Raw genomic sequence first — 168340 nt, 5'->3', positions numbered from 1 at the left:
ACCGGAACTTGAGGACTGAGAGCACGGGGCCGAAGATTTCCCCGCTGGCGATGCCGTCGGACGGGGTGATGCCGGAAACGATGGTCGGCGCAAGGAAGGCACCTGCATTGCCAACCGGAGCGCCGCCGGTTGCGATGGTGGCACCGTCGGCCTGAGCCTGCTGGACGATACCCAATGCACGATCGCGCTGGGGCATGGAGACCATGGCCCCCATGCTGGCGCCAAACTCAGGCCGGTCGATGCCCGCACCCACGCTGAGACTTTGGGCCACATTCACTGCACGTTCGACCAGTTCGTCGTGGCGGCTTTCGTGCACGATGACACGGCTCATGGCACTGCAGACCTGGCCCGCGTTGAAATAGATGCCCCAGCGAATGTCGTTTTCAAACGCTTCGAGATCTGCGTCCTCATGCACGATGGCAGCGGACTTGCCGCCGAGCTCGAGTACGCAGGGCACCACGTTCTGCGCCGCCGCGGTGGCGATACGGATGCCTGTGGGCACCGAGCCGGTGAAGACGATCTGATTGACCTGCGGGTGGCCAGACAAAGCCGCCCCCGCTTCGTGGCCATAGCCGCAAAGGATGTTGACCGCACCGGGTGGGAAACCGGCGGCCTCTGCCGCACGGGCAAGCCAGGCATTGGTGAGCGGTGTCAGCTCGGGTGTCTTGATCACACAGGCGTTGCCTGTGGCCAGCGCTGCAGACAAGGAGCGAGCAGTCATCTCCACCGGGTAGTTCCAAGGAATGATCTGGGCGGAGACACCCATTGGTTCATTCTCGGTCCAGTCGAAATAACCGCCGCCCAGCGGGATCGAGCGGCCCTCGACCGTGCTGGCCTGGTTGCCATAGTATTCGAAATAGAGCGCGGCGCCCTCAACCTCGATCCGGGCTTCCCATAGCGGCTTACCCTGCTCCAGGGTCAGGACGCGGGCGATTTCGTCGATGTTGTCCAAAAGGTAGCGGCCCATTGCCTGCACCATGCGGCCGCGGGCAATCGGGCGCAGAGCCGACAGCTCACCGGAAAGATGCAGGCGGCGGGCCGCCTGCACGGCGCGGTCCACATCTGCGGCATCGGCCAGCGCATGGCGTGCCAGCAGTTCGCCATTGGCCGGGTTGGTGACATCAATCCACCCTGCCCCGCCCGGCACCCAAGTGCCGTCAATGCAGTTCAGCCATTCGGCATCAAGCTGTGTCATAACCGGTTACCTCCCTGCCTCCTGTAGGTCGCGGTCTGCCGCTTCTCGCATCCACTTCTGAAGATGCAGGATTGAATGCTCAGAGTTCACTCCGCAAGAGGGATCGACCACCAGAGGTCCCGGAACGTAGCCGCGGCTGTGCAAACCCCGTTGCACGGATTCCACCAGACGGATGTCTTCCTCGACCGTTGTGGCCCTGTCCTGCACCGCCATCCGGCGCACGGTTTCATTGTCCTCGCCGCGGATCGAATACCAGCCGCGCCAAACGACCACATGATCGGCATCCACTGCCCGCCAGTGATAGGTATTGAGCAGGTTGCCGGGATAGACTTGGAAGGAGAACATCGGCCATAGGAACCAGCTTGAGTATTTCTCGTTGTTTTCGAAACCGGAGCTGATGTCATAGGTCATCTGGTCCAGCGAATTGCACTCTGTCTTATGGCGCAGGCAGAATCCCTGGGGCTGGATGTCATAGGTCTCCGGCTTGATCACCCCGGTGGAGAAGGTCGGGTGGTTCAGGCTGCAGTGGTAGCATTCGGAATAGTTTTCGACCGAAACCTTCCAGTTGCAGTTTTCGGGAATTTCGACCCATTCCAGCGGTTTCAGATCCGCCCAATTGGGCACAAAGCTTTCCAGTTCGGTCCGCACATTGGGGAACCACTCATCCATCGGCTTGGCTTCGGGATCGAGGTTCACAAAGATGAAGCCAAGGAACACCTCGGTGCGCACTTCAGTCAGGCAGATCTTGCTTTTGTCGAAACCCTGCACCGCCTTGATGTTCGGCCCGGCGCGCAGCTGACCGGTCAGCTCATAGGTCCAGGCATGGTACGGGCATACCACGACCCGCGTGGTGCCCTCGCCCGAGACCAGTTGATGGGCGCGGTGCTGGCAGACATTATAGAAGGTGCGGATCCCGCCATCGCGCCCCTTGATGCTGAACAGGCTTTCACCTGCCATCTCAAAAGCAAAATAGTCGCCAGTGTTTCCAAGCTGGCTGGCGTGGCCGGCAAATTGCCAGCTGCGGGCCAGCAATCCTTTGCGCTCAGCCTCAAAAACAACTGGGTCGGTATAATACCGCGCCTCAAGGGAATGGGTCAAAGGGGCGTTCATTCGGGTTCCTCCGCATATAGGCCCAACTGGTGCCTGCGCTTGTGGAATTTCTCTACCCGCTCGACGATTTCCTCGCTGGAGACCGCAATCACAAAGGAGAGCAGCGTTTCCAAAAGGGCAATCACCGAGACGGATGAGGGGAAAAATTGCGGCGTGTCCACCGCGACGGTGAACCCGTGGTCGGCATTCAAAATCACGGGACTGGCGGGGCTGTCGGAGATCCCGACGATGGTGACGCCCTGCTCGCGCGCGATCCGGATCGCCTCGATCACCTCAGCCCGGTAGGGTTTGCAAGTCATGGCGATAAGCACATCCTGACCATCTGCCCAGGCGAGATCGTCAATTGCCGTGGACCCCGGTTGCGGGATGGCGTGGAACTGTTTCATACCGGTGGAAGCAAGATAGGTGAAGTTTCGGGCATTGGCGTTGTTGACCCCCACTCCCAGCGTAAAGACCTGGCGGGAGTTCCAGATCGCCTGCGCCGCCGCCTCCAGCCTTTCCGCATTCATGCCAGCGAAGGTTTCTTCGATATTGCGGATCGCCGCGCCCACCATATCGGCATAGAGCCCGCCCAATTCGCCGGACTTTCCGATGTCCTGCAGCCAGCGTGCGCGGTCGGGGAAGGACGCCCCGCCCCTGCGAATCGCCTCTCGGAACGGGGCGCGGAAATCCTCGTAACCCTCAAACCCAACCTGCCGCGCCATGCGGACAAAGGTGTTGGGCTTCACATTGGCGGCCTCGGCGATCTCGCGCACAGTGGAAACCCCGACATCCGCAGGGTTTTCCAGCACATAACGGGCCGCCTTCTGGGCTTCAGGAGTCAGCGCATCCCACTCTTCGGTAAGGCGCTCCAATACAGTCAATGATACATTTGTGCCATTCATGATTGACGATGGTACAAATATGGAATTAGCCTGTCGAGCAGAAAAGCGTATTGCAATCAGGAACGGTGAAATGGCCGACAAAGTAATCCCGGCACAGGCCCGTGTGGTCATCGTGGGCGGCGGTGTTATGGGGGTGGGCCTGGCTTATCACCTGGCGCATGAGGGCTGGGGCCCGGAGGTCGTGCTGCTGGAAAAAGCCGAACTGACATCCGGCTCAACCTGGCACGCGGCGGGACAGATCACCCACTCCACCAGTTCCTTTGGCCTCGGCAAATGCGTCGACTACAACATCGGCCTGTACTCAGGAAAGCTGGAGGAAGAGACCGGCCAGGCGGTGACCTGGCACGGCTGCGGCTCGTTCCGCTTGGCCTATACCGAGGATGAGATGGACTGGCTGCGCCATACCTTGTCCGTCGGGCGCAGCCTTGGTTTCAACATCGAGCTAGCCGGCACGGAAAAGGTCGCCGGGCTGCATCCCTTCTATAACCTCGAAGGAGTTCTGGGTGCGCTCTACACCCCCGATGACGGCCACGTGGATCCGACTAACGTCACGATGGCCATGGCCGCAGGCGCCCGCCAGCTGGGCGCGCGCATCATCCGCCAGTGCCGTGCCACCAACATCACCCAGGCCGCGAGCGGCGAGTGGATCGTGGAAACGGAAAGGGGCACTATCCGCTGCGAGCATGTGGTGAACGCCGGCGGCACATATGCCCGCCAGATGGGGGAATGGTCCGGTTTGCTGCTGCCGATGACCTCAATGACCCACCATTACTTCGTGACCGAGCCGGTGCCGGAGTTCGAGGCGCTGGACAAGGAACTCCCCGTCATCCGCGACGACAAGAAGGTCTCGGGCTACATCCGCATGGAACAGAAGCGCGGGCTGATCGGCATTTACGAAAAGGAAGGCTCCAACTCTGTCTGGCACGACCATTGCCCCTGGGAATACGAGAACTGGCTGTTTGGTGCCGACTACGACCGGGTGATGCCGTGGCTGGAGGAGAGCCTGAACCGGATGCCGATTTTTGCTGAGCTCGGCATCCAGCGCGAAGTGCATGGCGCGATCTCGCATCCGCCGGACGGAAACCCGCTCATCGGTCCCGCACCGGGCGTTTGGAACTACTGGTGCTGCTGCGGCACTCAGATCGGCATCGGCTGGGGCCCGGGCCTGACCCGCGAGCTGGCGCGCTGGATGGTGCATGGCGCGGCTGACATCTCCATGCGCGAATACGACCCGCGCCGCTTCGGCGCCTATGCCACCAAGGACTGGCAAGTGACTAAGGCGCATGAGGATTACAAGCTGCGCCACGAGATCCCTTTCCCGCATTTCAACCGCCTGGCGGGCCGTCCGATCAAGCCCTCGCCGCTATATGAACAGCTGAAGGAAAAAGGCGCGGTTTATGAGGAGGTTTATGGCCACGAGCGCCCGCGCTGGTTTGCCAAAAACGGCGTCGCGCAGCAGGACCACTACTCCTTCCGCCGCAATGAAGTTCATGACATGGTCGGGCTGGAAGTGAAGGCCGTGCGCGAACGCGCCGGCATCATGGACATCTCCGCCTTTACCAAGGTCGAGGTTTCGGGCCCCGGTGCGGCGGGCTTGCTGGACCGGCTGACCGCCAACCGCCTGCCCCGGCAGGTTGGCGGCATTGCCCTGACCCACATGCTGAACCGCCGCGGCCGGATCGAGCTGGAAACCACCGTGGTGAAACTGGCCGAGGACAGCTTCTATTTGGTCTGCGCCGCCTTCTTCGAACAGCGCTTGCTGGACCACCTGGCTCAGAACCTCGCGGGCGAGGAACTGGAGATCAAAACCCACTCCACCGATTGGGCGGCCCTTGCTCTAAATGGCCCGAAAGCCCGCGAGGTCCTGGCCGCCTGCACCGATGCGGATCTGAGCAATGCCGGCTTCAAATGGCTGACCGCGCAGCAGATAACGGTCGCAGGCCACAGGCTCTGGGCCTTCCGCATGTCCTATGCGGGGGAGCTTGGCTGGGAACTGCACATCCCCCGCACCAGCACCCTTGCGGTCTATGACGCGCTCTGCGCCGCTGGCGAAGAACATGGCATTGCCGACTACGGCTCCTTTGCAATGAACGCGATGCGGATGGAAAAGGGTTTCAAGGGCGCAGGCGAGCTTACCAACGAGGTGACCCTGGCCAAAGCGGACCTGCTGCGCTTTGCCCGCACCGACAAGGAGTATCTGGGCAAGGACAAGACGCTGAACGATGCTGATAAGCCCTGGGTCTGCGCCTATCTGCAGATCGAGCCGGACGGCATTGAGGACGGCCACGGCGGCGAGGCCATCCTGCTGGACGGCCAGGTCGTGGGCTCTACCGCATCAGTTGCCTATGGCCATACCGTCGGCAAGATCCTGGCCTTTGCCTACGTGAAACCGCACGCAAATGTGCCGGGCACGGAGATCGAGGCGGTGATTGCGGGCAAGCCGCGCAAAGGCCGGATTTTGGGCGCGCCCGCCTACGACCCCGAAAGCCTGCTGCCCCGCACCGGCGCCGCGCTCACCCCGGCAGAATAAAACAGAACCCGGCTCCACCATACATCTTTCCAAAAATACTGCGGGGGGAGCCAAAGGCGGGGGGGCGGCGGCGCCCCCCCCCTTCCCCGCAGCCAAAGGAATACGCAAACAATGACCCTGCCCGAAACCATGAAGGCGATGGAGCTGACCAGCCACAGGGGGCTGGACAAATACGAATGGCACGAGGACTGGCCGGTGCCGCAGCCCGGGCCGCTGCTGGCGGCAGCTTTCTGGCGCGGGGTCGATGTGTTGAAGAAATACGATTTGGGAGCGCGCTCATGAAGATCACCCGGATATCCCTGTGGCATGTGCCGCTGACCAGCCACACGCCCTACTACATGGCCGAAGGCAAGGCCTGCGCCACCGTCGAAAGCGTGGTGCTGGCGCTGGACACCGATTCCGGGCTCACCGGCTGGGGCGAGGTTTGCCCGATCCCGCATTACCTGCCCGCTTATGCCCGCGGTGTCGGGCCTGCGGTTGAAGAGATGGCCCCGGTGCTGCTCGGCGCATATCCGATTGGTCCCGAAGCCGTGATGGCCAGGCTGGGCGCCTGGCTGCAGGGGCACTCATACGCCAAGTCCGCAATTGACATTGCATTGTGGGACCTGACCGCACAGGCCGCGAACTTGCCGCTGCACGCGTTGCTTGGCGGGCAACGGCAGGCGGATATGCCGCTGTATCATTCGATCACCTGTATCGCACCTGAGGAAATGGCCCGTATCGCGCGCGAGGCACAGGAGACCGGCATCACCCAGTTCCAGGTGAAGCTTGGTGCCGACAAGGATTGGCAGGCCGACGTGGCCCGGCTGCGGATGGTGTGGGAGGCGGTCGGGAGCGGACCGCTGGTCTATGGCGACTGGAACTGCGGTGCCACATCGCTGGATGCTTCGCGCGTGGGCCGGGCTGTGGCGGGCTTGGACGTCATGCTGGAACAGCCCTGCGCCACCATCGAGGACTGCGCGCGGGTGCGCGCCGCCTGCTCTCTGCCGATGAAGCTGGATGAAAACGCACATGACACAGCATCGCTGCTGGCAGGCCATGCGGCAGGGGTGATAGATGCGGTGGCAATCAAACTATCCAAGTTTGGCGGCCTGTCGGCCTCTCGCCGGGCACGGGATCTTTGCCTGCATCTCGGCGCCAAGATGTGCATCGAAGATACCTGGGGCTCTGACATCACCACAGCGGCACTGCTGCATCTGGGGGCTGCCACCGATCCGCTGCGGTTGATGAATGTCTGCGACCTGTCTTCTTATGTTAGCCCCCGGCTGGACCCAACTGGGCCGGAACGCCGCAATGGCCGCATTGCGCCGCCCCAAGGTCGAGGCCTTGGCGTCCGTCCTGACCGGGAGGCTCTGGGCGCTCCCGCAGCTGTGATCGAATAGTTTTTGACTTTTTGGTCAAAAAAATTCCAACTAGGGCAACCCAGCCCCGACAGGAAACGAGAACATGGAAAAGATCCGCACCCAGGCCGAATGGATCCAACGCGCCCGCGAAGTGCTGCCCGCTGGCGGCTTCGGCAACTTCGACCCCGGCATCATCATCCGTGAAGGCAAGGGCTCGCGTGTTTGGGACGAAGACGGCAAGGAGTACATCGACTACCTGATTGGCTCCGGTCCGATGATGCTGGGCCACGGCCACCCCGAGGTAATGGAAGCAGTTTTGGAGCAGCTGCCGAAAGGCATGACCTTCTTTGCCGGCAACGCCCGCGGCATTGAACTGGCAGAGGAGATCTGCCGTGCCGTTCCTTGCGCCGAGCAGCTGCGCTATGTCTCCACCGGCGGTGAGGCGGACATGTATGCAATCCGGCTGGCCCGTGCCTTCACCGGACGCACCAAGATCGTCAAGTTCGAGGGCGGCTACCATGGCATGTCGGCCGAGGCGCAGATGAGCCTGGCCCCTGTCCGGCGGGTGAACTTCCCGCAGGCCATTCCGGACAGCGCCGGCATCCCGCCGTCCGTCGCAGCAGAGGTGCTGGTCGCGCCGTTCAATGACTTCGAATACATCAAGCAGCTGATGGCGGAGCATGGGCACGAGATCGCGGCCATCATCGCCGAGCCTTTGCAGCGTATCGTGCCGCCGCTGCCCGGCTTCCTGCAGCTCTTGCGCGAGGAAACACAAAAGCACGGAAGCCTGTTGATCTTTGACGAAGTGGTCACCGGTTTCCGCTCCACCTATGGCGGCGGTCAGGAGCTTTATGGAGTGACACCGGATCTGGCGACGCTTGGCAAAGTGATCGGCGGCGGCTTCCCGCTGGCCGCCATTGTGGGACGCGCCGGCATCATGCGGCATTTCGACAAGGCAGAAGTGGGCGCCGAAGGCTGGCTGATGCAACTTGGCACGCTGTCAGGCAACCCGGTGGCGGCAGTTGCGGGCCTGAAAACCATGGAAGTTCTGCGCCGCGAGGGCGCCTATGACCATTTGAACAGCACCGGTCAGAGGCTGATGCAGATGACAAGCGCCGCGCTGGAAGAGGCCGGAGTGCCGTTTCAGATCGTCGGCGAACCTGCGCTGTTCGAAGTCGTCTTCACAGATGCCAAAGTGCGCGATTACCGGGACACCCAGGCCGGAAACGCTGAACGCACCAAGCGCTATAATGAGGTGCTGCGCCAGGAAGGCATTTTCAAATCGCCAGGTAAGACCTACCCCAGCCTGGCGTTGACAGACGAGGATCTGGAACAGACCGAAGCGGCCATCAGGAAGGCTGCCGCGGCTCTGGACTAAATGTCAGGAAAAAGGCGGGCTGCCTGCCCGCCTTTCCCATACCAGCCAAGGCTGACTCAGGCTTTGGCCGCGGTTACGATCAGTTCAACCAGGAAATCCTCGCGCGCCAGTTTCGCTTCACCGCAGGCGCGCGCTGGCGCATGCCCCTCTGGCACCCAGGCATCCCAGACCGCATTCATTTCGGCAAAATCCTTCATATCGGCCAGCCAGATAACCGTCTGCAGGATGCGGGTCTTGTCGCTGCCCGCCTCTGCCAGCAGTGCGTCGATCTTGTCTAGGCAGTCCTGTGTCTGCTGCGCCACGCTGGCGCCTGCAGTTCCCACCTGCCCTGCCAGATAAACAGTATCGCCATGCGTCACGATCTGGCTCATACGCTGAGTGGTGTGGCTGCGGGTAATTTCAGACATCTCTTATCCTTGCAAAAACTGTTGCTGAACGTCAGCTGTCGCACCTATTGGGACAGCAGCCATTTGCCCTCAGAGGGGCAGAACTTGCGGCGGGCCTGCTTTGGCGTTTGGTCGTCTTTGACAAAAGCCTGATGCTGCAAAAGAACGCAGTCGCCTTCCTTGCCCGCAACCTGCACCTCGCCGTGCGCACCACTGTCCGGATTGGCCCATTTCGCCCGTTTGCCACCCGGCACCTCAGCCAGCAGGGTTTGCTCCGCCTGCCGCATGATGTTTGTGTCCTGCGGTGTCAGCCCGGACTTTGCCAGAATACGGCTGAGAGGATTGGCAGCTGCTGGCGCGGCAACCAGTGCTGCTAAGGCGGCAGTTGTCAGAATTCCTGAAAAACGCATGTGAATACTCCTGCCTGAATGAAACCGGCTTACCTCCAGTAAGGCGCAACAGGCGGACAATGTCCATGCGGCGGATGAAGCGAAGCTGACAGGGTCAGAGGACCCTGACCGGATCAGGAGAACTTGCGGAACAGCCGGGTCATATCGAACAGCTCATCCAGCCGGTCATAGCGGTCCTTGGTCTTGTCCCAGCTCTCCTCCTGGGTGGCGGCAATCATCGCTTCCAGCAGCATCATGGTGGAAATGTTGGAATCCCAGGCCGATGGGATTTCGACCCAGCAGTTAAAGGTGTGTTCGGCAACCGTGGCAATCGGGCTGGCCCACTGGTCGGTGATCAGCACGATCTTCACGCCACGCTCCGAGGCCAGTTCAGCCAGTCTTTGCAGGTTGGTCTCATACCGGCGCACATCAAACATCAAGAGGGTGTCGCCCTCCACCATATCCAGCACGTAATGCGGCCATGTGGCGGAGGACGATGTCATATGAGTGACCCGCTGCCGGATCGCCTGAAAATGGGTAAAGGCGTAGTCCGCAAGCGCTCGGGTAATGCGACCGCCCACCACGTAAAGGCGCCCTTCGGTATTGGCGAGCTGATGCACAGCAGCGTCGAACTGGGCCGAGTCGATGTTGGAAAACGTCTGCTGCAGGTTGTCCGTTACAGCCTGTGCAAATCTGTTCAGCAGGTGGCCCTCCGGCGCCTCGGTGGCCCAGTTGTCGCGCCTCTTGGTGGGGCCGGAGACCTTGGCCTCCAGCTCCTTCAGCAGGGCCTGATGAAACTGCGGATACCCTTTGAACCCCAGTTTCTGCACCATCCGCGCCACCGTGGGCGTGGACACCTCGGCATTGCCGGCCACGATGGTAATCGAGGCTAGACCTGCCGCGGGGTAATTCTCCAGCAGCAGGTTGGCGAACTTTCGTTCGGACTGGGTCAGCGAGGAATAGTTTTCGCGGATCAACTCGCGAACTGTGGCGGGCGGTTTCGACAACGGCACATTCCTGTTTTTGAACAGACACTTTCTACCCCGGAACCGGCCTGAAAAGAAAGTTTCAGGAATCCCTGTCCGGAACCGATCATGAAAAGATATTGACACAAATATCTCTTCATGGAAACATTTTTCCAACTCAATGGGAGGCGGCACATGCACGAGAGTGATTCTCACACTCAGAGGGATGCGGTGGAGGTGGTGAACCGTAACGGCACCAGCCCGGTCCTGCTGCTGTGCGAGCATGCCTCCAGCAGCATTCCGGCCCGTTATGACGGGCTGGGCCTGCGCGAGGCGGACCGGCTGAGCCATGCCGCCTGGGATCCGGGCGCGCGCTCCGTCGCCCATCATATGTGCAGGGCGCTGGATGCCCCGCTGGTCGCCAGCACCGTGTCGCGGCTGGTCTACGACTGCAACCGCCCGCCAGAAGCCGCCAGCGCCATGCCGGAGAAATCCGAGCTGGTGGAGGTGCCCGGCAACAAGGATCTAACCGTGGATCAGCGCCTAGAACGGGTGGAAACGGTCTATGAACCGTTCTGCACAACCGTTTCCGATGTGATCAAGACCCGTATGGAAGCCGGGCTGCAGACCGTGCTGGTCACCATGCATAGCTTCACACCGGTCTATTTCGGCAAGCAGCGCGCGGTCGAGATCGGCATCCTGCATGACGACGACAGCAGGCTGGCGGACGCGATGCTGGCACAAGCCCCCGCCCTGCCGCACCGCCGGGTCGAGCGCAACGAACCCTATGGGCCGGCTGACGGTGTCACCCATTCCTTGAAGATCCACGGGCTGGCGCACGGACTGGCCAATGTGATGATCGAAATCCGCAACGACCTGGTGGCAACGCCAGAAGAAGAAGAGGCCATGGCAGAAGAAATGCTGACATTGCTGCGCCCGGCTCTGGCCGCGCTGGCGGCGGAGGGAGGGCCCGATGCCTAGAATAATCCGGGCCTATGTCCGCGGCATCGACGCGATGAACCGCGCCATCGGCCGCTTTGCCATGTATCTGATCTTTGCCCTGATCGGGGTGCTTCTGTGGTCCTCGGTCTCCAAGACCTTCTTCAACCCGTCGCTCTGGACGCTGGAGACCGCGCAATTCGTGATGGTCGCCTATTACATTCTGGGCGGCCCCTACTCGATGCAGCTTGGATCAAACGTGCGGATGGACCTGTTCTACGGAGGCTGGTCGACAAAGACCAAGGCGCTGGTCGATGCCTTCACCGTGCTGTTCCTTATCACCTATCTGGTGATCCTGATGTACGGTGCGCTCAGCTCTACGGCTTATTCCCTGGGCTATTTCGGGCTGGAACCGCTGCAGTTTTTCCGGGACCTGCTGACCACACTTGTGACCGAAGGCACCGCCGCCGCAGGTGAAAAACTCGGCTATCTTGAGCGCAGCTCCACCGCCTGGCGCCCTTTCCTGTGGCCCGTCAAAACCATCCTTTGCTTCGGCGTATTCCTGATGCTGCTGCAATGCCTTGCCGAACTGTTCCGGGATATCGGACGCCTGCGCGGAGTTGAAATCTGATGTCCTACGAATGGATCGCCATCGTGATGTTTGCCGGCATGATGCTCATGCTGATGACCGGCCAGAGGGTGTTTGGCGCCATCGGCTTTGTCGGCGCGGTCGCGGGGATGCTCCTGTGGGGCACCGGCGGGGTGGAGATCCCGTTCTCCGCCGCCATGAAGCTGATGAAGTGGTATCCCCTGCTGACACTGCCGATGTTCATCTTCATGGGCTATGTGCTGTCGGAGTCGAAAATTGCCGACGACCTCTACCGGATGTTCCACGTCTGGATGGGGCCGGTAAAAGGCGGATTGGCGATTGGCACCATCGGCCTGATGGTTCTGATCTCGGCGATGAACGGTTTGTCGGTTGCAGGCATGGCCATCGGCGCCACCATTGCGCTGCCGGAACTCTTGCGCCGAGGGTATGACAAGATCCTGGTGACCGGCACCATTCAGGCCGGCTCTTCACTCGGCATTCTGGTGCCGCCTTCGGTGGTGCTGGTGCTCTATGCGATGATCGCGCGCCAGCCGGTGGGGCAGCTGTGGCTGGCCGGAGTGATCCCCGGCCTGCTGATGGCCACCATGTTCATCATCTACATCTATGTCCGCGCCCGCATGCAGCCGAACCTCGGCCCGGCAATGCACCCTGAAGATCTGGCTGAGTACGAACAAGTCACCGACCATCCGCTGCGCCTGAACTACTTCGTGCTGGGTGCGCTGGTGCTGGTTCCGCTCTTGATCCTGTCCGGTGCAATGGAAACCAAGTCCGCGCTAGGCGTGGCTCTGGCCCTCGGCCTCCTCTCCTTCCTGACCCGCAAGAACGCGGCGTTCTACAAGGACGTGTTCATGAAGGAGAAGTACCGCCTGCTGTTCTCCGGCGTGCTGCCGTTGGCGATCTTCGCCGCGATGATGGTGCCCTTTGTGAACGGCTGGACCTCTCTGGTGGAAAGCTCTGCAATCGGTGCCATGACCGCCTTCCTCGCTGCGGTTCTAAAGGGGCGGATGAACAAGGACGTGTTCGAGACGTCGGTACGCTCGACCCTCGGCATCTCCTGCATGTTCATGTGGATCATTCTGGCGGCACTGGCCTTTGGCGCGATCTTTGACGGTCTCGGGGCGGTCAAGGCGATCGAGGACCTGTTCACAACCAAACTGGGCCTCAGCCCGTGGATGATCCTGATCCTGATGCAGCTAAGCTTCATCGTGATGGGCACCTTCCTGGATGACACCGCGATGCTGGTGATCGTGGCACCGCTCTATGTGCCGCTTGTGGGGGCGCTCGGGTTTGATCTGATCTGGTACGGCGTGCTTTATACCATCACCACCCAGATCGCCTATATGACGCCGCCGTTTGGCTACAACCTGTTCCTGATGCGCGCCATGGCGCCGCCGGAGATCGGGCTGAAGGACATCTATGTCTCGATCATCCCCTTTGCCGCGGTGATGGTGCTGGCGCTCGCCCTGATCATGATGTTCCCGCAGATCGCCCTGTGGCTGCCGGAATATGTCTACGGAAAATAACCAAGTAGAGTCCTGCCAAGGGGCCGGATGTTTCAACAAGGAGTGAGAATTATGACAACAAGACGTAAGTTTCTTCAGTCCGCCGGTGTTGGCGCCATGGCGGCGCCGCTGGCCACCCCGGCACTGGCCCAGTCCACTATCAAGTGGCGGATGCAGACCTATGCAGGTGCTGCGCTGGCCGAGCATGTGGTAAAACCCGCCATCGACATGTTCAACAAGATCGCCGGCGACCGGATGCAGATCGAGCTTTACTACGCCGATCAGCTGGTCCCCACCGGCGAATTGTTCCGCGCCATGCAGCGCGGTACCATCGATGCAGTGCAGTCGGATGATGACTCGATGGCTTCGCCCACCGAAGTAACCGTCTTTGGCGGCTATTTCCCCTTTGCTTCGCGCTACTCGCTGGACGTGCCGGTGCTGTTCAACCAGTACGGCCTGAACGAGATCTGGGACGCCGAATACTCCAAGGTCGGCGTCAAGCACATCTCGGCCGGCGCCTGGGATCCCTGCCACTTTGCCACCAAGGATCCGATCAATTCGCTGGCAGACCTGAAGGGCAAGCGCGTCTTCACTTTCCCGACCGCTGGCCGCTTCCTGGCGCAGTTCGGCGTGGTCCCGGTCACCCTGCCCTGGGAAGACATCGAGGTCGCGGTGCAGACCGGCGAGCTGGACGGCATCGCCTGGTCCGGCATCACCGAAGATTACACTGTCGGCTGGGCTGACGTGACCGACTACTTCCTGACCAACAACATCTCCGGTGCCTGGGCCGGGTCGTTCTTTGCCAACCAGGGCCGCTGGAACGAGCTGCCGGAAGATCTGCAGACCCTGTTCCGCGTCTGCTGCGACCAGTCGCATTACTACCGCCAGTGGTGGTACTGGGGCGGCGAAGCGTCCTTGCGCGTGAACGGCGACAAGATGAAGCTGACCACAATTCCGGACAATGAATGGCAGCAGGTCGAAGATGCAGCTGTGAAGTTCTGGGATGAAATTGCAGCCGAGTCCGAGACCAAGGCGAAGGTTGTGGAGATCTTCAAGAAGTATAACGCTGACATGCAGAAGGCCGGCCGTCCCTACCGCTACGGCTGACGCACCGGTTGAAAACGGAATTTGGCCTGCGCCGCAGCGGGCCAAATTCCTTACCCAAGGAATTTGCCAAAACTTTTGAGGAAAAGTTTTGCGCGCAACAGACAAAGGGCCGCTCATGCTCTCCTTCGACACTCTTAAGGACCAGGTTGCCGATGGCGCCGTTGACACTGTTCTGGTCTGCCTTGTGGACATGCAGGGCCGCCTGATGGGCAAGCGCTTCCACGCCAAGCATTTCGTGAATGGCGCCTGGGAGGAAACCCATTGCTGCAACTACCTGCTGGCCACTGACCTGGCGATGGCAACGCCGGACGGCTACGCCTCGACAAGCTGGGAACGGGGTTACGGAGACTATGTGATGAAGCCCGACCTCTCCACCCTGCGCCCCGTGCCTTGGCTGGAAGGAACGGTGATGGTGCTGTGCGACGTGCTGGATCACCACACCCACGAAGAAGTCTCCCACTCCCCTCGCGCGATCCTGAAGAAACAGGTGAACCGGCTGAAGGCGATGGGCTACGACGCCATGTGCGCCACCGAACTGGAGTTTTTCCTTTTCGCCAAGAGCTTTGACGAGATCCGCCGCTCGGGTTTCCGCGATCTGGAGCCAATCTCCGGCTACAACGAGGATTACAACATCCTGCAGACCACCCGCGAAGAGCATGTGATGCGCCCCATCCGCAACCACCTGTGGGACGCGGGGCTGCCGATCGAGAACTCCAAGGGCGAGGCGGAAACCGGCCAGGAGGAGCTGAACATCAAATACGCCGCGGCGTTGGATACGGCGGAGTTCCACACCATTGCCAAGCACGCGATCAAGGAAATCGCGGAGCAACAGGGCCACGCGGTGACCTTCCTGCCGAAGTGGAGCCACGACAAGGTCGGCTCCTCCTCCCATGTGCATCAATCGCTGTGGCAGGACGGCAAACCCGCGTTCTTCGACGAGAGCGACGAGCTGGGCATGTCGGCGCTGATGAAAAACTACATGGCCGGGCTCTTGAAGTACGCGCCCGACTACACCGCCTTCATGGCGCCCTATATCAACAGCTACAAGCGCTTCATGAAGGGCACCTTTGCACCCACGCGGATCATCTGGTCGGTCGACAACCGCACGGCAGGCTACCGGCTGTGCGGTGACGGCACCAAGGCGATCCGCGTCGAATGCCGCATTCCGGGCTCCGACATGAACCCCTATCTGGCAATGGCAGGCATGCTGGCCGCAGGTATTGCGGGCATCGAAGAAGGGCTGGAATTGCAGGCCCCCACCCGAGGCGATGTCTACCAGGGCGACACCGGCATGATCCCAGGCACTCTGCGCGATGCGGCCGCCGCACTGAACGGCTCGGCGATGCTGCGCAAGGCCCTTGGCGATGATGTGGTGGATCACTACGTCCGCGCGGCGGAAGTGGAGATCGAGGATTTCGACCGGGTGGTCACCGACTACGAGATCGCCCGAGGGTTCGAGCGGGCCTGACCCGGAGAACACCGGGGGCCAGCCCCCCGGACCCCCGGAGTATTTTCGGAAAGATGAAGAGGGCTGCTGCCCTTTCTGAATGGAGTGAATGGCAATGGGCCAGGTATTGAAATGCATCTCGCCGATCGACGGATCGGTTTTTGCGGAACGCGCGGTGCTGTCGCGCGAGGACGCCTTTGCGGCGGCGGAACAGGCGCGAGCGGCGCAGGCAGCCTGGGCGGCGCGGCCGCTTCAGGAGCGCATTGATCTGGTGATGGCGGGCGTAGCCGCTGTTGGTGCCATGAATGACGAGATCGTGCCGGAACTGGCCCATATGATGGGACGCCCGGTGCGTTATGGCGGCGAGTTCGGCGGCTTCAACGAGCGCGCGGGCCACATGGCAAAGATCGCCGCAGAGTCGCTGGCGGATATCGAGGTCGGCGAGGACACCACATTCAAACGCTACATCAAGCGCATTCCGCATGGGGTGGTCTTTGTGGTTGCGCCCTGGAACTACCCCTATATGACCGCGATCAACACCGTGGCGCCTGCGCTGATTGCCGGCAATACCGTGGTGCTGAAGCACGCAACCCAGACCCTGCTGGTGGGTGAGCGGATGGCGCAGGCCTTCCATTCCGCTGGCATTCCCGAAGATGTGTTCCAGAACGTATTCCTGGACCACGACACCACTTCGGAACTGATTGCCCGCAAGGCTTTCAACTTCGTGAATTTCACCGGCTCGGTCGGCGGCGGCCAGGCGATGGAGCGCGCAGCCGCTGGCACTTTCACCGGCGTCGGCACCGAGCTGGGCGGCAAGGATCCGGGCTATGTGATGGAAGACGCCGACCTGGATGCGGCGGTGGACACGCTGATTGATGGCGCAATGTTCAACTCCGGCCAGTGCTGCTGCGGCATCGAGCGGATCTATGTGCATGAAAGCCTGTTTGATGCCTTCCTGGAGAAGGCCATTGACATCGTCAAAGGCTACAAACTGGGCAACCCGCTGGAGGCTGAAACCACTATCGGCCCGATGGCCAACGTGCGCTTTGCCAGCGAGGTGCGCGGCCAGATCGCCGAGGCGGTTGAGGCGGGCGCAGTGGCCCATATTGAGGCCTTCACCGGGGATGACGGCGGCGCCTATCTGACGCCGCAGATCCTGACAAATGTCACCCACGATATGCGGGTGATGCGCGAGGAAAGCTTTGGCCCGGTTGTCGGCATCATGAAAGTTTCCTCCGACGCGGAAGCCATCCGGCTGATGAACGACAGCGACTTCGGCCTCACCGCCTCGCTTTGGACTGCGGACGTGGAGCGGGCGCAAGCCGTGGGCGATCAGATCGAGACCGGCACCGTCTTCATGAACCGCGCTGACTACCTGGACCCCGGCCTGTGCTGGACCGGCTGCAAGGATACGGGGCGCGGCGGCGGTCTCTCGGTCATCGGCTATCACAATCTGACCCGTCCGAAGTCCTATCACCTGAAAAAGGTCACCGGCTGACGGACGGCCCCGCCCGCCCCGTTTCTCCTCCCGGCGCGGGCCACTTGCATCAAAGGAACACAACATGTCTCTCGTTGGAAACTGGTCCTACCCGACCGCAATCAAGTTCGGCGCAGGCCGTATCAAGGAACTGGCGGATGCCTGCGCCGCTACCGGCATCAAGAAGCCGCTGCTGGTCACCGACAAGGGGCTGGCCGATCTGCCGGTCACCCAATCGACCCTGGACATCATGGAAGCTGCCGGCCTTGGCCGCGGCATGTTCTCCGAGGTCGATCCGAACCCGAATGAGAAGAACCTGGAGGCCGGCGTCGCCGCCTATAAGGCGGGCGGCCATGACGGGGTGATCGCCTTTGGCGGCGGCTCCGGCCTGGACCTGGGCAAGATGGTGGCCTTTATGGCCGGCCAGACCCGGCCCGTTTGGGATTTCGAGGACATCGGCGACTGGTGGACCCGTGCCGACGCCGATGCCATCGCGCCGATCATCGCCGTGCCGACCACCGCAGGCACGGGTTCCGAAGTCGGCCGCGCATCGGTGATCACCGACAGCGTTACCCACCAGAAGAAGATTATCTTCCACCCCAAGGTGCTGCCCGCAGTGGTGATCTGCGATCCCGAGCTGACCGTCGGCATGCCCAAGTTCATCACCGCTGGCACCGGGCTGGATGCCTTTGCCCATTGTGTCGAGGCATTCTCCAGCCCCCATTACCACCCGATGTCCCAGGGCATCGCGCTGGAGGGCATGCGGCTGGTTAAGGACTACCTGCCGCGCGCCTATGCAGAAGGCACCGATATCGAGGCCCGCGCCCAGATGATGTCAGCGGCCGCGATGGGGGCCACTGCCTTCCAGAAAGGCCTCGGCGCGATCCACGCGATGAGCCACCCCATCGGTGCCCATTTCAACACCCACCACGGCACCACCAACGCAGTCTGCATGCCCGCCGTGTTGGCGTTCAATGCTTCCGCGATTGCGGACCGGTTCAATATGGCAGCAGCCTATCTGGGTATTGAGGGCGGCTTCGACGGTTTCCGCAGCTACGTGCAGGAATTGAACGACAGCCTCGGCATCCCGCGCGGGCTGGGCGATCTGGGTGTCACTGCCGATGCGATCCCCGAGCTGGTCAAGGGCGCCATCATCGATCCCTCCTGCGGCGGCAACCCCATTGAGCTGACAGAGGAAAACCTCGCCCAGCTGTTCAAGGCCGCAATGTAAGAAAACTTACGTTTCTACATTACAGCGCCTTCCGCCATCGCGGGGGGCGCTGCTTTGTTCAGAACCGGTGTCAGCCGCTGACGTAAACCTTGTCCTTGGGGTAATAGAAGATCTTCTGATTGTGCAGCTGCCCCAGCAGTGCATGGACCCGGCGCAGGGTTTCCGCATCGGCGCTGCCCGCCGCCGGGTGGGTTTCCGACAGAGCATCCCTTGTGTGGCGCAAAGAGGTTTCAATCAGGTCCATTTCCTCAACCGAAAGCTCGAACATGTCGTTGTACTTAGGCATCTGCACTCCTTTACCGGGCCAAGCCGCGCTGAACTGGAACCATACCCGCAGGGTGCCCCGGCGCGCCGGCCAAAGCTAGGAAAATCGCCAGCGGGCGTGGTTACGGTGGGGGCTTCTGTGTCTCGGCAGAAAGCTGCAGCGCCTGGCTAGAGGGTTTCCCCAAGGCTGATCGCGGGCGTCAAACGATCGAACACCAGCCCCTCCGCCCCGCCGGTTTCCCGTGATTTCAGGATGATCCGCGCCGCACGCTCTCCGATTTCATGACGGCAGGCGTCCGTGGTCGCCAGTTGCAGCGGCAAGCCCTGCAGGATTTGCAGGTTGTTAAAGCCCGCCAAAGCGATTTCGCCGGGTACCGACAGTCCCGCGGCCAAGCAATGCATCAGCCCTCCCACGCTCATCACATCACTTGAGTAGTAGATGCACTCCAGATCCGGGCTGCGTGCCAGCATCTGTGACGTCAGCTGGCGGCCGGTCTGGATCGAACTTTCGCCGGAATAATGCTCCATATCGGCGAGTGTCACCTTCTGCGCTGCCAGCCCGTCCGTGAAACCGTCAAAACGTTTCCGCGCGCGGAAATCCTGCGGCATCTTGGTGCCGATGAAGCCGATATTCCGGTAGCCGCGGGCCAGGATCTGCTCTGCCATGCCGCGGCCAGCCTGCAGATGCGAGATACCGACGCAATGGCGCACCGGGTCTCCATCGACATCCATCACTTCAACCACCGGGCAATCAGCCTGCTGCAGCATCCGCCGGGTAGCCTCGGTATGCTCCAGCCCGGCAACGATCAGCCCTGAGGGCCGCCAGCTGAGCATTTCGCGGATGACGCTTTCCTCTTCCTCCAGATCATAGCCCGACACCCCGACCACCGGTTTCAAGGGGCTTTCTTTCAGGACGGCGGAAATTCCGGAGAGAACTTCCGGGAAGACAAAGCTGTTGAGCGACGGCACAACCACTGCCACCAGATTGACCGACTGCGAGGACAGGGAACCGGCAATCCGGTTTGGCACATAGCCGTGGGCCCTGGCGATTTCCTCAATCTTTGCCTTGGTCTTGGCAGAAACATCCGGTGCCCCGCGCAAGGCACGGGACGCGGTCATTTCACTGACACCGGCCAGTTTGGCCACGTCTTTCAGAAGCAGTTTCTTGGTCATACCCCATGCTCCCGCAGATCGCGGGCCGCCGCAAGGGCAGCTCTGCCGGCAAGGGGCTTGATTTTTGCAGCCGTTATCGCTATCGGTATCGCAACCGTTATCGATACCGGATCAAGCTCCGGTACACCAGCCGGAGATCAGACATGACACTGAAGATTGCAATCAACGGATTCGGGCGGATTGGCCGCGGGGTGCTGCGGGCGCTGCTGGAAAGCGGCGAAAAGGATATCGAGGTGGTGGCCATCAACGACCTGTCGCCACCGGAAACACTGGTTCACCTGCTGAAGTATGACAGCGTGCACGGACGCCTGAAAACGCCGGTATTTCTGGCGGATGATCTGATCCGCGTCGGCCCTCACAGCATCCGCCTGAGCGCCAAACGCAACCCGGAAGATTTGCCATGGCAGGATGTGGACATCGCCTATGAATGCACCGGTCTGTTCACCGCCCGTGAACAAGCAGCCCGGCATCTGGAAAACGGATCCAAGCGCGTGCTGATCTCCGCCCCCGGCAAAGATGCCGACCGCACGGTGGTCTTTGGCGTCAATCACATGGACCTGACGGCGGAGGATTTCATTGTTTCCAACGCCTCCTGCACCACCAATTGCCTGGCGCCGCTGGCTAAGGTGCTGGATGAGGCCTTTGGCATCAAAACCGGCTACATGACCACGATCCACGCCTACACCGGCGACCAGCCAACCCATGATACCAGCCACAAGGATCTCTACCGTGCCCGCGCGGCCGCGCTGTCGATGATCCCGACATCTACCGGGGCCGCACGGGCAATCTCCGAGGTGCTGCCGCATCTGAAGGGCCGGCTGGAAGGCTCTGCTATCCGGGTGCCCACCGCAAATGTTTCCGTGGTGGACCTGAGTTTCATGCCGGAACGGCCCGCCACGGTTGAGGCCGTCAACGCGGCAGTTCAGGCCGCGGCCGCAAACGGGCTGCAGGGCATCCTGTCCTACGAGGACGATCCGCTGGTCTCCGTCGATTTCAACCATGACCCGCACTCCAGCTGCTTTGCCGCAGCGCAAACCGCTGTCACCGCCGAGGGGCTGGTGCGGGTGGTCAGCTGGTATGACAACGAATGGGGCTTCTCAAACCGCATGATAGACACCGGCCGCCGCATCGGTGCGGTGATGAATGCCGCCGGGGTGGCACTGGCCAGCTGACGGGTTCCTCCCGCCCGTCCTCGGCCCGATGGGCCTCCTCCCGTTGGGCCCGGCGCCGCGCTGACGCGCGGCGCTGCTGCGTTTGCCGCTAGGCGTCCGGGCCTTCGGCAAGGCCAGCCTGCAGAAAAGCTGACTCCAGGATGCGCTGACTCAAACTCCTGCCCCTGCACCGCTGGCATGAGGCGCTGATTTGGGTCAGAACAGGCGCAAGACATGACCAGCAACAGGAGACCGGCGTGACCGTCACCCGTGAAACCGTCCTTGAGGCGCTCAAGACCATCACCGACCCCGTCAGCGGCAGCGACATCGTCAGCGCCGGCATTGCCCGTGCCGTGACCGTCGAAGGCGGCACCGTCCGCTTTGTACTGGAAATCGACCCCGGCAAGACTGAGATCTACGGCCCTGTGCGCGAAAAGGCTGACGCCGCGGCGGCAGCACTGCCGGGGGTGGAGAAGGTCTCCGCAATGCTGACCGCCCATTCTGAGAAAGCGCCACCGGACCTGAAGCCAAAGACAACCGCCCAGCCCCAGCAGCAAGCGCCGCAGAAAGTGCCAGGAGTGGCACGGATCCTCGCCGTAGCCTCGGGCAAGGGCGGAGTTGGGAAATCCACTGTTTCCGCCAATCTCGCCTGCGCCCTGGCGATGCAAGGGCGCAAGGTCGGCCTGCTGGATGCCGACGTCTATGGCCCGTCTCAGCCCAAGATGCTGGGCGTCAGCGGCCGCCCGGCCAGCCCCGACGGCAAAACCATCCTGCCGCTGCGCAAGCATGGCGTCACCATGATGTCGATGGGGCTGATGACCGGCGAGGATCAGGCTGTGATCTGGCGCGGCCCGATGCTGATGGGCGCGCTGCAGCAAATGCTCTTGCAAGTGCAATGGGGCGAACTGGACGTGCTGATCGTCGACCTGCCACCCGGCACCGGTGACGTGCAGATGACACTGGCGCAGAAAACCCATGTGGACGGCGCCATCGTGGTCTCCACCCCGCAGGACGTGGCTCTGATCGACGCACGCAAGGGCATCGACATGTTCCGCAAGATGAACGTGCCGGTGCTGGGCATGATTGAAAACATGTCCACCCACATCTGCTCCAACTGCGGCCACGAGGAGCATGTGTTCGGCCATGGCGGCGTGGCGCAGGAAGCCTGGAAACTCGGCGTGCCGCTGCTGGGTGAGGTCCCGCTGCATCTGGACGTGCGGGTGGCCGGCGATAACGGCACCCCGATCGTGGCAGCCAAGCCTGGCAGCGCCCAGGCAGAGGTATTCCTAGATATCGCCACCCAGCTGGCCGGCGCAGGCGCCGCCTGACCCCAGTCAGCCAGGGGTCAAGGGCCGCAAGGCGGCGGCGCGCAGCGCCGTTTACCGTGGCGGGGATGGCAAACCAAACGACAGGAGAAGCGCTTCTGCGCCGCGCAGCGGCGCAACGCCCAACTGTGACGCACATTCTGTGAATGTGCAGGGACAGGCGGGAGCTGCCCGCCTGCAGGATCAGGAATACTTTTCCAGGAACTCTTCGGCCCTCAAGCTGCGAAAGTCCGGCAGCGCGGCCCGCAAGGTCTCATGGTCCCAGTCCCACCACGCCAGGTCCAGCATCTGCACAGCAACCGCCTCAGGGTACCGCCGGCGGATCACCCTTGCGGTATTCCCGCCGACAATGGTGTAGGGCGCCACGTCCTTGGTCACAATCGCGCCTGAGGCCACGACAGCTCCATGCCCGATGGTCACCTCAGGCTTGATCATTGCCCCGTGGCCGATCCAGGTGTCATGGCCGATACGCGCGATACGGCCGGCGCGGCGGCCAAACCATGCTGAATCATCCTCTGCGTCATCCCAGTAGCTTGCCGAGCGGTAGAGGAAATGGTGCAGAGACGCCTTCTCCATCGGGTGATCCGAGGCGCCGATCCGCACAAAGCTGGCGATGTTGGCGAACTTGCCAATCTCTGCATTGGCAATATCACAGGTCCGGTCGCAATAGCTGTAGTCTCCGATCACCGCGTTTGAAACGCGGGTGCCGGCCCCGATCTCCACAAAGGCACCGAAACGGCTGCCAATGATCGTGCAATCCGGGTGGATGAAGGGTTCTTCAGCCTGCAACCGGGCCATTGTCAGTCCTCCTCAGTAAGCCGGGGCAAGGTCAGGGCAGCAAAAACGCCCCGCCCTCCTCCGGCTTTCGCGGCTTGCGCTTGGCCTTGCTGCCCTCGCCCTTGATCAGGCGGCGGCGCAGCCAGCCGGAGAACCAGTCCATCAGCATCACCATCAGGATGATCAGGGTGATGTAATAGGCCACTTCCTCCCAGTCCTTCTGGGTGATGATCGCTTGTGTCAGCAGCAAACCGATGCCGCCGCCGGTGATCGCGCCGATGATGGTGGCAGAGCGCGTGTTGGATTCCAGGAAATACAGCAACTGGCTCAGCAGAACCGGCGTGATCTGCGGGATCACCCCAAATCGGTAGCGCTGCACTGGCTTGGCTCCGGTTGAAGCCACGCCCTCAATCTGCTTCTGGTCAACGTTCTCCAGCGCCTCGGAGAAGATCTTGCCGAAAGTGCCGGTATCGGTCACCAGGATCGCCAGCGCGCCGGTCAGCGGGCCGGGGCCAAAGGCCCGCGCCAGCACCACCGTCCAGATCAGCGAGTCGACGCCGCGCACAAAGTCGAAGAAGCGGCGCATGGCAAAGCGGATACTGCGCAGGGGCATGAAATTCCGGGCCGCCAGAAAGGCCAGCGGCAACGCGATGATGCCCGCACCAATGGTGCCCAGAAAGGCCATCAGCAGTGTTTCGGCAATCGCCCAGGCCACATCCTGATGGCGCCACATCTTGTTGGTCCAGAACTCCTGGAAAATCGCACCAGCTTCGCCGGTGGCAGCACGCTGCACCAGTTCCCCTGCCCCTACGCCGTAATACGGGCTGTCGAGGGTAAAGAAGAACAGCTCCCACCCCGCGAAATAGCGGAATACCTCTGCCCGGTTGCGGGTGACAGTCAGGCGGCCGGCCTCCGTGGTGACGGCCAGGCGGTTCTTCGAAACACTGATCCATTCCGGCACATCTCCGGCAGGCAATTCCGCCTGAACCCCAACACTGCGGCTCGGGGTGGCACGCACGGTGCCAAAACCGGGAATGGCGTATTCAATGCTCTCCGGGCCGAAGGTGACCCTATGCCCGTTCTCCAGATCAATGACCGTGGTCTCGCCCAGGGCCACCCAATCCGGCGACATGCCGTCGGGATAGGCGCCCTTACGCTCACCCTCGATGGCCACCGACACCTCGCCGCTGCGGTTGTCGCGGGTGACATGGGTCTTGTAGCTGTAGCTGTCGCTCACCAGTGTTTTGGCGTTGTCCAGACTCGCACGCTCCCACAGCCCCGGCATGTCGAAGGCCACAAAAACATAGGCGAGATAGGCCAGCACCGCAGCGGGCAGGGCAAAGTTCATCAGCCGTTTCCTGAGGAACAGCCGGGAGATGTCAGACTTCAGGTCCGCCGGCGTCAGGGTGGTGTCAAAAGTGGTCATGCCTTCGCTCCATGGGTCAGGCGGTCACGCAAAAGGCCGGACAGCTGGTCAACGGCCACGATGGTGACAAACAGGAGAAGGAAGATCGCGGCGGCCTCGTCGTAGCGCCCCTGCCCCCAGGACATCGCGTTTTTCAATTCGTAGCCAATGCCGCCCGCGCCGACAAAGCCAAGGATGGCAGAGGCACGGATGTTGATCTCAAACCGCAGCAGCGCATAGCTCACATAGTTCGGGCCAACCTGCGGGATCACTCCCAGCGTCATCCGCTGCGCCCAGGTTGCACCTACGGAAGTCAGCCCCTCGACGGGCTTCAGGGAGGCGTTCTCATTTACTTCGGAAAACAGCTTGCCCAGCGCGCCGGCCGTGTGGATGGCGATGGCGATCATGGCAGGCACCGGACCGCCGCCGAGCACAAAGATCAGCACCAGCGCGATAACAATTTCCGGTATGGCCCGGCAGATATCGCTGATGCGGCGGAACAGCGGGATCAGCATAGGCCAAGGCGCCATGCCGCGGGTGGCCAACAGCGACAGCAGCGTGCCGAACACAGCCCCCACCAAAGTCGAGGCGGCGGCGATGTTCAAGGTCTCCACCAGCGCCGGAAAGAAATGCACCAGATGCCCGGGGAGTTGCGCGGCCTTTTCCGCGGCTTCGGCCAAGACCTCCGCCGGGTAATCAAAGATGCGTGTGAATCCGTCGGCAAAAGAGCCTGCATTGCGCGCATCCGCAGTGCGGAACCCCGCGGCCATCAGCGCCACAAAAACCGCCAGAAGGATACCGCCATAGAGCCGCTTGCGCTGGGTATGGGCGGTGTAGTGCTGCCGGATATCCGCGATGCCGGGCCGGGCGGCTGTCAAATCTGCCATTTGGGGATCCTGATCTTCTAGGGATGGGGGATACTGGGTCCATCCAGGAAATTGCGGGGCTCCAAGACCGGCCCGGAACCCCGCAGAGCACAGTAAAATACGTGCTGGGCTGAAATTACTGGGACTTCAGTTTGCGGGCCTCGATGATCACTTGATAGGCTTCATGGGTGATCGGGTCGAAACTCTTGGCCTCACCTGCCGCAACACCATAGAAGCAATCGCGGTCAATCTCGCTGAGATTGTCCATCAGTTCGGTCATCTTGGCTTTGACGTCTGCCGGCAGGGCCTTGCGCAGAACCACCGGGCCTTCCGGGATCGGGGCGGATTTCCAGATTTCCACCATGTCGTTCATGTCGACCAGGCCTGCATCCACGGCGCGGCGCAGGGCGCCGGACTGGTAGCCGTCTTCCCATTCGCCAAGGCCGTCGGCCCAGGTCACGCCGCCATCAACGTCACCATTGGCAACCGCGACAATGGTCTGTTCATGGCCGCCGGTGAACTTCACTTCCCCAAAGTAGTCGCCGGAGTCCATGGAGGCATTGATCTTGTTCGGAATTTCGATCGACGGGATCAGGTAGCCCGAGGTGGAGTTCGGATCGCCGAAACCGAAGGTCTTGCCTTTCAGGTCTTCCAGCGAGGTGATGCCGCTGTCCTTGCGGGCAAAGCCGACCGAGTAATAGCCGTAGCCGCCGTCAGTGTTCACCTTGACCAGCACCGGCTCGACCGCTTCGGGGTCGGACAGGTAGGTCTTGGCATAGCCGGACGCGCCCAGCCAAGCCATGTCGATGGTGCCGCCCAGAAGGCCCTGGATCACACCGTTGTAGTCCGCGGGCGCAAACAGCTTGGTTTCGACACCCAGCTCTTTCTCGGCATATTCGCGCAGGCATTCGTTGTTGTTCAAGCGGTCCTGTGCGTTTTCGCCGCCCAGGATGCCAATGCGGAATTCCTTGATCTCTTCTGCCGCAACGGGGGCGGTCAGCGCGGTGGTTGCCAGAACGGCAGCAATCAGTTTCTTCATCTCATGTCTCTCCGGTTGGGTCCCGGCAGAGCAGCCCGCCGGGTCGATGAAATCAGATCAGGAGTTATTCAGCGGGAACGGCGGCGCGCATCGTGCCGGTCTTTTCCAGCGTTTCGATTTCGGTCGAGGTGGCTGCTTCGGAGAATTCCTCTCCGGCGCCGTAGATTTCGCGGGCGACACCCGTGGTGAGCTGCTCCGGCAGCCCGTCAAACACGATGCGCCCGTCGCGCATGCCGACGACCCGGTCGCAGTAACGGCGCGCAGTGTCCAGCGTGTGCAGGTTGGCAATCACGGTGCGCCCGTCTTCTTCGTGGATGCGGCGCAGCGCCTCCATCACGGTCTGGGCGTTCATCGGGTCGAGCGAGGCAATCGGCTCATCTGCCAGAATGATTTTCGGGTCCTGCATCAGCGCCCGGGCAATCGCCACCCGCTGCTGCTGGCCGCCAGACAGCGCCTCGGCCCGTTTGGCGGCATGTTCAGCAATGCCGAGCCGGTCGAGGATGTCGATCGCCGTGTGAATATCCGCCATCGGGTACAGGTTGAACAGCGTTGCCATCGCATTGCGGCGGTTCAACGTGCCGTGCAGAACGTTGGACACCACATCCATCCGCGGCACCAGGTTGAACTGCTGGAAGATCATCGCGCATTCGGACTGCCAGGCGCGCTTGTCCCTGCCCTTAAGCCCGGTGATCTCGCGCCCCTCGAACAGGATGCGGCCGCCGCTGGCGTCTTCCAGCCGGTTCAGCATCCGCAGCAAGGTGGATTTGCCTGCGCCGGAGCGGCCGATGATGCCGATCATGCAGGGCTTATCAATGTCCAGCGTGGCGGTATCCACCGCGATCTTACCGCCGAACCGTTTGGTCAGTTTGTCAATGCGCAGCACCGGGGCGCTCCCTTCTCGTTCGGGGATTGCCTACCGGCCCTGCTCAAAGCTCATGTGTCACTGCCGTGAAAGTTTTGTAACGCGGCCCGGCGCAACCGGCAGGCGCAGCGCCCAAGGAAACGGGCCCGCTGCGCAATCTGCCCCTGTGCACAGAGGGCCGGACGGTCTATACGGCCTGCAACTCCTCAATTCCCTTTGCAAAAGGAAGCTGCCAGATGTCCTTTGACCGCAATATCAAAATCGCACCCTCCATCCTGTCTGCCGATTTCGCCAATTTCGGGCAGGAGATCCAGGCGATCGAAGCCCAGGGCGCCGACTGGGTGCATGTGGATGTTATGGACGGGCATTTCGTGCCGAACCTCACCTTCGGCCCGCAGGCGGTAAAAGCGTTCCGCCCGCATGTGAAGACAGTGATGGACGTGCACTTGATGATCGCGCCGGTCGACCCCTACATCAGCGCCTATGCCGATGCCGGCGCTGATGTGCTGACCGCCCATATCGAGGCAGGCCCGCACATCCACCGCACCCTGCAGGCGATCCGGGGGGCGGGCATGAAAGCGGGCGTGGCACTCAATCCCGGCACCCCGGCCGAAGCGGTTGAGCACCTCCTGGACCTCACCGACCTGGTCTGCGTGATGACCGTGAACCCGGGCTTTGGCGGCCAGAAGTTCATCGACATGACCGGCAAAATCCGCCGCCTGCGGTCGATGATCGGCGACCGTCCGGTGCACATCGAGATCGACGGAGGCGTCGATCCCACCACCGCGCCGCTGGTGGCCGAAGCCGGCGCCGACGTGCTGGTCGCAGGCTCCGCCGTGTTCAAGGGCGGATCGGTCGACACCCCGGAGGTCTACGGCGAAAACATCCGCAAGATCCGGTCCGCCACCGAAGGCACCTGGGCCTAAGGCACGCGGAACTCCCGCCAATCGCCAGGCGCATCCTGGATGCACCGCTCTTGTTGGGCCAGGCGCCGCGCGTTCCGCGCGGCGCTTTTCTCGTATTACGGCCAGCGTTTGCGCGCCAGGCCTGGCGCCGCCCGCTTGTCTAGGCGCCTTTGTTCAGATCGCCGAAGGTCTTGCCTTCTGCCACGAGCTGCTCCAGCAGCGGCGCCGGCTGCCAGAAGAACCCGTCCTCTTCCGCATAGGCCTTGATATCGGCCAGGATGCCGTCCAGCCCCTGCAGATCGGCCCATTTCAACGGCCCGCCCCAGAACCGCGGAAAGCCGTAGCCAAACAGCATCACCATATCCACGTCCAGCGGACGCCGGGCGATGCCCTCGCCCACCACCTTTGCGGCCTCGTTGACCATAGCGCACATGTAGCGGCGCAGCACTTCAGCGTCGGAGAACTCCCGCGGGGTGACACCCTGCTCCTCCTGATCCCGGGCAATCAGCTCCGCCACCTCAGGGTTCGGGACACCACCGCGCTTGCCCGCTTCGTAGACATAGAAACCCTTGCCGGTCTTCTGGCCGAAGTCCCCGCCCTCGCAGAGCATCTCATAGAACCGCGGCACCCGCTCGCGCGGATCCCGCGTCGGCGCGCGGCGCTTGCGGGCCGCCCAGTTGATGTCCAGCCCCGCCAGATCGCCCATCGCAAACGGCCCCATCGGGAAGCCGAAAGTGGTCACCACCTTGTCCACCTGATAAGGCGAGGCCCCGTCCAGCACCACATATTCCGCCGCCTTGCGGTAGGCGTTCATGATCCGGTTGCCGATGAACCCGTCGCAGATGCCGGATCGTACCGCGACCTTCTTCAACCGCTTGCCCAGCGCAAAGCCTGTCGCCAGGACCTCCGGAGCGGTCTTTTCCGCTACCACCACCTCCAAAAGCTTCATCACGTGCGCGGGCGAGAAGAAGTGCAGCCCGATCACATCCTGCGGACGGGACGTTGCCGCGGCGATTTCATCGACATCCAGATAGGAGGTATTGGTCGCCAGCACGGCCCCCGGCTTGCAATGCACATCCAGCTTGCCAAAGACCTCGCGCTTGACACCCATGTCTTCGAACACGGCCTCGACCACCAGATCCACCTCGCTCAGCGCGGCATAATCCGTGGCCACAGTCAGCGCCTCGCCGGTCAGCTGATCATATTGCGCCTGGGTGACCTTGCCCCGCTTCAGGGCGCCTTGCAGATTGCCTTCGATCCGGCCGCGCGCGGCGGCAACACCCTCGTCCGTCATCTCGATCAGCACAATCGGAAGCCCGGCCAGCAGCGCCGCGGTGGCAATGCCTGCACCCATGGTGCCGCCGCCGATTACCCCCATTGAGGATACGTCACGGGGTTCAACTCCTTCCAGCTCCGGCAGTTTGCTGACCGCACGCTCCGAGAAGAAGGCATGGATCAGCCCCTGCCGCTGATCGGACTCCATCAGCTCTGTGAACAGCGCGCGCTCACGCTTAAGGCCGGCTTCAAAGCTCACAGCCTCGACCGCCGCCTGCACCGCACGCACAGCGGTTGCCGGGGACAGCTGGCCGCGGCCTTTCTTCAGCGTCGCTTCATAAATGGCATCAAAATCCACAGCTTCCGGAGCAGGCATTTCCCCAACCGCCCGGCGCGGCGCGCCTGCATCCAGCAATTCCTGCGCATAGGCCAGGCCGATCTCGCGCGGCGCGCCCTCTTCGATGCGGTCGATGATACCCTTGTCCAGCGCCTCTGCCGCGCCGATGTGGCGGCCGGTGGTGATCATCTCCAGCGCAGCTTCTGTCCCCGCCAGCCGCGGCAGCCGCTGGGTGCCGCCCGCGCCGGGCAGGATGCCCAGGTTGACCTCCGGCAGTCCCATCTTGGCCGAAGGCACCGCAATCCGGTAATGCGAGGACAAGGCCACCTCCAGCCCGCCGCCCAGCGCAGTGCCATGCATGGCGGAGACCACAATCAGCGGCGAGGCCTCGATCCTGCTGCACAGGCCCGGCAGGTAGGGCTCCTGCGGCGGCTTGCCGAATTCACGGATGTCGGCACCCGCGAAATAGGTCTTTCCCTCACCGTAGATCAGCACCGCCTTGGCGCCCTCGCCTTCAGCACGCTCGATTCCGGCCAGCAATCCCTTGCGCACATCAATGCCCAGCGCATTCACCGGCGGGTTCTGCGCTTTCAGAACGGCAAAATCGCCGACGCGCTCGTATGCAATGGCTTCACTCATCCGGTCTTCCTCTCTCTCCCGCGGCGGCAGTGCCTGCGCCCGGTTCCCAATAGATTAGGCACAGCACCCGGACCGGCGCCAAGCCCCAATGGCCGCCGAAGGCCAGCAAACGCCGCGTCGCGGCGTTCTGGTGTCCGGTGGCCGGTTACGCTGGCGATTGCGTAACAGAAGCCGGGCAAAATGGAAACTTTCTGAAACATATTATCCCGCAGGCCAGCCTGATGCCGGCGTGAACCCGCCCTCAAAGCAACCCGGCAACCGCGGCATAGGGTTGTTCACGGGTCTTTCCAGGTGTTCGGCATACACCAAACCCCACGCAGCCTGATCATTGCCGGCGTCAACATGAGTTTTGCAGCCCCGTCGTTCGCCCAGGCTCAACTACTCGGTTCATTATATGAACCTTCGGTTTATATTGTTGACAGCCAGGCATTGTATCTGTCATTCAAACCGCATCCCGGGACTGCCACCCCGGAAAGACCGACCGGACAGTTCAAACAGGGAGCTTCAACAGTCGCATGGGCACCGTATCCAAAGCCTTGTCGCTGCTGACATATTTCGATCACGGCCGCACCGGGATCGGACTCAGCGACCTCACGCGCTTGTCCGGCATGAATAAGGCAACCGTTTACCGGCTGATGAACGAACTTCAGGAATCAGGCTTTGTGGAACAGACGGGCAGCAACCGCTCTTACCGGCTGGGCCCCCAGGTTCTGCGTCTTGCAGCCCTGCGCGAGGCCGCGGTGCCGATCCTCTCCGTTTCCCGCCAGGTGCTGCGCGAACTGAGCGATGAAACCGGCGAAACCAGCCACCTTTCTCTGCTGCAAGGCAGCCAGCTCAATTCGCTGTCACACGCCTATTCCCCGCGCAACGCCACCAGGGTAATGATGGAGGACGCCAAAGTACTGACGTTCCACGGCACCAGCTCCGGCATGGCAGTTCTGGCCTTTGCCGAACCGGCCTTCGTCGAAACCATACTGTCCCAGCCGCTGGAAGCCCGCACCCCGGAGACCCTTACCGATCCGGGGAAACTCCGGGCTCAGCTGGACGGCATCCGCAAAAGCGGCATTGCCGTGTCTATCGGCGGCTTTGAGGAAGACGTTCACTCCCATGCGGTTCCAATATTTGATCCGGACCGCAAGGTGATCGGCGCCCTGGCGGTGGCCGCCCCCGCCTCCCGCATGACAGCAGAACAGAAACAACTGATCCCGGCCGCCCTGCGCCGCGCAGGCGCTGCCCTCACATACCGCATCGGAGGGTCCGCTCCCGCGGGCTTCCCGCAGGACGACACCGCCTGACCCCTTCACCGGCCCAAGCCAGGCCGCATCCAGGAGCTGCCCCATGAAAGACTCCAATTTCCTGAAAGAGCACAACGCCAAATCACTCTGGCACCCCATGGCACACCCGGCTGACAGTCTGGCCAACCCGCCCGCCATCATCACCTCTGCCCAAGGGGTCAAGATCACCGACATCGACGGGCATGAAGTGGTTGATGCTGTTGGCGGCCTGTGGAACGTGAACCTCGGCTTTTCCTGCCAGCCAGTAAAGGATGCCATCGCCGCGCAGCTTGATGTTCTGCCATACTACTCCACCTTCCGCGGCACCACCAACGACCAGGTGATCCAGCTGGCAGAGGAGTTGCGCAAGTTCTTTGCGCCCGATGGCCTCACCCGCGCCTTCTTCACGTCCGGCGGCTCGGATTCGGTGGAAACCGCCCTGCGTCTCGCCCGCCAGTACCACAAGATCCGCGGCGAAGAAGGCCGCACCAAGTTCCTGAGCCTCAAGAAAGGCTACCACGGCACCCACATGGGCGGGGCTTCGGTCAATGGCAACGCCAACTTCCGCGCTCAGTACGAACCGCTGCTGCCGGGCTGCTTCCACATCCCGGCGCCTTACACCTACCGCAACCCCTTCAACGAGACCGATCCGGAACGCCTGGCCCAGCTCTGCCTGCAAGCCCTGGAGGACGAGATCGCCTTTCAGGGCGCGGGGACAATCGCCGCATTCATCATGGAGCCGGTCCTCGGGGCCGGCGGGGTGATCCCGCCGCACGCCAGCTTCATGCCCTGGGTGCGCGAGATCTGCTCCAGAAATGGCATCCTGCTGATCGCGGATGAGGTGATCACCGCCTTCGGCCGCACCGGATCGTGGAGCGGCTCTCGCCACTGGGGCGTGCAGCCGGACATGACGGCCACCGCCAAGGCAATCACCAACGGTTACTTCCCCTTTGGCGCGGTGATGATTGCAGACCACATGACCGAAACCTTCGAGAAGGACACCACCGGCAAGGCCGCAATCGGCCACGGCTACACCTACTCGGGCCACCCGGTCGGTGCGGCTGCAGCCCTGGCCTGCCTTCAAGAGACCCTTCGCCTGAACGTAACGCAAAACGCCGCCGCCCGCGGCACCCAGATCCACCAGGGCCTGCTGGATCTTCAGCAGAAATACCATCTGATCGGCGACGTCCGCGGCGGCCACGGCCTGATGTGCGCGCTTGAGCTGGTGTCCGACCGCACCACCAAGACAGCCGTGGACAAGAAGACCATCGGCACGCTGCAGGAAGCGGCCTATGAAGCAGGCGCCATGGTGCGGGTCTCCGGCCCCAACATCATCCTGTCACCACCGCTGGTGCTGAGCGAGGCGGAGGCCGGCACTATCCTCTCTGCCTTGGATGCAGGCTTTGCAGCGGTGAGCTGACATCAGCGCCAGATCCCCCTGCGCCCGGGCCGTCAGGCCCGGGCGCCACCAGATGCCATGGCGGGCCCGAAGCACATGCTTCGGGCCCGCTTGTTTCCTTTCTGCCTGCACATTGGAAAGGCCGTTGAAGTTTTGACCGGCGGCCTCAGAGAGAGGAGTACTGCAGCACGTCGTTGGCGTATTCTTCGCCGCCGATCCTGAAACTTGTCAGCCCGGCATGTTCGAACCCGTTGCCCAGATAGAAGGAGATCGCGCGGGAGTTCTCCGAATTGCTGGCAAGCCAGGGCGCGTCCCAGCCGTTTGACCGGCAAAGTTGCAGCCAGGCTTGCAGCAAGCGCCGCCCGATGCCCCGCCCGTGATGCCGCGGCTGGACGTAGAGCGTGGATATTTCGGTGCACGAAGCCCCGCCAGCCGGGCTGGGCCGTCCGTGCGTGACACGGATATAGCCGTCAATGCCATCCAGGTTCTGAGAGACCAGCAAGCCCTCGGCCGGGTTTTGCAGGGCCTTGGCAAAATGCGCAGATGTTTAATGCGCCAGCACATAGTCCGCGAAATGCGCGCTGATCCCATTGCGCAGATAGGTGCCGGCCCAGACTTCGATCGACAGGGCGGCAAGGCTGGAGCAGTCATGCATTCCAGCGGGGCGGATCACGGCGGCGGCTGATGGACTGGTCATGAATGCCGTTGGGAATAGAGAAAACAGACGCCATAGTTCAAGCTGAGGCGAGGCCCGTCAAGAAGATCTCCTCGCCAAAATTGCTTCACTTGTTTATCAATACAGCAGCACTGAGCGGGAGGCGCCGATGAACATCCTCTATATCATGTTCGACCAGCTGCGGTTCGACTATCTGAGCTGCGCCGGCCATCCGCATTTGCAGACGCCGCACATCGACGGGCTGGCCGCCAGGGGCGTGCGCTTTACCCGCGCCTATGTGCAGTCGCCAACCTGCGGCTCCTCGCGGATGTCGAGCTACACCGGGCGTTACCCGTCCAGCCACGGGGTGCAGTTCAACAGCTATCCGCTGCGGGTCGGCGAGTGGACGATGGGGGACCATCTGCGCAAGGCGGGGATGGGCTGCCACCTGATCGGCAAGACCCATATGGTAGCGGATGCTGACGGGATGCAGCGCCTGGGCCTGGCACCGGACAGCGTGATCGGCGTGCGCCAGTCGGAATGCGGCTTTGACCCCTGGGTGCGCGATGACGGGCTGTGGGCAGAGGGGCCGGACGGTTTCTATGACAGCAAACGCAGCCCTTACAATGAATACCTGAAAGAAAAGGGCTATCCCGGAGACAACCCCTGGAACGATTTTGCCAATGCCGGCATAGAGGGCAATGACATCGCGTCCGGCTGGTTCATGGTCAATGCGGACAAGCCCGCCAATGTCGCCGAGGCAGACAGCGAGACACCCTGGCTGACCACTCAGGCGATGGCGTTCATCGAGCAGGCCGATGCACCATGGTGTGCGCACCTCAGCTATATCAAGCCGCATTGGCCCTATATCGTGCCCGCGCCCTACCACGATTTGTACGGGCCGGAGCATGTGCTGCCGGTTGTGCGCTCGGAGGCGGAGCGCGAAGACGCGCATCCGGTGTTTGACGGCATGATGAACAACCAGATCGGCAGGACCTTCAGCCGGGACGAGGTGCGCCAGAAGGTGATCCCCGCCTACATGGGGCTGATCAAACAGGCCGATGACCAGATGGGGCGGCTGTTCAACTGGCTGGAGAACACCGGCCGGATGCAGGACACCATGATCGTGGTGACATCGGATCACGGCGACTATCTGGGCGATCACTGGCTGGGCGAAAAGAACCTGTTCCACGAGCCCTCGATCAAGGTGCCGCTGATCATCTATGACCCGCGCCCGGAGGCCGATGCCACCCGCGGCACTACTTGCGATGAACTGGTCGAAGCAATCGACCTGCTGCCCACTTTCCTGGAGGCAGCGGGCGGTGAACCTGCGCCGCATATCCTGGAGGGGCGCTCCTTGATGCCATTCCTGCGGGGTGAAAAGCCCGCGTGGCGGGACTATGCCATTGCCGAGTTCGATTACTCCACCATGCCGCTGTGTGAAAAGCTGGGGCTGGAGCCGAAGGATGCGCGGCTGTTCATGGTGACGGACAAGCGCTGGAAGTTCATGCATGCCGAGGGCGGGCTGCGGCCGATGCTGTTTGACATGGAAAACGACCCGGATGAACTGGTGGACCTCGCCAAGGACGGCGCTCACCAGGCGGTGCTCGACCTGATGTATGACCGGTTGTTGGAATGGGGCCTCAGAATGTCGCAGCGGATCACCCTGTCGGATACGCAGATCAAAGCGCGCCGCGGCAAGTCCGGACGCAAGGGTATCCTGCTGGGGGTCTATGAGGCTGATGAAGTTGCGCCGGAATTGACAGAAAAATACCGCGGGCAAGTACCGAAGTAACCGCCCGGCTCTTTCACTTCTGCACGCAGCTTCCTGCAGTCATGCAGGAAGGTTCAGCCCCCTGACCGGACAGCTCTGCGCCCACTTGTTACAGATTTTTCCAACATCACATTTTTGAGTTACAATTTACTTGCCGCGAATCATCTTCCGGCGTATCACCGACCCAACGGTCGGCTTTTCCTGCCGCCGCCACAGGAGACGCGAACACCCATGGATGCTTTCATCTGCGATGCCACCCGCACCCCGATCGGCCGCTACGGCGGCGCACTGAGCCAGGTGCGTACCGACGATTTGGCCTCTTTGCCGATTGCGGCGCTGGTCGAACGCAACCCGGATGTGGACTGGGGCTCCTTGGACGATGTGATCTTTGGCGATGCCAACCAGGCGGGGGAAAGCAACCGCAACGTGGCCCGCATGGCGGCGCTGCTGGCGGGCCTGCCCACCTCCGTTCCCGGCACCACGATTAACCGCCTCTGCGCCTCGGGCATGGATGCGGTCGGCATGGCGTCCCGCGGGATCAAGGCGGGCGACTATGACATGGCCATCGCCGGCGGCGTCGAAAGCATGTCGCGCGCGCCCTTCGTGATGCCCAAGGCCACCTCTGCCTTCACCCGTGCCAATGCGGTCTATGACACCACCATCGGCTGGCGCTTCGTGAACAAGAAGATGCACGGGATGTACGGCACCGACTCGATGCCGCAGACTGCCGACAACGTGGCAGAGGACTACGGCGTCTCCCGCGCCGATCAGGACGCCTTCGCCGCCCGCAGCCAGGCCCGCTGGGCCGCCGCGCATGAGGCCGGCATCTTCAAGGACGAAATCACCCAGGTCACCATCCCGCAGCGCAAGGGCGATGATCTGGTGGTGGACACCGATGAACACCCCCGCCCCGGCACCTCGGCAGAGAAGCTGGCGGGCCTCAAGGGCGTCAACGGCCCGGACAAGACCGTGACCGCAGGCAATGCCTCCGGCGTCAATGACGGTGCTGCGGCGATCCTGATGGCGAATGAAGCGGCTGCGGCGAGGAACGGTCTGAAACCGATGGCCCGCATCGTCGGCATGGCCGCTGCAGGCGTGGAGCCGCGCATCATGGGCATCGGCCCGGTGCCTGCCACCCGCAAGGTTCTGGCCCGCACTGGCCTGACCATTGAACAGATGGACGTGATCGAGCTGAACGAGGCCTTTGCATCCCAGGGCCTTGCCACCCTGCGCGAGCTTGGCCTTCCGGACGACGCGCCCCATGTTAATCCCAACGGCGGTGCGATTGCACTGGGCCACCCGCTCGGCATGTCCGGGGCGCGGCTGGTGCTGACCGCTGCCTATCAGCTTCAGCGCACCGGCGGGCGGTATGCGCTCTGCACCATGTGCGTCGGCGTCGGTCAGGGCACCGCCCTGATCCTCGAACGCGTGTAACGAACCCTAGGGGAGGTCCCAGACATGTATGCTCAGATGATCAAATCCGAAGCGACCCAGGACGATCCGGAAAAGCTGGCTGCCTTCCAGGCGCGCATCGACGCGGGCGAGAAGATCGAGCCCAAGGACTGGATGCCCGAGGGTTACCGCAAAACGCTGATCCGCCAGATCGGGCAGCACGCGCATTCGGAAATCGTCGGCCAGCTGCCAGAGGGCAACTGGATCACCCGCGCGCCGACGCTGGAGCGCAAGGCGATCCTCCTCGCCAAGGTGCAGGATGAGGCCGGCCACGGCCTCTACCTCTACTGCGCGGCGGAAACCCTGGGTGTCTCCCGCGACGAAATCACCGAGATGCTGCTGGACGGCCGCATGAAGTATTCGTCGATCTTCAACTACCCGACGCTGAACTGGGCCGACATCGGTGCAGTGGGCTGGCTGGTGGACGGCGCGGCGATCATGAACCAGGTGCCGCTGCAGCGGACCTCCTTCGGCCCCTACTCCCGCGCGATGATCCGCATCTGCAAGGAGGAAAGCTTCCACCAGCGCCAGGGCTATGACGCGATCCGCAAGATGGCCGAAGGCACCCCGGAGCAGAAGAAGATGGCACAGGATGCGCTGAACCGCCTCTGGTACCCGTCGCTGATGATGTTCGGCCCCTCCGACAAGGACTCGGTCCATTCCGCCCAGTCGATGGCCTGGAAGATCAAGATGAACACCAACGACGAACTGCGCCAGAAGTTCGTCGACCAGACCGTGCCGCAAGCCGAATACCTGGGCCTGACGATCCCCGATCCCGACCTGAAGTGGAACGAGGAACGCGGCCATTACGACTACACCGATCCGGACTGGAGCGAGTTCTTTGAAGTGATCAAAGGCAACGGCCCCTGCAACGTGGACCGCCTCGCCGCCCGCAACAAGGCCTGGGACGACGGCGCCTGGGTCCGCGACGGCCTGCTTGCCCACGCCAAGAAAAAAGCCGCGCGCCGGCACGCCGCCGAATAACCCCAAGCATTCCGGCGCCCCGCCCAGACGCGCAGCGCCCCCTCAGCCAGGAGGATTTGAGACATGAAAAACGAATGGCCCCTCTGGGAAATCTTCATCCGCGGCCAGCACGGCATGAGCCACCGCCACGTCGGCTCCCTGCATGCGCCGGACGCGGAAATGGCGATCAAGAACGCCCGCGACGTCTACACCCGCCGCAACGAAGGCGTGTCGATCTGGGTTGTGGAAGCCAACCACATTTCCGCTTCCTCGCCCAGCGACAAGGGCCCGCTTTATGAGCCGTCGGAAAGCAAGGTCTACCGCCACCCGACCTTCTTTGACATCCCCGAAGAAGTGGGGGCGATGTAATGGCCCGCGAAGACGCATTTTTCCAGTTCCTGCTGCGGATGGGGGACAACACCCTGATCCTCGGCCACCGCGTCAGCGAATGGTGCGGCCACGCGCCGGTGCTGGAAGAGGACATCGCGCTGGCCAACACTGCGCTGGACATGATCGGCCAGACCCAAATGTGGCTCGGCCTTGCCGCCGAAGTTGAAGGCGAAGGCAAATCCGCCGACGATCTTGCCTTCCTGCGCGACGCCTGGGATTTCCGCAACGTGCTCTTGTGCGAGGTGCCGAACGGCGATTTCGGCCGCACCCTGATGCGCCAGTTCCTGTTTGACGCCTGGCATTCGATCCAGCTGGGCCGGCTGATGAAATCATCGGACGAACGCGTTGCCGCAATTGCCGAGAAAGCCACGAAAGAGGTGGCCTATCACCTGGAACGCTCCGCCGACACTGTGGTGGGGCTGGGCGACGGCACCGGGGAAAGCCACCGCCGGATGCAGGAGGCGCTGGATTACCTCTGGCCCTATGTGGGCGAGATGTTCCAGTCCGACGATGTGGACGCCGAAATGGTGAAGGCTGGCATCGCCCCCGATCCGGCGGCCCTGCGCGAAGAATACGACGCACTGGTGTCCCGCATCCTGGGTGATGCGACGCTGTCCATTCCCGAAAGCCGCTTTGCCCACAAAGGCGGGCGCACCGGTGCGATGCACACAGAGCATCTGGGCCACCTGCTGACCCAGATGCAATGGCTGCAGCGCGCCTATCCAGGCGCCAAGTGGTAAGGCCTCGGCCAAGGAACTGAGGGCATCCCCGGCGTCAAACGGGGGTGAGGCCCGCTTCCGCTGGGAAGTCCGGGCGGAACAGCCAATGAGGGTAACCGCATGAGCCAAGTGACAACTCAGCCAAGCATCACCCAAGTCTGGGACTGGCTCGACGCCGTGCCGGACCCGGAGATCCCGGTGATCTCGCTGGTGGACCTGGGCATCATCCGCGATGTGGCCTGGGAAGGGAAGACTTTGGTGGTCACCGTAACCCCGACCTACTCCGGCTGCCCGGCCACAGCGGTGATCGCCATGGATATTGAGACCGCCCTGCGCGGCCGCGGCATCACTGATCTGCGGCTCAAAACGCAGATTTCGCCGGCCTGGACCACCGATTGGCTGTCGGAAAAAGGCCGCACCAAGCTGGAGGCTTACGGCATCGCCCCGCCCCAGCCCGCAGGCGGCCCCGAGAAATGCCCGCACTGCGGCAGCACACATGTCACCAAGGTCAGCCAGTTCGGCTCGACCCCTTGCAAGGCCCACTGGCGCTGCCAGGACTGCCTCGAACCCTTTGATTATTTCAAGTGCATCTGAGGAGACCCTGATGGCGCGCTTTCACGACCTTGAAGTCACCGACGTCCGCAAGACCATCCGCGATGCGGTGGTTGTCACCCTGAAGCCCGCGGGTGGCGCGGCTGAGGAATTCGATTTCACCCAAGGGCAGTACCTGACCTTCCGCCGCGACTTCGACGGCGAGGAACTGCGGCGCAGCTACTCGATCTGCGCCGGCAAGGACGAAGGCATCCTGCAGGTCGGCATCAAGCGCGTCGACGGCGGCGCCTTTTCGACCTGGGCTAACACCGAGCTGAAGGCGGGTGATACCCTGCAGGCGATGGCGCCGATGGGGACCTTCTTCACCCCGCTCGACGGGACGGCGCAAAAGCACTACCTCGGCTTTGCCGGCGGTTCAGGCATCACGCCCGTGCTGTCGATCCTCAAGACAACGCTTGAGGCCGAACCCAAATCCTCCTTCACGCTGGTCTACGCCAACAAGGGCGTGAACACGATCATGTTCCGCGAGGAACTGGAGGATCTGAAAAACCTCTACATGGGCCGCTTCAATGTGATCCATGTACTGGAATCCGACGCTCAGGAAATCGACTTGTTCACCGGTCTGGTGACTGAGGAGAAATGCGCCCAGCTGTTCGAGCACTGGATCGACATTCAGTCGGTCGACACCGCCTTTATCTGCGGCCCGGAGCCGATGATGCTGGGCATCGCTGCGGCACTGCGCACCGCCGGTCTAGGCGATAGCCAGATCAAGTTCGAACTGTTCGCCTCTGCTCAGCCGGGCCGCGCCAAGCGCAAGGCCACCGCAACGGATGCGGCCAGCAGCGCCAACCAGACCAAGGCCGCGATTACGCTGGACGGCGCCACCCAGACCATCGAAATGGGCAAGGACATGACCCTGCTGGACGCGGCGCTCGAGAACGCCATGGACGCGCCCTATGCCTGCAAGGCAGGTGTATGCTCCACCTGCCGCTGCAAGGTGCTGGAGGGCGAGGTCGAAATGGTCGCCAACCACGCGCTGGAGGATTACGAGGTCGAAAAAGGCTATGTGCTCTCGTGCCAGGCCTATCCAGTGACCGATAACGTCGTGGTCGATTACGACCAGTAACGCCTGCGCGAGGGAGGAAAGATCATGACTGACGAGATGAGCATCGCAAGCTATCTGGCCCAGGGCGGCGTGCTGAGCAACCCGTCCAACGTGCCGCCGCGCTACCGCGCCGAGCTGATGAAGATGATGGCGACCTTTGTCGACAGCGAACTGGCGGGGGCCGCAGGCTTTGCCGACATTATCAACGAGGGGCCGGGCATCAAGGCGCGCATCGCCGCCGCCAAGATCGTTCTGGAAAAATCCGACAGCGCCGAAAAGGTGCTGCGTATCATGGGCGATTTTGGCGCAGATACAGAACGCTATGCCGACCACCACCCCTGGACCGCGCGGCTGGAACGCGGCGCCGACATCGGCCAGACCCGCAGCAAGCACGACATGCGCCTCGCCGTGTTCAACTACCCGCTGGAAGGCTGGGCGGATGCAGTGGTGATGAACCTTCTGATGGGGACAGCCGTCACCGTGCAGCTGGAAGAGCTGAGCCATGTTTCCTACCAGCCGCTGGCCGAGGCCTTCCGCGCCATCCAGCCCATCGAGGCGCATCACGCCGAGCTGGCCGAGGAAGGCCTGATGGTTCTGGTGGAAGCACAGGGCGCCGATGCCCTGCAGGAGCTGGCGGACTATTGGTGGCCGCGGGTTGCGGCGAGCTTTGGTTCCGAGACCTCGCAAAAATTCGAGGGTCTCAAGACCCTGGGCCTGCGCCGCACCCCGAATGCGGATTTGAAAGCCCGCTGGGAACAGCAGGCTGCTGCCGTTCTGGCCAAGGCCGGGCTGAAACCTGCCGCCTGATCTCCTGCGGAAGCTCTCCCGCCCGGGCTGCCGCGCATCACAGATGCGCAGGCCCGGTTGGGCCCGGCGCGCCTGGCGGCGCGCAGGCCGTGCCGCAGTGCCAGGCTGTGCAAATCCACAGGGAAAGGGTGCAGCCTTGCGGAATAGAACCAGCGCCGCGCCGCCTCCATATTGCCGGAAGCAAGCAATTGGAGACTGTCATGAGCACCGGAACTGACCCCCTGCCCGCAGGCACCCGCATCGGCCATGTCCACCTCAAGGTGTCGGACCTGGAACGGGCAATCGGGTTTTACAGCGGCGTGCTGGGATTTGACGTAACCCAGCGGCTGGGCAGTTCCGCCGCCTTCCTGTCGGCCGGCGGTTACCACCACCACATCGGGCTCAACACCTGGCAGTCGCACGGCGGCCCGGCCCCGGCACCGAACATGACCGGCCTCTACCACACCGCCATCCTGCTGCCGGACCGCAAGAGCCTGGCCGCGGTGCTGCGCCGGGTGCTGGAGGCGGGCATCGCGCTCGAGGGCGCAGCCGACCACGGCGTCTCCGAGGCCATCTACCTGCGCGACCCGGATGGCAACGGGGTGGAGCTCTACCGCGACCGGCCGGAAATGGAGTGGCCGCGGGCAGCTGACGGCAGCCTCGCCATGGGAACCGAAGCGCTGGACCTGCAGGCGATGCTCGCGGAGGTTGAGTAGGTCAGCCATTCTGTCCGAATGTTTCGCGCGCGAAACAATTGGTCAGACATACTGACTTAACCGACGCGACGTAAAATCGCACCAAGGAACCGCTCAAAGCACTGTAAAAAATACAAAAATACGCTTCTTCAGTGCCACTTCACCGGCTTGGGGGCGCTCTGTCAGGTCTGGACCTCTGACCTTTGCCTGCCTACCCTTGCGGCAAGCAGAAGGAGGCAGAACCATGGCTGTTGGCCGCAATATCCGCACATTTTTCGATGGCAGCTGGCAGGATGGCAATACGGCCGTAATGCGGGCTGCGGACCATGCGATGTGGCTGGGGTCCTCCGTTTTTGACGGCGCGCGCTTCTTTGACGGCAGAACTCCGGACCTGGACCTGCACTGCGCCCGCACCAATGCCTCAGCCGAGGCACTGATGATGACGCCGACCCTTTCCGCAGCGCAGATGACGGAGATCATCCGCGACGGGCTGGAGGGGTTTGCCCCCGGCGCCGCGGTCTATATCCGGCCGATGTACTGGGCCGCCGACGGCGACGAGACGCTGATTGCGCCCAAGGCGGACAGCACACGGTTCGCTGTCTGCTTGGAGGAAATACCGATGGCGGCGCCCGAGGCCTCTGCCACGCTGACCCGCACCCGTTTCCGCCGTCCGGTGCTGGAAAGCGCGGTGGTGAATGCCAAGGCGGGCTGCCTCTATCCCAACAATGCCCGGATGCTGCGGGAGGCGCGCAGCAAAGGGTTCAGCAACGCGCTGGTGCTGGACGCCCTGGGCAATGTCGCCGAAACCGCCACCACCAATGTCTTCATGGTCCGCGACGGCGAGGTCTTCACCCCGGTCCCCAACGGAACCTTCCTGGCGGGCATCACACGCGCGCGCCATATCAGCAACATGCGTGCTGACGGCATCACCGTGCATGAATGCGTGCTGGGATATCAGGATTTCGAGGGGGCGGACGAGATCTTTCTCTCCGGCAACATGAGCAAGGTGACGCCCGTCACCGCCTTTGACGACTGCCGCTACCAGGCCGGCCCCGTGGCCAAACGGGTACGGGACCTTTATTGGGACTGGGCCGCCACCCAGCTGTAAATCCGTCCGTTCCACCGGGACAAGGCAATCCTATCCGGCAGAAAGTCTAGGGCCAGAAATACGCAGCGATGACGGCGCGTTGGCTCTATTGCCTGATTGGCCCGCTTGCGCCATGATCCGCGGTGCAACAACGAGAGAGCGAAGATGCGCAAATTCCTTGTGGTCCTGGACGACAGCCGCGAATGCCTGAACGCCATGCGCTTTGCCGCGATGCGGGCGGCGCATACCGGCGCGGGCGTTACCATCCTGTCGGTCATCCCGCCGGATGAGTTCAACCACTGGATCGGTGTCGGCGAGGTGATGCGCGAGGAAGCCCGCGAGCGCATCCACGCGCATTTTGAGGTTTTTGCCAAATGGATGCGCGACCGCCAGAACGTGGACCCCGAACTGGTGATCCGCGAGGGGGAACCGGTGCCGGAAATCCTCGACTTTATCGAGGGCGATGCGGAAATCGGCGTTCTCGTGCTGGGCGCTGGCACCGGCCGTAAGGGACCGGGACCGCTGGTCACTCAGCTCACCAAGAACTCCGGCGCCCTGCCGGTGCCGATCACCATTGTGCCCGGCGACCTGAGCAAGGAAAAGCTGGAAGCGATCACCTGACCAGAAGGGACGGCAGAGGCGATGAGCGGCAGGATCATTTTCTGGTTCGAATTCGCCTCCACCTACTCTTATCTGAGCGTGATGCGTATCGGCGGAATGGCTGCCGCCCGCGGCGTTGCGGTTACCTGGAAGCCGTTTCTGCTTGGGCCTATTTTTGCCGCCCAGGGCTGGGACACCTCCCCTTTCAACATTTATCCGGCCAAGGGCCGCTATATGTGGCGCGACATGGAGCGGATCTGCGCGGCCCGCGGCCTGCCCTTCTGCCGCCCGGACGTGTTCCCGCAGAACGGGCTGACCGCGGCGCGGCTGGCTTTGGCTGCGGCCGAAGAGAACCGCATTGAACCTTTCGCCAAGGCGGTGTTCCAAGCGCAGTTTGGCGCGGGTAAAGACATCGCAGATGAAACTGTCCTGCAGGACTGCCTGACCAAGGCCGGTCTCGATCGCAGCCTGATGCAGCGGGCGCAGGCGCCGGAGATCAAGTCCGCGCTGCGGGACCAGACCGAAGAGGCCATGAACGCAGGCATTTTCGGCGCGCCCAGCTTTACCAGCGGGACGGAACAGTTCTGGGGCGATGACCGGCTGGAGCAGGCGCTGGAGCACACCACTGGCAATGCGATTTAGAATCGTTCCAAATCTTGACTTGGCGGGCTGCAGAGCGCATATCGGGGGCACGCTTAACGGAGACCCGACATGTTCATTCAGACTGAATCCACGCCCAACCCGGCGACGCTGAAATTCCTGCCGGGCCAGACCGTTCTGGAGGTCGGCACTGCCGACTTCCCCAGCCCAGACGCCGCTGGCAAATCGCCGCTGGCCTCCCGCATCTTTGCGGTTGAAGGCGTAACCGGTGTGTTTTTCGGCAATGACTTCGTCACGGTGACTAAGGCTGAAGGCGTCGAATGGGACCACATCAAACCCGCGATCCTGGGTGCGGTAATGGAGCACTACCAGTCCGGCCAGCCGGTGATGGCAGACGGTTCTGAAAGCCCGGCCTCGGGACATGCGGAACATTCCGGCGAGGACGCCGAGATCGTCGACCAGATCAAGGAACTGCTGGACAGCCGGGTGCGCCCGGCTGTGGCACAGGACGGCGGCGACATCACCTTCCACGGTTTTGACCGCGGCGTGGTCTACCTGCATATGCAGGGTGCCTGCGCCGGATGCCCGTCCTCGACCCTGACCCTGAAGATGGGCATCGAAAACCTGCTGCGCCACTACATCCCGGAAGTCACCGAAGTGCGCCCGGTTGCCGTCTGACCGCGCACGAAAGGACATCTGATGGCTGCCGAACCGCTGGTTCTGGGTTTTGACACATCGGCCGCGCATTGCGCGGCCGCTTTGCTGCGCGGCGATGTGGTGCTGGCCTCCCGGCTGGAAGAAATGACCCGGGGTCAGGCCGAACGGCTGATGCCGCTTCTGGAAGAGGTATTGTCGGAGGGCGGTGCCGCATGGGCAGACCTCGACGCCATCGGCGTGGGCATCGGCCCCGGCAACTTCACCGGCATCCGCATTGCGGTCTCCGCCGCCCGCGGGCTGGCGCTGGGGCTGGAAGTGCCGGCAGTGGGCGTCGACGGGTTTGAGGCCCGCGCGGCGGACGGGTCTTTGCCCGCGGTGCCTGCCCCGCGCGATCAGGTCTATGCCGCGCTGCCGGGCCAAGCACCGCGTCTGATGCCGCGCCAGGAGGCTGCGGAGGCCGCCCGCGGTGCCGGGCTGGCGTTTGCGCCCGAGGCGAGCCCGCCGGGGATTGCCGAAGCGATTGCGCGCATTGCAGCGGCGCGGTTTGAAACCGTGACCGAGCCGCCTGCGCCGCTGTACCTGCGCGCCGCTGATGCGGCGCCCTCCAGCGACGTGCCGCCGGCGCTGATTGATGAGTGACCCCCTGACACCGGAAGAGATGGCCGCCACCCATGCTGCGGCTTTCACACAGGCGCGGCCGTGGTCGGCACCGGAGTTTGCCGCGCTGCTGGACAGCCCGCTGGTGTTTGCCGCCGGCGATGCCCGCTGTTTTGCCCTGGTGCGGGCAATTGCAGATGAAGCTGAACTTCTGACCATCGCGACAGGCCCCGCTCATCAGCGCCAAGGGCTGGCCCGGGCCTGCATGCTGGACTGGGAATCACTCGCCCGCGCGCGCGGTGCGGCGGAAGCGTTTCTGGAAGTCGCCGAAGACAATGCACCCGCACAGGCCCTTTACCGCGCCTGCGGATTCGCCGAATGCGGGCGCCGGACGGGGTATTACCGCCGCAAAGACGCCAATCCGGCGGATGCAATCCTGATGAGAAAAGCTTTACGCTAGGCCAGTTGCGCGGATTTCGCACCAAATGGTCAAAAAGCGGTTGACCCCCTCCCTGCCCTGCAGGCTAAATTGCCGCACCCTCTAAGGCCTGAACGGGGCCGGGCAGCGGAAAATCCCCGCTGCATCCAACAAATAATGACAGTGGGAGTTAACCTGATGACCCTGATGAAACCGCTGATGGGCGCAGCCGCGACGCTGGCCCTGACCGCAGGCGCCGCGCTGGCGGAACCGGCGCTGATCTTTGATCTGGGCGGCAAGTTCGACAAGAGCTTCAATGAGGCCGCGCACGGCGGTGCCCAGCGCTGGGCCGAAGAGACCGGCGAAAGCTACCGCGAGATCGAACTGCAGTCCGAAGCCCAGCGCGAGCAGGCGCTGCGCCGCTTTGCCGAAGCGGGCGCCAACCCGATCGTGATGGTCGGCTTTGCCTTTGCCGATGCCCTGGGCCAGGTGGCTGCCGATTATCCGGACACCAAGTTCACCATCATCGACATGGTTGTCGAAGGCGACAACGTGCGCTCGGTTGTCTTTAACGAACATGAAGGCTCCTATCTGGTTGGCATGATGGCCGCAATGGCGTCCAAATCGAACACCGTGGGCTTTATCGGCGGCATGGACATCCCGCTGATCCGCAAGTTCGCCTGCGGCTATGCCGAGGGCGTCAAAGCAGCCAACCCGGACGCCACCGTGATCGCCAACATGACCGGCACCACCCCGGCGGCCTGGAACGACCCGGTCAAGGGGTCCGAGCTGACCAAGGCGCAGATCAGCCAGGGCGCTGACGTGGTCTATGCCGCGGCCGGCGGCACCGGCGTCGGCGTGCTGCAGACCGCGGCCGACGAAGGCATCCTGTCGATCGGCGTCGACAGCAACCAGAACCACCTGCATCCGGGCCAGGTTCTGACCTCGATGACCAAGAAGGTCGGCAACGCCGTCTATGAGGCGTTCCAGGACGGTCCGGACATGGAGACCGGCTTCTCTGTCATGGGCCTGGCCAACGGTGGCGTCGGCTATGCCATGGATGAGCACAACGCATCCCTGGTCTCTGCCGACATGCAGGCGGCTGTGGACGACGCTGCAGCCAAGATCGCCTCGGGCGAGATCAAGGTGCATGACTACATGTCCGACGACAGCTGCCCTGCGCTGAGCTTCTAAAGAGAAAGCCCCAGGCCATGACGGAGTCACTGCATATTCTGTTTGCGGCCTGGGGCGACCCATCGCCCGAAACGCGTGCTGCACAAACGGACGCGGCCATCGGGCCAGATTTCTACTATTCCGATCCCAACACCCCTGCCCCCATCACCTCCCGCGACGGCTACTTGGAATACATTGCGCAGTTCAGCGCGATGATGCCGGGTGCCGCGGCCAAGGTGGTTGCCGTCTCGGAACACCACGGCCACGCACGCGCCACAGTGGATTTCGAGAAGGACGGACAGCGCATGGTGCGCGGCCAGTACTTTGCCGATCTGAAGGACGGCAAGGTGGTGCGGCTGATCGGATTTACAGGCATGGGAGAGCCCGATTGACCGCCCCCGCCATCGAACTCAAAGGCATTTCCAAGGCCTTTGGCCCGGTCCAGGCTAACAAGGACATCTCCATCAGCGTCGCCCCCGGCACCATTCACGGCATCATCGGTGAAAACGGTGCGGGCAAGTCGACGCTGATGTCGATCCTCTACGGCTTCTACAAGGCCGATTCAGGCGAAATCTGGATCAAGGGCAAGAAGACTGCGATTCCGGACAGCCAGGCGGCGATTGCCGCAGGCATCGGCATGGTGTTCCAGCACTTCAAACTGGTGGAGAATTTCACCGTGCTGGAAAACATCGTGCTGGGAGCCGAGGACAGCGGCATGCTGATGCCCTCGCTGCGCCGTGCCCGCAAGGAGCTGAAGGCGCTGGAGGAGGAATACGAGCTGTTCGTGGACCCCGACGCCCGTATTGACGAGATCGGCGTCGGCATGCAGCAGCGGGTGGAGATCCTCAAGGCGCTCTACCGCAAGGCTGAGATCCTGATCCTGGACGAGCCCACCGGGGTGCTGACGCCTTCTGAGGCTGACCAGCTTTTCCGCATCCTCGACCGGCTGCGCGCCGAAGGCAAGACCATCATCCTGATCACCCACAAGCTGCGGGAGATCATGGAATACACCGACACGGTGTCTGTCATGCGCCGCGGACAGATGACCGCGACTGTCAAAACGGCTGAGACCAGCCCTGAGCATCTGGCCGAGCTGATGGTGGGCCGCAAGGTGCTTCTGCGCGTCGACAAAGTCCCCGCCCAGCCCGGCGCCCCGATCCTGGAGATCGAGAACCTGCGGGTGGTGGACAGCGCCGGGGTCGAGCGCGTCAAGGGCATCGACCTCACGGTCCGCGCGGGCGAGATCGTCGGCATCGCCGGCGTCGCAGGCAACGGCCAGTCGGAGCTGCTGGAGGTACTGGGCGGCATGCGCCCCGGCACCGGCAGTATCAAACTGCACGGCAATCCCCTGCCCCTGCAGGGACTTGGCTCGGATGCCGCCGCGCGGCGTGAAGCCCATATCGGCCATGTGCCGGAGGACCGCCAGCGCGAAGGCCTGATCATGGACTTCCACGCCTGGGAAAACGTCGCCTTTGGCTACCACCGGGATCCGGCCTACAAAAACGGCGTGCTGATGAACAACGCAACGCTGCGCGCCGATACCGAGGCCAAGATGGAGAAATTCGACGTCCGCCCGCCCGATCCCTGGCTGGCGGCCAAGAATTTCTCCGGCGGCAACCAGCAGAAAATCGTCGTGGCCCGCGAGATCGAGCGCAACCCCGACCTGTTGCTGGTCGGCCAGCCGACCCGCGGCGTCGACATCGGCGCCATCGAATTCATTCACAAGCAGATCGTCGAGCTGCGCGATCAGGGCAAGGCGATCCTGCTGGTCTCGGTCGAGCTGGAGGAAATCCTGTCGCTCGCCGACCGGGTCGCCGTGATGTTTGACGGCATGATCATGGGCGAACGGCCTGCCGATCAGACCGATGAGAAAGAACTGGGCCTGATGATGGCCGGTGTCGCGGGGGAGGCCGCGTAAATGGACAAGATGCCGAAATGGGCCGATGTGGTCCTGATCCCGCTGATCAGCCTGGTGCTGGCCGCGCTGCTGTCGGCGCTGGTGATCCTGGGGATCGGCGAAGACCCGGTCGCCGCGGTCAAGCTGATGGTCGATGGTGCCCTGGGCTCCACCTATGGCTGGGGCTACACGCTCTACTACGCCACCAATTTCATGTTCACCGGCCTTGCGGTGGCGATTGCCGCCCATGCGGGCCTGTTCAACATCGGCGGCGAGGGCCAGGCGATGCTAGGCGGGCTTGGCGTGGCGCTGGTCTGCCTGCTGATCCCGTGGCCGCATTGGACGCTGGCGCTGGTCTTTGCGGCGCTTGGCGCGGGCCTCTTCGGTGCGGCCTGGGCCGCGATCCCGGCCTATCTGCAGGCCAAGCGCGGCAGCCATATCGTGATCACCACTATCATGTTCAACTTCATCGCCGCCGCGGTGCTGAACTATGTGCTGGTGAACCTGCTGCGCCCCGAGGGCTCGATGGATCCGGCCACTAAACGCTTCCCCGAGGCCGTGCATCTGCCCTCCCTGCATGAACTGCTGGCCCCGGTCGGGATCGAGTTCTCGAAATCCGCACCCGCCAACGTCAGCCTTCTGGTGGCCGTCGGCGCCTGCCTGTTTGTCTGGCTGCTGATCTGGCGCACGCCGCTGGGGTATGAAATCCGCTCCCTCGGCAAGTCCGAGCCGGGCGCGCGCTATGCCGGTATCTCCTCGGTCCGCACCATCATGATCGCGATGCTGATTTCCGGCGCGCTGGCCGGGATGATGGCCGTGAACAACGTGATGGGCGAGGCAGAGCGGCTGGTCCTGAACGCCACCGAAGGCGCCGGCTTCATCGGCATCGCGGTGGCGCTGATGGGGCGCAACCACCCGTTCGGCGTGTTCCTGGCGGCGATCCTCTTTGGCTTCCTCTACCAGGGCGGCGCCGAGCTGGCGCTCTGGACCTCGATCCCGCGCGAGCTGATCGTGGTGATCCAGGCCCTGGTGATCCTCTTCACCGGCGCGCTCGACAATATGGTGCGGATGCCGCTGGAGCGGATCTTCCTGATGATGCGGAAGGGGCAGAACTGATGGACTTCCTGACGATCATCCAGCTCTTGGATTCCACCGTCCGCCTGGCCACGCCTTTGCTGCTGGCCTGCCTTGCGGGTCTGTTCTCCGAACGCGCAGGCATTTTCGACATCGGGCTTGAGGGCAAGATGCTGATGGCCGCCTTCTTCTCTGCCGCCGTTGCTGCCGTCACCGGCAATGTCTGGCTGGGGTTGCTGGCCGGCATCGGTTCCTCGCTGGTGCTGGCGGGGCTGCACGGGGTGGCCTCGATCACCTTCCGCGGCAACCAGCTGATCTCCGGCGTGGCGATCAACTTCCTGGCCGCAGGCATGACGGTGCTGATTGCCCAGGACTGGTTCCAGCAGGGCGGCCGCACCCCGTCGCTGATCGGCGGCGGGCGCTTCACCCCGTTTGACCTGCCCTTTGCCGACAGCCTGTCGGGCGTGCCGGTTCTGGGTCCGGTCTATGCTGAGTTGCTCTCCGGCCATTCGGTCCTGGTCTACATCGCCTTTCTGGCGGTGCCCGCCACCTGGTGGGTGCTGTTCCGCACCCGCTTCGGCCTGCGCCTGCGCGCAGTCGGTGAAAACCCTGCTGCCGTGGACACTGCGGGCGTCTCGGTTGTCGGCCTGCGCTATGCAGCCGTGATGATCTGCGGCCTGTTGTGCGGCATTGCCGGCGCCTATCTGGCCACTGCCCTGCAGGCGGGATTCGTCAAGGACATGACCGCGGGCCGCGGCTTCATCGCCCTGGCGGCGCTGATCTTTGCCAAGTGGCGGCCCTGGCACGCGATGGGTGCCTGCCTGCTGTTCGGCCTGCTGCAGGCAATTGCGCTGCGGTTTCAAAACATTGAGCTGGGCGGCATCACCATCCCGGTGCAGGCAATGGATGCGCTGCCCTACGTGCTGACAGTGGTGATCCTGGCCGGTTTCGTCGGCAAGGCTATCCCGCCCCGCGCCGGCGGCGAACCCTATGTGAAAGAGCGATAAGCACCGCGCCAAAAACAGTAAAACGCCCGGCCCTGCGCCGGGCGTTCTTCTTTTCCGCCCTTTGTACTTTCAGGGTCATGGGCCGCGACACTGCGGCGCGCAAGCACCGTTCACCCTTGACGCGGCAAAGCCGAAAGCACACTCGTCCAGGCCAGCTGAGGGGCAGCCCTGCCCCTCAGAGGCTTGTCAGCGGGAAACCTTCACACCGCACACAGTGCGGTGCCCGGCCCAAGGCTGCCAAGGCGAAGGGCAAGACCCTTCTCCTGCAGGCGCGGGAGCCCCTCTACCCTTAAGTCCAGATCAAGACCCGCTGTCGGTCCTGTTTGCAGCAGTGCCGCCCGGCCGGTTGACCACGCGCGCCGCAGTTGCTGTAAGACCGCATGCACATCTTCCTTCCCATCGCCGAGGTCTCGGTCAATTTTCTGCTGCTTCTGGGCATTGGCGGTGCCGTCGGGGTGCTGTCGGGCATGTTCGGGGTTGGCGGCGGCTTCCTGATCACGCCGCTCTTGTTCCTGATCGGCATCCCGCCGGGGGTTGCAGTGGCCACTTCTGCCAATCAGGTGGTGGCCTCGTCCGTGTCCGGCCTGATGGCGCATTTCCGGCGCCGCACAGTGGACCTCAAGATGGGGTACGTTCTACTGGGCGGCGGCCTTATGGGGGCAGCACTGGGGATGGCGGTCTTCAACTGGCTCAAGCAGCTGGGCCAGGTCGATCTGGCGGTGCAGCTGTGCTATGTGCTGTTCCTCGGAGTGATCGGCGCGCTGATGTTTATCGAAAGCGTCAACGCCATCCGCAAGGCGCGGCAGGCCGGCGGCGCCCCCGCCTACAAGCGGCGCCAGCGGTCCTGGGTGCATGCCTTCCCCTACAAGATGCGGTTCAAGGCCTCTGGTCTCTATATCTCTGTGATCCCGCCCGCGCTGGTCGGCTTTGGCGTCGGCATCCTTTCGGCAATCATGGGCGTCGGGGGCGGCTTCATCATGGTGCCTGCGATGATCTACATCCTTGGAATGCCGACCAAAGTGGTGATCGGCACCTCCCTTTTCCAGATCATCTTTGTCGCCGGCTTCACCACGGTGATGCACGCAACCACCAATTACACTGTCGACGTGGTGCTGGCGCTGTTCCTGCTGATTGGCGGCGTTGCGGGCGCCCAGCTTGGCACCGTGATCGGCGCCAAACTGAAGGCGGAACAGCTGCGGGTGCTGCTGGCGCTGCTGGTGCTGTCAGTGTCCATCAAGATCGGGTTCGAACTGCTGCTTGAACCGGCTGACCTGTTTTCCCTGACCGTTCTGAACCTGCCCTGATACAGGCAAATGCGGCAGACCTCAGGCTGCAATAAGTCCAGTTTGCAACTGCAAATCAGTCCTGCACGCTGCAGAGCGGCATAGATCATTGATTTTTGATATGACTGCGGTCTAACAAAGAACATGCAGATATACCTTCCCATAGCTGAGGTCTCAGTGAATGCCTTCCTTCTCCTGGGCCTTGGGGGAATGGTCGGGGTTCTCTCGGGCATGTTCGGAGTTGGCGGCGGCTTCCTGATGACGCCGCTTTTGTTCTTCATCGGCATCCCGCCCGCAGTGGCGGTGGCCACCGAGGCGAACCAGATCGTCGCCTCTTCCTTTTCTGGCGTGCTGGCGCATTTCCGAAGGCGGACGGTCGATATCAAGATGGGTCTGGTGCTGCAGGCCGGCGGTCTGATGGGCGCGGCGCTCGGGGTGGTGGTGTTCAACTACCTCAAGGCGCTCGGCCAGGTCGACCTGCTGGTCAAGCTCTGCTACGTCGTTTTCCTGGGCGTGGTCGGCGGGCTGATGTTCATCGAAAGCCTGAATGCGATCCGCAAGTCCAAGAAGGCGGGCGGCGCCGCGCCCGCAGCCCGGCGCCAGCGCGGCTGGGTGCATGCGCTGCCGTTCAAGATGCGGTTCCGCACCTCGGGCCTCTACATCTCGGTGATCCCGCCCGTTCTGGTTGGCATCTGCGTTGGTATCCTGGCCGCGATCATGGGGGTCGGCGGCGGTTTCATCATGGTGCCTGCGATGATTTATATCCTCGGCATGCCAACCAAGGTGGTTGTCGGCACATCGCTGTTTCAGATCATCCTGGTCACTGGCTTCACCACCATGCTGCATGCCACAACCAACTATACGGTGGACATCGTGCTGGCGGTTCTCCTGCTTGTCGGCGGTGTTATCGGTGCCCAGATCGGCACCCGCATCGGTGTCTACCTCAAGGCAGAACAGCTTCGCATCCTGCTGGCGCTGATGGTCATTGCGGTCTGCGCGAAATTGGGCCTCGACCTCCTGCTGCAACCGGCTGAGCTATACTCGCTCGGCGACGCAGGAGGCCACTGATATGCGCAAACTGCTGCTCTCAGCACTTACAGCCGCCGCGCTGGCGCTGCTGCCCCAATCCGCAGCCCAAGCCGCCAAGGAAGAGGTCGTTCTCGGCCTCAGCCAGGACCGGGTGGCGATCACCGCCACTTTCGACGGGTCCGAAATCCTGATTTTCGGCGCCGTGAAACGCGAAGCCCCGATTCCCACCGACGAGCCGCTGGAAGTGATCGTCGCCGTGTCAGGACCGGCCCCGTCCGTGATGGTGCGCCGCAAGGAGAAGAAACTTGGCATCTGGGTCAATGTAGACAGCGTGCTGGTCGACTCGGCGCCCGCATTCTATGCCGTTGCCACCAGCGCGCCCTTTGCCCAGGTGCTGAACGACACCGAAGACCTGCGTTTCCGGGTGTCGATCAAACGTGCGATCCGCTCGGTGGGTGCCGCCATGCATATTCGCGGTGCTCAGGCTTTTGCCGATGCGGTGGTGCGGATCCGCGAGAAAAACGGACTGTACTCGCTGCGGGAGAACACCGTTGCGGTGGATCAGCAGACCCTGTTCCGAACGGCGATCGCCATGCCGGCCGATCTGACCGAAGGCGACTACCAGACCCGCATCTTCCTGACCCGGGGCGGCGAAGTGGTGTCGAGCTATGAGACCACCATCGACGTCCGCAAGGTCGGGCTGGAACGGTTCCTCTTTTCCCTCTCGCGCGAGCAGCCATTCCTTTATGGCCTGATGTCACTGGCCATTGCGATTGCCGCCGGCTGGGGCGCCTCTGCGGCCTTCAGCCTGCTCAGGAACCGGTAGGAAGGCGCGCTGCGCGCCAGCGCAGCGCCACGCCCAACGGGAGCGGGGCATCCTGGATGCACCGGCGACGGGCGGGAGAGCCTAGCCGCGGCCGATATAGGGCATCTTGGTGGCCATCACCGTCATGAACTGCACATTCGCCTCCAGCGGCAGATTGGCCATGTGCAGCACCGACTTTGCCGCGTCCTCAACCGCAAAGCTTTGCATTGGCTCAGCTTCGGGATTCGCCTCGGCGTGCCGGCGGCTCAGGTCCTCCACCATCGGGGTCCGGGTATTGCCGATATCGATCTGGCCGCAGGCGATGTCAAAGGAGCGGCCGTCCAGCGACAGGCTTTTGGTCAGGCCGGTGATGGCCGCCTTGGTCGCCGCATAAGGCGCCGAGCGGGGCCGCGGCACGTGGGCGGCAATGGAGCCGTTGTTGATGATCCGCCCGCCTTGCGGCGACTGGTGGCGCATCTGCCGGAAGGCGGCCCGGGCGGTCAGGTACATGCCGGTAAGGTTCACGTTCACCGAGGTAAACCAGTCCTCCAGCGGGATCTCGTCAATGGTGCCGGGCGGGGTGAAGATGCCTGCATTGTTGAACAGAACATCCAGCCGTCCTGCCGCCATGGCAAAGCTGTTCACCGCATGGTCCACCGCCGCTGGATCAGTTACATCGGCGGGCAGGACATGGGCATTGGCATGACCCGCCGCCACCTCTTCAAGCTTCTCGGCCCGGCGCGCGGCCAGCCCGACCTGCCAGCCCTCCGCCAGGAACAGTTCCGCAACCGCCCGGCCGATGCCGGAACTGGCGCCCGTGATCAGGATCGTTCTGCTCATGCCGGGGTTTCCTCCTGTGCTTCCAGCGTCAGCGCCGCGGCGGGCACCGCCTTCAGGTCATCCACCGGCAGCGGGCCGGTGGGCTTTGCCAGCCGGTTCCTGACCACCCAGATCAGACGCTCCTGCGCCCGGGTGATCGCCACATAGGCCAGCCGTTTCCACAATGGCTGGCCTGCCTCCACCCGCCCCATCCGGGCCGCCGCATAGATATCAGGGGCAAAGACCTGCGCAGTTTCCCACTGGCTGCCTTGCGCCTTGTGAATCGTCACTGCCGCCCCATGCAGAAACGTTGCCCCCATGCGGGCGGCAAACGGAATGAAGGGCTCTTCCTCATCCGGCTTCTCAATTTTCACGATTGAGGCAGCCGAAACCTGCGGATCCTCTGCCCCCATCACATGCAGGCGCGAAAACCCGGGCTTGCGGCCCGGGCCGAGGTAGATCACCTGCGCCCCCTTGATCAGCCCGCGGGCCTCCAGATCCAGGCGCTTCTTGCGGTGTTTCGCCGGCAATTCGATACCGTCGCAGATCAGCGGCTCCCCCGCGATAAGCTCATCCTCAGGCGCGCCATGCACGCTGCGGAAGGCGTTGATCAGGCGGATGCGGGTATTGTTGCGCCAGACCAGCACTGGCGAGCGGGCCATCAGGTCGACCTCGACCCGCTGCCCCCAGACCACCCGGTCATCGCGCCGCGCGGTGTCTTCGATCATCCTCTCAAAATCCTCGAACCCCAGCTGCGGGTCGGCCAGCGCGTGCGCCAGGTCCAGGATCGGGTTGCCCGCTTCCTGCCTGTGAATACGGTTCAGAATCAGGCGGCGCGGCTCTGGCAGCGCTTCAAACACCATTGACCCCGACTGGTTCACCGGCGCCAGCTGCGCCGGGTCGCCAAACAGGATGAGGTTCGGGAAGATCTCCTTCAGATCCTCGAATTGGCGGTCGTCCAGCATCGAGGCCTCATCGACAAAACCTATGTCCAAAGGCTCCTCGCGCCGTTTCCAGCCGGTGATGAAGTCTGAGCCGCGCAAGCCCGCGGCGGCCAGGGCGCCGGGAATGGATTTGTTTTTCTCGTAAAAGGCGGCGGCACGGGCCAGCGCCTCTTCGGTCAGCCCTTCGATCTCGGGCTGGTCGCCCTGCCCCGCCAGCCATTCGGCGATCTTTTCAAACTCCGGGTCATAGACGGGCGTGTAGAGAATGCGGTGGATGGTGGTGGCCGGCACCCCGCGCAGGCGCAGCACGCTGGCGGCCTTGTTGGTCGGCGCCAGGATTGCCAGGGTGCGCCGGTCGTCGCTTTTTTTCCGGCTTTCGTAGTCGCCGGAGACAACTTCGACACCCGACTGCTCCAGCGCCTTGTAGAGTTCTGCCAGCAGCAGCGTCTTGCCCGATCCCGCCTTGCCGATCACCGCCATCACCCCGGCGTCGCCGCGGGGCGGGTGCAACAGCCCGTCATCAAGGTCCACCCCTGCCTGGCGCAGGAGTTCGGTCACGCTGTCATAAGCAGTGGCCTGGTCATCGGAAAACTGTACGGGCAGAGCTGTCATGGCGCGACCCTACAGCCGCGGGGCCGGGTTCGCCAGAGGCACCGGCCCCGGAAAGCGTCTCTGTCAGGCAGTAAGCGCCAGGGGAACCGCGGTCCCCGCTCCGCCGAAGGAACGGTCAAACCAGAGCTGCGACAGCTCCGGCGCGATGCCCGCTTTGGCGGCCACGTTCAGGTAGGTTTCTTCGGTATACTCCCAGTATCCCATGCAGATTGGATTCCGTTTTTGCCCGTCGGTACTTACGATCTCCGGCCCGAAACCCAAATTGCGGAACGCTCTTGCTGTATGCTGGTAGAAGACTGCTGTGTAGTGTGGAATACCAAAGGTGCGCATAATTTCCAGGCTGCCTAGCATCAAGGCCGACCCAACTTTGCCTTGCGACCTTCGGGACAGGCAGAAACGGGTGCATTCCCAAATCAGCGGGCTGCAGATTGGAACACCGTCGCAAAGATCCAGGAACACCTCATTAACCATTACCCGCCCGGTTGTTGGGAGAAACCGCATTGATCCGCCATGGCTGCCGTCGGGCAGTTCCCAGATCATGTAAAGCGGGTCCAGTTCATCATACTGATCCCGCTCCTCTCCTAATGCATTCACATGCACGTCCCAGCCCAGCCGGATCTTAAACTGATCCGCCCGGTCGCAGAACATCGAATGAGCCAGATCGGCATATTTGTGAAGGTCGCGGCCGTAAACGTAACGCAGCATGATGCTGTCTCCTTTTGATTGAAATGCAAAAGGAGAATACGGCTTTTGATTTTATTAAACGATAGAATCTGCAGCTATTAGAAGAAGTGAACCGTCAAATCACAATCAAGCCGAGACTCAGCGCACGTGCAATCGCATGTGTTGTATTAATTGCGCCCAGTTTGAAACGTGCACTTTCAATGTAGACCCGCAGTGTATGTTCCGAAATCGTCAGGGTTTCTGCGACCTGCGCCCGGCTGTAACCGATTGCCAGCAGGGTCAGCGCGTCAACTTCCCGTGGTGAAAGCGGCTGAGCCTCTTCCGCACCTCTGGAGGGCTCTAGTTCCAGCACTTTGCGGTTAAAGTAATGCGCCATGAGAATGAGATCACGGCCATATTTTTCGGTAATTTTCTCCCAGGCAGCATCATCACAGCTGTGGCTGACCGTGAACAGTGCGAACTGACCGTTGGGTCCCCGGATAGGAATGGCATAACCTTGATTTCCGACCCCGTGTTTCAGCGCATCTTTTAGAAACTCCCGTGCCGGTTTCGGTGACCAGTCCAATCGCTTCCAATCGACCGGGTGAAACCGTTGGTAACACCCCACGACAACCGGATCCACACGGGCATAAGCCCTTTCCACGTAGCGATCAGTCCACTCACGGGAATACGAACCGAAGTAGTAGTGGTTGCCTGCAGTTTCCACCCACAGATACATGGCATGGTCTACAGCGAACACAGCGCAAACCTGCTCGACGATTTTCTGAAGACCGTCCATAGTCTCAGTCGCATCAAGCGCTTCGAGTACATGATCCAGTTCTGCTTTGCCTGCCATTTTTACCGCCCAAATCCACCAAAGTTAGGTTTGAATGCCGCAACCCCTTTCGCTTCAGGCAAGGCATATGGATTTGGCTTTTGTGCAGCGCCCAAGTCACTGAAGTCAATTGCATTTCTGACCTGCCGGAAAAACATGGCAGCCTCGCGCCGTTCATAGGTGTCCTGAAACAGCCCTGCACCACTTAAGGTTTATCCTACACGCATCTTTTCGCCCAGCCACCTGAAATTCAAGCGATGCAGAGACGGCTAAACATCTGAAAAGATAAATTTATAAATAGAATTTCCCGCGAAACGCATCTGCGATTCGCGGGAAACACCGTTCTTCTTCACCTTTGAGGGCTGGTCCGCCTTCAGGCGTCGAGCACATCCTGCAAAGTGCGCAGGCCGGTCTTCGGCGCCTGCACCAGCACCGACATGTTGCCCGGCAGATGCTCGTTGCGCAGCATCTTCATATGAGCCTCGGGCAGGTCATTCCAGGTGAACACTTCGGACATGCAGGGGTCCAGACGGCGCTCCACCATCAGCTTGTTGGCCGCGGCAGCCTGCTTGAGGTGGGCAAAGTGCGAACCCTGCAGGCGCTTCTGGTGCATCCACATGTAGCGCACGTCGAATGTCAGGTTATAGCCGGTGGTGCCTGCGCAGATCACGACCATGCCGCCCTTCTTCACCACAAAGGTCGAGACCGGGAAGGTGCTTTCGCCCGGGTGCTCAAACACCATGTCGACATTCACGCCCTTGCCGGTGATGTCCCAGATGGCCTTGCCGAACTTGCGGGCTTCCTTAAACCACTCCGCATATTCCGGGGTGTTCACTGTGGGCAGCTGGCCCCAGCAGTTGAAATCCTTGCGGTTCAGAACACCCTTGGCGCCCAGCCCCATGACAAAGTCGCGCTTGCTTTCGTCAGAGATCACACCGATGGCATTGGCGCCGGCGGTGTTGATCAGCTGGATCGCATAAGAGCCGAGGCCGCCCGAAGCGCCCCAGACCAGAACATTCTGGCCCGGTTTCAGGTCGTGCGGCTCATGGCCGAACAGCATCCGGTATGCGGTCGCCAGCGTCAGCGTATAGCAGGCGCTTTCTTCCCAGGTCAGGTGCTTGGGGCGCGGCATCAGCTGCTGGGCCTGCACGTTGGTGAACTGGGCAAAGGATCCGTCCGGGGTCTCATAGCCCCAGATCCGCTGGCTGGGGGAGTACATCGGGTCGCCGCCGTTGCATTCCTCGTCGTCGCCGTCGTCCTGGTTGCAGTGGATGACCACCTCGTCGCCAACCTTCCAGCGGGTTACCTTGGAGCCCACCGCCCAGACGATGCCCGAAGCATCGGAACCCGCGATATGATACGGCGCCTTGTGGCCGTCAAACGGCGAGATCGGCTTGCCCAGCGAGGCCCAGACGCCGTTGTAATTGACGCCCGCTGCCATCACCAGAACCAGCACCTCGTTGCTGTCCAGCTCCGGCACGTCGACCACTTCCTGCTGCATCGCGGTGTTCGGCTCGCCGTGGCGCTCCTTGCGGATCGCCCATGCGTACATCTTCTTGGGCACATAGCCCATCGGGGGAATTTCCCCCAGTTCATAGAGATCTTTCTCGGGCGCCTCGTAAGACATGACGTCAGTCTGGGTATCCAATGCCATGATGGCCTCCTTTGTATCCTGTCCTTTGCCGCGGTGCAGAATCGCAGCGGTTATCTGATGGATAGGATTGAGAAGGTAATATTGCAACCACTTTTGCGGCATTTGGGTAATTTTATGACCCAGCGGATGCAGCATTACTTTTAGCAGGTGCAGAAAAATCACTGTTTCCGCCGGGCAAACTGGCATCCTCGGGCAGCAGATGACGGATCGAGTTGGCGTAAAACTCCAGCAGATCCTGACGGTCTGCCAATGGTGCAACCCGTCCGCCCGCTTCCGTCACCAGCCCGCGCCGCAACAGCTGGGTCAGACCCGCCTCAGCGGCATAGGACAAATCGTCCCGCGGTATGTGGACATGCGCCAGCGGCATTGCGGCAATCAGATCCTCCAGCCTGTGCTCAATTGCTGCCCGGCTGAGCGGCCCATGCCGCAGCAGGATGGCAGAAATCAGCGGCACCGGCAGTACCGGGACAATGCCGCTGATCCGGCTCATCAGCTCCCGCGCCAGCGGTTTCGTGATGTCGCCCTCGCGCCCGGCACCGAACCCGGCGAGGCTGAGAGGGCGGCCGAAATTCACCGCCGCATAGCCTGCGCGCCGGTAGCGGCCGGTCATCCACAGCCACAGCTGCCGCAAGAGCCGTAGCGCGACCAGCCCGATCCGGGCCTTGAACCGCCGGTCGCCCGCCTTGGCAGCTGAGGTCAGGATCTTGTCCTCGAGCACCCGGTCGTAATTCAGCGCCACTGGCACAAAGACCACGTCGCGCCGGTCCGGATCGTAGCCTTCGACGATGTATTTCAGCAGCCCCAGCTTGGGCGCGGCCAGCGCGCCATCAAGGCTGAGCCCCCCCTCGGGGAACATCGCCTGAGAGGAGCCGCCGCGGGTCGCCAGCCGCACATAGGCTGCCAGCACCTTGCGGTAGAGATCATTGCGCGAGCGCCGCCGGATGAAATAGGCACCCATCGCCCGGATCAGGCGGCTGAGCGGCCAGACCCGCGCCCACTCACCCACAGCATAAGACAGCGCCGAGCGGTCGGCGGCCAAGTATGTCACCAGCACGTAGTCCATGTTGGAGCGGTGGTTCATCACAAAGACCACGGTCGCGTTGGGGTCGATGGCACGCAGCGCTTCCTCGTCCTGGTGGCCCAGCCGCACCCTATAAACCGCGTTTGACAGAAACCGCGCCGCCCGGATCGCAAGACCAAAATAGGCAAAGGCGGAAAATCCCGGCACGATTTCACGCGCATAGCGGCGCACCTGTTCGTAGGCGACGTTTTCCGGGATGCCTTCTGCCGCAGCGTGGTCCGCCGCAGCCTGCGCGACCTGCGGGTCGTGAATCAGCCGCTGGATCATGTCGTGACGGCGTGCCAGTTTGAACGGCTCGATCGGACGCTCCAGCCGCTGATTGAGCCGCGCCACCGCCCGTTCCAGCCGCCGCCGGAAGAACCAGCGCACCGACGGGAACAGGAAATGCGACGCAAATGTCACCGCGGCAAAACCGACGATGAGCACAAAGAGCCACAGCGGAAGTTCCACGGTTTGCGTCATGAGGGAACAGTTGCGCATGGCAACAGCCTTTACAAGCGCCAAGCCTGCAAGGTTATCCGGCCCCTGCAGCGGAATTGCCGCAACGCAGCGAATTGACACGGGTTGAAAATTGCAGTTTACATCTGCGTGACGAAATAAAATTACCGCCACACTGACTCGCGAGGCCCGACATGCCGCAGATGCAAAAAGACCGCCCCTGGCTGATCCGCACCTATGCCGGCCATTCCACGGCATCGGCATCCAACGCGCTGTACCGCGCCAACCTGGCCAAGGGGCAGACCGGCCTCTCGGTCGCCTTCGACCTGCCGACCCAGACCGGCTATGACAGCGACCATGTGCTGGCCCGCGGCGAAGTGGGCAAGGTCGGCGTGCCCGTCTGCCATCTGGGCGACATGCGCACCCTGTTCGACCAGATCCCGCTGGAGCAGATGAACACCTCGATGACCATCAACGCAACCGCCCCCTGGCTGCTGGCGCTGTACATTGCAGTGGCTGAGGAGCAGGGTGCAGACGTGTCGAAACTGCAGGGCACGGTGCAGAACGACCTGATCAAGGAATATCTGAGCCGCGGCACCTATGTCTGCCCGCCCAAGCCCAGCCTCAAGATGATCGCGGATGTGGCGGAGTACTGCTACACCAACGTGCCCAAGTGGAACCCGATGAACGTCTGCTCCTACCACCTGCAGGAGGCCGGCGCGACGCCGGAGCAGGAGCTGGCCTTTGCCCTGGCCACCGCGCAGGCGGTTCTGGACGAGCTGAAACCGCGCATCGCACCCGAGGATTTCCCGGCGATGGTTGGCCGCATCTCCTTCTTTGTGAACGCGGGCATCCGGTTTGTCACCGAAATGTGCAAGATGCGCGCCTTTGTCGATCTGTGGGACGAGATCTGCGAGAAGCGCTACGGCGTCGCAGATCCCAAGTTCCGCCGCTTCCGTTATGGCGTTCAGGTGAACTCGCTGGGGCTGACCGAACAGCAGCCGGAGAACAACGTCTACCGCATCCTGATCGAGATGCTGGCGGTGACGCTGTCCAAGAAGGCCCGCGCCCGCGCGGTGCAGTTGCCCGCGTGGAACGAGGCACTTGGCCTGCCCCGGCCCTGGGACCAGCAGTGGTCCATGCGGATGCAGCAGATCCTGGCCTATGAAACCGACCTGCTGGAGTACGGCGACTTGTTCGACGGCAACCCGGCAGTGGACGCCAAGGTGGAAGAGCTGAAGGAAGGCGCCCGTGCCGAGCTCGCCAACCTGGAATCCATGGGCGGCGCAGTGGCCTCGATCGAATACATGAAGGGCCGCCTCGTTGACTCCAATGCCGAGCGCCTGAACCGGATCGAACGCAATGAAACCGTTGTTGTCGGCGTCAACAAATGGACCGAGGGCGAGCCCTCGCCGCTGCAGACCGAGGATGGCGGCATCATGGTGGTCGACCCGGCGGTGGAGCAGGAGCAAATTGCGCGGCTGAACACGTGGCGCGGCGAACGCGATGCGGCGGCTGTAGAACAGGCGCTGGCGGCCCTGCGTGCTGCGGCGCAAAGCGGCGCCAATGTCATGGAACCCTCGATTGCCGCCGCCAAGGCCGGCGTCACCACCGGTGAATGGGCCGAGGAAATGCGCAAGGTCTATGGCACCTACCGCGGCCCGACCGGCGTGTCGGCCTCTGTCTCCAACAAGACCGAAGGGCTTGATGATCTGCGCGATGCGGTCAACGCTGTCAGCGACGTGCTGGGCCGCCGGATCAAGTTTGTTGTCGGCAAGCCTGGCCTGGACGGCCACTCCAACGGTGCCGAACAAATTGCCTTCCGCGCCCGCGATTGCGGCATGGACATCACCTATGACGGCATCCGCATGACCCCTGCGGAACTGGTGGAAGCGGCGCAAAAGGACGACGCCCATGTGGTGGGCCTGTCGATCCTGTCAGGCAGCCACCTGCCGCTGGTCGAGGAAATGATGCAGCGCATGCGCGACGCCGGGCTTGAGCATATTCCCGTGGTTGTTGGCGGCATCATTCCGGATGAAGACGCGCAAAAGCTGAAATCCATGGGTGTGGCCCGGGTCTACACCCCCAAGGATTTCGAGCTTAATTCAATCATGAGCGATATTGTCGACCTGGCAAAGCCACCGCAAATTGCAGCGAATTGACCTTTAACAGGCGATTTCCTGCAAATACCCAAGAAAGATGCTGAAACGCGTCTGGAAATTGGTCCATAAGGAATGACATACCGGCTTTTCCGGTATGTCATTTTTATATGGAGTTCAAAATGACCTTCGATCTTTCGGCAATGAGCAGAAAAGAGCTTCTCCAACTGCAAAGCGACGTTGAAAAGGCCTTGCAGGAGGCAGAACTGCGTGAGCGGCAGGAAGCCCTGAAAGCTGCCGAAGAAGCTGCCGCCAAATTCGGATTTTCGCTGGATGAAATCGCCAATGCAGCGCGCCAGGGCGTCAAGAAAACCAAGGCTGCCCCGAAATACCGCAACCCCAGCAACCCCGAGGAAACCTGGACCGGCCGCGGCCGGAAGCCGCATTGGGTGCATGCCGCGCTAACCGCGGGCATGGATATTTCCGACCTGGAAATCTGAAGCCTTAGCGGAGGTAAGCCATGACCATTCATATTGGCGCCGCACCGGGTGACATCGCTGAAGTTGTTCTGATGCCTGGCGACCCCTACCGCGCAAAATGGGCGGCGGAAACCTTTCTGCAGGAAGCCCGGCTGATCAATGAAGTGCGGGGAATGCTGGGTTATACCGGCACTTGGAACGGCCACCGCGTCACCATCCAGGGCAGCGGCATGGGCATGCCCTCGCTGTCGATCTACGCCAATGAACTGATCCGGAACTACGGCGCAAAAACCCTGATCCGCATCGGCTCCTGCGGCGGCATGCAAGACAAGGTCAAGGTCCGCGATGTGATCCTGGCAATGACCGCGAGCACCGTGAACAGCCCTTCCAGCGGCATTTTCCGCGAACTGAACTATGCGCCTTGCGCTGACTGGGGCCTGCTGCAGGCGGCGGCCCAGGCTGCATCCAAACGCGGCTCAGCCACTCATATCGGCGGCATCTACTCATCGGACGTGTTTTACGACGAACGCCCGGACCTGAATGAGCAGATGGTGCGCCATGGCATCCTGGGCGTCGAGATGGAAGCAGCGGAACTCTACACGCTGGCGGCCCGTCACGGCTGCCGCGCGCTGGCAGTGCTGACCGTGTCCGACCATCTGGGCACCGGTGAAGCCCTGCCCTCTGACCAGCGGGAGCGCAGTTTTGGAGATATGGTTGAAATTGCGCTGGAGGCAGCATTTAGCTGACCTAACGTAATTCAATTTATTTTCGCGAAAGGGCAGCGGATTTTCTGCTGCCCTTTCCTATTTGCCGTTTGGAGACCTTCAAGAAACAGCTGCCGCATTTTCACCGAAGATTTCCGCCACCCGTTTTGGAAAATGTGCAAACTGCGCGCGTCAGCCGTGCCCGTGGCTGCGGTCGTACCCGTTGGGCGGCGGGCTCTGCCAATCTCCCAGCGCGCTTTCTGCCGGGGCAAAGATCTCGACCAGCAGCGGATAGCACGCGGCAGTATCGCTGGAATGCTCTGCGGAACAGTCCCCGCCCGGGCAGGCGCTGAGGCTGCCCAACAGGTCGATCTCGGCAAAGAACTCCAGGTAATCACCGGGGCGCACCGGGCTTGCCTTCATGAAATACTGACCGGTATCGCGGGTAAAGCCGGTGCACATGAAGACATTGAGGACGTCATGCACATGCGGCTCCGCCTCCTCCGGGGAAACACTCAGATGATCTGCCAGCGCGCGGGTCAGGTTGGAATGGCAGCAATGATGGTACTGGCTGCCTGCCAGAAGGTTGCCGGTGTAAGGGTCGCAGCGGGTGCCGATCACATCATGCACCGAGCCGCCGAATTCATCCATCCCGTACCAGCCCAGTGTGTCGGCGGTGATTGTCGCCATCGGGCGCAGATGCGGGAAGCTGCTCCACATCCGCTCTCCCGTGGTGATGTGGGTGCCATGCAGCGCGCGGGTCTTGCCGGAGTAGAAGCGCTCCGACAGATCATTCTTGTTCCAGAGATTCAGGTCGCCCACCTGCGGCCCCTCGATTGAGGTAATGCGGAAGAAATGCCCGGCAGGCACTTCGAAGCAGGCCGCGTCGCGGGGCGGCACCCGCACCTCACCGGTCTTCACCGCGCCTACCCGCGCCCGGTGGTAGAGCGCCAGGTCCGGCACCGGCAGCGTCTCGTTCGGGTAGCAGATCACCGGTTTGACGGCGCGGCGGGCGTCTGCGTCTGCTGGGGCAGCGGGCATGCTGGACATAGGGGCAAACCTTCCTGTTCGTTTGCCCCATCAAGACCGCATCACGGCCCCAGCGCAAGCCCATAGCACCGGCTGCCCGGTCACAGGCCATCCCGGCCAGCGGCCTCAGCCCGGACCGCAGCTCTCCCGCCTGCGCCTTGTGCTTTTCGGCAAAAGCACAGTTGCAGTTGGGCGTGGCACCGCGCCATGCGCGGTGCCACGCCCAAGGCCGCACGGAAGGGGCACTGGCACAGTCAGGGCGCCTGCGGGCGCGGGAGCGCCCTGTCAGAATCCGGCACGCTGCGGGTTACGGCACCTGCGGGGCGCGGATTGCCCGGGCTCCACCGCACCGCAAGAAATGCAGCGCCAGTGCCCCTCGGATTTGACCTGCCGCCAGCGGCAGCTGCGGGTCAGATCCAGGGCACGGTGGCGCCACAGGAAATAGCAAAAGACGCCGATTGCCAGAACAACAACGAGTACCATGCAGCCTGTCTAGCCGTGCCCTGCCAGCGCTTCAAACGCAAAACCGGAAACTGCCGGGCGCTTTGGATCAAGCCGCTTGATAATATTCGAACAACTGTTCCTGTTCTGGTTCCAGCACGCCTGCCACCGGTGCTTCGGGACTGTAGTATTCAAAGGCCTGCTCCAGCGCGTCCCGTGCAGCTTTGGCTTGTTGTTCTTCATAGGTTTCAACGGGTTTCATCAGGTGGTCTCCTAGCTTGCGGCACCATCCTCCCTTGCGCCGCAGAATAGCTGCTCAGGCCTCCTGCCGCACCGGATGTTTTTGCAGGTTTGCCATGCAGATGCTGCAATCCGGTGCAGCCGCCCCCCTGTTCAGCCGACCAGCAGATCCCCCGCCAGCCCCAAGGCAAAACCGGCAACCGCTCCCAGGGCAGGCGCGCTGCTGCGGCTGCTGTGCGCCTTGGGGGCGATGTCCTGAAACAGCAGGTACAGGATCCCGCCCGCGGCAAAGATCATGATCCCACCGAGAACTGCATGGGCCTCTGCCAGCCAGACCAGCCCCGCAAGCGCGCAGGCAGGCCCCAACGCAGCCAGCCCCAGGAACAGCAGCAGCACATGCCAGGCCGGGCTGTCACCGCTCCACACTTCGCGGAAGGCGGCAAATCCCTCAGGCAGGTTCTGCAGGAAGATCATCAGCGCCAGCAGCTTGGCAGTCGCAGCATCCGCCACCAGCATCGCCCCCAGCGCCATCGCCTCCGGCAGGTAATCCAGCAGCATTGCCAGCAGCAGGGCACCGCTGCCGCCTCGGCGTTGCAGAACAGTATCGGTGAGGTAGAAAACCAAGCCCCCTGCAGCAAACAGGCCAACCGCCAAGGCCGCCGGCAGCGTCTCAGCCGCCTCCGGTACCAGCACCAGAGCCACGGCTGAGGCCAGCGCGCCGCCGCCAAAGGCCGTGATGGTATGCAGAACCCGGTCGCGCAGCACCGGATTGCTGATGTGCTCGCACCAGGCCAGAAGGCCACCCAGCGGCATCGACAGCCCGGCAAATCCGGCAAGCAGAATGGCATAGAAATGCGGTTGCATTCGAGCACCTTAGGGCGGCCAGCCAAGCCGCTCAACCTGTCCGGGTCAGGTGTTGATGCAGGATGTGGCCTGCGCCGCCTGTGCCGCTGTCACATTTGGCCCCGGCTGAACGTTGCGCAGAACCGTCGCGCCTGCACCATGACCCAGGAACTCGGTGCTGATCCGCACCTCTCCGGTGATGCCTGCAGCCGCGATGCAGCCCGGCACCCTGGCATCTGTCGCCGCCAGCTGGCCGCCGACCCGGTCGTTGTCCGCCGCAGTCATGCAGCCTGCCAGCAGGAAAAGCGCGCCCGCGGCACATCCAAGAAGTCTCATGCCCAAAATCCGTCACCCGACAAAACTAACCCCCGGTTTCGCAGGAAACCGGGGGGCATGCAATTTTCTTCGCGCGCGGGCGGCGGTTCCTTGCGAGCCTTCGGCCAGGCAGCCCCCCTCACTGCATCAGAATGTTCTCTGATCGCACGCCAGTTCCTTGAGGTTTTCAGCCTCAGATCCTGTCTGCGCGGAAACATCCGGAGCCACTTTTCCCGCATGCAGCACAAAAGAAACACGTTTACTGTCAGACGGCCTGATCGTTTCAACACATGCGGTCACGCCATCGGCCTTGGCTCCGTCTGCTTCCTTGCTGTTGATGTTCTCGTAGCAGAAGCTGAATGTATTTACCCAACCGCGGTCGCAAAACCGCTCCGGTGACACGCTGACAATTGGCTTCAGGTCTTTGTAACTGCGCACTGTCAGGGCGAACCCATCCGTCTTTGCACCACGCAGGCTGTACCACTTCCCGCCGCGTGCATGCTTCAGCCCGCACAAAGCCTCCCCCTCTTCCAAGGGAGCTTTCTTGATCAGTCTTGCCAGAACCGTCCCGTAGGGAATTTTGTCGGCAATGTCCTCCAGTCTGGCGACAACACCGGCAGTTTTTCCGGCTGAGACAGTGCACAATCCAGCAAGCACAAATTTCTCATCGATCTTAGTCGTAAACCCGCCAAACTGAGGACTGCTGAATGGACTGTAGTTCTCCGCCACCGAAAGCGACGGCCAGGCCAGCGCAGCCATCAGGCAAACACGTGTAAACAGTTTTGGCATGAAACCCCTCCCCAAAATACAACCCTAAAGCACAGAAAAAGCCCCGGCATGTCAACACCGGGGCTCAACTTCCGCTTTAGCGGGCTGTTCAGACAGTGCGCTCGACCATCATCTTCTTGATATGCGCAATCGCCTTGGCCGGGTTCAGGCCCTTGGGGCAGGTTTTGGCGCAGTTCATGATCGTGTGGCAGCGGTACAGCTTGAACGGGTCTTCCAACTGGTCCAGGCGCTCGGGCGTGGCTTCGTCCCGGCTGTCGATAATCCAGCGGTAGGCATGAAGCAGGGCTGCCGGCCCCAGGTAGCGGTCGCCGTTCCACCAGTAGCTCGGGCAAGAGGTCGAGCAGGATGCACACATCACGCATTCATACAGCCCATCGAGCTTCTTGCGGTCCTCGATGGATTGCTTCCACTCTTTCGCGGGGCGGTTGGTCTTGGTTTCCAGCCACGGCATGATCGAGGCATGCTGGGCATAGAAATGCGTGAGGTCGGGAATGAGATCCTTGACCACCGGCATATGCGGCAGCGGGTAGATCGCCACATCGCCCTTGATCTCATCCATGCCATAGATGCAGGCCAGCGTGTTGATGCCGTCGATGTTCATCGCACAGGACCCGCAGATCCCCTCGCGGCAGGAGCGGCGGAAGGTCAGGGTCGGGTCGATCTCGTTCTTGATCTTGATCAGCGCGTCCAGAACCATCGGGCCGCAGCTGTCCATGTCGACGAAATAGGTGTCGACCTGCGGGTTTTTGCCGTCATCCGGGTTCCAGCGGTAGATCTTGAACTTGCGCACATTGCTGGCGCCCTCCGGCTTGGGCCAGGTTTTGCCGGTGGTGATCTTGGAGTTCTTAGGAAGGCTGAATTGAACCATGATCTGTCTCCTTAGAACGTCCGCGCCTTGGGCGCGATTTTAGCGAGGCTGATGCCGCCTTCAGCTTCGGTCGACAGCGGGTCGGTGATCACCGGGCGGTAGGACAGATCAACCTTGTTGCCTTCCACGCGGGACACGGTATGGACACGCCAGTTCTCGTCGTCGCGTGTGGCGTAATCCTCATGCGCGTGCGCGCCGCGGCTCTCCTTGCGGGCCTCGGCGCCAACGATTGTGGCCAGCGCGTTCGGCATCAGGTTGGTCAGCTCCAGCGTCTCCATCAGGTCGGAGTTCCAGACCAGCGAGCGGTCGGTCACCTGCAGATCGTCGAGCTTGGCCGCAATCGCGGTCATCTTCTCGACGCCTTCCTTCAGGGTCTTGTCGGTGCGGAACACCGCCGCGTCCGCCTGCATGGTGCGCTGCATCTCCAGCCGCAGATCCGCGGTCGGGATGCCGCCCTTGGCGTTGCGCAGGGTATCGAAGCGGTCAAACGCCTTGTCGACGGAGGCCCGGTTCAGCACCGGGTTCGCCGCATCCGCGTCCACAACCTTGCCCGCGCGGATGGCGGAGGCACGGCCAAAGACCACCAGGTCAATCAGCGAGTTGGAGCCAAGCCGGTTGGCACCATGCACCGAGGCGCAGCCCGCCTCACCCACGGCCATCAGGCCCGGCACCACGGCGGTCGGATCGTCGGCGGTCGGGTTCAGCACCTCGCCCCAATAGTTGGTCGGAATGCCACCCATGTTGTAATGCACGGTGGGCAGAACCGGGATCGGCTCCTTGGTCACGTCGACGCCGGCAAAGATCTTGGCGCTTTCAGAAATACCCGGCAGCCGTTCCGCCAGCGCCTCTGCCGGCAGGTGGGAGAGGTTCAGGTGGATATGGTCGCCCTCGGCGCCCACGCCGCGGCCCTCGCGGATTTCCATGGTCATGGACCGGGAAACGTAGTCGCGCGGCGCCAGATCCTTGTACTGGGGCGCATAGCGCTCCATGAACCGTTCGCCTTCGGAGTTGGTCAGGTAGCCGCCCTCGCCCCGCGCGCCCTCGGTGATCAGGCAGCCGGAGCCATAGATGCCGGTCGGGTGGAACTGCACGAACTCCATGTCCTGCAGCGCGAGGCCTGCACGCGCCACCATGCCGCCGCCGTCGCCGGTGCAGGTATGCGCCGAGGTGGCGGAGAAATAGGCACGCCCGTAACCGCCGGTTGCCAGCACCACCATCTTGGCATTGAAGACATGCATGGTGCCGTCATCGAGCTTCCAGCAGACAACACCCTGGCACTGCCCGTCCTCGGACATGATCAGGTCGATGGCGAAATACTCGATGTAGAATTCCGCGTTGTTCTTGAGGCTCTGGCCATACAGCGTGTGCAGGATCGCGTGCCCGGTCCGGTCAGCCGCCGCACAGGTGCGTTGCACCGCGGGGCCTTCGCCGAATTCGGTGGTGTGGCCGCCGAACGGGCGCTGATAGATCTTGCCCTCTTCGGTGCGCGAGAAGGGCACGCCGTAATGCTCCAGCTCGTAAACCGCCTTGGGAGCCTCGCGCGCGAGGTATTCCATCGCGTCGGTGTCGCCCAGCCAGTCGGAGCCCTTGACGGTGTCATACATATGCCACTGCCAGCTGTCCGGACCCATATTGCCCAAAGACGCGGCAATGCCGCCCTGCGCCGCCACGGTGTGGGAGCGGGTCGGGAACACCTTGGTCACACAGGCCGTGCGCAGCCCCTGCTCCGCCATGCCCAGCGTCGCGCGGAGGCCGGCCCCGCCGGCGCCAACCACGACCACGTCATATTCATGTGTTTCGTATTCGTAAGCAGCCATTGAAAAAGACCTCGGGGAGTTACAGGGCCAGGCGGATCAGCGCATAGGCGCTGGTCGCGGCGACGGCATAAGACAGGCAGTTGACCAGGATGATCGTCAGGCGGCCTTTGAAGCCGTGCACGTAATCCTCGATCATGGTCTGGGCGCCGGATTTGAAGTGCATCATGCCGACCCACATGGTCAGCGCCGCCACGATCGCCGGGAACGGGCGGGAATAATAGGCGGTGATCTCTTCATAGGTGCCGCCCAGCGCAGAGCCGAAGGTGAAGACGAACAGCGGCACCAGGATCAGGAGCGCGATTGAGCTCACCTGCATCGACCAGTGATGCTCTGTTCCGGATTTTGCAGCGCCCATGCCAACGGCGCGCTTGCGGTCAGTCAGATATCGCATTGCGTGTGCCTCCCGGGCTTAGACGATGATAATGGTCAGGACGGTCAGAACGGCAGAGCCGATCACCACGAACCAGCCCAGCTTTTCGGCCTGCTCCAGGTCCAGCATCATGCCGTTGTCCCAGATCAGATGCCGGATACCCGCCAGTGTGTGATACCACAGACCCAGCGCCGACAGCGTCATCACCAGATCGCCGAACCAGCTGGTCAGCAGCCCGTTGGCAATGGCGAAGTAGTCAGGCGAGGTTGCGGCTGCCAGGAACCACCAGGCGATCAGCAGCGCGGAAACGATCAGTGCGTTACCGGTGATCCGCGTCAGGATCGACGTCACGGAGGTCAGCTGCGGCCGGTAGACCTGCAAATGCGGCGAAAGCGGGCGGTTGCCCCGATTGACATCGGCCATGTTGGCTCCTTTTCAGGTTGGCTGACGACGTTTTAGCCGATTTTTACGGCGTGTCACCCGAAGGAACGGTTAAAAACGGCAGGTTTCTGGCCTGGTGGCGCTAAAACGCCACGGCTTGTGATCACAGCAAATAATTAGTGATCACAAAACCAGCGATTGGAAATTTTTTGCAGAATCAGGGGGTGTTCTGCAAATCATTGCAAAGACGCCGCTGCCCTCCCGCGCTCAGTTTGCAGCGCCGCAGTCTGCCGCGCCACCTCTCTGACCAGCTTTTTTCGTATTCTTGACGGGTAATCCAGAAAACTGCTGGCTGTGACCACAAAGGCCCCCTCGCCGCGGATCACATTCTCAAAGAAATAGGCCGTCAGGTCCGGTTCGCTTTGCTCGATGGCAATGGCGTTCACCGTCACCCCCGCCGCTGCCAGCGCACCCTGCACCTCGCGCGGCTCAACGCCTTCATTCGAAAACCCGTCGCCGGAGACATCAATCACCCGGCGCTTGCAGTGCTTCACTGCCGGAAACTGCTCCAGCGCCAATAACAGCGCCTCCCCCACGGCGGTGGAGTAATTGCGCCAGGGCCGCGGCGCCTGCTCAATCGCCCGCGCCAGCGCCTCGACATCGCCGAAACTGCGGATCTCCGCCCAGGGGAGCGTCACCTCCTGGCGCGACTCGCCGGACCATTGCAGCAGCAGCACCTGCGCGCGCGCCTTGACCAGCGCCTCAGAGACCACGCCGTCGCGCAGACCCGCCGCCAGCCCGTCCATCTGAATGCGGTATTCCTCGGCATCGACTGAGCCGGAGACATCCACCGCCAGCACCAAAGCCAGATCACAGGCCGCTGAGCGCAGCGGCCAGAGGGAGAGCATGGAGAAAACCAGAAGCTGCAAAACCCGCATGCCGCCAGCTTAAGCTGATTGCAGCTTACAGGGCTATCACTTTTGCGCGGGGAGTTTCGCGGCTCTCAGGCCGAAATCTGCTGCGGCCTGAGAGCCGCAGCAAGCAGGCTTCAGCGGCGCAGCGGCAGACCGTCCCGGTCGCCCATAGAGCCGATAATCAGGCGGACAAAGTCAATGATTGTCCAGATCCCCAGGCCGCCAAGCGTGATCAGCATGAGGATGCCGGTGCCGATCTTGCCAAGATAGAAGCGGTGCGCGCCCAGCGATCCCAGAAAGAAGCACAGCAGCACAGCGGGAACGAACCCCTTTTCGCTAACGTCGCCGGCAACTGCATGATCCATATTTGCCATGTTGTTCTTAACCTTATTTCAGTTTGACCAATCGGCCCGATCCGTCGCGGGCCTTTTCCGCAATCAACAGATAAAAAACGATTATTGAGTGCACGATATCAACGAGCAGCACCAAATAGCCCAGCAAGGGCTGGTTGCCGGCCAGAAGAACGACAAACAGAATGAACAACCCCAGGTCAATCATTCCATGCACGTAGTTCCGCAAGTAAAAATGGTGCACGCCAATCACACCGAACAGACCGCACAATATGACGGCTGTCCCGTAGCTGGCCGATGACTTTTCTTCGTCAATCATAAAGTTTCCACCCTGAGTAGCGCAGGCAGGTTTACCGGCGCGCCTCAGGATTGCAAGACAGGAATTTGTCCGGCCTGCCTTTCTGACAAGGCGTGCGTGGGCTGCAAGCAACGGTCCCGAAAGACTGCTGCGCCAGCCCGGTCACTTCGGCATCAAGGCCCAGTAATCCAGATCCAGCAGCACATCCGGCAAGTACTTGCCATCCTCGCCTTTCAGCTGGAACGGGTCACCGCCCTTGGTCGCGACCAGCCGCAGCCGGATCGCACCGACACCCGGCGCGGCGGTGTCGGCCTTGTCCAGCACTTCGGACCAGGCCCGCACAGTGAAACCAGAAAGGCAGGGGTTGGCATGCGCCCCGCCATTCAGGCCCGCAATCATCTGCGCGTTGGCCAGCCCGTTGAAGCTCAGCGTCCGCGCCAATGAGATAACATGGCCGCCATAGATCAGCCTGGTCCCGTCCGGCCGCGCGGTATTGTCGAAATGCACCTTGGCGGTGTTCTGCCACAACCGGGTCGCCATCATGTGCTCGGCTTCCTCGATGGTGACGCCGTCCACATGGTCGATGGTCTCGCCCACCTCATAGTCGCCCCAGCGGTGCGGTTCGCCGGCCAGGGTGAAATCGTAATAGCTGAAATCCAGCCCCGCAGGGATCACCAGCTGGTCTGCCGGGATTACCTTGTTCAGCTCCGGGATCACGGTCTCCGGCGCCGGCGCATCCAGGTCGCGTTTGCGCACCATCACCCAGCGCACGTATTCCATCACGCATTCGTCGCGCTGGTTCAGGCCGCGCGTGCGCACATAGACCACGCCGGATTTGCCATTGGAATTCTGCTTGAGCCCGATCACCTCGGATTCCGAGCGCAGCGTGTCGCCGGGATAAACCGGCAGCAGCCAGCGCCCCTCGGCATAGCCGAGGTTCGCCAGCGCATTGAGGGAGATGTCCGGCACCGTCTTACCGAACACCACATGGAAGGCCGCCAGATCATCCAGCGGCGCCGAGGGCAGACCAGAGGCCCGAGCAAATTCATCCGAAGAATAAAGCGCATGGCGCGCCGGATAGAGCGCATGGTACAGCGCCCGTTCACCGCCCGACACCGTGCGCGGCACCGCGTGGCGGATCACCTCGCCAACGCTGTAGTCTTCGAAAAAGCGGCCCGGATTGGTCTTGGCCATCAGTGTTCTCCCAGTTTGGTCTCAGGCGTGTAGGTTCCGTCCGCTTCCTTCACCACCGCCTGGCCGCAGCGCATGATCCCCTTGACGGGATCAAAGGCCTGGGTCGGGCTGCCGTGCAGCTCCCAGCCCTTGTTCAGCGCATCGGTCACCTTGTGGCAAAAGGCGGAGGTGTCGTCTTCGGACAAAAATCGGTAAAGCTTCATGGTTTCCTATCCTGGCTTAGGCTCTAACCGCCGAACGGCGACGGGCCGACAATACCGTGGACGTAGCCGATCACCCCCATCAGGACAATCGAAGCAGCAAGGAACATCCCGTCCTTGGCGATCGTTCCCTTCGGGCCAGGCTGCCAGCCGGGCTCAGCCCGGTTGATCACGATTTTCTCGGCGATGGACCAGGCCCACAGGCCCCCGAACAGCACGAACGACGCCGGATCCCAGTTCACCAGCAGATGCGCCAGCGCCCACAGGCCAAAGCCCGTCAGCATCGGGTGGCGCATCTTGTAGAACAGCGCGCCCTTATGCGGGCCGGGGCTCATGAAATAGATCGCAACCAGCACCAAGAGGTTGTTGACGTGCTTCAGATACGGCGGAACCAGCGCCAGATCGAAACTTTCGGCAGAGCGGTAGCCAATGACCATCAGCACAACACCCGCCACCAGCACCAGCGTTACCACACCGCGCCCGCCTTTGCCCATGGCAGCGCGTCTCTCCGGCGCCAGCCGTTTGAACAGATGGCCGCCCCACCACAGCAGAAGTCCAAGGATCAACAGTGCCATTTCAGCCCCTCTTAGATGTTAAGCTGATTAACACCTACGCGGAAACCGCCGCGATTGCATCCGCTTTTGCCAGAATTTCACGCGCCGTTACGACATGCAGGTTCTCGACTATCTTGCCGTCAACCACGGCAACACCCTGCCCTGCGGCCTTGGCCTCTTCAAATGCGGCAATCTGGCGGCGGGAGGTGTCGATCTCACGCTCTGTCGGGGCAAAGGCGGCATTGGCCACCTCCACCTGCGCCGGGTGGATCAGGGTCTTGCCATCAAAGCCCATGTCGCGGCCCTGGGCGCATTCCGCGGCCAGCCCTTCCACGTCCTTGAAGGCATTGTAGACGCCGTCGACAATCACCAGCCCCTCGGCCTTGGCCGCCAGCAGGCACAGGCCCAGCCCTGCCATCATCGGCATCCGGTCGGGGCGGTAGCGGGTCTGCAATTCCTTGGCCAGGTCATTGGTGCCCATCACCATGCCCTGCAGCTTGGGGTGCGCCGCAATCGCAGCGGCATTCAGCATGCCCCGCGGGGTTTCCATCATCGCCCACAGCGGGATGTCCCCGGTGATTTCTGCCAGTGCGTCCAGGTCCTCCGGCGCATTCACCTTGGGCAGCAGAATCGCGTCGGGGCTCATCCGCGCCGCCGCCGTTGCATCCCCGCGGCCCCACGGCGTATCCAGCCCGTTGATCCGCACGATTTTCATCCGCGCGCCATAACCGCCGGCCTTCAGCGCCTGGCCCAAGGTTTCGCGGGCATTGGTTTTTTCATCGGCTGAGACCGCATCCTCCAGGTCGAAGATCACCGCGTCCACCGGCAAGGTTTTGGCCTTCTCCAGCGCACGCGCGTTGGAGCCAGGGATGTACAAAACCGAGCGGTAAGGGCGCGTGCGCGGATCCATGGGGCTTCTCCGAAAGTTATTTTGTTGCGTAAAGCGGTACAGATTCGATTGTATACTTTCAAGTACAATTCCGCCGCAGCGCAGCGTAACCTTTCGCGCGATTGCAGCAAATCACTGAAAAACCGTGTGAATTTCCGACGAACGCCCAGTTAACCACTTATCAGCACCTGATCGGCACACTGAAGGGTACCAAGGCACAGGACACCGCTGCCGTACCAGGCCGCACCTGATGCCAGCAGGCATGGGGCCTGCATTTCGAATTGCGTCACACACCGGCCCGCACAGGGACACCGGGGGCTGCCGTCAGGCACCCTTCTCTGTCCGGCCGTTCCGGAAAGGGTAAAACGAGATGAAACACTCATTCTTCGCACTGCCGCTGGCCTTGGCTGCGCTGTCCATCGCCGCTGCGCCTGCCGCGGCCCAAAGCCGCAACTGCGCCCCGCGTGATGCGGTGGTCAAACGGCTGGCGGAAAAATACGGCGAAAGCCGCCAGAGCATCGGCATGGGCCAGCAGGGCATGGTGATGGAAACCTTCGCCTCGGACGAGACCGGCAGCTGGACCATCACCGTCACCACCCCCAACGGCATGACCTGCCTGGTGGCGTCCGGACAGTCCTATGAAGTGCTGGCAGAGGCCCTGCCGAACACCGACAGCGACGCTTGAGCAGGTATTGAGGCAGGTTTCCAGGCTGCAGGTTAAGCGGCCGGGGACGCCGCGCGGGCTGGCTGATGTGAGCAGTCTTCAGGCCAGCCCGTCCCAGATTAGCTTGGCACCGGTCACCGTCAGCAGCACATAGGTGAGCGCAAAGAACCAGCGCTCCGGGATCGAATGGTGCAGCTTGACCCCCAGCCAGGCCCCGAGCAGCGCAAAGGGCGCCAGCATCAGGTCCAGCATCAGGGTTTCACGTGTGAACATCCCCAGCCCGGCATACGGCACCGCCTTGGCCATGTTGATGGCCCAGAAGATCAGCACCGTGCTGGCCTGGTATTCGGTCTTCCGCAACTTGAGGCTGAGAAGATAGACCGCGGCCGGCGGCCCGCCGGCATGGCTGACAAAGCTGGTGAACCCTACCGCCAGCCCGGCCAGCGCCCCGGCGCCCGTGGACAGCGGCGTATCCGACGCCAGCCGCAGCCCCAGCCGCCCTCGCAGCTGCCACAGCACAAAGCCAACGGAAACCGCGCCGATCAGCACCCGCATCGCATCGCCGTCCACCGCCGCATAAAGCCAGGCCCCCAGCGCCACGCCGGGCAGGCCGCCGCCTATCAGCAGCAGCGATGCCCGCAGGTTCCAGCGTCCCCAGTAGGGCCTCAGCGTCGCCGCATCGATCAGCATCAGCAGCGGCAGCATCAGCGCCAGCGCAGTGCCCGGCTCCAGCACCAGCGCCAGAATCGACGCAGAGGCAAAGGCCGCTCCGGACCCGAAACCGCCCTTGGACACGCCCGCAAAAACGACCGCCGGGATGGCAAAAACGAAAAACATCGCATCAAACGCCGCCATCACCCGCCCTCCGAAATGCCCAGATTACAGACGGTTTAGCGGTATCAGCACGGTATACACAAGCATACAGAGCCGATTGCCGCAGTGCAGAGCCCTTGCACGGCACGGTTTTACGCCGTAGGCATCAGGAAATTTCAACCGGACCGGAGACATTTTCCAATGGCACGACCCAAAATCGCCCTCATCGGCGCAGGTCAGATCGGCGGCACCCTCGCACATCTCGCAGCCCTCAAGGAACTGGGCGACGTCGTTCTCTTCGACATCGCCGAAGGCATCCCCGAAGGCAAAGCGCTGGACATCGCAGAATCCGGTCCTTCCGAAGGCTTTGACGCCTCGCTGAAGGGCACCCAGTCCTATGCGGACATCGCAGGTGCCGACGTCTGCATCGTGACCGCAGGCGTGCCGCGCAAGCCGGGCATGAGCCGCGACGACCTCCTGGGCATCAACCTCAAGGTGATGAAATCCGTTGGCGAAGGCATCCGCGACCACGCGCCGGACGCTTTCGTGATCTGCATCACCAACCCGCTGGACGCGATGGTCTGGGCCCTGCGCGAGTTCTCCGGCCTGCCCCACAACAAAGTCTGCGGCATGGCCGGCGTCCTGGACTCCGCCCGCTTCCGCCACTTCCTGGCTGAGGAATTCGGCGTCTCCATGAAAGACGTCACCGCGTTTGTGCTGGGCGGCCACGGCGACACCATGGTGCCCTCCGTGCGCTACTCCACCGTGGCCGGCATCCCGCTGCCCGACCTGGTCAAGATGGGCTGGACCACTCAGGAGCGCCTGGACGCGATCCTGCAGCGCACCCGTGACGGCGGCGCCGAGATCGTCGGCCTGCTGAAGACCGGCTCCGCCTTCTATGCGCCGGCCACTTCCGCCATCGAAATGGCCGAGGCCTTCCTGAAGGACCAGAAGCGCGTGCTGCCCTGCGCCGCCTATTGCGACGGCGAGCTGGGCGTCAAGGACATGTATGTGGGCGTGCCCACCGTGATCGGCGCCGGCGGCATCGAGAAGGTGGTGAACATCCAGCTGAACGAGGAAGAGCAGTCCATGTTCGACAACTCGGTCAACGCCGTGAAAGGCCTGGTCGAGGCTTGCAAGGGCATCGACGCCTCGCTGGCCTAAGCCCGCAGCCAACGGAACTTGAAAAAAGGCCCGCTTCCGGCGGGCCTTCGCTATTAGGGCAGGTTAGGTCAAGCGGAATGATCTCCAATGCTTGTTTCGCCGGACACAGCTGCCCTTTGCTTTTGCAGCTATTGCTGACGCAGAAAACCCTCGCTCCCGCAGCGCAAGATCCCCGGAAGCGCGGTGAATTTCCCGTTTGCGGTCATTCGGCCCCGAGGACTTCGGTGGAATTTCAATCGCGCTGTAGCTGCGGCCAGGCTGGACAAACGAGGCGAGGGAATTTCCGTCCCAACGGGACTGCGGAAAATGCAGGCGCAGAACAACTGGAACGCCTCTCACCCGAAGCTACCTGTTATTGACGGCGCGGCATCTGCACCTCACGGATCTTTCGCAGTTGTCCAACTCAATGGGTCCCTTAAAGCGTCAATTCGCTGCGGCTGACCTCTTGGATCGGGTTCTGCCGCACTGGATGCTTTCGGCACTATGCCAGCTCAGCAGTCCCGATTTTGCTCCAAAGTTCATCGGCAACAACACCTACTGGCTGATCTCTCCGTCTCATCTTGAAAATCATGGTCCGGCGAAGGGGAAACCCTTCCAGGTTCAGAGGTAACAACGCTCCGGAGCGCCGCTCCTGTTCTGTCATGTGATCCGGCAGACCGCCCCAACCGAGCCCCGCGAGGATCACCTTTTTCTTGGCCGCGAAGTCGGAGACGGTCCATTTCAGCCCGCCTGGCAGCAAGTCGCGGCTCTGCTCATGGGCCGCGCCGCCAGTCCCGGCCGCGACCACCTGCACATGGCTTTGCATTTCGGATGCGGACAAGGCGCGGGAGCCGGCGGGCAGGCCCAGGCCAGGGCTTGCCACCGGCCGGATCGTGACCTCGGCAACCGGCTCCGCTTCCACGTCGTCCAAGGGCACCCCGTCCAAGGACGCCAGTGCGATATCCGCCTTGCCCTCCATCAGTCGCGCAAGCGGGCCGCCCATCATTTCCATCCGCAGCCGCAGGTGGGTCGCCGGGTGGCGCCGCCCGGTGTATGCAAGGGCGGGCAGCAAAAGGTCCAGATCCATCGTCGCGCTGACAGCCACGGTCAGCTCCGGCTCTTCCCGGGCGCGCAGCCGGGCCGCGGTGGATCTCAGCCCCTGCATCTGACGCAGCACCCGCGACGCCTCGCGATAAAAGATTTCACCTGCCGGAGTAAGCGCCGGGCGGTAGGCCTCGCGGCTGAACAGCTCCAGCTCCAGCTCCTCCTCCAGCTGGCGGATTGTGTGGCTGATGGCGGACTGGGACTTGTTCAGGCGCTCCGCCGCGCCGCGGAAGGTTCCGGTGGAGACAATCGCCTCCAGGGCCAGGAGTTGGTCGTGTTTCATCGGATTCCAACATGATCTATTTACCTAATCGTTATGCTGAAAACACAATATTATCAATCAATCATATCAGGAGGTAGTCAGAGGGCATCACCACCACAGGAGACTGTCATGAAACTCTACTACAAACCCGGTGCCTGCCCGCTGGCCAGCCATATTGCCCTCTATGAAACCGGCCGCCCGTTTGACATCGAAGCGGTCGACACCGTGGCGGGGCGAACCGAAAGCGGCGCGGATTACCGTGCGATCAATCCCAAAGGTTATGTTCCGGCCCTGGGCCTGGACGACGGCAGCATCCTGACCGAAGGGGCGGCGGTTCTCCAGTACATCGCGGACAGCCACCCGGAGGCAGGTCTGGCGCCGGCGGCGGGCACCTTGGCCCGGGCGCGGATGCAGGAACAGCTCAACTGGATCGGGACCGAGCTGCACAAGGCCTTTGGCCCGCTATTCCGTGAGGGTACGTCCGAGGTCGGCAAAGACGAAGCACGCACCGCGGTTGCAGGCAAGTTCGACCTGATCGAGGCGCAGCTGGCGGATGGCCGCGAATGGCTGGTTGAGGATCAGTTCTCAGTGGCGGACGCCTATCTGTTCGTAGTTTCGAACTGGGCCAATTTCACCGGCATCGACCTCTCCCGCTGGCCCAATCTGGCTGCCTTTGTGGGCCGCAGCGCCAATCGCCCGTCGGCCCAGGCCGCGATGCGCGCCGAGGGGCTGATCCAATGACGCCCGCCGATCACAAACTGGTCGGCGCACTAATGGAGGCATATTTTGAAGGCCTCCATCAGGCCGACAGCACCATACTGCGAGAGGTCTTTCACCCGCAGCTGGCCTATATCTGTGCCACTGAAGATGACGAACTGTATCTGGATCTGGAAACCTACATGGGCCGGGTGGACGGGCGCGAGCCGCCGGCCAAACGCGGCGACCCGCGCGAAGAGGAGATCCTGGAGATCGCTTTTGCCAGCGACCGGCTGGCCCATGTCAGCGCCCGGATGACCATGATGGGCCGGGATTTCCACGACCTGCTGACCCTTGTCCGCCATGGCGCCGAATGGCGCATCGCTGCGAAAGTTTTCTCCTATGTTCCGCGAAAGGACTAACCGATGCCTTATGTGAATATCAAAGTCACCCGCGAGGGCGGCCCCGAGGGTACAGGACCAAGCGCAGACCAGAAGGCGCAATTGATCACCGGGGTCACCGGTCTGCTGCAGGACGTTCTGGGCAAGACCCCGGCGACCACATTTGTGGTGATCGACGAGGTTTCGCTGGAGGATTGGGGCGTCGGCGGCCTGCCAGTGCAGGAGTACCGGAAGCAGGCACAATGAAGACGCGGCTGACAGAGGCGCTGGGGCTCACCTGCCCGGTGATCCAGGCGCCGATGGCCTTTGCTGCGGGTGGCGCGCTGGCCCGCGCCGTCACCCAAGCTGGCGGGCTGGGCATGATCGGGGGGGCTTATGGTGATGCAGGCTGGATCGAACAGCAGTTCAGTGCCGCCGCGGGTGCCCGCGCGGGCTGCGGGCTGATCACCTGGAAGCTGGCGGAACAGCCGCATTTGCTTGACTTAGTGCTGGCACAGGATCCCGCGGCAGTGTTCCTGTCCTTTGGCAACCCGGCGCCATTTGCGCCTGCGATCCGGGATGCCGGCGTGCCGCTGATCTGTCAGGTCCAGACTCTGCGCGATGCGCAGCAGGCGCTGGACTGCGGCGCCGACATCCTTGTGGCTCAGGGCGCGGATGCCGGCGGCCATGGCGAGGCGCGCGGCACATTTACGCTGGTTCCCGAAATCGCGGATGAAATCGCACGCCGTAACAGCCAGGCGCTGCTGTGCGCCGCAGGCGGTATCACCGACGGACGCGGCCTGGCGGCGGCCCTGATGCTGGGCGCGGACGGGGCGGTGATCGGCACCCGCTTCTGGGCGTCGCACGAGGCGCTGGTGCATCCGCGCATCCTGGACCGTGCGCTGGCGGCAACCGGTGACGATACGATCCGCACCAAGGTTGTTGACGTGGTCCGCGGGTATGATTGGCCCGCCCGTTACGATGGCCGCGTGCTGCGCAATTCCTTCATTCAGAAATGGCACGGCTCCGAAGACGCCTTGAGGAAGGAAGCAGGCGCTGAAGCCGCAAAATGGTCGGCGGCTCAGGATGCCGGCGATCCGGAAGTGGCAACCGCCTTTGCCGGCGAAGGCATTGGCCTGATCAGTTCGGCGGCGCCGGCGGGCGACATTCTCGCCAACCTCATGGCAGACGCGCAGCAGTGTCTGGCGGGAGCGGCTTCTGCAATGGGCGGGTAAAGAGAGTTCGCCGGACCCGTGTGTCAATCCGGAGGCTTCAGGACACAGGAAGGCGGGCACAGGTGGGGGCGGTTCCGCCTGTGCCTTTCGCTGCTGGTTTCAGTTGATATGGTCCAGAACAAACTTGCCGGTATGTCCGGGCGTATCCAGCCGGCGGTGAGCCTCTGCGATCTGGTCAAGCGGCATGATCTCCTCGATCCCCGGTTCCAGGACGCCCTGGACCAGCCAGTCCGCCAAAGGCAGCAGAACCTGCTGATTGGCGGGGTTCTGAATCGTTACCGGGGAGATGCCCCGCGCTGCGGTGAAAACCCCACCGGGCTTCCACCACTCAGGCACAATGGTTGCATAGGCTCCGCCATCTCTTATGGCGGCAAAGGCCTGTTGCGCATGGTCCCGGCCGCGCACGTCAATGGCGCCATCCACCTGCTGCGCGCCCGGCGCCGCCAGTTCGAACCCCAGCAGAGGTGCAATCGTTGCGGCCATAGCACCCACCGCCCCCTTAGGGTTGTTGATCAGGACAGACGCGCCCGGCGGTAGGTCCAGCGCCTGAAGTGCCGCCAGTGCGGTGCTACCTATCAAAGGCACCGCAGCCGCTGCGGTGAAGGAAACCGTTCCGGGGATCTTCACAACCTGGCTGGCCGGCAGCGCGGCAAATTCCGCATGGGTGCCCACCAATGTTCCCGGCTGCGGCGATATCGCCATCACCCGGTCGCCGTGGGCAAACCCGTCCGTTTCCGGGCCAAGCGCCTCGACTGTACCCGCCGCATCCCAGCCTAGGATCATTGGAAAATGAGCCGGGTCACCTTGCAGAATTTTTCCTGACCGGACACCGGCATCCACTGGGTTCACACTGGACGCATGGATGCGGATCAGAAGTTCCACCGGCTTGGGCTCCGGGCAGGGCAGTTCCCCTATCCTGAAAACATCTGCTTCGCCAAAACTTTCGATTATTGCAGCTTTCATCCGTGCCTCCAAAATTCTGTAGCGACCGTTAAATTATGGGCGGCTTGCCGGGTCAAGCTATTTTGTGTAGTGATCGATAAGTAATAATGGAGGCGAACTTGGGGCGGCAGAAGTCCTTTGACACCGATCAGGTGATTGAGCGGGCGATGCTGCTGTTTTGGGAGCGGGGGTATGAGGCTGCCTCGATGGCTGATCTCAGCGCGGCCATGGGGCTAAATCCTCCCAGCATCTACGCGGCATTCGGCAACAAGCAGGCGCTGTTTGAACGGTGCGCTGCCCATTATGCGCAAAGCGTTGCAGCCTACGCCCCCCGTGCCCTTGCCGAGGAAACAACCGCCGCCAAGGCACTGCAACGCTATGTGTTTGAAGCCATCGAAGCATTTTCCGCCGAAGACCGGCCCAGGGGCTGTCTGCTCGTCAGTGGCGCAACCAATTGCGGCAAGGGCAGCCTGGGCGCGCAGGACCTGCTGACCGGATACCGGCAGGCCAGCGAGGCCATGATTGCAGACCGCATTCGGCGCGGCATTCACGAAGGGGACATGCCTGCCTCCACCGAACCGGATCTGCTGGCGAAATACGTCGCGGTGCTGATACAGGGGCTTGCTGCGCAGGCCCGTGACGGCGCAGCAGCTGACGAATTACACAATGTGGCCGAGCTTGCGCTCCGCGAGCTCCCCGTTTTGCCCTAGCAACCAGCCCGGCACGCGTGCCCGCTTAGGAAGGCGGCCACGCGCTTGCGGAATGGCTCACAGCCCCGAGATATCCGCATAGACATTGTAGTCGGCGATCTTGCCATCGCGCAGGCCAAGGCGCGTTGCAAAGGGAACCTCGTGCTCACTTTGGTCCTTGCGGGTATAGTGAACAGATCCTTCACAGAACACAGTATCACCGCTCGACCATATGCCGGTAATTGTGTGGCTCATCCCGCTGATCGTTTTGAAGAAGGAGGCGTTGGCGGCCTCAACGGGTTTGCGGCCTGAGATGGCTTCGAAATTGCCCAGCCGGAAGATCACATCATCGGTCAGAAAGCTGGCAACCGCTTCGGCGTTCATCGCGTCCACCGCAGAATAAAGACCGTCGATCAGGGCTGTATGGGCAGTGGTATCTTTAGCTGTGATTTGCATTCGTGGGTCTCCTGGATTGAAGTTGAGAGGCGCTGGAGGGAGCCAGGGAGTTTGCCGTTCTCGATTGGCCAGCTTTTGCCGGAGGATGGCTGTCAGAGGATGCTGGCATGCCGCACTGAATTCCATTGATGCGCGTTTCGGACATGGCAGCCTCAGGTAATCTGACAGATGGCAAATATCTAATTGGTTCCCGTTTCCGCTTTAATCCGCTAACTGGGAAACTGCAGGGAGAGCAAAAGTTGACAATTGAAAGAGCAGCATGATTGAGATTGGCGCCATTCCGGTTTTCGTTGCGGTTGCAGAAGCCGGCGGGTTTGCCGCCGCAGCCCGGCAGCTGGGGATCACAAAATCCGCTGTCAGCAAGCGGATCGGCAACTTGGAGGCGCATTTGGGAATGCAGCTGTTTCATCGCTCGACACGCAGCATGTCTCTGACCGAGGCCGGTGAAATCTACCTGTCCCATGCGGTGCAGGCGCTCGGTTCGGCGCATGAAGCGGAGGAGGCCGTCACTGCCATGCGGGGGCAGCCCGCAGGCCGGCTCAGGGTCAACGCGCCGATGTCCTTCGGGTGGCTGCATATAGCGCCTTTGATCAAGGATTTTCTGGAGCGCCACCCCGGGATAACACTGGATCTGACCATGGATGACCGGGTTACGGACTTGGTTGAAGCCGGGTTCGACATGGCCATCCGGGCAGGCACCCTGCCGGATTCTGCCCTGTTTGCACGCAGGCTGGCGCCCATTCACAGCGTTCTCGCCTCGGCCCCTGCGTACTTGTCTCAGGCAGGCACGCCGCAGCACCCCGAAGACCTGATGCAGCACAGCTGCCTGCATTACAGCTATTCGCGCGACCCGAGGGAATGGATCCTTTGCGGCGCAGAGGGGGACGTGCCGGTTCGCACGAAAGAAAGACTGCGTGTCAACAATAGCGAGGCGCTGTGCACTGCCTTGATAGACGGGCTGGGGATCGGGCGCCTGCCAACTTTTGTGGCTGGCGCTCATCTGGCAGCAGGCCGCCTGGTGCGGGTGCTTCCAGCCTACTCGCTGCCGGAACAAACCTTGTACGCGGTGTTCCCGGAACGGCGCCACATGCCTGCAAAAACACGGGCTCTTGCTGATTTCCTGGCGGACCGGATCGGCCGCGAAACACCCTATTGGGACATTGAAGCTGGTCTGGGCGGATGAAACGTCACATCAGGTCAGTTGACCGAATGTGATCCTGTCAAAGGCTCGCCCGTTCAGCGGACCGGCGTGCCGCACGCGCACCGCAAGAATTTGCCGCTTCCGGGCTGGATACGGGGCGAGCACTTATCAGGGAACATGCAGCCCCAGCAGACGCCTAAGCAATGGGACGTGTCAGTGCAGCCGGATGGCCATTCCGGCCTTGATTGCAAGGCAGGGCAATTTGTCTGGCTGAAAATAGGGCACAGTTCATTTTCGATGAAGGAAAACTCATTGTCCATTTGCTCCGCGCCTGGATTCGGACCAGAAGTTTCCTCAATGATCAAAGAGCTTGGCGGCTTCACACAAACCATTGGCCAGATCAAAACCGGAACGGCCGCCTATCTGGACGGTTCCTATGGCAATCTGTGTGTCGATGGCCGCACAGAACCGGGGGGAGCTCTAATTGCAGGAGGCGTGGGGCTTGTCCCGCTGCTAGGCATCGTCAGGGAAATGCGCCTGACCGGGGATCCGCGCAAGGTGAAGTTGATGTATGGCAACCGGGTGGTTGATCAGATTGCCTTTCGTGACGAATTGGGTGAACAGGACGTACTCTATGTGCTGTAAAAATCGCCAGAAACCTGGAACGAAGAAACTGGTTTTTTCGATGCAGTACTGATAGATAGCGTTTTCTCAGAAAATGAGTTCAGCGAATGGGTCTTTGTTATGTGCGGACCTGCCGTCATGAAGGACATTGTTGAAACTCATCTGATTGAGAGGGGCGCGCCCTTGCATCGCATCTTGCCGGAGCGGTTCAGCTATGACTAATCCATTGACGCATGTAAGTTTTCTGCGACGGACTTCTTTGACGATTCTGGTTCTAAACGTCATATCGTGCTTGATCATTCTCACATTTGCACTTCGCTAACTCGTGCCTTTGTGGCTGCACTTTTCAATTTTTGGTTTGGCGATGCCTGTTGCTTTGCAGCGGGAAACCTTCCGCACGTGCGGAGGAATGCTGTTTTGAACAACAGCCGAGCCAGTAACCGCCCGGAAAGTACGGTGACCAATGAATTCTGAACTTCGTCCCTGTTGCCGGACACCAGGGTAATTTACCCCTGTCCAGGAAAGGAGCATGGAATGGGACAAACGAGACGGACGTTCACAGATGAATTCAAAGCCGCAGCGGTTGGTCGGCTTTATAAGCCTGGTGCTACACAAGGTGGTGTTGCCAAGGAGCTTGGAGTGACGAGCTCGCAATTGAAGCCGTGGCGCTTGGAGATCGAAGCGGCGGGATCAATGGCGGCACTGCGCAGGCAGCAGTCGGATGCGGCGGAACTGGATCGTCTACGGAAGGAAAACAAACGTTTGAAGGTGGAAAATGAAATCCTTGAGAAAGCTTCCGCTTTTTTCGCCTCAAGGGCAGCGAAGACATGACTGCGAAACATGCCTTTGTCGCTGCCCATAAGGCTCTTTATCCCATTTCCCTGCTCTGTCGCATTCTGGGGATCGGCCGCAGTTGGTTTTATGGTTTTACTCAGTCGCAACCAACCCGAGATCAGCGGCAAAAGCTGCGTACCGACCGGGACGCCGAGTTGCTGCCAAAGATAAAAGCGGCGTTTTCTCAAAGCAAAAAACGATATGGGTCAAAGCGGGTCCACCAGGATCTGAAAGCCGATGGCGAGGCAGTCTCGGAGCGTCGCGTCGCCAGAATAATGAAGGAAAACAGTATCTCACCGCGTCTGCGCAAGCGCCGGAAGCCGCGCACGACTGACAGCAATCACTCTTTGAAACCATCGCCGAATTTGCTGGAGCAGCAGTTCGATTGTTCCGTTCCAAACCGGGTTTGGCTGGCCGACATTACCTACGTCGATACGGACGAAGGATGGCTCTACGTCGCCGCCATCAAAGACATGGCAACACGTGAAATCGTCGGCTGGGCCATGGACGGTCATCTGCGATCCAAACTGTGCTGTGATGCCTTGAACATGGCCCTGGGGCGGCGTGGTCCGGTGCCTGGGCTCATTCACCATTCGGATCGCGGCGTGCAATACGCTGGCAGCGAATACCGTGCGCTGCTCGGGTCCGCGAAGATCATCCAATCAATGAGCCGAACCGGCGAATGCCTGGATAACGCTCCAATGGAAAGTTTCTTCGAATCACTGAAAAAGGAACTGGTTCACCGGGAGCGCTTCAAAACGCGCGCCCAGGCAAAGGCGGCGATCTTCGAATACATTGAGGTCTTCTACAATCGCCAGCGACGTCATTCTGCCATCGGCTACCAAACCCCCGCGCAAGCATACGAAACCATGGCTTGGAAAAGCGCAGCGTAGGGTCAATAATCAAACTGTCCGGAAATCGGGACGAACTCCATTCGAGGTTTCAGATTTGCTGCGGCCTGCCGGAATGGCTGCATTCTCCTCTGCCATGCAGCGAGAGAAATTTGGCAGAGCAGCGGATCGGCGCGTTGCGTGCGCATGCAGCGCGAAATTCGAATTCACAGTAATGGGATGTACCGGCTGCTTCACCCAGCAGTCTAGGCTTTGCCTATTTCTGCAAACAGGAGAAGTGGCTATGAAATCGAAGAACTCTGAAGATATCGGCGAGGTTGCAGTCATTGGCGTCGACATCGGAAAAGACACGTTCCATCTGGTCGGCTTTGACCACGCAGGTCAGCGCGTTTTGCGCCAGAAAATTAGGCGGTTGGCGTTGAAGTCGACGTTTGAGAAACTTCCTCACTGCATCGTAGGTATGGAAGCCCGCATGAGCGCGCATTTTGTTAGCCGCATGCTGCGAGAGCTTGGCTTCGAACCCCGGATCAGTCCAAGTATCTATGTGAAGCCATTCAATAAAGGGCAAAAGAACGACTACAATGATGCCGAGGCAATCGCAGAAGCAGCAATGAGACCAAACCTGCGGACCGTTACCGAGAAAAGTCAGGATCAATTGGACCTGCAGGCTATGCACCGAGTGCGGTCAAGACTGGTGGCACGCCGCACCGTCACGATCAGTCAAATCCGGGCGTTCCTGATTGAGCAAGGCATCACCGTGCGGGCGGGACAGCATAGGTTGCAGAGCTCGTTTGAGGCGATCCTGGAAAACCGGCGCGATGAAATCTCACCCCGTATGCGCTCCATCCTGATGGGGCTCTATGGCGATTGGCTCTGGGTTGATGAACGGATCAATGCAATCCCCTCAGAGGTTGAAGAGATCAGCAAGTCAGAAGAAAACAGCGCCAACATCATGACCATTCCGGGGATCGGTCCACTGATCTCGACGGCGGTCGTTGCCGCCATTGGCAAGGGCGAGGTATTTGACAAAGGTCGGGACTTTGCAGCGTGGGTAGGTCTGGTGCCGCGCCAGTTCAGCACAGGTGGGCGGACCATCCTTGGTCGGATCAGCAAGCGCGGCAATGGGTATTTACGCATGTTGTTAGTGCAGGCTGCCAATGTCATCTTGATGCGTCCACACCGCTGGGATGCCGTGGGCTTGGGGAGTTGGCTGAGGGGCGTCACGGCACGCATGCCCCACAACAAGGCCGCAGTTGCATTGGCCAACAAGCTGGCCCGCACCGTATGGAGCGTTCTGCGCCACGGATCGAAATATGCGGTCCAGAGAGACGAGGCTTTGGGCGCCATCTGAAGCGCCTCAAGTCCCAAAGGAGTTCGCGAAGGAGAAAAGCATGGTACGGAGACACTACGCCCCCAGAGTCTGACAGCCCAAATGATCGTCATCAGTCTGGACAGTAATGAGACCACGGCGCGTGCGTAACCCAAAATGGCCACGGCCCGCGAGCCGGCAAACAGGCCGGATACATATCAGCGACTTCCGCAAGCCACGCCAATATCTCACTTGCGAACAGCAGCCGGTACATACATATGGGCTCAAAGCGGCCAATAGCCTAGGGGCTGCTTATCAGGCATAAACGCCTGGCATGGTGGTCTATCCCGGCAAGGGTCTTGCTTCCCTTCGAAGTCGGCACGGGGCCGCTCCATGATGGGGTCGGAAGGAAAGGCATCCCAATCTTTTCTACGGACTACGGCTGAAGCCGCGTTCAACCCCGCCCCGGGATTGCCTACCCACCCGTCCCTGCACGGGACATCAATCCGCGCGCTCAGCGCGAATTCTGGCGTGCTGTATCAGGCGGTTTGTGCCTGCCAGCGAAATTCGGTTTTGTCAGTCCACATCCGGTGTAGAATAATGGCCAGGCGCCGGGCAACGGCAACAAGAGCCCTGAGCTGCCCTTTGCGCTTCGCAATCGATCGCCCCCAAGCCTTCAGCGGGGAGCTTTTGGTGTTCCGCCGCATGAGCGCGCCAGCAGCCTCCATCAGTGCCCACCGGACATTGGCATCACCACACTTTGAAATGCCGCGCCCGTGATCAATTTCGCCGGATTGATAGGGTGCTGGCGTTAAGCCAAAGTGAGCGGGAACGGCCCGGGAACGCCGGAAACGGGCCGCCTCGTCTAAGCCAGTGCGGAATGTAAGGGCAACCAGCGGGCCGACGCCGGGAGCGGTCATGAGCAGCCGGCACACGGGATCATCAGTGGCCATCCGCTGCATCGCTTTGTGCAAATGCTGGAATTGCGCGCACAACACACGCCGGACTTCCAGGAGTGGCGCTACGGCCAAGGCAAGGTGCGGGCGCTCTTCAAGCAGATCCTTGACCCTGCTCTCGAACTGGGCGCGAGTGACGGCCCCGACTTTCATGCCGAAATTCCGCAATAGGCCGCGCAGGTTGTTCTCTGCGTCAATGATCTTTGACTGCAGGAACTTCCGCGCCGTGAGCAGCATCCGGATTTCCTGGCTGCGTTCGGTCTTTACGTGCACGGGACGAAAGAGGCCGACACGCATCATTTGGGCAATGCCTCGGGCGTCGTTCTTGTCTGTTTTGTTAATCCGGGCCGAAAGCGCGGCCCGCATGTGCCGTGCCTCGACGCATATCACAGGATAGCCTGCCGCAGCCAATCCGCTGTAAGGCCATCGGGACAGCGGGCCAGCTTCGAGGCCAACACGCCGGTATCGGCCAGCAACTTTCTCAAGCACTGCTGTGATTGAAGCAGGTTCACTTTCCACCTTCGCTTCTTTGACCAGTTCCCCTGCGCTATCCAGGATGCAAACGCTGGTCGAGCGAAGCGATACGTCCAAGCCAACAAACAGATCCATGACTATACCTCCTTGATGTGGTCATCAGGAGCCTGCCAGCATTTCTGCCGAACTGTCACCCTCCTCAGCGCAGCGGAGCAGCCCTAATCATCCCATCTTTTCTTTTGCGGCGGCGGCCCATGGCCGCTGCTGCCGCTTTTGGCCTATGATACGGCGGGCGCAGGCTTCGGGCCCGCCTCGAATCACCCGCATCAAGCCTTCGTTAAATTGTGATCACACCCTCAAATCCTGTGATCACAAAAACCGAAAATCTTCCGCATTTCCCTGCCCCCTGTCAAAAAAGCCTTTAACACTTGGCTTTAAGACGGCCTATAAATCAGCAGACAATTGCAGCCAGACGGGACAGTTTCAAATGAACATCCACGAATATCAGGCCAAAGCCCTCCTTCGCAGCTACGGTGCTCCGGTGTCCGACGGACGCGTGGTGCTGCGGGCCGAAGAAGCCAAAACCGCCGCCGGTGAACTCGACGGCCCGCTGTGGGTGGTGAAGGCACAGATCCACGCAGGCGGCCGCGGCAAGGGCTCCTTCAAGGAGGCCGACGCCGGCGAGAAGGGCGGCGTGCGCCTGACCAAATCGGTGGAAGAAGCGGCCGAAGAAGCCAAAAAGATGCTGGGCCGCACCCTGGTCACCCATCAGACCGGCCCGGCCGGCAAGCAGGTGAACCGTATCTACATCGAAGCCGGCTCCGGCATCCAGACCGAGCTGTACCTGGCGCTGCTGGTTGACCGCCAGACCTCGCGCATTTCGTTTGTCTGCTCCACCGAGGGCGGCATGGACATCGAGGAAGTGGCCGCGGCCACTCCCGAGAAGATCCTGTCCTTCTCCGTTGATCCGGCCACCGGCTACCAGGCCTACCACGGCCGCCGCATCGCCTTCTCGCTGGGCCTCGAAGGCCAGCAGGTCAAGCAATGCGTCAAGCTGATGGGCCAGCTCTACAAGGCCTTCGTCGAGAAGGACATGGAGATGCTGGAGATCAACCCGCTGATCATCGCCGACGACGGCAACCTCAAGGTGCTGGACGCCAAGGTCGGCTTTGACGGCAACGCGGTCTACCGCCACGCCGACGTGGCTGAGCTGCGCGACACCACCGAGGAAGACCCGAAAGAGCTGGAAGCCTCCAAATACGACCTGAACTACATCGCACTGGATGGTGAAATCGGCTGCATGGTGAACGGTGCGGGCCTGGCGATGGCCACCATGGACATCATCAAGCTTTACGGCGCCGAGCCTGCCAACTTCCTCGACGTGGGCGGCGGCGCCACCAAGGAGAAGGTGACCGAGGCGTTCAAGATCATCACCTCCGACCCCAACGTCAAAGGCATCCTGGTCAACATCTTCGGCGGCATCATGCGCTGCGACGTGATCGCCGAGGGCGTGGTTGCCGCGGTCAAGGAAGTCGGCCTGAAGGTGCCGCTGGTGGTCCGCCTTGAGGGCACCAACGTCGAGAAGGGCAAGGAGATCATCAACACCTCCGGCCTCGACGTGATCGCCGCCGACAACCTGAAAGACGGCGCCGAAAAGATCGTGAAGGCGGTGAAGGGCTGAGCGTGTGAAACCGGCCCTGCTCCTAGCAGCACTGACGGCGGCCCTGGCCGCCGGATGTGCCAGACAGGGGCTGGGCCCGGACGCCTACGAGCTTGCCAATATCAAAGGTAGCAACATCGTGCCAAAGAGCAGCCCGACAGCTTTCGTCAAAGCCTTTGACAAATTCTGCGCCAAAGGCCCCGCTGATCCCCAGTCGGCAGAGCGGCTGTTGCGTGCGTCCAGCTATGTGCCTTTGCCGCGCAAGGCCCGAAATGGCGGGCGTGTCTACGTTGTCGACGACCGGCGCCCCGCCGTTGCTGTCTCGAGCCGCGGCTGCATGGTCCAATCCTATTCCAGAACCGGACAAACTGAGCGCGTCCGCCGCTACGTGGCAGAGACCTTTCCCGCGGCAGTCCGGGTTCCGGAAGACCAGCTTAGGAGGCACAAGCTTGAAGAAGCCTGGATCATTTCCGGCGACCAGCATGGTATCGTGGCAACCCGGCGGACAGTCGAAAGCGGCAATCACAGCAACTACGCTCTGGTACTTTACCGGACCAATGGTCCTGTGAGGTACTGACTGTGATTAATCCCGTGACATACAGCGGCGAGCTGCCCGGGCTCTTTTGGCTTTCAGCCCAGAAGGAGCCAAACCGATGAAAGCCGCCGTCTACCTCATAGGCTTGCAGCAGGCCACCGGCCGGGCAGCGCTGATGCAGCGGGAGCTGGATCAGGCCGGGCTTTCGGCTGAGCGCATTGATGCGGTGGACAGCACGCAGGTCAGCCGCGAGGAGATGCTGCAGCAGTGCCGCTCCGAAGGGCATTGGGGCTATTTCCAGACCAAGGACATGGCCTGCACCCTTAGCCATGCCAAGGCCTGGGAGGCGTTTCTGGCGTCAGACGCCGATGTCGCGCTGATCCTGGAAGATGACGTCTTCCTGTCGCCCGACACCGGCGCCTGGCTGGCGGATCTGTCCTGGTGGCCTGCGGATGCCGGCATCGTCAAGTTTGAGCGCTGGCGGGCCAACAGGCTGCAGGTGGCGCTTGGCAAGGAAAGCTTCACCCATCTGGGCCGCGAGGTGCGCCAGATGCTGTCCCGCCACGCCGGCGGCGCGGCATATGTGATCAGCCGGAAAGCTGCACAGCACCTGCTGGACAGCCGCCCGTTCTGCATCACGCTGGACAACCTGCTGTTCAACTTCGATGCCTCGCTGCCTGCACGTGGCATCACCGTCTATCAGGTGCAGCCCGCATTGGCCGAACAGGGCAATGAGGCACCGGGCGAAGTGGGCGTCGGCCCGCCGCGCTACCGGCCCAAGGGCTGGCCGCTGATCCGCCAGAAACTCCGGCGCGGGATATACGAATTCCGCGGCGGCTTCCGAATACTTCCCAGCGTGGTCCTGGGGCGGGCCACCCTCGAAAAAATCCGCTTCGACGGCCAGGCACTGGCCACCCCGCAGACCCAACACACACATACCGCTTGAAGGAACCGAAACATGGCAGTCCTCATCGACGAAAACACCAAGGTCATCTGTCAGGGCTTTACCGGCTCGCAGGGCACTTTCCACTCCGAACAGGCCATCGCCTACGGCACCAAGATGGTCGGCGGCGTAACCCCCGGCAAAGGCGGCCAGACCCACCTGAACCTGCCGGTGTTCAACTCCGTGCATGAAGCCAAGCATGTGACGGAGGCCAACGCCTCCGTGATCTACGTGCCGCCGCCGTTTGCCGCGGACTCGATCCTCGAGGCGATCGACGCCGAAATGGAAGTGATTGTCGCCATTACCGAGGGCATCCCGGTGCTCGACATGATGAAGGTGAAGCGCGCGCTGGAGAACTCCTCCTCGATCCTGATCGGCCCCAACTGCCCCGGCGTGATCACCCCCGACGCCTGCAAGATCGGCATTATGCCCGGCCACATCCACCGCCGCGGCTCTGTCGGCGTGGTGTCCCGCTCCGGCACCCTGACCTATGAGGCGGTGAAGCAGACCACCGACGTGGGCCTGGGCCAGTCGACCTGCGTCGGCATCGGCGGCGACCCGATCAAGGGCACTGAGCATATTGACGTGCTGGAATGGTTCCTGGCCGACGACGAGACCGAAAGCATCATCATGATCGGCGAAATCGGCGGCTCCGCCGAGGAAGAGGCCGCGCAGTTCCTGGCCGATGAGGCCAAGAAGGGCCGCAAAAAACCGGTTGCAGGCTTCATTGCCGGGCGCACCGCCCCTCCGGGCCGCCGCATGGGCCACGCGGGCGCCATTGTCGCCGGCGGCAAGGGCGGCGCCGAGGACAAGATCGAAGCGATGAAATCCGCAGGCATCGTGGTCGCCGAAAGCCCGGCCGGCCTGGGTGAAGCGGTGCTGAAAGCGATCGGCAAGTAAATGTCTCCCGCAGCGCGTCACGGCAGTGTCCAGCGCCCGTCCCGGCGGGGAGGGTGCGAAGCGCCCGCCCCGTTTTGCCGGAGGCAAACCTCCGGTTTGACGGGGGCGGGACGGGCGCTGCCCGGCGCGCTGCGCCGGGCGGGTTTCAGCCTCTGTGCCACCTGGGCCTTTCTCATGCCCGTCAGTGGTTCAGCCGCTCCAGCCGATCTTTCGGAAGCAACAATCCTTACCTGCTTGAAAGCAGATCCATCCCAAGATGCCTTAGTCGCAACTCTGGAAACGCTTGGATGGATTAAGACTTCCGCAAAAGAACTCAATGATGATCATATCCGATCCTTAGCAACCGGAGCACTTGAACATCATCTTGGATACGGAAAAGCCCCTGCAGCGCGCTGGAAAAGCATATGGGAAATCGCGTTGAGCTCCTCTCAGGGCAAGCGCAAACTTCAGGTTGTTCCAGATAGCCCAACTCTCACAACTTGGATGACGGTTCCTGGCTCGCCTAGCATTCTGGAACTGCAACTTGTGCGCCTTGGCCATCACCCAAGCCTGTCCTGCAAGCTGCACGCCTCTCGAGACATCTCGGAAGAAACGTTTTCAAAAGCTCAGCCTGCTCTTACCGCTCAAAACGCAAGGGCGATCAATCCGACCAGAGTGAAAAGCTACGGTTCAGGCAGAATCAACAGACGCTACTACGTGACTTACTTTTCGCCCCAGAGAATCTCGGAACTGACGGGCGCACCGATAGATATTATCGCCACCGCATACGTATTGAACTCCCTCGCAGAATAGGGCCACGACCAATGACCGACCAATCGCCCAACGACCTCTTCCACGCCTCCTCTTTCATGCAGGGGCACAATGCGGAGTATCTGGAGCAGCTTTATGCCCGTTACGCCAATGACCCGAACGCGGTGGATGCCGCCTGGGCCGAGTTTTTCCGCCAGATGGGCGACGCCGAACTGGACGTGAAGGCAGAGGCCAAGGGCCCCTCCTGGGCGCGCGGCGACTGGCCGCCGGCCCCCAATGACGATCTGACCGGCGCGCTGACCGGCGAATGGCCGGCCCCTGCCGAAGCCAAGGGCGCAGGCAAGAAGATCAAGGACAAGGCCGCCGCCAAGGGCGTCGAACTGACCGACGATCAGGTGCAGCGCGCGGTTCTGGACTCGATCCGCGCCCTGATGCTGATCCGCGCCTACCGGATCCGCGGCCATCTGGCGGCCGACCTGGATCCGCTTGGGATGCGCGCTGCGGCCTCCCATCCGGAACTGGACCCGAAATCCTACGGCTTTACTGATGCCGACATGGACCGGCCGATCTTTATTGACAACGTGCTGGGCCTGCAGGTCGCAACCATGCGCCAGATCGTGGAGATCGTGAAACGCACCTATTGCGGCACCTTTGCGCTGCAGTACATGCACATCTCCGACCCGGAGCAGGCCAGCTGGCTGAAGGAGCGGATCGAGGGCTACGACAAGGAAATCACCTTCACCCGCGAGGGGCGCAAGGCGATCCTGAACAAGATGGTCGAGGCCGAGGGTTTCGAGAAGTTCCTGCACGTCAAATACACCGGCACCAAGCGCTTTGGCCTCGATGGCGGCGAGAGCCTCATTCCGGCGATGGAGCAGATCATCAAGCGCGGCGGCGCACTGGGTGTGCGCGACATCGTGATCGGCATGCCGCACCGCGGCCGCCTCAACATCCTCGCCAATGTGATGCAGAAGCCTTACCGGGCGATCTTCAATGAATTCCAGGGCGGCAGCTTCAAGCCCGAGGACGTGGACGGCTCCGGCGACGTGAAATACCACCTTGGCGCCTCCTCCGACCGCGAGTTCGACGGCAACAACGTGCACCTCAGCCTGACCGCCAACCCCTCCCACCTGGAGGCGGTGAACCCGGTGGTCCTCGGCAAGGTCCGCGCCAAGCAGGACCAGCTGGGCGACACCGATCGCAGCCAGGTGCTGCCGATCCTGCTGCACGGGGACGCGGCCTTTGCAGGCCAGGGTGTGGTGGCGGAATGCTTTGCGCTGTCGGGCCTGCGCGGCCACAAGGCCGGCGGCACCATGCATATCGTGGTGAACAACCAGATCGGCTTCACCACCGCACCGCATTTCTCGCGCTCCTCCCCTTACCCGACCGACAACGCGCTGGTGGTTGAGGCGCCGATTTTCCACGTGAACGGCGACGACCCGGAGGCGGTTGTGCACGCCGCCAAGGTCGCCACCGAGTTCCGCCAGAAGTTCCACAAGGACGTGGTCATCGACATCTTCTGCTACCGCCGCTTCGGTCACAACGAAGGCGACGAGCCGATGTTCACCAACCCCTTGATGTACAAGAAGATCAAGGGTCATAAGACCACCCTCACCCTGTACACCGACCGGCTGGTCAAGGACGGGCTGATCCCCGAGGGCGAGATCGAGGACATGAAGGCCGCCTTCCAGGCGCATCTGAACGAAGAGTTCGAGACCGGCAAGAACTACAAGCCCAACAAGGCCGACTGGCTGGACGGGCGCTGGTCGCATCTGGACAAGAAGGACGCCGACTACCAGCGCGGCCGCACCGCGATCGAGCCGGACACCCTGGCCGATATCGGCCGCGCGCTGAGCCAGGTGCCAGAGGGCTTCCCGCTGCACAAGACCGTCGGCCGCGTCCTGGACGCCCGCGGCAAGATGTTCGAAACCGGCGAGGGTTTTGACTGGGCCACCGGCGAAGCGCTGGCCTTCGGCTCCCTGATGCTGGAAGGCTACCCGGTGCGCCTCGCAGGCCAGGACGCCACCCGCGGCACCTTCTCGCAGCGCCATTCCGGTATCGTCAACCAGGAGACCGAGGAGCGCTACTACCCGCTCAACAACATCCGCGCGGGCCAGTCGCAGTATGAGGTGATCGACTCGGCGCTCAGCGAATATGCGGTGCTGGGGTTTGAATACGGCTACTCGCTGGCGGAACCCAACGCGCTCACGCTATGGGAAGCCCAGTTCGGCGATTTCGCCAACGGCGCCCAGATCATGTTCGACCAGTTCATCTCGTCGGGCGAAAGCAAATGGCTGCGGATGTCGGGCCTCGTCTGCCTGCTGCCGCACGGGTTCGAGGGCCAGGGGCCGGAGCATTCCTCCGCCCGGCTGGAACGCTTCCTGCAGATGTGCGGCCAGGACAACTGGATCGTCGCCAACTGCACCACGCCGGCGAACTACTTCCACATCCTGCGCCGCCAGCTGCACCGCACCTTCCGCAAGCCGCTGATCATGATGACCCCGAAATCCCTGCTGCGCCACAAGCTGGCGGTCAGCAAGGCAGAGGAATTCACCACCGGCTCCAGCTTCCACCGGGTGCTGTGGGATGACGCCCAGCACGGCAACTCCGACACCCAGCTGGTGGCGGACGACAAGATCAAGCGTGTGGTGATGTGCTCGGGCAAGGTCTACTACGACCTGCTGGAAGAACGCGACGCCCGCGGCATCACCGACGTCTACCTGATGCGGGTGGAGCAGTTCTACCCGTTCCCCGCCATCTCGATGGTGAAGGAGCTGGAACGCTTCAAGCAGGCGGAAATGGTCTGGTGCCAGGAAGAGCCCAAGAACCAGGGCGCCTGGACCTTCATCGAGCCCAACATCGAATGGGTGCTGACCCGTATCGGCGCCAAGCACACCCGGCCCGTCTACGCAGGCCGCGCCACCTCGGCCTCGCCCGCAACCGGCCTGGCCAGCGAACACAAAGCCCAACAAGCAGCCCTCGTGAACGAAGCGCTGAGCATCTGAGGATAAAGAGACATGACAACCGAAGTCCGCGTACCCACCCTGGGCGAATCCGTGACCGAGGCCACCGTGGCCACCTGGTTCAAGAAGCCCGGCGACAGCGTCAATGCCGATGAAATGCTCTGCGAGCTGGAAACCGACAAGGTGACGGTCGAGGTTCCCTCGCCCGCCGCCGGCACCTTGGGCGAAATCGTTGCCGCAGAAGGCGACACCGTCGGCGTCGACGCGCTGCTGGCCACCCTGACCGAGGCCAACGGCGCTGCCGCAGCCCCGGCCGCCAAAGCGGCAGCACCGGCTCCGTCTGCTGCGTCCTCCGGCGGCGGCAGCGCCCCGGTGCCGGTCATGGTTCCCGCACTTGGCGAGTCGGTCTCAGAGGCAACCGTGTCCTCCTGGTTCAAAAAGGTGGGTGACACCGTCGCGCAGGATGAAATGCTGTGCGAGCTGGAAACCGACAAGGTCTCCGTCGAGGTGCCCGCGCCGGCCGCTGGCGTGCTGACTGAGATCATGGCTGCGGAAGGCGCCACCGTGCAGGCCTCCTCGCAGCTGGGCGTGATCGCCTCCGGCGCCGCCGGTGCCGCCGCCGCACCTGCCGCAGCCCCTGCCCCGGCCGCCGCTGCCGCCGGCTCCAAGGACGTCGCCAACGCGCCCTCCGCCGAGAAAGCCATGGCTGAGGCCGGCATCAGCGCCGATCAGGTTACCGGCTCGGGCCGCGACGGCCGCATCATGAAGGAAGACGTCGCCGCCGCCGTGGCCGCCGCCAAGGCAGCCCCTGCCGCCGCGCCTGCCCCGGCACCGGCCCAGGTCCGCGGCCCTGTCACCGCCGACGATGCCGCGCGCGAGGAACGGGTGAAGATGACCCGCCTGCGCCAGACCATCGCCAAGCGCCTGAAGGACAGCCAGAACACCGCGGCCATGCTGACCACCTACAACGAGGTCGACATGACCGAGGTGATGGCGCTGCGCAACGAGTACAAGGACCTGTTCCTGAAGAAGCACGGCGTGAAACTGGGCTTCATGTCCTTCTTCACCAAGGCCTGCTGCCACGCGCTGAAGGAAGTGCCGGAAGTCAACGCCGAGATCGACGGCACCGACATCGTCTACAAGAACTACGTCCACATGGGCATCGCCGCAGGCACGCCCACGGGCCTGGTGGTGCCGGTGATCCGCGACGCCGACGCAATGTCCTTTGCCACCATCGAGAAGGCGATTGCCGAAAAAGGCGCCCGCGCCCGCGACGGCAAGCTGTCCATGGCGGAAATGCAGGGCGGCACCTTCACCATCTCCAACGGCGGCGTCTACGGCTCGCTGATGTCCTCGCCGATCCTGAACCCGCCGCAGTCCGGAATCCTGGGCATGCACAAGATCCAGGACCGCCCGATGGCGATCAATGGCAAGGTGGAAATCCGCCCGATGATGTATCTGGCGCTGAGCTATGACCACCGCATCGTCGACGGCAAAGGCGCCGTGACCTTCCTGGTCCGCGTCAAGGAAGCGCTGGAGGATCCGCGCCGTCTGCTGATGGATTTGTAAGCTAAAGCAAGGGGCCGCTCGGTTGTATACTGGGCGGCCGTATTTGCGGAGATACGTTTTGAGAAATTTTCCAGCAGTCAGCCAGAAGGAGATCCGAAAAGCTTGGTTTCTCCAACTGACAAAATTCCCATTGTATGCCTTTGGATTGATCTATTCGCTGTCCAATATTTTGTCGGTCAGCCTCTTAGAAACACAGCCTAACGGTCCAAAGTGGTTTACCGTGTACGCGCTATGCACCTGTGTGTCGATTTTCTGCTACAAATCCGACCTAATGGTGGCCGCGTACAAAGCCCACCATTTTCTGGGGTCCATTTTTGGCGAAGCCCGGCTTTTAGTTGAAGTTGCGATCTTGGTTCCCCTGACCTGTGCAGGGCTAGACTATGCATATAACGCAGGCTTTTCCGACTCAGTCTTGCTTCCAACTGTGTCAAGTCTGCTTGCAGCACCGTACTTTGCGCTTCTTCTTTATGGCAATACAAACGGCATTTTGGCTCCGTTTTTGCCTGCAGCTTTCAAAAAGGAACTGAAGTCTTTGGCGCGGAAAAAGAGGACATGACTCTCCCGCTCTGGGGCCTTGTCTGCCTCTCGATCCTCGCCCTGATCCACGTGAACTGCGACAGCTTCCTCTTGAAGCTCTCGGTCGGCAACGCGTGGACCGCAGGCCCGCGCGACACATCCGTCTCCCGCGGCGCGCTGGCGGGCCGGGCGCGGCGCGCCTTCACCAATTTCCTGGAAACCGCCCCGGTCTTCATCGCCCTGGCGCTGGTGGCAGAACTGGCGAGCCTGCACAGCGCGCTGATCTCCGCCGGGATCTGCACATACCTCGGGGGCCGCGCCCTCTACCTGCCCGCCTACCTCAGCGGAGTGCCCTACCTGCGCACCGCCATCTGGCTGATTGCCACCAGCGGCCTTGCGGCAATGCTCGCGGGGGTGCTCCTCGCATGAGCTTTCACCTTTGCAAAAATACTCCGGGGGGTGAGGCCCGTCTTGGAAACCGTCCAGTGGACGGTTTCAGGGCCGAACGGGGCGGAGCCCCATTGCGCATGGGCCGGGGGCAGCGCCCCCTTTCTGAAAACCTGACCACCGAACCCGCCTTATTTGAGTGGAATCAAAGCGCTCCCCGCCCCATCCGGTGCATCCTGCCTGCAATACGGACAAAGGAGTAACACCGATGGCAACCCATGTTCTCTGGCAGGCCGATGTGGCCGATTTCGACGCCTGGCTCACCGTGTTCCGGCAGGACAAGCGCAACCGGCAGGCCGCGGGCATCACCGATCTGAACGTCTGGAGCGATCCGGACCGGAAAAACCACGCCGTGGCGCTGTTCGCGACTACCGATCCGGAGAAGGCCCGCGCCTTCTTCGGCTCGGAAGAGCTTGCCATGCACCTTGAACGCGACGGGGTCACCAATATCTCGATCAAGATGTTGACCCCCGTCTGATCATCAGACCACTATCCCCTAATGCGTGTTCCGCTGAACGGAACCGGGGAGAAACGAGGAAAACCGACCCATGTCCCAATATGACGTCATCGTAATCGGCGCCGGCCCCGGCGGCTATGTCTGCGCCATCCGCTGCGCCCAGCTGGGACTTAAGACAGCTGTTGTCGAAGGCCGCGAGACCCTCGGCGGCACCTGCCTGAACGTGGGCTGCATTCCCTCCAAGGCGCTGCTGCATTCGACCCATCTGCTGCATGAGGCAGAGCACAACTTTGCCCATATGGGTCTCAAGGGCAAAAGCCCCTCGGTCGACTGGGACCAGATGAAGGCCTACAAGGACGAGGTGATCGGCCAGAACACCGGCGGCATCGAGTTCCTGTTCAAGAAGAACAAGATCGACTGGATCAAGGGCTGGGCCTCCATTCCGGCGGCCGGCAAGGTGCAGGTCGGCGATGAGGTGCACGAGGCCAGGAACATCGTGATCGCCTCCGGCTCGGTGCCTGCCTCCATCCCGGGCGTGGAGATCGACGAGAAGATCGTGGTCTCCTCCACCGGTGCGCTGGAACTGCCGAAGATCCCCAAGAAACTGGCGGTGATCGGCGCCGGAGTGATCGGTCTGGAGCTGGGGTCTGTCTATGCCCGCCTCGGGTCGGAAGTGACCGTGGTCGAGTACATGGACGCAGTCTGCCCGGGCATGGACAAGGACGTGCAGCGCTCCTTCAAGCGGATCCTGGAAAAGCAGGGGCTCAACATCATCCTGGGCGCCGCGGTGCAGGGGGTGGAGACCTCCAAGACCAAGGCCAAAGTTAAATACCAGCCCAAGAAGGGCGGCGACGAGGTGGTGCTGGACGCCGATGTGGTGCTGGTGGCAACCGGCCGCAAACCCTACTCCGAGGGGCTGGGACTGGATGCGCTGGGGATCAAGATGACCGAGCGCGGCCAGATCGCCACCGACGATCACTGGCGCACCAGCCTGCCCGGCATCTACGCCATCGGCGACGTGATCGAAGGCCCGATGCTGGCCCACAAGGCAGAGGATGAAGGCATGGCTGTGGCCGAGGTGATTGCCGGCAAGCATGGCCATGTGAACTATGGCGTCATTCCGGGCGTCGTCTACACCACACCCGAGGTGGCCACTGTCGGTGCGACCGAGGACGCGCTGAAGGCCGAGGGCAAGAAGATCAAGACCGGCAAGTTCATGTTCATGGGCAATGCCCGCGCCAAGGCGGTGAATCAGGCCGAGGGCGGTTTTGTCAAGATCATCACCGATACGGAAACCGACCGCATCCTGGGCGCCGCCATCATCGGCCCGGCAGCGGGCGACATGATCCATGAGCTGTGCGTGGCAATGGAATTCGGCGCCTCTGCCGAGGATGTGGCGCTGACCTGCCACGCCCACCCGACTTACTCCGAAGCCGTGCGCGAAGCCGCGCTGGCCTGCGGCGACGGGCCGATCCACAGCTGAGCAGCGCCCCAAGAAGAAAGTTCAGGGCAGCCCTTCGGGGCTGCCCTTTTAGTTTTGCATGGAAGCAAATCAGCATATGACTGGGGCAGCTATTCTTCTTCAGGAGACATTCCCATGCCCGTTTCATTGCAAGTCATCTACCCGGCTGCCGAAGGCAAAACCTTCGACTACGCTTACTACGCCGGCACCCACATGCAGATCGTGGACCAGCACATGGGGCCGCACATCCAATCGGCTGTGGTGACCAAGGGGCTGGCAGGCGGGCCGGACATCGCGCCGCCGTTCTTTGCCATCGCCACATTGGTCTTTGCCGATCAGGCCGCGATGGACGCGGCAATGAAGGCCGCAGGGCCTGCGCTGGACGACATTCCGAATTTTACCGATGTGCAGCCGCAGGTATTGGTTGGCGAAGTGATCCGCTGACCGCCCCGGCCGGCGCCGGTTTCTCTCCGCGCCCTGGCGGCGCGGTTATCCGGCATCCGTCCGGCTTCTGCGTCCTGTTGTTTTGCCGTTCCGCTTCAGGCGGCGCGCGGCTTTGACGAAGGGGATGGAGTAAAGCTTCCAGCAGGTGTGGCTCTGTTGCACAAATTCCGTGTGGGATTCATCTCATGAATCCAGCGTGGTAGCTGGGATGCATGAGCAGACCTGCACCCCCGACCTACAGGACCAGGAACTGGCCAGCCTACAATAGAGCGCTCAAGCGCCGCGGCTCGCTGACGATCTGGTTTGACCCTGAGATGAGCTGGGATGCCGCGCCGACAGGCAAGCGTGGCCGCCAGCAGACCTACAGCGATGCCTCCATCCAGGCATGCCTTTCGATGAAGGTGCTGTTCGGCATGGCGCTTCGGCAGACGACAGGCTTCGTCGAGAGCCTGTTGCGGCTGGTCGGCCTCGACTGGTCGGTGCCCGACTTCAGCACGCTGAGCCGCCGTCAGAAGACCCTGGCCGTGAACATCCCGTATCGCGGGTCGAAGGGCCCACTGCACCTGCTGATCCCCTCTCGTGACATCACTGCGTGATGCACTGCCGGGCAGCGGACAGCACGGGCATCAAGGTCGAGGGCGAAGGCGAGCGGCACGCCCGCAAGCATGGCGGTCCCAAGCGGCGCGTCTGGCGCAAGATCCACTTGGGGATTGATGAGGAAACGCTGGAGGTTCGGGCCGTAGAGATCACAGGGACCATATCGGCGATGCGCCGGTGTTACCCGGCCTGCTCAACCAGATCCCGGCGTACGAGCAGATCAGCAGCGTCACTGCCGACGGTGCCTGCGACACCCGCAAATGCCACGATGCAATCGCTGACCGCGGCGCCCACGCTGTCATCCCGCCCCGCAAGAACGCCAAACCGTGGAAGACCGTCACCGCCGGCGCGGTCGCACGAAACGAAGCACTGCGGGCATCGAAATACCTCGGTCGTGCCCTCTGGCGACGATGGAGCGGATACCACCGCCGAAGCCGCGTCGAAACGAAGATGCATTGCGTGAAACTGCTGGGGCAGCGCCTCATGGCGCGGGACTTCGACCGACAGGTCGCGGAGCTTCAGGTCCGTATCGCCGTTCTGAACGGCTACACTGCGCTCGGCATCCCTGTCACAGAGCCCGTGGGATAAGTCTGCTGTAGGACCCACCTGAAATACGCCATTGGGGTCACTCGAAAAAAATTTAAGTCATTGAAATAACTAAATATAAATAATGCCCTCCGAACTTCGGGCGGCCAGTCTGACCTTTTGGCACAGGACAAATGACCATCGATTTTGCAAGAAAATGCCGCCTTTCGGCGGCATCGATTTCAAAGTCGGTGGTGTCGGGATCAAACCGTGGGCAGGTCTACCCTTTCATAGATGGCGGCACCGAACTCCTTTGAATCCCAGATCGGCTTGACCCCGCGTTCCCGAAGCAACTTCTCGATGGCGAGCGGTCGCACGCCCATGATCAAGGGCAGCCTCTTCTTGGCCACGTATTTCTGCCGAAAGTTCTCCAGCGCCGCTGGCGAAACCCAGACGTCCTCGCCGTAAGGCTCGGATGCGATCAGCGGTTCTGCCTTGGGATGGCAGAATACTCGGCGGCCTCGTGAGGGGTCGAACCCGAAGATGATGAGCGCCAACTCCCCGCTCATCCCAGGACGGGGAAGCGCAAGCTTCGACTTGATCTCCCGAGGATCCACGAGAACGGCCGACAGGCTAGGGGAACCAGCCAAACGGCATGCACGCTGCAAGCGCCCCTGCAGCAACATCGATAGAATGACGGACAGCTTTACCCTCCCCTTCTCTGCAGCCTTGGCGAGCGTCACCATGGTCGTCGGTTTCTCCGCGACTTCAGGAAGGCGCGCCTGCATCCCCTCAAGGAAAGCCGCCATCTCCAGCCCATCGACCGCCTTGCTCATCTTGCTGGAAGCCGCCTCGACCCCCGTCAGCCGCGTGAGTGCACCGATTTCAAGAAGGGCTGAGACCATGGGGCGGGACGCCCCCAGCAACCCCGGCAAACGGCTGACCGGCACTGCATGCTTCAGCATTCGAATGGACGGGCGCGCATCATCGTAGCGCAGGAAGATATGGCCGCACGGGGCCTCCCGGTCAGAGGCGGAGATGACCCCTTGGTCGGCGAGCAGGTTCCGGAGCGTCCTCGGATGTACGAGTTCTCCGGCTGCGATCTTCGCCACACTGCTGACACGGGGGGCCTCAACAGGGCTGCCCAAGAGGATCTGACCTTTCGTCAGGGGGGCCGTATCGAGGATGGGCTCTTGAAGAAGGGCGCGGATGGGCCCGGGATCCTTCGAAAACCGCGATGCGGACATCCAAGCGTAGAGCATGCCATAAGCTGTTTTGGGGTGAGTGGGGCCAGGTTTGGTCTCGGCGCGTTTCAGTAGATCCATAAAGGTGGCGCGGATCGCCGTCTCTCCCTCGCTCACCGCCGCCCACCCCGCGCGTCCGGCTTCATCCCACATGTTTTCGGTCATGTTGGAGGCTTTCTGCTCGGATCCGAACGCGATGACCGCGCCCAGCATTTCGGTGGCACGGACGGCCTGCTCGATCCCTTGGCCCTCGAGCCATGCGGGGCCAGAAGCGCCCGCCAGTCTGGCAACTACATATCCTTGCAACGGCGAGGCCTGACGTCCAACCGCCAAGGCATCGCTCTGCCAAGGCAACGCTTGAAGTTCATGCGCACCGTCGTCCCAATTCCCGCCGCGGTGACTGAGCAAAGGGATCTGATGCACGGGACAGACCCTGACCACGGACAGGGTCCAGATCAACCGATGCCGCCACATGGCGGCGGGACGCGCAACACCCGCGGCATCCTCCGCCAAACAGGAAGGACAAAAGCGGGTAACCGGCCCAGTCACTGAGGCTCCCCCACTGAAGTGGTCCTCCGCTATGTTTAGTAAAACGGAGGAAACGCATGGCCAACAAGCGACCGACGCCAGAAGAGATTGTCACGAAGTTGCGGCAGGTTGAGATACTGACCGCGCAAGGAATGCCGCGTCTGGATGCGATCCGGCAGATTGGCGTGACTGAACAGACCTATTACCGCTGGAAGATCGGAGCATCGCAGCGCCACTGGTTCGAGCGCGATGCGAAGGGTACGGTGGAATGAATGGGCACTGATCAATTGAGGGAACTGAAGCGGCTTCAGAAAGAGAACGAGCGGCTGCGCGCGCGGCCATAACCTCTCAGCGGCCAATCTTCCCGACGTGCTATGGCCCGGAGTTCGTTGCGCAGGCCGTGCAGGACTGGATCAAAGCCGTCGGTGCAAAGACGGCTTACATCGAACCCGGCTCACCCTGGGAGAACGGATACTGTGAAAGCTTCAACGCCCGGTTCAGGGATGAGTTCTTGAATGGCGAAATCTTCTACAGCCTGCGAGAAGCTCAAATCCTGATCGAAGAATGGAGGAAACACTACAACACGAAACGCCCACATAGTGCTCTGGGCTACCGCCCTCCGGCCCCGGAAACCATCGTCCAGATGGACCAAAGGCCGGTCATGCACTAACAATCAAATTGGACCGCTCAAGTGGGGCTGATCACCGCAACTCACCCAGTTTCTGTTTAACCTGCTGCGCCCGGAAGCGTGTCAGACCATCCTCACGTATGATGTCGGCGAGATCTGCACTCAGGCGCTCAATCAGAGGATACCAGCCCTCGCCACAGGCGAAGCCCCAAGCGAGGCTTGTCTTCTTGATGCTCCAAGGCGGAGGCCCATACACCTCGGGAAACCGCTCCGTGATGCGCTGCGCTTCAACAGTGATGTAATGATTTCGGCTGGCCATATGCGGCTCCTTCCAGCAAAGCTCAACGTTTAAAGAAATTGCATGTTCAATGAAAAAGCCGAGCCGCCTCCAACGCTTCCCCCCGGGTGAGCATCCGGATGACATGCCGCAAGCTCAACGGCACTGTCTGACCAGAAATCTCCAGCACCTCGACAACGGCCTCGACAGACGCTTGAGCCAACCCGCGCCTGCCGCCCTCACGGCGGGCAAAGGCTACCAGGTCAGGCACCGGGACAGGTGACAGCTTTATGACCTACAGGCGGCTTAACAGAGGGGCTGGCAAGGTTGTTAAGGTGTTGCTGGTCAGCACCCAGCTGATCCAGGACATGTCGAACCCGACCTGATAATAGGGGCATTGCCAAGATGCCGCTGAGGATGGCAACAAAAGGGACAGCAGTCCCTCGGAAAGTCCAAAGCTGTTCCCTTTGACCGAAGTTGCGACCCCGGCCTTCTCCACCTCATCCACAACGACAATCGGGTTCGCGATCAGATGCTTCAGGATCGTCATCAAAGGGCGTCCCGGCTGTGCGTTGGCCCAACCGCGCTGGGAGCCCACGATGCCGAACGACGCCTGCTCTGCCGTCGCCTCTACGCCACAGCGGGGCACACAAAGTGCTGTGCTCAGTTGACGGGCCCACATGCTTTTGCCGATCCCCGGCGGGCCGTCCAGCAGCACCGGAGGCAAGCGAAAGCCCGAATCCCCGTTGCGGACGGATCGCCGCATCGACTTCCAAAAGAGATCCGTCGCAGGTGCCATCCAGGGCATGCCGGCATGAAAACCTGCGGCGATTTCATCCGCTTGGTCTTCTGTCCGGATCCTGATCAGGCTCACCCCGTTGCGCAGACCCTCGAGCGCCCTTCGGTCATCGCGCTTCAGGTGTACGAGGCCTGCAGCCGCTTCCCGCCGCTCCGCCAGCCTGTTCACCCGGCGGTCTATCCGGTCCTGAACTTCGCGCTCGAAACGAACCTCCATCAAGTCTGTTTCCCACCGCAGGACGTCCTCCGGATCCTCCGGTTCCGGAGGCACAACGCCGCGCTCTGATACGCGCCGTTCTATCAGAAACCGCTCCAGGCGCCGCCGTATTGCCCGACGTTCTTTGTCGGCATCTAGGAACTCTGCGTCGATGAATTTGATCTTGGACATATCTGGCCCTTTCCCGCGCAATGCGCCGTCTGGCTCCCGATTGCACAGGGTGTGCTCGGGTAAGTGAAGGAAAGAACCTGGCCAGGTTTGATCTGCAGTCCTGCTCGTAACAGCGGTTTCAGTCAACAGGCACAGCGGGCTTGGTCAGGCGAACCGGCCTCGTCAGCAGGCAAAAGGCAACCGGCACCTATGACATTGTTTTAAAAAGAAACCACCGGCCGCGTCGCGGCCGGTGGTCATTAAACCCGTGTCACAATGGTCAGAAAACCCCAAAATGGTCACGTTTTCGCGGGTCATACATCTGCCCGGGGAAAGGGGAACACCGGCCATCAGCCGATTTGTGCAACAGAGCCCCTTGGCCTGCAGCGCGCAACCGGGACAGACGGTCAGGCCGGCGGATCAGGCTTGGACGGCCGCTTTGTCCGGATCAAAACCGGCTTCGCGCATCAGCGCGTCTGAGCGGCTCTCGACCCGTTCTTCCAGCTGCGCCATGAAATCGTCGCGGGCGATCCCAGGCTGCATCGGGTCCAGAAATTCCACCACTGCCAGGCCCGGCTTGCGGTAGATGCCGGTGCGGGGCCAGAACACGCCGACATTGGTGGCGGCCGGCACGCAGGGCTGGTTCAGCCCGTCATAGAGAACCGCGGTCCCGATCTTGTAGGGCTTTCTGGCGCCCGGCGCCACGCGGGTGCCCTGCGAATAGATGATCAGCTGGCCCGGTTCGGTGCTTTCCTTGGCGACATCCTTGACCATCTTGGCAATCGCCGCGCCGCGCTTGCCGCGGTTCACCGGCACGCAGCCCAGCCGTTTGGCGTAGACGCCGATGACCGGCGTCCACATCAGTTCCCGCTTCATGATGAACCGGGCAGAGGGCACCGCGTTGAAGATAATCAGGATATCCAGAAAACTCTGGTGCTTGGCGGCGACGATCACCTCGCCCTCAGGCACCTGGCCGCGCACCTCAGAGCGGATGCCGACCATCCAGCGCGCGGTCCACAGCGACCAGCGCGCATAGGTCTTGCAAGCCGTGCGCGCACCCTTGGGCGACACCATCGCCCAGGGCGCAAACACGATGCCCAGCACCAGCATCGCCAGATACATCTGCGTGATGAAGACCAGCGAGCGCAGCCATTGGATCGGGTGTTTCACGACAGTTCCCCCAGACGTTTGGTGGCCGCCCGGGTGGTGGCGGCAAAGGCCACCAGCGCGCCCAGCGGCGGGATCAGCAAGGGCGCCAGCCAGCCCCAGCCCTGAAAGCCCAGCCCGGTCAGGAAACCGCCCTCAGCAGAGGCTTCCGGCATCAGAAAGACCCCGATCATGCCCGCTGCCACACCAGCGGCGGTGCCGGTCAGCGCCCGCAGGGTGAAGCGGCGGATGAAGGCCTGGGCGATATAGCTGTCCAGCGCACCGACCAGCCGCAGCACCTCGATCACCTGGGCGTTTGCGGCCAGCGCCGCATTGGCAGCCAGAGTGATCATCGCGGCGGTGGCGCCGCCGATCAGCAGGATCGACACCCAAGCCAGGCGGCGCAGCGCCTGGGCCGCATCCACCAGCGGCGCCCGCCAGCGGGTATGGTCATCCAGCACCGCGCCCGGCACCTCGGCCTGCAGCCGCAGCCGCAACCCCTGAGCGTCATAGCCGGCTTCATCGCCCGTCACTTCAATCAGCTGCGGCAGCGGCAGGTCACCCACCGGCACGCCGGCCCCGAACCAGGGCGCCAGCAGCGCCGCCTGCTCCGCGCCGGTCAGGGCGCGGGCGGTGGCGACACCGGGGGTCTGGCGCAGGATCTCCAGCGCCGCCTCGGTCTGCGCCGCGCGCTGCTCTGCCGGGGCGTTGATGCGCAGGGTGGCGGCGCGGGCCAGCTCCTCGGCCCATTGGTCGGCCAGCCGGCCGGAGGCCATCGACAGCGCCAATGCAAAGACCGTGAGGAACGCCATGGCGCCGGAGACAAACAGAGTCAGCTGGGCAGTAAAGCCGCTGGGCGGCACCACCCTGTCGGCCTGAACGTCACCCAGGATCAGCTTGCGCAGCCTGCCTTCGGTCATAGGTCCGCCCCCGCCAGTTGCAGCTGCCGGTTGGAAATCCGCAGCACACGCGCCTGCACCTGGTTCTTGGCGGCCCGGATCAGCGACAGATCATGGGTGGCAACCAGGATGGTCTTGCCCATCCGGTTCAGCTCCACCAGGAGCTGCAGCAGCCGCTGCGACATTTCCCAGTCGACGTTGCCGGTCGGCTCATCGGCGATGATCACATCCGGCGACAGGATCACCGACCGGGCCAGCGCCGCCCGCTGGCGCTCGCCGCCCGACAGTTCCGGCGGCAGCGCATGGGCGCGCTCGCTCAGGCCGACCCAGTTCAGCAGTTCCTGCAGGTTGGCTTCCTCGTGGCTCAGCTCACGCCCCGAGACCAAGAGCGGCAGCGCGATGTTCTCGATCACCGGCAGATGGTCCAGAAACCGGCAATCCTGATGCACCACGCCGACCCGGCGGCGCAGATAGGCCATCTGGTCGCGGTCCAGCCCGTGCACATCCATGTTAAAGGCGCGCACCCGGCCCGCGGTCGGCATCAGCGCGCCGTAGCACAGCTTCAGCAGCGTGGTCTTGCCCGCGCCGGACGGGCCGGTCAGGAAATGGAACGAGCCCGGCGCCAGCTGCACCGACACCGCGTTCAGCAGCTCGCCGCCGCCGTAGTTGTAGCCCACATTTTCCAGCTCGATCACTGCTGCCCCCTGAACGCGCGCATTTTGGCGCCCGGCTGTTTTGCCCCAAGGGGCCGGCAGTTTCAATGGGGGCTCTGTTGCCGGGAAACCCGCGTGAGTGCGGTTGCCGCAATTGCCACTTTCACCGCCTGTGGCGGATGCCTATAATCTCAGGAAAAACAATCTGCCGCCTGCCGGGCGGCGGGATGGTGCCGAGGAGAGCATGATGCGCCTGACCTGCCCGAATTGCGCAGCCCAATACGAAGTGCCCGAGGACGTGATCCCGCCTGAGGGGCGTGATGTGCAGTGCTCGAACTGCGGCCAGACCTGGTTCCAGGCGGCAGCGGGCACCGCTGAAGCCGCCGCAGAGGACGCGCTGGAGAACATCGGCATCGAAGAAGCCTTTGCCCGGGCGGCTGAAGCCGAGGCACGGGAAAAGGCAGAGCAGGAGCTGGCGGCAAAGGCCGAACAGGAAGCCGCAGCGAAAGCGAAGGAAGAACGGGAAAGAGCAGCGCAAGCCGAGCGGGACGCCGAGCAGCAGCTGGACGCTGCGCCTGATCCTGAGCCTGAGCCTGAGCCTGAGCCTGAAGACAGCACGCCGGAAGACACCGCGCAAGAAGACAGCCCGGAACCTGCAGAGGAAGCGGAAACCGCCGCAACCGCGCCGCAGGAGTTCTCTGACGATGACGCCGGCGGTCATGACGGGGACGAGAACCGGGACGAGGGCGAAGACCTTCACGCCGGGGACGCCCAGCAGCCGCAGCGCGGACGCAGGCTGGACCCTGAGATGTCCGATATCCTGCGCGAGGAAGCCGCGCGCGAGGCCGAGTTGCGCAAGGCAGAGGCCCAGAGCCTGGAAACACAGCCCGAACTCGGGCTGGAAGGCGCCGCTCCCGCCGATGACGAAGCAGCCCGCCGCAGCCGCCAGGCCCGCGACCGGATGGCGCGGATGCGCGGCGAGGACCCGCGCCAGCTGGCCGCCGCTGAAAGCGGCTCGCGCAAGGAGCTGTTGCCGGATATCGAGGAAATCAACTCCACCCTGCGCTCCGCCGGAAGCCCGGCCCCTGCAGCGCTGGCGGATCCGGACGAATTGCCGTTGCGGCGCAAGAGCGGTTTTGCCCGCGGGTTTGCCCTGTCGGTGATTGCGGCGCTGGTCCTGGTGATGATCTATGACAAGGCACCGCTGATTGCCGAGAAGCTGCCGCAGGCAGATCCAGCGCTCAGCAGCTACGTGGACTGGATCGATCAGGCGCGGCTGTGGCTGGACAGCCAAGTGAAGTCCATCACCGCCACCCAGTAATAACAGGTCCGCTGAGGACCCCCAAGGGCGGTTCTGCCGTCAGCGGCCCCTGCTGCAAAGGTCAGAACCGGTCCAGCAGCCGCTGCAGATAGCTGCGCTCGCGGTCGCTGCGCTCGCGTTCTCCGGCCCGGCGGCGGATGTCCTCCAGAAGGTCCCAGGCACGGCGGTAGGCCGTGCCTTCGCCCACCTTGCCGCCGTCATCGATACTGCCGTTGTTGCGGCCCAGCGGGTCCAGCCGGTCTCCCTGCGCCGTGGCAGAGGGCTGCTGCCCGTTCTGCGGTCCCGGTTGCTGCTGCTGCGCCAGCGCCTCGCCGAGGCTGCGCATGCCTTCGCGCAACGCCTCCATGGCGTCGGACTGGCGGTCGATGGCCTCGGCATTGTCACGGCCGCGCAGCGCCTCCTCGGCGCCTTCCATGGCGCGGCCTGCGCGGTCCAGCGCCTCGCGCGCTGCCTCACCGGCCTCACCGCCCATATAGGGCAACCCGTCGCGCTGCTGCTGCAACTGCTGGCGCAGCGCCTGCTGCCGGTCGGCCAGCGCGCCGCCCTGACCCGGCTGTTCGCGATTGCTGCCGCCCTGGCCGCCTTGGCCATCAGGGTTGCGGCTCTCGGCGCCGTCGCTGCCCTGCCCGTCGCCCTGGTCGCCGCCCTGGCCGCCCTGATGGCTCTGTCCGCGGCCAAGGCCGCCGTCGCGACCCTCATTGCCCTGGTTCTCGCCGCGGCGGGCGCCGGGGTTGAACTGCTCCTGCAGATCGCGGAATGCCTGATCAGACAGCCCCTGCTGCTCACGCAGGGTTTCGGCCAGCCCCTCCATCGCCTCGCGGCCCTCGTTGCCCTGGCCCTGCCCCTGCTGCGAGCGGGTCATCCGCATGTTCTCCATCATCTCCTGGAACTCACGCAGCGCCTGCTCGGCCTCGGCCATGCGGCCCTGCTCCATCAGTTCCTGGATACGGTCCATCATCGCTTGCAGGTCGTCCTGGCTGAGCGTCATCATGTCTTCGGGCATATCACCCGGATCCATCATCTCCCCGTTCGCCTCTGCCTGGCGGCTGAGCTGGCGCATATAGTCCTGGGTGGCTTCGCGCAGTTCCTGCATCAGGCGCGCGATCTCCTGCTCGCTGGCGCCGTCGCGCATCGCCTGGCTCAGCCGCTCCTGCGCCCGCTGCATCCGCTCCAGCGCGTCGCCCACGTCGCCCTCTTCAAGCTGGATTGCCAGATCCCACAGCGCGGCGGCGATCTCCTCCTGCTGCGGTTCGGGGATTGTTCCGGCAACGGTATAGCTCTCCAGCCGCCGCAGGATGGTGCGCAGCCGCAGGTAATCGCCATAGTCGCGGAACAGCCCTTCGGGGCGGTGCGTCAGGGTGCGGATCACCTGCGCCACCCGCACCGCATTCGCGCGCGCCCACAACAGGTCACGGCGCTGTTCGATCACCGCCGCAGCCAGCGGATCAAAGAAGCGGCGGGTCAGCAGTTCGGCCCCGTATCCCGCGGCAGCAGACGACTGGCCTGCCTCATCCATCGCGGAGAAGGTGAAAACCACCGGCAGGTTGGCCCAGGGGTGCTGGGAGAAATCCTCGATCAGCTTTTCGGTGAAGTCCTTGCGCGAGCCGGACAAGGGCAATGGCAGGTCCAGCACCAGCGCCTCGCGCGGATCGGGGTCCGCGGCCAGCCCGTGCTGCCGCTCCACCGCCGCCAGATCCAGCGCAATCCGCACCTGGCCGGCTGCCACGCCATAATCATCCTGCGCCGCAAAACCTAGGGTGGTGTAGCCGTCGTTTTCCAGCTCCGGCGCGCCCGCAACCGCAACTGAGGGCGGGGTGTCCGGGATCACCTCCACCTGCCAGCTGCGCCCGCCGTCCCCCTCGATGGCAAAGCTGCCGCTGCGGGTGACGTCGAACTCCATTGAAGCCTGCGGCGATTCCGCTCCGCTGCTGTTCAGGCCGGAGACGGTCTCCGCCAGTTCCAGCGCACCCAGTTCGCCATAAAAGCGCAGGGTGACGCGGCTGCCCTGCGGCAGTTTCAGCACCCCTGCGTCCTGATCATTCAGATAAAGCACCGGCAAGCGGGTATAGGCAGGCGGTTCCGCCCAGCCCTCCCAAGCCGGGCCATTCAGGGCTGCGCTGCCGCCTGCCCTCAGATCCTTCACCGTGGCCAGCTGCCAGACAGAGCCGAACAGAACCGCCACAGCCAGCATCAGCCCCGCCATATAGCGCAGGCCATAGGGGTCAGAGGATGCAATGTTCAGATCAGGCGCCGGCGCCTTGGCCTTGGCTGCCGCCGCGGCCATCCGGCGCTGGTGGGCCTGCCACAGCGCGGCGGAGGCCGCATCCTCAGCACCGATGGCCTGGGTATCCAGCAGCGCCGTGACCGGACGGCCCGGCAAGGTTTGATCCATGCGGTCCAGCGCTGCCGCCCTGCTGGGCCAGCGAAAGCGCCAGGCGCCCCAGCCCAGCGCTGCTGTGGCGGCAATCAGCACCGCCATCGCACCAGTCCAGGCCAGCCGCTCCGGCAGTATCTGGTGCAGCCCCAGCATCAGCGCCGCCAGCGCCGCCATCAGCAGCGAGGCCAGCGGCCAGAAGCTGCGCAAGGCACGCTCCGCTACCAGCCCGGCCCGCGTCAGGCCCAGCGGCCAGCGCAGGGGTTTCAGGACCGGATCGGCCTGCCGGTTTCTTTGGCGGTCAAAGGGCATAGGGGCCTCATGATCTGATGGCCCGCGCCGGATCGTGTCCGGATTGCTTCAGAGCCACTCCGGGATGGTATCGCGGTTTATCATCTCTTCATAGTCCGGGCGGCGGCGAATAACCGCGAATTGATCCCCGTGCACAAGCACTTCGGGGATCAGCGGGCGGGAATTGTACTCGCTCGCCATCACCGCGCCATAGGCGCCTGCACTGCGGAAGGAGACCATATCACCCGCCGCCAGCGGCGGCAGATCGCGCTGCTTGGCAAAGGTATCGCCGGTCTCGCAGACCGGTCCGACAATGTCATAGGGCTGGCTTTCCACGCCCGCTACGGCTTCCTGAACAGGGATGATGTCGTGATGCGCCTCATACATCGCCGGGCGGATCAGGTCGTTCATCGCCGCATCCAGGATCAGGAAATCTCGCCCCTCGCCCGACTTCACATAGATCACCTTGCTGACCAGCTGGCCCGCGTTGCCGGCGATCAGGCGGCCCGGCTCGATCTCGATCTCGCAGCCGAGGTGGCCCAGGGTTTCTTTGACCATCTGGCCGTATTCCACCGGCAGCGGCGGTGCGGTGTTGGAACGCTCATACGGGATGCCAAGTCCGCCGCCCAAGTCGAGGCGGCGGATATCGTGGCCATCGGCGCGCAGGGTTTCCGTCAGCTCCGCCACCTTCTGATAGGCCAGCCGGAACGGCTCCAGGTCGGTCAGCTGCGAACCGATGTGGACGTCGATCCCCACCACCTCCAGCCCCGAAAGCGCGGCGGCGCGGGCATAGACCTCGCGGGCGCGGGCAATCGGGATGCCGAATTTGTTCTCGGATTTGCCGGTGGCGATCTTGGCGTGGGTCTTGGCGTCCACATCCGGGTTCACCCGGATGGTGATGGGGGCCTTGGTGCCCAGCTCCGCAGCCACGGCGCTGATCACCTCCATCTCCGGCTCGGATTCCACGTTGAACTGGCGGATGCCGCCGGTCAAAGCCGTGCGGATTTCATCTGCCGTCTTGCCGACGCCGGAAAAGACGATCCTGTCCCCCGGCACGCCTGCCGCCTTGGCGCGCAGGTATTCGCCCTGGCTGACCACATCCATGCCCGCACCGGCCTGTGCCAGGGTCTTGAGGATCGCCTGGTTGGAGGCTGCCTTCATCGCAAAGCAGACCAGATGATCGGTCCCATCCAGTGCTTCGTCAAACAGGCGGAAATGGCGCAGCAGGGTGGCGGTGGAATAGACATAGAACGGAGTGCCCACCGCCGCGGCGATCTCGGAGATGGGAACGTCTTCGGCGTAAAGCGCGCCGTCGCGGTAGAGAAAATGGTCCATGCCCCCGCGTTTAGGGCAAAACGGGCAGATGGATCAAATGATTCCGCCCCGCGCGACCTGGCGGACACAAAGGCGCTCTCCCGCCCGCCGCAGACGCATCAAAGATGTGCCCGCGCCCGTTGGGTCCGGCGCCGCGCTGGCGCGCGGCGGGCCAAAGCAAACCCCTCCGGCGTCACGTCCCGCACGAGCGGCCGAATTTGAGTATTTCGGGAAAGATGAAAACACCCGGCCTGCGCCTTCATCTTTCCCAAAATACTCACTGCCCGGCATCAGCGGCACCCGCGGCGCCTGTGGTGTTGCGCACCCGGCGTACGCCCCAGTGACGGCATTTTAAGCCCCCTGTGCCATGATGTTTCCTGATCGCGGTCACTGCCGGGCCTGACACCCCCGGCGTTCAGGAACAGGGCCCCTTGGCACGGGCACGCACAGACGACGTTTCGCGTGCGGGAGCAACCCTCCCGTCCCGCCTCCGCCCCTTGGCGGCGCCGCCATCCTTAACAGCTGAATACAGCATATCAGATACGGAACGCTCAACAGCGGACAGAAACCGGACGGGACAGAGGCCCGGACCGGCTCTTGCCCGTGTGTGCTAGAAGCTGGCGGAAACCCCGACCCGGCCAAAGCCTGAGACTTTCACACCGGTTGCCGCTGGTTCGGGCTTTTGCGGCGGGCTGGCGGCTGGCGCGCCGGTATCGCAGGCAGCAAGGCCCAGCAGGGCCAGAACAACAACAGCCGTTTTCATGGCAATATCCTTCAACCAAAACCGCCCCGGCGGAAATGCGGGGCGGCTCTGAAATGGCTGTTTTGCAGCGCCGCATCAAGGGCGCACGGAACTAGAAGCCCAGAAAGACGCTGAGCGGCCCCTTGTGCAGCCCCACAGCGCCGCCGACGTGGACACCGCCGCTGCCGACGCCAACACCGGCGTTCAGTGTCGGCTGCACCGGTTCGCCATCGGCGCCGCAGGCCGACAGCACCGCCAACCCCAGCAAAGCAAAGATCATGTTGCGCATTGTCTGCCTCCTTGCCGCAGCCGCCCCTGACGGGATCAGCCTGCCAGAATCTCTGTCCAGCGGGCCACCTGCGCGCGCACCTGGGCGGGCGCGGTGCCGCCATAAGACATGCGCGAGTTTACTGAATTCTCAACGCCAAGCACAGAGAATATGTCTCCGGTGATCCCTGCATGCACACCCTGCATATCCTCCAGGGAGAGGTCCGGCAGGTCGCAGCCGCGTTTTTCGGCCATCGCCACAAGCGTGCCGGTCACGTGGTGGGCATCGCGGAACGGCACCTTCAGCACCCGCACCAGCCAGTCGGCCAGATCGGTGGCGGTGGAGAAGCCGGAACCCGCTGCTGCCGCCAGAGACTCGCGGTTGCCGGTCATGTCCTTCACCATGCCTTCCATCGCCGCCAGTGCCAGCATCCAGTTATCGGCGGCGTCAAACACCTGTTCCTTGTCTTCCTGCATGTCCTTGGAATAGGTGAGCGGCAGCCCCTTCATCACCATCATCAGCGCGGTGTTGGCGCCAAAAATCCGGCCCACCTTGGCGCGGATCAGCTCGGCGGCATCCGGGTTCTTCTTCTGCGGCATGATCGACGAGCCGGTGGAGAAACGGTCCGAGAGGGTCACGAAGCGGAACTGGGCGGAAGACCAGATCACCAGCTCTTCGGCAAAGCGGCTGAGGTGCATGGCGCTGATCGAGGCGCAGGACAGGAATTCCAGCGCGAAGTCACGGTCAGAGACCGCATCCAGCGAATTGGCAGCAGGGCGGTCAAAGCCCAGCGCCTTTGCGGTCATCTCCCGGTCGATCGGGAAGGAGGTGCCGGCCAGCGCTGCGGCACCCAGCGGCGATTCGTTCATCCGCGCGCGGGCGTCGCGGACGCGGGACAGATCGCGGCCGAACATTTCGACATAGGCCATCATGTGGTGGCCCCAGGTGACCGGCTGCGCGGTCTGCAGATGGGTGAAGCCCGGCATCACCCAGTCCGCGCCGGCTTCGGCCTGCGACAGAAGCGCGCGGATCAGCGCCAGCAGGCCCGTTTCCGCCGCATCCAGCTGGTCGCGCACCCAGAGTTTGAAGTCGGTTGCCACCTGGTCGTTACGGCTCCGGCCGGTGTGCAGACGGCCTGCGGGCTCGCCGATGATCTCCTTCAGGCGCGCCTCCACATTCATGTGGATGTCCTCCAGCGCGGTGGAAAACTGGAAGGTTCCGCCCTCGATCTCTGACAAAACGGTGAGCAGCCCTTCCCGAATGGCCTCGGCATCATTATCCGTAATGACGCCTGTGGCGGCGAGCATCGCCGCATGGGCCCTGGAGCCTGCGATGTCCTGTGCTGCCATCCGCTTGTCGAACCCGATCGAGGCGTTGATCGCCTCCATGATCGCGTCCGGGCCAGCGGCAAAGCGGCCGCCCCACATCTGGTTCGAGGATTGATCTGTCATGGTGTGGAACCCCGGAGATAAAATGCGTCTGTTTCGTCAGCTTTCCCTTTATATGGCCCTCGCCTTGGGTGCAAATGCCGCCTTTGCAGCGGACCCCGCGCAGCTGGAGGCCCTGCGCGACGGCTCGATGAAGAAACTGGTCGTGCATGCCGAGCCGCGCGATGTGTCCGCCGCCGCCTTTGATCTGGCCGACGGTGCCGGCACCGCAACCCTGGCAGATTACCAGGGCAAGATCGTGCTGTTGAACTTCTGGGCCACCTGGTGCGCCCCCTGCCGCAAGGAGATGCCGCAGCTGGCGGAGCTGCAGGCGGAGTTCGGCGGCGAGGATTTCGAGGTGCTGACCATCGCCACCGGGCGCAATTCGCCAGCCGGCATCCAGAAGTTTTTTGACGAGAACGGCATCACCAGCCTGCCCCGCCACCAGGACCCGAAACAGGCGCTGGCCCGCGAGATGGCGGTGATCGGCCTGCCGATCACGGTGCTGCTGGACCGCGAGGGCAAGGAAGTGGCGCGGCTCCTGGGTGATGCCGAGTGGAACTCGGACAGTGCCAAGGCGATTGTCAGCGCGATGATTGGTGAGGCTGAGGAGTGAAGGAACGGAGATCTACGCTCCGGCTTTTCACAAAGGATTGCGCAGAAGTTCCACGTATAGACGATTGCTGGGCGAAGTTGGCCGCACTGGGGAAGCTCAAACAATTTTCCACACAGCCGCAAACATAGGCTTCTTACCGGAAGGCAGAAGGTGATTGGGAATAACAGCATGGCTGATGAGATCTACGAACCGTTTACAATCATAAAAAAATCTCCTGAAAGATTGACTGTGTACTTCGGCTTAGAAAATTCTGGAGGGCAATTTTCTGTCTTGTGCGCTCATTTCTTGACTGAAAAGGATTTGAGCTTGCAGTCTGAAGCATTGCAGAAGGTGCTTCTGAACATGACATTTTATACTCTGGAGTCTGCATTCGGAGACTTGCATGAACGGCAATGGCATTCGACTAAATCCGCTGCACTCAAGAGTTTTTCAACACTTCCTTCAAACCAAGAGGTCTGAGCCTGCGCGCGCCCCAAGCTACTCCACCTGACCCAGCAGACATTCGCACTACCCTTTTAATGAGGGACGCTCGCACAGGGTGCCCCCAGTACATTGGGTGGAGAGTGAAATGAAACCTGTTGTTTTACTGATCGGAAAGCTGCCGCATGTGATCGGCAATGTGGCTGAGGAGCTGGACCATCTGCCGATCCACTGGCTGGGCGCGCATGACCAGCCCGAGGTGGTGCGCCAGCTGGAAAACGAGCCGCGCATCGAATGCGTGATCATGGGCGCGGGCCTGGATGATCAGATCCGCGGCGACCTCATCGGCATCATCGCGGCGCTCAGGCCCGATGTCTGCATCCATCTCAAGGACCGCGCCTCCGGCCCCGAAGGGCTGGTGCCCTTTGTCGAGCGCGTCGTCCAGATGCAGGTTCTGGCCCGCCCGCGCAGCGCCGCCATGGCCGGTTAGCGGCGGCCGGGCTTGACCCCACGCCACCTTTGACAGGCCTCAGCCCGCCCGCCAGTCTGCTTGCGGGAGGTCGCAGATGGCGCTGGAATTGCTCTTGGCCCTTGTGCTGGGCGGGATATCTGGAATTGCGGTGCTGCTGCATCTGACCGGGCGCTCCCGGCAGGCTGTGCTGGGCTTTGAAACCGCACGCGGCGCCTGGCTGCGCCATTTCCCCGGTGACTGTGTCCTCAAAGTGCTGCCTGCCGCCAGCGGACAGGCCGCGCTGGTGCTGACCAGCGGCGGGCCCGGGCTGCTATGGTCCTTTGGCGCCGATACTGTTGGCCGCCATCTGGCCGGAAGCGATGTCCGCGAAACCGCCACCGGGCTGCGCTTTGAATTCAACGACTTCGCCGCCCCCGGCCTCTCCCTCACCCTATCCGAAAGCGAACGCCGGCAGTGGCTGGCGCTGATCAGCACCCCGGCGGAGGCCGCATGACCGGAGAGATCTCCTATCCCGACGTGACCCAGCTGGCGGTGCCGTTCTTCATCGCCGCCATTCTGACTGAATTCCTGTGGATTGCGGTCAAGCGCCGCGGCGGACGGTATGAAACCCGCGATGCGGTGACCTCTCTCATCATGGGCGCGGGCAGCGTCGCTGAGGGGCTGCTGCTGGGGTTTGTCGCCTGGACGCTGTTCATGTTCCTGTGGGAGCTGACGCCGCTGGACATGGGCACCTCTGTGTGGGCGGTGCTGGCCTGTTTCGTGCTGGATGATCTGCGCTATTACTGGGTGCACCGGTTCGGCCACCGGGTGCGCTGGGTCTGGGCGTCGCATGTCAATCATCACTCCAGCCAGCATTACAACCTGACCACCGCACTGCGGCAGACCTGGACCGGGACCTTCACCTTCATGATGATCGTGAAGGCGCCGATGGTGCTCTTGGGCTTTCACCCGGCGCTGGTGCTGTTCTGCGGCGGGCTGAACCTGATCTACCAGTTCTGGATCCACACCGAGGCCGTCAGCCGCCTGCCCCGCTGGTTCGAGGCGGTGATGAACACCCCCAGCCATCACCGCGCCCACCATGGCCGCAATCCGCGCTACCTGGATTGCAACTATGCCGGCGTCTTCATCATCTGGGACAAAATGTTCGGCACCTTCGTGCCGGAACAGGACCACGACCGCCCCGACTACGGCCTGGTGCACAACATCGCCACCTTCAACCCGCTGCGGGTCGCCTTTCATGAATGGGCGGGCATTTTCAAGGACATGGCCCAGCCCGGCCTGACCCTGAAGCAGCGGCTGCTTTATGCCTTTGCGCCGCCCGGCTACAGCCATGACGGCAGCCGCGATACCTCTGCCGGGATCAAGGCCGCCCATCTGGCGCGCCACCCCGAAGACGCAGGCACGCCCGGCTTCGGCGGATGACCGCCTGCGGCGCCCGGGAAGATCATTCAAATTTGAACTTTAATCCTGCCTCAACCCTTTTGCGGCAGCCTGCGCGGAACATGATACTCACCCCAGCTTCAGCACAAAAAGGGGCCTCGCAGCAGATGAGCAGACGTAAGACAGATTTTCCGGAAGGTGCAGAAAATCCGCTGAGCGCAGCGGTGGCCGGACGCGACCGCTCCACGCTTGAAATGGTGGCCGAAGCCGTGCGGCACAATCAGACCGTTCTGGCCTACCAGCCCATCATGCAGGCGATGGCGCCGCATGGCGTTGCCTTCTACGAGGGTTACATCCGGGTGCTGGACCCGACCGGCCGGGTGATCCCGGCACGCGAATTCATGCATGTGGTCGAAGACAAGGAGATCGGCCGCGAAATGGACTGCCTGGCGCTGCAGCACGGGCTGAAGGCGCTGGAGAAATATCCTCAGGTCCGCCTGTCCGTGAACATGTCAGCGCGGTCCATCGGCTATCAGCGCTGGATGCAGGTGCTGGAACGTTTCCTGAAACGCGACAGCACGCTTGGCGAACGGCTGGTGCTGGAAATCACCGAGGCCTCTGCCATGGCCGCTCCGGAACTGGTGACTGACTTCATGGGCCGGATGCAGCCGCACGGGATCGCCTTTGCGCTCGACAATTTCGGCGCCAGCACGACCTCGATCGGCAACTTCCGCCAGTTCTTCTTTGACGCGGTCAAGATCGACGGCCAGTTCGTGCGCGGCATTCACACCAGCCACGACAACCAGGCCGTTGTCCGCGCGCTGATCGGCATCGCCAAGCAATTCGACATGCTGACCGTCGCGGAATCGGTCGAGAGCCAGGCAGACGCGGAATTCCTGGTGGACAACGGTGTCGACTGCCTGCAGGGCTACCTGTTCGGCGCCCCGTCGGTCACACCGCCCTGGATCGAGGACATGAAACGGCAGGAAAACGGCTGATCGGACGCAGCACGGGCCGTGGCGCAGGCCCAAGGCCTGCACCCGGCAGCGATCCCCCGCCCCGCCCCGGATTCCGGGATTTGTTCCGGTCTTTTCAACTGCTTTGCCGCCCCGCCCGGCAGCGGCCCGCATAGGGCGCCGTTGCTGCCCTGCAGCATCGTGGCGCCCTGCTGACGGAAATCCTGCCGTTCTGGACGTATCCTGCGGTTGACTTTGCCGCCCCCCCTGAGACACGCTGTCAATTGCTGCACGTGCAGCAATAGATTATGTCGGTACCCGGAGTGATCGGGAAAGATTCTTGCGCGACCATCTGAAGATGCGGGTGCCAGGCTCTCCCGGAAGACCTGAATTGATGGCAGAGGACCAGAATCAATGACCAATGTTGTAATCGCATCCGCCGCGCGCACCGCCGTCGGCTCCTTTGGCGGCTCGTTCGCCAACACCCCCGCCCATGACCTTGGCGCCGCGGTGCTGGAAGCCGTGGTTGAACGCGCCGGTGTGGATAAATCCGAAGTGTCCGAGACCATCCTGGGCCAGGTGCTGACCGCGGCGCAGGGCCAGAACCCGGCCCGCCAGGCCCACATCAACGCAGGCCTGCCCAAGGAAAGCGCCGCCTGGGGCATCAACCAGGTCTGCGGCTCCGGCCTGCGCGCGGTGGCGCTGGGTGCGCAGCACATCCAGCTGGGCGACGCCTCCATCGTGGCGGCCGGCGGCCAGGAGAACATGACCCTGTCCCCCCATGCCGCGCATCTGCGCGCCGGCCACAAGATGGGCGACATGAAATACATCGACACCATGATCCGCGACGGGCTGTGGGACGCCTTCAACGGCTACCACATGGGCCAGACCGCCGAGAACGTGGCTGAGCAGTGGCAGATCTCCCGCGATATGCAGGATGAATTCGCTGTCGCCTCGCAGAACAAGGCAGAAGCGGCGCAGAAGGCGGGCAAATTCGCTGACGAAATCACCCCGTTCATCGTCAAGCACCGTAAGGGCGACATCACTGTGGATGCGGACGAATATATCCGTCACGGCGCCACCATCGAGGCGATGCAGAAACTGCGCCCGGCCTTCACCAAGGACGGCTCTGTCACCGCGGCGAACGCCTCCGGCCTGAACGACGGCGCTGCTGCCACCCTGCTGATGAGCGCCGACGAAGCCGAGCGCCGCGGCATCGAGCCGCTGGCCCGCATTGCGTCTTATGCCACCGCAGGCCTGGACCCGTCGATCATGGGCGTCGGCCCGGTCTATGCCTCGCGCAAGGCGCTGGAGAAGGCCGGCTGGTCGGTCAATGACCTGGACCTGGTCGAAGCCAACGAAGCCTTTGCCGCCCAGGCCTGCGCGGTGAACAAGGACATGGGCTGGGATCCGTCGATCGTGAACGTGAACGGCGGCGCCATTGCCATCGGCCACCCGATCGGCGCCTCCGGCTGCCGGGTGCTGAACACGCTGCTGTTCGAAATGAAGCGCCGCGGCGCCAAGAAAGGCCTTGCCACCCTGTGCATCGGCGGCGGCATGGGCGTCGCCATGTGTGTCGAGCGCCCATAAAACCGGCAACAAACCGTAAAATGAGAAGGACGCCCCCGTGGCGTCCTTTTTCTTTTACACTGCAGGCCTATACTGCAGGTGCGACAATTTTCTTGCGGCAATGCAGAATTTTGCTGCGCAATATTGTTGCTCTCACCTACTGTAATCTGTAGCAAGATTACCAAGAGACTATGACTGGAGGATTCTTAAATGGCACGTACTGCACTCGTCACCGGCGGCTCCCGCGGCATCGGCGCAGCAATTTCCCAGGCGCTGAAGGCGCAGGGCTGCAATGTGGCCGCAACCTATGCCGGCAATGACGAAGCCGCGGCGAAATTCACCGAGGAAACCGGCATCAAGACCTACAAGTGGAACGTCGGCAGCTATGAGGACAGCGCTGCGGGCATCGCCAAGGTCGAAGAGGAAGTGGGCCCTATCGACATTGTGGTGGCCAACGCCGGCATCACCCGCGACGCGCCGTTCCACAAGATGACGCCGCAGCAATGGCAGGAAGTGATCGACACCAACCTGACCGGCGTGTTCAACACCGTGCACCCGATCTGGCCCGGCATGCGTGAGCGCAAGTTCGGCCGCGTCATCGTGATCTCCTCGATCAACGGCCAGAAGGGCCAGTTCGCTCAGGTGAACTATGCCGCCACCAAGGCAGGCGATCTGGGCATCGTGAAATCGCTGGCCCAGGAAGGCGCCCGCGCCGGCATCACCGCCAACGCGGTCTGCCCCGGCTATATCGCCACCGAGATGGTGATGGCGGTGCCGGAGAAGGTGCGTGAATCGATCATCGGCCAGATCCCGGCCGGCCGCCTGGGCGAGCCGGAAGAGATCGCCCGCTGCGTGGCCTTCCTGGCGTCTGACGACTCGGGCTTTATCAACGGCTCGACCATCTCCGCCAACGGCGCGCAGTTCTTCGTCTGATCCCTGGCATCAGCAGAAACGGCAAGGGCCGGTCCATTTGGACCGGCCCTTTTCCTATCCCGTAAGGACGCTTGCGCGCTCAGGCCCAGCGGGAAACCTTGGGGCGGAGGACCGGCACCGGGCGCTTGCCGAACAGCCAGATCCAGGCCTGTTTCAGCACCTGCCCCCGCTCGGCGTGGGCGCGGGCCATGGCGGATTTGACGGCGGCATCAGCAGTATACTCCAGCATTTCAGACCTCCTTCTCGGATCAGTATCCTTTACCTGCATCCAATATGAGGACGTACCGTCACGTTGACAAACGAGACTTTGCAAGACTTCAGTTAAGGTATACTTGTGCGAACATGACTGACCGCCTGCCGCCCCTCACCGCTTTGCGCGCCTTTGACGCTGCTGCCCGCCACATGTCCTTTGCCAAGGCGGCGGAGGAGCTGAACGTGACCCCGGCGGCGCTGTCCTTTCAGATCAAATCGCTGGAGGAGCATCTGGGCCAGCTGCTGTTCCGCCGCCTGAACCGGGCGGTGGAGCTGACCGAGGCGGGCGAAACGCTGGCCCCCGGCGCGGCAGAGGGTTTCCGCACCCTGGGGCAGGCCTGGCAAAGCACCCGGCGGCTGCTGGATGAGATCACGCTGACAGTGACGGCAGGGCCTGCGCTGACGGCTAAATGGCTGGCGCCGCGGCTGTTCGAGTTTGCCCGCAGCCATCCGGAGATCGAACTGCGGCTGTCGGCGTCGCTCAAGGTGGTGGATCTGCGGCGCGGCGATGTGGATGTGGCAATCCGCTTTGGCGTCTCGGACGACGTGGGCCTTGCGTCTTATGGCACAAGGCCGGACTGGCTGACGCCGGTGATGACGCCGGAACTGCATGAACAATTCCCCACCCCGGAAGCGCTGATGAACGCGCCGCTGATCTTTGACGACTCCATCAGCAAAGTGGCCCCGGGTTGCGACTGGCCAACCTGGTTCCAGGCGGCGGGGGTGGGTTTCAGCCCCACCAGCGGCACCCACTTTTCAGCCCCCGATCATGCCATTGACGCCGCCTGCGCGGGGCTGGGCGTGGCGCTGGGGCGGCGGCCGCTGATCATCAAGGACGTGCGCGAGGGGCGGCTGGTGGCACCCTTCAAGATCGCCATTCAATCCGACGCGCGGTTCCGTTTCCTGTGCCTGCCGGAAGCCAAGGACCGGCCGCAGATTGCGGCCTTCCGCGAATGGTACTTTGCGGAGATCGAGAAAACCGCGCATATGTGGGGCGATATCAAGATTATCCCGATTCAGGATCTGCCCCCCCAATGACCAAGACCCGCGCGACCGCCATTGGCTTCATCGCTGTTTTGCTCTGGGCGCTGCTGGCGCTGCTGACCGTGGGGTCGGAACCCGCCCCGCCGCTGTTACTGAACGCGATGTGTTTCACCATCGGCGGCACGCTGGGGATTATCTGGACCGCGGCATCGGGCAAGCTGGGGCAGCTGCGCCATGTGCCGCTGAGGGTCTATATCTTTGGCACGATTGGCCTGTTTGGCTATCACGCGCTCTACTTCTCGGCACTGCGGCTGGCCCCGGCGGCAGAGGCTGGGCTGATCGCCTATTTGTGGCCGCTGCTGATCGTGCTGTTTTCCGGCCTGTTGCCCGGCGAAAAGCTGAAGGCAGGACATCTGATTGGTGCAGGCCTGGGCTTTGCCGGGGCGGCCACCATCATTTCGGGCGGCGGCGGCGGGTTTGAGGCGCAGTATCTGCCGGGCTACGGGCTGGCGCTCTTGTGCGCGCTGACATGGTCCGGCTACTCGGTGCTGTCACGGCTGGTGGGCAATGCCCCGACCAGTTCGGTTGCTGTGTTCTGTCTGGCGACCGCGGCGGCCTCCTGGGGGCTGCATTTCGCGCTGGAGGAAACCGTTTGGCCCGCAGGCACGCTGGGCTGGGTCTCGACCCTGCTGCTGGGTCTCGGCCCCGTCGGGCTGGCGTTTTATGTTTGGGATATCGGCGTCAAGCAGGGCGATATCCAGATGCTCGGCACCAGCTCTTATGCAGCGCCCCTGCTGTCGACGCTGATCCTGGTGCTGGCGGGGATTGCAGCAGCCTCCTGGGGGCTTGCCTTGGCAGCGGCGCTGATCACCGGCGGGGCGCTGATTGCAGCGCGGGCCAGCGCCGGCAAATAACCCCGTTCAAACGAAAGGAGGGCCGCCGCTCTGGCAGGCCCTCCTGTTGACTGTGCCGGGCTAGACGCCGGCGGGAACTCTTCAGACGGCTTCAGCTGTCAGGCGCGTGATCTCTTCCTTCAGCTTCAGCTTCTGCTTTTTCATTGCTGCAATTTCCAGATCGTCGGTACTGGGCGATCGTTGGGCCTGTTCCACTTCCATGCTCAGATGCTCGTGCTTCTTCTTAAGTTCGGTCAGATGCGAGCTGAGGCTCATGGTAACCCTCCTTTTTTGAGCTAGATGTGTTTGACAGAAAGAGTGGAGCATATGTTTCCGCGTCTGTCACGCTGCAGCCGCACTATTTTTGTCATGAAATTTTCATATCGGCTATGCGCCGCGCATTTTACCGCAGGGCACCGCGCGTTTCTGCAGAAAACCGGATGCATGGATTCGCCAGAGGTTGAAACACTTAGGCGGCATTCCTACATTGGCGCGGCTTCTGAAGGCGCCTCAGCCAGGCCAGGACAAGGCGGCCCCGTCGCGCAGGATGGCGCGGATATCGGGGCGGTAGCTCTCTCCATCGCGCTCATGACGGTGGCCTTCGTGCAGAATCAGTGGAGCATGCAGACGGAAGTCCGCCCGCCCGCCCTTGCGTGCGCGCAGGATCACCAGCTCTGCCGCGCGGGTTTCGCGCGGCGCCAGCGGCAGCACCTCCACCGATCCCAGAACACTGGCGCAGCCCGCCAGCATATCCGGCAGCCGGTCGGCGCGCTGAATCATGTGCAGATAACCCTTGGGCGCAAGACGGCGGGCCGCTGTGGTGATCCAGTCTGACAAAGGCGTGCCCTCCCCCAAGGCAACCTTGCGGCCGTCGTCACGCGCTTGGCTGTGGGCGCCAGCCTTGTAATAAGGCGGGTTGGCGATAACGTGATGGAATTGGCGCTGCTTCAGCGCCTCCGGCAAGGCTGAAAGATCGGCTTCAAACACTTCGGTATCCTGACCGTTGGCTCGGGCGTTTCGCCGGGCAAGGTCCGCATAAGGCACCTGCAGCTCCACTCCGGCCAGTGCCAGTCCGGGCACACGTGCGCCCAGGCACAACAGCGCCTGGCCGGCACCGCAGCCCAGTTCCAGCACCGCATCGCCTGCCCGCGCGGGAACAGCGGCGGCCAGCAGCACCGGGTCCACCCCGGCTCGGTAACCCTGAACAGGCTGCCACAACTGCACCCTGCCGCCGAGGAAACCGTTGCGGGTCAGCTCGTCATCAGAGAAGCAGGTCATCTGCCCAGCGGGATTTCATTGTCACGCATCACGATTACGGCAGCATCGTAGTCGTCCTCGTGAACCATCAGACGGCGCGGGAAAATTCCGATCCCGCCTTCCAGGATGCTCATATTTACGTCCATTTGAAAGCAGTCTATATCCTCTCCCTCAAGGAGGGCCGAGGCAAAGGCCATGATCGTCGGATCGGTGCTGCGCAGAAGCTCTTTCATGGGGATGGATCTAAGGGCAAGGCGTCCCCCTTGTCGAGACTTGCGAGCGGGAAAGTGATGGACCAAGTGATGACCAGGAAACCGCATGAGATGCTGGCCGCAACGCTGAGCCAGGAACTGGACGCGGTGAACGCGCTGATCCGCACCCGGATGGCCTCCAAGCACGCGCCGCGCATTCCCGAGGTGACCGCGCATCTGGTCGAAGCAGGCGGCAAGCGGCTGCGGCCGATGCTGACGCTGGCCGCGGCACGGCTCTGCGGCTACGAGGGCGACCATCACCTGAAACTGGCTGCGACGGTGGAGTTCATCCACACCGCCACCCTGCTGCATGACGATGTGGTGGACGAAAGCGCCCAGCGGCGCGGGCGCCCTACCGCAAACCTGCTGTGGGACAACAAAAGTTCGGTTCTGGTCGGCGACTACCTGTTTGCCCGCAGCTTCCAGCTGATGGTGGAGACCGGAAGCCTGCGGGTTCTGGATATTCTGGCCAACGCCTCTGCCACCATTGCCGAGGGTGAAGTGCTGCAGATGACGGCGGCGTCGAACCTGAGGACGGATGAGGACGTCTATCTGCAAGTGGTGCGCGGCAAGACCGCGGCACTGTTCTCTGCCGCGACCGAGGTGGGCGGGGTGATTTCCGGCGCGCCCGAGGAGCAGGTGAAGGCGCTGTTCGACTATGGTGACGCGCTGGGGATTGCCTTCCAGATTGCGGACGACCTCTTGGATTATCAGGGCGACAGCAAGGCGACCGGCAAGAACGTCGGCGACGATTTCCGCGAGCGCAAGCTGACCCTGCCGGTGATCAAGGCGGTTGCGCAAGCGAGTGATGAGGAGCGCGCGTTCTGGACCCGCACCATCGAGAAGGGCAAGCAGGAAAACGGCGACCTGGAGCAGGCGCTGGCTCTGATGGCCAAATACAAGACGCTGGAGGCAACCCGCGAGGATGCCTTCGGCTGGGCCGCCAAGGCGCGGGCCGCGCTGGAGGTGCTGCCCGATCATGAGATCCGTACGATGCTGAGCGACCTGGCGGACTACGTGGTGTCGCGGTTGAACTGATGCCTGGTCAGGGGGCGCTGCCCCCTCGGCCTTTCGGCCTCACCCCCGGAGTATTTCCACAAAGGTGAATAGGCAGGCGGTGCCGCGCCGCGCACCAGCGCGGCGCCTGGCCCAACGGCGGCCAAGCATCTTTGATGCGCAGTGCCGCGGGCGGGAGAGCTTCGTCTGCGGCTGAGCGCGGCGGATCAGGTCAAGGTTACCGCGCTGCACCACCACTCGGGATGTGCTGCGCCGATTTCATAGGCCGCCATATGGGCGGCCTTTTTTGTGGGATAGAGCGCAAAGCAGGTGGCGCCGGAGCCGGACATGCGGGCGAGCAAGGCCTGGCGGGAACTGCGCAAGTCCGCAAGAACCCGCGCGATCTCAGGTGCCAGGCTGATGGCCGGGCCCTCCAGGTCGTTGCGCTGACCGGCCAGCCAGGCAGCGCAGTCTTCGGCGGATGCGAAGGCTGGGATCTCCTGCGGCATCGGCGGGTTCTGGTGCGAGGCGAGCGCGGAAAACACCGGGCCGGTGGGGACATGCACGCCCGGATTGACCAAGAGCGCGTGCAGCTGGGGCAGTTCCACCGGCGTGATCTGGCCGCCGATGCCCTGCATCCGGGAGGCGCGTGCTGCCACGCAGACCGGGACGTCAGCGCCAAGTTTCAGCGGTAAGTCTGCGGGGATGCCGGTGCCCTGCCCCGCCAGCGTGCGCAATACTGCTGCGGCATCCGATGACCCGCCGCCGATGCCCGCCCCGTGCGGCAGCTGCTTGTCGAGGCTGATATGTCCGGTCCAGCCAGCGCCCTCGGCGGCTTTCCACACCAGGTTACGATGATCGGCGGGCACGCCCTCTGCAAACAGGCCGGAGACCGCAAGCGACAGCTCCGGTCCCGGCTCCAGCTGCAGCCGGTCGCCAGCATCGGCAAAGACCACCAGCGAATCCAGCAGGTGATAGCCGTCCTTGCGGCGGCCGGTCACATGCAGTGTCAGGTTGATCTTGGCGGGTGCTGCGACCTCAGCCGCCATTGGCGACCTTCAGGGGCTGGGCGCCTTCCTCGGCCAGCACAGCGTCCAGGCCCACGTCCAGCTTGCGGCGGATGCGTTCCGGGTCGGCCTCACCGTCGGTGTCCTCAGGGTCGATGAAGGAAAGCGCGCGTTTCCACTGGAACTCCGCCTCGCGCTCGCGGCCCACGGCCCAGTAGACATCTCCAAGGTGGTCATTGACCACCGGATCCACCGGCATCAGCTCCACTGCGCGCTCCATATGGGCGACCGCCTCCTCATACTTGCCCATGCGGTAGAGCACCCAGCCCAAGCTGTCGACGATAAAGCCGGAGTCGGGGCGTGCAGCGACAGCACGTTCGATCATGTCCAGCGCCTCGTCCAGCTTGCTGCGTTTCTCGACCAGCGAATACCCAAGGTAGTTCAGCACCTGCGGCCGGTTCGGGTCCAGGTCCAGCGAGGCGCGGAAGTCGGCCTCAGCCTGCGGCCACTGGTCCAGCCGCTCGTGGCAGATGCCGCGGGCATAGAACAGGAACCAGCGGCTGGAGGAGTCTTCGGGCGTCTTGTCCAGCGCCTTGTCATAGGCGCGGGCAGCGGCGGCATAGTCTTCCTGCTGGCGCAGGAGGTCGCCAAGGCTGATGTAGACGCTGGGCTGATCCGGGAAGTCGCGGGCGAGTTTCTCCAGCACCTCAATGGCGGCGTCCGGCTTGGCGGCGCGGCGCAGCGCTTCGGCGCGGCCCATTTCGGCAGCGTGATAGTCCGGATGGGTGGCGGGCACCTGCTTGTAAGTGGCAACCGACAGCTCATAGCGGCCGAGCTGATCCAAGAGACCTGCGCTGAGCAGGATGGCGTCCACATGATCCGGGCGCAGCGAGGCCGCCATACGGGCGTACATCAGCACATAGTCATTGGCGGTGTCGCCGTTCAGCGCCGCCCCAAGGGTGAAGAACACCTCGGCAATGCCGTCCTGCGGGCTGGGGGCAATGGTGTAGGGCAGGGTCTCCCCAGCGGCGAGCTGCGCGTCCAGCGCCTCAAGGCCAGGGTCGAGGCTGCTGCCGAAAGCTGCGGCCAGTGCCTCGCGGGCGTCATCATTGCGGTTCAGCTGAGACAGAATCTGCACCCGCGCCACCGCCGCGCGGCGGCTGAGGGTGGCCAGGCGCCCGTCCTCGGCGGCAAACAGCGCCTCTGCCCCGCCGTAGTCGCCGGCCGAGGCCAGCGCCAGGGCGCGATGATAGAGCACGAAGGGTTTCAGGCTGCCGTCCTTGGCAAGCCGGTCAAAGGTTTCCAGCGCGCTGGAGACAGAGCCCGCGCCGACATGGGCCCAGCCTTGCAGCAGGCCGTCCACCAGCGGATGGATCGCTTCCCGCTCCAGATCACGGTCCAGGATCGCCTGATAGTCGCCTTTGGCGGCAAGACCGCCCGCCAGAACGATATTGGCAACCTGGCTGCGGGCGCCAGTCTGGCGCAGCCGTTCGGCCACCGGCACGGCAAGATCGGCCTTGCCCATGGCGAGCTGGGCAAACACCACGTTCTCCATCAAGAGCGGGTTCTGCGGGTCGCGCGCCAGCGCCTGGGTGTAATAAAGCGCTGCGGCGGCAAAGTCGCTGCCGTAGGTCGCGGCCCGTCCGGCCAGATAAGATCCCGCCAGTCCTTCGGCCTGCACGGCAGGTGCGGCGGTTGCGGCCATCAGGGCCGCACAGGACAGGGTGCGAAGAATGGATACGGGCACTGGGGACCCCCTTACGGTTTACTGCTCTTGCTCTCCTAAGAAAGCGTAGTGCGGCGCCCGTCAACACGCAATGGGGCGGTCCAAGGACCGCCCCATAAAATCCGGCGAAACCACGCCGAAATGCTAACGTTCCCGTTACATGTTCGGGTAGTTCGGGCCGTCGCCGCCCTGCGGCGTGGTCCAGGTGATGTTCTGGGACGGGTCCTTGATGTCGCAAGTCTTGCAGTGGACGCAGTTCTGGAAGTTCACCACGAACTCCGGCTTGCCGTCCTTTTCGACCACCTCGTAGACGCCGGCCGGGCAATACCGCTGCGCCGGTTCCGCGAATTTCGGAAGGTTGACCGAGATCGGGGTGTCCTCATTGCCCAGCCGCAGGTGGCAGGGCTGGCTTTCCTCGTGGTTGGTCATCGAGAAGCTGACGTTGGTCAGACGGTCAAACGACAGCACGCCATCGGGCTTGGGATAGTCGATCACCTTGTGCTTGGAGGCTTCTTCTGTCGCCTCGGCGTCGTTCTTGCCATGACCCAGGGTGCCGAAGAAGGAGAAGCCAAAGAGGGTGTTGGTCCACATGTCCAGCCCGCCAAAAGCGAGGGATGCGGTGAGGCCCCACTTGGACCACATCGGCTTCACGTTGCGGACCTTTTTGAGGTCCTTGCCAATGGCGCCATCGCGCACGTCGGCCTCATAGGCGGTCAGCTCATCGCCGGAACGTTCTGCCTTGATCGCATCAAAGGCGGCTTCGGCCGCGGCCTTGCCCGACAGCATCGCGTTGTGGTTACCCTTGATGCGCGGCACGTTGACCATGCCGGCGGAGCAGCCCAGCAGGGCCACGCCGGGTGCGACCAGTTTCGGCATCGACTGCCAGCCGCCTTCGGTGATGGCACGGGCGCCGTAGGCCACGCGCTTGCCGCCCTTCAGCAGGTCGGCAACCACCGGGTGGTGCTTGAAGCGCTGGAATTCCATGTAGGGGAACAGATGCGGGTTCTTGTAATTCAGGTGCACCACGAAGCCCACGTAGACCTGATTGTTGTCCAGGTGGTAGATGAACGAGCCGCCGCCCGCGTTGGAACCCAGCGGCCAGCCCATGGTGTGGGTGACGGTGCCTTCCTTATGCTTGGCCGGGTCGATCTCCCAGATCTCTTTCATGCCGACGCCGTATTTCTGCGGCTCCTTGCCGTCAGAGAGGCCGTATTTGGCAATCACTTCCTTGGACAGCGAGCCGCGCACGCCTTCGCCCAGGAAGACGTATTTGCCGTGCAGCTCCATGCCGGGCTCGTAAGACGGACCGGGGGTGCCGTCGGCGTTCTTGCCGAACTCGCCGGCCACCACGCCCTTCACTTCGCCGTTGTCGCCATAGACCAGCTCCGAGCACGCCATGCCCGGGAAGATCTCGACGCCCATTTCCTCAGCCTGCTCTGCCATCCAGCGGCAGACGTTGCCCATGGAGACGATATAGTTGCCGTGGTTGTTCATCAGTGGCGGCATCGGGAAGTTGGGGATACGGACCTGACCGGCCTCGCCCAGCATCAGGAAGTTGTCTTCCTTGACCTCGACGTTCAGCGGTGCGCCTTTTTCCTTCCAGTCGGGGATCAGGGCGTTCAGGCCGCAAGGATCCAGCACAGCGCCGGACAGGATATGCGCACCCACCTCGGAGCCTTTTTCCAGGACCACGACCTGCAGGTCGGCGTCCAGCTGTTTAAGGCGGATGGCCGCAGACAGACCGGCAGGGCCGGCCCCGACGATCACCACGTCGTATTCCATCGCTTCGCGTTCAATCTCGGCCATTTGCGGCGCTCCTTGGCTTTCTGTTCGCTACCGGCCCCACAGGGTCATGCGGGCGCAATTTTCTTTCGCGGCTGCTTAGCGTTTGGCGCCCCCATGGGTCAATCCAAACTCCGCGTCAAACACCTGTAAAACAGGCAACTGAGACAAAAAGTGCGTCCATTTTCGTCACTCAAGGATCATTTTCCGCCGCAGCCTCTGTCTCAGGGCGGTCTCCCATCAGGTAACGGGGTCCCTGCCCCTTCTGTGCCGCCCGGTCTTCGGGGTTGTAAAGTTTGCAATTCGGAAGCGATAGGCAGCCGCAGCCTATGCAGCCGTCCAGATTGTCGCGCAGTTTGACCAGGGTTTCGATTCGCTGATCCAGGTGGCTGCGGAAGCTGTCCGAAATGCAGGCCCAGTCTTCCTTGGTCGGTGTGCGGCCGCCCGGCAGGCTGCGCAGGAAGCCGCGGATTTCCGGCAGCGAAAAGCCGAACTGCTGGGCAATCATGATGAAACTCATCCGCCGGATATCGGCCCGGTGGAACCGGCGCTGGCCGCCTGCATTGCGCCAAGGCTCCACCAGTCCTTGCGCCTCGTAATAGCGGATCGCGGACACGGCGAGGCCGGTGCGTTCGGCCAGGTAGCCGATGGAAATGCCGGCGGACTGGGGCATGGCAAACTCCCTGAAGAAATCCCTTGAGCTGAAGTTAGGTTTAGGAATTACGGTGAGTCGCATCAACAGGTTTGCTCAAGATGAGAAGGAGATTTTCTATGAGCGCAGTTTTGGAACACGCAAATGTCACCGTGGCAGATCCCAATGGCACCGCCGCCTGGATGGAAAAGATCTTTGGCTGGCATGTGCGCTGGCAGGGCGAGGCCAAGAACGGCGGCTACACCGTTCATGTGGGCGGAGAAAACAGCTACCTCGCGCTGTACACGCCGCGCACTGCGGCCGGCCAAGCACCGGAAAGCTACGGCATCATAGGCGGGCTGAACCATCTGGCGGTGATCGTCGAGGATCTGGACGCCACAGAGGCCGCGGTGAAGGCCGCCGGGTTCACCCCGATGAACCACGGCGACTATGAGCCGGGCCGCCGGTTCTACTTCCATGATGAGAACGGCATCGAATATGAGGCGGTGCAATATGATTGATCTGCTGTGGCTGGCGGCAGGGTCCGGGTCCCTTGCCCGCGGCATTTTTCCGCGCAAACCTGTGGAAAACCCGCACAATCTGCCGCGTTAGGCGGAATTGCGTGCGGCAAAGCCCTGCGGCCACTTGAATTCGGGCGCAGGATTGGGTCAGGTAAATGTCAACCGGACCGGAGGCCCCGCGGCACATGCTGCGGGGCTGCGGTTTTCCTACTGACAAGAACAATAGAGCGACCTGGACCAATCACATGGAAAAGATCCCGATGACCCCCACGGGTCACGCCGCGCTGGAAAGCGAACTGAAGACCCTGAAATCCGTCGAACGCCCGGCCATCATCCAGGCGATCGCCGAAGCCCGCGAGCTGGGCGACCTGTCGGAAAACGCCGAGTACCACTCCGCCCGCGAAAAGCAGTCCTTCATCGAGGGCCGTATCAAGGAGCTGGAAGGCATCCTGTCGCTGGCCGATGTGATCAACCCCGCCAAGCTGTCCGGCGCCATCAAGTTCGGCGCCAAGGTCACGGTGGTGGACGAGGACACCGACGAGGAAAAAACCTGGCAGATCGTGGGCGAGCATGAGGCCAACATCGAAGCGGGTCTTCTGAACATCAAATCCCCGATTGCGCGCGCCTTGATCGGCAAGGACGAAGGCGACAGTGTGGAAGTGCGCACGCCCGGCGGCGAGCGCGCCTATGAGATTCTCAAGATCGTCTATTCCTGATCCGGGAGGCCGCAAGGTCATGACAGGCTCCAGCAGCAGTCCGGGCTCTGGCCGGAAGCCAGGCGGCAGCCAGCCGCTGCGCCGTCTTGACGGCCCCGCCGCGGCCAACGGCCTGGGCGGGGCGGAGCTGGCGGCCGTCGGGCTGGGGGCGCTGTGGCTGCTGGTGGTGACCGGGGCCTTTGTGCTGGCGCCCGAAGATGCCGGGCTTTCGCAATGGGCGGATTTGATCGTCAGCGTGCTGGCGGTGGTGCTGCCCCTGGCGATGCTGTGGGTTGCGGCCTCTGCTGCGCGGTCGGCCCGGGTGATGCGGGAGGAGAGCGAACAGCTGCAGGCGGCCATCGACGGGCTGCGCCAAAGCTACCTGGCGCAGGCGCAGCAGCACGCGGCGGTGGCGGAGACCTCTGTTGCCAAGCGGCTGGAGGAAATCGCCGAGGCCACCCGCAAGACCGAGACCGCATTGGCGACCTTCCAGACCAGCCGCCGAGCCAATCCGCTGCGTCCGGCCATCCCGGCAGAGGCAGCAGAGATGACCACCGCCGGGCAAGGCTCGCTGGCGCTTGGCACCCAGGCTGCGGACACCGCGCCGCCCTTGCCCGCCGAGCAGTTCATCCGGGCCCTGAATTTCCCGGAAACCGCCGAGGACACCGAGGGGTTTGCCGCCCTGCGCGCGGCGCTCAAGGACCGCAAGGCGGCGCAGGTGATTCAGGCGGCACAGGATGTGCTGACGCTGCTCAGCCAGGACGGCATCTACATGGACGACCTGCGCCCCGACATGGCCCGCCCCGAGATCTGGCGCCAGTTTGCACAAGGGGCGCGCGGGCGCGCGGTGGCCGCGCTTGGCGGCGTGCGGGACCGGACCTCCCTGGCGCTGACAGCGGCGCGGATGAAGCAGGATCCGATCTTCCGCGATGCCGCGCATCACTTCCTGCGCCGGTTCGACCAGATGTTTGCCGACTTTGAGGCCGAGGCCAGCGACGGCGAGATTTCCGCCCTTGGCAACACCCGCACCGCCCGCGCCTTTATGCTGGTCGGACGGGTTGCCGGGACCTTCGACTAGAAGGAAGCGCCTTTCAGGCGCTGCCTCCCCTATCGGCGGCAAAGCCGCCTGCCGGGCAGGGGGACGCGAGTATTTATGGAAAGATGAAAGAGCGGCGCCGTGCGCCAGCACGGCGCCGGGCCCAACGGCGGGCAAGCATCTGCGATGCGCCGGGCCGCGGGCGGGAGCGCTGCGCCTACATTGCGAAACTGCCGTAAGGGATGAAACGGACCATATCGCCGGGCTTGATCTCAGCAGCACCGTCGCCAAGCTCCACCAGGCCTTCCGCCCAGCTGAGACCGCTGATACGGCCGGAGCCTTCGGACTTGAACACTTCCGCCTTGCCGTCCCGCACCCGCGCCCGCAGGTATTCGCGGCGGCCCGGTTTCTTACGCTTTTCGAATGCCGCCGGAACTTCAAACGCTTGCGGTTCCTGCCAGCCGGCACCCGCCATCACCCCCATTGCGGGGCGCGCAAAGACCAGCGTGCAGACCAATGCCGCCACCGGGTTGCCGGGCAGGCCGAACACTGGCGTGCCCTGCCACATGCCCAGCGCCAGCGGGCGGCCGGGTTTCAGGGCAATGCGCCATTCCTGCATCGCCCCCGCTTCGCGCAGAAGCGCCGACATGTGGTCCTCGTCCCCGGCGGAAGCACCGCCGGACGTCAGGATCACATCCGTTTGGGCCGCGGCGCCGTCCAGATGCGCCCGCAGCGCCCCTCGGTCGTCCTCCGCCTTGCCCAGATCTACCGGCACAAAACCAAGCTGACGGATCAGCGCAATCAGCATCGGGCGGTTGGCGTCGAAGATCTGTCCCTTGCCTGCGGGTTCCCCGGCTTCGACCAGTTCGTCGCCGGTGGAGAGCACACCCACCCGCAGCGGCAGCCGCACCGTGAGTTCTGCCAGCCCGGAGGCTGAGGCCAGGGCGAGATCGGCAGGGGTAATGACCCGGCCTGCGGGCAGAATGACCTCATCTGCGCTGACATCTTCGCCCGCCTTGCGGGTGTTCGCGCCTTGTTTCAGGGGACCGTTGAAAGCGATCCGGGTGCCGTCGGTGTTGACATCCTCCTCCAGGATCACCGTGTCCACGCCATCGGGTAGCGCCGCGCCGGTCAGGACCCGGATGGCGTGACCTTCGGGCACGGTGCCGTCAAACGGCACCCCGGCAGCGGCCCGGCCCTGCACCAGCGGCAGCACATGCGGACCCGCCTCGCGGCCGCCGGCAAAACCATAGCCGTCCACCGCCGTGTTCGGCAGCGGCGGATTGGAGCGCCGGGCAACCGCATCTTCTGCCAGCACCCGGCCCAGCGCTTCTGCCAGCGGCACGGTTTCAGTGCCGGTAACCGGCCCCAGCCTGTCCCGGAGCAGGGCCAGCGCATCATCCACAGGGGTCCAGTCCACCCCCGCAGGCAGGGCAAAACAGTCGTTGCTGAGCGGCGGCGGTGTCAGCCCGCCCAGCTCATCCCGGGCCAGCGCGTTCAAGCGGTCATCGTGTCCCGTGCCCAAAATCCAAGCCTCCTCTTGCGCTTCCTCAGGCACTGCGGCCAGCATTTCACTTAGCTCTTCCGCCGGCAGGCGGCTGAGCGCTTGCGAAAACAGCCGCATCTGCACCCGGTCGCGGATTTCCTCGGGGCCGGCAACAGCCATGGCTGCCTTGACGGCCGGCTCGATCAATCCTGGCCAAATTTCCGCGAACACAATTTGCGCGGCCGCAATCTTTTCGAAAGGCCAGACAGCCGCCCGGTGCCGGAGACGCAGCCGCTGCAGGACCGGCAGCCCCATCAGCACCTGGCTGCCAACCGTCGGGTTGAAAAACAGCTGAAAACAGGAGGAGGCCGCCTTGGCTGCCAGATCCGCGCTGCGCCGTTCTGCCACATCCGCATAGGTGATCCCGGACTTGCGATAGGGAATGTCCGGCCAGCTTGCCTCATCGGGCTTGCCCCAGAACGGACCGGAACCAGCAAACTTCCGGTTCATCCCGGAGGCAACGCTGAACCGGTTGTTGCTGCCGTCCTCCGCGTCTTCGATCCGCTCTTCCAGCCATGCCCATAAGGCAAAGGGGTCATATGATCCGGTGATCCGGCGCGCAAATCCGCGCGGGTATCCGAAAGGGAAATCAAAAGCCGCCAGAACCCGCCGCCCTGCTGCCTGTTCCGCGGCGAGAAAGCTGCTGATCCATGCCTCCGCCTCCATCCGGCTGCGGCAGTAAATTGGCTGCTCTGCTATGCCGCCGCGCGCCACGCCGAGCCAGATCGCGTCCTTGCTCGGACGCCGGGGCCTGCGCTTGGCGGCAGACCAGTCAACAGTCAGAACGGTATCAAAGGGGGTCACAGCCCCAATTCCGACTGGATGAAGTCCGCAATTGCTGCCGTGCCGTTCAGATCGAACACCGGGCAGTCCAGTTGCAGCGGAGTGTCGCTGGCGACAGCGCGGATGCAAGGGTCCTGCGGCGCGATCAGTTCAGTGCCTGCTGCCTGCCGGAAAGCCTCGATCTTGGGATGCGGTTCGCGTTTGTAGCCCTCGACCAGCACCAGATCGACGGAGTTCAACCGGCCCAGAAGCACTGTCAGCGGCGGTTCCGCCGCGCCACGCAGTTCCTGCATGATGGCGACGCGGCCGGCAGAGGCCAGCACCACCTCGGACGCGCCGGCCTGTCGGTGGCGGTGGCTGTCGGTGCCGGGCTGATCCACATCAGTGGCGTGGTGGGCGTGCTTGATGGTGGAGACGGAAAATCCGCGGGCGCAGAACTCCGCGACCAGCCGTTCCATCAGCCCAGTCTTACCGTTGTTCTTCCAGCCGGTGACGCCATAGATTTTCATTTCAGCAGCGCCTCTGCCATGGCCAGATCCTCTGGCGTGTTGATGTTGAAGAAGGGGTCGAAGGGGGCCGCTTCAAACAGCGCCTCGCGGCCGTTGTGCTGATCTGTCCAGAGCACCACCTTGCGCAACCCGTCCTGCAGGGCTGCGCGCAGGTCGTCGCGCAGGGCGACGGGCCAGAGGCCAAAGGCCGGATGCCGGTTCACTTTGCTCCGCCCGCCGGATTTCAGCGTCTCATCACTGGTGCGCGGTGTAGTGGCGAGGACCAGAGGGTGCTCCATGCCCTGTGCAGCGGCGGTCAGCCGGGCGACCAGATCCTGCGGAAAGAACGGCGTGTCGGCAGCGGCGGTGACGATGGTCTCTGCGCCCTGCTCTGCTGCCCAATCGAGGCCTGCCAGCACGCCCGCCAGCGGTCCGGCAAAGCCCTCGATCGAGTCGGCAATGACGGGCAGGCCCAGATCGGCGAACCGCTCCGGGTCGCCATTGGCGTTGAGCGCGAGTCCAGCGACCTGCGGCGACAGCCGGTCAACAACACGGGAGAGCAGGCTTTGGCCGCCGACCTGCAGCCGTCCCTTGTCGCCGCCGCCCATCCGGGTGGCGAGGCCGCCTGCGAGGATTACGCCCAATGGCTTCTGGTCTGTCATCTCTTCTCCTCACGCGCCGGAAAACACGTGTTTTCCGGGCCGGATTTCGCGTGAAATCCGGTTACCCGTCCGCGCTCTTTCTACGATGTTTCTTCTCTTCCGCAGGCGCGTCCTTGGGGTCCATGTCCCGCACCAGCCGTTCCTCACCGGACAAGCAGATGAACCGCTGGCCGCGCATCCGGCCGATCAGGGTGAGGCCCACCTCGCGGGCGATCTCCACCCCCCAGGCGGTGAAGCCCGAACGGGACGCCAGCACCGGGATGCCCATCATCGCCGTCTTGATCACCATTTCGGAGGTCAGCCGCCCGGTGGTGTAAAGAATCTTGTCGGCAGCTTCCGCCTGTTCGGACAGCATCCAGCCTGCGATTTTGTCCACCGCGTTGTGGCGGCCGACGTCCTCCATATAGACCAGCGGGCGGTCCCGATGGCAGAGCACGGTGCCGTGGATGGCGCCGGCCTCCAGATACAGGGACGGCGTGCGGTTGATCTTATGCGCCAGCGTATAAAGCCAGGAGGTTTTCACCTCCACCTGCGGCAGGCGCACATCCTCCAGCCCCTCCATCATGTCGCCGAAGACGGTGCCGACCGCGCAGCCGGAGGTGCGGGTCTTCTTTTTCAGCTTTTCCTCATGGCTGGTTTCCACCGCGGTGCGCACCACCACGGTTTCCAGATCCTCGTCATAGTCGACGCGGGTCACCTCATCCTCGTCCCGCAGCATCCGCTGATTGCGCAGGAAGCCGAGCGCCAGATATTCCGGGTAGTCGCCGATGGTCATCGCAGTGACAATTTCCTGGCTGTTCAGGAAGATGGTCAGCGGGCGTTCCTCGACCACCGCGATCTCGCTTGTCTCGCCGTTCTGGTCGACGCCGGTGACGGCGCGCGTCAGCCGCGGGTCTGAGACACCAGGGGCAATCAGGTATTCTGACGTGATATCCATACTCACCAATTGCATTCCTTCTGCGTCCGCCTTAGGGCGGTTCAAGGCAATCTAGGACGCGCAGATGGCAATCACCACCACCAAATCGGCCTTTTGGAAGGGGTTCCGCGACAGCGCGCCGTTTCTGTTCATGGCGTCGCCCTTTGGGTTCCTGTTCGGGGTACTGGCGGCAGAAGCCGGGCTGATCGTGCCGGAGGCCTTTGCCTTTTCGCTGACGGTCTTTGCCGGCGCCGCGCAGTTTACCGCGCTGCAGCTGATGCAGGAGAACGCGCCGCTGATCATCATCCTGATCTCGGCGCTGGCGGTGAACCTGCGGATGGCGATGTATTCGGCATCGCTGACGCCGTACCTGGGTGATGCGCCGATGTGGCAGAGGGCAATTGCGGCCTATTTCATCGTCGATCAGTCCTATGCGCTGTCGGTTGTGCAATTCGAACAGGAGCCGGAGATGCCGCTGGCGCAGCGGGTGGCGTATTTCTTTGGCACCAATGGCCTGATCACACCGGCCTGGGTCATCGCCACCGCGCTGGGGGCATTGGTGGGCACCCGTATCCCGGAAAGCTGGGGTGTGGATTTCGTGCTGCCGCTGGCGTTTCTGGCGATGATCGGTCCGATGCTGCGCACCCCTGCGCATGTGGCAGCGTGTTTTGTGGCAGTTGCTGCCTCGCTGCCCGCATCCGCTCTGCCCTATAACCTGGGGCTGATTGTGGCCGGAATTGCCGGCATGGTCGCGGGTGCGCAGGCGGAACTGTGGCTGGAGCGGCAAAAGGCCAAGGCGGAGGGCGCGAAATGAGCAGTATCCCTGCACCAATCTTGTGGACCGTGATCATCGGGCTGGCGCTTGGCAGCTACGGCTTGCGGTTTGCCTTTATCGGCTTCATGGGCGGCAAGCCCATCCCCGAATGGCTGATGCGGCATCTGCGCTATACCGCCGTGGCGATCATCCCGGCACTGGTGGCACCGCTGGTGGTCTGGCCTGCCCCCACCAGAGGCGATCCCAGCCTGATGCATTTTGCCGCCGCTGCGGCGACCTTCGCCGCGGGCTATCTGACGCGCAATGTGCTGATCGGGCTTGGAACCGGCGGGATGAGCCTGCTGCTCTTGTATCTCGCCGCCTGAGCGCTCTGCGCCCGGGCGGAAGAATTACTCGGCAGTGCTGAGCGCAGCGTCGCTCTTGGTGATGCCCGCCTGCAGATCGGCGCTGTCGTTCTCATAGTAACGCTCTGTCACCACGCCCGGCAGCTGGCCGAATTGGGCGGAGAGTTTCTCCGGATAGAAGGTGCGGTCCAGGCTTTCAAAGCCGGGGATCTGCTGCAGGATGCCGATGGTGGCCTGGGCGCAGTAGGCGCCGGGCACGCGGCCGTTGGTGACGGCCAGCTGATAGGCTTTCTGGGCCTGCTCCGGCGTCACCTCAACCCGTTGCACGACCACATGGAATGTGCTGCGCGCATGAGCGCCGCGGTAAGCTTTTTCCACTGCCGGGGTGATACCAAAAAGGACATCGTTCCGCTCTGGTACTACTGAGGCGTAGAACGAGCCTGCCGGATCGAAAATCACCCGTTCCGACGCGTTGATCATTAGCGACGCATGGCCGCCCCGCCCGGTGCGGTTGTTGATCATCGTGTACAGGGTGAGCGTCGCGGGGCCAGGATGCCGGTAGGCCGCCTTGGCCAGGGTTTCGGCGTCCGCGTTCGGCTGCTGCGGCGCCGCGCAACCCGCAAGCGCCAGCATCACCGCGCCGAGGCAGAGCAGATTGCGCATCAATATTGTCCCGGGATCAGGTAGCGAAAATAGCCAGGAACAGCGCGAGGAACACCATCGCGATGCAGAAACGGGTCACGAAGGTCATGAAGCTCGAGAACATCTTCTCCTGAACGGTGATGTCCATGGTGCCGTGCTGGTGATCAGCCATGTGAGTTATCCCTCAAAATTCACGTGCGTTTTCCCGGTGATTACCGGATTTGCCGCGCGCTGTCACCACGTCATTCGGGCGCATCCGGTGGAAATGCCGCCCGGAAACCACAGAAAACCGCTGCGAATCCTGCGGCGGAGGCCCGGGCGGCGAATCGTGCGGCTCACTCCTGCTGCAGGTCCGAGGCGAGGCGGAAGCCGATGCGGGTGGCAGGCTCCTCCTCACGCGGCTTGGGCACCGAGCGCAGCATCACATTGAGCTGGCTCACATGCTGCACCAGTTGGGTTCTCGAACCGTCCGGCTCACTGCCGTAGAAGGTGATGATGTCGGGATCGAAATAGCCCATGCCCTCGATCCTGAGCACGCCGGTATTGCCGCCGGCGAAGCCCATGGCGACCTCGTGTTCGGCATCCAGCTGCTGTTCGAAGTTCTGGATATAGAGGATGAGCCTTTCATAGGCCCAGCGGGCCGGGCTTTTGGCGGCATCCGGTTTCTGCAGCTTCTCCGGCACCTTGGTCAGGCCTGCACAGGCATCCGGGTCGGAATGGACTTCATGCACGCAGGGCAGCACCGCCGCCTCTGCCGCCTCGGCGCTGGTGGAAATCTCGTCGCTCATGGTGCCTCCCCTTTCCGGGGTGCGGATCACCCCTTGCCTTGATAGAGCCAGGCACCGTCTTCGCGTTTCCAGCGGGTCACCTGGCCGGTGTGGTACAGATGATTTACATGGGCCACCGCCTCGACCAGTGCAAGCCCGTACTCACCCTCGCCGATTCTGCGCTTGAACAGCGGCGCAAAGCAATCGGCGGCTGTGCGCGGCACGGAAAGGTGATCCATCAGACGTTCCAGCGCGCCGTGGTGGTTGCCGATCAGCTGCTGCATCCTGAGCGGCAGGCGCGAGAATGGCAGCTTGTGGCCGCCCAACGCCAGATGATCGGGGCGCGCCAGTTTTGCCAGACGCTCGCAGGCCTCCAGCCATTCGCCCAGCGGGTCGGCCATCGGCTCAGTCGCGTAGACGCCGATGTTGGGGCTGATGGTCGACAGGATCTGGTCGCCGGTGATCACCAGATTGTCATCCCGGCTCCAAAACGTCGCGTGCTCCGGGGCGTGGCCGTTGCCGGTGTGCACGTCCCAGTCGCGCCCGCCCATGCGGATCACGTCGCCCTGCTTGATACGGGTGAAGCCCAGCGGCATCGGATGCACAGTGTCGGCAAAGTTGAAAGGCCGGTCATTGACGCGTTTGTCATAGATCTCCGGCGCCATGCCGGCGCTGCGGTAATAGGCCAGCGTCTCCTCCGGCCATGTCTCCTGCACGTCCAGCGTCAGCATCCGGGCGAACAGCCAGGCGGTGCGGGTGGTGACCAGTTCGGCACCGTGCTGCGACTGGAACCAGCCCGCCAGGCCAATGTGATCAGGGTGGTGATGGGTCACGACAACGCGCGTCACCGGCTTGCCCTTCAGGGGGCCGGCCATCAGGCTCTCCCAGATGCCGCGGCTTTTGCGGGAGTTGAAGCCGGTGTCGACCACCGTCCAGCCGTCGCCCTCATCCAGTGCGTAGATGTTGACGTGATCCAGCTTCATCGGCAGCGGCTGGCGCATCCAGAGGACACCCTCGGCCACTTCGATCGCCTCCCCCTGTGCGGGTGGTTCTTCCCAAGGGGTACGGGGGGAGACGTCGGGAAGATCGGTCACGGGATCAGCCTGCCAGTTCGTCATGGCTGAGGGCAAAGGTGCCTTCTGCACCGGCCTGCGCGTGGGCCAAGAGCGCGCTGTGCTCCGGCAGCATCCGGGTGATGTAGAAGCGGGCCAGCTTCTCGCGCGCGCCGCCCTGATCCTCCATCGCGGCTGCCAGGTGATAGTGGCCGCCCAGCACCCGGGCAAAGGCGCGCAGGTACGGCACCGAGCCCGCAAAACGGTCCTGCATGTCCTGCTGCGACACCAGCCATTCGGTGGCTTCGCGCAGGGATTCACATGCCTGCCAGACGGCTTCGGCCATGTTGGGATGGGTGGCACGGGCACGTTCGGCCTGCTCCTCGATCTCGTCGATCAGGGCAAAACCCATTTCGCCGCCGTCCATCATCTTGCGCGCCACCAGGTCCATTGACTGGATGCCATTGGTGCCCTCGTAGATCGCTGTCACCCGCACGTCGCGGTAATACTGCGCCGCGCCTGATTCTTCGATGAAGCCCATGCCGCCATAGACCTGCACCCCGGTTTCCGAAACGCGCATGCCGGTGTCGGTGCCAAAGGCCTTGGCAATCGGGGTCAGGAAGGCCGCGCGGGCTGCCCAATCGCTGCCGCCGGTGGCGGTATGCATGTCGATGGCGCGGGAACAGGCCATCAGGATCGCGCGGGAGGCAAAAAGATCCGCCTTCATCTCCATCAGCATCCGGCGCACGTCGGCGTGGTCGGCGATGAAGCCGCTGGCGGTCTTGCCCTGTTTGCGCTCCAGCGCATAGGCCAGCGCGTGCTGGTAGGCACCTTCGCCCGCGCCGACGCCCTGGCCGCCGACGCCGAGGCGGGCGTTGTTCATCATGGTGAACATCGCCGCCATGCCACCGTGTTCCGGCCCGACCAGCCAGCCGGTGGCACCGTCGAACTGCATAACGCAGGTGGGGGAGCCGTGCAGGCCCATCTTGTGCTCCAGGCTCACGACCTTGAGATCATTGGGTTTGCCCGGTTTACCGTCCGCGTCCGGCAGGTATTTCGGAACCAGAAACAGCGAGATCCCCTTGGTCCCCGGCACCCCGTCGGGCAGCCGCGCCAGCACCAGGTGGCAGACGTTGCCGCAGAAATCATTGTCGCCCCAGGAGATGAAAATCTTCTGGCCGGTCACGGCATAGGTGCCGTCGCCATTGGGCTCTGCCTTGGATGTAAGTGCGCCGACATCCGACCCGGCCTGCGGCTCGGTCAGGTTCATGGTGCCGGACCATTCGCCGGAGATCAGCTTGGGCAGGTACAGCTCCTTGATGGAGTCTGAGGCATGATGCTCCAGCGCCTCGATCTGGCCCTGGCTCAGCAGCGGCGCGAGCTGCAGCGACAGGCAGGCACCCGCCATCATCTCATAAACCGCAACGGCAACCGTCTGCGGCAGCCCCATGCCGCCGAATTCCTCCGCTGCGCTGATGCCGACCCAGCCGCCTTCGCAAATGGCCTGATAGCCATCGGCAAACCCTGGCGAGGTTCGCAGCACGCCGTTTTCCAGACGCGCAGGGTGCAGGTCGCCATTGCGCTGCAGCGGCGCCATCACCTCCTCGCACAGCTTGCCTGCCTCTGTGAGGATCGCGCTTACGGTGTCGGATGTTGCCTCGGCAAAGCGGTCTGTGGCTGGGATGCTGTCATAACCCACAACGTGGTTCAGCAGAAATTCATACTCGGAAACGGGGGCGCGGAAGGTCATGGGCGTCCTCTGGCGGGGGTTTCTGGGGCCTGCGGCGCGGGCAGTCTTGGCTTCCCGGCGCTGGCCCATTATGGTCTGTGGCTTGTCCGATTACCTAACCGGGCGCTTTTTTCAATCAACCAAAACGCCGCGTCACCCGGAATGCCCCAGCAGAGCACTGAAATCCTTGCCGCAACGGCAAGCGGCATCGCCCGCGCCGCCCGGCTTTTGCAGGCCGGGCAACTGGTCTCCTTCCCGACCGAGACGGTTTATGGCCTTGGCGCTGATGCCCGGCAGGGCACTGCGGTTGCGGCCATATACGAGGCCAAGGGGCGGCCGTCGTTCAATCCGCTGATCGCCCATGTGCATTCGGCGGAGGCTGCGCGGCGCTACGTGGCATGGAATAACGTTGCGGAACAGCTGGCCGCGGCCTTCTGGCCCGGACCGCTGACCCTGGTGCTGCCATTGCGCGAGGGGCACGGGATCTCGCCGCTGGTCACCGCCGGCTTGGAGACGCTCGGCGTGCGGGTGCCCGCGCATCCGGCGGCGCAGGCCCTGCTGCGGGAGCTGGACGGGCCGGTGGCAGCACCTTCCGCCAATCCCTCTGGCAAGATCAGCCCCACGACGGCTGCGCATGTGAAGGCCGGGCTGGACGGCCGGATTGCCGCGATCCTGGATGACGGCGCCTGCGGTGTCGGCCTGGAGTCGACCATCATCGGTCTGGCCGGGCCGGACCCGGTGCTGCTGCGCCCCGGCGGGTTGGCAGCGGAAGAAATTGAGGCCGTGCTGGGCCGCAGGCTGACGCAGCGCGACGTGCATGACCCGCTGACAGCGCCGGGACAACTGCTGTCGCATTATGCCCCCGGCGCGCCAGTGCGGCTGAATGCGGAGGCCCCGCAAGCCGGTGAGCTTTACCTCGGCTTCGGCCCCGGCCCCTGCGACCTGAACCTGTCCGAAAACAGCGACCTGGCTGAGGCCGCGGCCAATCTCTTCGGCCATCTCCATCAGTTGGATGCGCTTGGCAAGCCGATTGCCGTTGCGCCGGTGCCGATGCACGGGCTGGGCGAGGCCATCAACGACCGCCTGCGCCGCGCCGCCGCGCCGCGGGACTGAACGCGGCAGGCCCCGCGGGTCACCTGCGCCCATCGAAGATGGGCGCCCGGCCCAAGGGTTTTGGGATTATCTCCGATAATCAGAAAACGCGCGGGAGCCCCCTGTACCGCCCGGATATGAGCGTTCAGGCGTGGCCCGCGCTGGACGACAAGGTGAGCGGATCAACGCCCAGGGTCTTCAGCGCCGCCCCCCACTTGCTGTCATCCGCAAGCCCGAACACGAGGTCCGGACTGGCCTCCGCTGTCAGCCAGCCGTTCATGGTGATCTCCGATTCCAGCTGCCCCGGCCCCCAGCCCGCATAGCCAAGCAGCACCAGCAGGTCCTGCGGCCCCTGCCCCTGGGCGATGTCCTCAAGAATATCCAGCGTCGCGGTCATCGAGAAACCGCCCGGCACCTTCAGGGAACTCACATCCGATTCGTAATCAGGCGTATGCAGCACAAAACCGCGCTGGGTCTCCACCGGACCGCCAAAGCGCACCGGCAGCGCCGCCGCCGCGTTGCTGTCGCCGCCCAGGTCCAGCTGCTCCAGCAGATCGCCCAGCGCCACGCCGTCCGCGGGCTTGTTGACGATCAGCCCCATTGCGCCCTCCTCGCCGTGCGAGCACAGGAAGATCACCGAATGCTCGAACCTCGGGTCGCCAATACCAGGCATTGCAATCAAGAGCTTGCCAGTCAGATCCATGAATTTCCGTCTTTCTGCTGCCTCCCCCCACCATGACGCGCACCCGCTTGCCGCGCAAGGGGGCGCATCGGCGCAACTCCGCACAGGCTCCGGCAAATTTGCCGCAAACACAGGAGGATGAGGGAGCCATGACCGGATCGTGACTTGGCAAAGCTGGCTGGCAGGCGCATGTATTCGGGTATGAAACGGACAATGCTCAAAACCGCTGCTGCTGCGGCAGCATTGCTGGCTGCTGCAAGCGGTGCGCCTGCATCTGCCGGCGCTGCGGACGGCGATATCGTGCAGGTCGAGGTGCTGGATGGCGGTATGACCTCCCGAGGCACCCATCTGGGCGCGTTGCGGATCACCCTGCAGCCGGGATGGAAGACCTATTGGCGCGCTCCCGGCGATGCGGGCATCCCGCCCAGTTTTTCCTGGCGCGGGGCACGTAATGTCGGCAGGCTGTCGATCACCTGGCCCTCTCCCGAAGTTTTCCTGACCTCTGGTTACCGCACCATCGGCTATCATGATCAGCTGGTGCTGCCAGTGGAGATCACGCCTGAAACTCCGGGCAAGCCGGTGCGCCTGAAAGGGCGGATGCAGCTGGGGGTGTGCAAGGATGTCTGCGTGCCGGCCGAACTGAAATTCGACCATGAGCTGGACAGCAGCGCAGGCCGCCACCCTGCAATTGCCGCCGCGATGGCCAGCCGCCCCTGGTCGGCCAAGGAAGCGGGCGTGCGCAACGCAACCTGCAGCCTGCGCCCGTCGCAGTACGGTATGACGGTCACCGCCCGCATCTCGATGCCTTCTGCCGGCGGCGAGGAGGTTGCGGTGATCGAACCCGGCAACCCCAAGCTCTATGCCGGTGAAACCAAGACCCGCCGCGAAGGCGGACAGCTGGTGGCGGAGACCGAGTTTCTGCCCGCGGACGGCAGTCCTTATGCCATAGACCGCTCGCAGCTGCGGATCACTGTGCTTGGGAAAAACCACGCCGTTGACATTCAGGGCTGCAGCGCCGGATGAGCGAACCCGGCCATCTTGCCCGCCCGGTTCTGGGCACCATAGCCGTGGTCTGCCGCCACTCCGGCGGGCAGGACCACGTGATCCTGGTGCAGCGCGGCAAGGAGCCGAACGCGGGCTGGTGGGGTTTTCCCGGCGGTCATGTGGAGATGGGCGAGACCGCCCTGCAGGCCGCGGCACGCGAACTGATGGAGGAGACCGGCGTGACCGCCCGGACGCTGGAGTATCTCACCAATGTGGATGTGATCTCGCGCGATGCGTCCGGCATGGCGCAACGGCAGTATCTGCTGACCGTGGTGCTGTGCGAACACGTGAGCGGCGAACCGGTGCCGGATGATGACGCCGAGCAGGCCGAATGGATCCCGGTCGCAGAGATCGAGACCCGCGGATTGCAGCTTCTGGATCAGGTCGGCGACGTGGCGCGGCTGGCTCAGGCCCGCTGGCGGGCGTTGAGCCGGTAGGCAATTCCGCCCGCTGCATAGGCAAGCAGTGCCAGCGCGAAGGCCCCCAGAAGGAACGCCAGCAATCCGGCCCGCACCGGCTCCATTGCAGCCAGTGCCGGGATCATCCGCAGTGCGGGATGCAAAGCGCCGGATGCCATCGCCCAGCCCAGCGTCAGCACCAGCCAGCCCAGTTGAGCCAGAGCGGTGCCCAGTACCAGCCAGCGCAGGCGCCCTGCCCCCTGCCGCAGCGCGCGGCGCAGCGAGGTGAACGGCCGCGACAGGTCGCGCTGCATTGCCACCAGCGCCGGCACCACCAGCAGCACCAGGAACATCCCGAACCCCAAGCCATAGACCAGGGTGATCACCGTGGGCTTCAGGAACTGCGCCTGCTGGGAACGTTCAAACAACAAAGGCGCGAGCCCCAGCACCGTGGTCATGGTGGTCAGCATCACCGGGCGCAGCCGGTCCGCCGCCGCGTCGATGATGGACGGGATCAAGCCGCGGTCCTGCGCATACTGGTCGATGGTGGTTACCAGCACGATGGAATCGTTGATGATGATCCCGGTCATTCCCAACAGGCCAACCACAGTGAACATGCTCAGCGGCACCTCCCACACGTAGTGGCCCCAGATGGTGCCGACGAGGCCAAAGGGGATGATCGCCATCACCACCAGCGGACGGGTCCAGCTGGCAAAGATCCAGGACAGCACCAAGTAGATGCCGGTGAGGCAGAGGATCAGGCCGGTGCCCGCCTCCTGGAGGAACGTCTGTTCCTGCTCTGCCAGACCGGACAGGCGCCATTCCACCTGCCGCTCGCTGGCAATGTTCGGCAGGATCTCGTTCTGCAGCGCTTGCGTCACCGCCTCGGCGCGCGCAGGATCGTCCTCTGAGATATCGCCGGTCACGCTGATCACCCGGATGCCGTTTTCGCGGCGCACGGTGGAGAAACCGGTGCGCTGGGTGACCGAGACGATATCTGCAAGCGGCACATAGACGCCGCTGGGGGCCCGCATCAGGGTGCGCTCCAGGAAATCGGCGGTCAGCTCATTCTTCGGCAGTTCCACCCGGATTGTGGCGCTGCGCGGGCCGTCGGGATAGGTCGCCGCCTCAATCCCGTTGAGCCGCGCCCGAAGCGCCTGGCCCAGGCTGCCAATGGTAAAGTTCAGCGCCTGTCCCTGCGGGGTGAGGTCGAGGATCACTTCTTCCTTGTCGTAGGCGAGATTGTCCTCAACTGCAGAGACTTCAGGAAACCGCAGAAGTGCGGTTTTCAGATCTTCGGAGGCGCCTTTCAGCACTTGCACGCTGGGGCCAGAGAACTGCACATCCAGTGCGTCGCCGCCCGGCCCCGACCGCCAGCTGCGGAACGAGACTGTCTCGACCATCGGATGGCGCACCACGCGCTCCTGCAACTCCGCGACAAAGGCAAAGCTGGAATAGGGGCGCAGGTCGGCGTCGATCAGTTCAATCGAGATACCGCCCAGAAGGTCGGCGTCCTTGGCCTCCACCCCGCTGAGGCCTCGGCCGGCATTGCCGCCCGCCTCGGCCATCACAAAGTCCAGCGGGTTGCGGCCGTAACGTTCGGCGTACTCAGCGCCCAGCGCCTCGGTTGCTCGCTGCATCTCGTGCATCATCGCCATTGTGTCGGCGCGGCTGGCGCCCTCCACCATGGCGAAGTTGCCGGTGACCGATCCGCGCTCCGGCGCGTTGAAAAAGCGCCATTGCACATCGCCGTTGATGAACAGTGCGGCCTGGCTGGCCAGGATTGCCAGCGCCCCTGCCAGAACGGCGTAGCGCGCGGTGACAATGCAGCCCATCAGAGGCCGGAAGGCATGGTCGCGCAGCCAGCGGAACCCGCGGTTCACCATCCGGTTCGGCCAATCATACCAGTGGCGCGCCTGGGCATGGGTCAGCGCGTGCGCCAGATGGTTGGGCAGGATCAGGAAGCACTCCACCAGCGAGGCCGCCAGCACCGCAATCACGGTAAAGGGGATGTCGCGGATCAGCTCGCCAAACCGCCCGCCCACGAGGGTAAGGCCGAAGAAGGCGATGATGGTGGTAAGGGTTGCAGCAAAGACCGGCATCGCCATGCGCCGGGCAGCATTCTCGGCCGCTTGCATCGGGCTTTCGCCAAGCCGGCGCACACGGAAATCGGCATGTTCGCCAACCACGATGGCGTCATCCACCACGATGCCCAGGGTGATGATCAGGCCGAACAGGCTGACCATGTTGATGGTGATCCCGGCGGCATACATCAGCGCCACGGCGGCAAACATCGAGGCCGGGATGCCCATTGCCACCCAAAAGGCGATGCGGGTGTTGAGGAACAGGAAAAGGAGGCACAGCACCAGGCCAAGCCCCATCAGGCCGTTGTCTACCAGGATATCCAGACGGTCGGTGATGGATTGAGCCCGGGTGCGGATCAGCTCAGCTGTCACTCCCTGCGGAAGGCTGGCCTGCATTTCGTCTACAACCTCCTGCACCTGTGCCTGCAGGCGGATGGCGTTGCCCTGATCGGAGCGGTCCACCCGGATCGACATCGCCGGGTTATCATCCACGAAGTAGGAGCGGTTGCGGTCCACGCCCTCGACCCGGATCTGCGCCGCATCACCGACGGTCAGCACGGAGCCATCGGCATTGGTGCGCAGCACGATGGCCGCCAGCTCATCCGGCTTACGCTTCTCGCTGCCGGTGCGCACACGGGCATTGGCGCCGGACACATCACCTGCAGGGTCGGCATCGACCTCAGCCGCAATCGCTTCTGCGATCTCGCGCATGGTGATGTCGTGTGTGATCAGCTTGGCAGTCGGCACCTCGACGATGGTTTCCGGCGCGGCCACGCCGCGGATTGTGGTGCGGGTAACGCCGGCCTCAAAGAGTCGCACAACCAGTTCATCTGCAAAAAGGCCAAGCTGCCCGGCCCCGACCGGGCCGGTGATCACCACATCTGTCACCCGGTCCCGCCAAGCGCCGCGGCGCACTTCCGGCTCTTCCGCCTCTTCCGGCAAAGTGGTGATGCCGTCCACTGCGGTCTGCACATCGTCTGTAGCCTGCCCCATATCGGAACCGGGCTCAAATTCCAGAGTCAGCGTGGCCAGTCCCTCGCGGGAGATGGAGGAGGTCTCCTCCACCCCGTCAACGGCCAGCAGCGCAGGCTCCAGCACCTGCACAATGGCGCTGTCCACGTCCTCGGGACCGGCGCCCTCCCATTCGACGGTGACGGTGACGCTTTCGACGATCACATCCGGGAAGAACTGCGCCCGCATGTTGGGCATCGCCGCCGCGCCCAGCACCAGCATGATCACCAGCAGAAGGTTGGCCGCGGTGCGGTGGCGGGTGAAATAGCTGAACAGCCCGCGGGCCTGCCGGGGAAGCCTGCGCGCCATGGGGTTCAGCCTCCCATCCGGGATTCAATCCGGCTGATCAGCTGTGCCGGCACCTTGGCCTCTGCCAGCTGCTGAAGCATTTTCGCCTTCATCTCAGAGGGCATCCGGCTGTTGCCCTCAACCAGAGCCACCAGCCGCGCGCGCCGCTCCTCCGTGAGTTCGATCAGATCGGGCAGCGCCTGCGCTTCTGCGCCCTGCCGCAAGGGGCGCACCTTGATGCCGGCCCCCAGCAAGGGTGTGCGGCCGGTCACAACTTCGCGTCCTTCCAGCCCTGAGCCGCGGATCAGCACGTCATCGCCCTGACGGCGCACCAGCTCGACGGGCAGCGCCTCAAGCCGGTCCCCCTCGCCCAGCAGCAAGACGGTGCCGTCGGCACCAAACGCGGAGGCAGGGACCCGTGCGACCGCGCGAACCTCAGGCTCTGTCACGTGAACTGTCACGAAATCTTCCGGTTTGAACCCGGGAGCCGCATTCAGGCTGGCATAGACCAGCCGCCCGGTCTGCCCGTCCCCAGCCGCACCGCTGGCGCGGGAGATCCGCCCGGTTGCGCTGAGACCAGCCCCGGCCGCATCCAGCGTTACCCTTACAGGAGCCTCCAGCAGGCGGCCGCTGCTGTCCAGCAACCGGGCATATTGTGCGGTGGAGACCCGGAACGCCACTTCCAGCAGGTCCGGATCAACCAGATCCGCGAGCTTTTCATTGGCAGACACAAGCCGCCCCTGCACCAGGCTGACCGATTGCAGGGTGCCGTCGAAGCCTGCCTTGATGGTGGTGTCCTCAAGATCACGCCGCGCCTCATCCAGCGCAATCTGCGCCCGGGCCACCCGGGTTGCAGCCTGATCGGCGCGCGCCTCTGCCTGGCTGACCGCCTGGCGGCGCGAGATCACGGTTTGACGGGCCTGAACCGCGGCAAGTTCCGCGGTTTCGACCGTGGCGGCGGTGCCGACACCGCGTTCCTGCAAATCCACCTGCCGCTGGAAGGCCCGCTCGCGCAGTTGGGCCTGGTCCTGGGTCGCCTGCAGCTCGTCCTGCGCCAGGATCAGGGCCCGCCCCGCGTCGCGTTCTTCGGCGCGGGCATCCATCATGTCGGCCTCGGCCCGGTCCACTGCGGCCTGGGCATCTGCCGGATCGACTTGCACAAGCACCTCGCCCGCACGGACGGCACCGCCTTCCTCGAAATCCTCAGACAGCTGCACAACCCGGCCGCCCGCAGCAGTACGCAGTTCCAGAGTGCGGCGGCTTTCCACGCGGCCAAAAGCGGTCAGTTCCGGCGCCACAGTCTGCAGGTCCGCGGTCACCACATTGACCGCAAACACACGCTCGCGCACCGGCGGCGGCTTTCGTTCCGCGTTGAGCTGCGCCTCAATGGCGCCAAAGATCATCTGCCCGGCATAAAGCAGCAGGGCCGCCGTCAGCGACGCCAGGAAAAGCCCCATCAAACTTTGACGCAAAAAGCGCATGTCTCTCCCTTCTGGTGGCGGCTGCTGCCGGGCCCGCGTGCGGCCAGCCAAAGCGCAAAAGCCTTGCGCCCGCTTGGAAATATAGGATTTTCCGCACGGGTTTGCGAGGTTACACGCCGCGCACGGTTACTTCCGTCGCAGATGTTCCTCCAATCTGGGCATGATTTCCACGAAATTGCAGGGCCGGTGGCGGTAATCGAGCTGTTTTGACAGGATTTCATCCCAGCCGTCCTTGCAAGCACCGGGGCTGCCGGGCAGCGCAAACAGGTATGTGCCGCCCGCCACCCCGCCAGTGGCCCGCGACTGCACCGCGCTGGTGCCGATCTTCTGCATCGAGACCATGGTAAAGACGGTGCCGAAAGCTTCGATCTCTTTCTCGTAGACATCGCGGTGCGCTTCCACCGTCACGTCGCGTCCCGTCAGGCCGGTGCCGCCGGTGGATATCACCACGTCCACTTTGGGATCAGCGATCCAGACGCGCAACTGCGCGGCGATATCGGCCCGTTCATCGGGGATGATCTTACGGTCGGCCAGGGTGTGGCCTGCCTCCCGCAGCCGGTCGGCCAGCACCTGGCCGGAGCGGTCGTCCTCCATTCTGCGGGTATCCGAGACCGTCAGAACAGCAATGCGGACCGGGATGAATTCCATGCTTTGGTCGATACGGGACATCTACGCCCTCTCCATGATTGCCAGCCGAACGGCCAGCCCTGCAAAAATTCCGGCCGAGACCCGGCCCAGCCAGCGCGCAAAAACCGGCGAACCGGTCAGCTGCCGTCCGGCTTGGCCTGCAAAAATGCCCACCAGCCCGTTTATGACAAACCCGCCTGCGGCCAGGATCAGCCCGAAGACCAGGAATTGCGCAAGCACCGGCCCTGCCTCCGGCCGCACGAATTGGGGCACGAAAGCAAGAACGAACAGGATCACCTTGGGATTTGCCAGGTTGACGAGGAAGCCGGCGCGGAACGCCCGCCGGACCGGCACCGCCGGCGCATTCGCCCGGGCTGCCCCTTTGCGCAAAGCGCCCCAGGCGAGGAAAAGGAGATACCCCACACCGATCCACCGGATGACGTCAAAAAGTGCGGGCATGGCAGAGACCACAGCCCCCAGCCCCAGTCCGGCCAGCGTCACATGCACCATGCTGCCTGCCGATATGCCGGCGCTGGCGGCCACGGCTGCCGCGCGGCCGGAGCGCAACCCCTGGCCGAGGCAGAACATCATGTCTGCGCCCGGCGTCAGGTTCAGCGCCAGCGCTGCGGGGACAAAAGCCAGCAGGGTCACAGGATCAATCACGGCTCCACCTCGAACCAATTTATTCCGGGGCCTAGGTTGGCCACCTGAGTCTTTCCTAGATCGCCGCGAAATCCCCAGCAATCATGCACATGGCCGCACAGCAAGAGCTGCGGCTGGATCCGTTTCGCTGCTGCGCGGACCGAGGTGGAGCCAACGGAAAGCCCGCCGGACGTCACATCCCCGACGCCCTTGGGCGGCGAATGGGAGACCAGGATATCGGCATGATCGCAGGCTGCCAGCATCGCGCCCGCCTGCACCTCGCTCAGGTCGCAGGACCAGCCGCCAAAAGGAGTCTCCGGCACGCCATATCCCAGTCCGAACAGGCGCAGGCCTTCGACATCAATGCCTTCGCCGTGCAGCACAGCGGTATTTGCGAATCCGGCAGTGCGCAATTCATCAGCGCTTTCGCCATTGCCAGGCACTGCGACCATCGGCGCCTTAAGCCCCGACAGCATAGCAACGGCACTGTCCATTCCCATCCGCATGTTGCAGAAATCGCCGGCGCCGATCACCAGATCCGCACCCGCACTGGCCGCCACGATATCCGCTGCATGAGGAGCAGACAGGTGCAGATCGGAGAACGCCAGGATTTTCATGTGATTACCTTAAGTCAAGCTCCCAAGCCGTGCCTTCAGTTCGAGGAGGTCGGTCCAGGCCAGCCGCTTTTGCGGAGGCTGGCGCAGCAAGTAGGCGGGGTGAAACATCGGAATGACCGGCTTGCCCCAGGCCTGGTCCCACTGCCCGCGCAGCCGGGTGATGCCGCGTTTGCCCAGCACCGCCTGGCAGCTGATATTGCCCATCAGGACCAGCACCTCGGGCTCAGCCAGCGCCACATGCCTCTCCAGGAACGGTGTCAGCATGGCAATCTCGGCGGGCAGCGGATCGCGGTTCTGCGGCGGCCGCCAGGGCAGCACATTGGTGATATAGACGTTATCGGCGCGGCTGAGGCCGATCGACTCCAGCATCTTGTCCAGAAGCTGCCCGGCGCGGCCGACAAACGGCTTGCCCTGCAGGTCCTCGTCGCGGCCCGGTGCCTCGCCGATGATCATCACCCGCGCCCCGGCCTGGCCGTCGGAGAACACCAGATTGCGGGCGCCGCGTTTCAGCTCGCAGTGGCTGAAGCCGTCCATCGCATCGCGCAGGGCGGGCAGCGAACCCGCGGCCCTGGCCGCCTTCTGCGCCACTTCGACAGGATCCGCCTCCTTGGGCTTGGGCGGCGGCACGGGAGCCGCACCCGGTTTCGGCTTCGGCGCGGCCTGCTCCAGCGCATACCGGTCGACAGGTTCGTCGCACAGCGCCTCAGTGGCGCCAAGCTCCGCCTGCCACTCCAACAGCGCCCGCGCGCTCCAGTAATCCAATGCCGATTCCATGCGCCCAAGCTACTCCGCCCAGCCGGCAAGCGGAACACCTCTCCGCGGCCATGCCGCAGATTCAAGCCTTTCATCTTTCAGAAAATACTCCGGGGAGCGCGAGGGGCCGGCCCCTCGCCTGCTCTGCCTTGCCGCATCCGCCTGCCCCGCCTATAAGAACCGGCAAATCAAGCGGAGCTGCCCCATATGTCCTTCGAACACCGCCATTTGCTTGGCATCGAACCGCTGAAGCCGCATGAGATCACCGCGATCCTCGATCTGGCCGACGACTATGTGGCGCTGAACCGCCGCCCGGAAAAGCATTCCGACGTGCTGGCGGGGCTCACACAGATCAACATGTTCTTTGAGAACTCCACCCGCACTCAGGCCTCTTTCGAGCTGGCGGGCAAGCGGCTGGGCGCCGATGTGATGAACATGGCGATGCAGGCGTCCTCGATCAAAAAAGGCGAAACCCTGATCGACACGGCGATGACGCTGAATGCGATGCACCCGGACCTGCTGGTCGTGCGCCACCCGCATTCCGGTGCGGTGGATCTGCTGGCCCAGAAAGTGAACTGCGCAGTTCTGAACGCCGGCGACGGCAAGCATGAGCACCCGACCCAGGCGCTGCTGGATGCGCTGACCATCCGCCGCTCCAAGGGCCGGCTGCACCGGCTGAACATCGCAATCTGCGGCGACATTGCCCATAGCCGCGTGGCGCGCTCCAACCTGATCCTGCTGGGCAAGATGGAAAACCGCATCCGCCTCATTGGCCCGCCCACTTTGGTCCCCGGCCAGTTCGCCGAGTTCGGCGCAGAGATCTATGACGACATGCGCGAAGGCCTGAAGGACGTCGACGTCGTCATGATGCTGCGCTTGCAGAAGGAGCGCATGGACGGCGGCTTCATCCCGTCGGAGCGGGAGTATTACCATCGCTACGGGCTGGACGCCGCGAAACTGGCGCTGGCCAAGCCGGACGCCATCGTCATGCACCCCGGGCCGATGAACCGCGGTGTGGAGATTGACGGAACGCTTGCCGACGACATCAACCGCTCGGTCATTCAGGAACAGGTCGAAATGGGCGTCGCAGTGCGGATGGCGGCGATGGATCTGCTGGCCCGAAACCTGCGTGCCGAACGCCAGGCCAAAGCAGGCTGAGCCGCTTGAAGGGTGTGATCCATATCCCGGCAGGCGAACGCGGCGTGATCCGTCTTTTTGCGCTCGACATGCGGCCCGAGCAGGCGGCTTTTCTGAAGGAGCCCGGTGCATTGGCGCAGGTGCTGGGGATAGACGCGCTGGACATGGATCAGGTGGAGATCTTTCCGGTCTCAGACCTGGAAGACATCGGCCTGACCGGCTACCTGACCGAGGGTTGCGGTGTGCCGCGGGCGCAGGTCGAAGACGACCGCAGGATGCTGCAGTCAATGGAAGGCCATGTGCTGCTGATCCGCTCCCGCGCCTTTGGCGGTGAAGAGACACGGCTGACCCCGGCGGCGCAAATCAAGCTCAAGGGCACCTATGGCGAGCGGCGGACCAATTGGAGTGCAGCACCGGCCACCTCCGAGAGTGCCAAGCCCTATTCCGCGCCCAAGCTGTCTCCGCGCAAGGCGCGCAGTCAGGCCCGCCGCATCGGAGCCACGCTGTTTGCCATTGTCATGGCCCTGATCGCCCTGATTGTCTGGGCCCTGGTGTTCTGATGGCGGGAATAGAATTCAAACCCGACCGCGGCGCCTATGTCCGCGCGCACGCCTGGATGGCGGCGATTGGCATGGGGGGCGCGATGGCGGTCCTATGGTTCATCGACAGCCCGCATATCTGGACCGGAGCTGCAGGCGGACTGGCCGCCATCACCTTGCGCGGCTGGTACATGGCCAGCGAGGAGCTGGCGGTGGTCTGGACCCTGACCCGGGACAGCCTTTCAGGGCCTGGCGGGCGTTCGGTGCCGGTCTCTCAAATAAAAGCCGTCAAGACCATGGGCAGCTATGTGCAAGTCGTCACAAAGGGCGGCGACAAACACCTGATCAAATACCAGGCCGACCCGGCCGCGACCCTCAACGCAATTGAAAGAGCCAAGGCATGAGCACTCTCTTCATCAACGCCCGCCTGATCGATCCAGAGGCTGGCACCGACACGCCGGGGGCAGTTCTGGTGCGGAATGGACGGATCGCTGCGGTTGCAAAGGATACAGCCGCGCCTGAGCAGATGCTGCACGCGCATGGCATCGCTCCGGAAGACACGGCCAAGGTGGACTGCGGCGGCAAATGCCTGGCGCCGGGCATTGTCGACATTGGCGTCAAGGTCTGCGAGCCGGGCGAGCGGCACAAGGAAAGCTATAAGTCCGCAGGCCTGGCAGCAGCGGCAGGCGGCGTGACAACCATTGTCACCCGGCCCGATACCTCCCCCGCAATTGACAGCCCGGAGACGCTGGAATTCGTCACCCGCCGCGCTCAGGCCGACACACCTGTGAACGTGCTGCCGATGGCGGCACTTACCAAGGGCCGCGAGGGCCGGGAGATGACCGAGATCGGCTTCCTGATGGATGCTGGCGCGGTTGCTTTCTGCGATTGCGACCATGTGGTCAGCAACACCAAGGTGTTCCAGCGGGCGCTGACCTATGCGCGGTCCTGCGGCGCGCTGGTCATCGCGCACCCTCAGGAGCCGGTGCTGAGCAGGGGCGCCGCCGCCACCAGCGGCAAGTTTGCTGCCCTTTACGGCCTGCCGGCGGTCTCCCCGATGGCAGAGCGGATGGGGCTGGACCGTGATATCGCGCTCCTGGAAATGACCGGCGCGAAATATCACGCAGACCAGATTACAACAGCGCGCGCCTTGCCCGCGCTGGAGCGCGCCAAGGCCAACGGGCTGGATATCACGGCAGGAACCTCGATCCATCATCTGACACTGAACGAGCTGGACGTGGCAGGGTACCGCAGCTTCTTCAAGGTAAAGCCGCCGCTGCGCTCCGAGGACGACCGGCTGGCGGTGGTTGAGGCGGTGCGGACCGGGCTCATTGACATCATTTCCTCGATGCATACGCCGCAGGATGAGGAAAGCAAGCGCTTGCCGTTCGAGGAAGCCGCGGCCGGCGCAGTGGCGCTGGAAACCCTGCTGCCCGCTGCGCTGCGGCTGTACCACGCCGAGCTTCTGGACCTGCCCGCCCTGTTCCGCGCCATGTCATTGAACCCGGCCAGACGGCTGGGGCTGGAGAGCGGCCGCCTGGCCGCGGGAGCGCCCGCGGATCTGGTGCTGTTCGATGCGGATGTGCCGTTTGTGCTGGACCGCTTCAAGCTGCGCTCGAAGTCTCAGAACACGCCTTTTGACGGCCAGCGGCTGCAGGGCCGGGTGGAAGCAACCTATGTGGCGGGCGAGCCCGTCTACCGGAGGGATTGATGCCTGTATTCGAAAGCTCTGCCGCTGTTCTGATGCTGTGGGCAGCGATTGGCTACAGCCTCGGCTCAGTGCCGTTCGGGCTGGTGGTCACCAAGGTATTCGGCCTGGGCAACCTGCGGGAAATCGGGTCGGGCAATATTGGCACCACCAACGTGCTGCGCACGGGCAGCAAAGCTGCCGCGGCGCTGACACTGCTTCTGGATGGCGGCAAGGGCGCGGCGGCGGTGCTTCTGGCCCGCTTTCTGGCCGGCGAGGATGCAGCGCAAGCGGCCGGTCTCATGGCCTTCCTCGGCCATTGCTTTCCAGTCTGGCTGGGCTTCAAGGGCGGCAAGGGCGTTGCAACCTTCCTGGGCCTGATGCTGGCGCTGGCCTGGCCGGTGGGCATCGCCTGCTGCCTGAGCTGGCTGGCGGCAGCGGCGGTCAGCCGGATTTCCTCGATGGGGGCACTGGTTTCCGCCGCGTCCGGCGCAGTCTGGGCGTTGCTGCTAGGCTATCAGCCGGTTGCCCTGCTGGCTGCGATACTGGCGGCCGTGGTGTTCATCCGCCACTCAGCCAATATTGCCCGCCTGCGGGCAGGCACTGAGCCGCGGATCGGCCAGAAGTGACGCCGGGAAAGCTGCAGGCCTTTCTTGCAGCTTTCGATGCCTTGCCGCTGGGTGCCTTTAACGGGACCGCGGCTGGACGCCGGTACCTTGTTTGCCGCGAAAACCTCGCAAACGGCAAATCGCAGAAGCTGGTGGCGCGGGAACTGGGCGGCACGGATTACATCAGCCTCAACCTTTACCGGCTCACGTCCGGTGCCTGGCTGAAACCCTGCGAGATGCCTGAGGAGAAGGTCATCCGTTTCGTGCTGGCACTGCAGGTTATGGAATGAGCCGTTCCAGCGCGCGGCCGTTGGACCAGGTGCCGTGCAGCTCACCGCTGGGCATCCGCACGTAGACCACCGGGTAGGTATCACCCCATTCGACCCAGACCACATCGCCGTTGCGGGTGCCGGTTCCGGCATAGTCCTAGGCACCGACCTGCCAGTTCATCTCTATCACACTGCCATTTTCCTGGATATGCACTGTGCCGGTATAGATGCTGCCATCGGGGTTGCGGCCCTCGGCGCGGTAGCTGCCGCTGATGCTCTGGGCTGCGGCTGCCCCTGCAAAGGCTGCTGCGGCAAAAAGGCCGCCCAGCAAGGCGCGGCGCGTGGGGAATGGGCCTGTCATCCTGTCCTCCGGTTTTCCTCTGCCCAGTCTGCCTGCATAAGGGCTGCCTGTCATCCGTTCTGCGCAAAGCTGCACAGGCAGCATCCACCCTGCGCACAGTCAAATTGAGTTGTTTTGAATGTGATCGCCCGGCTCTCCACATCGGATCCGTGACCCGCAGCATACCGCGGCACACATGGTGAAACGCCGGCCGGGCAAGTATTTGGGAACGCCGCGGCCGGGATTTGAAAGGACGGGACCATGAATAAAGTAAAAGCACTGATCAGCGGTGTGGCTCTGTCGGTTGCAATGGCAACCTCGGCACTGGCGGCGGGCGTTGAGATCAACGCATCCTCCACCGGCCTGGCCATGCAGGGCTATGACCCGGTCGCATATTTCACGGACGGTGCCCCCACCAAGGGCAGCTACAAAATCACTTCCATTTACAATGACGCAACTTACCGCTTTGCCTCGGAAGAACACAAAGCGGCCTTTGAAAAGAATCCCGAAGCCTATGTTCCTGCCTACGGCGGCTACTGCGCCTTTGGCACCGCGATGGGCTTCAAGTTCGACGGTGACCCGAACCACTGGAAGATCGTCGACAACACCCTGTACCTGAACCTGTCGCAGGACATTCAGGCACGCTGGGAAGGCGATATCCCGGGTTTCATCGAGAAGGCCAGCGTCAACTGGACCGATATTGCTGAGAAATCCCCGGAAGAACTTCAGGCGCAATAAGGCCTGAAGCTGCTACTCACAGAAAACAACCGGCGGCTGGGCAACCTGCCGCCGGTTTCTTTTACTTGACATGGCACATATTTTCTTACTTTCTGTCATTACAGAAATTTCAGGATACCTCGATGAAACTGACCCCCGCAATGCAGAGCTTTATCCTTCACTGGGGCGAGATGGGGACCCGCTGGGGGGTGAACCGTTCGGTGGCGCAGATTCACGCGCTGCTGCATATCGCCTCTGATCCGATGACCGCGGATGAGATTTGCGAGGTGCTGGGGCTGGCGCGCTCGAACGTCTCCAACGGGCTAAAGGAGCTGCAGGCGCAAGGGCTGGTCAAGGTGAGCCGGCAGCTGGGTGACCGGCGCGATCACTTCACCTCGATCCGCGATATGTTCGACCTGGTTGATGCGGTGATTGCCGCGCGAAGGGAACGGGAGTTCGCACCGACCCTGCGCGCCTTGGATGCCGTGATGAAGGAAGCAGAGAGTGACGGTACTTCCAAGGCGGTCAAGTACCGCATGGACGAGACCCTTCGGGTGATGCGGATGTTCGACGACTGGTATGCAGATTTCTCCCGCCTGCCCCGCTCGGTGCACCTGGCCGTGCTGAAGCTAGGCGCCAAGGTCGCCCGGTTCCTGCCCGGCGGCAAACAGGTGGAGTGAGAGCGGCCAGGCAGCAATCCTGCTTCAAAAAAATTTGCGAGGTAATTTCTCTCATAACAGAAAAGACTGACAATATCGGCAGGAAATCTGGTCTGCTCCTTGGCCTCCTGCCGCAGGGCACTCCCAGCGCTCGGGGGCGCGGTGTTCTGCCTGCTTCACCAGGTTGCAACGGCATAAATGCCGGCAACTCCACCGATCCGGTCCGAGGAAAGAAACATGCACAAATCTCTTAACCGTGAATCGCCGCCCCGCAACGTGAACTGGCAGGACTTATTGCCAGTCACCCATCGTCAGCGCTGGAGAGAGCTAACCCTGCCCCTCCCTTGGCTGGCGTTGTCCTGGGCTTTTTATGCCTCACCCTTGTGGCCGCTGGGAGCGGCAGGAAGCTTCATGTTTTTCCTCTGTGCGCTGCGGCTGAACCACGAGGCGATTCACGGCAATCTCGGCCTCCAGCGGGGCGGAGATATTGCAGTGCTTCACATACTCAGCGCGCTGATGTGCGGCTGCAATTGCTCTGTCGCCTGGAGCCACATGCAGCACCACCGCCACGCCATGGGACCCGGCGACATCGAAGGGCATTGCGGCCATATGAGCGCTATTCAGGTGCTGTGCTATGGTCCCCGGTTTCCAATGGATCTGATCCGCGCCTGCTGGAAACAGGGCGGATCCAAGTGGCGGCGGCGGATGCTGCGCGACGGTCTCTGCGTGGTACTGGCCGCAGGAGTGTTCCTTTGGAGCGGTCAGCGCTTCCTGCTGCTGCATTTGGCGGCGATGGCTGCGGCGCAATGCATGACCGCGTTTTTTGCGGTTTGGATCACCCATCAGGGCACTGGCGGCTCCGGCTTGGCGGCACGCAGCCAGCGCGGCGTGCTGGCCAAGGCCGCTTACCTGATGTTCTACCACCGCGAGCACCATCTGTTTCCAAAAGTGCCGGTCAGCCGCCTGCCAGAGCTCGCAATGCGGCTGGATGCCCAGGTGCCAGGCTATGCCGCCAGCCGTATGCCTGTTGTGCCGTGGCTGGACAGGCACTGATCCAACCCAAACGCGGCAGGCCGCACTCAAGCGCGGCCTGATGCCGTGTCAGTAGGCGAACTCGCCGTAGATCCGGCTGAGATCACCCTCCCAAGCGCCGTTGTAGCGCTCCAGCAGCTCATCCGCGGGCACTTTGCCAGTTTCCAGGCTGTCCTTCAGAGCGTTCAGGAAGTGCGTTTCATCCGGCACCAGTCCGCCAGCACCGGGGCGGGCACGGGCCTTGAGGCCGCTTTCGGAGATTGCCACGACCTCGCGGGCCAGTTCGTGCATGCTGATGCCATTCACCTTGGCCTGCAGCCCTTGCTCGGAAGCGGCAACGCGCAGAGCGTCGCGGGTTTCCGCGTCCCAGCCCTTGACCAGATCCCAGGCGGCATCAAGCGCGCTTTGATCGTAGGTGAGACCCACCCAGAAGGCGGGCAGCGCGCAGAGGCGGCGCCAGGGGCCGCCGTCGGCGCCGCGCATCTCGATGAACTTCTTGATGCGGGCCTCGGGGAAGATGGTGGTCAGGTGGTCGGCCCAGTCGCTGAGCGTCGGGGTTTCACCCGGCAGCGCTGGCAGCTCACCCTTCAGGAAGTCGCGGAAGGACATGCCCAGCGCATTGATGTATTCGCCATTGCGGTAGACGAAATACATCGGCACATCGAGCGCGTACTGAACCCAAGCCTCGAAACCGAAGCCTTCCTCGAACACAAACGGCAGCATGCCGGTGCGGTCTGCGTCCAGCGAGCGCCAGACGCGGGCGCGCCAGGATTTGTGGCCGTTGGGCTGGCCGTCCAGGAACGGGGAATTCGCAAACAGCGCGGTTGCGACCGGCTGCAGCGCCAGCGCCACCCGCAGTTTCTGCACCATGTCGGCCTCAGACGAGAAATCGAGGTTCACCTGCACGGTGCAGGTGCGGCGCATCATGGTGGTGCCCATGGTGCCGACTTCCTGCATGTAGCCGTCCATCAGCTTGTAGCGGCCTTTGGGCATCAGCGGCATGTCTTCATGGCGCCACACCGGGGCAGCACCCAGGCCGATAAAGCCGACGCCGATCTTGTCTGCGATGTCCTTGACGTCACGCAGGTGGGCGTTCACCTCGTCACAGGTCTCGTGGATGGTTTCCAGCGGCGCGCCGGAAAGCTCCAGCTGGCCGCCCGGCTCCAGGCTGATGTTGGCGCCATCCTTGGTCAGGCCGATGAGGTTATCCCCTTCGGTCAGCGGCGCCCAACCGTGGCCGTCGCGCAACCCTTCCAGCACTGCCAGGATGGAGCGTTCACCGGCATAGGGCAGCGGTTTCAGCGTGTCTTTGCAGAAGCCGAACTTCTCATGCTCGGTGCCGATGCGCCAGTCTTCCTTGGGCTTGCAGCCGTCGGCAAGGTACTGGGCAAGCTGCTCGTGGCGTTCGATTGGCCCGCCGCCGGACTGGGGAATGGACATGCCTGGCACTCCGTCCTGTTAGATCTGTCTTGAACGGTCAGTCGTGGGCGGAATCGCCGCCAGTGTCAATGCAGGCGCTGATGTTCCGGGCGGCTTGCGGCGCGCTCCCAGATCACGACCTGGTGAGGGCCGCGGCGGCGCAGCTCTGCCAGCATCCGCTCCGTCTTGAGGCCCGGGAGGGCCGCAAAGACATCAAACAGTGCCTCGTAGCCCTCTGCGTTGACGGGGATTGCCAGCGGCGGCTGGCCGGGCTGCTCCAGCAGCCAGTGCGGCGGCTTGGAAGTGTGATCCAGCGCCAGCCGTTCCAGTTCCGAAGCCGCAACCGCACCGCCGTTGAGCGGCCCGAAATAGGCGATCTGCCCCTCGTCGACCTGCACCACGCCAGGGCCGCCGCTGCCGCGCCGGAACCGCATCCGCTGGATGCCGATGACGGCGGCCACCAGCCCGGTGGCAACCAGCGCCCAGCCAGTGATCGCGGTAAAGCCGGCCGCGGAATACGCCCATTTCAGCCCCAGCAGGAACATCAGCGCGGCGGCCAGGACTTCGCGCCATTGCCACAGGGTTTCGCGGGCTTCGGGGCGGATGAAACTCATGTGTTTCGCCTCATTAATACGTCCGGCAGGCGGGTCGGCCTGCCTTGCCCTCCTTACGTGTGGTGTCCGGGCTGCGGATGCAATGGCAGGAGGACGCTGCCTTAGGCGGTAAGGTTAACAAGAAATGGTTTCCAGTCTGTGACCAGAGACACACGCAGCCTCTTCTACCAGTCCCCGAGCGCCTGCTGCCACAGGGTCATCGCCGCAACAGCTGCGGTATCTGCGCGCAGGATGCGGGGGCCGAGGCTGACCACATGGGATTGCGGCAGCGCGTGCAGCCGCTTGCGCTCTGCCTCGGAAAACCCGCCTTCAGGTCCGATCAGAATGGCCCAAGGGGCGCCCTTCTGCGTCTCTGCGGCCAGTTGCAGCGCATTGCCTACTTCAGCCTCGTCGCAGAACATCAGCTGCCGCTCGGCGGGCCATTGGTCCAGCAGGCGGGAGAGCTTCTGCAGGTCCGCCACTTCCGGCACACAGGTGCCGCCGCATTGCTCCGCCGCCTCGACTGCATGGGCCTGCAGCCGGTCCTGGCGGATACGTTCGGAATTGGTGAACTCCGTCTGCACCGGCAGGATGCGGGCAGCCCCCATTTCAGCGGCCTTTTCAACGATGAAATCTGTGCGCGCCTTCTTGATCGGTGCAAACATCAGCCACAGGTCGGGCGGCAGCTGCAGGGGCTTGGTCTGCTCCTGGCAAACCAACGTGCCGCCGCGCTTGCCTGCCTCCGCAACCTCGGCAAGCCACTCGCCGTCCCGGCCGTTGAACAGCGCCACATGGGCGCCCGCCGTCAGACGCATCACTCCGAACAAGTAATGCGCCTGATCACGATCCAAGGGAAGTGATTGCCCTGCGCCCAAAGGGTGCTCTACATACAGTCTGATTTTTGCACTCATGGGGTCCTACATATGCAAGGCGAGACACCAGCACCAGAGGGTCAGGTTGCGGATGCGGTCAAGGGAAACTGGGTCGACACATATGCCCCGGAGTGGACACGTCCCTACCTGCGCCTCAGCCGCGCTGACCGGCCGATCGGCACCTGGCTGCTGCTGATCCCGTGCTGGTGGGGGCTGGCCCTGGCAATCCTTGCAGATCAAAGCCCGCGCTGGAGCGACCTGTGGATCGCAATAGGCTGCGCGGGTGGCGCCTGGCTGATGCGCGGCGCCGGCTGCACCTGGAACGACATCACCGACCGCAACTTCGACGGCCAGGTGGAGCGCACCCGCTCCCGCCCGATCCCCTCTGGGCAGGTCACAGTCAAAGGTGCTTTGGCCTGGATGGGGCTGCAGTGTTTGGCTGGCCTTGCGATCCTGCTCACCTTCAACCAGGCGGCCATTGCCATGGGCATCCTGTCGCTGCTGCCAGTTGCAGTCTACCCGTTTGCCAAGCGGTTCACCTGGTGGCCGCAGGTGTTTCTGGGCCTCGCCTTCAACTGGGGTGCCATGCTGGCCTGGGTTGCGCACTCTGGTTCCATGGGCTGGCCGCCGGTTCTGCTGTATCTGGCCGGCATTGCCTGGACGCTATTCTATGACACCATCTATGCCCATCAGGACACCGAGGACGACGCGCTGATCGGGGTGAAGTC

At 63.0% G+C, this 168340-nt stretch carries 179 protein-coding genes and 3 pseudogenes (2 of these 182 running past the window's edge); 99 read left to right on the top strand and 83 right to left on the bottom strand.

Going from position 1 to position 168340, the window contains the following annotated elements; all coding sequences use genetic code 11:
* The 3 genes in view from K3725_RS04825 to K3725_RS04815 are tightly spaced (at most 6 nt apart) and all read right to left on the bottom strand, a layout consistent with a single transcriptional unit that may run on beyond the window.
* Positions 1-1195, bottom strand: partial view of an aldehyde dehydrogenase family protein gene (locus tag K3725_RS04825; protein ID WP_260017719.1) — the 5' portion only. The gene continues 260 nt to the left of window position 1, outside the view; 1195 of the gene's 1455 nt are visible here — the first part of the coding sequence; the start codon lies at positions 1193-1195; its stop codon lies beyond the left edge, outside the window.
* Positions 1196-1201: 6 nt separating this feature from the next.
* On the bottom strand, positions 1202-2305 hold the full coding sequence (locus K3725_RS04820; RefSeq protein WP_260017718.1) for an aromatic ring-hydroxylating dioxygenase subunit alpha: 1104 nt from the start codon (positions 2303-2305) through the stop codon (positions 1202-1204).
* The gene (locus K3725_RS04815) at positions 2302-3189 is read right to left on the bottom strand and encodes a MurR/RpiR family transcriptional regulator (RefSeq protein ID WP_260017717.1); all 888 of its coding nucleotides are present in this window, start codon (positions 3187-3189) and stop codon (positions 2302-2304) included. The genes K3725_RS04820 and K3725_RS04815 overlap by 4 nt, the downstream gene beginning before the upstream one ends.
* A 70-nt stretch (positions 3190-3259) precedes the next feature.
* Here K3725_RS04815 and K3725_RS04810 point away from each other — a divergent pair, with 70 nt between their 5' ends.
* From K3725_RS04810 to K3725_RS04795, 4 genes are all read left to right on the top strand, one after another.
* The gene (locus K3725_RS04810) at positions 3260-5719 is read left to right on the top strand and encodes an FAD-dependent oxidoreductase (RefSeq protein WP_260017716.1); all 2460 of its coding nucleotides are present in this window, start codon (positions 3260-3262) and stop codon (positions 5717-5719) included.
* A gap of 111 nt (positions 5720-5830) precedes the next feature.
* The gene (locus K3725_RS04805) at positions 5831-6001 is read left to right on the top strand and encodes a hypothetical protein (protein WP_260017715.1); all 171 of its coding nucleotides are present in this window, start codon (positions 5831-5833) and stop codon (positions 5999-6001) included.
* Positions 5998-7101, top strand: a complete 1104-nt coding sequence (locus K3725_RS04800) for a mandelate racemase/muconate lactonizing enzyme family protein (protein ID WP_260017714.1) — start codon at positions 5998-6000, stop codon at positions 7099-7101. The genes K3725_RS04805 and K3725_RS04800 overlap by 4 nt, the downstream gene beginning before the upstream one ends.
* Before the next feature lie 64 nt (positions 7102-7165).
* Positions 7166-8440 (top strand): aspartate aminotransferase family protein, encoded by a 1275-nt coding sequence (locus K3725_RS04795; protein ID WP_260017713.1) that lies wholly within the window; start codon positions 7166-7168, stop codon positions 8438-8440.
* 56 nt (positions 8441-8496) lie between these two features.
* Here the strand turns inward: K3725_RS04795 and K3725_RS04790 are convergent, their stop codons facing one another.
* The 3 genes from K3725_RS04790 to K3725_RS04780 form a co-directional block, all read right to left on the bottom strand.
* Entirely contained in the window at positions 8497-8847 is a 351-nt protein-coding gene (locus tag K3725_RS04790; protein ID WP_260017712.1) for a RidA family protein, read from the bottom strand.
* Between the two features lie 44 nt (positions 8848-8891).
* Complete coding sequence (locus K3725_RS04785) at positions 8892-9236, bottom strand: hypothetical protein (protein ID WP_260017711.1); 345 nt, start codon at positions 9234-9236, stop codon at positions 8892-8894.
* A 113-nt stretch (positions 9237-9349) separates the two neighbouring features.
* On the bottom strand, positions 9350-10222 hold the full coding sequence (locus tag K3725_RS04780) for a MurR/RpiR family transcriptional regulator (RefSeq protein ID WP_260017710.1): 873 nt from the start codon (positions 10220-10222) through the stop codon (positions 9350-9352).
* A gap of 153 nt (positions 10223-10375) precedes the next feature.
* On the opposite strand from K3725_RS04780, the gene K3725_RS04775 reads away from it, so the two are divergent.
* The 7 genes from K3725_RS04775 to K3725_RS04745 all read left to right on the top strand — a co-directional run bounded on the left by K3725_RS04775 (position 10376) and on the right by K3725_RS04745 (position 18493).
* The gene (locus K3725_RS04775) at positions 10376-11161 is read left to right on the top strand and encodes an N-formylglutamate amidohydrolase (RefSeq protein ID WP_260017709.1); all 786 of its coding nucleotides are present in this window, start codon (positions 10376-10378) and stop codon (positions 11159-11161) included.
* Positions 11154-11750, top strand: coding sequence for a TRAP transporter small permease subunit (locus tag K3725_RS04770; RefSeq protein ID WP_260017708.1), 597 nt, complete (start codon positions 11154-11156; stop codon positions 11748-11750). Before K3725_RS04775 ends, K3725_RS04770 begins: the two co-directional genes overlap by 8 nt.
* Entirely contained in the window at positions 11750-13252 is a 1503-nt protein-coding gene (locus tag K3725_RS04765; protein WP_260017707.1) for a TRAP transporter large permease subunit, read from the top strand. Before K3725_RS04770 ends, K3725_RS04765 begins: the two co-directional genes overlap by 1 nt.
* A gap of 51 nt (positions 13253-13303) precedes the next feature.
* Complete coding sequence (locus tag K3725_RS04760; protein ID WP_039181977.1) at positions 13304-14338, top strand: TRAP transporter substrate-binding protein; 1035 nt, start codon at positions 13304-13306, stop codon at positions 14336-14338.
* 115 nt (positions 14339-14453) lie between these two features.
* On the top strand, positions 14454-15806 hold the full coding sequence (locus K3725_RS04755) for a glutamine synthetase family protein (RefSeq protein WP_260017706.1): 1353 nt from the start codon (positions 14454-14456) through the stop codon (positions 15804-15806).
* 94 nt (positions 15807-15900) lie between these two features.
* On the top strand, positions 15901-17283 hold the full coding sequence (locus K3725_RS04750) for an aldehyde dehydrogenase family protein (RefSeq protein WP_260017705.1): 1383 nt from the start codon (positions 15901-15903) through the stop codon (positions 17281-17283).
* Positions 17284-17347: 64 nt separating this feature from the next.
* Complete coding sequence (locus K3725_RS04745; protein ID WP_260017704.1) at positions 17348-18493, top strand: iron-containing alcohol dehydrogenase; 1146 nt, start codon at positions 17348-17350, stop codon at positions 18491-18493.
* Positions 18494-18563: 70 nt separating this feature from the next.
* On the opposite strand, the gene K3725_RS04740 is transcribed toward K3725_RS04745, so the two are convergent.
* On the bottom strand, positions 18564-18779 hold the full coding sequence (locus K3725_RS04740; protein ID WP_260017703.1) for a hypothetical protein: 216 nt from the start codon (positions 18777-18779) through the stop codon (positions 18564-18566).
* Between the two features lie 146 nt (positions 18780-18925).
* Complete coding sequence (locus tag K3725_RS04735; protein WP_260017702.1) at positions 18926-19930, bottom strand: LacI family DNA-binding transcriptional regulator; 1005 nt, start codon at positions 19928-19930, stop codon at positions 18926-18928.
* A 143-nt stretch (positions 19931-20073) separates the two neighbouring features.
* Here K3725_RS04735 and gap point away from each other — a divergent pair, with 143 nt between their 5' ends.
* A complete protein-coding gene (gene gap / locus K3725_RS04730; protein WP_260017701.1) occupies positions 20074-21102 on the top strand; it encodes a type I glyceraldehyde-3-phosphate dehydrogenase in 1029 nt (342 codons plus the stop codon).
* Between the two features lie 236 nt (positions 21103-21338).
* Positions 21339-22409: an Mrp/NBP35 family ATP-binding protein gene (locus K3725_RS04725; RefSeq protein ID WP_260017700.1), complete on the top strand. Its 1071-nt coding sequence runs from the start codon at positions 21339-21341 to the stop codon at positions 22407-22409.
* Between the two features lie 180 nt (positions 22410-22589).
* Here K3725_RS04725 and K3725_RS04720 read toward each other — a convergent pair whose 3' ends face one another.
* The 5 genes from K3725_RS04720 to phnC form a co-directional block, all read right to left on the bottom strand.
* Positions 22590-23204: a chloramphenicol acetyltransferase gene (locus K3725_RS04720; RefSeq protein ID WP_260017699.1), complete on the bottom strand. Its 615-nt coding sequence runs from the start codon at positions 23202-23204 to the stop codon at positions 22590-22592.
* Between the two features lie 31 nt (positions 23205-23235).
* On the bottom strand, positions 23236-24609 hold the full coding sequence (phnE, locus tag K3725_RS04715; protein ID WP_260017698.1) for a phosphonate ABC transporter, permease protein PhnE: 1374 nt from the start codon (positions 24607-24609) through the stop codon (positions 23236-23238).
* Positions 24606-25475, bottom strand: coding sequence for a phosphonate ABC transporter, permease protein PhnE (phnE, locus tag K3725_RS04710; protein ID WP_260017697.1), 870 nt, complete (start codon positions 25473-25475; stop codon positions 24606-24608). The genes phnE (K3725_RS04715) and phnE (K3725_RS04710) overlap by 4 nt, the downstream gene beginning before the upstream one ends.
* Positions 25476-25590: 115 nt before the next feature.
* Positions 25591-26493: a phosphonate ABC transporter substrate-binding protein gene (gene phnD, locus K3725_RS04705; RefSeq protein WP_260017696.1), complete on the bottom strand. Its 903-nt coding sequence runs from the start codon at positions 26491-26493 to the stop codon at positions 25591-25593.
* Positions 26494-26557: 64 nt separating this feature from the next.
* Positions 26558-27376 (bottom strand): phosphonate ABC transporter ATP-binding protein, encoded by an 819-nt coding sequence (phnC, locus tag K3725_RS04700; protein ID WP_260017695.1) that lies wholly within the window; start codon positions 27374-27376, stop codon positions 26558-26560.
* Between the two features lie 215 nt (positions 27377-27591).
* Here phnC and rpe point away from each other — a divergent pair, with 215 nt between their 5' ends.
* Positions 27592-28281 (top strand): ribulose-phosphate 3-epimerase, encoded by a 690-nt coding sequence (gene rpe / locus K3725_RS04695; RefSeq protein ID WP_260017694.1) that lies wholly within the window; start codon positions 27592-27594, stop codon positions 28279-28281.
* Positions 28282-28420: 139 nt separating this feature from the next.
* On the opposite strand, the gene K3725_RS04690 is transcribed toward rpe, so the two are convergent.
* Complete coding sequence (locus tag K3725_RS04690) at positions 28421-30511, bottom strand: 3-hydroxyacyl-CoA dehydrogenase NAD-binding domain-containing protein (RefSeq protein WP_260017693.1); 2091 nt, start codon at positions 30509-30511, stop codon at positions 28421-28423.
* Positions 30512-31026: 515 nt separating this feature from the next.
* Between K3725_RS04690 and K3725_RS04685 the strand changes: the two genes are divergently transcribed.
* On the top strand, positions 31027-31806 hold the full coding sequence (locus K3725_RS04685; RefSeq protein WP_260017692.1) for an IclR family transcriptional regulator: 780 nt from the start codon (positions 31027-31029) through the stop codon (positions 31804-31806).
* Positions 31807-31849: 43 nt separating this feature from the next.
* Positions 31850-33205 (top strand): aspartate aminotransferase family protein, encoded by a 1356-nt coding sequence (locus K3725_RS04680; protein WP_260017691.1) that lies wholly within the window; start codon positions 31850-31852, stop codon positions 33203-33205.
* Positions 33206-33350: 145 nt separating this feature from the next.
* Here K3725_RS04680 and K3725_RS22565 read toward each other — a convergent pair whose 3' ends face one another.
* Positions 33351-33686: a GNAT family N-acetyltransferase gene (locus K3725_RS22565; protein ID WP_311202218.1), complete on the bottom strand. Its 336-nt coding sequence runs from the start codon at positions 33684-33686 to the stop codon at positions 33351-33353.
* A 45-nt stretch (positions 33687-33731) separates the two neighbouring features.
* The gene (locus K3725_RS22560; protein WP_311202217.1) at positions 33732-33881 is read right to left on the bottom strand and encodes a hypothetical protein; all 150 of its coding nucleotides are present in this window, start codon (positions 33879-33881) and stop codon (positions 33732-33734) included.
* Positions 33882-34008: 127 nt separating this feature from the next.
* Between K3725_RS22560 and K3725_RS04670 the strand changes: the two genes are divergently transcribed.
* The 23 genes from K3725_RS04670 to K3725_RS04560 all read left to right on the top strand — a co-directional run bounded on the left by K3725_RS04670 (position 34009) and on the right by K3725_RS04560 (position 54523).
* Entirely contained in the window at positions 34009-35634 is a 1626-nt protein-coding gene (locus tag K3725_RS04670; protein WP_260017690.1) for a sulfatase-like hydrolase/transferase, read from the top strand.
* 210 nt (positions 35635-35844) lie between these two features.
* Positions 35845-37047, top strand: coding sequence for a 3-oxoadipyl-CoA thiolase (gene pcaF / locus K3725_RS04665; RefSeq protein WP_260017689.1), 1203 nt, complete (start codon positions 35845-35847; stop codon positions 37045-37047).
* A 24-nt stretch (positions 37048-37071) separates the two neighbouring features.
* Entirely contained in the window at positions 37072-38049 is a 978-nt protein-coding gene (paaA, locus tag K3725_RS04660) for a 1,2-phenylacetyl-CoA epoxidase subunit PaaA (RefSeq protein ID WP_260017688.1), read from the top strand.
* Between the two features lie 63 nt (positions 38050-38112).
* Positions 38113-38397: a 1,2-phenylacetyl-CoA epoxidase subunit PaaB gene (paaB, locus tag K3725_RS04655; protein ID WP_008562338.1), complete on the top strand. Its 285-nt coding sequence runs from the start codon at positions 38113-38115 to the stop codon at positions 38395-38397.
* Positions 38397-39158, top strand: coding sequence for a 1,2-phenylacetyl-CoA epoxidase subunit PaaC (gene paaC, locus K3725_RS04650; protein WP_260017687.1), 762 nt, complete (start codon positions 38397-38399; stop codon positions 39156-39158). Before paaB ends, paaC begins: the two co-directional genes overlap by 1 nt.
* 99 nt (positions 39159-39257) lie before the next feature.
* Complete coding sequence (paaD, locus tag K3725_RS04645) at positions 39258-39731, top strand: 1,2-phenylacetyl-CoA epoxidase subunit PaaD (RefSeq protein WP_260017686.1); 474 nt, start codon at positions 39258-39260, stop codon at positions 39729-39731.
* Positions 39732-39741: 10 nt separating this feature from the next.
* A complete protein-coding gene (paaE, locus tag K3725_RS04640) occupies positions 39742-40815 on the top strand; it encodes a 1,2-phenylacetyl-CoA epoxidase subunit PaaE (protein ID WP_260017685.1) in 1074 nt (357 codons plus the stop codon).
* A 24-nt stretch (positions 40816-40839) separates the two neighbouring features.
* Positions 40840-41601 carry a Phenylacetic acid catabolic protein gene (locus K3725_RS04635; protein WP_260017684.1) on the top strand — a complete coding sequence of 254 codons (762 nt, stop codon included), beginning with the start codon at positions 40840-40842 and terminating at the stop codon, positions 41599-41601.
* Positions 41602-41801: 200 nt separating this feature from the next.
* On the top strand, positions 41802-42296 hold the full coding sequence (locus tag K3725_RS04630; RefSeq protein WP_260017683.1) for a VOC family protein: 495 nt from the start codon (positions 41802-41804) through the stop codon (positions 42294-42296).
* Between the two features lie 223 nt (positions 42297-42519).
* The gene (locus K3725_RS04625; RefSeq protein ID WP_260017682.1) at positions 42520-43383 is read left to right on the top strand and encodes a branched-chain amino acid aminotransferase; all 864 of its coding nucleotides are present in this window, start codon (positions 42520-42522) and stop codon (positions 43381-43383) included.
* A 144-nt stretch (positions 43384-43527) separates the two neighbouring features.
* Positions 43528-43983: a universal stress protein gene (locus tag K3725_RS04620; protein ID WP_260017681.1), complete on the top strand. Its 456-nt coding sequence runs from the start codon at positions 43528-43530 to the stop codon at positions 43981-43983.
* Positions 43984-44004: 21 nt separating this feature from the next.
* Entirely contained in the window at positions 44005-44604 is a 600-nt protein-coding gene (locus K3725_RS04615; RefSeq protein WP_260017680.1) for a 2-hydroxychromene-2-carboxylate isomerase, read from the top strand.
* Positions 44605-44673: 69 nt separating this feature from the next.
* Positions 44674-45240 carry a NifU family protein gene (locus K3725_RS04610; protein WP_260017679.1) on the top strand — a complete coding sequence of 189 codons (567 nt, stop codon included), beginning with the start codon at positions 44674-44676 and terminating at the stop codon, positions 45238-45240.
* 21 nt (positions 45241-45261) lie between these two features.
* Entirely contained in the window at positions 45262-45858 is a 597-nt protein-coding gene (tsaB, locus tag K3725_RS04605; RefSeq protein WP_260017678.1) for a tRNA (adenosine(37)-N6)-threonylcarbamoyltransferase complex dimerization subunit type 1 TsaB, read from the top strand.
* Positions 45851-46276, top strand: coding sequence for a GNAT family N-acetyltransferase (locus tag K3725_RS04600; protein WP_260017677.1), 426 nt, complete (start codon positions 45851-45853; stop codon positions 46274-46276). Before tsaB ends, K3725_RS04600 begins: the two co-directional genes overlap by 8 nt.
* Positions 46277-46432: 156 nt before the next feature.
* Positions 46433-47428 carry a BMP family protein gene (locus tag K3725_RS04595; protein WP_260017676.1) on the top strand — a complete coding sequence of 332 codons (996 nt, stop codon included), beginning with the start codon at positions 46433-46435 and terminating at the stop codon, positions 47426-47428.
* 17 nt (positions 47429-47445) lie between these two features.
* Complete coding sequence (locus K3725_RS04590; RefSeq protein WP_260017675.1) at positions 47446-47799, top strand: nuclear transport factor 2 family protein; 354 nt, start codon at positions 47446-47448, stop codon at positions 47797-47799.
* Positions 47796-49325, top strand: coding sequence for an ABC transporter ATP-binding protein (locus K3725_RS04585; protein ID WP_260017674.1), 1530 nt, complete (start codon positions 47796-47798; stop codon positions 49323-49325). The genes K3725_RS04590 and K3725_RS04585 overlap by 4 nt, the downstream gene beginning before the upstream one ends.
* Positions 49326-50420 (top strand): ABC transporter permease, encoded by a 1095-nt coding sequence (locus K3725_RS04580; protein ID WP_260017673.1) that lies wholly within the window; start codon positions 49326-49328, stop codon positions 50418-50420.
* The gene (locus K3725_RS04575) at positions 50420-51385 is read left to right on the top strand and encodes an ABC transporter permease (RefSeq protein WP_260017672.1); all 966 of its coding nucleotides are present in this window, start codon (positions 50420-50422) and stop codon (positions 51383-51385) included. Before K3725_RS04580 ends, K3725_RS04575 begins: the two co-directional genes overlap by 1 nt.
* A gap of 380 nt (positions 51386-51765) precedes the next feature.
* Positions 51766-52689, top strand: a complete 924-nt coding sequence (locus K3725_RS04570) for a sulfite exporter TauE/SafE family protein (RefSeq protein ID WP_260017671.1) — start codon at positions 51766-51768, stop codon at positions 52687-52689.
* 123 nt (positions 52690-52812) lie between these two features.
* Entirely contained in the window at positions 52813-53736 is a 924-nt protein-coding gene (locus K3725_RS04565; RefSeq protein ID WP_260017670.1) for a sulfite exporter TauE/SafE family protein, read from the top strand.
* Between the two features lies 1 nt (position 53737).
* On the top strand, positions 53738-54523 hold the full coding sequence (locus tag K3725_RS04560; protein ID WP_260017669.1) for a TIGR02186 family protein: 786 nt from the start codon (positions 53738-53740) through the stop codon (positions 54521-54523).
* An 81-nt stretch (positions 54524-54604) separates the two neighbouring features.
* Here the strand turns inward: K3725_RS04560 and K3725_RS04555 are convergent, their stop codons facing one another.
* The 6 genes from K3725_RS04555 to K3725_RS04530 form a co-directional block, all read right to left on the bottom strand.
* Positions 54605-55342, bottom strand: a complete 738-nt coding sequence (locus K3725_RS04555; protein ID WP_260017668.1) for an SDR family oxidoreductase — start codon at positions 55340-55342, stop codon at positions 54605-54607.
* The gene (locus tag K3725_RS04550) at positions 55339-56877 is read right to left on the bottom strand and encodes an ATP-dependent RecD-like DNA helicase (protein ID WP_260017667.1); all 1539 of its coding nucleotides are present in this window, start codon (positions 56875-56877) and stop codon (positions 55339-55341) included. The genes K3725_RS04555 and K3725_RS04550 overlap by 4 nt, the downstream gene beginning before the upstream one ends.
* A gap of 63 nt (positions 56878-56940) precedes the next feature.
* The gene (locus tag K3725_RS04545; protein ID WP_260017666.1) at positions 56941-57582 is read right to left on the bottom strand and encodes an acyl-homoserine-lactone synthase; all 642 of its coding nucleotides are present in this window, start codon (positions 57580-57582) and stop codon (positions 56941-56943) included.
* A 94-nt stretch (positions 57583-57676) separates the two neighbouring features.
* Entirely contained in the window at positions 57677-58396 is a 720-nt protein-coding gene (locus tag K3725_RS04540; RefSeq protein WP_260017665.1) for an autoinducer binding domain-containing protein, read from the bottom strand.
* Positions 58397-58748: 352 nt separating this feature from the next.
* On the bottom strand, positions 58749-60029 hold the full coding sequence (gene ccrA, locus K3725_RS04535) for a crotonyl-CoA carboxylase/reductase (RefSeq protein ID WP_260017664.1): 1281 nt from the start codon (positions 60027-60029) through the stop codon (positions 58749-58751).
* A 112-nt stretch (positions 60030-60141) separates the two neighbouring features.
* Positions 60142-61572, bottom strand: coding sequence for a 1-acyl-sn-glycerol-3-phosphate acyltransferase (locus K3725_RS04530; protein WP_260017663.1), 1431 nt, complete (start codon positions 61570-61572; stop codon positions 60142-60144).
* A 170-nt stretch (positions 61573-61742) separates the two neighbouring features.
* Here K3725_RS04530 and K3725_RS04525 point away from each other — a divergent pair, with 170 nt between their 5' ends.
* From K3725_RS04525 to deoD, 3 genes are all read left to right on the top strand, one after another.
* Positions 61743-63710 (top strand): protein meaA, encoded by a 1968-nt coding sequence (locus K3725_RS04525; protein WP_260017662.1) that lies wholly within the window; start codon positions 61743-61745, stop codon positions 63708-63710.
* A 119-nt stretch (positions 63711-63829) separates the two neighbouring features.
* On the top strand, positions 63830-64147 hold the full coding sequence (locus K3725_RS04520) for an H-NS histone family protein (RefSeq protein ID WP_260017661.1): 318 nt from the start codon (positions 63830-63832) through the stop codon (positions 64145-64147).
* 20 nt (positions 64148-64167) lie between these two features.
* Complete coding sequence (deoD, locus tag K3725_RS04515) at positions 64168-64872, top strand: purine-nucleoside phosphorylase (RefSeq protein ID WP_260017660.1); 705 nt, start codon at positions 64168-64170, stop codon at positions 64870-64872.
* Positions 64873-65022: 150 nt separating this feature from the next.
* Here deoD and K3725_RS04510 read toward each other — a convergent pair whose 3' ends face one another.
* The 16 genes from K3725_RS04510 to K3725_RS04435 form a co-directional block, all read right to left on the bottom strand.
* Complete coding sequence (locus tag K3725_RS04510) at positions 65023-65880, bottom strand: DUF1989 domain-containing protein (protein ID WP_260017659.1); 858 nt, start codon at positions 65878-65880, stop codon at positions 65023-65025.
* 529 nt (positions 65881-66409) lie between these two features.
* Positions 66410-66562, bottom strand: a complete 153-nt coding sequence (locus tag K3725_RS04505) for a hypothetical protein (protein ID WP_260017658.1) — start codon at positions 66560-66562, stop codon at positions 66410-66412.
* Between the two features lie 131 nt (positions 66563-66693).
* On the bottom strand, positions 66694-67404 hold the full coding sequence (locus K3725_RS04500; RefSeq protein WP_260017657.1) for a ZIP family metal transporter: 711 nt from the start codon (positions 67402-67404) through the stop codon (positions 66694-66696).
* Between the two features lie 45 nt (positions 67405-67449).
* On the bottom strand, positions 67450-67719 hold the full coding sequence (locus K3725_RS04495; protein WP_260017656.1) for a hypothetical protein: 270 nt from the start codon (positions 67717-67719) through the stop codon (positions 67450-67452).
* A 126-nt stretch (positions 67720-67845) separates the two neighbouring features.
* Complete coding sequence (locus K3725_RS04490) at positions 67846-68487, bottom strand: hypothetical protein (RefSeq protein WP_260017655.1); 642 nt, start codon at positions 68485-68487, stop codon at positions 67846-67848.
* A gap of 88 nt (positions 68488-68575) precedes the next feature.
* A complete protein-coding gene (locus K3725_RS04485; protein WP_039174849.1) occupies positions 68576-69355 on the bottom strand; it encodes a succinate dehydrogenase iron-sulfur subunit in 780 nt (259 codons plus the stop codon).
* Between the two features lie 11 nt (positions 69356-69366).
* Positions 69367-71172 carry a succinate dehydrogenase flavoprotein subunit gene (gene sdhA, locus K3725_RS04480; RefSeq protein WP_260017654.1) on the bottom strand — a complete coding sequence of 602 codons (1806 nt, stop codon included), beginning with the start codon at positions 71170-71172 and terminating at the stop codon, positions 69367-69369.
* 19 nt (positions 71173-71191) lie between these two features.
* The gene (sdhD, locus tag K3725_RS04475; RefSeq protein ID WP_260017653.1) at positions 71192-71563 is read right to left on the bottom strand and encodes a succinate dehydrogenase, hydrophobic membrane anchor protein; all 372 of its coding nucleotides are present in this window, start codon (positions 71561-71563) and stop codon (positions 71192-71194) included.
* Between the two features lie 18 nt (positions 71564-71581).
* On the bottom strand, positions 71582-71965 hold the full coding sequence (gene sdhC / locus K3725_RS04470; protein ID WP_260017652.1) for a succinate dehydrogenase, cytochrome b556 subunit: 384 nt from the start codon (positions 71963-71965) through the stop codon (positions 71582-71584).
* A 194-nt stretch (positions 71966-72159) separates the two neighbouring features.
* Positions 72160-72861 carry a DUF1194 domain-containing protein gene (locus K3725_RS04465; RefSeq protein WP_260017651.1) on the bottom strand — a complete coding sequence of 234 codons (702 nt, stop codon included), beginning with the start codon at positions 72859-72861 and terminating at the stop codon, positions 72160-72162.
* Positions 72862-72971: 110 nt separating this feature from the next.
* Entirely contained in the window at positions 72972-73202 is a 231-nt protein-coding gene (locus tag K3725_RS04460) for a TM2 domain-containing protein (protein ID WP_039182104.1), read from the bottom strand.
* A 22-nt stretch (positions 73203-73224) separates the two neighbouring features.
* Positions 73225-73506, bottom strand: a complete 282-nt coding sequence (locus K3725_RS04455) for an NINE protein (RefSeq protein ID WP_039174846.1) — start codon at positions 73504-73506, stop codon at positions 73225-73227.
* A gap of 141 nt (positions 73507-73647) precedes the next feature.
* Positions 73648-74679, bottom strand: a complete 1032-nt coding sequence (locus K3725_RS04450) for a MaoC family dehydratase (RefSeq protein ID WP_260017650.1) — start codon at positions 74677-74679, stop codon at positions 73648-73650.
* On the bottom strand, positions 74679-74882 hold the full coding sequence (locus tag K3725_RS04445; RefSeq protein ID WP_027235108.1) for a DUF1737 domain-containing protein: 204 nt from the start codon (positions 74880-74882) through the stop codon (positions 74679-74681). The genes K3725_RS04450 and K3725_RS04445 overlap by 1 nt, the downstream gene beginning before the upstream one ends.
* Before the next feature lie 23 nt (positions 74883-74905).
* Positions 74906-75454, bottom strand: a complete 549-nt coding sequence (locus K3725_RS04440; RefSeq protein WP_260017649.1) for an NnrU family protein — start codon at positions 75452-75454, stop codon at positions 74906-74908.
* A 34-nt stretch (positions 75455-75488) separates the two neighbouring features.
* Positions 75489-76343 (bottom strand): CoA ester lyase, encoded by an 855-nt coding sequence (locus K3725_RS04435; protein WP_260017648.1) that lies wholly within the window; start codon positions 76341-76343, stop codon positions 75489-75491.
* 349 nt (positions 76344-76692) lie between these two features.
* Between K3725_RS04435 and K3725_RS04430 the strand changes: the two genes are divergently transcribed.
* Entirely contained in the window at positions 76693-77007 is a 315-nt protein-coding gene (locus K3725_RS04430; protein WP_260017647.1) for a hypothetical protein, read from the top strand.
* Between the two features lie 78 nt (positions 77008-77085).
* Here the strand turns inward: K3725_RS04430 and K3725_RS04425 are convergent, their stop codons facing one another.
* Positions 77086-77841, bottom strand: a complete 756-nt coding sequence (locus K3725_RS04425) for a sulfite exporter TauE/SafE family protein (protein WP_260017646.1) — start codon at positions 77839-77841, stop codon at positions 77086-77088.
* A gap of 159 nt (positions 77842-78000) precedes the next feature.
* On the opposite strand from K3725_RS04425, the gene mdh reads away from it, so the two are divergent.
* Positions 78001-78963: a malate dehydrogenase gene (gene mdh / locus K3725_RS04420; protein WP_260017645.1), complete on the top strand. Its 963-nt coding sequence runs from the start codon at positions 78001-78003 to the stop codon at positions 78961-78963.
* Between the two features lie 481 nt (positions 78964-79444).
* Here the strand turns inward: mdh and K3725_RS04415 are convergent, their stop codons facing one another.
* Positions 79445-80329 carry a LysR family transcriptional regulator gene (locus K3725_RS04415; RefSeq protein ID WP_260017644.1) on the bottom strand — a complete coding sequence of 295 codons (885 nt, stop codon included), beginning with the start codon at positions 80327-80329 and terminating at the stop codon, positions 79445-79447.
* A gap of 108 nt (positions 80330-80437) precedes the next feature.
* On the opposite strand from K3725_RS04415, the gene gstA reads away from it, so the two are divergent.
* From gstA to K3725_RS04395, 4 genes are read left to right on the top strand one after another with little or no spacing between them, the layout of a single operon-like run.
* On the top strand, positions 80438-81049 hold the full coding sequence (gstA, locus tag K3725_RS04410; protein ID WP_260017643.1) for a glutathione transferase GstA: 612 nt from the start codon (positions 80438-80440) through the stop codon (positions 81047-81049).
* Positions 81046-81426, top strand: coding sequence for a nuclear transport factor 2 family protein (locus tag K3725_RS04405; protein WP_260017642.1), 381 nt, complete (start codon positions 81046-81048; stop codon positions 81424-81426). Before gstA ends, K3725_RS04405 begins: the two co-directional genes overlap by 4 nt.
* 3 nt (positions 81427-81429) lie before the next feature.
* Positions 81430-81651, top strand: a complete 222-nt coding sequence (locus tag K3725_RS04400; protein WP_260017641.1) for a 4-oxalocrotonate tautomerase family protein — start codon at positions 81430-81432, stop codon at positions 81649-81651.
* Positions 81648-82619: a nitronate monooxygenase family protein gene (locus tag K3725_RS04395; protein WP_260017640.1), complete on the top strand. Its 972-nt coding sequence runs from the start codon at positions 81648-81650 to the stop codon at positions 82617-82619. The genes K3725_RS04400 and K3725_RS04395 overlap by 4 nt, the downstream gene beginning before the upstream one ends.
* A 99-nt stretch (positions 82620-82718) precedes the next feature.
* Here the strand turns inward: K3725_RS04395 and K3725_RS04390 are convergent, their stop codons facing one another.
* The gene (locus tag K3725_RS04390; protein WP_260017639.1) at positions 82719-83582 is read right to left on the bottom strand and encodes an NADP-dependent oxidoreductase; all 864 of its coding nucleotides are present in this window, start codon (positions 83580-83582) and stop codon (positions 82719-82721) included.
* 185 nt (positions 83583-83767) lie between these two features.
* Here K3725_RS04390 and K3725_RS04385 point away from each other — a divergent pair, with 185 nt between their 5' ends.
* A complete protein-coding gene (locus K3725_RS04385) occupies positions 83768-84271 on the top strand; it encodes a TetR/AcrR family transcriptional regulator (protein WP_260017638.1) in 504 nt (167 codons plus the stop codon).
* A 57-nt stretch (positions 84272-84328) separates the two neighbouring features.
* On the opposite strand, the gene K3725_RS04380 is transcribed toward K3725_RS04385, so the two are convergent.
* The gene (locus K3725_RS04380) at positions 84329-84706 is read right to left on the bottom strand and encodes a nuclear transport factor 2 family protein (protein WP_260017637.1); all 378 of its coding nucleotides are present in this window, start codon (positions 84704-84706) and stop codon (positions 84329-84331) included.
* A gap of 259 nt (positions 84707-84965) precedes the next feature.
* Between K3725_RS04380 and K3725_RS04375 the strand changes: the two genes are divergently transcribed.
* The 5 genes from K3725_RS04375 to K3725_RS04355 all read left to right on the top strand — a co-directional run bounded on the left by K3725_RS04375 (position 84966) and on the right by K3725_RS04355 (position 89507).
* Positions 84966-85889, top strand: coding sequence for a LysR family transcriptional regulator (locus K3725_RS04375; protein ID WP_260017636.1), 924 nt, complete (start codon positions 84966-84968; stop codon positions 85887-85889).
* Between the two features lie 18 nt (positions 85890-85907).
* Entirely contained in the window at positions 85908-86492 is a 585-nt protein-coding gene (locus tag K3725_RS04370; RefSeq protein WP_260017635.1) for a hypothetical protein, read from the top strand.
* A 513-nt stretch (positions 86493-87005) separates the two neighbouring features.
* Positions 87006-87302: a transposase gene (locus K3725_RS04365; RefSeq protein WP_260017634.1), complete on the top strand. Its 297-nt coding sequence runs from the start codon at positions 87006-87008 to the stop codon at positions 87300-87302.
* Positions 87299-88198: an IS3 family transposase gene (locus tag K3725_RS04360; RefSeq protein ID WP_260016510.1), complete on the top strand. Its 900-nt coding sequence runs from the start codon at positions 87299-87301 to the stop codon at positions 88196-88198. Before K3725_RS04365 ends, K3725_RS04360 begins: the two co-directional genes overlap by 4 nt.
* A gap of 241 nt (positions 88199-88439) precedes the next feature.
* A complete protein-coding gene (locus K3725_RS04355) occupies positions 88440-89507 on the top strand; it encodes an IS110 family transposase (protein WP_260017633.1) in 1068 nt (355 codons plus the stop codon).
* Positions 89508-90004: 497 nt separating this feature from the next.
* On the opposite strand, the gene K3725_RS04350 is transcribed toward K3725_RS04355, so the two are convergent.
* Positions 90005-91030: an IS110 family transposase gene (locus tag K3725_RS04350; RefSeq protein WP_260017632.1), complete on the bottom strand. Its 1026-nt coding sequence runs from the start codon at positions 91028-91030 to the stop codon at positions 90005-90007.
* Between the two features lie 352 nt (positions 91031-91382).
* On the opposite strand from K3725_RS04350, the gene sucC reads away from it, so the two are divergent.
* From sucC to K3725_RS04285, 13 genes and pseudogenes are all read left to right on the top strand, one after another.
* Positions 91383-92576, top strand: a complete 1194-nt coding sequence (gene sucC, locus K3725_RS04345; RefSeq protein WP_260017631.1) for an ADP-forming succinate--CoA ligase subunit beta — start codon at positions 91383-91385, stop codon at positions 92574-92576.
* 4 nt (positions 92577-92580) lie between these two features.
* Positions 92581-93132 (top strand): hypothetical protein, encoded by a 552-nt coding sequence (locus tag K3725_RS04340; RefSeq protein WP_260017630.1) that lies wholly within the window; start codon positions 92581-92583, stop codon positions 93130-93132.
* A 76-nt stretch (positions 93133-93208) separates the two neighbouring features.
* Positions 93209-94036, top strand: a complete 828-nt coding sequence (locus K3725_RS04335; RefSeq protein ID WP_260017629.1) for a glycosyltransferase family 25 protein — start codon at positions 93209-93211, stop codon at positions 94034-94036.
* 12 nt (positions 94037-94048) lie between these two features.
* Entirely contained in the window at positions 94049-94933 is an 885-nt protein-coding gene (gene sucD, locus K3725_RS04330) for a succinate--CoA ligase subunit alpha (protein WP_039181809.1), read from the top strand.
* A gap of 174 nt (positions 94934-95107) precedes the next feature.
* Complete coding sequence (locus tag K3725_RS04325; protein WP_260017628.1) at positions 95108-95725, top strand: hypothetical protein; 618 nt, start codon at positions 95108-95110, stop codon at positions 95723-95725.
* Positions 95726-95736: 11 nt separating this feature from the next.
* Positions 95737-98688 carry a 2-oxoglutarate dehydrogenase E1 component gene (locus tag K3725_RS04320; RefSeq protein WP_260017627.1) on the top strand — a complete coding sequence of 984 codons (2952 nt, stop codon included), beginning with the start codon at positions 95737-95739 and terminating at the stop codon, positions 98686-98688.
* A gap of 12 nt (positions 98689-98700) precedes the next feature.
* Complete coding sequence (gene odhB, locus K3725_RS04315) at positions 98701-100215, top strand: 2-oxoglutarate dehydrogenase complex dihydrolipoyllysine-residue succinyltransferase (RefSeq protein ID WP_260017626.1); 1515 nt, start codon at positions 98701-98703, stop codon at positions 100213-100215.
* 58 nt (positions 100216-100273) lie between these two features.
* Positions 100274-100771, top strand: a complete 498-nt coding sequence (locus tag K3725_RS04310) for a hypothetical protein (RefSeq protein ID WP_260017625.1) — start codon at positions 100274-100276, stop codon at positions 100769-100771.
* Positions 100768-101160, top strand: a complete 393-nt coding sequence (locus K3725_RS04305; RefSeq protein WP_260017624.1) for an MAPEG family protein — start codon at positions 100768-100770, stop codon at positions 101158-101160. The genes K3725_RS04310 and K3725_RS04305 overlap by 4 nt, the downstream gene beginning before the upstream one ends.
* Positions 101161-101386: 226 nt before the next feature.
* Positions 101387-101656, top strand: a complete 270-nt coding sequence (locus K3725_RS04300; RefSeq protein WP_260017623.1) for a hypothetical protein — start codon at positions 101387-101389, stop codon at positions 101654-101656.
* A 70-nt stretch (positions 101657-101726) separates the two neighbouring features.
* Positions 101727-103118: a dihydrolipoyl dehydrogenase gene (lpdA, locus tag K3725_RS04295; RefSeq protein ID WP_260017622.1), complete on the top strand. Its 1392-nt coding sequence runs from the start codon at positions 101727-101729 to the stop codon at positions 103116-103118.
* A gap of 114 nt (positions 103119-103232) precedes the next feature.
* On the top strand, positions 103233-103541 hold the full coding sequence (locus tag K3725_RS04290; protein WP_260017621.1) for an EthD family reductase: 309 nt from the start codon (positions 103233-103235) through the stop codon (positions 103539-103541).
* 212 nt (positions 103542-103753) lie between these two features.
* Positions 103754-104726, top strand: a pseudogene (locus K3725_RS04285) (IS5 family transposase).
* A 200-nt stretch (positions 104727-104926) separates the two neighbouring features.
* Here the strand turns inward: K3725_RS04285 and K3725_RS04280 are convergent.
* Together K3725_RS04280 and K3725_RS22615 are read right to left on the bottom strand one after the other, a co-directional pair.
* The gene (locus tag K3725_RS04280) at positions 104927-106366 is read right to left on the bottom strand and encodes a hypothetical protein (RefSeq protein ID WP_260017620.1); all 1440 of its coding nucleotides are present in this window, start codon (positions 106364-106366) and stop codon (positions 104927-104929) included.
* A gap of 3 nt (positions 106367-106369) precedes the next feature.
* Positions 106370-106456, bottom strand: a pseudogene (locus K3725_RS22615) (hypothetical protein); the annotation flags it as partial.
* 56 nt (positions 106457-106512) lie between these two features.
* Here K3725_RS22615 and K3725_RS04275 point away from each other — a divergent pair.
* Positions 106513-106707 carry a hypothetical protein gene (locus K3725_RS04275; RefSeq protein ID WP_260017619.1) on the top strand — a complete coding sequence of 65 codons (195 nt, stop codon included), beginning with the start codon at positions 106513-106515 and terminating at the stop codon, positions 106705-106707.
* A 104-nt stretch (positions 106708-106811) separates the two neighbouring features.
* Positions 106812-107105: pseudogene (locus K3725_RS04270) on the top strand (transposase); the annotation flags it as partial.
* 31 nt (positions 107106-107136) lie between these two features.
* Here K3725_RS04270 and K3725_RS04265 read toward each other — a convergent pair.
* The 5 genes from K3725_RS04265 to K3725_RS04245 form a co-directional block, all read right to left on the bottom strand.
* On the bottom strand, positions 107137-107382 hold the full coding sequence (locus K3725_RS04265; RefSeq protein ID WP_260017618.1) for a hypothetical protein: 246 nt from the start codon (positions 107380-107382) through the stop codon (positions 107137-107139).
* A 253-nt stretch (positions 107383-107635) separates the two neighbouring features.
* Complete coding sequence (locus tag K3725_RS04260; RefSeq protein WP_260017617.1) at positions 107636-108526, bottom strand: AAA family ATPase; 891 nt, start codon at positions 108524-108526, stop codon at positions 107636-107638.
* 399 nt (positions 108527-108925) lie between these two features.
* Positions 108926-109675 carry a 1-acyl-sn-glycerol-3-phosphate acyltransferase gene (locus K3725_RS04255; protein ID WP_260017616.1) on the bottom strand — a complete coding sequence of 250 codons (750 nt, stop codon included), beginning with the start codon at positions 109673-109675 and terminating at the stop codon, positions 108926-108928.
* On the bottom strand, positions 109672-110571 hold the full coding sequence (locus K3725_RS04250) for an ABC transporter permease (protein ID WP_260017615.1): 900 nt from the start codon (positions 110569-110571) through the stop codon (positions 109672-109674). Before K3725_RS04250 ends, K3725_RS04255 begins: the two co-directional genes overlap by 4 nt.
* A complete protein-coding gene (locus K3725_RS04245; protein ID WP_039181773.1) occupies positions 110568-111245 on the bottom strand; it encodes a cell division ATP-binding protein FtsE in 678 nt (225 codons plus the stop codon). The genes K3725_RS04250 and K3725_RS04245 overlap by 4 nt, the downstream gene beginning before the upstream one ends.
* 202 nt (positions 111246-111447) lie before the next feature.
* Between K3725_RS04245 and K3725_RS04240 the strand changes: the two genes are divergently transcribed.
* Positions 111448-112524, top strand: a complete 1077-nt coding sequence (locus tag K3725_RS04240; RefSeq protein ID WP_409201595.1) for a zinc-ribbon domain-containing protein — start codon at positions 111448-111450, stop codon at positions 112522-112524.
* Positions 112525-112585: 61 nt separating this feature from the next.
* On the opposite strand, the gene K3725_RS04235 is transcribed toward K3725_RS04240, so the two are convergent.
* The 5 genes from K3725_RS04235 to argH all read right to left on the bottom strand — a co-directional run bounded on the left by K3725_RS04235 (position 112586) and on the right by argH (position 118964).
* On the bottom strand, positions 112586-115210 hold the full coding sequence (locus K3725_RS04235) for a TIGR02302 family protein (RefSeq protein ID WP_260017614.1): 2625 nt from the start codon (positions 115208-115210) through the stop codon (positions 112586-112588).
* A gap of 48 nt (positions 115211-115258) precedes the next feature.
* The gene (lysA, locus tag K3725_RS04230; protein ID WP_260017613.1) at positions 115259-116524 is read right to left on the bottom strand and encodes a diaminopimelate decarboxylase; all 1266 of its coding nucleotides are present in this window, start codon (positions 116522-116524) and stop codon (positions 115259-115261) included.
* A gap of 589 nt (positions 116525-117113) precedes the next feature.
* Positions 117114-117266, bottom strand: coding sequence for a hypothetical protein (locus K3725_RS04225; protein WP_260017612.1), 153 nt, complete (start codon positions 117264-117266; stop codon positions 117114-117116).
* Between the two features lie 91 nt (positions 117267-117357).
* Positions 117358-117534, bottom strand: a complete 177-nt coding sequence (locus K3725_RS04220; protein WP_260017611.1) for a hypothetical protein — start codon at positions 117532-117534, stop codon at positions 117358-117360.
* Positions 117535-117569: 35 nt separating this feature from the next.
* A complete protein-coding gene (argH, locus tag K3725_RS04215; protein ID WP_260017610.1) occupies positions 117570-118964 on the bottom strand; it encodes an argininosuccinate lyase in 1395 nt (464 codons plus the stop codon).
* A gap of 22 nt (positions 118965-118986) precedes the next feature.
* Between argH and K3725_RS04210 the strand changes: the two genes are divergently transcribed.
* The 8 genes from K3725_RS04210 (at position 118987) to phbB (ending at position 125286) form a co-directional block, all read left to right on the top strand.
* The gene (locus K3725_RS04210; RefSeq protein ID WP_260017609.1) at positions 118987-119556 is read left to right on the top strand and encodes a TlpA disulfide reductase family protein; all 570 of its coding nucleotides are present in this window, start codon (positions 118987-118989) and stop codon (positions 119554-119556) included.
* 168 nt (positions 119557-119724) lie between these two features.
* Positions 119725-120015 carry a hypothetical protein gene (locus K3725_RS04205; RefSeq protein WP_260017608.1) on the top strand — a complete coding sequence of 97 codons (291 nt, stop codon included), beginning with the start codon at positions 119725-119727 and terminating at the stop codon, positions 120013-120015.
* A gap of 109 nt (positions 120016-120124) precedes the next feature.
* Positions 120125-120466, top strand: a complete 342-nt coding sequence (locus K3725_RS04200) for a hypothetical protein (protein WP_260017607.1) — start codon at positions 120125-120127, stop codon at positions 120464-120466.
* 76 nt (positions 120467-120542) lie between these two features.
* Positions 120543-120941 carry a hypothetical protein gene (locus K3725_RS04195; protein ID WP_260017606.1) on the top strand — a complete coding sequence of 133 codons (399 nt, stop codon included), beginning with the start codon at positions 120543-120545 and terminating at the stop codon, positions 120939-120941.
* Positions 120938-121870 carry a sterol desaturase family protein gene (locus tag K3725_RS04190; RefSeq protein WP_260017605.1) on the top strand — a complete coding sequence of 311 codons (933 nt, stop codon included), beginning with the start codon at positions 120938-120940 and terminating at the stop codon, positions 121868-121870. Before K3725_RS04195 ends, K3725_RS04190 begins: the two co-directional genes overlap by 4 nt.
* 125 nt (positions 121871-121995) lie before the next feature.
* A complete protein-coding gene (locus K3725_RS04185; protein ID WP_260017604.1) occupies positions 121996-122826 on the top strand; it encodes an EAL domain-containing protein in 831 nt (276 codons plus the stop codon).
* Between the two features lie 372 nt (positions 122827-123198).
* Positions 123199-124374 (top strand): acetyl-CoA C-acetyltransferase, encoded by a 1176-nt coding sequence (locus tag K3725_RS04180; protein WP_260017603.1) that lies wholly within the window; start codon positions 123199-123201, stop codon positions 124372-124374.
* Between the two features lie 189 nt (positions 124375-124563).
* Positions 124564-125286, top strand: a complete 723-nt coding sequence (gene phbB, locus K3725_RS04175) for an acetoacetyl-CoA reductase (protein WP_260017602.1) — start codon at positions 124564-124566, stop codon at positions 125284-125286.
* Between the two features lie 79 nt (positions 125287-125365).
* Here phbB and K3725_RS04170 read toward each other — a convergent pair whose 3' ends face one another.
* Positions 125366-125515, bottom strand: a complete 150-nt coding sequence (locus K3725_RS04170; RefSeq protein WP_260017601.1) for a hypothetical protein — start codon at positions 125513-125515, stop codon at positions 125366-125368.
* 113 nt (positions 125516-125628) lie between these two features.
* On the opposite strand from K3725_RS04170, the gene K3725_RS04165 reads away from it, so the two are divergent.
* Together K3725_RS04165 and K3725_RS04160 are read left to right on the top strand one after the other, a co-directional pair.
* Complete coding sequence (locus K3725_RS04165; protein WP_260017600.1) at positions 125629-126576, top strand: transcriptional regulator GcvA; 948 nt, start codon at positions 125629-125631, stop codon at positions 126574-126576.
* Complete coding sequence (locus K3725_RS04160) at positions 126573-127436, top strand: DMT family transporter (RefSeq protein ID WP_260017599.1); 864 nt, start codon at positions 126573-126575, stop codon at positions 127434-127436. The genes K3725_RS04165 and K3725_RS04160 overlap by 4 nt, the downstream gene beginning before the upstream one ends.
* An 81-nt stretch (positions 127437-127517) precedes the next feature.
* On the opposite strand, the gene K3725_RS04155 is transcribed toward K3725_RS04160, so the two are convergent.
* The 3 genes from K3725_RS04155 to K3725_RS04145 form a co-directional block, all read right to left on the bottom strand.
* Positions 127518-127691: a YdcH family protein gene (locus K3725_RS04155; protein ID WP_019297104.1), complete on the bottom strand. Its 174-nt coding sequence runs from the start codon at positions 127689-127691 to the stop codon at positions 127518-127520.
* Between the two features lie 234 nt (positions 127692-127925).
* Positions 127926-128693 (bottom strand): tRNA1(Val) (adenine(37)-N6)-methyltransferase, encoded by a 768-nt coding sequence (locus tag K3725_RS04150; protein WP_260017598.1) that lies wholly within the window; start codon positions 128691-128693, stop codon positions 127926-127928.
* A complete protein-coding gene (locus tag K3725_RS04145) occupies positions 128690-128905 on the bottom strand; it encodes a DUF2007 domain-containing protein (RefSeq protein ID WP_039181733.1) in 216 nt (71 codons plus the stop codon). Before K3725_RS04145 ends, K3725_RS04150 begins: the two co-directional genes overlap by 4 nt.
* Positions 128906-128962: 57 nt before the next feature.
* Between K3725_RS04145 and K3725_RS04140 the strand changes: the two genes are divergently transcribed.
* Entirely contained in the window at positions 128963-129961 is a 999-nt protein-coding gene (locus K3725_RS04140; RefSeq protein ID WP_260017597.1) for a polyprenyl synthetase family protein, read from the top strand.
* A gap of 185 nt (positions 129962-130146) precedes the next feature.
* On the opposite strand, the gene K3725_RS04135 is transcribed toward K3725_RS04140, so the two are convergent.
* The 4 genes from K3725_RS04135 to soxR form a co-directional block, all read right to left on the bottom strand.
* Positions 130147-130968 (bottom strand): 4-(cytidine 5'-diphospho)-2-C-methyl-D-erythritol kinase, encoded by an 822-nt coding sequence (locus tag K3725_RS04135; protein ID WP_260017596.1) that lies wholly within the window; start codon positions 130966-130968, stop codon positions 130147-130149.
* On the bottom strand, positions 130958-132673 hold the full coding sequence (locus K3725_RS04130; RefSeq protein WP_260017595.1) for a tetratricopeptide repeat protein: 1716 nt from the start codon (positions 132671-132673) through the stop codon (positions 130958-130960). Before K3725_RS04130 ends, K3725_RS04135 begins: the two co-directional genes overlap by 11 nt.
* Positions 132674-132808: 135 nt before the next feature.
* Positions 132809-134458 carry an electron transfer flavoprotein-ubiquinone oxidoreductase gene (locus K3725_RS04125; protein ID WP_260017594.1) on the bottom strand — a complete coding sequence of 550 codons (1650 nt, stop codon included), beginning with the start codon at positions 134456-134458 and terminating at the stop codon, positions 132809-132811.
* A gap of 169 nt (positions 134459-134627) precedes the next feature.
* Positions 134628-135107, bottom strand: a complete 480-nt coding sequence (soxR, locus tag K3725_RS04120; RefSeq protein WP_260017593.1) for a redox-sensitive transcriptional activator SoxR — start codon at positions 135105-135107, stop codon at positions 134628-134630.
* A gap of 98 nt (positions 135108-135205) precedes the next feature.
* Between soxR and K3725_RS04115 the strand changes: the two genes are divergently transcribed.
* The 3 genes from K3725_RS04115 to K3725_RS04105 all read left to right on the top strand — a co-directional run bounded on the left by K3725_RS04115 (position 135206) and on the right by K3725_RS04105 (position 137359).
* Complete coding sequence (locus tag K3725_RS04115) at positions 135206-135586, top strand: VOC family protein (RefSeq protein WP_226428832.1); 381 nt, start codon at positions 135206-135208, stop codon at positions 135584-135586.
* Positions 135587-135831: 245 nt separating this feature from the next.
* The gene (gene greA, locus K3725_RS04110) at positions 135832-136302 is read left to right on the top strand and encodes a transcription elongation factor GreA (protein WP_260017592.1); all 471 of its coding nucleotides are present in this window, start codon (positions 135832-135834) and stop codon (positions 136300-136302) included.
* A gap of 19 nt (positions 136303-136321) precedes the next feature.
* Positions 136322-137359 carry a hypothetical protein gene (locus K3725_RS04105; protein WP_260017591.1) on the top strand — a complete coding sequence of 346 codons (1038 nt, stop codon included), beginning with the start codon at positions 136322-136324 and terminating at the stop codon, positions 137357-137359.
* 175 nt (positions 137360-137534) lie between these two features.
* Here the strand turns inward: K3725_RS04105 and glp are convergent, their stop codons facing one another.
* The 4 genes from glp to K3725_RS04085 all read right to left on the bottom strand — a co-directional run bounded on the left by glp (position 137535) and on the right by K3725_RS04085 (position 141748).
* Positions 137535-139667 carry a gephyrin-like molybdotransferase Glp gene (glp, locus tag K3725_RS04100; RefSeq protein WP_260017590.1) on the bottom strand — a complete coding sequence of 711 codons (2133 nt, stop codon included), beginning with the start codon at positions 139665-139667 and terminating at the stop codon, positions 137535-137537.
* Positions 139664-140155: a molybdopterin-guanine dinucleotide biosynthesis protein B gene (gene mobB, locus K3725_RS04095; protein ID WP_260017589.1), complete on the bottom strand. Its 492-nt coding sequence runs from the start codon at positions 140153-140155 to the stop codon at positions 139664-139666. Before mobB ends, glp begins: the two co-directional genes overlap by 4 nt.
* Positions 140152-140796 (bottom strand): molybdenum cofactor guanylyltransferase MobA, encoded by a 645-nt coding sequence (gene mobA / locus K3725_RS04090; protein WP_260017588.1) that lies wholly within the window; start codon positions 140794-140796, stop codon positions 140152-140154. The genes mobB and mobA overlap by 4 nt, the downstream gene beginning before the upstream one ends.
* 61 nt (positions 140797-140857) lie before the next feature.
* Positions 140858-141748, bottom strand: coding sequence for a formate dehydrogenase accessory sulfurtransferase FdhD (locus K3725_RS04085; RefSeq protein ID WP_260017587.1), 891 nt, complete (start codon positions 141746-141748; stop codon positions 140858-140860).
* Positions 141749-141797: 49 nt separating this feature from the next.
* Here K3725_RS04085 and K3725_RS04080 point away from each other — a divergent pair, with 49 nt between their 5' ends.
* Both K3725_RS04080 and K3725_RS04075 read left to right on the top strand, forming a co-directional pair.
* Positions 141798-142526, top strand: coding sequence for an AzlC family ABC transporter permease (locus K3725_RS04080; RefSeq protein WP_260017586.1), 729 nt, complete (start codon positions 141798-141800; stop codon positions 142524-142526).
* Positions 142523-142852, top strand: coding sequence for an AzlD domain-containing protein (locus tag K3725_RS04075; RefSeq protein ID WP_260017585.1), 330 nt, complete (start codon positions 142523-142525; stop codon positions 142850-142852). Before K3725_RS04080 ends, K3725_RS04075 begins: the two co-directional genes overlap by 4 nt.
* Positions 142853-142876: 24 nt before the next feature.
* Here K3725_RS04075 and K3725_RS04070 read toward each other — a convergent pair whose 3' ends face one another.
* The 5 genes from K3725_RS04070 to K3725_RS04050 form a co-directional block, all read right to left on the bottom strand.
* Positions 142877-143494 carry a hypothetical protein gene (locus K3725_RS04070; RefSeq protein ID WP_260017584.1) on the bottom strand — a complete coding sequence of 206 codons (618 nt, stop codon included), beginning with the start codon at positions 143492-143494 and terminating at the stop codon, positions 142877-142879.
* Positions 143495-143510: 16 nt separating this feature from the next.
* Positions 143511-143645 (bottom strand): aa3-type cytochrome c oxidase subunit IV, encoded by a 135-nt coding sequence (locus K3725_RS04065; protein ID WP_019297124.1) that lies wholly within the window; start codon positions 143643-143645, stop codon positions 143511-143513.
* A 163-nt stretch (positions 143646-143808) separates the two neighbouring features.
* Positions 143809-144261, bottom strand: coding sequence for a DUF6173 family protein (locus K3725_RS04060; protein ID WP_260017583.1), 453 nt, complete (start codon positions 144259-144261; stop codon positions 143809-143811).
* Positions 144262-144287: 26 nt separating this feature from the next.
* Positions 144288-145358: an MBL fold metallo-hydrolase gene (locus K3725_RS04055; protein ID WP_409201588.1), complete on the bottom strand. Its 1071-nt coding sequence runs from the start codon at positions 145356-145358 to the stop codon at positions 144288-144290.
* Positions 145339-147042 (bottom strand): acyl-CoA dehydrogenase, encoded by a 1704-nt coding sequence (locus tag K3725_RS04050; protein ID WP_260017581.1) that lies wholly within the window; start codon positions 147040-147042, stop codon positions 145339-145341. The genes K3725_RS04055 and K3725_RS04050 overlap by 20 nt, the downstream gene beginning before the upstream one ends.
* Before the next feature lie 141 nt (positions 147043-147183).
* Between K3725_RS04050 and K3725_RS04045 the strand changes: the two genes are divergently transcribed.
* Positions 147184-148134 (top strand): L-threonylcarbamoyladenylate synthase, encoded by a 951-nt coding sequence (locus tag K3725_RS04045; RefSeq protein ID WP_260017580.1) that lies wholly within the window; start codon positions 147184-147186, stop codon positions 148132-148134.
* 124 nt (positions 148135-148258) lie between these two features.
* Here the strand turns inward: K3725_RS04045 and K3725_RS04040 are convergent, their stop codons facing one another.
* Positions 148259-148816 carry a YqgE/AlgH family protein gene (locus K3725_RS04040; RefSeq protein ID WP_260017579.1) on the bottom strand — a complete coding sequence of 186 codons (558 nt, stop codon included), beginning with the start codon at positions 148814-148816 and terminating at the stop codon, positions 148259-148261.
* A gap of 180 nt (positions 148817-148996) precedes the next feature.
* Here K3725_RS04040 and K3725_RS04035 point away from each other — a divergent pair, with 180 nt between their 5' ends.
* Together K3725_RS04035 and K3725_RS04030 are read left to right on the top strand one after the other, a co-directional pair.
* Entirely contained in the window at positions 148997-149818 is an 822-nt protein-coding gene (locus K3725_RS04035) for a protein-disulfide reductase DsbD domain-containing protein (protein WP_409201587.1), read from the top strand.
* Complete coding sequence (locus tag K3725_RS04030; RefSeq protein WP_260017578.1) at positions 149815-150276, top strand: NUDIX hydrolase; 462 nt, start codon at positions 149815-149817, stop codon at positions 150274-150276. Before K3725_RS04035 ends, K3725_RS04030 begins: the two co-directional genes overlap by 4 nt.
* On the opposite strand, the gene K3725_RS04025 is transcribed toward K3725_RS04030, so the two are convergent.
* From K3725_RS04025 to K3725_RS04000, 6 genes are all read right to left on the bottom strand, one after another.
* Positions 150246-153641 carry an efflux RND transporter permease subunit gene (locus K3725_RS04025; protein ID WP_260017577.1) on the bottom strand — a complete coding sequence of 1132 codons (3396 nt, stop codon included), beginning with the start codon at positions 153639-153641 and terminating at the stop codon, positions 150246-150248. The genes K3725_RS04030 and K3725_RS04025 overlap by 31 nt on opposite strands.
* 5 nt (positions 153642-153646) lie before the next feature.
* Complete coding sequence (locus tag K3725_RS04020) at positions 153647-155101, bottom strand: efflux RND transporter periplasmic adaptor subunit (RefSeq protein ID WP_260017576.1); 1455 nt, start codon at positions 155099-155101, stop codon at positions 153647-153649.
* A gap of 126 nt (positions 155102-155227) precedes the next feature.
* Positions 155228-155770: a molybdenum cofactor biosynthesis protein B gene (gene moaB / locus K3725_RS04015; RefSeq protein ID WP_260017575.1), complete on the bottom strand. Its 543-nt coding sequence runs from the start codon at positions 155768-155770 to the stop codon at positions 155228-155230.
* On the bottom strand, positions 155771-156391 hold the full coding sequence (locus tag K3725_RS04010; RefSeq protein ID WP_260017574.1) for a LysE family translocator: 621 nt from the start codon (positions 156389-156391) through the stop codon (positions 155771-155773).
* Positions 156388-156987, bottom strand: a complete 600-nt coding sequence (locus tag K3725_RS04005) for a metallophosphoesterase family protein (RefSeq protein WP_260017573.1) — start codon at positions 156985-156987, stop codon at positions 156388-156390. Before K3725_RS04005 ends, K3725_RS04010 begins: the two co-directional genes overlap by 4 nt.
* A gap of 9 nt (positions 156988-156996) precedes the next feature.
* The gene (locus tag K3725_RS04000) at positions 156997-157761 is read right to left on the bottom strand and encodes a uracil-DNA glycosylase family protein (RefSeq protein ID WP_260017572.1); all 765 of its coding nucleotides are present in this window, start codon (positions 157759-157761) and stop codon (positions 156997-156999) included.
* A gap of 186 nt (positions 157762-157947) precedes the next feature.
* Between K3725_RS04000 and K3725_RS03995 the strand changes: the two genes are divergently transcribed.
* Genes K3725_RS03995 through K3725_RS03970 form a run of 6 tightly spaced genes read left to right on the top strand, consistent with a single transcriptional unit; the run spans position 157948 to position 162001 of the window.
* Positions 157948-158898 (top strand): aspartate carbamoyltransferase catalytic subunit, encoded by a 951-nt coding sequence (locus tag K3725_RS03995; protein ID WP_260017571.1) that lies wholly within the window; start codon positions 157948-157950, stop codon positions 158896-158898.
* A 5-nt stretch (positions 158899-158903) separates the two neighbouring features.
* Positions 158904-159437, top strand: coding sequence for a hypothetical protein (locus K3725_RS03990; RefSeq protein WP_260017570.1), 534 nt, complete (start codon positions 158904-158906; stop codon positions 159435-159437).
* Positions 159437-159820 (top strand): hypothetical protein, encoded by a 384-nt coding sequence (locus K3725_RS03985; RefSeq protein WP_260017569.1) that lies wholly within the window; start codon positions 159437-159439, stop codon positions 159818-159820. Before K3725_RS03990 ends, K3725_RS03985 begins: the two co-directional genes overlap by 1 nt.
* A complete protein-coding gene (gene pyrC / locus K3725_RS03980) occupies positions 159817-161127 on the top strand; it encodes a dihydroorotase (RefSeq protein ID WP_260017568.1) in 1311 nt (436 codons plus the stop codon). Before K3725_RS03985 ends, pyrC begins: the two co-directional genes overlap by 4 nt.
* Positions 161127-161732, top strand: a complete 606-nt coding sequence (gene plsY, locus K3725_RS03975) for a glycerol-3-phosphate 1-O-acyltransferase PlsY (protein WP_260017567.1) — start codon at positions 161127-161129, stop codon at positions 161730-161732. Before pyrC ends, plsY begins: the two co-directional genes overlap by 1 nt.
* The gene (locus K3725_RS03970; RefSeq protein ID WP_260017566.1) at positions 161729-162001 is read left to right on the top strand and encodes a hypothetical protein; all 273 of its coding nucleotides are present in this window, start codon (positions 161729-161731) and stop codon (positions 161999-162001) included. Before plsY ends, K3725_RS03970 begins: the two co-directional genes overlap by 4 nt.
* Positions 162002-162137: 136 nt before the next feature.
* Here the strand turns inward: K3725_RS03970 and K3725_RS03965 are convergent, their stop codons facing one another.
* The gene (locus K3725_RS03965; protein WP_260017565.1) at positions 162138-162341 is read right to left on the bottom strand and encodes a hypothetical protein; all 204 of its coding nucleotides are present in this window, start codon (positions 162339-162341) and stop codon (positions 162138-162140) included.
* A 240-nt stretch (positions 162342-162581) separates the two neighbouring features.
* Between K3725_RS03965 and K3725_RS03960 the strand changes: the two genes are divergently transcribed.
* The 3 genes from K3725_RS03960 to K3725_RS03950 all read left to right on the top strand — a co-directional run bounded on the left by K3725_RS03960 (position 162582) and on the right by K3725_RS03950 (position 164749).
* Positions 162582-163058: a YHS domain-containing (seleno)protein gene (locus K3725_RS03960; RefSeq protein WP_260017564.1), complete on the top strand. Its 477-nt coding sequence runs from the start codon at positions 162582-162584 to the stop codon at positions 163056-163058.
* Positions 163059-163180: 122 nt separating this feature from the next.
* Positions 163181-163717 (top strand): GbsR/MarR family transcriptional regulator, encoded by a 537-nt coding sequence (locus K3725_RS03955; protein ID WP_260017563.1) that lies wholly within the window; start codon positions 163181-163183, stop codon positions 163715-163717.
* Positions 163718-164107: 390 nt separating this feature from the next.
* Positions 164108-164749: a fatty acid desaturase gene (locus K3725_RS03950; RefSeq protein WP_260017562.1), complete on the top strand. Its 642-nt coding sequence runs from the start codon at positions 164108-164110 to the stop codon at positions 164747-164749.
* 48 nt (positions 164750-164797) lie between these two features.
* On the opposite strand, the gene K3725_RS03945 is transcribed toward K3725_RS03950, so the two are convergent.
* The 3 genes from K3725_RS03945 to K3725_RS03935 all read right to left on the bottom strand — a co-directional run bounded on the left by K3725_RS03945 (position 164798) and on the right by K3725_RS03935 (position 167651).
* Positions 164798-166168, bottom strand: coding sequence for a glutamate--cysteine ligase (locus K3725_RS03945; protein WP_260017561.1), 1371 nt, complete (start codon positions 166166-166168; stop codon positions 164798-164800).
* A 65-nt stretch (positions 166169-166233) separates the two neighbouring features.
* Complete coding sequence (locus tag K3725_RS03940) at positions 166234-166761, bottom strand: hypothetical protein (protein ID WP_260017560.1); 528 nt, start codon at positions 166759-166761, stop codon at positions 166234-166236.
* 164 nt (positions 166762-166925) lie between these two features.
* The gene (locus K3725_RS03935) at positions 166926-167651 is read right to left on the bottom strand and encodes a 16S rRNA (uracil(1498)-N(3))-methyltransferase (RefSeq protein WP_260017559.1); all 726 of its coding nucleotides are present in this window, start codon (positions 167649-167651) and stop codon (positions 166926-166928) included.
* 12 nt (positions 167652-167663) lie between these two features.
* On the opposite strand from K3725_RS03935, the gene ubiA reads away from it, so the two are divergent.
* Positions 167664-168340, top strand: partial view of a 4-hydroxybenzoate octaprenyltransferase gene (gene ubiA / locus K3725_RS03930; RefSeq protein WP_260017558.1) — the 5' portion only. It continues 286 nt past the right edge of the window; only the first 677 of its 963 coding nucleotides appear in the window; the start codon lies at positions 167664-167666; the stop codon falls past the right edge of the window.

This window comes from Leisingera sp. S132 (assembly GCF_025144465.1).
In the GTDB taxonomy this organism is placed as follows: Bacteria; Pseudomonadota; Alphaproteobacteria; order Rhodobacterales; family Rhodobacteraceae; genus Leisingera.
This window is presented reverse-complemented; position numbering and strand designations above follow the sequence as displayed.

Coding starts and splice junctions, on each gene's coding strand:
- K3725_RS04820 (WP_260017718.1), bottom strand. CDS start 2,305: ATGAACGCCCCTTTGACCCATTCCCTTGAGGCGCGGTATTATACCGAC.
- K3725_RS04815 (WP_260017717.1), bottom strand. CDS start 3,189: ATGAATGGCACAAATGTATCATTGACTGTATTGGAGCGCCTTACCGAA.
- K3725_RS04810 (WP_260017716.1), top strand. CDS start 3,260: ATGGCCGACAAAGTAATCCCGGCACAGGCCCGTGTGGTCATCGTGGGC.
- K3725_RS04805 (WP_260017715.1), top strand. CDS start 5,831: ATGACCCTGCCCGAAACCATGAAGGCGATGGAGCTGACCAGCCACAGG.
- K3725_RS04800 (WP_260017714.1), top strand. CDS start 5,998: ATGAAGATCACCCGGATATCCCTGTGGCATGTGCCGCTGACCAGCCAC.
- K3725_RS04795 (WP_260017713.1), top strand. CDS start 7,166: ATGGAAAAGATCCGCACCCAGGCCGAATGGATCCAACGCGCCCGCGAA.
- K3725_RS04790 (WP_260017712.1), bottom strand. CDS start 8,847: ATGTCTGAAATTACCCGCAGCCACACCACTCAGCGTATGAGCCAGATC.
- K3725_RS04785 (WP_260017711.1), bottom strand. CDS start 9,236: ATGCGTTTTTCAGGAATTCTGACAACTGCCGCCTTAGCAGCACTGGTT.
- K3725_RS04775 (WP_260017709.1), top strand. CDS start 10,376: ATGCACGAGAGTGATTCTCACACTCAGAGGGATGCGGTGGAGGTGGTG.
- K3725_RS04770 (WP_260017708.1), top strand. CDS start 11,154: ATGCCTAGAATAATCCGGGCCTATGTCCGCGGCATCGACGCGATGAAC.
- K3725_RS04765 (WP_260017707.1), top strand. CDS start 11,750: ATGTCCTACGAATGGATCGCCATCGTGATGTTTGCCGGCATGATGCTC.
- K3725_RS04760 (WP_039181977.1), top strand. CDS start 13,304: ATGACAACAAGACGTAAGTTTCTTCAGTCCGCCGGTGTTGGCGCCATG.
- K3725_RS04755 (WP_260017706.1), top strand. CDS start 14,454: ATGCTCTCCTTCGACACTCTTAAGGACCAGGTTGCCGATGGCGCCGTT.
- K3725_RS04750 (WP_260017705.1), top strand. CDS start 15,901: ATGGGCCAGGTATTGAAATGCATCTCGCCGATCGACGGATCGGTTTTT.
- K3725_RS04745 (WP_260017704.1), top strand. CDS start 17,348: ATGTCTCTCGTTGGAAACTGGTCCTACCCGACCGCAATCAAGTTCGGC.
- K3725_RS04740 (WP_260017703.1), bottom strand. CDS start 18,779: ATGCCTAAGTACAACGACATGTTCGAGCTTTCGGTTGAGGAAATGGAC.
- K3725_RS04735 (WP_260017702.1), bottom strand. CDS start 19,930: ATGACCAAGAAACTGCTTCTGAAAGACGTGGCCAAACTGGCCGGTGTC.
- gap (WP_260017701.1), top strand. CDS start 20,074: ATGACACTGAAGATTGCAATCAACGGATTCGGGCGGATTGGCCGCGGG.
- K3725_RS04720 (WP_260017699.1), bottom strand. CDS start 23,204: ATGGCCCGGTTGCAGGCTGAAGAACCCTTCATCCACCCGGATTGCACG.
- phnE (WP_260017698.1), bottom strand. CDS start 24,609: ATGACCACTTTTGACACCACCCTGACGCCGGCGGACCTGAAGTCTGAC.
- phnE (WP_260017697.1), bottom strand. CDS start 25,475: ATGGCAGATTTGACAGCCGCCCGGCCCGGCATCGCGGATATCCGGCAG.
- phnD (WP_260017696.1), bottom strand. CDS start 26,493: ATGAAGAAACTGATTGCTGCCGTTCTGGCAACCACCGCGCTGACCGCC.
- rpe (WP_260017694.1), top strand. CDS start 27,592: ATGTCCTTTGACCGCAATATCAAAATCGCACCCTCCATCCTGTCTGCC.
- K3725_RS04690 (WP_260017693.1), bottom strand. CDS start 30,511: ATGAGTGAAGCCATTGCATACGAGCGCGTCGGCGATTTTGCCGTTCTG.
- K3725_RS04685 (WP_260017692.1), top strand. CDS start 31,027: ATGGGCACCGTATCCAAAGCCTTGTCGCTGCTGACATATTTCGATCAC.
- K3725_RS04680 (WP_260017691.1), top strand. CDS start 31,850: ATGAAAGACTCCAATTTCCTGAAAGAGCACAACGCCAAATCACTCTGG.
- K3725_RS22560 (WP_311202217.1), bottom strand. CDS start 33,881: ATGACCAGTCCATCAGCCGCCGCCGTGATCCGCCCCGCTGGAATGCAT.
- K3725_RS04670 (WP_260017690.1), top strand. CDS start 34,009: ATGAACATCCTCTATATCATGTTCGACCAGCTGCGGTTCGACTATCTG.
- pcaF (WP_260017689.1), top strand. CDS start 35,845: ATGGATGCTTTCATCTGCGATGCCACCCGCACCCCGATCGGCCGCTAC.
- paaA (WP_260017688.1), top strand. CDS start 37,072: ATGTATGCTCAGATGATCAAATCCGAAGCGACCCAGGACGATCCGGAA.
- paaB (WP_008562338.1), top strand. CDS start 38,113: ATGAAAAACGAATGGCCCCTCTGGGAAATCTTCATCCGCGGCCAGCAC.
- paaC (WP_260017687.1), top strand. CDS start 38,397: ATGGCCCGCGAAGACGCATTTTTCCAGTTCCTGCTGCGGATGGGGGAC.
- paaD (WP_260017686.1), top strand. CDS start 39,258: ATGAGCCAAGTGACAACTCAGCCAAGCATCACCCAAGTCTGGGACTGG.
- paaE (WP_260017685.1), top strand. CDS start 39,742: ATGGCGCGCTTTCACGACCTTGAAGTCACCGACGTCCGCAAGACCATC.
- K3725_RS04635 (WP_260017684.1), top strand. CDS start 40,840: ATGACTGACGAGATGAGCATCGCAAGCTATCTGGCCCAGGGCGGCGTG.
- K3725_RS04630 (WP_260017683.1), top strand. CDS start 41,802: ATGAGCACCGGAACTGACCCCCTGCCCGCAGGCACCCGCATCGGCCAT.
- K3725_RS04625 (WP_260017682.1), top strand. CDS start 42,520: ATGGCTGTTGGCCGCAATATCCGCACATTTTTCGATGGCAGCTGGCAG.
- K3725_RS04620 (WP_260017681.1), top strand. CDS start 43,528: ATGCGCAAATTCCTTGTGGTCCTGGACGACAGCCGCGAATGCCTGAAC.
- K3725_RS04615 (WP_260017680.1), top strand. CDS start 44,005: ATGAGCGGCAGGATCATTTTCTGGTTCGAATTCGCCTCCACCTACTCT.
- K3725_RS04610 (WP_260017679.1), top strand. CDS start 44,674: ATGTTCATTCAGACTGAATCCACGCCCAACCCGGCGACGCTGAAATTC.
- tsaB (WP_260017678.1), top strand. CDS start 45,262: ATGGCTGCCGAACCGCTGGTTCTGGGTTTTGACACATCGGCCGCGCAT.
- K3725_RS04600 (WP_260017677.1), top strand. CDS start 45,851: ATGAGTGACCCCCTGACACCGGAAGAGATGGCCGCCACCCATGCTGCG.
- K3725_RS04595 (WP_260017676.1), top strand. CDS start 46,433: ATGACCCTGATGAAACCGCTGATGGGCGCAGCCGCGACGCTGGCCCTG.
- K3725_RS04590 (WP_260017675.1), top strand. CDS start 47,446: ATGACGGAGTCACTGCATATTCTGTTTGCGGCCTGGGGCGACCCATCG.
- K3725_RS04580 (WP_260017673.1), top strand. CDS start 49,326: ATGGACAAGATGCCGAAATGGGCCGATGTGGTCCTGATCCCGCTGATC.
- K3725_RS04575 (WP_260017672.1), top strand. CDS start 50,420: ATGGACTTCCTGACGATCATCCAGCTCTTGGATTCCACCGTCCGCCTG.
- K3725_RS04570 (WP_260017671.1), top strand. CDS start 51,766: ATGCACATCTTCCTTCCCATCGCCGAGGTCTCGGTCAATTTTCTGCTG.
- K3725_RS04565 (WP_260017670.1), top strand. CDS start 52,813: ATGCAGATATACCTTCCCATAGCTGAGGTCTCAGTGAATGCCTTCCTT.
- K3725_RS04560 (WP_260017669.1), top strand. CDS start 53,738: ATGCGCAAACTGCTGCTCTCAGCACTTACAGCCGCCGCGCTGGCGCTG.
- K3725_RS04555 (WP_260017668.1), bottom strand. CDS start 55,342: ATGAGCAGAACGATCCTGATCACGGGCGCCAGTTCCGGCATCGGCCGG.
- K3725_RS04550 (WP_260017667.1), bottom strand. CDS start 56,877: ATGACAGCTCTGCCCGTACAGTTTTCCGATGACCAGGCCACTGCTTAT.
- K3725_RS04545 (WP_260017666.1), bottom strand. CDS start 57,582: ATGCTGCGTTACGTTTACGGCCGCGACCTTCACAAATATGCCGATCTG.
- K3725_RS04540 (WP_260017665.1), bottom strand. CDS start 58,396: ATGGCAGGCAAAGCAGAACTGGATCATGTACTCGAAGCGCTTGATGCG.
- ccrA (WP_260017664.1), bottom strand. CDS start 60,029: ATGGCATTGGATACCCAGACTGACGTCATGTCTTACGAGGCGCCCGAG.
- K3725_RS04530 (WP_260017663.1), bottom strand. CDS start 61,572: ATGACGCAAACCGTGGAACTTCCGCTGTGGCTCTTTGTGCTCATCGTC.
- K3725_RS04525 (WP_260017662.1), top strand. CDS start 61,743: ATGCCGCAGATGCAAAAAGACCGCCCCTGGCTGATCCGCACCTATGCC.
- K3725_RS04520 (WP_260017661.1), top strand. CDS start 63,830: ATGACCTTCGATCTTTCGGCAATGAGCAGAAAAGAGCTTCTCCAACTG.
- deoD (WP_260017660.1), top strand. CDS start 64,168: ATGACCATTCATATTGGCGCCGCACCGGGTGACATCGCTGAAGTTGTT.
- K3725_RS04510 (WP_260017659.1), bottom strand. CDS start 65,880: ATGTCCAGCATGCCCGCTGCCCCAGCAGACGCAGACGCCCGCCGCGCC.
- K3725_RS04505 (WP_260017658.1), bottom strand. CDS start 66,562: ATGAAACCCGTTGAAACCTATGAAGAACAACAAGCCAAAGCTGCACGG.
- K3725_RS04500 (WP_260017657.1), bottom strand. CDS start 67,404: ATGCAACCGCATTTCTATGCCATTCTGCTTGCCGGATTTGCCGGGCTG.
- K3725_RS04495 (WP_260017656.1), bottom strand. CDS start 67,719: ATGAGACTTCTTGGATGTGCCGCGGGCGCGCTTTTCCTGCTGGCAGGC.
- K3725_RS04490 (WP_260017655.1), bottom strand. CDS start 68,487: ATGCCAAAACTGTTTACACGTGTTTGCCTGATGGCTGCGCTGGCCTGG.
- K3725_RS04485 (WP_039174849.1), bottom strand. CDS start 69,355: ATGGTTCAATTCAGCCTTCCTAAGAACTCCAAGATCACCACCGGCAAA.
- sdhA (WP_260017654.1), bottom strand. CDS start 71,172: ATGGCTGCTTACGAATACGAAACACATGAATATGACGTGGTCGTGGTT.
- sdhD (WP_260017653.1), bottom strand. CDS start 71,563: ATGCGATATCTGACTGACCGCAAGCGCGCCGTTGGCATGGGCGCTGCA.
- sdhC (WP_260017652.1), bottom strand. CDS start 71,965: ATGGCCGATGTCAATCGGGGCAACCGCCCGCTTTCGCCGCATTTGCAG.
- K3725_RS04465 (WP_260017651.1), bottom strand. CDS start 72,861: ATGCGGGTTTTGCAGCTTCTGGTTTTCTCCATGCTCTCCCTCTGGCCG.
- K3725_RS04460 (WP_039182104.1), bottom strand. CDS start 73,202: ATGGATCATGCAGTTGCCGGCGACGTTAGCGAAAAGGGGTTCGTTCCC.
- K3725_RS04455 (WP_039174846.1), bottom strand. CDS start 73,506: ATGATTGACGAAGAAAAGTCATCGGCCAGCTACGGGACAGCCGTCATA.
- K3725_RS04450 (WP_260017650.1), bottom strand. CDS start 74,679: ATGGCCAAGACCAATCCGGGCCGCTTTTTCGAAGACTACAGCGTTGGC.
- K3725_RS04445 (WP_027235108.1), bottom strand. CDS start 74,882: ATGAAGCTTTACCGATTTTTGTCCGAAGACGACACCTCCGCCTTTTGC.
- K3725_RS04440 (WP_260017649.1), bottom strand. CDS start 75,454: ATGGCACTGTTGATCCTTGGACTTCTGCTGTGGTGGGGCGGCCATCTG.
- K3725_RS04435 (WP_260017648.1), bottom strand. CDS start 76,343: ATGGATCCGCGCACGCGCCCTTACCGCTCGGTTTTGTACATCCCTGGC.
- K3725_RS04430 (WP_260017647.1), top strand. CDS start 76,693: ATGAAACACTCATTCTTCGCACTGCCGCTGGCCTTGGCTGCGCTGTCC.
- K3725_RS04425 (WP_260017646.1), bottom strand. CDS start 77,841: ATGGCGGCGTTTGATGCGATGTTTTTCGTTTTTGCCATCCCGGCGGTC.
- mdh (WP_260017645.1), top strand. CDS start 78,001: ATGGCACGACCCAAAATCGCCCTCATCGGCGCAGGTCAGATCGGCGGC.
- K3725_RS04415 (WP_260017644.1), bottom strand. CDS start 80,329: ATGAAACACGACCAACTCCTGGCCCTGGAGGCGATTGTCTCCACCGGA.
- gstA (WP_260017643.1), top strand. CDS start 80,438: ATGAAACTCTACTACAAACCCGGTGCCTGCCCGCTGGCCAGCCATATT.
- K3725_RS04405 (WP_260017642.1), top strand. CDS start 81,046: ATGACGCCCGCCGATCACAAACTGGTCGGCGCACTAATGGAGGCATAT.
- K3725_RS04400 (WP_260017641.1), top strand. CDS start 81,430: ATGCCTTATGTGAATATCAAAGTCACCCGCGAGGGCGGCCCCGAGGGT.
- K3725_RS04395 (WP_260017640.1), top strand. CDS start 81,648: ATGAAGACGCGGCTGACAGAGGCGCTGGGGCTCACCTGCCCGGTGATC.
- K3725_RS04390 (WP_260017639.1), bottom strand. CDS start 83,582: ATGAAAGCTGCAATAATCGAAAGTTTTGGCGAAGCAGATGTTTTCAGG.
- K3725_RS04385 (WP_260017638.1), top strand. CDS start 83,768: ATGGCTGATCTCAGCGCGGCCATGGGGCTAAATCCTCCCAGCATCTAC.
- K3725_RS04380 (WP_260017637.1), bottom strand. CDS start 84,706: ATGCAAATCACAGCTAAAGATACCACTGCCCATACAGCCCTGATCGAC.
- K3725_RS04375 (WP_260017636.1), top strand. CDS start 84,966: ATGATTGAGATTGGCGCCATTCCGGTTTTCGTTGCGGTTGCAGAAGCC.
- K3725_RS04365 (WP_260017634.1), top strand. CDS start 87,006: ATGGGACAAACGAGACGGACGTTCACAGATGAATTCAAAGCCGCAGCG.
- K3725_RS04360 (WP_260016510.1), top strand. CDS start 87,299: ATGACTGCGAAACATGCCTTTGTCGCTGCCCATAAGGCTCTTTATCCC.
- K3725_RS04355 (WP_260017633.1), top strand. CDS start 88,440: ATGAAATCGAAGAACTCTGAAGATATCGGCGAGGTTGCAGTCATTGGC.
- K3725_RS04350 (WP_260017632.1), bottom strand. CDS start 91,030: ATGGATCTGTTTGTTGGCTTGGACGTATCGCTTCGCTCGACCAGCGTT.
- sucC (WP_260017631.1), top strand. CDS start 91,383: ATGAACATCCACGAATATCAGGCCAAAGCCCTCCTTCGCAGCTACGGT.
- K3725_RS04335 (WP_260017629.1), top strand. CDS start 93,209: ATGAAAGCCGCCGTCTACCTCATAGGCTTGCAGCAGGCCACCGGCCGG.
- sucD (WP_039181809.1), top strand. CDS start 94,049: ATGGCAGTCCTCATCGACGAAAACACCAAGGTCATCTGTCAGGGCTTT.
- K3725_RS04325 (WP_260017628.1), top strand. CDS start 95,108: ATGCCCGTCAGTGGTTCAGCCGCTCCAGCCGATCTTTCGGAAGCAACA.
- K3725_RS04320 (WP_260017627.1), top strand. CDS start 95,737: ATGACCGACCAATCGCCCAACGACCTCTTCCACGCCTCCTCTTTCATG.
- odhB (WP_260017626.1), top strand. CDS start 98,701: ATGACAACCGAAGTCCGCGTACCCACCCTGGGCGAATCCGTGACCGAG.
- K3725_RS04305 (WP_260017624.1), top strand. CDS start 100,768: ATGACTCTCCCGCTCTGGGGCCTTGTCTGCCTCTCGATCCTCGCCCTG.
- K3725_RS04300 (WP_260017623.1), top strand. CDS start 101,387: ATGGCAACCCATGTTCTCTGGCAGGCCGATGTGGCCGATTTCGACGCC.
- lpdA (WP_260017622.1), top strand. CDS start 101,727: ATGTCCCAATATGACGTCATCGTAATCGGCGCCGGCCCCGGCGGCTAT.
- K3725_RS04290 (WP_260017621.1), top strand. CDS start 103,233: ATGCCCGTTTCATTGCAAGTCATCTACCCGGCTGCCGAAGGCAAAACC.
- K3725_RS04275 (WP_260017619.1), top strand. CDS start 106,513: ATGGCCAACAAGCGACCGACGCCAGAAGAGATTGTCACGAAGTTGCGG.
- K3725_RS04265 (WP_260017618.1), bottom strand. CDS start 107,382: ATGGCCAGCCGAAATCATTACATCACTGTTGAAGCGCAGCGCATCACG.
- K3725_RS04260 (WP_260017617.1), bottom strand. CDS start 108,526: ATGTCCAAGATCAAATTCATCGACGCAGAGTTCCTAGATGCCGACAAA.
- K3725_RS04250 (WP_260017615.1), bottom strand. CDS start 110,571: ATGACCGAAGGCAGGCTGCGCAAGCTGATCCTGGGTGACGTTCAGGCC.
- K3725_RS04240 (WP_409201595.1), top strand. CDS start 111,448: ATGATGCGCCTGACCTGCCCGAATTGCGCAGCCCAATACGAAGTGCCC.
- K3725_RS04235 (WP_260017614.1), bottom strand. CDS start 115,210: ATGCCCTTTGACCGCCAAAGAAACCGGCAGGCCGATCCGGTCCTGAAA.
- lysA (WP_260017613.1), bottom strand. CDS start 116,524: ATGGACCATTTTCTCTACCGCGACGGCGCGCTTTACGCCGAAGACGTT.
- K3725_RS04225 (WP_260017612.1), bottom strand. CDS start 117,266: ATGAAAACGGCTGTTGTTGTTCTGGCCCTGCTGGGCCTTGCTGCCTGC.
- K3725_RS04220 (WP_260017611.1), bottom strand. CDS start 117,534: ATGCGCAACATGATCTTTGCTTTGCTGGGGTTGGCGGTGCTGTCGGCC.
- argH (WP_260017610.1), bottom strand. CDS start 118,964: ATGACAGATCAATCCTCGAACCAGATGTGGGGCGGCCGCTTTGCCGCT.
- K3725_RS04210 (WP_260017609.1), top strand. CDS start 118,987: ATGCGTCTGTTTCGTCAGCTTTCCCTTTATATGGCCCTCGCCTTGGGT.
- K3725_RS04205 (WP_260017608.1), top strand. CDS start 119,725: ATGGCTGATGAGATCTACGAACCGTTTACAATCATAAAAAAATCTCCT.
- K3725_RS04200 (WP_260017607.1), top strand. CDS start 120,125: ATGAAACCTGTTGTTTTACTGATCGGAAAGCTGCCGCATGTGATCGGC.
- K3725_RS04195 (WP_260017606.1), top strand. CDS start 120,543: ATGGCGCTGGAATTGCTCTTGGCCCTTGTGCTGGGCGGGATATCTGGA.
- K3725_RS04190 (WP_260017605.1), top strand. CDS start 120,938: ATGACCGGAGAGATCTCCTATCCCGACGTGACCCAGCTGGCGGTGCCG.
- K3725_RS04185 (WP_260017604.1), top strand. CDS start 121,996: ATGAGCAGACGTAAGACAGATTTTCCGGAAGGTGCAGAAAATCCGCTG.
- K3725_RS04180 (WP_260017603.1), top strand. CDS start 123,199: ATGACCAATGTTGTAATCGCATCCGCCGCGCGCACCGCCGTCGGCTCC.
- phbB (WP_260017602.1), top strand. CDS start 124,564: ATGGCACGTACTGCACTCGTCACCGGCGGCTCCCGCGGCATCGGCGCA.
- K3725_RS04170 (WP_260017601.1), bottom strand. CDS start 125,515: ATGCTGGAGTATACTGCTGATGCCGCCGTCAAATCCGCCATGGCCCGC.
- K3725_RS04165 (WP_260017600.1), top strand. CDS start 125,629: ATGACTGACCGCCTGCCGCCCCTCACCGCTTTGCGCGCCTTTGACGCT.
- K3725_RS04160 (WP_260017599.1), top strand. CDS start 126,573: ATGACCAAGACCCGCGCGACCGCCATTGGCTTCATCGCTGTTTTGCTC.
- K3725_RS04155 (WP_019297104.1), bottom strand. CDS start 127,691: ATGAGCCTCAGCTCGCATCTGACCGAACTTAAGAAGAAGCACGAGCAT.
- K3725_RS04150 (WP_260017598.1), bottom strand. CDS start 128,693: ATGACCTGCTTCTCTGATGACGAGCTGACCCGCAACGGTTTCCTCGGC.
- K3725_RS04145 (WP_039181733.1), bottom strand. CDS start 128,905: ATGAAAGAGCTTCTGCGCAGCACCGATCCGACGATCATGGCCTTTGCC.
- K3725_RS04140 (WP_260017597.1), top strand. CDS start 128,963: ATGGACCAAGTGATGACCAGGAAACCGCATGAGATGCTGGCCGCAACG.
- K3725_RS04135 (WP_260017596.1), bottom strand. CDS start 130,968: ATGGCGGCTGAGGTCGCAGCACCCGCCAAGATCAACCTGACACTGCAT.
- K3725_RS04125 (WP_260017594.1), bottom strand. CDS start 134,458: ATGGCCGAGATTGAACGCGAAGCGATGGAATACGACGTGGTGATCGTC.
- soxR (WP_260017593.1), bottom strand. CDS start 135,107: ATGCCCCAGTCCGCCGGCATTTCCATCGGCTACCTGGCCGAACGCACC.
- K3725_RS04115 (WP_226428832.1), top strand. CDS start 135,206: ATGAGCGCAGTTTTGGAACACGCAAATGTCACCGTGGCAGATCCCAAT.
- greA (WP_260017592.1), top strand. CDS start 135,832: ATGGAAAAGATCCCGATGACCCCCACGGGTCACGCCGCGCTGGAAAGC.
- K3725_RS04105 (WP_260017591.1), top strand. CDS start 136,322: ATGACAGGCTCCAGCAGCAGTCCGGGCTCTGGCCGGAAGCCAGGCGGC.
- mobB (WP_260017589.1), bottom strand. CDS start 140,155: ATGAAAATCTATGGCGTCACCGGCTGGAAGAACAACGGTAAGACTGGG.
- mobA (WP_260017588.1), bottom strand. CDS start 140,796: ATGACAGACCAGAAGCCATTGGGCGTAATCCTCGCAGGCGGCCTCGCC.
- K3725_RS04085 (WP_260017587.1), bottom strand. CDS start 141,748: ATGCAATTGGTGAGTATGGATATCACGTCAGAATACCTGATTGCCCCT.
- K3725_RS04080 (WP_260017586.1), top strand. CDS start 141,798: ATGGCAATCACCACCACCAAATCGGCCTTTTGGAAGGGGTTCCGCGAC.
- K3725_RS04075 (WP_260017585.1), top strand. CDS start 142,523: ATGAGCAGTATCCCTGCACCAATCTTGTGGACCGTGATCATCGGGCTG.
- K3725_RS04070 (WP_260017584.1), bottom strand. CDS start 143,494: ATGCGCAATCTGCTCTGCCTCGGCGCGGTGATGCTGGCGCTTGCGGGT.
- K3725_RS04065 (WP_019297124.1), bottom strand. CDS start 143,645: ATGGCTGATCACCAGCACGGCACCATGGACATCACCGTTCAGGAGAAG.
- K3725_RS04060 (WP_260017583.1), bottom strand. CDS start 144,261: ATGAGCGACGAGATTTCCACCAGCGCCGAGGCGGCAGAGGCGGCGGTG.
- K3725_RS04055 (WP_409201588.1), bottom strand. CDS start 145,358: ATGACGAACTGGCAGGCTGATCCCGTGACCGATCTTCCCGACGTCTCC.
- K3725_RS04050 (WP_260017581.1), bottom strand. CDS start 147,042: ATGACCTTCCGCGCCCCCGTTTCCGAGTATGAATTTCTGCTGAACCAC.
- K3725_RS04045 (WP_260017580.1), top strand. CDS start 147,184: ATGCCCCAGCAGAGCACTGAAATCCTTGCCGCAACGGCAAGCGGCATC.
- K3725_RS04040 (WP_260017579.1), bottom strand. CDS start 148,816: ATGGATCTGACTGGCAAGCTCTTGATTGCAATGCCTGGTATTGGCGAC.
- K3725_RS04035 (WP_409201587.1), top strand. CDS start 148,997: ATGAAACGGACAATGCTCAAAACCGCTGCTGCTGCGGCAGCATTGCTG.
- K3725_RS04030 (WP_260017578.1), top strand. CDS start 149,815: ATGAGCGAACCCGGCCATCTTGCCCGCCCGGTTCTGGGCACCATAGCC.
- K3725_RS04025 (WP_260017577.1), bottom strand. CDS start 153,641: ATGGCGCGCAGGCTTCCCCGGCAGGCCCGCGGGCTGTTCAGCTATTTC.
- K3725_RS04020 (WP_260017576.1), bottom strand. CDS start 155,101: ATGCGCTTTTTGCGTCAAAGTTTGATGGGGCTTTTCCTGGCGTCGCTG.
- moaB (WP_260017575.1), bottom strand. CDS start 155,770: ATGTCCCGTATCGACCAAAGCATGGAATTCATCCCGGTCCGCATTGCT.
- K3725_RS04005 (WP_260017573.1), bottom strand. CDS start 156,987: ATGAAAATCCTGGCGTTCTCCGATCTGCACCTGTCTGCTCCTCATGCA.
- K3725_RS04000 (WP_260017572.1), bottom strand. CDS start 157,761: ATGGAATCGGCATTGGATTACTGGAGCGCGCGGGCGCTGTTGGAGTGG.
- K3725_RS03995 (WP_260017571.1), top strand. CDS start 157,948: ATGTCCTTCGAACACCGCCATTTGCTTGGCATCGAACCGCTGAAGCCG.
- K3725_RS03985 (WP_260017569.1), top strand. CDS start 159,437: ATGGCGGGAATAGAATTCAAACCCGACCGCGGCGCCTATGTCCGCGCG.
- pyrC (WP_260017568.1), top strand. CDS start 159,817: ATGAGCACTCTCTTCATCAACGCCCGCCTGATCGATCCAGAGGCTGGC.
- plsY (WP_260017567.1), top strand. CDS start 161,127: ATGCCTGTATTCGAAAGCTCTGCCGCTGTTCTGATGCTGTGGGCAGCG.
- K3725_RS03965 (WP_260017565.1), bottom strand. CDS start 162,341: ATGACAGGCCCATTCCCCACGCGCCGCGCCTTGCTGGGCGGCCTTTTT.
- K3725_RS03960 (WP_260017564.1), top strand. CDS start 162,582: ATGAATAAAGTAAAAGCACTGATCAGCGGTGTGGCTCTGTCGGTTGCA.
- K3725_RS03955 (WP_260017563.1), top strand. CDS start 163,181: ATGAAACTGACCCCCGCAATGCAGAGCTTTATCCTTCACTGGGGCGAG.
- K3725_RS03950 (WP_260017562.1), top strand. CDS start 164,108: ATGTTTTTCCTCTGTGCGCTGCGGCTGAACCACGAGGCGATTCACGGC.
- K3725_RS03945 (WP_260017561.1), bottom strand. CDS start 166,168: ATGTCCATTCCCCAGTCCGGCGGCGGGCCAATCGAACGCCACGAGCAG.
- K3725_RS03940 (WP_260017560.1), bottom strand. CDS start 166,761: ATGAGTTTCATCCGCCCCGAAGCCCGCGAAACCCTGTGGCAATGGCGC.
- K3725_RS03935 (WP_260017559.1), bottom strand. CDS start 167,651: ATGAGTGCAAAAATCAGACTGTATGTAGAGCACCCTTTGGGCGCAGGG.